The organism is Nitrospira sp. (genome assembly GCA_005116745.1).
In the GTDB taxonomy this organism is placed as follows: Bacteria; Nitrospirota; Nitrospiria; order Nitrospirales; family Nitrospiraceae; genus Nitrospira_D.
In genome coordinates this window covers 660,564-891,249 of the sequence record SWDS01000006.1, presented here as the reverse complement: position 1 = coordinate 891,249, position 230,686 = coordinate 660,564, and the positions used below count along the sequence as shown (strand labels likewise).

Below are 230,686 nucleotides of genomic sequence, written 5' to 3'. Positions count from 1 at the left end.
AGCGCCCGTTGGGATTTATAGTGGTCTCCTGCCAAGGCCACTAGCGCCATGACGGGGTAGAGATAGTCGCCATCTTTCGGACGGAATTGATTCTCACCGCACTCCAGTCGTTGCCGTTGTGACTCCATGACGTTTTCGATTCGACTCACCGGCGACGATCCGTTCCACGACTGCATCATCACGAACGCCTGCGCCACAGCTTGATCCAGGGGGCCAGCCCCAAGCGGTGGCAATGGCATGAACCATCCGTCCGAAGACTTGGCAAACAGAAACAACGTCTGATCGAACTCCATCCACCAATAGGGAAGCAACGATGTCCAGATATAGTGGTAGGGAAATGCAAACGCAGCCGGCGTCTCATGGCCAATCACGTGAGCACGCTCGAGCGCCTTCGCGAACTGCGGTGCATCCAACAGCGTCAGTGGACGGAGCCGAGCATCAACTCTCGCAGGAACCAGGCGAGCCGTGAGGTGCGGAAGCGCCTGAAGCACAATCACATCGTCCTGAAAGCGCCCAACCAAGTGTGGATGGGCAGCAATTTTGTCCAGTCCTCCCTCAGTCGTCAACCAACCGAGGACCGACTCCGCATATTCGTGAATCGCACGGGGAACCGCGTCACGCATAAAAGGGCATTTGGAATCCCAGCCAAGCAAGATTTCCTGACCCGACGCATCCCACATCAACGCCAGCGGATACAACTGACAGTCCAATGGGCGAACGTCGTAGATCCCACAAAGGCCCGACTGCAAATCAAAGGCAGGACAGAGATACCCTTCGTCCATCGGATTCTTGACCAGCTCGACCTGCGAGCCGGACGTATCGGGAAAGAACGAATCAGGCACTCCACGTGCCACCGCATCGGTGATTTCTTGATGGGTAAAGTATGGGCGAAGAAAACTATCGGCTTCCGGAAAGCGGCAGCACACATCACAACGACCACACGCTGAGTCCGGAACCAGCTGAGGCAGAACACGCATCGTTTGTTTGGAATCGACTGTCCTGAGATCCATCGAGCCCCAATCATACGATGCATGCCGAACGGTGGCAAGGAAGGTTTGCTTCCGATCATCGCGCACCCTGTCCGCATTACACCAGCCCCTGCTCCTCGGAGAGTCCGCTGCCCTCTTGTCGGTCGCTGGTGTGCGTGCTAGCATTGCGCTCTTTGCACCATTCTGATGCCGCACGTTCCCCCATGTCGAAACGTGCGAGAAGGGTTTCGCATTGGCACAGATCGACGCCTCCTGTCCGACCCTCTCGCCTGAGGCAGCACGAGAACGCTGCGCGGCCATTCGTGAGCAGTTGTGTCGCGCGAACGTGTTCGGATCTCCATCCATCGTGCCACTACAGGGCTCCACTTCAGACATGCAGGCGGTGACCTCCTGGCGAGTCAGCCCCTGCCCACTGTACCTGTCATCTAAGGAACTGCGGTTCTTCACCGACTTAGGGCCACACCTGCTGTCGTTCTATCGAGGATTGAATCGGTTATACACCGAAAGCGTCAAAGGTATTCAACCGACCTGGATCGCAGGCTACCTCGATCAAGGGAAGCCGGCTGCATTAGTGCAATACAGCCGCATGAAACGGTTTCGTGATGCCCTGCCCGCCGTCATCAGACCCGATATTATCCCCACACAGGACGGCATGGTGATCACCGAGCTGGATTCGGTTCCAGGGGGGATCGGGCTCACCGCCTGTCTGTCTCGCACCTATCACGATCTTGACGGCGATCCCACACAGATCATCGGTGGACAAAACGGCATGATCCAGGGATTTTCCCGCATGCTGCGCTCTCTCCAGGATCAGCAGGGAGGGTGCATCGCGATTCTGATCTCCGACGAATCGAAAGACTATCGGCCCGAAATGTCTTGGCTGGCCGCTCAGCTCCGCAAAGAGGGAGTATCCGTTTGGTGTGTCGAACCACGCGAGATTCGGTTTACGGAGGACGGACTTCGCCTCCACACCGACGGAAGCGAACAGACGATCAGCGTGCTCTATCGATTTTATGAGCTCTTCGACTTGTTGAATATTCCCAAAGCTGAGCTGGTCCAATATGCCGCGAAAAAAGGTCGGGTCTCCGTGACCCCTCCCTATAAACCGGCACTAGAGGAAAAAATGGCCTTTGCCCTGCTCCACCATCCGATCCTCCGTCCGTTTTGGGAAAAAGAACTCGGTGCGGACTGCCTGCTGCATTTGACCACGATCATGCCGAAAACCTGGCTGCTTGACCCGGCACCACTTCCTGCGATTGCGACGATTCCAGATCTGCATATAGGGAACCGTCCGGTGGCGAACTGGACCGACCTTGAGAAAGCGACGCAGAAGGAACGTCAGTTTGTCATCAAGCCTTCCGGATTTTCGGAACTGGCTTGGGGAAGCCGAGGCGTTTCGATCGGGCATGACATGCCTCAGACCGAATGGGTTGAGGCGCTTCGGAAAGCCCTTGCATCCTTTCCGACCACCCCCTATATCCTGCAAGAATTCCATAAGGGTCGGTTGTTTGAGATGGACTTTATGGATGAGCACCAACAGACCATGGCGCACATGTCAGGCCGGGCACGACTCTCACCGTACTACTTTGTTTCGGAAGGAAGAGCTGAACTCACCGGTATCCTAGCTACCATCTGCCCAGCCGACAAAAAGATTCTTCATGGCATGAAAGACGCGATTATCGTTCCTTGCGCCCTACGACCGGACTGATGCGCGTCTCCTTAAAGAAACTATAAAATGATCGTTTCACTTTCTTCCTTTTCCTGGTAGCCTGATAGGACTTTGGCTTTAACTCTTTTCCATGTCGACTGGTGCCCTGACTGTGTGGTGGTCCGCCGAAAGCTGGCGGACTTGGGGCTGACCTATGAAGATGTCATCGTGCCGGACAGCAGACGCATGCGCACGCAAGTTCACGAGGTATCCGGCCAGTATTATGTCCCGGTCCTCAAGGACGGCGATCTCGTGCTGACGGAAACCGCCGACATTCTGGCCTATCTGGACGAGCAGTCTCGTACCAACCGGGCTGGAGCGACAGCAACCACGGAGTTTCAGTCGCAAGCCCACACGACACCCGATGTTGCGGGCGAAGACGACGACCACCCTTCTTGTCGGATCAACTGACCACCGAAGGACGACACATGGAAGAATGGCAACAGATCCTCGCCAAAAGTATCATCAAACCAAAGGACCTCGCTAAACGGTTTGGTCTTGATGAGAAAGAAATAGAAGCGATCGTCGGCCCCTATCCGATGCGAATTACTCCGACGGTACTTGAGACGATCAAATCGAAGGACGATGCGATCTGGAAGCAGGTCGTCCCCGAAATTGTGGAATTGGCCGACATCGACGCAGAGGACGATCCACTGGAAGAAGATCTCATGAGCCCGGTGCCCCATCTGGTCCACCGATATCCAGATCGAGTGCTGCTCATGGTCACCAATCAATGCCCGATCTATTGCCGGTTCTGCACCAGAAAGCGACTGGTGGGCAAACCTGGTTTTCTGAAAAAGGGCGAGCTGGACCGCGCGATCCAGTATCTTCGTGAGCATACGGAAGTGCGTGATGTCATCCTCTCAGGAGGCGACCCACTGCTGCTCCCCGATCATCTCCTCGAACGCATCTTCAAGGCCCTGCGGACCATTCCTCACCTGGAACTGATCCGCATCGGATCGCGGGTCCCAGGCTCGTTGCCGCAACGAATCACCCCCAAGCTCTGCGAGATGGTGAAAAAGTATCATCCTATTTACATGAACCTGCATTTCAACCACCCGGACGAACTGACGCCTGAGGTGAAGGCTGCCTGCGGCATGCTCGCGGACGCCGGCATCCCACTGGGCGCCCAAACCGTCCTCCTCAAAGGCGTAAACGACAATCCAGACGTTATGAAACGCCTCGTCCATCAGCTGCTCCTTGCGCGGGTGAAGCCCTATTATCTCTATCAGGCCGACTTGACCAAGGGAACGAATCATTTCCGGACAACTGTCGAAACGGGGCTGAATATTATCAAGGCGCTCCAAGGCCATACGAGTGGAATGGCCGTGCCCCATTTCGTTATCGATGCGCCGGGCGGCGGCGGCAAGATTCCGCTTCTGCCGGATGACTATCTGGTTCACATGGACAAGGACGGAGCCCTCCTCCGGAATTATGAGAATAAGACGTTCCACTATCCCCAGCCAAAGTCTGACAACCGGCGGGAACTTCCGATGGTCGGTGTCGGCGCTTCGCTCGATAACGCAGAAGAATCCTATGTGACGTGTGGTAACAGCTACCCTGATCGCGACGGCTATGCCGCCTGGGGGAACAGCTGCGGCGGAGATGCAGACGACCTGTGACCACTCATTCATCTCGAGCCGGCATCCTTCCCTATCAAGACATCAAACGCTTGATCGCAAACCGAGCCATCAGCGCCTCCCCGTCTATCGAGAGCCGGCAGATCCAGCCAGCCAGCCTTGATCTCCGCCTTGGCCGGAAAGCCTATCGACTGATCAGCAGCTTCTTGCCAGAACTGTCGGCCATTTCCTCGCGTCTGAACGTGCTAGATTTTTACCAGTCGGACCTCGTGATGTACGAGATGGATCTGACCGACGGAGCGATTCTGGAGAAGGGACATGTGTATCTCGTTCCATTGCTGGAACAGCTGGCCCTCCCGAAGACGATCCGCGCACGGGCGAATCCAAAGAGCACGACCGGTCGTCTGGATGTCTTTACCCGCGTGGTGACGGATCTCACGTCCGGATTCGATGAAATTCGTGCTGGCTATCGAGGCCAGCTCTTCCTGGAGGTCGTCCCACGCTCATTTGCCATCAAAGTTCGCACGGGACAGTCATTGAACCAAATCCGGTTTGTGTCTGGCGAGGTCACGGTACCGGACCGAGCGCTTCAGGCGCTTCACCGGAACACACCATTGCTGTACCATAATGTGGCTCCCCCGAAGGCAGTCGGCAGCCGAGACTTTCGTGTTGAGCGTGGATTGTTCCTCCGCATTGACCTCGCCGGCACGGATCAGCGAGACTCCCGTATCATCGGGTACCGTGCGAAGAAGAACAGCCACGTCATCGATCTCGAGAAAGTCGGTCATTATGCGGCGGCTGATTTTTGGGAACCGCTCCATCGCCATCGCCACGACAGCTTGTTATTGGAGCCCGAAGAGTTTTATATCCTGGCCTCGAAGGAACGCATTCGCGTGCCGGCCGGCTACGCCGCCGAGATGGTGGCCTACGAAGCGGCCTGCGGGGAGCTCCGAACTCACTATGCGGGATTTTTCGACCCTGGATTCGGGTATGGATCGAAGGGAGAGATCACCGGCACACAAGTTGTGCTGGAAGTTCGCCCACACGACGTGCCATTCTTGATCCATGACGGACAGACCTTCTTCAAAGTCGTCTATGACAGGATGATGGGCATGCCGACACAGCTCTATGGAGCCTCGTTGGGATCTTCCTATCAACGACAGACCTTATCGCTCAGTAAACATTTTAAAGCTTAACCATGGCTCCATCCAATTTACCACCGCCTCACAACGAATCGCTGACCCCGTCACGTCCGACCGAACCGGAAGAACAAGGGGCGGGAAACGAGCATCAGATCCACGTCATCGGCTTGATGGTCGGAACCGCGCTGATGTTTATCGGCTTTCTCAATGTGTTTCTGTCCATCAGCGGCGGCTTTGAAATCAATCTGGTGCCCTTTCTCATCTATTTTGGCGGACTGGCGATATGGGCCAATGCGGCCATTGAAACGCCGACCTTCCGGTATGGAGTCATGGCCCTTGCCATCACCTTAGCCTTGGGCCTTTTTCAGTATGGGGAAGTCCTGTTTTGGCACAAGCAGATCCTCTTCTGGATCACCATCATCATCGTGATGTACTTCATGTTTGTCGAACCTAAGAAACCCACAACGTGATCTCTGATGGCGATCACTGTCGTCATTCCAACCTTAAACGAAGAAAAGAACCTTCCACAAACCCTTGCGTGCCTATCGGCGGCTGCCCTGAGGGAGATCATCATCGTTGACGGCGGCAGCACCGACAGCACCGTCAGCCTCGCTGAAGAATTTTGCGCCCATACGCTCAATGCCCGCATCATGACGTCGTCACGCGGGCGCGCGCGCCAAATGAACGAAGGGGCAAAAGTCAGCCAGGGGGAGATCTTACTCTTCCTGCATGCTGACACCCAGTTGCCGGCACAAGCCGGACCGATCATAGAACTAGCCTTGAGCAAGCACCCCTCAGCTGTGGGCGGGCGTTTCAACGTTCGATTCGACAATCCCTCGGTTTGGGGCCAAGTCATCAGTTTCTTTATGAATCGCCGGTCGCGCGTGACGGGCATCGCGACCGGCGACCAAGCTCTCTTTGTCCGCCGTCACGTGTTCGAACGGCTCGGAGGCTTTTCCGAGATTCCGCTGATGGAAGATATCGAATTCAGCAGTCGGCTGCAGCAAGCGGGGCGAACGGTGGCGCTCCGGAACGCTGTCATCACCTCCTTTCGTCGGTGGGATACACAGGGCCCGCTGAGAACCATTCTCTTGATGTGGGCCCTGCGCTTTCTGTACTGGGCAGGAGTCAGCCCTCACCGGCTCAAGAACTTTTACGCTACTATCCGATGAAACCAACAACAACCCCTCACCAGACAGCCCTGGTGGTTTTTGCCAAAGCGCCGATTCCTGGCCAGGTCAAGACACGCCTCTGCCCGCCGCTCACTCCCGATGAAGCCACTACACTCCATGGGAGCTTCGTCCTTGATACCCTAGAGCGAACAAAAGCTGCTGTCGCGACGTTGAAGTTGCCAATCGATCGGTATCTGGCCTGCGCCCCGTCGGCGACGCACGTCTTTTTCAAGATTATGGAGGAACGGCAAGGCGTAAAGCTGATCGATCAAGTCGGCGCCGACCTCGGTGCGCGCATGAATCAGGCCTTTACAACGCTGTTCGCGAAAGGATACCAACAGGTCGTCCTCATTGGGACAGATGTGCCGACGCTTCCACTCGACCATTTCAAATTGGCCCTCCTGGCGCTGGAGATGCATGATCTTGTGCTCGGTCCAGCGTTGGACGGAGGGTACTATCTGATCGGCCTCAAGCGGATGGCACCGGGACTCTTCACCGACATACCATGGTCGACCGATCAGGTCCTTGGACTCACACAGGAGAAAGCAGCGACGATCGGTCTCAAGGCTTCCTTGATTCAACCGTGGCGCGACGTCGATACCCTGGCTGATCTAGAAGCCCTCATTGAAGCTTGCAACGCCGAGGCCAAGAAGGCGAAGAATGATCGGGTGTTTTCAAGCCGCACAACCGGCGTACTGCAGGCGCTCGCCAAACGACTTTGTTCGAGAGCATAATAGCGTTCCCAACCGTTCAACCAAGGGGCCACATGAACCAGCACGTCGCACTCATCACCGGAGGGGCGAAAGGCATCGGGCGGGGGATCGCCCTCGATCTCGCTTCCCGGCAGTGGAAGATTGCCTTCTGTTACAGAGCTAGCCAAGCTGAGGCTGAGACAACGGCGCAGGAGATCACGCAGCGAGGAGGACAAGCGCTGGCCATCCGGTGCGATGTTTCCGACTCCGTGGCGGCCAAGAACATGGTCACGCAGGTTGAAAAGGAATGGGGGCGAATCGATGTCCTGATCAATGGCGCAGGCCCCTATCATCGCATCAACCTGTTCGACGAAACCATCGAAGGCTGGAACGACATGTTCGATGGCAACTTGCATCCTATCTTCTATCTGGCTCAAGCTGTCGCGCCGGGCATGAAGGCCCGCAAGGCTGGCCGTATCATCAGCTTCAGCATGGCCAATGCGGACCAGATGGAAGCACAGCCCGACGTAACCGCCCACTACATCGCCAAGGCCGGCGTGCTGATCCTGACGCGTACTTTGGCGAAGTTGTTGGCCCCCTATGGCATTACCGTCAATACCATCTCGCCCGGCTTCATCGATTCTGGCAGTGCGCCGCCACAAGAACTTGCGGCAATGACGAAGCGTATCCCCGCCGGCTACATTGGAACGGTCGATGACACCGTGGCAGCTGTTCGTTATCTGCTGAGTGAAGACGCGCGGTACGTGAACGGAGCGAATATCCAAATCAGTGGAGGTTGGGGAATATGAAGAGATGGAACGACATTCAGGTTACTTCCTTGCTCACTGAGCGCGCACCCGGAATGATCGTAGTTTCAAATCAAGGATTGTGCTCGCTCAATGTGCGCAGTGGAACCAACCTGAATGCCGTTCCTGAGAAGGGACAGGAGGGTAGCAGCGCTCGGCCAATACGCGCAGGGAAACCAACCTGGATACTGTTCTTTGGGGAGAAGGGAGTTCAGGAAATGGAGGGGTACAGATGAAATCGGAACGGGAACGCGAAGCTCACAGTCGTTTCGTTCAGGCGCTTCAACACGAACATGTGACCTGCGCCAAGCCCGGTTGCAGCGGGCCGATGCAGGTGACGGATCACACCCCGCATAACGGAAAGGTCAAGAAGTATGAAGCCGAATGTGAGCAATGCCATGCGGTGGAACAGATCACAGGCAAAGAAGAGCACGCACCTCCTTGGGACATCGCTTCAATCACAATGATGGCCGAGATCCACCTACTCCATGACCAACCGACCTGCCCGTACGACGACACACCCATTACCTTCATCTCTTTACCCAATCCCCGGCGCAAAGCTCGGTACCGCCTTCTGTGCTACTACTGCGGTCGGCACACAGAAATGAACTGGCCTCCTCGGGAAGCAAAAAGCTAATTCGGCGAGTGCATCGCACCCTGTACCTTGACTTCAGTATGCAGCGAGCGCCTTCCGAATGAACTCCCCAAGCTGGCGAAAGTAGGCTCGCCCACCCACCAGATACGTGTCGTTATGTCCGGCACCTTCGACCACATACCAGTCTTTCGGCGGTTTGGCCGCATCGAAAACCTGGCGACCAAACTCAATGGGAATAATCTCATCCTTGTCCCCATGGATGATCAGCTTGGGAAGCGACAGCTGCGGCAGCCGGTCGATCAATCGATGTGCGGCTCCAAGGAGCCAATGCACGGGTAACCCACCATAATAGAACTTGGCCACTGCTTCGATGGAAGGAAACGATGATTCAAGGATGAGGGCCGAAGCTGGTCGTTGCACTGCCAGTTCGCCTGCCACGGATGCTCCCAGCGATCGGCCGAACAGCACGATTCGTTCAGGACGGATCTTTCGGATGCGCGTGAGGTAATCATGCGCACCGTACGCATCCTGATAGAGTCCCTGCTCGGTTGGGCTAGAGCCCTGGCTCTTTCCATATCCACGATAGTCGAACAAGAAGACCGACAACCCCATTTGGTGCAGCAGCTTCAGATTTTCAAGGCGGTTGATGATATTACCGGCATTGCCATGGCACCAGAGCACCACCGGACGATCTGCTGCCGCTTCAAGATACCAACCGAACAGTCGGGCACTATCGGCAGCTTGAAACCACACATCCTCAAGCGGCAGCCCGCTGAGCCTTGCCCAATCTCGGTCTTGCCAAGGCTCGGGATGATAGACGAAGAATTGGTCAAGAAGACTCACGGAGGGAGGATAACGGAACTTTTTTCAGGAAGGAAGGGATGGACGTCTAGCAGGCTTCAGAAAAGCTCATGTTGACCTCTGTAGCCGTCGCAGATATCGAGGTTTGGGACGACGCTGAACAGCCATGCAGGATGCGCAAAAAGGCCGTCCAGCAAGGCCGCAGCGAGCAAAGAGGCGAATCGTACTCTGTGCCGTACGTTGAGCCTCTGAGCGATGCGAGAACGCCGCTGGTGGGCTTTTTCCGCATCCTGCTAGAAAAATGCCTGCACACTGAACAGAACGTCGTTGTCTCGGTCACGGTGATTGTACTCCAGCCTGACCGTCCAATTTTGAGCCAGCGTGAAGCGCGAACCAACATACCATCGGAAATCGTCGGACTTGTCCCCCAACGGAAATTTTAGATAGGATCCCGTCGCCATGAGTTTCCATCGCTCCGTGAGATCGGCCAACATCCCGACTGTGCCGCCACCACCCACCCGATGCAGCTCATGATAGGCCTTGCTGATGTTGACCTCGGTTTCCGCAAAGGCGAATAGGACTTCCCGATTGAGTAACCGCAATTCCTTCGCCCCCCCGATCCCAGCGTTGACGAGGCCATTACTGCAGAGCTGACAATCATGATGCCGGATGGTGTTCATGCCGATGTTGAGCTTCCAGGAAGGTGCGTGGAAGACGGCGTCAATCGGCGAGAGGGATAAAAGATTCAACAACGTCGCTCGTTCTATCCTAGTCTGATCCGCTCGATTGTAGTGCCGCACCGTGATGGAGGCCATTTCAATCTGCGCATCGGGAGTATAGCCAACCTCTGGATCGAGCAAATCGTGATAGCCGCCTCGGAAGGTCGCTTCTTCAAACGTATCGTTATTGCGCCAGCCGCCCCCGATGACTGCACGTGAGGTCTTATGCCCCAGTTCTGGCTGCTTCGCAAATGGGCGCACGGTAAACTCCTCGGATGGGATGCGAAGCTGACTGCGGGTTGTCAGAACCGTCCTATTGCGTTCCTTCCACTCCGGTTTTGGGGAGTCGCTCGTCTCAAGTCGATACCGCAAATAGTCCGATGCCAGATCGAGTACAAAAGCTTGTTTGGGAGGGGCCAGCTGGGTGAATGCCGGTGAGCTCAACTCTCCAAGATCTTCCGTAATCCGATGAGCTAGGTTTCGTTCCGCTGCAGGTAGAGACTCCCGCTTTCGTTTGATCACCGTGCTGCGAGATGGCCTGTACGTGATATCTGACACCAAGCTGGGTTTTGAGACGATCAATCGAATCGTATCGGCAGGGACAGTCCACCCAATAAACTCATCCGTCAAATGTAGATCTGGATTGGCATAGTCCAAGAGCGCAAGAATATGGTACGAGCAATTCTCCTTAAAAAAGAAATAGTCGAAGTAGGCATTTCCTAATTCCCATGCATGCATCAGAAAACGCCGCAATTGGTTTCCCGTGAGATTCAGGCGATATTCCCAAATATCGCGGTTTTCGATGTCTCGATACTGCTGCACCTTGAGGTAATAGGGAATCGTCGAAAAATACCCCTTATAGCTTCCAAAGATGCCTCGTATAGGATAGGCAAGCCCGGCGTCGGGAGGTACATCTGCTGCATAGTTGATGGTATAGGCGAGAATGCGGGTCTGCTCGGTCTGGCCTTTTTGATCAACACGAAACAAGGTATGGCCGAACATGGAGGCTGGATTATTCAGAAAAGCTGAAGGGAAGATCAGAGAAATGGATCGGACCTCGAAATCCTCGTACCACCGATCAAACCGTTCGCAGGAAATTGCTGGAAGCCGAGTCGGATCAAACTGCAGTTGCTCTCTCAGCCAGTGGTACCGAGCGATGAACGCACACTGAGCCGGCTGTCGAGAACGGCCGACCAGTTCAGCAGAGAAGAATTGTGCAAGGGTCGCCGCAAGCTCAGAAGACGGATCCGTCTTCCCATTGGAAGACAAGAAAAACCCGGGATCATCCTGTTCGCTTTCATATCCGCCGAAGAGATTCTTCCGATAGTGCAATAACAAGTGCCATTCACGCTGCTCCGCAAGCTTGGCATTCTTCGCGTGAGTTATCAGCTCGGCCTGGTAGAGATGGTCAGGCGCCTCGATTGCCAGCGCATTTGTGGCAAGAAGACCGACTATCAGCAACGCTATGGGTACTTTCAACGAAGCTCCAAGCAGGAAAGCCAAGGGGCCAGAACCGCGGTACTCAGAAGCGATCTAACCAACTATCCCCTTGGAGTAGGAGAAGATGATCTAGGCAAGCATGAGCCGATGCCCTTTGGGTTCAGGCACAAGACGGCCGAACTCACGCGCCGTATCGATCCAGAGTTGAATAGCCGCATTGGCGCTCGCAAGCGCCTCTTCTTGGGAAGAGCCATGAGCCATGCATCCCGAGAGTTCAGGTACTTCAGCGATAAATACTTGATCCTCATCGCTCCAATAAATAATGACCTCGTATTTATGCATCCGCTATTCCTCCCAATCTATGCTTCAGAATGACATTGCGAACCTGGCGAACCTGGTATGCTTTCGCTTTATTCCCATCACACTGCAGATTGATCATCTCCTCAATCCCGAGTTTCCGAAAAACGTGGTGGCTGCCGCGAATACGTTCGTCAAACCCCATGCCCCGTAGCATGTGGCAGAGCTCGGTAAACGAAATGTTCGCATCCGACATGCCGCCAAGAATTCTAGCAAGGAGTTTGTCTTCCTTCCCCACAATGTGAAATTTACCATACTTGCCCCGCTAGCAGACAAGAAAATGCCGCATGCAGAGCGCCGCTGCGCTCTGCACCTCAACGCAATCATACTTACGAAAGGATCTCTCAGTTATTTGAAAATGAGCGTAGGAACCGCAGCGGGATGGTTACTCGATAGGTGTGAAGAAACGGCAGGGGGCCTCGGCTTTATAGCTGAAGCCCCCTTGCCTCACTTTACTGAGCAGAAACCTTGGCGAGAACTGGATGGCCCGCAATCCCCTCATTCAAAGCCTTTACCAACGCCACTGGGGAAGTCTCTCCGGTCTGGACCAAGGATGTATACCGTTCCTGGGTCATGGCGAAGAACGCAGCGTGGCGCTCCGCTGGTACGCCCATCAGCGTTGCAAGCGAGGCCAAGTGTTCGCCCTGCCCTTGAGCCATCTCGGCTGAGAGCGCTTCAAAATTCAACGAAGCGAACACAGTGGTCTTGTGCTCACTCATGACCTTGCCATCGTTGGTGCACCCAGAGGTCCCAGAGCTAATGGCAAAAGTGTTCATGCCCGTTCCATTCGTCGTCACCATCAACACTTGGGGGGCAATCTCCTTCTGGCCTTTGTAATTCTCCCAGGCCAATTTCCCCAATCCACAACCTGGCCCAGTGTCTGGATTTGCCGCCATTGCCAGCCCAGCCTGGCTCCCAAACAGGATCGCAACAGCCACTAAGAGTCCTTTTTTCGACATAAGTCCTCCTCCGTTAGAATTGATTACGTTCCCACTGCTCCTGCAAAAATACTGTGACGAAAGTATAGCGAAATAGGTCACCTTATGTTGATAGAAAAACTGGGCTCCCACTCGAGAGTCAACAACACCAAGTGAGAAAGTTGATTATAGACAAATCACAACTGAGCGCAACAACTTTTTCTTGGCCTTTCTGGGGATAGCTCTCTACTCATGAGACCTTCCTCACATCTCCCACGGCATACATAGGATACGATGCCCTTGCTTCACCCAACGAGTTCGCTGAGCGCTCGCGTTTTACTTTTGTGGAGTAGGAGCGGGAGTCGGTGACGTCGTGTCGGGATCGAGGGAGAATCCCATTCCGGGAGGATCCTGCTCCCATGCTCCAGGCGAGACCAGACCAATAAGCGGCAGCAGAATAACCGAACCCCCTACCACATCGGCAATCCCCAAGCCACTAAGCTTTTTAGAGGTCTGGCGAAATTGGCTCTTATATCCTGGTTTCTCCACTTCAACCAGTAGTTCCCCTCGCCGGGAAACCTGGTACTGGAGCGGCGTGACACCAATCTGCTGGCCATTGATCCGCACCGTGGCGCCCGTGGGACTTGAACTGACCGTAAAGTTCTGAGACGATCCGCCAAAAAATGAACAGCCAGCCAGAGCGATAGTAGAGAGAAGGATCATGAGCACACGAGAATACTGTTGACCAAGATTGATTCTCAATGGCATGAGACGTCCTCCATTTTAGTTTTCCCACGTATATCACAGCAGGGCAGGGCTCGCAAATCTCGGGTGGGAACGAGGAGATCATCGTCTTTGTCTACGAGAGGAAGAGACTCACTGAACTTTGGCACCGTGACCTGTCCCCCCACAAGCAATATTTACCCACTCTCATTCCCGCCGCACTTCACCCACGCATACAACAACGCAAACCAAATTCCAGATTGACGGGCACCACATATATGACTATACTCCTGCGGGTGATTGCTTAAGACACCTAAGCAATCAGGAAATCTAACTTCTATTTAGGAGGATCTTTATGAAGCACGCATCCCGACTATCCCTCGCGGTTATTGCCCTTGTCGGCCTGAGCTTGAGCGGTTGTCAGATCGTCCAGTCTCCCATGATGGGCGGTATCTACAATGAAACCAAATACGGCGATACCGCAACCGACGAGGCAGTATCCTCCAAGGAGGGCAAGGCATGCGGCCAGTCGATTCTCGGATGGGTCGCAACCGGTGATGCAAGCGTCCAGGCTGCGAAAGCTGCCGGAGGGATCACCAAAGTCGCCTCCGTGGACCACTCCGCCAAGAATATCTTGGGTATCCTCGGTGAATGGTGCACGATCGTTCGTGGTAACTAGACAGCTATAGAGTACGCTTTGGAAGGGCCTTCCGGAAATTCTCCAGAAGGCCCTTTCTTTTTCTGCCTTCATAACCTTCGTGAAACTGTGGGATTCGTTTCCCTCGTTCGATTGATCGCTCTCCCCAGTGCGTTGCTCTGCTCCCTATGTGTCACTGACGTAGCGGTCGCAGCCGAGTTTGGAGACGTGGAACTGAGCGCCTATGCGCTGGGCAGCTGGCCTCGTGATCTGACGATTTTCAACCAAGAGACGACGGTACCCGCCTCGATTCAAGACGGCTTCGGTGCTGGGCTAAAAGTGGGACTCTTCCCAGCTGCGCTCCGTCGAATGGTGGGCCTCGAGCTCGATTCCAACATGCACGGTGGAGCAATTTCCTTTCCCAACGTCGCCAATGGGCAGAACAATGGGGCTGGGCGCTCCGACCTCCTCATCCTGAATACGACATTCAACTTGATCCTGCGCTATCCGGGTGAGACGATTCGTCCTTATGTTGGGTTCGGCCTAGGCTGGTCTCACGGCACACTCCTGAACCCAAACATTGCCGGACGAGACGATAAAGATTTTGACTCAGCCCGTGCCTTGGTTCATCAATTTCTCGGCGGAGGGCAATTTATAATCAGTCCCAAGTGGTTTCTGTTCGGGGAGTATCGATACGTTTCGGCCGACTATCACTGGGAAGGACTGGCCATGGATTTTCGCACCCACTATGGGTTGGTGGGCGTAGGCTTGCGCTTTTAATATCCTGGTATTGCCTGATGCCGGTTCCCCAGCACCAAGCTGACTCCGGACTACCGCTTCAATCCTCCACTTCACTGAACATGAGCAGAACGACCCTGAGCGATCGCGTGCAGCTGCGCCTCGCTCCATTGCTGTAGTACCTGATGATCTCTATTGAGAAGACGCACACCACCATCAGCTGAATACTCCGCTTCTGAGAGTAGGGTTCCGTGTTCATCAACCAGGCGATAGCCTGTCGAACTAGCGACGATCGCGGCACGGCGTTCGACGATACCATGACGTTCATAGACCACGGTTGCACCATCCTCCAAAGGAATCCATCGGATTGTGGTATCACCCAAGGTGGTTACCTTGGTGCCGTCACTGCCCATGTCAGAAGCCTTGATGGGGCTTTCCCCGGTCCAAAAGTGCATCGAGTTAAAGATAAACGTGTCCAACAACGCCGAGAACATATAGGCCGGGATGATCAACATGCCGAAGAAGACGATTTCTTTCATCCATTTGTCGTTGACTTGCCCACTACCTTTGACATTGCTGTTCCAACGATAGACATTCTTCGTGAGATTGAACGGACCGTAGCACGCAGTACTCATCGTCATAAAACCCAGCAACACCGTCACGGCAACAATACGACGACCGACCGTATTCATCACTTTCTCCTTTCGTCAGAATGATCGTGCTGTCTCATTCATGGTGAAAACTCTCATCTAGCACAGTGTCTTATCGCGCACAACCGTTTAGGCGAAGGAACCCGATCCTCCAACGTGATGTGTTTAGCCGACCGGTGAATTCCAATCGTGATCCGCCCAACCATCCTGGGCAATGTGAAGCGCTTTGGCCCCGCCGATCCAGGATTGAACAACAGCGTATCACCAAACCATTCATTCTTGGGTTGATGGGTGTGGCCAAACATACAAATGTCTGGTCTGGTACGGTCGAGAAACGCTCTTCCATCTTCCGTCAGCTTTCCCGCTTCAAACACGACATGTCGGATCGCGACGCGGACACTATTCAGCTTAATGAGGGCCTCGGTCGGAAAGCCGCTCTCTTCGTACCCATCCACATTACCGGACACGGCTGTCACGGGAGCAATCATCTCAGGTTGTTCTATAACCAATCGATTGCCAATATCGCCGGCATGGATAATAAGATCCACGCCACGAAAGTGTCGCCTGATCGCTGGATCGAATAGGCTATGCGTATCGGCAATGACACCGAGACGGATCGCCCGCACAGGAATCATGGAGGGGTACTAGGCGGTGCGCCCTGCGAGGCTCGGACTTTGGGCCACTCGAATGTGAAAGGTTCGGGGTGCTGTTTCGGCATCCCTGCCAGCTGTGTCTTGAGGCGCTCGGCTCTGGCATTGCTCATCGGATGGGTGGAGAGCCATTCGACTCGTCCCTCGTCTTTTCCAGCCAGCCGTTGAAAGAACGTGATCATACCGGATGGATCAATCTTCGCGCGATAGAGTAACTCAAGGCCGGTGAGATCCGCTTCCGTCTCCTGCGCTCGACCGAACTTCAGCGTCATCAGCTCAACCCCAAGCTGCTTCATCATCCCGCCCAATCCTGGAGGATTCCCCAGCACAATCGACACGACGGCCACAAAGCCCAGCTGCTTAATAATGCGTTCGAGTCCGTGCCGCTGCAGCACATGGTTCAGCTCGTGTGCGAGTACCCCGGCGACCTCCTCGCCACTTTCCGCTTTTTTCATCAGTCCGGTGAAGACAACGATGTAGCCGCCTGGCAGGGCAAACGCATTCACCACATCACTCTTCACGACGGTGATCTCGAAAGTGTAGGGGTTCTCCGGAATCTGGCCGGTCAGGCGATGGATCATCTCGTTGACCGCATCCACCGCTGGGCCTTCTTTCATCACATCCTGATGAGCCAGAAAGTCATGATAGGTCGACTCGCCCAGCTTCCGTTCCCACTCGACCGGGATTCGATCGACGGCGCGTTCCACCAGCACGTCACTCCCAAACCACAGTCCGAGCACGACAACCAGGAGGGCACCTCCGACAATACTCCACACCATTCGATGCCGTTGCCGCGCCTGACGGACTTGTTCGGCGGCTCGTTCAAGAGGCTGACTCAGATGATCAGGAGCCGCTTGCCGAAAGGCACGAATCACATCGGGGCTTTTGAGATAGAGAGTCCGCTGCCCTTTCAACCCTACCCATGTGGCCACGAGCTGATCATGATCCAGCCCTCCTGCGGAGACGGTCAGTTCGGAAAACTTCAAGGATTCAGCGCGGCGCTCGACTCCATCACCATCAGAGGAAAACGTAATCGTCAGTCCATGGTCTTCGACATGAACCAGGCAAGGGGCACCGCTGGCGGAGAACTCGTCGCCGAAACAGAGCGCGTTGGGAGTGCTTTCTACCATGGCATGCCATGCGGCGGCTTTAAATAGCTGCCGACGAGGTCGTAGGTGAGTGACACCTGGAATCGTACCCTCGGAGGTACGGTGAGGGTTTCCTGCGAGGTGAGAATGAAGTTGGTGGCCATTTTCAGCTACTGCTACTGACTGACTGGAATGAACTGTCGTACCCATGCGCCGAAACTGCCCGGATTGCGGCTCTGGATATACACGACACCCGGCCCACGAAATCGGCAGACAAATCCTTCACCCGACGTGAAGCTGGCTACCCATCCGGACGTGGCCTTTTCGATGTTATACGTGGTCGTGGTAGACCACGCCACCAGATGGCTATTATCCACGATATATTCCTGACCTGGCTTCAACTCGATCTTGTGAATGGCTCCGAAGCTGTTCAGGGCAAGCATCCCCTTCCCGCTCATTTTCAAGATGAAAAACCCCTCCCCGCCCAGCAATCCCCGGCTCATGCTCTGCATTTGGCTGTCGATGACAACCCCCTCCGCACCCGCCAGGAATCCATCCTTCTGCACCATATACTCGTTCACGCCATCGAGCTCCATTACGACAATTTCGCCGGGCACGGTCGGCGCGAGCAACACTTCGCCGGCGCCTCGACTCGCCCGCAGCGTCTGAAAGAAGAACTTTTCTCCTGTCAGGAACTTTCGTGACAGCGCTCCTAAAAACCCTCCCTCCATCTTGCTTTCAATATCGATGGTCGGCGAGCAGGCCACCATCGCGCCCGACTCAGCCTTAATGTGCTCTCCCTCCGCCAGTTCCACACGCACCATTGGAAACGCGCCAGGATACAAAAGCTCGCTTTTCATTCGGCCTCTCCTCTCTTCATTTTTTCTTTACCAATGTAATGTGTGGGCAGAGCAGGTCGCTGGCTCATTGCGTATATGCACCGAGCACCACCCGTCACCCGACTTTCGCATCAGACCTGCGTGCGCGGTACGCGAGCGGAAGACACGACCTGCCCGCCCATTCATCCCGCCACCCATCCGTACGCTCTTCGGCTCGGCTCCGGCCCTTCCTCTAGATAGCTCATTCTCAGCCGGCCCAAGGCGTCGTTTGGAACCTCCCGTCGTTTAGCTTCGACATCGACCCCAAACACTCTGGCCGAGTTGAATCCAAACACCTGTTCCTTCGCCCGCCTCGTCAACGGCTGATACTGATGCTTCTCGATCAACTGGTCAGGGATCTGGAATCGCCGAAAGGCTTCAATCTGCCATTGCGGCGTTCCATACCAGATCGAGTCGGTTCCCCACAGGACGTGATCCATGTCGAACGAGCGGATAATCTGCCCCAGTAGATGCGCGCAGATCAATGGGTATGTCGTCACCAGTTGCCCGAAGGTGGAACCCAGCTCCATGTAGATATTGGAGAGACCCGGCTCCTGCTCCTTCATCCGGCAGAATTCCGTGGTCCAGGGGATTTCACCGGTCTTCGCAAAGATTTGTTCGATCGAAGCCACGCCCCGAAACCCGGCGTGATACACCACAAAGTTGAGATCTGGAAAGTCTTTGGCCGCCTTGATCAGATCTCGTGGATGGTTGTAGTCCGGCACGGGCCCCAGGGGCAGTCCCTTGTGGACGCAGATCCGCTTCACGTTGAGCTTCCGCGCCTGCTCCAACATCGGATAGGCGATGTGCTCATCGTCCATACGCCAGCCTCGGTCGAATCCCTTCGGACAGGAACCGGTGTAACATTTCCAGGCATCGACCTTGAGGGTTTCCGCCTGCATGGCCATGAATTCCAAATCTGCCGCACCGAGTTGGGGGGTCGCCAGGCCATGGGCCAACATCCGTTGCGACCCGGCCAACCGATTGATCTCGTCACGAATGTGAGCCATTTCTTTTGGCGGAACGACGGCTTCCTGCGGATAGGGCCCTGGCGGTGTGCTGATCACGCCGACGGTCGTCTCGCTGTCGAAAAACACTTCCTTTACAAAATTCTTCCATGACAGATCATCGACCGTGCCTCGATCACCAGTCAGTTTTGGATTGAGCCCCATCTCGCGAATGTACTTTCTTAACGACAGCAGAGCCTGTTTGGAAACGGCCCCCTTCCGATTGGCTTCGGCATCGGAGAGATCGTAATGAGAACTCACATAGTGGGTCTGCGCATCAAAAATAAAATACGGATTTCCCTGCTGCTCGGCGAACGCCGCTGTTTCGAACAGCTCGATGTCCCCGATAGTAAAAAATCGCCCGAATACGGAATTCATGGCCAGGAGCGCGGCCGCCATACCACCCGTCGTTCTTATAAACTCCCGGCGTGAGACTCCCTGCCGAGAGGCCGCCCTTTCCATCAGTTCTCCAGCGACGTGCTCGATGCGAGCCTGCTCGACCGTTTGGCCGATCGGGAGAAACTCTTCGTTGGATACGATCTGCGTCGGAAGAGACGTCGGAAACGTCATCCCCTTCTTCATGGAAAAACCTCGTCCCATTGTTTCGGTGAGTGCCCCATGGTGCCTCTTCAGCTCGGCGAAGCCCGCTGATTGTGTGGAATACTCGACGCTCTGTCAAGCAAGCGATGCCGGGGCAGACCGGGAGGAAGGAAAACGGACTTATCTAGACTTGGATGAAGAGGCTGAGGACTTCACCGGAGCGGCAGACGTGTGTGCAACAGGAATCTCTACCACCACATCGGACTGGGGATCGGCATCTTGATCTTTCCCGTCGTGTCCAACACTGTAGAGGACGCCTTTTTTCATGTTCATGAGCATTGGCAATCCCGTGTAGGGGTCATACAGGCTTTGCCCTGCTTTCGCAATCCGGGTGGCGAGATCACCGTCGGCGGGACCACGCCTGAGCCAAGCTTGTACACTGGCAAGCCGAAGGTGGGCTTCTGTGTCGACCACGAATCCGTTGTACAGATCCCATGGAGCAAGCGGTTCAAGCCCCACGATGTTCTCGATCGGGTTGGTGAGATGATCCATCATGCCAGACGCTGGGAAACGGAGATAGTCTTTCCACTTTGGCAACGAGCCATATCGCCCTTCGCTGGCAGCCTTGTACGACGCGTCATAATATTCCGCATAATCATTGAGACGGCGTTGCATCGGCAAGGGAAGCGCCGATGCCACCATGGTGTACACCGGCAGTTCTTCGGCTCTCGCTGTTTTCAACTGCGTCTCGTATGTCTTCGCGGCAACGACCAGTTCGCTTTGCATAGGCCAACGCATCGAGAGTTCACCCTGATCAAGCGGGCGAAGAACTTTGGTGACGCGCCCAAGGTATTTTCCGTCCAAGTCGGAGCCTACGAGTAACCCTGAGGCGACGGCAATGTCATCATTGATCACCTGGAGTGCCAGCATTTTCACCGCCAAAGTCTTCGCCTGACTCAGGACGATGCGCCAGGCTTCCATATCTGTCTCAAGTCGGTCGATGCCGAGATCGGTACCCTGCAGGAATCCATCTGCCACATGGAGCTGGTGGGCGAAGACCATCGCAGTACAAGGCGGACTCACTGTTTGGCCATATCCCCAATCTTCAAAGGGAAGTTTTTGCCACTGGCTATACCGATTGAGCGCCGACTCATGCTGATTACCCCATTCCCTGATGGTCTGCTGATGAGACTTAAAGGCCCCAACAGGATCTGAACTGCGAACCCACCCTCGCATGATATTGGCTGAGGCATTCGATCCCTCGACCATCCCCGAGCCTGAGCTCCCGAAACACGCGAGCGCCAACTTGCCATCGTGGGTCTCAGGCTTCCGATCGTATCCCGCTTGTATCGGATCGTGACCGACCGACACGTCAAACCCGAGGAGAAACAAGTAGCCGTTTTTCTTGAAATCCGACAGTGTCTGTTGAGGCGTGGTCGTAAGACTTTGGAATGTTGGGGAGGGTGATTCTTCCATGATGAACCAGGTCAGTCCGATGGCACCGATCCCAAGCGCAATGAGGATCCCCGAGAGCATCACCAGCCCGATGCACGTCACCACAAGGGCTCGCGTAGTCGAAAAACATGAGCTGACAAAACCAGCAATCGCCGAGCGGGCTCGAATCAGTGTCGAACTGGATTTTCGTTTTGGCTTGGGCTCTGCGACATCTGCTCGCGTCTCTGTCGCCCTGACATGTTGAGACGACTCAAAGAGCACATCAACAGCTGCAGCCACGGACATAGACCGGCCGACGTCCTGCCGTTCTGCGCTCTCCGGCGATACCTGCGCACTTGGAGCGGCGTGAGGTTGTTCGATGAATTGGATCGATTCTCCTGCTTTGATCCATTCTTCCTGTTCGGGCACTGGTTCAGGAATAGGAGCTTGCGCCTCGACAAACGCCATGGCCTGCGGTTGCGGTTCATCAGCCTGCACCTCGGCTGTCTCTCTTAGGCGCTGGGAAGTTTCTCCCATTTCTGGCTGCGATTCTAAAATTCTCTGTTGTGTTCGCAGAGGGGAGGGAGGTGGAATCTCATCGGCCTCCGTGCTCAGTGTCTCGCTGCTAGGTTGCTGTGGAAGAGCGACGGGAGACTCGGGCGTAAACTCCTGAACGAGGTTCTGATCCGCTGCGATCGCATGTTCCTCTTCCGTGTTCAAGAGGAAGTCATCATCATCCTTCGACGGAACGTCTGAAGGGGATGGCACAGCGTCTGCAACTGGTTCATCCGCAAAAACTGGTTCCACTAGTGCTGCCGCAGGAGCTTCCGGCGGCGGCTCATCGATCGTCGGAGCACTCACCATCCGAAACTGCGGTTCAGGCTCTGCTGAAGCGGAGGCGGCCTGTTCGGATTCGAGTGTGGTGTGTTCCAACTCAGCAGCAGGAATCTCCAGATCGTGCGAATCCGACGTCTGTCGAGTTGACACAATCGAGAATGAATCCATTTCTTCAACGGACGTATCCGGTGAAGACGGAGGTTGAACCTGGCTTTCACTCACTGTTGGAGGTAGTTCTGGTTCAGGTGGATGAGGCAATGGATCTACCGCCAGCTTCAGACTCTCTGTCATTGGAGGATCGACATGCGCTGGCGGAATTGGAACGACCGACTCCTGAACGTGATCCCAAGGCATCGACGCAATTGGAGATCCAGCAGAGGTAGGATCTCCAAACGATGTTGATTCTTTGTGCTCTGATATTTCGACCGCGTGGTCTTCTACTACCTGTTCCTGGTGAGATCTCACTGCCGAGGCTGGGGTTGGTGCTTCACCAACATTCGTCTCGGTGAGTTCCGACGGGGAACCATGTGCCGAACGATCACTTCCTAACTTCCATGCACTATTGAATACAGATTCCCAGGAGAAGCCTGGTTGTTTCCATGGTTCTGAAACATCATTGTCTGAAACCGACACGGGGCTCGATGGGTTAGGCGTGCCTGGAGGCTGCTCTGTCACGACCTCCCTCGGTTCAGTCTCGACAGGTTGGAGTAGAGAGGGTTGGCTCTCCTCGACCTCTATTGGTGGAATGCTCGATTGTTCTGTTCCCAAGAATTCAGGCGCTGATATCTCTTCAACCTGAGATGCCGCCATGACACTGGTATCTTCGGAGGACTGCATTGCGCTCGCCGGCGCTTCCGGAGCAGTGGTGAGGTCCGTCGGTACAACAACCGTGAATGGGTCACTTGAATCATAGAGCGCACGTGGTTCAGCCTCGGCCACCCATCCGTCTTGTTCCTGAGCCACAGCAGAACCATCTCCCGACACCGATGAGGACACGAGCGAGTGGGAACCTCCAAGCTCACCCTGTCCGGGAAGATCATTTATCTGCGATCCAGAGGAAACAGGCCCATCTTCATCAGTATGAGGTTCGTCCGATGCAGCACTTCCCACTTCACTCGTGCTGCTCATGGTCTGCGTTTGTTCTTGTAACGAAAGATCAGAGGTCAGCAATGCTTCATCGTGCATGTGCGCGGGAGTTGTCGAAAGATCCGTGACCGTTGGTGGGGTAAGCGATCCCAGTGAATCAGATACAGTGGCTGCGTGGGGAGAATCCGGCGACGTCACCAGAGAATCCTGGATCTCCCATGGCATCACCCCATCCATCGGTTCAGGACCTGCCGTGACACCCTGACCCGTCTCAGATATGTCGAGGGATGATGTGTCGGTTGATGGTCCAGAATCACGAGTCTCACGGGCCAGCAGTTCACCGGTTTGCGCGTCAAAGAAGGACGCCAACCGAAATGCCACGGGGCTCACTGGCGCAAGGGCTCGTACTTTATCGTAGAGCTCGGAGGCATGCTGTGGATGGTCAGGATCGGGGTCTTCGATTAAGATGTCGATCGCCTTGGCGAACTCAGCCACGGCCTCGTGTGTGTCTCCTTTTTCCTGATAGAGCCTCCCAAGCTTTTCCAAGAACGGCACACATCGCGGACCAGCCGCCAAGTATTCATGAAGCAACGATTCCGCGAGCCAGTAGTCTTGCCGCTCAAGCGCTTCGCTGATGAGTGAGTCAAAGGCTTGTCTCGCCGGGATCAAGCTCCCGAGACGAAGGTGGAGAGTGGCGAACAGCCGTCGCGCCTCCATGTTCTGCGGATCAAGTGCGAGTAATTCCTTCAGGGCGGTAGAAGAACGCCCATATTTCCCGGCATTCATTTGGGTAATGGCATCCTCAAGAAGAGCGCTCTTCCTGCTGTAGCCAACCACACCACGCTTGTGAGCGCGGGAGGTCTGGGTTTTATCTGATTTTAAAGGGGATTTCTTATTCACACGCACGCTACAACCTTAGCAGATCCCGACGCCGTGGGAGCCTTCGCCAGCAGCCCATTCTGCTCTCGCCGACGCTCGTGACCTTGGACCGTGATATAGGAGCGAAACCTTTAAGGGAGTCTGGAACCTCAATGCCTCACTCATCCACCGGACCATCATGCCAAGCCATTGAAAAGTAATGGCTTAACTAGCAATTCAATCCACTCAGACATTTGGGGCCAGAGGTCGTCTGGCCCACACACATAGCCTCTCTGTATCGGTGTATTGGCGAACACACTTAACGATGGGCTCAGGGTTGTGCCTCCAAGCTTGGAAGGGTGGCTGGCAGCGAGCGCCCCTCCTCTGGATATGCTCGGACGGTACGCTTTTGAGAAACATCAGCTTGGTTGTGTCTTTCGACACGCCTATGGTACGGTCAGACTCACGTACACCGCATCAGCTGATGCCACGGAATTAATAGTCCATCGTGCAAGCCCGTCCAATACCTCATTGCCCATCGAACACGACCAGGGAATTTAGCACCTGCCTAATCTTGGTGCTTCTGCTCTTCTTGGCCTTCCCTCCCCCTCTATTTTCACAAGGCGGAGGAGGCCAACCACTAAAAGTTGCGTTGGATTTCAACGAAGTCGAGATCCCCGTCTTCGTCCGCTTTATCAGTGAGATCACCGGAAAAAACTTTGTTTTAGATGAGACTATTAAAAAGCAGGGCGGAAAAGTATCCGTGTTTTCTCCGACTAAGGTGTCACCGGACCAGGCTTTTACCATGTTCGTCGCGGCATTAGAGGCAGCCCGTATCGCGGTGGTCCCGAAGGGAGGAAACCTCTATCAGGTGGTCCCTATGGGTGACCTTCCGCCAGAACGTGGTGTGTTTGTCTATAAGCTGAAACACGCTAACGCGACTGATCTTGCCGCTGTTCTCACCAATTTGGTGGCACGTTCACAAACCGTGGCACAGATCACGCCTGGCACCAGACCACCCGTCAGACCGCTGACGGAATTCGAGGCTCCAGTCCAAGTGTTTGCCGATAAGGCGACCAACTCCATCGTAATCAGTGCAACCAAGCTCGCCTGGAGTCATCTCCAAGCCGTCATTCGTGACCTCGATATCCGGCGCAAGCAGGTCTTTGTGGAGGCGGTCATCCTGGAGGTCCAAGTGGATCGCCTTCGCCAAATCGGCACAGATCCGACTCAAGTGCTCAGTGCGGGAAAATCTGGTTTTTTACAGGGGATTAGCGGGTTCAATAGAGCACCGGAAGACCTGGCAACCTTCGCCCAGGCGGTCACCGGCGCTGCGGCCGGAGGGGCAGCTGGCCCAGCATTCCCGCTCCTGAATACGCTGAACGTGCGCGCATTCCTGAACCTCCTGATGAACATGACCGATACGAATGTCCTCTCCACACCCCAGGTGCTGGCCGCCGATAACCAGAAGGCGAAGATCGTCGTCGGTGAAAATCGCCCGTTCCCAACCGGCCAGGCCCAAGGCATCACGGGGGGAACGCTCGTCACCATTGAGCGAAAAGATGTCGGCGTGACGTTAGAGTTGACCCCGCAGGTCCTCGACGGTGATTTGATTCGCCTGGAAATCAAGCAAGAGATTACGGCGATCGCGGAAAACGTGGCGCAGACTATCGGCGCTGGGTCGGCCAGTATCCCGGTGGGACCCACCACAACGAAGCGATCCATGGAAACCACGACCGTCGCCCAGGATCAACAGACGCTCGTCATCGGAGGATTGGTGCGTGACAACATCACGCTCAGTGAAAAGAAGATTCCCGTGTTGGGAGACATTCCGTGGATTGGATGGCTATTCAAATCACAGAGTCGTCAGATTGAGAAACTGAATCTTCTCGTCTTTCTTACACCGCACTTAGTCCGGGACGATGCAGATGTGGTGGAATTGAATGCAAGAAAGGCAAAAGATATCAATATCTTGCAACGAGATAACCGCATTGAAGAACCGACGAAACTCAAGCAAGATGTGCTGGAACGACTCGAACTCCCCTCAACCGTCCCCCCTCCATCTTTAACGGATAAGCCCAGCAAGCCTTAATAAAACGCTGAAAAAGTCTGGCAGCTTCGTTCCCTGCCTTGCCGAAGCGCTTCGCGCAGGCAGGTCTCATCGCTCACGTGGCTAAACGTACAAAAACGCACGCTCTGCCTCTTCGCTCACTGCGACCTTGTTTGCGGAAGGGTGCGTCTTGGCTCGCCTCGCTGAGTTGGCTTAGCGGGCGTGCCGGGGTTTATCGGGTAAGAAGTCTGGCCTTTTCGAGCATTCTGAAGTTCTTCTGGCATAAGCACCAGCTCAACAAGCCTCTGATACCCAGCACAGAGTATTCTTGAACCGAATGAGGTCCTGCGCCCCCCCTCCGAGGAATGGTCCCTGGCCCTCTACGGGGATAGACTGCGGCCTACGGAGGACACAACAATGGCTGATACGACCATTAACTGGCGAATCCATCCTCGGCTACCTGTGGCTTATCCTACGATATTCGGAGGCGCTCCATTTGTGGGAGAAGGGGTGGTGTCTGACCTGTCCATTGCAGGCTGTGCCATCACCTGTGAGCGAACCGTCCTCATGGGGAGCTATATCAAGCTGAGTGTTCTCCTACCGGATCCAACCGCATCCCTGTTCATCGAACTGGGGAAAGTCCGCTGGGTCAAGGAACATACTTTTGGCGTCGAGTTCATTCGCGTCCCGATGATGACCCGCCACCGATTGGATCGAGTGGTCACTCAAGAGCTGGCCCTAGACGTACACCTTTCTCCACTAGTTGCCTAGCTCCACTGGCACTCATTGCTGCTCATACCAATACGGCGAGTTCGGTCTGGAGATCAAACGATCTTATACCCTGGTTATGTGAGAGGGGAAAATGGTTGGGAGGGGGGTACTTTAAACTCAGCTGCACACCCTACCTTCTTGTGGCAAGGTGTGCACTGAAACTGTGTACGAATCTACGGTCTCACGTCAAAGTGAATCGACAAGCCGCCATGCACAAAGATGGTTCTCATCGTGGATTCATAATTATCAAAAACTAGGTCTTGTCCGCCACTTGTGGATGCCCCGAACCGATCCGTCCCTAGCTCGTCGTGAAAGGCCTGAACATACTTCGCCTCAACAAAGGCAGCCACGTACTTGAAGAGATGCGCCTTGAACCCTCCCAGCGCCATAAACCCGGGAGCCGTATTCCGCTGGTCGACGATGGCATTCGCAAAACCACCCCCTCGGAATCCGCCTGGCCGCTGTGCGATCTGATGCGCTCCACCACCGACCCCGATATAGGGAAACCATCGCCCGTTGGGATAGGCCTCGGAAATCCCCATCGGGTAGCGCAGCATGACATTGGTGCCCACGTAGATCCCTTGCGTTTCCGTCGTGGTGCCCTCAAACGATCCGTCCGGATTCAGCGTTCCATTCACACCGTTCCGACAGCAGGCGATGTCCGGATACCAAACAAATCCGCTGATTTCAAGGCCGAGATCGAATCCCGCCATCTTGTTTCTGGTCGGAAACCAGATGCCCGCGTTGCCACCGACCGACTGTTTCATCTGATAGTCGACCTTGCTCTCCACATCGCCATTACGAAACGTGGCGTCCTGACTGAACGGGATTGCAATCCCCGCCATAAATGAAAGATAGGGCTCAAGCGTCCCGGAGGACATGGTTGGGGGATCAGGCGAGATCGCATAGGGATCAGCCACCCGTTGGCTGTATGGATCTTCCGCCCGTGTGACCTCAGCGTAGCCAAGGACACAGAGAAGGCAAACGATCGCCGAAATTCTCGTTTTCATTCATTGCCCTCCAAAGGTAAAGAAAACATATTCTTCGACGAATTTTTGTCGCCAAATTTGATATCAGTCGGTAGATCGTCGGTGGTCACTGAGGCCACACGAGACGATTGCGTTTTCATGATACTCAAATCGGCCCACGGTTCCGCTGTTGCGGTGATCGGCATGAGAGTCCAACTATCCGCCTCTAGAGCGATCATGAGTGAATGCTCTTCTCGCGTCGCAGGACGGACGGCGCCAACAGTAGCAATCCCGCATTCATTTTTAAAAATAGATAAAACGGATTGGAGTTATCGGTAAATCCAATATCCCATCTGACATGGCCACGGCGATGGATGAATCGACTCTTGCTCGGGCTTCATGAGCAGTCATTACACCCCGCTCGTGCACAGCAATCTACGGGCAAACAACTCATTGAAATATAGACAATCGTCCATCCACGTGACTGAGCGGAGGCGATGGACAGGCCGTAGAGATCAGGCCTACGCAGCGGTAGCGGAGGAGGATAGCTACAGAAGAATGGACTTGGGGAACTACCGTCCCAACGCGTGTTTGACCGCCGCGCCGATCTCAGCTGGATTCTTAACGACTTTGACCCCGGCCGCTTCCAGCGTTTTCATCTTTTCGGCTGCGGTCCCTTTGCCGCCGGAGATAATGGCGCCGGCATGGCCCATGCGGCGTCCGGGAGGCGCCGTGATGCCGGCGATGAAGCTGATGACCGGTTTCTTGACGTTCTTCTTGATGAATTCGGCTGCTTTTTCTTCCGCGTCGCCGCCGATCTCGCCGATCATGACGATGGCCTGTGTTTCTGGATCTTTCTCGAATAACGGCAGCACATCGACAAAACCAGTACCATTGACCGGATCGCCGCCGATCCCGACGCAGGTCGTCTCGCCCAACCCCAAGGTCGAGAGTTGATGGACGGCTTCATACGTGAGGGTGCCGCTGCGAGAGACCACCCCGACCACACCCTTCTTGTGGATGAAGCCCGGCATGATACCGATCTTTGCCTCATCCACCGTGATGACACCTGGGCAGTTGGGTCCGATCAGCCTTACATCACGACCGCGGAGCGCCCGCTTAACCTTCACCATATCGTTGACGGGAATGCCTTCGGTGATGCAGATGATCAACTTGATCCCGGCATCGGCTGCTTCAAGGATGGCATCGGCACAGAACGGCGGCGGCACGAAGATCAGTGAGGTATCAACCTCGGTCTTCTTGACCGCGTCAGCCACGGTGTTGAACACAGGGATACCTTCGACTTCCTGCCCAGCCTTCCCTGGCGTAACGCCTGCCACAACCTTGGTCCCATAGGCTTTGCATTGCGTCGCATGGAACGACCCTTCCTTGCCCGTAATCCCCTGCACGACCACCCGCGTATTTTCATTGACGAGAATGCTCACGGTTTCCTCTTTTCTTACCTTCCTCTTCAAGAAGGTGCGCCGGGTCGGTCTTCATACTGCGCGCATCCACCGAGCACCGACCAATGTCTGACAATCTAGTTGATTCATATGTGCGCGGTGGGCGAGCACTGAAGACCGGCCCGGCGCACCTTTCGCTCACGCTGCCTTGCCAGTCAGTTTCACAATTTTTTGTGCCGCTTCCCAGAGATCATCAGCTACGTCAAGCTTCAATCCCGATTCGGCTAATAGCTTGCGGCCTTCTTCTGCATTCGTGCCCTGCAAGCGGACGACGAGCGGCACGGCGATCTTCACTTCCTTGGCTGCTTCGATGACGCCATGGGCAATCCGCTCGCAGCGTACGATGCCACCGAAGATGTTGATGAAGATGCCCTTGACGTTCGGGTCTTTGAGCAGAATCCGAAAGCCTGCTGCCACCGTTTCTTTGGTCGCGCCACCCCCAACATCTAAAAAGTTCGCAGGCTCACTACCGGCCAGCTTGATGACGTCCATCGTCGCCATGGCCAGGCCCGCCCCGTTCACCATGCAACCGATGTTGCCGTCCAGCTTCACATAATTCAGATTGTTCGTGCCGGCTTCGATTTCCAGCGGCTCTTCTTCGTTGAGATCGCGCATCTGCTGAACGTCAGCATGCTTGAACAACGCGTTGTCATCGAAGGAGACCTTGCCGTCGAGCGCGACGATCGTCTTTTCTTTTGTGATGATAAGCGGGTTGATCTCCACCATTGCGGCGTGCTTTTCCATGAACAAACGATAGAGATTCCCCATCATCTGGATAAAGGGATTCATCACGGCCGGCTCGATCGTATTGAGGCCGAGGGCAAACGCGACGTTGCGCCCGTTATAGCCTTGAAATCCCACGGCCGGATCAATCAATTCCTTGATGATCTTCTCGGGTGTCTTCTCCGCGACCTCTTCGATTTCCATCCCGCCTTCGGTGCTGGCAATGAAGACGGGCCACCCGGAATCGCGGTCCACCAGGATGCTCAGATACAATTCTTTGCTGATGTTGGCGCCTTCTTCGAGCAGGAGCCGATGGACCTGACGGCCTTTGGGACCGGTCTGGTGGGTCACCAGCGTCTTGCCGATCAATTCCTTGGCAAATCCGGCCACCGCGCCTTTGTCTTTCGTGATCTTGACCCCTCCGGCCTTGCCTCGCCCCCCGGCATGAATTTGCGCCTTCACGACGAAGACCGGCGTATTGAGTTCATTGGCCCAGGCGGTCGCACCTTCAGGAGAGGTAATTTCCTTCCCCCGCGGTACCGGGACGCCGAACTGAGCGAACAAGGACTTGGCTTGGAATTCGTGAACGTTCATAGCGCTCCTTCTGTCACTTCAGGACTGAGTTACGAGGACTGTGCGCTGAGTTGATTTTCTTCTCAGCCCTCAGTACTCACTCCTCATGGCTAACTCACTTTTCTGGTATAGGCCGGCAGAATCATCGGCGAAATCACACCACTGACGTTGCCGTGCTTCTTGGCATCGGCTCGGAACCGCTGCAGATGCTTCAGCGTGAGCTGACCCTGTTTCATCGATCCGACACGGCCTGCTGCCGTCAGACCAGACCGTTTGCCGTAGACCATCAGGTCAAGCAACGAATTGCCCATCAATCGGTTCCGCCCGTGCAGGCCGCCTGACGCTTCACCGGCGACAAAGAGATTCTTCACATTGGTTTCTGAATTGGTGTCGATCTTCACGCCCCCGTTCTGATAGTGCAACGTTGGGTAGATCAGGACCGGGTCCTTGCTGATGTCAATCCCAAATCGTTCGAACTGCAGCATCATCGCCGGGAAATGTTTTTCCACCGTGCCGGGCCCATGCTCCGCATCTAGTAACGGGGTATCCAGCCAGACGCCAACGCGACCGGACATTGTTCTGATGCCACGTCCTTCTTCACACTCACGGATGATCGAGGACGAGACCACGTCGCGGGTATCAAGTTCGTTCACAAATCGCTCGCCCTTGGCATTCACAAGCTGCCCGCCTTCTGAGCGAATTCCTTCGGTCACCAATTGCCCGATCAGTTGCTCGGGATAGACCGCCCCAGAGGGGTGATATTGGAACGTATCGATGTGGTCCAACTTGGCGCCCATGCGATAGGCCAGGCAGAGCCCGTCTCCGGTCGCGCCATAGTGGTTACTCGTCGGAAATCCTTGAATGTGGAGCCGGCCGATCCCGCCAGTTGCCAGGATCACGGACTTGGCCGCAACCACGACATGCCGCTGGTTGTCGAGATCTTTGAAGATCGCGCCGGTACAATTTCCTTCATCATCACTGAGCAGTTCGATCGCTGCGGCAAACTCAAGCAGTGGAATCTTTTGATTGATGACCTCGTCCTTGAGCACCCGCATGATCTCAAGACCGGTATAGTCTGAGCAGGTTAGCAGCCGTGGCTTAGAACTGCCTCCGCCCTTCTTCACATGGAGATTGCCGTCGGCTTGACGGTCGAACAGCACGCCCAGCTCCAGCAACCACTTCGCAATCGACGGCCCCTCCTCGACCATGGTCTTCAGAAGGGCGTGATCGTTCTCCATGTGGCCGCCCTTGAGCGTGTCGAGGAAATGAGTGACCGGTGAATCTTCTGGGGCCACGGAGATCTGCATTCCCCCCTGAGCCATCACACTGTTTGAATCACCAAGCCGTAGTTTCGTGGCCAAGAGCACGTTTGCCCCTGCTCCATGCGCATGGAGTGCCGCAGCGCACCCGGCCCCACCGCCACCTATCACCAGCACATCGCACGAATACTGAGGCGTCAGGTCGGCATTTCCTTGGATAGAGCTGTCGCCTTCGAGCAACGTGGCCAGCTCCACAACGGTTTTGCCCCCTTCATTGGGACCGAAGCGGATCGACCGGTAGGCGCTGGCCCTGAAATCCGGATGATATCTATGAATCAGTTGATCGCAGTCTGCAGGAGAAAACTTGGGGATAGTCTGCTTACGGCGGTCATCCCGCGTCTTATGTACAATCTGTTGGAGCGCGTGAATGTCCATCTCGGAAGCCTCAATGCTGGAATTATTTTACGGTGGCACAGTGATCGGCCAGTTCCTTCTCGCTCATTTTAAGAATCGTATTCCATGCATCCTGGTATTGCCCGTCCTGAATTTCCTTGATGCGGGTGTCGAGCCCGATGGGCTTTTTGGTAAAATGTGCCCCCTGTGCACGGCTCACGTACAGGGCGACAAGATTCGGTGCAATATCAGCAATGCACACCGGCGTGCACATGCCGCACATCACACAATCCATAAACATTTCGGAGACACTCTTGAAGTCGCCAAAGACGGCTTTCCAGACTCCTTCACGCACATCGATCTTCTGCGGACAGGCTTCGGTGCAGGCATTGCAGTTTCGACACAATGGCGTTTCAGGATACAGGTTAAACAGGTCTTGTTTAGGATCCTTGAGTGCCTGAATGTCGTAGGTGGCCTTGCGCGCCGGAAACGATGGCATCATCGTAAAAGACATGCCGTCCTGCACTGCCATCTGACAAGCCAGGCAGGTTCGGACCTTTGGATCATCTTTCGTGCGGTAGTAGGTCGCACAGGCACCACAGAAACCGCCGAGACAACCGACGCCGCGGACGACATCAATCCCCGCATACCACATGGCCTTGACAACCGTGATCCCTTCCGGCACGTCCACCTTCTTGCCGGCGATCTCGATTGTGACCATCCGCGGTTTCATCACCTCGGGCTGATCGATCAGATTGGTATCATCTTGAGCCATAGGTTCCTGTGTAACACGCGAGGCGTAAGGAGCGATAGCCCCCCACGCCTCACCATGAATCGAAATTAGGCAATCGCGTCGATGATCGTGTTCAAGGTCGCGCTTGGACGCATGGCTTTGGCAGCCTTAGCATCGTCCGGATGATAGTACCCACCGACATCTTGCGGCTTACCTTGCGCGGCCAACAGCTCACCGTCGATCTTCTTTTCGTTGTCGCTCAGATCTTTTGCGATCTTGGTAAACCGATCGGATATCCGCTTATCCGCTGTCTGCGTGGCCAAGGCCTGTGCCCAATAGAGTGCCAAGTAGAAGTGACTGCCACGGTTGTCGATCTCGCCGACCTTACGAGCTGGCGACTTGTTGCTCTCCAGGAACTGCGCATTGGCCTGATCCAGCGTGTCCGCCAGAATCTTGGCGACCGGATTGTTTCCCACTTTCGCAAGATGTTCCAGCGAGGCCGCAAGCGCAAGGAACTCACCGAGCGAATCCCAGCGTAAATAGCCTTCTTCCTGGAACTGCTGCACGTGCTTCGGCGCTGATCCACCTGCGCCGGTCTCGAACAGACCACCGCCGTTCAGCAACGGAACAATCGAGAGCATTTTGGCGCTGGTCCCGATTTCGAGAATCGGAAAGAGATCCGTGAGATAGTCACGGAGTACGTTGCCGGTGACAGAAATCGTATCCTTACTTTCCTTCATCCGCTGAATTGAGAAGCGGCAGGCATCCGCCGGTGACATGATCTTGATCTCAAGACCATTCGTGTCATGCTTTGGCAAATACGCATTCACTTTCTTGATCAGCTCGGCATCGTGCGCACGGTCCTTATTCAACCAGAACACCGCCGGCGAGCCGGTCGCTCTGGCGCGGGTCACAGCCAGCTTCACCCAGTCCTGAATCGGGGCATCCTTCACCTGACAGGCGCGCCAGATGTCCCCCGCTTCCACCTTGTGTTCATGCAACGTGGTGCCGGCCGCATCCACGATGCGGATGGTGCCGTTGCCCGGCGCCTTGAAGGTCTTGTCGTGCGAACCATATTCCTCAGCCGCCTGCGCCATCAGACCGACGTTGGGCACGGTGCCCATCGTCTTCGGATCAAACGCGCCGTTCTTCTTACAGAACTCCACCACTTCATGATAAACGGGCGCATAGCAAGAATCGGGAATGACGCATTTGGCGTCAGCCGCCTTGCCATCCGGCCCCCACATCTTGCCGCTATCACGAATGACTGGAGGCATCGATGCGTCGATGATGATGTCGCTCGGAACATGGAGATTGGTGATGCCCTTGTCGCTGTTCACCATCGCCATCGGCGGCCGCTTTTGATAGACGGCTTGAATGTCCGCTTCGATCGCCTTGCGTTGTTCGTCCGGCAAAGACTTGATCTTGACATAGACATCACCGAGACCGTTGTCCGGATCCACACCCAGCTTCTTGAACGTCTCGCCGTGCTTTTCAAAGACATCCTTGTAATAGACCGTCACGCCATGACCGAAGATCTTCGGATCCGAGATCTTCATCATGGTGGCCTTCATGTGCAACGAGAACAGCACTCCCTTCTGCTGGGCGTCCTGGATCTGCTCTTCCAAGAACGTGCGGAGAGCCTTCACGCTCATGAAGGTCGCATCCAGCACCTCACCGGCCTGCAAGGCGACTTTCTCCTTCAAAACGGTGATCTTCCCATCTGCGCCAACGAACTCGATCTTTGCCGTGGTCGCGGCTGGAATTGTGATCGACTTTTCGTTCGAACGGAAGTCACCACTCTTCATGTGGGACACGTGGGTCTTGGAATCAGGACTCCAGGCGCCCATCTTATGCGGATGCTTTCTGGTATGGGCTTTCACGGACAACGGGGCTCGGCGATCCGAGTTCCCTTCGCGCAACACTGGATTCACAGCACTGCCTTTGACTTTGTCGTAACGAGCCTTGACGTCCTTTTCCTTGTCGTCTTTCGGATTCTCAGGGTACTCAGGAAGCTTATATCCTTGCTTCTGCAATTCCTTGATGGTCTCTTGCAACTGCGGCAATGAGGCGCTGATGTTCGGCAGCTTGATGATGTTGGCTTCCGGTGTCTTGGCCAACTCGCCCAATTCAGCCAATGCGTCGTGTTGCTTCTGTTCCGGCGTCAAGTACTCTGGGAATACGGCGAGTACGCGGCCCGCCAGCGAGATATCCCGCAATTCAACCGTCACACCCGCCGCCTTCGAAAAGGCGTTGATGATCGGTAAGAACGAGTAAGTCGCCAGCATCGGTGCTTCATCGGTCTTCGTGTAAATTATTTTGTCTGCTTGTGCCATGAGTATCCCTCTCAATATATGGGTTAGTTCAGCGCGTTCAACGCTGAACCGGCCTTAAACCAAGTGATTTGTGGTGCTGTCATGCTGTGATTGGCTTGAACCTTCACATCGCCGCTGGTTTTATGCACGACCACTGTGACTGGCTTGCCTGGAGCCAGACTGTTCAGATCGAGTACGCTCAGTCGATCATTCATCTCAATCTTGTCATAGTCCTTCGGGTCTGCGAATGTCAGCGCCAGAATGCCCTGCTTCTTGAGATTGGTTTCATGGATGCGCGCAAAACTCTTGGTGATGACGGCTCGCACGTTCAAGAACCGTGGAGACATGGCCGCATGCTCACGGCTACTGCCTTCACCGTAATTTTCATCGCCGACGACAATCGACCCAATACCTTGAGCTTTGTACGCTCTGGCAATTTGTGCCATCGTGAGATTGGCTTCGCCAGTCAGGATGTTCGTCCCCTTCCCTGGTTCTGACGAAAACGTGTTATTCGCTCCAAGAAACATATTGTCGCTGATCTTGTCGAGATGTCCGCGGAACTTGAGCCAGGGACCGGCCGGGGAGATGTGATCGGTCGTGGTCTTCCCCTTGGTCTTGAGCAGGAGTGGCAGCTTATCGAAATCCTTGCCGTCCCACTTAGGGAACGGCTGCAACAACTGCAATCGCTCGCTGGTCGGCGGAATGTCGACGGTTAAGCTCGACCCGTCTGCAGCAGGCTCAACATACCCCTCTTCGCCCTTCGCAAAACCCTTGGCCGGCAATTCTTCACCCACCGGCGGCTGCAACTTGAATTCTTTGCCGTCCGCGCCCTTGACTGTCTGATTGACCGGATCGAAGCCCAAATCGCCGGTGATGGCATAGGCGGTCACGACCTCTGGACTGGCGAGAAACGACAGCGTTTCACTGATCCCGTCGTTACGACCTGGAAAATTCCGGTTGAAGGAGCTGACAATTGAATCAGCCTTGCCCTTCACCCCGTCCGCACGCTTCCACTGTCCGATGCAGGGGCCGCAAGAATTGGACAGCACGGTGCCCCCCAGTTGCTCGAACGTGTCCAAGAACCCATCACGCTTCATGGTGTGATAAATACGCTCGGAGCCAGGCGAGACTAAAAACGAGGCCTTCGCCTTCAAGCCAGCCTTCAACGCCTGTTGCGCAATATGAGCCGACCGACTGATGTCTTCATAGGATGAATTGGTACAACTGCCGATGAGCGCCGCCTTCAACTCAACCGGATAGCCCTTCTCTTGCGCTTCCGCTTTCAACTTTGAAATCGGCCTGGCCAAGTCCGGTGTATGCGGTCCAACCACATGCGGCTCGAGCGTTGAGAGATCGACTTCCACGATCTGATCGTAGTACTTCTCCGGCGACTGATAGACTTCAGGGTCGGCCACGAGTAGATTCTTCTGCGCCGTCGCCAAAATCGAGAGATCCGCGCGATCCGTAATATTCATGTAGGCGACCATCTTCTGGTCGAAGGGGAATACCGACGTCGTCGCCCCGAGCTCGGCGCCCATATTACAGATGGTGCCCTTCCCTGTAGCACTGATCGTTTCGGCGCCAGGACCGAAGTACTCGACGATCTTGTTCGTCCCGCCCTTCACGGTGAGCAGGCCGCACAGATAGAGGATGACGTCTTTCGCCGAGGCCCATCCGCTCAACTTGCCGGTCAGTTTCACACCGATCAATTTAGGATGAAGAACCTCCCACGGCAGGCCGGCCATGACTTCGCCGGCATCTGCGCCGCCGACACCGATCGCCAATCCTCCCAACCCACCCCCGTTCGGCGTATGCGAGTCGGTTCCGATGATCAGAGAGCCAGGGAATGCATAGTTTTCCAGCACGACTTGATGGATGATTCCGGCTCCCGGCTTCCAGAAACCGATGCCGTACTTCTTGGCAGCGGACGCGAGAAAGTTATAGACTTCCTTGTTCTCGTCCAATGCATGCATCAGATCCTTCTGCGAGCCCATTTCGGCACGGATCAAATGGTCGCAGTGGATCGTGCTGGGCACCGCCGCTTTCTTCTTATTCGCCTGCATGAACTGCAAGACGGCCATCTGCGCCGTCGCGTCTTGCATGGCTACCCGGTCAGGCCGCAGGGCCAACATGGCTTTGCCCCGTTCCCAATTCTGAGTGTCGAAGTTGTCGGCATGCGCGACAAGAATCTTCTCCGCCAGCGTCAAGCCACGGCCAAATTTCTTTCGAGCCTTCTCAAAGACGCTCGGCATTTTGGCATAGAGGTTTTTGGCGAGATCCATCGACATAACTTTCTCCTTAAAAAAGCGTCATCGGACATTCACAAACCATCGTTTTTTTTCACGAATGACCAGTGACCTGTTATTTCAACGGCGGAACTTCCCGCCGTTTGGGTGCCGCGTAGTTCACAAGATAATCGAACAGCCGGATCAAGCGGCTGCCCTGACGTTTCTGATCAACCCAATGGCCGATCAAGCCGATTGTCCGCGAGAGGATGAAGAAGCCGTTCAAACTATCGACCGGGAATCCGATATCGACCAACACGGCCGCCATCGTCCCATCTACGTTCAAAATGAGGTTATCCTTCTTTGCCGCCGTGACCTGCTCGACCTGCAATGCAAAATCGAGGCACGGGGTCTTGATGGGCAAGCTCTTCACATAGCCGACCAACTCCTTCACCCGCTTGTCCGGATTGCGCAAGCTCTTCACACGATGGCCGATACCGGGCACCGGACCATGGTTCTTCTTCATGTAGGTCAGGAATTCGTCGACCGTCATCTTATTGTCGACAGCATGTTTGAAAAACCGTCCAGCATCGGTGACCGCCCCGCCGAACCGTGGGCCGATCATGATGAGTCCCGCGGCCACCGACTGAGACAGGCCAATCCCGGCGCAAGCCGCGATGATCGTCCCCAATGCGCCGCTGACACAGGGGCCATGGTCGGCAGAGAGCATCATGATGCGCTTGATAATTTCGGCTTCCTGCTTGGAGATCAACCGCTTATCCCACAAGAGTCCGACGACATGGGGAATTTCGTAGCCTTTATTGATGAGCTCGGAGGCGGGATACCCGTCATAGCAGGGTTCGTCTCCGCGATCGTCGCTGATCGTGGTACGAATCAGTGGGGTGACCATGACTTCGTCGGCCTTCATGGCCGCTTCAATACTCTTGGGCAACTTCGGCAGTGCCGCCGGCTCGACCGGTTCCTTCACCTGGCCGGTCTTCAACAACTCCTGATAGACGTCCTTGATCGCCGGACCAAGCGCGCCAAACGTGGGCGGCACGATCGCGCCGGACTTTTTGAGGGCATCGGACTTGGACCGAGCCGACCCTTCGCCCTTCAATCCCTCTTTCGCGCCCGCGTGACCGAATTTCATCCCCTTCGGCAAACTTTCCTGGCAGAATCCGGAGACGACGGCCATCAACTTCACACGCCGCTTCTTGGCGCCGTACCACTCAGCGGCCCGCTCTTCAAGATCGCCGCCCATTTCGCCGACAATGACGACCGCTTTCGTTTGCGGATCGTTCTCAAACATTTCGAGATAGCTCACGTAGTCAGTGCCCGGATAGGCATCGCCGCCAATGCCGATGGCCGTCGTGATCCCATCGGCGAACTGCGAGCAAATCCAGATAATTTCGTTCGAGAGACCGCCCGACTTGGTGATGACGCCGAAGGAACCTTCACGATAGAGCTTTGATAAGACGAGGTTGTCGAACGCACCACCGATGACACCGAGCCGACAGGAACCGGCCGACACAATACCGATCGACGAGGGGCCGTTAAACACCTTGCCAAGCTTTCTGGCATGGGCCCCAAGAATCTTGGCGTCCTTCTCCGGCACACCCTCCGTGATCATCGTCACGACCTTGATGTGTGTATCGTCGAGGGCTTCCATCCCGCCCTTCATCGCGCGGTCCGCTCCGATATACACAAGACTGGTGTTGATGGTCGGATGGTTCTTCGTCGCTTCGGCGATGGTCTTATAGACCGGGATGGCGATGAGGCCGCTGCCATAAGGCACTTCATTGGACTTGCCGGCGTCAGGCGGATAGACAAACGCTTCGACGTTGAGTGGGCGCTTGATCAGGTAGCAGAACTCCGCCATACGGCGGGCTGCGTTGACACCGGCGGCGCCCCCCTGAATCACAACCCGGGTGTCTTTATTGGCCAGAATGCTCATCGGAATCTCCCTCTTTCCTTTAGGACTGAGCGCTGAGAACTGAGGGCCGAGTGAACGCCCTCCGACTAGCTCAGTCCACAGTCCTGAGTCCTCGTTACTATTTCTGAAGTGCTTTGTCGACGATGTCCGTCAGCGGGGTGTTGCGATCGAAGACGTTGATGTCGAATCCTTCGTCCTTGAGCGCGCGCATCGCATCGAGCCCTTCCTTCTCTCGCGGGCCTCCGCGACGCACCCAGATCTTCACGCCCTTCAGCTTCCCTTCCGCCTTGGCCTTGCGGAATCCGTTGATGATGCCGCCGAATGTTTTCACCACGTCGGTGAAATTGGCGATCGCGCCACCGACAATGATGTTCTTAATTCCGGGCAAGGAGCAGACCTTCTCCGTCAGCACTTCAACGGCCCAATCGGGAGGATCGCCGGAGTACTCGGCATAATTCGCCAGCTTGCCGCCACGAGCCACGACGGCATCGGAGTAATAGACACTGGCGCCACCGCCTGCGGGGAGCATCGCCGTATCACCACCGGGAATCTCAATGAACTTGACCGAGCCCTTGATCTTGCTGTCGACCGCCATGACCTCCTCTTCCTGCTTGGAATAGGCCCGGCCGAATTCTGCCGCAAACGCAAAATTCCAATCCGGATGACGGAACTTGGCATCGCCGTCTAGCAACGTCACCGCGTCAAGCGCGACTAACTCGCCATCGCTCGCGCGAGTCACAACGGGATTCACCTCGAGATACTGCGCATCTTCGCTGTCGAAGCAGCTAAACATCTTGCCAGCGAAATCCGCCATCTTCTTAGCCAACGCGCCAGTAAAACCTGCCTCTTTGGCAAGCTTTTCAAGCGCTTCATGGGAGGGAACCTGTCCCACATCAAGGCACAACCGCTTCACGCGGTCCCAATTCGATTCAACTTCGATCCCACCACAGTTGGCCACGAGAATCTCGCTGCCTTCGCGAGTCGATTTCACCGCACAATAGTATTCCTCTTTGTGGGCAATCATTTCAGAGACGATGACTTGGGAAACCATAATACTGCCGACCTGGCGACCGATCATGTCTTTGGTCGCCGCCACAGCACCGGTCAGATCGAGGCCCACCTTCACCAACCCGAGCTTAAACCTGGAACCGAGCGCTTCATGAGCTTTGGCGACCAATTGACTCTGCTTCATCCAGTCGTTGACGTGACCGAGCTTGGAGAGTTCGTCCGCGGAGGTCACAACCGCATAATGGGGGACGTGAATTCCCCACTTCTTCATCAGTCCCATCCCGGGACCTTCCAACACCTTTGCCATGAGAGTTCTCCTTCGTATTCAACTCAGCCGATCAGGGAGCCGGATTGTAACGGAAATCAACGGGATGACTCAAGACACCAGAGGAACTAAAATGAAACGGATCAAAAGGCCTAGTGTGGAGTTTCTTGGCCCATTTTCTACTAAGCACTCAAAATATAAAGATTTACCGTCACTGGTCATTACTTTGTAGACCGAAGAGACTGGCAGCTGAGGCAAAAATATGCGCTCCGCTCCCCCTGAAAGCGTCGAATGACTCCTCCGCAGTGATTGGGACAGGGCTGCCCCGCTTTGCCATAGACCAGATGCCGCCGCTTATATTGCCCTTCGGTTCCATCGGGAGCAAAAAAGTCTCGGACGCTCGATCCTCCACAGGCAATTGCCTCATGGAGAACCTCACACATGATCTGGTAAAGTTTTTCAAGCCTAGCCACCGACAGTTTGCTGACCTGAACATGCGGGTGCAGACCTGCTCGAAAAAGAATCTCATTCGCGTAGATATTCCCGATCCCGGCGATGACTTGTTGATGCATCAGGAGGGATTTGAGTCGGCCACGTCTCGATTGCAACAGTTCCACAAAGTCCTGCTGCGACGCGGCGAGCGGATCCAGGCCAAATCGGCGGGTGCGATATCGATCAAGTCCCGCCCTATCCACCAGCGAGAGTCGCCCAAACCGACGAGGATTCCAGTACCGTAATTCCGGCTCACGAGCGTCTTCAAACAACATCTTCACATGGACGTGCTGTGGATGTTTCGTCGGCGTGGACTGGAACAGGAGGAGTCCGGTCATCCCAAGTTCGGCCACGACATAGCGACAGACCCGGTCCTTCACAAATCCAAGGGCCACACTCTTGCCAAATCGCTCGACAGACTGCAGGCTGGCGCCGGGATACCACGATAAGGTCGAGAATCCCTCCCGCACAATATCCGCCCGTCCGACCCACACATCGCCTAATGGCGCACCGAGGAGACGGGAGCGGATTTGTCCAGCCACGACTTCTGCTTCTGGGAGCTCCGGCATCACTCATCCAAATTACGAGATGAAGAGAAATGCCATTACGCCATGAGGATTGGAGGAAAGGCAAGACGAGCTTGAAGGCGGTAGCAGAAAACCTGGTTACTGACAATCAATATGGGTGGGAGGTTCTGAACGGTGCTGATGCGAGAATACCTTGAGGATGCTCAAAAAGGCTGATGCTCTCACCCGCTCGACCCCGACGCGCCAAGACGCGCCTCGCCACAGGCAAGGCCGCAGCAAGCGAAAAGGCGAAGCGTATGCTTCGGTACGTTGAGCCTTTGAGCAACGCGAGAACACCGATGGCGGGCTTTTTCAGCATCCGACTACGCGGCGCGGCGGAGTTGGCGCACCTGTTCAATAGCGACTTGTAGATTTGGCAGCGGCATGGCGCCAGGCCGTCTGGCCATGACCAGCTTCAAGACCTCATCGTAGGTCCGGCCTTCCACGCAACAGAGATAAGCCATGACCACGGACACGGAGCGACCCATGCCTGCCCGACAACAGACCAGGGTCCGACTTTTTGGAGCGCGCGACTCAAGCCATCGCATCGCTTCCGCTAGCTTGGCAGGATCAACCTTGGCAAATTCTCGAAAGGGAATCCGATGATAGTCCACCCAGGCAACCGGTGTGATCGTAAACTCTTCAGCCACGAGGAGGAGCGTGCCAACCACCTCAGGTGGCCCTTGTGCATCGTCGATGCTTCCCACCAACAGATTGTCCGTAATCACATGCATTGCGTTGTCAGTATAACGCGAGTCTAATGGACGTCAAGCGTTCTTGTCGGGTTTGCGGTGTAGTTGCGATTCTATTTCCTCGCCCGCTATACTCGACCTGGTCAATTGGGGAGCGGTTTCCTTCGTCCTATGGTCACTATCACTCAACAGGAAGTAGAACGGCGTCTAAACACGGTCCAATGCGCCATCTGCAAACAGTCCAGCTTTGCCATTGACGAACGGTCCATGGGAACCGACGGTGACTGGCGGGGCATCTGCAAGAAATGCTTCTACACCTTCCCCCTCTATACCGATATGGAGTTTTATCTCCGGACACAGCCGGACGTGCCGTTTCACTTGAAGGAGATTTCCTGCACGACCTGCAACCATCGCGGAGTTGACCTCGACTTCCGGGCTACGTTATCCGTGCGGGAATCCATCTACTTCGTGACCTGCAAGGGCTGTAAGCGACAGTTCCCAGAGAAATCGTCACTGGAAGCGTTTGAATAAGTGCGCCACAGTGCTCTCCGCTGGTGTATACTGCTTGTATGAGTGATAATCTAAAACAACCTGACCAATCTTTGCCGGAAGAAAAGCCGAAGGCAAGAAAAGAAATCCCCCTCATCGCCATTCAGGATGATGGAGATATGATCGCCGAAGAAATGGCTGAGCTGTTCGAAGAAGATAAGGTGTCCCACCAGCACGGCAGCGCGGAACCGGAAGCGGATTAGCTTCTCGAAGATTCCCAGAAGTCGTCAGCAAGCGGAGCTTCCTGCTTTCATACTTCTCGGCATTACCCTTCTGAGTTGCGACGAGCGGAAATCACCTGAAATTCCCGCCGAAACCTCAGAGGGTCCCTGCGCCTCCAGTAAAGTCGGCAGTTAGCTCCCGCCTGCTGCTTCCAATAAATGAAACGGTGACGAGCCTCTTTCAGACTCGTGTTTTGCTAAAGAGGAACAATAACCATCCCTGCTACAGTTTTGGTGGTAATCCGTTCACGTCAAGTGTCTCATCCGGCAGGAGGTACTTTGCATGACTACAGAAGTAGGCCCGGTGCAATTCATCGCATGATGCCACCACCGAAGCGCGCATCCGTTCCACTGGGCTTCCTCTTAAACCCTTCAGACCATGGTGCGAGGAGTGCCTCAGGAGGGGCTGGAGCGAGAGGACACATACTTCCTTGGATTTGATTGGAGAATGTTAGACCGGACGAACGATTCTCACTTCCGCACCTTGTTCAATTCGTCCCAAGGCCGACACTTTTCCCTTTCGTTCTTTGTGAACGACCTTTTCGATCTGCACAATCGCTCCACGATGCCACTCATCAAACGCTGCGTTCTGAGGCGAAACCAGGCGATCCTGCCGACCGATTTCTGGCCGTCCCGTCTCATTGCATAGCCAGGCCCGCTTCTCACCTTTCAGTTCCCGCAGTTCGCTCACGATACGATAGACATCCGGACGTCGGTCGACGATGGTCTTCCCGTCCTTTCGCAACAACAGATAGGAAAACTTCAGCGCGTCTTTGATGAAGCCGACCTCGCCGTCGATTTCCTGGATTGATACCGGAGGTTCCCAGGCCCGCTCTTCATGACACCAATCGTAGGGGTTCACTAGGGCCGGACAACTGTTTTCATGCAGGCAGGGGCTATAGACGGTGCAGCGTTTCTCTTGGAGTAATCGGTCGCGCACTTGGTGCAGCGCTCGGGAGGTCTCGCGTAAGGCCGGTTCCACAATCATCAAGGTGCCCTGGGGTGCGAGACGCGCTAACAGCTCCGTCACAAGGCGACTTCGCATCGCGATCGGATCTGTCGCTTCCGCATGAATCTCGTTCAGGCAGTTTGCAAGAATGATGAGATTGAATGGAGCCCTCGGTTCAACCTCTTTTATCCACCCAGTCCGTGCTACATCTGCCTTGCAAGTTTGCAGGCTCGTGCCGGTCAGGTCGGCTGTTCGGCAATACTTACTCCAGAGGCTTTCGGCTTGGTGAAGTGCCGCCATCGAACGGTCCACGGCCACGACTGACAGCCCAGAGACACTCCCTCGCCCATTCCACCAGTCGAGAACCGCGAGTGCTCCGGTCCCTGGCCCAGAGCCAAGGTCTAGCACTGAGAATGGTTCGTCAACCAGCACAACGGGCATTTCACCAAGAAGCACTTGGATCTTTGACAGATTCACCGGCAGGAAATAGTTGAGATACGCCGCGCCAAGGGCGGGCGATTCAAGATAGGAGTGGCTCAATGCACTTCGCCCTATTGTGAAAAGCTTTGAGAGATCAACAACCGCAGTTGAGAGACGCTCTCGTGAAACCCCTTCGGGCTTGACGACATTCTCAATCACACTCAATAACGAGGACGAAAGGGTGACATTGTGGCTACGCATAGGCCTAGTGTATGCTCAGTCTATTACGGAGGACAACTATGACGGATGATATCCTCAAGGCCTATAAAGAGGTTGAGTCGGCTGTGGAGCGCTATATCCGACTGCTGCACGACCATGTCACGATGTTACAAAACGTCGAGCCACCCGGTTCGGATAAGATCATTCGACTGACTTCCGGCTCGAAGGCCATGACCGATAGTGCGGGAATCTATCTGTCCTATGCGAAGTATGTGGCCTATGGGATGCCGGACAGCGAGGAGATGATCGAGGACGAGATTCAGGGATAACGAACGGTCTGGCCTAGCCAGTCGTCGGAATCATAACGACTAGATAGACAAGATAGACCGGATTGACAGAAACAGGAAGGGCCTCTCAAGCTGATGCTTGAGAGGCCCTTCCTGTTTGACTATCGTCTCGCTTTAGATGCTGCGCATGAAGTGAGCGACTTCGTCAGGATTGACGCCACCCATGATCTGCGACATCGCAACGTTCGTAGACTTCTTACCGCTCACACCTGATTCGACTTCGTCCACGATTAACTCCACCGGCATCGACTGACCACCGTACACGCGCGGGCCACCGATGATCTTCGCGTTGGAGAAACCGTAGATGGCAGTCGCCACTTCCTTGGCCAGCCAGCCGACGTAGTTGAATTCCGGGACCACGATCAGCTTGGCCTTGCCGCACAACTGGCGGAGTTCCTTGGTCGGGAACGGGCGGAGGGAGCGGACCTTGATCAATCCGACCTTCATGCCCTTTTCTTTACAGAGTCGAACGGCTTCGCGCGACTGCGCGGCAGCGCTGCCGGAGGCAATGATGATCACTTCGGCATCATCGACGTTCTCCGCAGTGAGCAATCCGCCCATATATCGATCAATGTATTTGCGCGACCGTTCAACGGCTGCCCAGACTTCTTGTTGCCAGACGGCGTGAATGTTGTACGCCATAAAGTTTGACTTCTGGACTGGGGCGTCTCGAGAGAGACGCGCGGGAGGATTCTCCGCATCCAGCACAGGAACAGCCCCGCGCCAGGCTTCGCGCGGCGGAAGCTTAATGCCACGATCCTGCATGCGCACATACCCACGAGCATGGGTGACGAAAAAACCGTCGCAGCAGACCCCGACGGGCAACGTGACATCATTCATTTCGCTGATCGTGAAACCGGCCATCGTAAAGTCAAACATGTCCTGCTGATTCTCAGCATGAAACACGATCATGCCGCAGTTGAGCAGATAGGACACTTCAATGTTGTCCGGTTGAATTGCCAATGGGGCATTGACGACACGACAGGTAAACATGGCAACGGCTGGAAGACGGTGGCCTGGCCAGGAGGCGATGCCTTCAAGACCTCGCAACGTACCGGGACCGGCCGTCGCAGTGTAGCAACGGACGCCTGCACGTGAGCCGCCAGCGATAGCCGCCATCACACCTACTTCTTCCTCACCACGATAGTACTCTTTCACATAACCTTCACCATAGAGGACACCGACAAGCTGCATGGTTTCGCTCTGTGGCGTGATCGGATACGCAATCGCCAAATCCACATTCGAACGACGGACTGCTTCTTTTGCAGCCTCGCTGCCGGTGATGAATTCCTTTGTCCGTGGCGCCTCGTGAAACATATACTCAGGCGTCACCACTCGCTGTCTTTTCGCTTCGCCATGCGGATCTTTTTTCGATGCACTTGGCGCTGGCGCTACGCTGGTAATCGGGTCGCCTTGCGGATTTGTCTTCACTTCAGTCTCGCTCATAATTGCACCTCTTGGCTAGTTCGAGCATTGCCACTCGGCCTTATCCTTCCCGCTTCATCTGCTCGGCAGAATGACCAAACATCGCTGCGCTCCCCGTCCCACCAGGAGTCGGAGCAAACGCCATTGGATTAGTGTGAGTCTTACCGCCATGCACCTTTGATTGTGTGCCCGTAAAACGGACATTTTCGCCGCTCTCCGGCAGCTTGATTCCTAGCTCCTCACGGACGCGCTTGAAAATCTGGGCAACACGCTTGATCTTGAGCGTATCGGAGTCTCGAATCGTCAACATCGCATCCTCATGACCTTGCTCCGCGCAAACGGCCATGGTGCAGCAATTGGTGCCTGCCCTGATCATCTTCAGGGTGAGATTCGCATAGTGACAATGGACACCGATAAAGATGCAGGCTTCGATCTTATTGCCCCAGATCGTCAGATTCGGATGATTAGGGTTGATCACTTCTTCAGGATCAATTTTCGGGTATTTTGGCCGATAATCCGGCATAGGGATGATCATCACTTCAGGAATCTGGGCCGCAATTTCAAGCGTGGCCTTCGCCTTTTCTACGGCATGATCGTTCCACGCCCACAAGAGGAGGGGACCTGGAAAGATCGTCGCATTCGGGCTCGTCAGCATTTTGCGAGCCATCTCTTCAATGACTACCTCCTCATTCGGCTCAAGGAGGCCATAGTACAACCCCTGTCCTGGATCCGGCAAAGCTACACCTAACTGGGCCGCAGACGGCGGATGGAACCCTGCTGGACCCGGCACGATGATTCGCTCTCTGGTATCTTGTGTAATTGCCACGCCTGACTCCCCTTCCTTACCCAACCATAGGGCTCGCAAGCACTGCAGTGGTGCTCTTGTCTCCGTAGGTAATATTGTCCGTCAACGCTGCCTTTGGCAACTGATCGATCATGGTCATTTTAATAGCATTGTTCTTGGCCAGGCTGTCACAGACCCATACGCACAGGGCACAGCCTTTACACCGGTCTACCGCGATATAGGCAGACCCGTACTTAAACCCTTGCTCTTTGCCCATCTCCTCACTGTATTGAATGGTGTTGGCTTCTGGACAATACTGCGTGCAAAGCTTACAGCTCTTCGATGCACAGATTTCAACATTGACATTGGCTACAAGGTACATAAAGACTCCTTTGTGGCTCGGCTACGCAGTGGCAGTGGCCGGCTCAGTGGCCACTGGCTCGGCTTCGCGCTTGACATCTGACGCTGCCCAACCGTGATCGACAGCATAGTTCCATCCAGCCCGCATGACGGCGACGTTCTTATCGATCAGCTCCTGCTTTTTCTTGAACTTTCGTTCAACGACACTGTCGAGTGCGGCAGTACCGCCAGACACCACAAAGCCTTTACCGAGGAACCGATCCTTGACGGCCTGATCCAACCCCACCATATTCGTGAGACCTGTAATCGCACCAATACAGCCCATTAGCGCCATGTTGGTGGCGAGATCCATGCCTGCGACTTCCAAAGACATCTTCGTCGCTGGAAAGTAATAGAGCTTCACGCGCTTTTCCTTCAGCTCAGCCGCCTGATCGCGATGAAGATTCATCGGTCCATCATTATTGATCAACGCAATCCCATCTTCCTTTAAACCGAAGTAGAATGGCATCGTGTACGATTTGCCGTGGGTAATGACCTGAGGATGGAAAATAATGATGATGTGAGGAAATGTGATTTCGCCAATCTCATAAATCGGTTCGTCCGATACACGGACATAACTTTCAACCGGCGCCATCCGTTTCTCAGACCCATAGAACGGTACGATCGTGCTTTCGCCTCCAGCATTGATCACGGCCGTGCTCAGGATGTGAGACCCCGTCACGACGCCCTGTCCGCCGACACCTGCCATTCGAATATTGAAGCGCTTTGCCATTGTGCAATCTCCTTCGGTCGCTTAGGCCTTGTTGGGAATCGCGGCAGCTGGCTTGGGGAGGAACTCCTTATAGCCATAGCGCTCGGCAAGATACTGTTTGGCCTCTTCGCTGACATACTCGGTGAACTGGTATCGATCGTTCTCGACCGTCTTCGCATCTTCCATGACTTTGTCAGTCGGAATAGCGTATTCAATATTGCACGAGGTATACGCCTGAATATACGTTGACCCGACTTCGCGAGCGATCAACACCGCTTTCTTAATGACGCTTTCGACACGGCGCGGATTATTCGGCACGACTGTCGCCACATACGCACAACCCGCAACCTTAGCCATCTGCAGCATATCCATCTTCTCGAACTTCTTGCCGAGGGGAGCCATTTTCAGTACGGCACCGCGATTGGTCATACCACTTTCCTGCCCACCGGTATTCCCATACACCTCGTTGTCCAACATGATGGTCGTAAACCGTTCCTTGCGGAACCACGAATGGAGCACCTGTTGGAAACCGATGTCCGCCGTACCACCGTCTCCAGCCATCACAACCACATCCTTAGGCTTATCTCCAAAGCGAAGACGAAGGCCACGAGATAATCCGCTCGCGACTCCATTTTGGTCACCATAGTTGCCGTAGACAAATGGAATTGCTGCCTGAGAGATGGCCAGACGACCGCAACCGGCTGTCCCCACAGTAATAGTATCTTCGGGGTTAGGGAAAGCAATGATGGCAAGTCTTATGAAGAGCGTCATCGCGCAACCGGCACACATAGGGTGTTCTTCCAACGCTTCCTTGAAACTCCCCATCTGAGAAACAGTGACCTTCTTCCCAAAAGGCCCATGTTCGACCATGTCTCGATATTCTTTTGGCATGAACCTTTCAAATCCATTGGAAAACTTGACATAATCAAGACTCATCAGGCACCTCCATTATATATCGTTGGCAACGGTTGACCGCTGCTCATCATTCTTGACACTGCCGACATGCATCAAAAAAACTTGAGGGTTTGGATAATTCAGACCACGACCTAAGGGCCATCGAGTCTCGGCATCCTAACAAAGCCTGAAAAAGACTGTCAATCTTTGATCAAACTTTTCTCATCTCTAGTAGTGACACCAAACCTTAGTTATGAATTTATGATAACTACTAATGATGATAGTATAACGCCATGAAAATCAAAGCAACTTCAAAGATGGCCCACGATGTCCAAAAGAAAAGGCCTAGATCCAGCCGGCAAGATAGGCCATTTGCCCCAAACGACTAGGACAAGAAAATCACTCGAATGAGCCGCTCCGAACGTTCTTAATGATTCCCGTTTAGACATTGCCGATTCGTTGCATTCCGTTTACACTACTTCCCATGCTCTTGCGCGTTCTCATCCCAGGCGAAGATGATGCGGGTGTCCATGTCGGCGGGGTCCATAAACGCCCGGCGATTCCGGACGATTCAATCAAGGCTGAATGCCCAAAGTTCATGGCACATGGCCCCTGTGGAGGAGTCCGTAAAGGTGGCCTTTGTGAAGTCTATCCAGAAATGAAATGCCCCTGGGTCTCTCTGTATATCGAATTGGAAAAAATTGGTCAGACTGAATGGATGAAGCACGCCTAAAAGGAGTACGGAGTGAAGGGTAAGGAGTTAAAGAGGAGCATACGAAGCACGAAGCTTGGCTACAACGAGCGTCATGCGCGAAGCGGGATCAACTCTCCTCTCCCAGATATCGAGACCTTCCCGAATCAATACAAGAAATATGAAATTACGATTGAGATCCCTGAGTACACAGCGATTTGTCCAAAGACTAACTTGCCGGACTTCGGAACCATTACACTGCATTACATGCCTGATAAAGAATGTCTTGAGCTGAAAGCGCTCAAAATGTACATCCACGCCTACCGGAATCTCGGCATCTTCTACGAAAATGCCGTCAACAGAATCCTCCACGATATTGTCAAATCCTGCCGTCCCGTATGGGCAAAAGTCACCGGCACCTTTACCGCTCGCGGCGGGCTCTCTAGCAAGATCGAAGCAAAGTACCCGTAGAGCCCGCACCTCTCCCAACAGATTAAGGTCTTGTGGAGAGTTCCATCCCAGGGTACTCTCGTGAGCATGACGACATATGCCATCGGCGATGTGCAGGGATGCTACGAGCCCTTGCAACGCCTTCTCAAGCATATCCACTTCGACCCGACCCATGATCGTCTCTGGTTCGTCGGCGATCTGGTCAACCGTGGTCCGGATTCGCTGAGCGTCCTCCGCTATATCAAAAACCTTCGCGATCGGGCTGTCGTCGTGTTAGGCAATCATGATCTGTTCCTGCTGGCTGTAGCCGAGGGTATTGCCGCAGTGCGTCCAGAAGACACACTAGGTGAGATACTAACGGCACCAGATCACGACGAGCTACTCACGTGGTTACGTCAACAACGGCTCCTGTATCGTGAGGATTCTTTCGTGCTTGTTCACGCGGGCTTACTACCCCAATGGTCCATCGATGAAGCGGAAAGACTGGCTCGTGAAGTCGAGATCGGTCTGCAAAGTCCCACATACCGAGACATCCTACAAGCACTGCATCCCAGCAAACATCTACAATGGTCGCCAAACCTGACCGGTCCCACTCGACTCGCGACCATCATGAAGGTGCTCACCCGACTTCGGGCTTGTTCGCCGGATGGCCGGATGGAATCGTCGTTCAACGGTTCTCCAGAACGAATCCCTGCCGGGTATTTCCCTTGGTTCCAGGTTGAGCATCGACAACATCGCAATGCCACCATCGTGTGTGGACATTGGGCAGCACTTGGGCTCCATTGCGAAAAGCAGCTCCTCGCTATCGACAGCGGCTGTGTGTGGGGACGGCAGCTGACCGCAATCCGGTTGGAAGACCGAGCCGTGTTTCAAGTACCATGTACCGTTACATGAGTGTCATGGTGGCTGGGCCGAGGCCTCTCAATCCCAATTGGCCTCGTTACTCTCCACATCCATTCCCCTCCTATCATTACCTGCCAGGCCAAACACCACATCCTCGCCGGAACCCTCGTGGCCACTCTTATGGACAACCAGAGCTGACACCACGGCTCTTCCCGGCTGCTCAATGGAAGAGCTCAGATGACTATCTCTATGGGATTGATCTTTATAATTTCGCCTTTTGGTGGGAGTCGCATGAGGTCTTTGAAGGGTTGTGGCATGCCTCAGGGCGCAACTCAGTACAAGGCAACTTCTTCCAATCTCTGATTCAACTCGCCGCAGCAAACCTCAAGCGGTTCATGGGGAACGATGCCGCTGCTCAGAGGCTCATTCACGCGGGAATCATTCGACTACAGAACGTTCCCTCCGCATATATGGGCATTGATGTCACGCACCTACTAAACGCGTTGCACGCACACTGTGTCGGTCAATATCCGCACATTCCGCTTATCGAATTGGATCAAGGCCTGGGGAATATTGAGGAGGTGCCGCACTGAAAACCTAGTGATAGCTCTCGGAGTCGCTCGGAAACTTGCCCTGTTCCACTTCTTCTTTATAGCGGTTCAGTGCTTGGAGGGTGTCGGCTTTCAGGTGAGCGTAAGTCTTCACAAATTTTGGGGTGAACGCATCAAAGAGTCCAAGGAGATCATAGAGCACAAGCACTTGGCCATCGCAGTGCGGCCCGGCCCCTATGCCGATAGTCGAGATTGAAAGAGCTTGAGTAATTTTTTGGGCCAACTCGGCAGGTATCGCTTCCAAAACAAGCGCGAAGGCTCCGGCAGCTTCGATGGCCTTTGCATCCTGAAGCAATCTGGAGGCTTGATCGTCGGCTTTGCCTTGGACCTTATATCCGCCCAACGCATAGACCGATTGTGGCGTCATACCCAGGTGGCCCATGACAGGAATCCCAACGCTCGTCATGGCGTTGATTCGATCTGCCATCACAGCCCCCCCCTCCAGCTTCACGGCAGTGGCACCAGCTTGTAGCAATCGGCCTGCATTGCGCAGGGCCTCCTCTGTGCTGGTCTGATAGGACATGAACGGCATGTCCGCAATCACCAAAGCTCGCTGCACCACGCCGGCGACCAACTTGGTGTGATACAGCATATCCTCCATCGTCACCGTCAGCGTGTTGGGTTTTCCCTGGACGACCATGCCCAGCGAATCCCCTACCAGCATCACCCGGATTCCCGCCTGCTCAACAATCCGTGCGAACAGCGCATCATAGGCCGTCACGACGGCGACCTTTTTCCGGTCTCGCTTGCACTGCTGGAAATCGAGAATCGTCATCAGTCCAATTCAGCTTTGGTGATGATCTCGCTCAACCGATGCGTGGCTTTGATCGCCATAATATGCACACCGTCGCAGTGCGGCCGAACCGCCTTGATCGTCCGTACTGCGATATCGACTCCGACGTCTTCAGCCTTCTCCCCAGCAGCTTTGAGCTCGTCAATCATCTCGCTTGGCACGGACATGCCGGGGATGTTGGCGTTCATGAATTCCGCCATCTTCGCATTACGCAGCAACAGGATACCCGCCAGGACCTTCACGTTGAACGGCCGCACCTGTTTCATGAAACCGGCGAAGACATCGGGATGATAGACCGCCTGGGTCTGAAAGAACTGGGCGCCGGCTTTCACTTTCACTTCAAACTTCGCCAGCACCGGCCCGACTAGATCAGCCTCCGGGGTGACGGCCGCGCCAATGGTGAACGCTGTGGACCCATCTAGTTTATTGCCGACCATGTCCTTGCCGTTGTTCAACCCTCGGACGAGTTGCATCACCTGAACGGAATCGAGGTCATACACCGGCTTAGCTTCTTTGTGGTCACCGACCGTAGGATAGTCGCCCGTGAGACACAATATATTGCGAATCCCAAGCATGTGCGCGCCCATCAGATCGGATTGCATAGCGATCCGATTGCGATCGCGACAGGTCAACTGCATCACAGGGTCGTGCCCCAACTCATAGAGCAGGCGACAGACTGGAAGTGAGCCTGCTCGCACCACGGCAGCGGTATTGTCGGTGACATTCACACCGTGTACTCGTCCAACGAGTTGTTTAGCATTTTCCAAAATGGACGTGATGTTCGTCCCTTTAGGAGGGTTATACTCAACCGTGACAGCAAACGTCCCTCGGTTGAGAACATCGACCAAGCGCTGTGGCTCTCGACTCATGGATAGCCCCTCATAGCAATCCTACTGTCCTCTTGGCGGACTCCACCGTATTTTCCAACAGCATCGCGATGGTCATCGGGCCGACTCCACCAGGAACAGGGCTAATCCAGCCGGCCTTCTGGCTGACTGGTTCAAAATCGACGTCTCCGCACAGCTTCCCCTCAGGCGTCTTGTTGGTCCCCACATCAATGACGACTGCACCCTCGCGTACCATGTCGGCCGTCACAAACTTCGCCTTTCCGATCGCCACAAGTAGCAACTCCGCCTCACGGCACACGGCGGGAAGGTCTCGGGTTTTTGAATGACAGATCGTGACCGTCGCATTCCTCTGAAGAAGCATGAGCGCCAGTGGCTTCCCGACAATATTGCTCCGTCCCAGCACAACCGCCCGTTTCCCTTCAATTGTAATGCCAGTTGATTCAATCATCTTGATGACGCCTTTAGGCGTACAGGCCTCGAATATGGGATGGCCTTCCACCAGCCGGCCGAAGTTGTAGGGATGAAACCCATCGGCATCCTTGAGTGGTGAGACGGCCTCTAGAATGACCTTGCTGTCAATATGTTTGGGCAACGGGAGCTGAACCAGAATTCCATGGATGTTGGGGTCAGTATTCTTTTTATCGATCAGCGCCAACAACTCGGTCTGTGTCGTGTTCGCCGGAAGTTTGTAATCGTCGACATAGATGCCTGCCAATTCGCAGGCCTTTTGTTTGTTTCGAACATACACATGCGAGGCAGGATCATCGCCCACCAAAATGGTCGCAAGACCAGGTTTCATCGATTTCTTGGCGAACAGGTCCGCCGATTCTTTCGCTAGACGATCGCGTACTTGCTGAGCGAGCGCTTTTCCATCAATCAATTGTGCGGCCACGATCCCCTCCCTCTCACCATTCAAGTAGGTTAATTCCCGCAACTTAGCAGGGGAATTTTATGCAAGTCAACGCTTAGCCATCACCGCTCCTTGCCGTTCTCCTATAGCGCGCTTTCTTGACACACTCTTTGCCCCTCCGGTACGATCAGCACTGCTCACAACCTGGACAACCCACCTTTGCTCGTCACATTCTATCGCCACGTATTATCGGCTGCTGTCCTCGCGCTAGGCTTGACGGCTTACAGCGAAGCCGCGCAAATCATCGGTCTGGAGTCACCAAATAGCTTCGTCGGCGACCCGTCAGGGAAAGACTATTTCATTTCCAACATCAACGGCGAGCCGGACGCGAGAGACAACAACGGCTTCATCACGAAACTCGACACGGAAGGCAAGATCACCAATCTCAAGTTTATCCAAGGCGGTGTCTCGGATGTGCTGCTGCACGCCCCAAAGGGAATGGCCTTGATTGGATCAATCCTCTACATTGCCGATCTTGATCAGCTGAAAGGCTTCGATAAGACGACGGGAAAACTTTTGGCCACCGTCTCGTTTCCCTCCCAGTCCCACGGACAGGTTTCGCTGACTGACGTTGCGGCGTCACCGACCGGCCTCCTCTACGCCTCAGACCAGACGGCCAATTCGATTTACCGTATCACCCCATCCGACAATCATCGGGTTGACCTGCTGATTCACGATGACCGGCTTGCGGGCCCCGCAGGAATCGCGATTCACCCGAAGACGAATCATCTCATCACCGTGAGCTGGGAAAAAGGAAAGATCCTTGAAGTCACGCCTGATGGACAGCTGAGCGAACTCGAAGCGAACGGATTTTTTACCAGTCGCTTTCAAAACCTGAGCGGAGTGGATTTCGATCAATGGGGCAACATGTACGTGTCTGATTTTACCAAGGGCAAGATTTGGCGCATGACCCGAGACCATCGCTTCCAAGTTATAGCCGAATATCTCCCCGCCCCGGCTGACATCGGGATAGACCGTGCGAATAACTTGATCCTGGTGCCCTACCACTACATGCATGCCGCCGAGATGAATGGACTTGAAACCCCGTCAGGAGGTAAGTCCAAGGACGGAAAGCGTACACTGGCCGACTACGGATTTATTCCTCCACCTCCCAAGCCAGGCCCGGAAGGAATGAAGAAATGAGCTCCTGCGCGTATTGTCACAGCCGAAAGGGCAAGCGCCCGTGCCCTGCCCTCGGAGGATTAATCTGCAGCCCCTGCTGTGGAGAACATCGCATGACACGGATTTCCTGTCCCAGTGATTGTGCCTATCTCGATACGGGAAGCGACTATCAGCAAAAACGGCTCAGTGAGCAGTTCTTGCCCGTTCGGCGGGATTTCTATCGAGAGTTAGAAGAATCGGGAGGGCAGAAAGCCGTCGCGTTGTTCAACCTGATCGAGGTCGTCACCTTCAGCTATTTTGAAGGGCGCCGAGATGGCCAGGATGCCGAGGTCATGACGGCGCTTCAGGCGCTCCGTCGCACACTCAGTCCGCTGCATATTCCCGCAGCTCCCATGCCGGTGTTCGCAGAACACCTCCGGAAAGAGTACGAAACGTTCAGCAAGCAGAACCCAGAGCAGATCGCAGATTCATCGGATGCGCCGGCAGCCCTGGATCGGATCGACCGGTTCGCCTCGACGTTTTCAGGAAATGATTTTCAGTCCAGCCGGTTTCTTGGAGGACTCATCGGGTATGTCAAGACGCATCATCCGGAGATCGCCGATCACCTGAAGAAGAAGCATGAGCCGGGACACATTATTCTTCCAGGCCAGTCGTTCAGGCCTCCATCAACACCTGACGCACACACCCACGGTCCAGGCTGCGAGCACCATTGAAATGAACCGACTGTACCGAATCCAGTAAGACAGACGCCATATCCACCATATGCCAGGGTAAGAGCTGTTTGATATGAGTGGCTTAGTCAAAGATCACTACGAATCTACTCCACAATCGTAACCGTCATTTCCACACGTTCTTTTGGATTATCCCGCTCATCGCGTACCGAGTTGACGATCTTGTCAGCCACTCCGAGGCCCTTCGTCACCTCGCCAAACACGGAGTACTTGCGGTCCAAGAATCGCGAATCCTCGACGACAATGAAGAACTGGGAACCTGCCGTATCCGGGTCAGCTGCCCTGGCCATAGAAACAATGCCACGTTTGTGTGGGATATCACTGAACTCTGCCTTAACTGTATGGCCAGGACCACCCTGTCCATAGGTATCCTTTTTGAGTGAGTCTTTCGTATTGGGATCACCACCTTGGATCATGAAGCCGGGAATGACGCGGTGGAAAATCGTCCCATTGTAGAACCCAGATTTCGCGAGCTTGGTAAAATTCTCCACATGCTTTGGTGCGACATCTGGATACAATTTGATCTCGATATCGCCGAATTTCGTCTTAATGATCGCCCGTGGCCCTTTCGGTGCCTCCGCCTTTGAGTTCGTTGGTGTATCAGCGGCTACAACCGACCCGACCCCTGAAACCGACAGAGCTACCCCAACCAGCATCCCCATCAGCACAGGCCATCCAGCTTGCTTCAACATTACCGACCTCCTATACGATTCCAAGACAAGGGTGAACTATTGTAACACGGACGGACTCACCGTTCAGCCTCCTCCAGCGCTCGTTGCGCCGCCTCCTGTTCCGCTTCCTTCTTGCTGTGTCCTCGGCCAATTCCAAACACTCTGTCATTCACCTGCACTTCCACTTCAAATACCTTTTGGTGATCCGGCCCGGTTTCGCGTACGATCACATACCGAGGTAGCAATTCATATCGCTTTTGGCACCATTCCTGGAACCGCGTCTTGTAGTCATCTCCTCCTGGTTGTTCTTGCAGCACATCGAGGTGACGCAGCTCATTGGTTAGTGCCTCAATAGTGAAGTTTCGACTCGCCTCAAACCCTCCATCAAGATAGACCGCCGCAATAACGGCCTCCAACGCATCCGCGAGCAGTGAGGTCTTGTCGCGCCCATTCGAGAGTTCTTCACCTCGACCAAGTTTCAGTCTGTCACCAAGATCCAGCCGTCTGGCGGCATTCGCTAAGGGCGCTTCGCTCACGAGCGACGCTTTGAGTTTTGAGAGCGCCCCTTCACTCAACTCAGGGTATTGCCTCGCAAGATAGTCGCTCATAATGAGCGACAATACGGCATCTCCCAAAAACTCAAGCCGCTCATTATGCGTTCGACCGGAATCTCGACGCTCATTTACGTACGATTTGTGGGTCAGCGCCTCGATCAAGAAGCTCGGATTTGTGAATCGATAGCTCGATATGGCAGGAGACGAATCGGCTGAAGGAGCCGGCGTCATGGTGACACGCGCACTACGCGTCCAGCCTCGTGAAGATCAAACAGGCGTTCACTCCACCAAATCCAAAGGAATTCGATAATGCCGTTTTAATGGCGGACGGTCGTGCCTTATTGGGAACATAGTCCAGATCACAGGCCGGATCCTGATGATCCAGATTAATCGTAGGAGGGAGCACGCCATGGAAGAGCGCCAGCAGACTAAAGACGGCCTCGATCCCACCGGCAGCGCCGAGGAGATGCCCGGTCATAGACTTGGTCGAGCTGACTGGAATGCGAAATGCCTGTTCTCCGAATACCTGTTTGATCGCTCGGGTCTCAATGGCATCGGCCATCGTCGACGTACCATGTGCATTGATATACCCGATCTGATCGCGATTGATTCCGGCATCTTTGAGCGCGAGTTCCATACAACGAACAGCCCCCTCACCCTCTTCCGGCGGCGCGGTGATATGGTACGCATCGCTGTTCATCCCATATCCAATGATCTCGCCGTACATTCTGACCCCACGCTGAAGGGCATGTTCCAATTCCTCAATCACAAGGACCCCTGCCCCCTCGCCCAACACAAATCCATCCCGGTCCTTATCGAAGGGACGGCTCGCCTTCGTCGGCTCATCATTCCGGAACGACAACGCCTTGGCCGAGGCAAATCCCGCGACACCCAGTGGAGTGACCGCCGCTTCGGCTCCACCGGCCACCATGACATCGGCATCGCCACGTTGAATCAGGCGGTACGCATCCCCGATGCAATGATTGCCTGTGGCGCACGCCGTCACCGCACACGAGTTGGGCCCCTTGGCCCCGATCCGAATTGCCACCTGCCCAGACGCCAAATTGATGATAGTCATTGGAATAAAGAACGGGGAGACCCGGCCAGGCCCCTTCGTTGTGAGCACATCATGGTAGTGCTCGATCGACCCAAGCCCGCCGATCCCAGAGCCAATGTACACGCCAACCTTCGTGGCCTCCTCCGGCGCGACAATGAGACCGGCGTCATCCACGGCCAACTGCGCGGCGCCCACCGCGTAGTGGATGAACCGATCCATCTTCTTGATCTCTTTTTTTTCGATGAACTGAGCCGGATCGAAGTCTTTCACCTCACCCGCAATTTGGGCATCATATCCCGTCGGGTCGAATCTGGTGATCCGGCCGATCCCGGACTCACCGGCACAGATCGCCTTCCAGGTCTTCTCGACACCCGTACCCAGTGGTGTCACGAGCCCAAGACCGGTGACCACAACACGCCGTACGGCTCGACCAGCCATTCCTGCCGACATACCTAGGACTTTTCCTTGATGTAGTCCAGCGCCTTCCCAACGGTCAGAATTTTTTCCGCATCTTCATCGGGGATTTCGATCGAGAACTCTTCCTCCAGCGCCATAACCAGCTCGACAGTATCGAGCGAATCAGCGCCAAGATCTTCAACGAAGGAGGCTTCCGGCGTCACCTCTTCCGCTTCTACCCCGAGTTGTTCGGCAATAATCTTCTTGACTCGCTCATCAACAGTTGCCATCGCGATGACTACCTCCTTCCCCAGTATGACCCCGCTATACCGCCACATGGGGATCTGTGACGGCCGCACATCCAAACAATTCTCTGTGCTTATACCATCAACATCCCGCCGTTCACGTGCAAGACATGACCGGTGATGTAGGCCGCATCCTCGGACACTAAAAACCGCACGGCTGCCGCAATATCCGCCGAGGTACCCAAGCGCCCCAACGGGATTTGCTTCAGAAGCGTGTCCTTCACATCAGCCGATAGGCCATGGGTCATAGCCGTGTCGATGAACCCGGGCGCCACCGCATTCACTGTGACGTTACGGCTGGCATACTCCCGCCCGACGGTTTTTGTAAACCCAATCACCGCCGCCTTCGAGGCTGAGTAATTGGCCTGTCCCGCATTCCCAATGACCCCAACGATTGAGGCGATGTTGACGATGCGACCATACCGTTGCTTGGTCATCGGCTGCAAGACCGCTTTCGTGCAGTTAAACGTCCCATTCAGATTGATCTGAAGCACCAGATTCCAATCTTCTTCCTTCATCCGTAACAACAAGCCATCACGAGTGATCCCGGCATTGTTGACGAGGATATCCACCTTGCCCCAGGCCTTCATAACTTGCTCGACCATCGCTTTGGTTTCATTGGCGTCGGCCACGTTGACTTTGATGTTCAAAGCCTTCCGCCCGAGCTTCTCGACGGAGGCGACCGTTTCCACCGAGCGGCCGGGATCAAGATCGGCCACGGCAATGTCGGCCCCCGCTTGAGCAAGGCATTCGGCAATAGCCCGACCGATACCTTGTGCAGCGCCAGTAACAATAGCAGTTTTTCCTTGTAGTGACATTTCAGACCTTTCAGACCATACGTTAACAGGCTGACAGGGAATTCGTCATCTGGTTTTCCATGCGAACAGTTTGGCCTTAGCTGACCGCCTTGAGTGTCGCGTCCAACGACTTCGGATCGTTCACATTCAACAGTTTCGCGTCAGGAAGGATTCGCCTAATCAATCCAGTCAAGACAGTGCCAGGGCCGATTTCGATAAACGTTGTGACACCCATTCTACCCATGGTCTGCACGGTATCCTCCCACAGCACGGAAGAGGGCAGCTGACGGACCAGTGACGCCTGGATCTCGCCTGCCCGGCTGATTGCTTTAGCCTCTGCATTATTCACCAGAGGGGCGCTCAGGTCCGACCACCGAACCGTGGCCAAATCCTTTGCCAATCGATCGGCGGCTTGCTGCATCAACGGAGTATGGACCGGCACACTGACCGGCAAGGGGATGGCCTTTTTACAGCCTTGCGCTTTAGCCAATTCAATGGCCCGTTCCACTGCCGCCCTTTCACCCGCAATAACCACCTGCCCAGGCGAATTGAAGTTTGCTGCCGCAACGACCCCGACCGATGACGCCATACGGCAGACTTCTTTGACAACCTCGGCGTTCAAACCCAACAAGGCCGCAACGAGACCGGTGCCTGGAGCGACGGCTTCGGACATATAGCGTCCCCGCTTCTGAACCAGGCCAACGGCATCACGAAAGGATACACCGCCTGCCGCAACCATCGCTGAATACTCACCCAAACTATGCCCCGCCACCACAACCGGCTTGATCCCGACCGGTTCAAACAGTTTCCACGCCGCCACACTACTCACAAGTAAAGCCGGCTGGGTGAACTCCGTGAGATTGAGTCGTTCAGCCGGTCCCGTGAAGCACAACTCGGCGATATCATACCCCAAGACCGCAGTGGCCTCATCGTAGACGGATTTCAATGAGGAATGCGCATCATAGAGCGCCTTCCCCATCCCGACTGACTGAGAACCCTGTCCAGGGAAAACAAACCCGATTTCTAGAGCCATGGGGGGTTAGATATCTTCGAAATTCCGTGTAAAGTCAACGAGAAAAGTTGTCATAGGTCGCTGCCTTCCAACAATCACGAAACGTCCACATCGGAATGGCCCTGGATCACGACCTGGTTGTTCTCTACCATCGGATGACCGCAGAGGCCCAGGTTAATCCTGCCCCAAACGCCCCGAGCATCACCAACGAGCCATCCTTGATACGCCCCTCATGCACTGCTTCATCGAGTGCGATCGGAATAGAGGCGGCTGAAGTATTTCCATATCGATCCACATTCAGCATAACCTTTTCGATCGGAAGACTGAGCCGTTCCATCACCGCCTTGAGAATCCGAATATTGGCCTGGTGGGGCACATAGAGGTCGATATCTTCCACACGAAGATGATTCGCTGCCAGTGTCGAACGGGCGATCTCTTCCAAGCTGCGTACGGCAACTTTGAACGTCTCGTTCCCTTTCATCTTGATATACTGCAGTCGCTCGTCGATCACTTTTTCGGAGGGTGGAGTACGGGAGCCTCCTCCCGGCACCATGATCAGCTCGCAGAGCGTCCCGTCGGAGCGAAGATGAGTCGAGAGGATCCCTCGTTCTCCATCGCTGGCACTGACAACGACCGCACCGGCCCCATCCCCAAACAACACGCAGGTGTTCCGGTCGGTCCAATCGGTAATGGCAGACATCACCTCTGATCCGATGACCAAGACATGACGCATCCCCGTTTTAATGTACGCATCTGCGACCGAGAGCGCGTAGACAAATCCACAGCAGGCGGCCGACAGATCGCACGCCGCAGCTTTGGTCGCACCGAGTTGATGCTGGACGAGACAGGCCGTGGCAGGGAGCGGATAATCACCCGTACAGGTAGCGACCAAAATCATGTCGAGATCGGTTGCCGTCAGACCCGCCGCCGTCAACGCCCGTTTCCCGGCCTGAACCGCCAAATCAGAACAAGCTTCTCCGGTGGCTGCAATCCGCCGCTCTCGGATTCCGGTCCGTTCGCGAATCCATTCATCAGACGTGGCCACCATGCGTTCAAGATCTGCATTCGTCAGCACTCTGGCAGGCACATAAGAGCCGATCCCCGCAATGCAGGATTTCATGGCTTCTCTTCTACCACCGGCTGGGATTGACTCTCTTCAATGTCCCGTTGAATCAGCTCGTGCACATGGCCTTCCGCCATGCGCTTGGCTCGTCGAATCGCGTTCTTAATAGCCTTCGCCGATGATCGGCCATGACAAATCATCGTAATTCCGTTGACGCCCAATAATGGAGCACCGCCGAACTCTGCATAGTCCGTTTTCCGTTTCAGATTCATCAACGGCCCGGCCATCAACGGATACGCGAGGCGACCGATGAAACTACCCGCGATCTCCTTGAGCAACAGCTTCTTAATCATCTCAGCCACGCCTTCGGAAATCTTTAAGGCGACGTTCCCGATAAACCCGTCGCAGACGACAATATCGGCAATGCCGCTATATACATCGCGCCCCTCGACATTCCCTATAAAATTCATTGAACTGCCTTTGAGGAGCTTGAACGCTTCTTTGGTGACTTCGTTGCCCTTGCTGTCCTCTTCGCCAATACTCAGAAGACCGACACGGGGATTCGGTTTCCCGAGCAAATGCTTCCCATACTCATGGCCCATCACAGCGAATTGCTCGAGGTGCTTGGCGGTACAGTCGACGTTGGCCCCCACATCGAGCATAATGGCTTCCCCGCCCAGCGTCGGCAGACTGGTGGCAATCGCCGGCCGCTCCACCCCCTTCGTCAGTCCTAACACGAAGAACGACGCCACCATGCTCGCCCCGGTGTTCCCGGGGCTCACGACCCCGTGGGCATAGCCGTTCTTGACCAACTCAGTCGCCACCCAAATCGACGAGTCCCGCTTCTTCCGAGCGACGGTGGCTGGCGACTCATGCATTCCCACGACCTGAGACGCATGCCGAATGGTGAGGCGTGAATCGTGACTGGACTGACGCTCACATTCCTGCTTTAGGGTTGCTTCGTCACCGACGAGAATGACCTCGACGTCAAACTCTTTCACCGCCTGAAGAGCACCCTCGACACACGGTGCAGGGCCATGATCCCCCCCCACCGCGTCGAGCGCGATCGTCATGCGAGATGGTGTACTCACGGATGGTGTTGGAAAGACTGGCTGAACACGCGTCGCCCCCTGGGCTCACGTCAGACGTGCTGGGAAACTCGTGCCATGGACCGAGTTGGACAATCTGCTCACGCCTCTTCGACCTGAATGACGGCCTTGCCTTTATAGGTCCCACAGTTCAAACAGGTGTAATGCGGAAGCTTCATCTCGTGGCACTGTGGACACACCGCCATCCCCGGAGGGGTCATCCGCAGCTTTTGGGTACGACGCTTGTCGCGTCTCGCCCGTGAATGTTTATGTTTTGGATTGGGCATGATGACTCCTTCTTCTGTTCGATTCGGACCACCCTTCAGCGATTACCGGGGTCCCTCAGCTTTTCTTTCATCGTCCGCAATACCTGAAACGGGTTTCCCGTCTGCTCTGCACTACAATGACACGGACCTGCATTCAAATCTTTCCCACAACGAGGACAGAGGCCGAGACATTCGTCAGAACACAGCGGGTGCATTGGCGAAGCAAGAATCAATTGTTCCCGCAACATCGGCGCTAGTTCCAGATGATCGCCCACGTAGTAGTACAGATCATCATTCTGCTCTTCAGGCTCGGCCTCAACCGCCGGCGTCTCTTTTCTATGCCGTGAATCGGTTCGCTTTGCGGCGGTCGTCACCACCTTCATCTTTGTTTCACGTTCATAGGCCACATGGATGGAAAAGGCCATCGACTCGTCAAAATCCTTGAGGCAGCGCACACATTGACGGATCGCCGTTCCTTCCACCACTCCAGTCACGCAAATCGTGCGATCAACGGCGCGAAGATCAAGTCCAATTGCCAAGGGCCCTCGAATGCACACATCCACATCCGTCAGTGCCAACTCTTCGCCCGTCAAGTCTCCGGACAACGAGAGCCCCTCTGCTGTGATATCCGCGATTTTCGGTATCAACACATCCATGGTTACCCTCGACAGCGTGCCGCTGCCCCATCCCGATGCATCGAAATCGCCTCTCACGTTCGTTATCGCTCCTCGGCAAAGCTAATGATAGCGATATGCCGAGCCCGCTTGATAGCCACCGTCAGTTCACGCTGATGACGCATGCAATTCCCGGAAATACGGCGCGGAACAATGCGTCCGCGCTCCGATACAAAATTCCTGAGCAGACCGGCGTCTTTGAAATCAATCGGCGCCTTTTCCAAACAAAATCTGCAGGGACGCCTTCGCTGAAACAATCGCCCCCCGCCACGTTCGTTTTCACCTCGATCCATACTGCCTCCTCATGCGCTTGGCATTAACCTTCTTCGCCCATTTCATAGCCGGGCTCGTCGTGCACCGGAGGTTCGGCACTTGCGCCGCTGTCCTGACGCTTCGGCATGAACGTCACCGTCTGCGCGACCACTTCATGCTTGCTGCGCTTTTGCCCATCTTCAGTTTCCCATCGGCGCTGCTGTAACCGACCTTCGACGATCGCCCCGTTGCCCTTACTAAGATACTGCCCGCAATGTTCCGCCTGCTTCCCGAACACCACGATATCGACAAAGCAAACCTCTTCCTTCAGATCGTCACCCTGCTTAAACCGACGGCTCACGGCCAAGCCAAAACTCGCCACTGGGGTCCCGCTCGGCGTATACCGGAGCTCAGGATTCCGAGTGAGATTTCCCATCAGAATGACTTTGTTAAACCCGGCCACCGTCAGACTCCTGCGCTGAGGCTTCTACTGGATGCCGTTCCACCAAAGGTTTCTCGTGATGGATCGTCAGAAACTTGATGATGTTGTCTTCCAATCGATACGCCCGTTCGAGTTCACCGACGGTGTTGTTCGGCGCCTTAAAGTAGAAATAGGCGTAGGTCCCCTTCCGCTCGCGACGTACTTCGTAGGCGAGTTTTTTCTTTCCTAAATTCTCGGCTTTGATGAATTGTGCGCCGGTCTTATCGGCGACGTTTTTCATCTTGTCGATGAGCGCCTTTGTCTCCTCGTCGGAAACAGACGTACGAATAATGAAGAGAGACTCGTAGAGCTCCATGCAGTGATCCTCCTGGACAAAGGCCCCCGAACCAGTCGAGAGCGAGGTGTAGGGTGCCTATTTGGCGTAAAGAACGGTGGAACGTAGCACAGGGGAGAAACGACTGTCAAACAAAGCAGTCCCGGAGTTATTGATATTCAGATGCTTCTTCATTTGGATGCCGAGGGTTCGCGGAGGATGCGCAATGGGCCGAACATCATCTGATGATCAAGGAACATTATATTCGATTACATCATAGGGCTGTGCCGGCCGATCTCATGCTACCGAAGGACGACCACGATCAAGCCTGTCTCGCGCGACGGCGTCAATATAAACTCGGCAAGCTGTCACTGTGGATCATTTCGCCAGAAGATTTCGTATTGCACAAGCTGAAGGCAGGACGAGCTCATGATTTTATCGACGTGTTGTCACGTCATCCAACGCCAAGCCGAATCGCTGGACCGCTCATACATCACCGACTGGGTAAAGCAACTCGGGATTTGGGAAGGGTGGCAGTACGTTCAGAGTCAGGCTGATGCCCCAATGTCCTGAACAGCAAACGGTTCCGGACACCGTTCTTTTTCACACTATTCCCAAAAATCTATCGCCGCTGCTGTCATCTGCTCTCCCCAAACCGGCCATACGTGGTCCGTGGGCTAGTGGAGGAAAGCTTTGGGGTCATGACACTTACCGTGCTTGATCTTTAACCATTGAAGCCGATAATGGGCAACGAACGTAACCAGGCATCAATACGTGGGGGATTGGTAGTACCGCGCCAGCCTCAGGAGCTGGGAAACTGCGTTCGCAGCGTGGGCTCTGTCCTCTATAAATCATTGCTATTACGCGCACTTCCTAGCAATGAGCCGATTCCCATCTCTAATCGGCTCACGTTTAATGCCTTTCCTGAGCCGAATAATCGATATAACCGGGGCGGGAGCAACTCAACGAGCGGCAGATCCAGATCCTTCGCCGCATACTAGAGGAAGGGCCGGATGGCTTCGAAGGCGGCATGAACGCCAAGAAATACATGACCATCACCGGTGCGTCGAAGGCTACAGCCACTCGCGATTTGCAAGACCTGTCGAGAAGCATATCCTCGTCCCCACCAGAGGTGGGCGGAGTACACATTACCGGATCAACCTGTGACCTCACAACCTGAAACGCACCGGTTTCGCAAGATCTAACGCCGCCTACTATTTGAGGTTGGCGGACGGCCCTCATCACTCACATTCATTGACCGACGCCCAACACCTGTTATGCTTAGATTCAATGAGAACAATCCTAGTCCAATGGAGTGCGGTTGCCTTGATCGCCTTCGTGGCCACCGTGGTCTCGGCACAAGGTCCTGATCCATCCTCACTCCGACCGAAAACAGGTCTGGCGATTCAGAGCGACTCCCCGCTCCCGATGCAAACCAGACGTGGGCGGTGCAATCCCGCCTCCACCAGGTGTCAGCTCCCACGCCATCGCGTGCAGCCCACAGACTCTGACCTCAATCACCGGACAGCAGTAGCCCTCGTTTGAGAGACTAAAGCTCGTTAAATAACAGCCGCCGCACTGGCCTCACCATCGACAGGCCATCGACCGCTCCATAACACCGTCCCGATAACTGCTTTTGCCTATGAGAGCGGGACAACTTAGCGATGCACAATACAAGATCAGACCCCATGCTCCGTGACAGGGGCTGGTTATCCACATAATGTCTGCGAAATCTTAGCCGGACACGCGGCGTCAGGGGTGCAGGGGCAAGTGTATGTCCGTATCTTGCTGAGAGTTTGTTGAGGGAGGGTCTTGAACGGCTACGATATGCCGAGATTGTGAAGGCTTTGGGATAGCCAGAGGATTTTTCCCACTATTCCCGCTTTAGATTTTTGGTCGCATTGCGGGCGGTGTCGATGTCTTCAAGGATGAGCTTATCGTACATCTTTATGTGTGCATCGGCATTCGACAAAGCAGAAGGAATTAGGGCACTCCTCTTGCCGAGAGTTGTATTGATCTTATCTAACTGCCGGTAGAATGCCATAAAGCTAGTCCGAGTTGGTTCATCCAATTCCAGAAACTCTTTTGGATAAGCTACCCTCATCGCACTGAACACTGATGTATTAAGCGGCGTGGGAAACTTAGGAGTGTATCGGTTTTCCGGGAGAGTGAGTTCATACTTCGCCGCAGCCTCAAGGAGGGAGAGTTGAGCGTCTTGATCTTGGACATCCATAAACAGCGCTGCCTGAAACTTCTCTCTGCCAAGGGGTTGATTTCCAATCACAATCGAAGGCTGGTAGTTCATGTTTGCGTTAGACTGCGTTGCGGGTCCGGATGAGAGTTGGAAGGGATTTTGGTTAGCTGAGTGACAGCCCAGAGGGAGAAGTAACAGAAGAGGAAACACAATATTTTTCATGGGCGGGAGTATAGATGGATATCCTAACTAAGACAACTGGCCTGGGTTTATCAAGGCCGCGCAATGTTGCCGTAAATATCCGACAGTCCATAGTAGCCTATGGATATGCGGACACCTACCCAAATTACGCTGGCCTCTGAGCTTGCTATCCAATGCCTGAGTCATACGAAGATTGCGGCACATCTCGGGCACCATCGTAAAACTATCAGGCTCTGGCTCAAAGGGATTGCCACGGACGGACTGGCGGGGTTTCTCGCCCGCCACGCCCAGGCTAAGATAGGGACCGCGACGAGCCCGGCAAGTTCTTGTGACGATCAAGCGGCTGATCTGGGAGTTACGGGTTCGTGAGCACGACTGCTGCAGCCAGAAGATCGCCTATTTTCTGGACCGTGAACGTCACATCCGGCTCTCGGTTCCCAAGATCTACGAAGTTCTGGCCGAGAAATACGTTGAAGTTGGGGTCGGATCTTGTATTATGCATGGCCTTGGAAAGCAGGTTCGATCCGGCCACTCACGACTCCTGCACCGGTCATGGCCGCTAGTCACTCTTCTTGTTGTTATGCCGCACGCTGAGTTTTTGCGCGGAACATCTGGTAATCAGCAAGAACGAATTGGGCGTAGCTCAGCCTGCACTATCCAGAGTCGGTTGTGTGACGTGACGCTCGCATCACCTCAAGCGCACGCTCAATGATGATGCGGTCTGGGACGTCTTTTTCACGAAGTGTTTGCTTGGTGAGAAGAAGTCCTTCCAGATTGATGGTGCTCACCGGAATGCCTTCGAACGTAATAGTTTGAGCATGTTGCGATGAAAGGCCTTCTCCATACGCACCGCCATTTCAGGCCTGAGCGAGGAGCTTTCATTCAACAAGTCTGACAGCGTGGCTGGCCGATAGTTCTCCAAATCTGAGCAGTGCCAATACTTCCTTCTAAGACATTGATGAATATATGACCTTCAACTATTGTCTACTTTGTCTAAACTAGATATAATAGACATCCCAGGTGACAACCATGCGATACGTCTCAGCCAGCGATGCTAAGCAGAAACTGGCGTCGATTTTAGATGCGGCGCAGCGTGAACCCGTGATGATCCGCCGCCAGAAACGGGATGTGGCTGTGTTGCTCTCGGCTCAGGAGTATGAGCGGGTGTGCGCCACAAACCGTGAGGAATTTCTGCGGTTTTCAGATCGGGTGAGCAAGAAGGCGAAGGCGCAAGGGCTGACAGAAGAAAATCTCCACGAAATTCTGGCTGATGAAGGCTAGACGCCGGGTGGTGGTGGATACCAACACCCTGATCAGCGGTGTCCTACTGAGCGACTCCGTGCCCGGAGAGGCGGTGCGAAAGACGATCGCCGAAGACGTGATGCTGATGTCCGAGGAGAGTCTGTATGAACTGGCGGATGTGTTGTCTCGCAAGAAATTCGACCGCTATCTCCCCGTAGAAGACCGAGAAGAATTCGTGCGGCTTGTGCTACGGGTAGCCGAGATGGTGCCGATTGTGACGGCGGTCCATGAGTGCCGGGACGAATCAGATAACCGGATTTTAGAGGTCGCGGTCAACGGCGGTGCAGCACTGATTGTCAGCGGCGACCAGGATCTGCTGACGCTCAATCCCTTTCGAGGCATTCCCGTGCTGAAGCCCGGAGCATATGTCCAGGAGACCCACGATGCCGATGAGACCACCCGTGCGTCCGAGGAACTTGAGTAAACATTTCATCGAAGCCTTGGTCTCAGCCCGAAGAAACACTCTGGCAAAAACTATTCCCAGGCTAGACTCACGTTTTCTTCTCCTCTTGCCTCTGCTCTCCTCTGCCATCTAGGATGTCGCCGCCACAACCGGATCTCACTCATTAAGGAATCGCATGGAAGCAAAATTTTGGCACAACCGATGGCAGACGAACCAGACGGGATGGCACGAACGCGAGGTCAACCCGCTGCTGATCACCCACTTCCCTTCGCTGAATGTCCCTCCGGGAAAGCGTGTCTTTGTGCCGCTCTGCGGCAAGTCACTGGATCTCGGCTGGCTGCTGTCGCGGGGCTATGCTGTCGCGGGGGCTGAACTGAGCGAGCTGGCCGTGACGCAGCTCTTTGCCGAACTTGGGGTGGAACCGAGCATATCGAAGGTGAGGAAGCACAAACTCTTTCGCGGAGAGAAGATCGATATCTTCGTGGGTGAGATCCTTGACTTGTCTCGTGAGATCCTCGGTCCCGTCGATGCCGCCTATGACCGAGCCGCATTAGTCGCGTTGCCGGAGGCCATGCGGGTCCAGTACACCGCCCACCTCAAAGTCCTCACGGCTCTGGCACCTCAACTTGTCATCGGCTATGCGTACGACCAAACCGTCGTGCCAGGGCCTCCCTTTTCCGTCACCTCCGACGAACTCCATCGCCATTACAGCGACAGCTATGCCCTCATACCTCTGGGCCGTATCGACGTCCCGGGTGGGCTCAAAGGCAAGTGCCCGGCGACGGAACATGTCTGGCGGTTGAACAAACTGCCGGACTAGCAGCTTCCTGGATTTCGAAGCTGAAAGAGGAAAAACACAGGGAGCGGGAATGTTCTCTGTTCGAGGATTACTGCGCAGCAGTGGTAAATCTCGGCTGATTACGATCGCTTTTCCCCGCTAGACCCCGATGGCCATGCGGACTGGATGAACGGTTTCCTGAATCCCGTACGGCCCAATCGATGCCACCTGCTCAGGATCCGCATAGGTACCGAACAGTCGATCCCACACGGTAAACAGCACCCCAAAATTCGCCCCCGCCTGCCCGATCTCTTTTAGATGGTGCACGCGATGGTAGCGTGGTGTGACAAAGAGCCACTCCAGTTTCCTCGATTGCCAGGTCACGTTCATGTGCATCCAGTTATTAGTCAGGATCATCAGATAAGAATAGATCGGAAAGAAGAGAGATGGCACTGGTTTGAGGAGTGGAAACGCCAGCAGATACGGGATACTAGCCAGGACGACTTGCGGAAAACTCGCCCGGATACCGGCCAGCCAATACAGCTCCGTTGGCGCATGGTGCCAGCGATGGATCGGCCAGACCCACGACGTGTGCCAGAGCCGATGCATCCAATAAGCCAGTCCATCAACGACGAGCAAGAAGACCACCAGCTTAAACGCGAATGGCAGCGCCTGCCAACGCCAGTAGGAATACTGGGGAAGCGGAATTTGACTTGTCACCTGTGCGGCAAAGATGAAGAAAACCTGATACGCCGTGAAGGCCGCCACATCCTGCAGGAACACCTGACGATACAGAACTTGACGGGTGGGCCACCAATATTCTGCTGCGAAAAAGAGCAGGCCGATTCCCCAATAAATGGCTAGCCACTCAAGCGAGATGAAATTGGCCAGCCAGTCGACCATTGTCACCACTTATGAAACATGCCTCAGTGTGACGAACGAGCAGTATCGAAGTAGGATGATCGCCCATCTTGAAGTGCTGGTCAAGCCGGCATAGGACTCCCTCCACCCTTCCGATGGGGGGGCAACTGCGTTTATCAAGATATTACGTGGGAGGGAGATGGGCACCAGCTCAGCGCAAGCTCTTGGCGGGCGGAGATAGGGACGACTACACGTTGAACCTAAAATACACCATATCCGCTTCCTTGATGACGTAGTCCTTGCCTTCCAGGCGGAACAGCCCCTTCTCCTTCACCTTCGCCTCCGACCCACAGGACAGGAGATCGTCGTAATGATAGACCTCGGCGCGGATGAAGCCTCGCTCCATGTCGGAGTGAATCTTTCCGGCCGCTTGTGGCGCTTTCATGCCTTTCGGGATGGGCCAGGCGCGAGATTCGACTTCACCGGCGGTGAAGAAAGTGATCAGATCCAGCAAGGTATAGGCTTCGCGTGTCAGTCGGACCAACCCCGATTCGGTCAGCCCCAGTTCATTCAGGAAGTCCGCCCGCTCGCTGTCCGGCAGCGAGGAAAGTTCTGCTTCGAGTTGTCCGCAGATCGTCACCACGCGGGCACCGCGTTTCTCGGCAAAATCGCGCACAGTCTGGACCATCGCGTCATCCGCGTTCTTCCCTTCGGATACGTTCGCAAGAAAGAGGACCGGCTTGGCGGACAGCAGCTGACACTCGGTGAGGATGACCCGTTCCTCAGCCGTGTATGGCAGGTTGCCCAGCCACTCACCTTTATCGAGCTGACCGATGAGTTTGGTGAGAAACTCCACTTCGAATGCCGCCTTCTTATCTCCAGCCCTCACTTTTTTCTCGGTCTTCTGCTTCCGCCGATCGAGCGTCTCCAGATCGGACAACATCAGTTCAGTTTCGATCACGCCGATATCCCGGAGCGGGTCGACCCCACCGCTGACATGGACGACATCGGTGCCCTGGAAACAGCGGACGACATGCAGCAACGCATCGACTTCGCGGATATGCCCAAGGAATTGATTACCCAGTCCTTCGCCTTTACTGGCTCCTTCCACGAGCCCGGCGATGTCGCGCACTTCCAGCGTGCTGTAGGTGGTCTTCTTCGAAGCGAAGATTTCGGTTAGCTTAATGAGGCGAGGGTCCGGGACCAGGGCAATGCCGGTGTTCGGATCGACGGTTGCGAACGGATAATTAGCCGCCAAGGCCCCGCTGCCGGTCAATGCATTGAAAACTGTTGTCTTGCCGACGTTTGGCAAACCGATCATGCCGCAACAAAGACCCATTTATGTCGTCCCCTCCCCTTCGTCCACGACCTTCTCTCTGATATTAAACTGATTCATCGCGACATCCGGTCCACGATGGATCAGACATTCCAATGCATCGACAGCCCGTACCAGACAAGGCTCAATAATGGCCATCTCATCCTGAGTCACCCGTTCCAATACATAATCGGCAGAATTCTGACCAGGTGCGGGCCGACCGATTCCAATTTTCAATCGGATGAATTCTGGAGTCCCGAGTGCCTCTATGATGGACTTGATCCCGTTGTGTCCCCCATGGCCACCAGATAGCTTGATCCTCAGCCGCCCTGGCTCCAAATCCAGATCATCGTGTATGACAATGAGTCTATCGGGGGTGAGCTCGAATTCGCGGAAGAGGCCTTTCAAGGGAGGGCCGGTGACATTCATCCAATCGAGCAAGCCTGCCAGCTCGATTAATTCCCCTCCAAGTCGCCCAGACCCCCGCTGCGCGGTCCCACGCGGCGAGAGTCGGATCGACCATCGAGCGGCGGCCCGCTCGATGGTCCACATGCCGACATTGTGGCGAGTCTGAGCATAGGCTTTGCCAGGATTGCCCAGTCCAACAAGCAGACGCAACGTTACTTCTTCTTTTCAGCTTCTTTCTTATCACCCTTCGGAGCCGCGGCAGCTTCTTTCTTCTCGCCACCCTTGGCATCACCGGCAGGCGCGGCCGCTCCAGCCTTAGCCGGTTCAGCACCGTCAGCGCCTGCTTCCTTGCCTTTCGCCACGACTTCCGGTTCGCCCGCTGCTCCTACACCACTGGTGAGCAAGGATTCGAGTTTGGCATCCGACATCGGTGCCGCGACACTGACCACCATTTGATCAGCATCATCCAGAAAACGGACACCTTCACGCGCCCCAAGCTCCTTCACATGGATGCCGCTGGCGATAGTCAAAGAGGAGGCATCGACCTCGATGTAATCGGGCAATGCAGCAGGAAGACACTCGATCTGAATATCGCGCATGTTGTGATGCAACACACCACCTTCCTTCACACCGGCCGGGATACTGCCGATCACCTTAACCGGAACTTTCACTCTGATCGGCTTACTCATGGAAATCTCAAAGAGGTCCGCGTGCAGGACAGCCCCGGTCACCGGATCGACTTGATAGTCACGCAAGAGCGCGGTGCGGTTTGGTTTGGACTTGGCACCGTCCACCGTGAGCGAGATCAACGCGGTACTACCGGCATGCGACTTTAAAATTTTGATCAATTCCCCAGGGTTGACAGTCAATGACAGGCATTCCCCTTGTCCGTAGAGCACGGCCGGAATTTTTCCTGCCCGCCGCATCGACCGTGCAGCTCCCTTGCCCGCTTGTTCTCTCACGGCCACTGTTAAATCGAATTTCATGATCTTCCTCCGTCTCCTCGACTGCTCGCGCAAGACCCAGTCTCGACTGGGCTACGCAAATAATGAACTCACCGACTCATCTTCATGGATCCGTCTGATGGCTTCGCCTAAGAGAGGCGCCACCGACAACTGATGCAACTTCGGACAGGCCAACTCTTTTCCTCGCAGCGGAATTGTGTTGGTCACCACCACTTGGGATAGACAGGACGTCTGTAACCGTTCCAGCGCCGGGCCGGACAGGACCGCGTGCGTAGAGGCCGTGATCACGTCTCGAGCCCCATGATCAAGACAAGCCTGAGCCCCCTGAACAATGGTGCCTGCCGTATCGATCATGTCATCGAGGAGCAAGACGCTCTTCCCTTGCACATCTCCGATGATGTTCATGATTTGCGCTTGGTTCGGACCTTCACGTCGCTTATCGATGATCGCCAGGTTCGCCTGAAGGCGCTTGGCAAACGCCCTGGCCCGCTCCACACCCCCTGCATCGGGTGAGACGACGACCAGATCCACGATTTTTTTCTTCACAATGTAGTCCAGCAACACCGGAAGGGCGTACAAGTGATCGACCGGTACATTGAAAAAACCTTGGATCTGCCCGGCATGAAGATCCATTGCGAGGACACGATCCGCTCCGGCAGTCGTAATCAAATCGGCCACGAGCTTCGCCGTGATCGGAACACGTGGTTGGTCCTTGCGGTCCTGACGCGCATACCCAAAATAGGGCACGACGGCGGTGATTCGATTAGCCGACGAACGTTTCAACGCGTCAATGATGATCAATAACTCCATCAAGGAATCATTGACCGGTTGGCAACAGGACTGCACAACGAACACATCCGCACCGCGGACATTCTCGTCAATTTTGACCCGAATTTCTCCATCACTGAACGACGAAACCGTCGCTTCACCTAGCTTCTGTCCCAAGTACGCAGCGATCTCTTGGGCAAGCGAAAGATTGGCATTGCCAGAGAAAATTTTTAGCTCTCTGTTCATGAAGAACGTATCCTGAGCTGCCTTCTCGTTTTTTCTAACGTGCTGGATTCTCTAGCGGTTCTTGTGCGGTGAGCGACGGGTGGTTTTATGCAAACCACCCCCTCATTTACTGCACACACGACCGGCGAAGCCAATCAAAGGGTGGAACTTTATCGGAAATCACGGGCATCTGTCAACAAACGATCATGGAACGTTTGTCCAGCACGCTCAGAAATCGGAGGGGGTTGAAACCGCATAGACCTTGAGATGGGGTTCAGTCTGAAAACTTGACTGGGCCTGCCGAGCTGCCGTCGCATCATGAAACACGCCAAAAACCGTGGCCCCACTCCCCGATAATAAAGCCACCTCGGCCCCTTCAGTAAGCAGTTTCTGTTTGATTCGGTGAAGGGCTGGGTGGGTCTTGAACACCGCAGTTTCAAAATCGTTTTCGGCCGCTTGGAGCACACTCTCCCATGAGAGCGCAGAAGCTTTCCCCAGCGTTGTATGGACATCCGAAAGCGGCCGTACCCCTATTCGGCTTGTGGAAAGCTGCTGATACGCCCACTTTGTTTCGACCGGGAACCCAGGATTCACCAGGACCACCCATCGGCTCCCCTTGATTCGCACCGGTGCCACCTTCTCACCTCTCCCTTCCACGATTGCGGAAGGAGCAAATAAGAAGAACGGGACATCGCTTCCGAGTGCTTGGCCAACGTGGGCCATCTTCTCCGTCGACCACCCTAAATTCAACAGCTGGTTCAGCCCGATAATCGTCGCAGCCGCATCACTGCTCCCGCCTCCCAACCCAGCTCCCATCGGAATTCGTTTTGCGAGCACCAGATCCAATCCAATGACTCGTCCACTGTGCTCAAGTACCGCCGCTGCGGCACGATAGACCAGGTTGGAAGGGTCTGTCTTCAGCGAAGCGTCATCGCATTGCAAGGTGATAGACGAATGTTTGTCGCTAAGGGAGATCGAGAGCTCGTCCTCCAACTGCACAATCTGCATCAGCGACCAGAGATTATGATAGCCATCTGGCCGCCGGTCGAGAATGCGGAGCACGAGATTGATTTTTGCGGGTGCGAAAACGGTAAGGGACGTGGAGAAGACGGTCGATCGGGAAGATGGATTAGTCACGACCTCCTTTTATAGCATACTTCTCCAGGCGATACCGAAATGATCTGGTGTTCAGACGGAGCATGCGTGCGGCTTTCTTTTTGACCCATTTCGATCGCTCAAGTGCCTTCAGCAACAAATCCTTTTCGATGCCGTTGATGAGCCCCTCAAGATCCAGCCCCTCGTCAGTTAGATCCATCGGCATCGTTGGGTGCTGCGACTGCGTCGCAGGGCGATGAAGCCATCCATGCACCTCGACGTCGGTTACAAGCTCTGCAGTTGCAAATGCGACGACCCGTTCAATGAGATTCTCCAACTCACGAACGTTGCCACGCCATTCATGGCTCAGCAAAACATGCATTGCTTCCTGGCTAATCACGGGTTTGGGCTTGCCGCTTTCTTTTGCAAACCGTTCCAGAAAGTGAGTGGCCAGTAACGGAATATCACCGGTACGCATGCGCAGGGGTGGAAGCCGTATAGGGATCACATCCAACCGATAGTAGAGGTCTTCTCGGAACGAACCATCCGCAACCGCTTTCTCAAGATCTTTGTTGGTGGCGGCTACCACTCGCACATCGACCTTGACGTCGTGATTGCCACCGACCCGTCTAAATTCTCGCTCTTGAATCACGCGCAGAAGCTTGACCTGAATGGTAGGAGTCGTATCACCGATCTCATCGAGAAAGATGGTCCCTCCATCGGCAACCTCGAATAATCCGGCTTTGTTGGCAATAGCCCCTGTAAACGAACCCTTCATATGGCCGAACAGCTCACTCTCCAACAGCGTCTCAGGTACGGCACTGCAGTTAACCGCCACAAACGGCATGACGCTTCTGGCACTGTTGTAGTGAATCGCGCGCGCGACCAACTCTTTTCCTGTTCCACTTTCGCCGCAGATCAGGACATTACTTTTCGAGTCAGCAACTTTCCTCACGACGTCGAACACCTTCTGCATCGCCTCGCTCTGGCCGACGAGCTGTGCGAATGACGACTGACTTGCCATCTCCCGCTTGAGGAGCATGTTCTCGGTTGTGAGACGCCGTTTTTCAAGCGCATTCCGAATGATCAGCTGAACTTCATCGACCTGGAATGGTTTCGTCAGATAGTCGTACGCGCCTTGTTTCATTGCCTCGACGGCGGAATCCGCGCTGGCAAAGGCCGTGATGATCAGCACGACTGTTTCCGGTGAGGCAGACTTTACGGCCTTCAGAACCTCCATGCCATCGATCTTCGGCATCCTCAAATCGGTGATGACCAGATCAAAGATTTCTTTATTCAGCAGCTCAATGGCTTCTTCTCCGTCCATGGCGCTGGTCACAGCATACCCAGCCCGTTTGAGCATGATGCTCAATACGTCACGCAAGCTTTGTTCGTCATCAACGACTAGGATCTTTTCCACGGTTCTCTACCTTCGTGCCAGAGTCGCACGCCTGAATCCGCCGTACGGGGCAAGCAGACGCCAAATCGTGTCCCCTGCCCTTCCTGACTTTCCACTTTGATCCAGCCTCCGTGAAGATCGACGATACGATGGACTGCCGCCAACCCCAACCCAGAGCCTCGCCTTTTGGTGGTAAAGAACGGGAGAAATATTTTGCCGAGATTGTTCTTCGGGATGCCTTCTCCGGTATCATGAAATGAGATCTCTACCACCTCAGCTTTTCGCCCGCCGACATCGACCTTTCTCCCTCCCGTCGCGATCGTTAGTTGCCCACCCTTCGGCATGGCATCGAAGGCATTCACTGCCAGATTCCAGAACACTTGTTTCATTTGATCCTGATCCACTTGCGCGGGCAATGCCCCGGTACACGGTGCCGCCGCGATGGTGATATTCGTTCTACCTTGTGCTTCATGTTGTACCAGATCAAGAGTCTCAGCAAGGACTTTGTTTAAATCGCACTCTGCCAAATTTAGTGCTGGCGGCCTGGCATACTGAAGAAACTCTGTGATGATGGTATCCAACCGTGTCGCTTCACGAACCGCAATGTCCATCAGGCGTTGACTGGTTTCATCGGCCAGGAGATCCTTTCGAAGCATCTGCATCGCCCCCGCCAATGCACCTAAGGGATTCCTAATTTCGTGGGCCATTCCCGCTGACATCTCTCCCAGGCTGGCCAACCAGTCCTTCCGCTGCATTTCTTCTTCGAGATCACGAATCTGAGTGAGATCTTTGAACACGCCAACCAGTCCCGTTTGCTCTCCACGCTCATGCAAAGGCGCGAGTGTCATGCCGAGAATCAACCGATTACCATCGGACCGTTTACACTCCACTTCGAACCGCATGTTGGAGAACACCTCTTGCGCGAGATCGTCATCCTGCTGACTGGGATGCCAGTTAAACACTTCCCGCCAGGGATGCCCCTGTACTTGCTCAAAGGTATAGCCCGTGGCTTCCTGTGCTGCGGGATTAAATGAAGTAATCCGACCCTTTTCTTCAGTCGTAAAGACGCCGCTGCTGATACTGTGAACGATATTCTCATGGAATGCCTGAAGGCGGCTCAGCCCCTGTTCTTTTTCACGGAGCGATTGATCTGCCAACCGAAGCTGATCCGCAAGGGCCCCGCTTAAGAAGCCGACGACGAGGAACGCCAAACCGTAGACGCCGAAGGCCTGGAGTGTTTCAGCGGCACTGAGGTCAGCATGGGGCAACCATCCCCATACTTCAACAAGACCGTAGAGCTGCACATTGGTCAGAACCCCAAACAGGATGATGCAGAGACTGGCCGTCAATAGGCCCACTCGGCGACGGGGGACCAAACTTGCTACCGTCACACTGATCACATAGAGCACAGCAAACGGGCTTTCGATTCCGCCTGTCCTTGCAATTAAGACCGTTTCAACCAAAAAGTCGACGGCGATCTGAGCCCAGGCAAATTGTACAAGAGCTTCAGGAGTAGCCAGTAGCCTGAGCAGGAAGGCGTAGAGGATCGTGACCGCATAGGTGAAGATGATCAGGGCATAGAACGTTTCAACCCGTTCACCCTTGGTGACCTGAAATGCGAGGGAAAGCCCTAATAGCAGGGTGACGATAACGACTCGCCACCCCATTAGCCGGTAGATTCTTGCTTTGATATCGCCCATGGGCTCACCCGCCGTCATGACGTGATTAGACCCATACCCACGTTCATCGAGAAATGTGGTGCCGAGATGACATCAAGGTAGGGTCTATTCAGCTCCTAACGACCAGAGTCAGCCTTCTCCAATGGATATATTCCTGCGAAACAAGCGCATCCGTTTTTAGGAGCTGATTGCATTAGCCATTGTGAAGATAGGCAGATACATCGCCACCACGATGAATCCGATGAGGACTCCGAGGAAAACCATCATCATCGGTTCCAGCAATGCGGTCAGTGAGGCAACCGCCTGATCCACTTCGTCCTCGTAAAAATCTGCAATTTTCCCTAACATGGCATCGAGCGCACCCGTTGATTCGCCAACCGCGATCATGTGTGTCACCATCTTTGGGAATACCTGACTTTTCGCGAGAGGCTCGGAAATCGTCTTGCCTCCGCTGATACTCACCCTGGCGTTGATCAGAGCTTCTTCAACGATCTTGTTCCCCGAAGTCTTCGCGCAAATCGTCAAGGCATCCAACAAGGGTACGCCGCTGGTGATGAGTGTTCCCAACGTTCTCGTGAACTTCGCCACCGACGCCTTTCGCACCAAATCTCCAAAAACAGGCACCTTGAGGAGCAGCTTGTCCATCTGGTACTTCCCTTTGACCGTTGCATAGTACTTTTTGAACGCGACGACTGCGAGAATGCCCCCACCAAGAATGATGTACCAGCTCGACTGAGCGAAATTGCTCATATCAATCACGAGCTGAGTGGGGCCAGGAAGCCCCACTTTTCCGCCAGACATATCTTTGAACATCTTCTCAAACACCGGGATCACGAAGATCATCAATACAGCAATCACGATAAAGGCGATTCCCATAATCGACGCTGGGTACACCATGGCGCTTTTGATTTGCCCCTTCAATTTCATCGCTTTTTCAATATACTTGGAAAGTCGACCAAGAATGGTGTCGAGCAACCCTCCTACTTCGCCCGCATGCACCATGTTGACATATAAATCGTCAAAGACTTTGGGGTGCTTGCGGAGGGCATCTGAAAACGTCGAACCTCCCTCGACTTGAACTTTGATCGTACCCACAGATTTCCTCAGTGCTGCATTCTCTGATTGGTTCGATAGGATTTCTAGACACTGAATCAAGGGCAATCCGGCATTGATCATGGTCCCGAATTGCCTAGTAAAAACGACCAAGTCCTTTTCGCTCACTCCGCCACCGAGCTGAAAGCTGAATCCCTCTTGGGCCGCCTTCTCCTCAAGGCTCGTCACCACCACGCTTTGTTTGCGTAGTTGCTCCACCGCTTCATCGCGCGACTTCGCGACGAGTTCACCCTTTTTCACCGCTCCGGACTTGCTCCGCCCAACATATGCAAACGTGGCCATAGATTCTCGTTCTGTTATGGCTCCCTGAGCCGGTTATACGGGAAAGCTAAGACTACGAAGCGAGTCTACTGGGGGGTCGGAAACCTGTCAAAAACAATTGAATTATTTACCGGACGGCCGAAGAGGTCGTATTTGTAGCCGAGGTCATTAGGCAAGCGGAGGCACCACATTCGTGTCGCGATACCCTCGATACAGGTAATGTAACCCTGAGGCCAGGGTGAATCCAACCATGAGGACGACGAGTGGAGTAAGCATGGCGCGGTCGAGCCCTCGCCATGTCAAAAGGACAATCAACAGGACGTAGCTCAATTGAAACAACGTCGTTCCTTTCCCCAAGAACGTCGGTGTCACATTAATCGGTGTATTGGTGACGTGAGCCACCACAGTCCCCAGGAGGAGAATAATGTCCCGGCTCACGACCAAGATGACCAGCCAGGACGGCACCAAGTGCAGCATCGCCAGCGAGATGAAACTCGACGTCAGCAGCAGCTTGTCTGCCAGTGGGTCAAGTACGGTCCCTAATCGTGTCCGCTGATTCAGTTTGCGTGCAAGATAACCGTCAATGGCATCCGTCAGTCCGGCGATGAGTAGTGTCAAGAGTGCGAGCCCATATGAGCCGTAGGTCATGAACCCTATGTAGACAGGGATCAGGAGGATGCGAAGAATCGTGAGGCTATTGGGGATATTCATGGGATGGAACTAGCCGCGCCTCTGACTGGATGAGGGGTGGCATCATAGTAATCGCCGCGACGCTTGTCAACGAGTTGCAGGCTGTATGAATGACCTTCTATAATTGAGAGATTATAGACTTGTCGGCAATTGTTATTTCTGGGAGATAAGAAAGCATGAGCACGTTGCCACTGATGTTTAAGAAAGAAGGATTAGTCGAGAAACATCAGCTTGAAGGAGTTGATCCGAGCGATCGATATTTCAACCGCACCATTCTGGTCAATCGGACTCCATCGGGATACTCGGGAAAGATTATGTATGAAGCCTTCGTTGTTGAGAGTCCCTCGCACTCGACTATTGCTGCAACAGTGAAAGAATTAGTGGATAAACTTCAAGGGTTCGGGTTCACTCGCATGAGAACGCGGGCCAATTTCAAGGGGACTCGCTATCTGGCTGAAAAAGAAACGTGGCTTGACTACCCCGATCAGGCTTAAATTGAGCCGATGAATTCCTGATACACCAGATCATGGATCGCCGGACGGAACTCACGAATTGCTTCATTCCTGCTTGATGGATGCACTCGATTTGAGAGCAGAACAACCTCCAGTTCTCGCATGGGGTCGATCCAGAGGGACGTCCCCGTATAGCCGAGATGGCCAAATGATTGAGCTGCGAAATGGCATCCTGCAGATGAAGGGACTGACGGTGTATCCCACCCGAGCGCCCAACTGGAAGATCCTTCCAATTTCTGTCTTCGTGTAAATTCATCGACCATGGCCCGATCGAGGATTGTGACTCGGCCGTGATACGCTCCCAACCACTCGCCTGAGATCGCCAACACCGCGTCTACAGTCCCAAATAGCCCGGCATGACCAGCCTCACCACCCAACGCAGCTGCATTCTGATCGTGGACTTCTCCACACAAGAGGTGTCCTCGCCATCGATCAATTTCCGTCGGCGCTACACCACCCATATCGGCATCTAGGCTCTTAGAAAGTGCACGGGGTTGTCCGGGCAGGATAAATCCGATTGGGGGCTTCCCCAAGGGGCACACAATGTGGTCGAGAAAATATTCGCTCATTGATTGTCCGCTGATTCGCTCAATAATAAAGCCGAGCAACATGAAGCCGAGATCGCTGTACAGGCTGCGTGTGCCCCGTTCATATACCGGCGTCTCAGACTGAATGAGGCGAAGCATAGCCCGCTTGGCCTGCTCTCGCTCTCCAGCCGACGAAGAAATTGCTCCATCTGGGCTGACCTGTTCATAGAATCCCCGCCAGCCAGGCAAACCTGACGAATGCGTCAGGAGGTGGCGAATTGTCGCAGAGCCGATGCAAGTACTGGCACATTCTGAAAGATGGTCGGCCACATAGTCATCAAGTTGGCAACGACCTTTCTGCATCAACAAAACGAGAGCCGTAACGGTGGCTAATGGTTTTGTCAACGAAGCCAGGTCGTAAATGGTGGAGGGGCTGACGGGAGATCCTGGAGGGACGGTTGAAAGATGACCGGCATGAAAGCGAACAACCGGTCTAGTGCCACATCGCACGGCCAATACGGCCCCCGGAAAGACCCCGTCGGTAACGGCTCGATCGAGTGCTGCTTGGATCACACTAAGATTGGGCATCGGGATGAGGATGATGGGAAATGCTTAGGGGTAATGATCACGCATGACGCAGCGGTAGCGTTCTCAACCCGAACGGTCAACGGGTAGGGCTTGATTCCCCTTCCAACTTTTCTTCCTGCATGATGCCATGATCCTGGTACGCTTCACTGGCTTCCACGTCTAACATCCGCTCGAAGGTTTGAAGCGTCGCCCGCATCCGCTCAACCATGAGCAGCCGCTGCTTCTGCAGCAGAGACAAGTCTCGCTGTGTGTTTCCTAGCTCCACTCGCGCTTGTCGGAATAACTCGCTGGCTTTCAGTTCCGCCTCTTTGACGATCAACTCGGCATCGCGTTGCGCGCTTCGCTTGACATCCTCGGCCAAGGACTGCGCCGAAATCAATGTGGTAGACAACGTCGCCTCTGTTCGTTTGAGATCCGAGACCTGCTGTTCAAGCGTCATAATTCGATCACGCAACGTGGCATTGTCACGATTCAGGTATTCGACGGTTTGGGCAATCTCTTCTAGAAAGCGGTTGACCTCTTCACGGTCATAGCCACGAAGCTTGACTTGAAAGACCATCTGTTGAATGTCGAGCGGTGTAATTTTCATGACAGCCTCCCTGTGTTGGCCCCCTATCCAGCCAAATGCATAAGCGACGGCACGATAAACTTCTGCAGAAAAGTGAGAACGAGAATTAGGATAAGAGGTGAAAGGTCCATACCAAACTTCCACCCAACCAGTCTTCGAATTGGGGCTAGGGCCGGTTCCGTCACACGAGTGAGAAATTGGACGATTGGATTCCACGGGTCCGGATTGACCCAGGAAATGAGCGCACGAGCTATTACCACATAAATATACAGTTCCAAAACATAGTAAACCACCGAGGCTAATGCACTGAAAAAGTTCTCAAACAGAAACATCAGCGTCCAAGCTCCTGAGAACGTTTCGTTGCGGCCTCAACGGCGTCGATCAACACACCCCGGAGGCCTCCCTGTTCCAACCGATGCAAACCCGCAATTGTCGTTCCACCAGGAGATACCACCTGATCTTTGAGCTGCGCCGGATGCTGCCCAGTTTCTATGACCATCCGTGCTGCACCCAACACGGTCTGCGCGGCAAGGAGACTGGCTGTTTCTCGCGACAACCCCATCTTGACGCCGCCATCGGCCATCGCTTCGATCATGAGAAAGACGTACGCCGGTCCGCTTCCGCTCAAGCCGGTCACAGCATCCATGAAGCGCTCTTCGACAGGCACCACCTTCCCAACCGATTCAAAGAGCTGTCGCGCACATGCCACCTCACTCTCTCCTACCCCGGGACCGATCGCCAAGGCAGTCATCCCTTCACCGACCATCGCCGGCGTATTCGGCATCGCGCGAATGACGCGAGCCTGCGGCCCGCAAGCCTCAATAATTCGCATGAGTGGCATTCCCGCAACCACCGAGATCACAAGCTGTTTCGCCAACCCATCCCTGATCTCCTTAAGGACTGCGGCCGTTACCTGAGGTTTTACGGCCAGCACAATGGCATCTCCTGAGACTACTGCCTCATGATTCGTGGCACTAATCTGAACGCCGTACTGCTTCTTGAGATGATCCAGGCGGGCCGTATCTGGATCAGCGACATAGATCTGCTCGGCCTTATAGCCCCCGGAGGACAGCACCCCACTGATCAAGGCCTCCGCCATCCGGCCACCGCCCACAAACGAGATGTTAGGCATGACTGTTGGACTAGACATGCCGCGTTCCAAAGATGGCGGTGCCAACCCGGACCAATGTCGCCCCTTCCTCAATGGCCACGTCATAATCGTTTGACATTCCCATTGACAGTTCATCCATCGCTACGGTCGGTAAGTGTAAGGCCGCGATCTGTCGAGCGAGTTCATGGAGTGTGCGGAAATACGGCCTGGCCGAATCCTGACCAGCGGTTGGCGGAGGAATCGTCATGAGGCCTTTGATAGAAACATGAGGGAGTTGCGCCATCATGGATACCAAACGTACCACGTCATCGGGATGAAACCCTGCCTTAGTCGGTTCCCCCCCGATATTTACTTCCAGCAAGACATTCTGCTGACAACCGGCTTCCTCCGCACGGCGATTGATTTCTTGCGCGAGCTCTACCGTATCTACCGAATGAATGAGGTCGAATCGACCGATCACCGACCGTACCTTCCTTCGTTGCAGCTGCCCGATAAAATGCCAGCGAACCGGTGCCTGGGTGAACATGGCTATTTTAGGGAGCGCTTCCTGTACTCGATTTTCACCCAAAATGGACAGGCCAGCGCGCACACCCTCTGCAATATGTTCAACGGTCACGGTCTTGGTCACGGCGACGAGCCGCACCGTACCGGCAGGACGTCCAGCTTTTTCCTCCGCCAACCGAATCTTCGTCAGAATCGATTGAACACGTTGTTCGATCGTTTCAGGGGTGAGCGGTTCCATGGTCCTCTCGCACGAGTTGCGGGCGCTCATTCAGCGACCTGTTCTTCATTCTAGCGGAAGCGCAGCCGAATTGGCAGAGCCTCACCTATGCTTGCCTCATCGGCAACCCGATGGCACTGACCATGGTCCCGTTGACCTTCCCCTCCCGCCGGTAGGAAAAAAAGAGGTCTTTGTGGCAAATCGTACAGACATTGACTGTGGTGATGCAGCTCGGAGACACCCCGAAGGCTTGCGCCTGTTCTTTGACGAGGGCTTTTAAATCAAGATGCGCTCTTCCTTCTCTCTTGATTCGAACCACCTTCTTCCAATCTGAAAATCCCTGATATAGACGGTCAAGAACCGGCTCATCCACTTCATAGCAGCAAACCCCAGCCGATGGCCCGATACTGATCCGCACATGCTCCAGACGCGAGCCAAAGCGAGACCTCAACAAGGCTAAGGTTTTTGGAACAATGCCGGCAACCGCTCCTCGCCAGCCGGCATGGACTGCAGCCACAACCCGACGCTGAGGATCATGCATGAGAATCGGAACACAATCTGCCGTCCGTACCGCCACCATAATACCAGGTTGATCAGTAACCAAGGCATCCCAACCTCCCACAAATCGGTCCGTCGGGGCGAGGACACGGTCCACCACCAACGCCTCTGTCCCATGGACTTGCTTCACTGAGAGCGTCCATGAAGATGATGCTGATCCTGGTATCCCTCTCCGCGGAATCCCCATTTCAAGGCCAAGCCCCATGGCATGCCGACGGGTCCCGAAAAAATGGCGGACCTGAGTCCCGGCATCCACAAACGCCGGCACGGTAATAACCGATGAGCTTGTCATCATCACCTTCCCTGCCTCATCACGCGAAGATAGACCCGCGATCAGTCTGTTTGTTTGCGAAGAAAGGTCGGCACATCCCACTCATCTTCGGCCGTCATCACCGCTCGATCCATGGACTCTCGCACATCATTCATTCGTCTCAAAAAGGTCGGGCGATCGAGGTCTTTTATCGGTCGATCTCCCGCTAAGGCAGCACCCATGCCGGCTAACGCTGCGGGGACAGGTTTGGCTGGCCGACTTGCTCCCCTATCAGCTCCGATCGTGACGGACGCTGAGTCCTCTTCTCGTTCAAACCCAGTCGCGATCACCGTAATGATCAGTTCCTCGCCCATGTCCGGGTTGATGACCTGACCGACGATGATGTTGGCTTCAGGATCTGCCGCCTGTTGGATGATCGAGGCGGCTTCTTCGATCTCGTGCAGCGACATGCTGGGGCCTCCCGTAATGTTCAACAGAACACCGCAGGCCCCCTCAACACTTCCTTCCTCAAGGAGAGGACTACACATAGCCTTTTGCGCCGCTTCGATCGCCCGATTCGGCCCATAGGACACACCCATGCCCATGACCGCTCGTCCCGTGTGCGACATCACGGTACGAACATCGGCAAAATCGACGTTGACATGTCCTGTGGTCGTAATGACGTCGGCGATACCTTGAATCGCTTGACGCAGCACATCATCCGCGACCTTAAAGGCTTCAAGAAGCGGAGTGGATTTATCGACGATCCCCAGCAGCCGCTGGTTCGGAATCACGAGCAACGTATCGACGTGCCGACGCAAGTCGCGGATTCCTTCTTCCGCGTGTCTGTGTCGCCGTTGGCCTTCATAGTGAAACGGTTTTGTCACGACGCCTACCGTAAGGATGCCCATTTCGCGGGCAATGCTGGCCACGATGGGGGCGGCTCCTGTGCCGGTTCCTCCCCCCATTCCGGCCGTGACAAAGACCATATCGGCCCCTTCGAGACATTCTCGGATATGTTCTTTACTCTCAAGCGCGGCATCTCGACCGATCTCCGGCTTTGCCCCCGCACCCAACCCCCTGGTGCGTTCAGGCCCGAGCTGGATCTTATACGGGGCCAACGACCGATCAAGCGCCTGAAGATCGGTGTTCCCGGCGATAAAATCGACGCGTGCGAGTCCTGAGGTGATCATCGTGTTGATCGCGTTGCACCCGGCACCACCAATTCCGATCACCTTGATGCGGACCGGTGACAGCATATCTTCCTGAAATGAGAACATTGGGGCACCTCCTCACCGCGCCTCGCACGACGACCTGCCTGCCGTCCGCAAGGGTTCTAAAGGTTAAAAGACCTCCGACACCCACTTCGTCCACCCACGCATTTTTGCCCAGGGCCCTCCATTGCGCAGCCCGGCCGTTTCTAATTCACCGACATGTCGCCGGGCGTGTAACAATAGACCGACTCCGGTCGAATGACTGGGATGGCCGACAGTTTCTCGTAACCCTCCGACACCGGACGGTATGCCCCGACGTGCCGGCAAGTTCAAAACCTTCTCCGCGGCGTCGGGCATGCCCTCTAATAACGATGTGCCTCCGGTGAGCACGACACCGGCCCCCAATATCCCTTCATAGCCAGCACGTGCAATTTCTCTCCGGACGAGCTCAAAGATCTCCTCAACGCGCGGCTCCAAAATCTCAGCAATAGCCCGTCTGGAAAATGTTCGAGCTGGCCGATCTCCAACAGACGGTACATCGATGATCTGATGCCCTGTCAGCAACTCAGTCAGCGCCATACCATACTGCGTTTTGATCTTCTCAGCCTCAGTCTGTGACGTGTGGAGGACGAAGGCCAAATCCTTTGTCAAGTTTTGGCCACCGATGGGAAGGACCGCTGAGTGACGAATGCTGCCATCCAGGAAAATAGCCAGGTCCGTTGTCCCGCCTCCTAAGTCCACCATTACCACACCCAAGTCACGCTCTTCTTGGCCCAATACGGCTTCACTGGAGGCGAGCGGCTGCAAAATAATGTCCACGACATCGAGTCCAGCTCGATTCACGCACTTCACAATATTCTGCGCAGAGGTCACGGCACCGGTGATGACATGCACGTTCACTTCCAAGCGATTACCAGAAAGGCCTAACGGTTCGCGCACACCTTCCTGTCCATCCACCATGAACTCTCGCGGGAGCACGTGAAGAATCCTGCGTTCATGGGGAATGACAGCGAGAGTACGAGCGCTTTCAATGGCCCGCTGGATATCTTCACGAGTCACCTCGGCTCGTTTCAGTGCCACGACGCCTTTGCAGTTTTCAGCAGAGATGTGGCTACCCGCGATGCCGGTGTAGACCGAGTTAATCTGGACGGCCGCCATCAACTCCGCTTCTTCGACTGCTTTCTTTATGGATTCGACGGTGCTTTCGATATTAACGACCACTCCCTTACGTAAACCAAGGGAAGGACTCGATCCGACGCCGATAATACTAATCCCTCCAGCATCGGTCATCTCCGCCACGATCGCACAGATCTTCGTGGTTCCAATGTCGAGGCCGACCAGAATTTGATCCCGTTTCGGCACCGCGATCACCCTCCTTCCCGTACGACAATCCTATTTTCGTACCGGAGATCCACTTCGCTCACTCCACGCCCCCGACCGTCAAAGTTCAGAGTCTTGAGTGTCGGTTTGACGCGTCGGAACCGTTCCCACTGCTCTCCAACCGTTGCCTCCCCGAACTGAAATCGCACTCCCTGTACAAGCGCGATGAGATTTGAGGGGTTTTCGGCGTTTACTTGTAGCCGACCTTCGAAGGTTTGTCCGACCAAATGTGCAAGCTCGATGCCCGCCGCAATGACCTGCTTTACCGACTCAGTCTCTTCTAGTAAACCTTTGGAATCGATTCCTGTCACAAGAGGCAATGCATCATCATCGGTCTGACCGAGCCTAGTCAGCACATGCCCCTCCGCATCAGTCAGAAAGTTCTGAGAGTCGGCACGGATAACCGCAGCTGGTTTTCGCTCAACCAGGGATATGCGTAACTCATGAAACGGAACGCGGGTCACGTCAGCTTCTTTGACCCATGGATGAGATTCCACCTGCTCCTTAATCACGCTCGTGACAATATGGTGGAGGCCAGTACCAGATTTCACCTTCGCAAGATCGAGCACTTTCTGTCTATCGATGTGGTGGCCGCCTTCGATCGTAACGGTCTTGATTTCCAGCAATGCTTGGAGCACAGGGCCAGCGTATTTCACACTGATCGCGATGGTCCCTGCCACGAATACCGTACCGATGATCACGCCAGCCCATCGCGTCAGGACCTTTCGTCTGGCTGTTGTCCCCTGTTGGGCTTCCCTCCCCGTGCTCTCTCCTTCCTGATCCTTCCACTGATTTTTCCGTGGCTCCACGGGAGAAGGTCGTCGTTTTCTTCTCAAGAATGGCATCGCACTCACTCCTTCGGCACCACCTGCGCAAAGCGATTCGCACGATCAAGGGCCGACTGCAGAATCCGTTCAACTAAGACATCGTACGCAATCCCAACTTGAGCTGCGGCCATGGGCAAAAGACTAGTCTCCGTCATGCCGGGAACCGTATTGATCTCCAAGACATAGGGCCGACCCCTCGAAGTGATCCGAAAATCTACGCGAGCAGCCCCCTCGCACTCCAACGCCTCGTAGGTTCGCCTCGCTAGTTCACTGATGTGGCGCATCACCTTGGGAGGGAACGGAGCGGGACAGAGGTACTGAGTCTTGCCCTTCTGATACTTTGCCGAGAAGTCGTAAAAACCCTCAGGCGCCACGATTTCAATGGCAGGGAGCACGGCGGGACCTTCCGCCGTTGTTCCCAGAATGGAAACGGCAGCTTCATGTCCAGGAATATAACTCTCCACCAGCGCCTCTGGATCATAGCGATGCGCAAGGGCGAGCGCCTCTTTCCATTGAGTGCGGCGACGCACGATCGTCACCCCAATCGTAGAACCCTGCGAAACCGGCTTGACGACAATCGGCAATTTCAGTTTGGTCTGCCTCAGAACCTTCGCCAATGACGACCTGTCACATGCGCGCACAACGGTGCCGGCCGGTAGCGGGATACCATGTGCGGCCAATAGCATTTTTGTGGCTGCCTTGTGCATGCCTACGGCACTCGCACGTATACCGGATCCGGTATAGGGAATTCCCAACGTCTCGAGAAATCCCTGGATGGTTCCGTCTTCACCGCCCGGTCCGTGCAACGAGAGAAACGCAATGGCGACTTTCTGATCCTCCAAATCTCGATGCAGACGATCGGTGACATCGATGGCCACCGCATCGTATCCTTGACGGATCAGGGCCTGATGAACAGCCTGACCGGTCTTGAGTGAAATATCCCGTTCTGAAGAGCGTCCTCCCATGAGCACGCCGATCCGGGCATTTGTTAGACGACCCATCGTTACAACGACTCCCTTCGCTATACTTCACCCACGATTTTCAACTCCAGCTCCAATTTGATCCCCATCTTTCGCATAATTCCCGTACGTATCTTCTTGATAAGCGAGAGGACATCGGAGGCACAGGCCTGCCCTTGATTCACAATAAAGTTGGCATGCTTCATCGAGACCTGTGCATCACCGACTGATGTACCCTTGAACCCTGTCGCTTCAACGACTCGCCCTGCCGAATCGTTCAGCGGATTCTTGAACACACAGCCGGCGCTCGGTAGCGTAAGCGGCTGCGTATCGCGGCGGTAGTGGAGATAGTCTTTTACGACCTTTTCGATATCTGCTCGCACTCCCGACCTCAGTTGCAGCCATACTCCGACCACCACACCCAGCGGCAATGTCGCCCGGCGATACCCAAATTCGATCGCCTCTGCGGAACAGTCCATCAGTGCGCCTTTCGGCGACACAATCCGAACGGCTTTCACTGAGTCTTTCATCTCACCGAGCCGTGTCCCTGCATTCATCACGACACACCCTGCGACAGTGCCGGGAATACCGGCCGCCCACTCCAATCCCGCCAAGGACCGGCGGATGGCATGGCCAATCAGGGTCGGCATGCCGACACCGCCTTCGGCATACAACACGGATCCTGGTTCTTCTTTAATCGCGCGTAATTTCCCCAAACTAACCACCACACCCCGAATGCCTTTGTCCCGAACCAGGAGGTTGGTGCCACCCAACACAAAGATCGGAAGCTTCTGCTCATGCGTCTGTTTGGTGAGCTGAACAACATCCTCCACGTCAGCCGGCTCCACCAACACATCAGCGGGACCACCAATATGGAATGACGTGTACTCTCTAAGCGGGGCATTGAAGCGAACCACCCCTCGAACGCCGGCCACGGCAGACTCCAATCTGCGCTGTACCCGCATTGGTCGTCCCTTCGCTCCATCTGTGTGCATCGATGCGTCATGGGCCATCAAGCAGACTCAAGCCGTGCAAGAATCCCAGTTCCAGCCTTCCAGATATCGCCCGCCCCCAACGTAAGAACAAGATCGCCCGGTCTGAGATGAGGCAGTACCTGATCCGGTAGCGTTTCCTTGCGCTCGAGGAAGGTCACAGATGGATGCCCTGCCGCCTTGATCGTTTCGGCAAGGGCCGCTCCAGAAACTCCCGGTATCGGTGATTCACCGGCCGGATAAATTTCTGTCATGAACAGCATGTCGGCGTGCGCAAAGGCATCCGCAAAATCTCCAATGCAATCCCGCGTGCGGCTATATCGGTGCGGCTGGAAAAGAACCACCAATCGACGGTCCCAGCCCTGTTTGGCAGCCGCAAGAGTTGCTTTCACCTCAGTGGGATGGTGGCCATAGTCGTCGACCACCATGATGCCGCCGACTTCGCCTCGCAAATGAAACCGCCGTTCAACTCCCGTAAAGGCCGCCAACCCTTTGCGAATCAGGTCGACAGGAATCTCTAGCTCAACCCCGATCGCAATGGCCACCAGCGCATTGGAAACGTTGTGGATCCCCGGCACAGCTAAGCGAAATGGACCAAGATTCTTCCCACGGAAATGTGCCCGGAACTCGGCGCTCCATTGCTTCAGGCTAATATCGGTTGCCTTGAAATCGGGTACCACCCCATCCCGATCCCGAAGCCCGTAGGTGTGATACTGCTTGACCAGGCGAGGGAACAGTGCGGCCAGACGATCATCATCGGCACACAAAACCGCTACGCCGTAAAACGGTATTTTATTGATGAATTCGAGAAAGCTCTCGTTGATGCGTTCCATCGACCCGTAATGATCAAGGTGCTCACGGTCCAAATTGGTCACCGCCACGATGGTCGGAGAGAGACGAAGAAATGATCCATCACTTTCGTCCGCCTCCGCCACAAGCAAGTCGCCTCGTCCAAGCCGTGCATGGCTGCCCAAAGCATTAACCTTGCCTCCAATCACCATTGTGGGGTCGAGGCCACCTTGCGCCAACACGTTTGCGACCATGGATGTCGTCGTGGTCTTTCCATGGGCACCGGCGATAGCTACCCCAAACTTCAGACGCATCAGCTCCGCCAACATCTCCGCCCTTGGAATGACTGGAATCTGCTTGCTCTTCGCTACCACAACTTCCGGGTTACTCGCTGCCACGGCGGAGGAAATGACCACGACTTGCGCCTCTCCCACATTGGACTCCTGATGCCCAATGAATACTTTCCCACCGAGTTCTTCCAGTCGCCTCGTCGTCTCCGAAACGTTCAGATCTGAACCGGTTACCTTGTATCCCATCGTGAGCAGCACTTCTGCGATGCCACTCATGCCGGCCCCGCCGATTCCGACGAGATGAATCTGCTGTATTTTTCGAAAAAGTGTCATGCGTGCCTGCCTTTGTCGTCCTGCTGAAGTCCGTGACCGAATCCCTTGTTCACCAACAACACTAACCTCCGGTCGCTCTAGTAGATTGGTTGATGTCATGTGTCACTCCCATGAGCGTGTAGCATTCACCGACGATCACTTCGCCGGCATTGATTCGTCTCATCTCCAAGCTCTTCCGTTGCATCGTCCCTAGCCGTTGTGGATCCGACAAGACAGCGTCGATCATCTCACTCAGTTTTACTCCGGTGAGATCTGCTTGCGGAAACACAATGGCCCCTCCCGCTGCCTCCATCGCCCGTGCATTCTTCATCTGGTGATCATAGATCGCCGTCGGCAACGGAATCAGAATCGCGGCTTTTCCGCAGGCCGTCAGTTCGGCAATGGTCATCGCGCCAGCACGAGCCACCACCAGGTCGGCTGCCCGAAGAACAGCCGGCATATCGTAGAGAAACGGGACAATCTTGGCTTGGATGCCCAATGTTCGATACGTTTTACTGACTCGCTCGTAATCTCCCTCGCCCGTCTGATGCGTGATGGTTAGGCCTGGAAACCGTTGGCACAGCAGGGGTAATCCTTCCAATACCGCACTGTTGATGGCCCTGGCCCCCTGGCTCCCACCAAAAATCAGTAGGTGTTGGCCATCCTGCTTAGTCGACGCGTTGTTGACTAGTTGCACCAAAAACTCCTGTCGAATCGGTGTCCCGACGACACGCACCTTCCGTCGGTCAAAGGAAGTCCCGGCCGACTCAAATGCCAAAAAAATCCGCTGCGCAAAAGGAGCGACGACTTTGTTGGCCAATCCGGGATAGGCATTCGGCTCCAGAATCACCCGGGCAATTCCTTTCAAGGCAGCAGCACCCAACATGGTCGGACTCGTGTAGCCCCCCACCCCGATCACGAGATCAGCCTTCCGTCGATTCAGAAGGTCTAGGGATTGCCAAATCCCAATAGGCACGGAACAGACTCCCCGCATGACATCCAGTAGCCCCTTTCCCATCACCGGCTTGGCGGTAATCATTGCCAGCTCAAACCCTTCATGCGCGAGAACTTTCGATTCGACCCCTCGTGTCGTACCAACAAAGAGGATCTTCGTAGAAGGGTCACGACGCTGAAATTCCCGAGCCAATGCCACAGCTGGATACAGATGCCCACCGGTCCCTCCGGCGGCGATCACAATGGTCATTGTCGCTGCACCCCGTCCCGCCCACTTCGTTGTCTCATCTCCTCCTGCCCTGCCTGTCGATCTCGCGAGATATTCAGTAAGATCCCCACTCCTACCAGACTCATGACCAAGGAGGATCCCCCATAACTGACAAACGGCAATGTCAGTCCTTTGGTCGGCAAGAGTCCCGTAACCACAGAGGCGTTGATTAACGCTTGAACGGCAATGAGCAACGTGATCCCCATGCCGAGATACCGACCAAACGGCGTTTGTGCGCGCGCCGCGATCTGAAAGCCGCGGATGGCGAACACAGCAAAGAATAGAATAATAATTCCTGTACCTACCAATCCAAGTTCCTCGCCCATCAACGCCAAGACAAAATCGGTGTGGGCTTCTGGGAGGAAAAAAAGCTTTTGTTTGCCCTCGCCCAACCCGACTCCGAACAATCCCCCACTGCCAAACGCAAGCAACGATTGATTGACCTGAAACCCCGATCCAGTCGGATCCTGCTCTGGATTGAGAAACGCAAGAAGCCGCTTCCAGCGATAGGGCGACAGCCAAATCAACACCGCCATCGCGACTAGCGCCACCGGCACGAGCCTGAAAAGATGGGATATTCGCGCCCCGCCAAGAAATAACATCCCAGCTGTAACCAGTCCAATCACCACGATGGTCCCGAGATCTGGCTCCAGCAGAACCAAGCCGCTGAGGAGACCGACCACTGCAACCGCCGGCATGAGCCCATCGCGAAAATTCTGGATCCGATCCTCCTTTTTGGCCAGATACGCGGCGAGATAAATCACGGTGATCAGCTTCACCATTTCGACCGGCTGAATTGAAATTGGTCCAAGGTGCAGCCATCGTCTGGCCCCCTTCACTGCCACCCCGACCGATGGAATCAACACCAGGACCAGCAACACGGTGATGAGACCAAGAAGTGGAAGCGCCAGTCGTTTCCACCAGACATAGTCGATCCGAGACACCACATGGAGAAGTGCTAGCCCGAATGCTAGCCACGCCAGTTGTCGCTTCAGGAAGTACCACGAATCGTGAAAGCGCTTGTTTTCTCCAGCCACCACGGCGCTTGCGCTGAACACCATCACCAGACCCACGAGCGCCAGGGTCACGGTGACGATCAACAAGAGATGATCGAACGTGACCTGCTTCGTGGCCTTCGGGCTTGAAGTAGACCATGGCAGCGTCAGGGTCCCTGCAGATCTCTGCGACATTGGTGCGTATCAATTCTCCTCTGCCTCGCCGTCAGCTACGCCGGCAACGATTGCACGAGTGCTTTAAACTGACGGCCTCGATCCTGGTAATCTGCAAACATATCAAAACTCGCGCAGGCTGGTGACAGCAGCACCACCTCGCCGACACCGGCTCCCGCTGCCGCCAACTCAATGGCCTGCTTCAAAGTCTCAGCCCGTTCAACTTCCTGATAACCTTCTATCGCCTTCACAATGAGCGACGCCGCTTCACCGATCAGAATGAGCCGCTTCACTCTCCGGCGAATAACGGGAGCTAACCGAGAAAAATCTCCCCCCTTATCTCGGCCCCCGGCGATCAGCCAAATCGGCTGCTCAATACTTTCCAATGCTTTGAGGGTCGCATCTACATTGGTCCCCTTCGAGTCGTTGATAAAGCAGGTGCCTCGGCGCTCACGAACCACCTCCAACGCATGTTCCAAGCCAGGAAACTCTCTAAGAACCTGACGAACAACACTGAGCGGGCACCCGCTCAACAGTGCATAGGTGGCAGCCACCATGGCGTTTTCGACGTTGTGATTACCGAGGATCTTGATCTCGCTCCGAGGACAGATCTCCTGAGTCCGGCCTCCAATGGTTGTCATGAGGCGATCCCGATCGAGATAGGTCCCTCCGTCTAAATCGGACGGTAACGTCTGAGTCCTCGTGAAACCCAGTACCCGAGCCCTCGCACCCCGCCGCAACGGAGCCACCCTTGAATCATCCAGATTGAAGAGGGCATAGTCGGACGGAGTTTGATTCTCGAAAATTCTGTTTTTCGCGGCAATATATTCGTCAATCGACTCATAGCGATCCTGATGGTCCACCGTCACGTTGAGAATCCCGGCAATCCATGGATGAAACTGCTCGACGGTTTCCAGTTGGAAGCTGGACACTTCCGCCACCAACGCGTCATACGGGCATGGGCAGCCCGCCTTCATGGCTTGCAACGAGTGTAGGGCAGCCTCACTGATCGCCGTGCCTAAATTCCCGCCGACAAATACCCGTTTTCCACTCTCTTGCAGCATCTTCCCAGTCAGCGTGACCGTCGTGCTCTTTCCATTAGTACCGGTCAGAGCCAGAATTGGAGCGGAAAGAAACCGCGATGCGAGATCGAGTTCACTGATGACCTTCACACCTCGGTGGCGAACGCGCTCAAGGGCCTCCAACCGATAGGGGACTCCTGGACTAATGACGACGAGTTCGGCTGTGTTGAGAGCCGATTCATAATCCCTGCCTAGAGCGAAACGCGTCGTGGCCTGATCCAGCGATTCAAGCACACCGAGTAACTCTCCTCGATCTTTTCGATCGGCCAGCGTCACCACCGCGCCAACTTCCTGGAGTAGGCGGGCGGCAGCCACGCCACTCCGTGCCAGTCCGACGACTGTGACGCGAGCTCCTGCCAACTGAGTGGTGTCCACTCCCACCATCTCCATTACCTCAACTTGAGCGTGCTCAAACTCAATAGCGCCAACAAAATGGCAATGATCCAGAGACGCACAACGACTTTCGGCTCCTCCCAGCCTTTCATCTCAAAGTGGTGGTGGATTGGAGCCATGAGGAATATTCGCTTCCCTCGGGATTTGAATGAGGCAACTTGGAAAATAACCGAGACGGCTTCGATCACGAAGACGCCGCCGACCATAAGCAACAACAGCTCATGCTTGCTGATGACCGCGACCGTCCCAAGGGCCGCCCCGAGTGGGAGCGAACCGACATCGCCCATAAAGACCGAGGCCGGATAGGTGTTGAACCAAAGGAACCCAAGACTCGAACCCAGGATGGCCGCCGTAAAGACCGCCAACTCTCCAGCTCCGTCGATGTGCGGGATCAGAAGGTATTCCGACATCAATCGATGACCGGTGACGTAAGCGACCACGGTGTACGCCAATGCGGCAATCATGACAGGACCAATCGCCAGCCCGTCGAGACCATCAGTGAGGTTCACGGCGTTGGAACAACCGACGATCACCAACACGGCAAAGACAATATAAAACCATCCCAAATCAGGCGTGAAACTCTTGAAAAATGGGACACTCAGCTTCGTGCTATAGCCAGGTAACGAGTACAAAATTAGCGCGACGATGAGCGCGACGATGATTTGAGCCGTGAATTTTTGCGATGCGGAAAGCCCCTTTGATTGAGCCTTGATGAATTTGAGATAGTCGTCCGCAAACCCAATGGCACAAAACCCCAGTGTCGCCACAAGGACTAGCCAGATATAGGGACGCGAGATGTCGGCCCAGAGCAGCGTGGACAACGTGACTGCGAAAATAATGAGGATGCCGCCCATCGTAGGCGTTCCACTTTTAGCGAGATGTCGCTTTGGTCCGTCATCCCGTATCTGTTGCCCTAACTTGATTTCTTGAAGCTTGCGAATCACCCACGGCGCGAGCACAAAGGCGATCAGAAACGCCGTGACCGCGGCATAAATGATTCGAAAGCTCTGATATCGAAAGACATTCAGAAACGAAAATTCTTTATGGAATGGATAGAGCCAGATATACAGCATAGCCTGAACGACCGTTAGGACGCCTTTCGTGTCGTATGGGTTGCTCCTCGAAGCGCATCAGCGACAAGCTCTAATTTCATCCCGCGCGATGCTTTGATCAGCACGGTATCACCAGGTTTCACAAAGGTTTTTATGGCGTCGGACGCCGCGCGCGCATCCGGGACTTCGAGAATATGGGCTTGATCCAGTCCTGCCTGCTTCGCCCCTTTGGCGAGGCTCCGCCCCAATGGTCCACAAGCTACGAGCTGATCAATACCGTGGCGTGCCACGAAACCGCCGACTTCCTCATGCATCTGAGCGGCATTCGGGCCAAGTTCCAGCATATCGCCAAGCACGGCAATTCTCTTTCGTTTTGCCCCTGTTTGTGCGAGCAACTGCACTGCGGCTTTCATGGAGGCAGGGTTGGCATTGTAACAGTCGATGATCAACTTCACGCCCTGACTCACTCGCACTTGCGACCGCATGGCAGCAGGCCTGAAACGGGACAGTCCTTGAGCGATCACCCCTCCGGGTAAGCCCAGAATCGAACCGACTGCCCCTGCAGCCAACGCATTGGTGACGTTATGGTCCCCTTGCACTCGAATATGAACCGCGGTGCGGCGGACCATGCCTGGGAGTAGAAGACGAAAGATCGTCCCATTGCGCCCGTCGGATTCCAGATCCATGGCACGGACGTCAGCTTTTGATGAAAAACCAAACGACACCACACGACAACGAGCTCGTGCAGCAAGGTAGTCGTAATACGAATCATCTGCGTTCAGGATTGCAACTCCATCAGGAGGAAGGAGATCCAGTATCTCCGCCTTTGCCTGAGCTGACACCTCCATCGTGCCAAAAAACTCTAAATGGTCGGGGCCGATGTTCGTAATGATCCCGATCGTGGGGCGAACTATTTCACACAGCCTGGTGGTCTGACCGAGATTGTCGACTCCCATCTCGATGACCGCTCCCTTGTGTCGCTCGTTCAGGCGAAGCAGTGTCTGCGGGACGCCCACACGGTTATTCAAATTCCCTTCCGTCTTGAGAATCTTCCAGCGATGGGACATGACACTGGCGACCATTTCTTTCGTCGTCGTCTTACCGTTGCTTCCTGTGACGGCCACGACAGGAATGTGAAATCGGCTTCGGTGGTATGCAGCCAGCTGCTGATAGACATGGAGTGGATCGCGGACACCGAGGATAAATGGCTGGGCCCGCTTCGAACCACGCCTCAAGGAAATCCCCGACACATCGTAGGAATCAAGCACGATCGCTCCAGCCGCCCCGCGCGAGAGTGCCGTCGCCACAAAGTCATGGCCGTCGAATCGATCTCCCTGGAATGCAAGAAAGAGATCACCAGGCTGAAGAGAGCGAGTGTCGAGACTGATTCCACGGATACGTTGTTTTGCCCAACTCACCCCATCGCTGGCCAAGACTTTAGCGCTGATCACTTCCCGCAATTCTTCGACGGTAAACAGTGTCATCTGGATACTTCCACGCACCGACCGCCCCCTGCATCCGTTGGCTAGATGCGGGCTCCGAGTCGTTCGATAGCGTCGCGTGCCACCTCGCGATCGTCGAAATGAACCTTCTGTGTGCCGATGATTTGGTAGTCTTCGTGTCCTTTACCGGCAATCAACACCATATCCCCACTCTGGGCCTCCCGCACCGCCTCTTCGATGGCGTCTCGCCGATCAGACACTTTTCGGTACTGAACGTGTGGCCGTAGGCGCAGTGCCTCGATCACCCCGACTTCTACTTCTTCCAGGATTGAGAGAGGGTCCTCGGTTCTGGGATTGTCCGACGTCAGTATCACGACGTCGCTGTAGCGCACAGCCGCGTCTCCCATCTTCGGCCTCTTTCCTCGGTCACGGTCTCCACCGCACCCAAAAACCGTGATGATGCGTCCGGTTTTCAGTACTTGTGCCGCCGTCAGTAATCGGACTAGCGCGTCTTCAGTGTGGGCGTAATCTACGGCCACCGTAAATGGCTGGCCCGCAATCACACGTTCGAACCGTCCCGGCACGTTCGTGACCCTCGCCACGGCCTCACGAATTTGCGAGGGTGTGGCCCCTTCGTGGAGCGCGACGCCTATGGCCGCAAGTAGGTTGTAGACATTGTGCTCACCTACAAGATGACTCTCGATGGGGAAGCTCCCGACCGGAGTCGACGCAGTAAAGGTTGTCCCCTGAAGAGACAGCCGCACCTTTTCCGCACGCAGGTCCGCCGTGGCCTTTAATGCATAGGTCCAAACCGGAGCAGGACAACGCTCGATAATGCGACTTCCATAGGGGTCATCAATGTTGACGATCGCTCGTTTATTCGACTTGAGTCCTTTTTCCAATCCCAAAAAGAGCCTCAGTTTTGTCTGAAAGTACTCTTCCATGGTCTTATGAAAGTCGAGATGGTCCTGAGTCAGATTCGAAAAGACCGCCACATCATATTCGCATCCACTCGTGCGGTCCTGTGCCAGGGCATGAGAAGACACTTCCATCACGGCGGTGGTGCACCCGCCGGCGACCATCTTGGCAAGCAACTGTTGCAGTTCAAGAGAACCAGGTGTCGTGTGTGTGGCCGGCATCGAGCGCTCACCAATTTGATAGGCGACGGTTCCAATCAACCCTATTGGGTGCCCCAAGGCTTCCAGCAGCGCTTTACAGATAGAGGTCGTGGTGGTTTTCCCATTCGTTCCAGTCACACCGATCATCCGGATCTTCGATGAGGGGTCTCCATAAAAATGCCCCCCCAGCAGACCGAGTGCCTTTCTGGAGTCGTCAACACGGACGAATGGAAGAGACACCTCACTCACCGGCTGCTGAGACAACAATGCGACCATCCCCCCTCTCATTGCAGCTGGGATAAAGTCATGCCCATCAACCTGCTCGCCTTTCACGGCGACAAAGAGACTGTGGGGCGAGACAGCTCGAGAATCGTCAGTAATCGCGTTGATGGAGACGTCCAAATTTCCACGGCGATCAAGAATCTTCACCCGTCCTTCTAGCGACTGAAGCAAGGTTGCCAAGGTCATCGACACTCCCCAGTACGAGTACTATTGTCGCGAAGCCATCGCCAACGTGATGGGCGCATCCGATGGCACGCCTAAGTAGCTTAACACCTGCTCCCCGACGCGACTAAACACCGGAGCAGCGACAGCCCCACCCTGCGTATCGCCTAGAGGTTCATCGATCACCACGATCATAGCGAGCTGCGGGTTGTCTGCTGGCGCATACCCCGCAAAAGACGCAACAAATCGAGAGGCTGAATAGGCACCGGTTCGGGGGTCGATTTTTTGGGCGGTACCAGTTTTCCCAGCCACCCGAAATCCCGGGATAGCCGCATTCGTCCCGGTGCCGTCCGTCACAACACCTTCAAGAATCTTCGTCACGCTGCGAGCAGTTTCTCGAGAAATGACCCGTCGCTTGGCTTGAGGAGGGACCTGCCTGAGGATGTGGTTATCAGCATCTCGTATTTCTGACACCACGTAGGGCTTCATCAACATACCCTCGTTGGCGATGGCCGCAACCGCAGATACCATTTGAAGTGGCGTCACACCAATCTCTTGCCCTATGGAAATAGACGCGACCGAACGGCGCCCCCAGTCTTTAGGGTCTCTCACCAGCCCAACTCCCTCTCCGGGAAGATCGATCTCCGTTCGCTGCCCGAAACCGAATGCCTGGAGGTATCGATAGAGCCGGTGCTCCCCCAACGCCATACCGGTCTTTGCCGCCCCAATGTTGCTGGACTTCTGAATCACCTGCGCAAAGGAGATCCATCCCAATCGCTCATGATCATGAATCACGGTGTTCGCAACCGTCATACGACCATGCTCCCCAAATACCATCGTATTTGGCCTTACCACTCGTTCCTCAATGGCTGCCGCAGCCATCATCGCCTTCATAGTTGACCCTGGTTCATAGGCATCTGTCAGCGCCCTGTTCCGCCAGCGATCAGGGTTCAGCGCCGATACGGCGTTGGGATCAAATCGCGGACTCACCGCCATAGCCAACACCGCGCCCGTCTTTGGATCAAGCACAATCATTGTTCCTGACTTGGCCCGCGCACGGCCAACCGCGTCCTCAAGCTCTCTCTCAACGATATACTGAATCACCTCATCAATCGTAAGCGTGAGGCTATGACCCGGCGTCGGACTCCGTTCCATCATTCCCTTAGGAAATACCGTATGCCCGAAAGCATCGCGTTGCAGCACCATCATCCGCTTCTCACCATGCAAGTAGGGTTCGTAGCGATGCTCGACGCCTTCCAAGCCCTCACCGTCCATTCCTGAAAAACCCAACACATGGGCCAGAAGTGGCCCTTTGGGATAAAACCGCCGCCCTTCCATCACAACCCCGATCCCATCAAGCGACAAACGATCCAGGCGACGCCCCTGCTCAGGATCCAACTTTCGAGCTAACCAGACAAATCTCCGGTCCTGTCGGAGTTTTCGTTCCAACTCATCAGTCTTCACATGCAGAATCGGCGATAACTGCCGAGCAGTCTTAAGCGGGCTATCTACTGTGTTTGGAACTCCGAATACGGACTGCACCTCCACATTCATGGCTAAAATCTTGCCATGCCGGTCGACGATCGTGCCGCGAGCCCCTTCAAGCGATACCGTCTTTTGGTGCTGTCGATTCGCTTGGGCTGAGAGTTCAGCCGCTTGCAACACTTGCAGCGTGACCAGCCGGAACAGAACCACTCCAAACCCACACAGCAACAGCAGCAATAAGACATACCGACGACCGCGAGAAAGAAGGGAACCAGCCACTAGAACCTCCCGTTGGGAAGATCATTCCTGGCGACTTTCAGCTCAACCAGCGCAATACCTGAGGGATGGACACCACTTGGTCTTGGTCTGGACTGAACCACGATGATTTGCCCTTGCTGAGGCAGACTCATGCCGAGTTTTTCCGTCGCCAATTTTGCGATCCGGTTGGAGGCGCTTAATGTGGAAAATGTGACGCGAAGCTCATCTCGTTGACGTTCCAGCACCGTCTTGTCACGCTTCAACCGTTCAATCTGATAGCCGATCCGAACCATGTCTACGCGTTCCCACACAAACACAAATACGAGACAGAGTCCTAGAAAAACGGAGACGGTCTTCATAAAAGTCCCATCCTCGGTTGACGTTCAGCGACTCGTAATTTAGCGCTTCGTGATCGGGGGTTTGCTTCGCACTCGGCCCCCGAAGGAAGGACCGGTTTCTTCGTGAGTATCGACACAGTGGCGTCCGGCTCTTGCGCAAGAGACCGGAACGTATGCTTCACAATACGATCTTCGAGAGAATGAAAGGAAATCGCGCAAACCCTTCCTCCCACAGCCAACACGTCGGTTGCATCTCGAAGCGAGGGCTCCAAGAAATCTAGTTCATGATTCACCGTAATGCGAAGCGCCTGAAAGGTCCGCGTGGCACAATGAATCCGTCCGTGGCGATAAGGCGCCGGCACGGACCGAGCGATGATAGAGGCAAGTACTCCGGTGGTCATGACTGGCTGTCGTTGCCTTTCCTGCACGATGGCCCGAGCAATTCGCCTGGCATACCTCTCTTCCCCATTCTGAAATATGATGTCCGCAAGCTCATGTTCGGGACTACTGTTCACCAAATCGGCGGCAGTTGTCCCGATCGTTTGGTCCATGCGCATATCAAGCGGACCTTCTCGCTGAAAACTGAACCCTCGCAAGGGATCATCCAACTGCGGGGATGAAACCCCAAAATCGAACAGCACACCATCGACCTGCGCGATACCCGCTTCAGTAAGGTGTGACTTTAAGTCTCGATAATTTCCTTGCCGCAACACAATCCGGTCTCCGAATCGACTCAAGCGCTGCTGACTAAACTCAATGGCCTGAGAGTCCTGGTCAAGCCCTACAACCCTTGTCCCGACAGGGCTAGCCATTAAGAGCATTTCAGCATGCCCACCATATCCCACCGTACAATCGACAATTGTGGTAGGTTGTTGAAAAATAAGCCAAGATCGCACTTCTTGTCCGAGTACTGGGATGTGCAATTTTTCACTAAAAATACTTTCACCCACACGCCTCCACTTCTCCCCACTTCACGAAGTATACTCTGGCATTTTTGCTTGTCAACAGTCTTTCGGTAACTTAGTGAGGCCTAAAGGCAGTAGGTGGAGAAGTGTGGCACATCGCGCCATATAGTAACTGATATCCGATCGATTTATTCTTTAATTGCAACAGGCTACGCAGCCTTAGCCCTCTGGCAAGAGTCCGCATTTCCCTAGCCCATCAAACTGGTGAAGTTTGATTGACTTCAAGGGATTTCGATTAGAGAATGCTATTATGTCTCTAAACTATTCGTCTTCCTCATGCATAAGACCGTTTCTGCTCTTCATCCTTCCGCTCCTCTACCTGGAGCAGGCCGGTGCGAAGGACTTCAATCCTGATAACCCACTCAATCAACCGGCACCGATCTATTGGTGTTCGAGCAAGGCGCCGGGCCAACAGATTTCAGCCAAAAAGAATGTTGGCTGTGAGCCACTCTTCGATCCGCAGGCGGCAGAGTCTTTTCGGGAGAAAGCACGCCAACAAGGATTCGATCTCCCCGACCGTGATCCGATAAAAATTGAAGAATTACGGAATGTAGCCTCCAAATTTTCAGATCGCTACCGGGCCTTCCTGTCCTGCTGCTTGACGACTAGCGATGCACCGAGCGACATCGTCGAGATGATTGATGAAGCCAATCATATCCTCCAAGCCATTCGGCAGAAAGGCGTTTATAATTCAACGGAGCTGGGAAAGCGCCAAGGAACCAGCATTATCGGAATGGTTGCACGTGCTCGGGAAGACCTATTGCGCCTTCAGGACCGCCTGGATAAATTGAACGAAGCACAACAGGGTCTCAAAGAAGTTGACTACGAAACCAGCGGCAGGGCCAAAGCACAGATCCAAGAGGAAGAAGAGGCGATCAAGAAGGAGTTCATGGCCAAAAGGCCGCCATCAGCAGCACCGACCGGGATTGAGATCGAGGATACGACCTTGCGATCACGAATCGGAGGGGGCATCGAAGACACGAAGTCGAATTCCAACTTCGGTGCGGACATCGGCGCCTCGGTGTCTCCCTATAGCAATGCGGGCGAATCACTTCGCCTGCGGAGAGGAGAGGATGTTCACGACAGTCAGCTCCCCCATCGGCCTGGAACGGATATGCAAGAGACCTCCATGTCCAGCAGCACTGGGTTCGAAGTCGACAACGCACAAAATCGTGAAGGTACCTCAACCGTTCCACGACGAGGGGTTGGTGCTTCTATTGGAGACTCTGACTTGAATAGCAAGAGGCGATAGCCCGCCCCTCACGGTTTTCCTCCCACCACCGGCATCGGCTCCCAGATCTCCCCCGCATCCTGACTGCGATAGAGGCCACTCCCATTTGTGCCGGCATAGAACACCCCTGGATCCGCTTCGCTTTGTGCGATCGTTCTGATGTTGGTAGTCGCCAACCCCTTGTTGAGCACCACCCACGTGCCCCCGCCATCTTCACTCCGATGCACGCCATCCCGTCCCGTGATGTAGATCACCCCTCGACGCGTTCGGTCAAGCACCATAGCAATGATCATCTGATCGGCAAGCGATTCTCCGATTCGTTTCCAACCCTTGGCCGCATCGGTTGTTTTATAGAGCCCCGCGAGCGTGGCGGCGTAAACCGTATTGGGCTCGTATGGATCAACCAGTATGGAGGTGACATTCAGTGCCCGGGACGTTTTCACCATGTCCGGCGGCACCAGCCCGTTGTTCACTTTTACCCAATGTGCGGCCTGATCCATCGACTTGTAAACGCCGCCGCTGGTTCCAGCATACAGAATGGAAGGCCTGGTCGGATCCATGCCCAACGTCACAACCATCAACACTTCGTTCATACCCTCCATTTTCTTCGTCCATTGTTCGCCGCCGTTCTTGGTTTCAAACACACCCATCGTGGTCGCGAGAAAAATGTGCTGCGCGTCGGCAGGATCGAAGAGGAACTGATTCACCACGGACGTAATGGTCGCATCATCAAGCCCCGATCGCATTGAGATCCAGCGCTGTCCACCATCATAACTTTTGTAGACGGCGTCGCCCTTCGTTCCCGCATACACAGTCGCGGGATAAACGGGATCAATTGCCATAGCGATCACACGGGAATAGCTCATTCCTTGAGAAAGGTTTGTCCATGTCTGGCCGGCATCACGGGTTTTATAGATATAGTCGTTCGTCGCGACGTAGATGATATCGGGATTCTTTGGATGGAGCTGGATCAGAACGATCGGATCGCTGCGATTGCAGCCGGCAAAAGAGATCGCGAGAAAGAGGAGCAGGCGTAGCATCTTCATGGAGGTGATGCAGCTACCACACTATTTATCGATAGTTCGTGAACTGCAGATCGACCTCGAAATCTTTCCCCTTCAAGAACGCGATCGCCGACTGCAATTCGTCCTTGCTCTTGCCTTGCACACGCAGTTGCTCGCCCTGAATCTGCGCTTGGACTTTCACCTTGGAATCTTTGAGCGCCTTCGTAATTTCCTTCGCCTTTTCTGAGGTGAGGCCACTCTGAATCTTCGCCGTCTGCCGTACAGTTCCGCTTAAGGCCGGTTCCACAGCGCCAAAGTCGAACGCCTTCAGCGACACCCCACGCTTCACGCACTTCCCCTTGATGATCTCCTGCACCGCGTTCAGCTTGTATTCGTCGTCGGAGATGACGATCAACTCTTTTTCCTTCTCCTTCAGCGTGATCTCTGTCTTCGTGTCCTTGAAGTCGAACCGCTGCTTGATCTCTTTCGTTGCCTGATCCAGCGCGTTCTTGAGCTCCTGCATATTCACTTCCGACACCACATCGAATGAAAACTGATCAGCCACAATCTCCTCCTTCTTTTCCTTAATCTAGGAAGGGCAGCATCGTTCATCTTTCACTGCGCACATGCACCGAGCACCGCCCATAATTTTGCAATTCGATAGATCGAGTGTGTGCGGGACGCGAGCGAGAAGATTAACCATGCCGCCTCAACAACATCCCGTTCCATGCGGCAGCTTAAAACTCTTCTCGTCATCAGCACAATGGATCGCCGTCTGCATCCGCCCTGCAGACCCTCCACCAGCCATCACAACCACCTCACTGCTCGTAAAGGGCTTTTTCAGCACCACGTAGCCATACCACTGCCATACACTATCGCTTAAGACAATCAAACCCAGCACCGCAACCAGTGCCACCAGCACAGCATCCAGATAGAGCGCAAAGGCTTGCCCTGCCGCTAATGTTCCGGCTTTCTTCAAGAACATCCAAAACATTTCATACGATCCGGTCAGGGTGATGATGCCCACGAAGAGCATCGGCAGCGCCGTCACCCAGAGATAGGGCGACTTCCACATCTTGATCAAGACGGTTGTCCCGATGCAAAGAGCCAGCGTGCCCAACAACTGATTCGCAGCACCAAACATCGGCCAAATGGTCGAAATGCTCCCTGTTCCAATCAGATAGGCCCAGGCACCCACGACCACACCGCTGCTCAACATCACACCCGGCATCCAGTTCATTCGGCGAAAGGGCGCATAGACCCGTCCGGCCATTTCTTGGATCAGATATCGCGCCACACGCGTGCCCGTATCAATCGTCGTCAGGATGAAGAGCGCTTCAAATACGAGTGCGAATTGATACCAGTAGGCCATCAGACCCGCCATGCCGGGCAACGCTGAAAAGATCGACGCCATGCCGACGGCCAAAGACACAGCCCCGCCAGGACGCCCAGCCACATCAACTTCAACCATCTGTGACAGTTCAGCAATTCGCGACGGGGGAAAACCCATCGCCGCCAATGCATCCGCACCTAATGTCGTATTGATCGCCAGGTAGTCGCCAGGAATCAGCACCGAGGCCGCGATCAACGCCATGACGCCAACAAAACTTTCCAGCAGCATCGCCGCATACCCCACTACCGCCTGCGATTCCTGTTCGATCATCTTGGGCGTTGTCCCGGACGAGACCAGAGAGTGGAATCCTGAGATTGCCCCGCAGGCGATCGTGATAAAGAGAAAAGGAAAGAGCGTGCCTGGAATAATTGGCCCGCCGCCATTCGCAAACTGTGTCACACGCGGCATCTCGATCGTCGGTGCCATAAGAATGACCCCGAACCCGAGTAGAAAGACCACGCCGAGCTTCATGAAGGTGGAGAGATAGCCGCGCGGCACCAGCAACATCCAACCCGGCAAGACCGACGCGAGAAACCCATAGCCGGCCAGGAGCCAGATCAGCGAGGGCTTGTCAAACTCGAAGAGCCACGCGTAGGACGACTGCGCAACGACACGGCCGTACAGCACGGCGGCGATCAGTAGAACCACGCCAAGTATTGACACTTCCGCAACCGCACCGGGACGGAACTTTTGAAGATAGAAGCCCATAAGAAGACCAATCGGAATCGTCATCGCGATCGTAAACGTGCCCCAGGCATTGTGGTAGAGCGCATTCACCACGGCGAATCCAAGACCAGCCAGAGCCACCACGACAATAAAGAGCACCGCGACCGCCGTCGCCGTGCCGGTGACAGAGCCCAGTTCATCGTGGGCAATCTCGGGCAACGAACGTCCGTTGCGCCGCATCGAGGCGACGAGAATGATGAAATCTTGCACCGCCCCAGCCAGCACCGCCCCAATCACCAGCCAGAGAAACCCCGGCACAAATCCGAATTGCGCCGCTAAGACCGGACCAAGCAAGGGCCCTGCTCCAGCAATCGCGGCAAAGTGATGGCCAAAAAGCACAACCTTGTTGGTGGGATGAAAATTGACGCCGTCATTCAACCGCACCGCCGGCGTCACATGCTGATTGTTCAGACCAACGACCTGCCTAGCCAGCCATCGGCCATAGAACCGATAGGCCAGTACATAAATACAGGCTGCCGCGACGACCAACCAGAGGCCGTTTACTTTTTCGTTTGGGTTCACAACGCCGACCACGTGGGCCAGCGCGAGCGCACCAAGAAGAGAGAGCAGTAGCCAGAGCAGATTCACCGCCACTTTCATGCGCGGCATCCTAACATAAAAGCCAAGAAGTGAGCGCGACTCGAACTGCCTTACACATTAGCTGAATACTGCACTATGACTACGCAACCATCCGCATCCTAACGACGCAGAGACTTCGAGTTGACATGGTCACTGGTGCGAAGTAGCCTGCACCGTCTTTGTACTCTAGATCAAACAGAAGCACGCAATGACTAGATCCATCACATTCCCACAAGATCTGATCGATTCTTTTCGCTCTAATGAAGTTATCGGAATTATTGGCTCTGGCCTTTCCCTTCAGGCGGGCTTCCCCAATTGGAAAGAAACCTTGGAGTTGATGATTTCAGAGTGCCAAAGGCAACTGGTCAGCTTCACTCAGAGCAAAGAGCTGAAATCCCTACTGCGGAAAGGACATTATCCAGAAGTCGCTGAGGAATGTGCAGATCTCTTACGTGGCGATCTCTATAGAAACTTCATTCAGAACACCTTTGGTGGAAACCGAAACGGCCCAACAAAGGTGCATGAGCTGTTGCTAGACCTTCCTCTTAGCGCAATCCTGACAACAAACTATGACACCTTGATTGAACGAACTTACGCGAAGCAACTTCGAAGTAGCAGTTACCCATTCACGTTCACATCGAAGAACTTGGCTCAGCTGTCACAACTATGCACTCAAAAGCGCTTCTTTATTTTCAAAATGCACGGGGATGCTGAGGACATTGAAACGGTTGTACTCAGAAAGAAAGACTACCAAAAGGTAATTCACTCTAGCCCGTTATACCAGGCCTCAATGTCCCACATTTTTGCGACGCGCACAGCATTATTCATTGGTTATGGACTGAGAGATCACGATCTAGATCTTATTCTAGGGGCGCATGCTTCTCTCTATAGGGAATTTGGCAGGCGACACTACGCCCTCTTCCCTGATGCTGGGAATGTTTTAAGGAAGTCGTTTTCAGAGAATTACAATATCAGAATTATCCCTTACAGCAGCAAGGACGACCACAAGGAACTTCAACTGATGATGGGAGAGCTCTCCAGACAAGTAAAAGCCCTTCCTCCCTCAACCGAAGACGAAGAGTTGCAACGCCTAAAGAGCTTATAGATATCGAGAGTCGATACTGCGAAAAACTTGGAACTTATATCGAGCTCGAGCGAGCTAAGTATCTTCGTTCACGGAGGCAGGAAGCACGCTTCACACCAGAGCAGCAGAAATTGATTCAAGCCAGCATTCAACACTGGGAAGCATTAGCGGACGAGAAGGCAGAGTTGCTACTTGGCACAATTGGAACTGCGTTCGCTCATGAGTTCGAAAACATTCTTTCATCCATCCAAAAACAGTCAGCTAAGTTGGCTAGTCAGGCCCCTGAAGGCCCCTTGCGGGAATCGGCTAATGGGATCCTATCGGCCATAAATCTGGGTAAGCGCCTCGTCCGCACAATCCAATCGCTGGGTAAGGATGCTGCTATCGAACGTGATGGCACCTTTGAAATAAATGATCTACTGACAAAAATGGCGGATGGGCTCTCAGCTTTTCTAGGGAATGATGTGAGAATCACCTTTGAACTCTTCACAAAACCACTTAGGATTACTGCTATCCCTCAAATGTTTGAGCAAGTCATGATGAATCTATTGGTGAACGCCCGAGACGCTATCTCACACAAAGGCTTGATCACCATAGCAACTAATTCTGTATCCATAACCAATGAATACCTGGCTGGCCATCCTGACGCTTTGGTTGGTTCGTTTGTTTGCATATCAGTCTCCGACAATGGATGTGGGATCTCACAGAAAGACTTGCCACGTATTTTTGAGCCATTCTTTTCCGCAAAAGAGAAAAAGGGAACTGGCCTTGGGCTTTATGTAACTAAAGAAATAGTCAGGAGGAACGGTGGCTGGATAGAGATGAAAACACGCCTAAGACATGGGAGTACTTTTTCCGTGTTCCTTCCTGAAGTAGATGCCCCCCTTTAATTCCTTCACGCCCTCTCGGGGAGCGGGTCATAATGGTTCGGCATAAGGAGCGGAAGTTCGGACGAGGATGCGTCCGAGAATGGACCACCCACCGACCGTATCTGTGCAAACAGTTCGCGGAACTCTTGAAGCCGATCGACAGCATGCTGGCGGCTTCGCCGTTTCTTCTGGCCAATCGCCCATTGTTCGTGGATTACATTCTGTATGGTCTACTCGGCAATTACCTGTTCAACGACAAAACCAAATTGCCCAAACTGAAGCACCTGCAACGCTGGTATCAGGCCAGGGACACGAAGGAATAGCCTTCGTTGCCCATTTCCCATCAATACCCTCCTGATTCGGATCGCGCCTAGTCATACAAAGAGCTGATAGCAACAAGCAGAAGTTGGGCAGCATTTGGATGGAGACACCAGGCTGACGAAGCATGGTTACTCGGCGAGCTTCTTTAACGCTTTCCCATACCGCCGATTGGTCTCGCTTAGCACTGTACGAAACCTCTTTTGGCGAGTCGCATCTTGCACAGGCGTCACGATGAGGCACTTCCCGTCCGTCTTGATGTTGAGCGGCGTCTCGGCGTCAATCTCCAGCAGATCCAGCACTCCGCGGTCGATCACGAGAGCTAGACTGTTTCCATGTTTGGTCAGCTTTTTGATCATCTCCTCACCTCCACAGTGGTACTACAATGTGTGTCCATCATATCACCTGATTCCAATGGTAAAGCCACCCCAAGCTAACAGAAGCTCGCTCATCCTATGCAGGAGCTGATGTGGATCAACGGCGGTTTTCCTTCGAGAGTTTCCTCAACATTGTCACCTTCTTTTTCTTCAACGGCTTCGATTTGGCACACTCGACCACCTCATCAAGCCACGAAGCTAGACCGGACGCCGTGCGATAGCCAGCTTCGCTGATGAACAGGAAACCTTTGAGTGGTTTGCCGGTAAAATCCATCTCCCGAGCGTGCGGTTTCGAGAGGAGCGCTTCGTAGCGGTCCGGCATGACACGAACCATGAGGCGGTCCTTTTCGATCCCACAGCACATGTGGCCGTTGAGCATGAAGCAGAGCCCGCCGAACATACGCCTCTCTTCTACCCCCTTTCGGCGCTTGAAGTAGTCCCTGATTCGTTCTGCCAATCGCTCGTTACAAGCCATCTCACGCCCTCTCGCTTCAACGCTTTGTATTCACCAACAGCGATCGTGGATTGGTACTCCCATTTTGGTATACTCTTCGGGACCATGCCACCCGATGCCCCGGCTTCACCGCCTTCACCGAGCGATCGCCGTGAATATTATCGCATCACTGTCTCGCTCCCCATCTGTCTTCAGCCTGAGTCAGATACTACCGAGAACGAGTTCGTCGAGAAAGCAGTCAATCTGAGTGCCGGCGGCATCGGCGTCACGCTGAACCAGACCTTCGAGGTGAACGCCATTCTCTCCTGCGCCCTGCTGCTTCCCGGCGAGGTGCTCTTTAAGTCTCACCTTCAAGTATTGCGTGTGGATCCCATTCTCTACCCGCTCAATACGTATCGACTCCATGGCCATTTCCTCAGGATGGCCAATCCGGATCGAGAACTGCTGATCAGACATATCATCCAGTTTCAGCGCGAACACCTCAATAAGCACTATTCCGCCTGAATAGGTACAACCCTCATAGTGAACAGGCCCCGGACCACTCTGGAGGATCCATTTCGTCCCCGCGAAAGGGGGATTCATTCTGCCGCTCAAGGCCGACTACACTGGGTCACTGTGGAATCCATACGCCCCCATCAGCGCCATCACTATCGCGTCCCGCTTGCCATACAATACCCCGTGATGTTTTCCGATGCGGAAACGATCGCGGAAGGAATAGTCATGAACCTGACGGTGTTTGGCTGCGCGATCAAATGCGCCGATACCATCCCAGAAGGGACGACACTGCGGATGCGGCTCATCCTCCCGGATCAGGCGCAGTCACTCCCGGTCGAAGAAGCGGAGGTCCGATGGGCCCAAGGGAATCGAATGGGGCTTCAGTTTCACAGGGTGGAGCGGGCGGCCGATTTTCGCCTTCATAACTTTGTGTGGGATCGGATGGTCGAACGGCTCCACACGATCACTCAGGAAGGACTGTCACCGTCTTGACCCCGAGGTCTCCTGCCTTTTCCCACTAGGGCCAGACACAAGAGTCCGATGCCAATCCAGACCACTTCGCGGAATCGTCGGAGCAACGCAAAGGTGATGCCCGTGACATCGCTGTAGCCGAAGGCTTGCAGCAAGAGGAGATTACCGGCATCCTGCGCCCCGAGACTACCAGGGATGAAAAAGGTCCCGCCTTTAATGAGGGCGGCCAAGGCACCCATCGAGATGACCGACCACAGGCTGGCAGAATCGCCTAGGAAATAGATGATCACAAAGACTTCTAATGATTCGGCCAGCCAGCCGAAAAAGCACACCCCCGTTGAGAGGGCAAATGTCCCACGATGCTGGCTGTAGAAATTCAGAATGGTCTGGTCGATCGAGCGTAGGTGTTCCCCTTGCGCTTCTAGAACCTGGATCCGCATTCCCAGCTTCTTCATGATAGCCAGCATCGAGGCAAAGAGCCCACGCTGTTGGACAAAGACAAACCCGACGATCGAACAGATCAATACTGTCACACTCACCACCGCAGCCGTGATGGTCTGGCCCGCCGAGCTACCGGTGCCCAAGATCAAAAATCCAATGGCGATCCCGACGAGGATATAGAAGACTTCGGCAATCGTCAGAGTCGTCTTAGCAATCACCACGGACGCAGCCCCTTCCGCCATCGGAACATTGTATTGTTTCAGCAGATAGGCCTTGAGGGGTTCGCCGCCCATGTAAGCTGTGGGTGTCGTCATATTCACAACCTCCCCGGCGGTCCTGATCGTGAGGAGCCGCCAAAACGAGATCACTTGCCCAAATGACCCCAATACCAGCTTCCAGCCATATGCCTCGATCACATACATAAGGAGAGAGGGAATCAGGATGATCACCAGGGGGAGGGGACCTAGCCGCAACGCCGCATCGTAGATATTACCGGGTCCAATCTGCCAGACAAGAAAGCCAAGAACGATGAGGCCAAGGGCTAGTAGGATATAGCGCAACACGTTAGTCGGATGGCGAACGAGCCATTTATGGCCGAGGAGATGAGACTGCGGATGGGCGGATGACCCAGCCCATGGCACCAGCAAACAGCAATGCGCCGGCTCCCGCAAAGATGAGAAACCAATACAGCTGGTCGAACAGGGCAAAGCCCAACAGCGCTACTGAAAAATCTCGGCTGGCCACATTTTTCAACATCATATCCGCCCAAGCTGCATGGGCAGGGGTGCTCCAGCCACTCACCGCTTTAATCTTTTGCGCCTTTTCGACGAGTACGAGGGAGAGACCGTTGCCAAACACCGCAGCGGTGCCGAGTGCGAGTGGAACCCAGTCGTCTGCTTGTCCGAGGTAAGTCGTATAGAGTCCCACGGCGATACCCGCAAAAATCGCCATGTGCACGATGTTGTCCAACACGATATCCAGCCAGGCGCCAAGCGGCGACTCGGTAAAGGTCAACCGCGCGACTTCGCCATCGCAGCAATCGATGACGGCCGCCAATTGGAACAAGAGGGCTGCCACGATACCGGCGCTGTAGGTGCCCATCCCAAATCCCGCAGCCGCCAGCAGACCAACCAGCCCGGCAAGGACCGTGATGGAATTGGGCGACAGCCCCATGGCGAGAAACAGGCGGGTAAACCAGCGAGAGACTTTGCGATTGAAATAGCGATCGACGAACCCTTCGAACTCCCCCTTGAGGGAATTGAACAACTTCTTTTCGGCTGCTTGAACGTCAGACAGCGTCCGAACAGGTTGATACCAATTCCCCTGCTTCGCCTCAGCCGAGACAACATGCACTCGACCATTCGTCGCAGCCCGCTCAAGCCACTGGCGGATCGGAGGGCTTCCCTTCTCACTCACGGCTTGATTCGTGGTGCTCATCAGGCTTGCCGGCACGACCACAAGCTCAGCCACTCGTAAGGCTGGACTGTCGAAACGAGGAGGGGCGAAAATCGTCGGGCGATCAGAACGGACTTTCGCTCGCAGGCTCTGCACCATGAACTGATCGACCTGCCCCTGTGAGGCTTGCGAGACCACAATGGCCTGACCATCCTGCACCTCGCGCCGCAACCGTTCAATCAACCCTCGAGAGAACACGCTATTGACGCTCGCGACTAATGCAAAGCCATGCACTTCAGCCGCCAAGGCTTCCCAGGTCCGAGGATCATCGAGAGGAAATTCACGGATCGGCATCCATCGGACGGGAATTGTGACGCGTGGCCCTTTGCCGAGCGCCTGTTTCAGCTGTTCCTCCTCAGAACCGGACAGGACGATTAATTGACGAATACCCGCCCGCTGCAAGGTGAGTACGGTTCGTTGAAAGAGCCCGATCCCCACGACACTAGTCAGGGGCCCTACGTCGTCGACCTGCGTCCCGATCGGACCGCTGAATACCCCGACCGACGGTAGCAGAATCGCCGTGGCCAACCCTTGAATCTCGACTCTTCTTTGGAGGATGCTCTTACTCATGGTTCTCTAGACACCTGTGTCTGCTCACCACTGTTCCCTGGCGCAGGGTCCCTCTTCATCGAACAGCGTACTATAACGAAGACTTTCTCATAGTTTTGGCAAAACTTCCAATTCAGCCTTTCTTACGTCTTCGATGAAATCAATCTCCGTCCAAGGCAGCCCTCCAATTCGTTCATAGCCAACCTGCACGTCCTGAAAATACGGCCGCAGCGCGTCCTCATACTCCATCTCCCATGAGCCTCGGTCGATGTAGCCACGGAGCGACGAGACAACATGAGTCGTGTCGGCGTGCCGAATCCGAAGAAATCCAACCCCTTCACCGGCGTAATCGTAACGTTCCGGCATATTCTTGGTCAGTGCAATCACTCGGCCCCCGGCCACGACCACCATGCACTCCTCTCCAGTTTGCTGTACCGTCTCATCCATCAACAGCGCATTCTCACAGGGTGACGCCACGAGACGTCGTAGGATTTCTGGATGGAATAGCACATCGGCATCCATCACGATGGTGTCGTCGTCGAGCGCGGTTCGTGCGATCCACAGTGAAGAAATACTGCCCCTATGAAACTGTTCATTGACCAAAAACGTGACGTTGACGCCGCAACAATCCTGCTCGACCGCCGCACGAATCATCTCCTGCTTGTATCCGACAACAATCTCAGCCCGGCGAATCCCAACGGAAACCAGCGACTCCAGATAGCGATGCAGGAGCGACCGGCCGCCAATCTCGATGAGGCATTTCGGGCGATGTTGGGTCACTTCCCACAAACGTTTCCCGACTCCCGCTGCCAGAATGACCGCCTTCATGCTGATTTGCAGACCTGTTCGAAGGCATCGAGAAATCCGCCAAACTGCGCCTCGGACAGTGCCCCCATATTAGCCACGCGAAAAATCTTGTTTTCCAAGTTGCCTTGCCCGGCATAAATGACATAGCCCTGCTGCTTCAGGCGGTCATGCAACGTCTGGTAAGAAACCCCGTCCGGCAGGTGATAGGCCGTGATGGTATTCGATTGCCGGTCCGCCGGGAGAAGCGCCTTCACATCGAACTTGGCCATTCGTTCACGAATCAGCGTCGCCATCTTCTTATACCGCTGGATGCGATTGGCCACGCCTTCCTCGAGCAACTCATTCAGTGCTTCGTCAAAAGCATAGTAGACCTGCACTGCGGGCGTGAATGGAATCGTGCCTCGCCCCTCATTGTTGATGTAATGAGTCAGATGGAGATACCACGAGCGCTTCGGATACGCGCGCATTTTCTCGACGAACCCCTTTCGCACAAGCACGAACGAGACGCCTGGAAATCCCTGAATGCACTTTCCCGCCGTCCCCGTCACCATATAGATGTGCGACTTGGCAATATTCAGCGTTTCACCTGCCAGCGCACTGACGGCATCCAGCACAAACACACGATTCTGATTGTCAACGATCTCGGCGATCTCATGAACAGGGTTGAGAAGTCCGGTGGTGGTCTCGTGGTACACCATGCCGACGGCATGCACTTCCTGATGCTGTCGCAAGGCCAGCAGCAGCTTCTCAGGGTCTGGCCTAACCGTCCAGTCATACTTCAACTCGCTCACCCCCAGACGATGGAGGCCCACGATCTGAGACATCCGTTCACCATAGACCCCGTTGTTGAGGATGAGCATCCGGCGACCGTGAGGAAGCGACGACATCAAGGCGGCTTCGACAGCAGCCGTCCCCGATCCGGTCATCACGACGGCAACGTAGTCCGATTCGGCTCCGGGAACAAAGGCTTTGAGCAGCTTGGTTTGGATGCGGTGAAGCAGTTCTAGAAATTCATCTTCGCGATGACAGATATCGGGTTTCAGCAGCGTCTGCCGCACCCGCTCGGACACATTCACGGGACCTGGATTGAGGAGAATCATATTCTCGCTTTCAGCAATCAGCGATCAGCGCTTTCAGAAGCTGACAGCTGACAGCAGGCGACTATTCAATCGCCTTCATGAATCGACGGGTGACATCCGGCGGGTCGTGCAGGACGCGACCGGCATCTTCCACAAATTCGTTCACCTTAATGAGCAACATGCTAGGCCCATCCTTCTTCAGCATGTCCTTGAACTCGTAGACGAGATCCTCGCGATCAAGGACCCGTTCCACATTCACGTAGCCCGCCGACTTCGCCACTTTCTCCAGCGGCACCACGTTGGAGATCGTCGGCTGGTTCCCGGTCGTTCCGTACACTTCATTGTCGAAGACGACATGGATAAAGTTCTTTGGTCTCAATGCACCGACCGTCGCGAGTGTACCCATTCCCATGAGCACATTCCCGTCGCCATCGAAGGTAATCACCTGTTTATTCGGCTTGGCGAGCGCAACACCGAGGGCAATAGCCGAAGCATTCCCCATGGAGCCGATCATGTAGAAATGAGTGGGCCGATCCGCGATCTTGTGCGCCTCGCGCGAGGGAAACCCGTTGCAGATAATGACGGGCTGATCGGTCAGCAACTCCAGCAAGGCCTCCATGGCCTGCGCCCGACTGATCAATGTGCCTTGTTCGGGCCTCATGGATGCAATCCCTTGACCACGCCTTTGGTGATAAACAAGGCGACCGGAATCCGCTGCTTCATGAATGTCTCAGCGACCCACCTAAAATCTTCAATCACTGTTTTTTCAGTCAGGGTCCGGTGCGGAATCTTGACGGTATCAAGCAATTGCGGCATCACCTCTCCCATCACCAAATGTTCCGGAGCGTCCTTCCCCCCCTGCCCACGCCAGGAAACAATCAGTATGCAGGGTTGTTGATAAATCATATTCAGCGAAATGAGCGCATTGAGAGAGGTACCCAGTCCTGAATTCTGCATGAGCACGGCGGGGGTTTTCCCAGCCATATAGGCGCCCGCAGCCATGCCGACCGCTTCATCCTCACGAACTGCGGGGGTATAGAGCCGACGGTTCATGAGTTCCGCAATGATCCCACCCAGAATCGAATCTGGCACACCGGTAAAGAAATTCACTCCCATGTCCTGCATCGTTTGGACAAACACGTCGCTTTCAATCACGGAACGATTCCTCCTAACATCTTGAGACACACCTGCAGAAAGCCGGCGCATTATAAGATACGCCCTGCGAGGTTCTCAAGAAAGATCCGCGATTGAGTTGAACTCTCTCGCATGGTAGCGTGAGTAGCAAGAGGGTTGCATCCGACTCCGTTGACAGAAGATGCGCGCGCGCACCCAACCAACACCCAATACCTTGCCGTTGGTCCTGATAATCGCCGTCGTGATCGGTGCTCACTCAGCATGGGCTGTTCCCATGACGAATGATCCGATGGGATTTCACGATATTCCTTGGGGCACTTCCTTGTCCTCACGCCAGGAGCTGGAGACGATACGTGCAGGTCCACATATCATCGAATATCTCCGCAAGAGGGAGCCGGTGTCATTCGCGGGAACAGAAATGACCAGCATTCTCTACCTGTCCCTGGATGATCAATTTGCGCGTGTCATAATCCGATACCAAGGAGACCAAGTCCACAAACACGTGCTGCGCTTCTTGGAAAATCAATTCGGTGGGCTGGAGCGTATTCCTGGGCAGATGGCACGAGGTCTCAATCAGCAATACACGTGGCGCGGATCAGATACCGAGATCACGTTGACCTACCAAGCCGGCACCGAGCGCGGCTATATCTTCATCGATAGCCGCACACTCGCACCACGGTTCAACGACTATATTACCGACTCCGCAGAGTAGATCGATGAACACAGGTTTTCGTAAAGGAAAGCCGCTCCTCGCAATAGGTATCTTCTGCCTGCTGTCTACAGCGACATCGTCGTTGGCCGTTCCACTCGTCAACGATCCCAATGGCTTCGAAGATATTCCCTGGGGAACATCCCTTGCGGAAATGGAACAGTTTGCGCGTGTCGAAGATGCCGGTCGCCTACAGACCTATGAACACACCCAACAGACTCCTGCGCTCGGCACGATACCCGTCGATTCCATACGATTGACCACGTTTGAGAAAAAGTTCGGCCGTGTGACGGTTCGGTACAGTGGGAATGAGACTCATGAGAGAGTCCTGACCTACCTTCAATCCGCATATGGTCCACTCGACCACACACCGGGACAAATCACTGTCGGTCCGGTAAAAGTCTATGCGTGGCATGGCTTTCATACGGAAGTGACACTGCGATTCGAGACTGGGGCAGCGCGTGGCATCATATTTATTGAAAGCCTGACGCTACCTGAAAAACTATTGGACGGGACCTCCGCGACAGTCTTCTAACGGTGGATAGATACTATTCCAAACATTTCGTTGGCATAGGCTGTGCTCCTTCGCATCATATGGGGTCCATTATGACAAAGGCTGAAAAACTTCGGGCTGCATACCCCCCCGGCACATTGAAGGTCATCGCCCCAACGATTTTCGATCAAACCACTGCGGCTGAGCTAGAAGACGCCGGAGCAAAGATCATCATCTACACCAATCAACCAGCACAGGCAGCTATCCGCGCGATGACCGATATGCTGCAGGAATTAGGGAATCAGGATCATCGCATCCAGGCGGTACCGATTTTCAAGAGATGGAAGTCGATTTCTTATGAAGAGCTTCAAACGGCCTGGACTAAGCTCCGGCAGTTATTCCCTTCATCAATATGGTATCCAGTCACCAGTTACTGCTCTACGAGTTGGTGCATCGTTCACTTCGCATGGCCAAGTTACATTTAGTGAATTGATTGTGAAAACATTCCGGACGAAGCTATGATGATGACACTCACAATGAATAACCGAAAGTCCTATGTTCCGTTGGATGGCCGTTACGCCGAACGTGTAACGGTCACGTGTCGAGTGCGCTATGTCGGTGAAGTTCCGACACAGCCTCACCAAGGAGAGGGACTCACCAAAAATATATCCGTTTCTGGTTGCCAAATCATCAGCGACCGCCCGGTAACACGAGGCACATTATTGACACTTACCATTGCGCTTCCCGATGGATTGCCTCAGCTTTCATTGAAATCAGCGCATGTTGTGTGGGTATCGGGTTGTCAATTTTCTGTCCGATTTATGGATCTGAGCCAAGACCATCGGAAGCGGTTGCAATCTTTCATTTGGAAAAGCATCTCCCATCAAACCGTAAGCGATCAACGAACTCGATTCCGGCTGATGATATAGTCCGGCCCTTATCTCCTCCTGTCTATAGTGCCACGATCCTTTTCATGACTGAGCGGAGAACGCTCATCAACTCATAAGACCTCACATACGGCGTTCAGAATGAGGCATCCCTTCAAGTAGACACATAACAGATTAACTTATTGTCATTTTCCGTCACCCCCCTTCCGACTTGGGCACTCCCCCTCCTCTGGTGGGATGGCAAGATTGACACTCAGCGCTAGCCTTCATCCATACGGAATCTCGAATACAGACTACACAGCGGCAAGGCAGAAAGAGCCTTTGGGACTCAAATGTTTGGCAGGTCAGGACTGAGTCGATTAATCCCTTTGAAACGAGCACCTAACCAGGAGGTATAACGATGAGACAGACGAAAGACTTGGGACAGTCGGAAGTGCCTTGCTCATCGCATTCGATTGAGCGTCGCAGAATGAGAAGAAGTTTCGTCTCCTTGGGGCTTATGTACTCAGGAGTCAACGGGGACGACGTTCTTATTGGAGACGGTAGCGCTGTAGACCTATCCGAAGGTGGGGTGGGCATTCGTGGAAACTGTCCCGTCAAGATTGGCATGGAGTTGACCTTGTTCTTATATCTTCCAGACGAGGAGGAGCCGCTATTCGTTTCGGAAGTGGTGGTCTCCTGGACAAAGGGATCTCTGTTTGGAGTTGAACTAAATGAAGTGAGCCTCCGTGATGGTGATCGGTTGCAGACACTGCTCCACGCCCAATCCGCTGCCCAAGCGGAGTCGGTTCAATGACCCTACTATCAGAGCCTAGTCGGGGATGTTCACCCCTAGCGATCCATGTCACCTTGTCTTCTGGACGCGCACCATGCTAATTCATGGTGAGTGACTACTTACTTACCATGAATAGGACACGGACATCTTCTCGTCAACGACATCAACTATCCCAAACCTTCAGCCATAAACAGCAGGGCTACGGGCATCAGTGAGGTGCTCACCCTGCAAACACTTTCCGACCAAGCATGCCCTGTACAACGCAATTTTCTCATAAAATGCGTATGCTCCGACTTGCGCGAAGCTGGCGACGGGCGCGTAGACGACAGGTACCACTATGAATCAACTCGTCCGACATCCATTTGTCGCTCTCGGAATCATTATCTTCATTGCGATCACCATTCTTGTAGCCTTTCGCCTGAGCACAGACTCCAAAACCGACAAGAAACCGGCACGGCTCATTACGGTCGGCACTGTGTCTCCGCTCCGACAAGATCTCGACATTCGTCTGGCCTATACAGCGGACATTTCGCCTAATCAAGTCGTCAATATCTTCTCACGGGTTGACGGATACATCACCAAGCTCCATGTCGATAAGGGCGATTACGTCAGAGCGAACCAGTTGCTCGTTGAAATCGATCATACGGACTATCAACATGCCGTCAATCAGGCAAAAGCCAATCTGGCAGCCGCCAAGGCGAAGGTCTCACAACAAGATGCGGTCGTCCGCAACACTAAGTTGACGCTGGATCGCGTGCAGACCCTCATCAAGGACCAATTTGTCTCCCAGCAAGACCTGGATACGGCGCTGGTCAATTTCGACGCCGCCAGCGCCGCACAAGAATCCCTTCAAGCGCAGGTCACCCAAATGGAGGTGGCCCTAGCCCAGGCGGAAACTCGCTTAGCCTATTCGTATATTCGAGCCCCATTTCCTGGCTATATCGCAGAACGAAATCTAGATACGGGGGCCTATGTCAGCAGCGCGACTGCCAGCACGTCGACGATGTCACGAGGCATCATGAGCCTACACGACATCAATACGGTTCGTGTACTGATCGAAGTCGTCGAGCGAGACATTCCACTCGTGAAGGTAGGTCAAAAGACCGAGCTCCGTGCCGAAGCGTACCCGGATTACATATTCGAAGGAACCGTCACGCGTGTCGTCCAGGCTTTGAATCGCGCAACACGTACCATGACGGTGGAAATTGACTTATCGAATAAGGATCGTCGATTAAAAGGCGGGATGTTTGCCCGAGTCGAAGTCATGGTGGGAACCCATCACCAAGCATTGCAGATTCCCATTGAGGCTGTCAGTCGACTCGAAAACATGCAATATATCTATATCGTCCAAGAGGGGAAAGCCCAGCGAGTGGATATCGAGATCGGGGCCCGTAACGGCAACCATGTAGAAATCACCAAAGGCTTGACGGGTCAAGAACAGATCATCGTCGCAGGCAAAGACTTGGTGCACGATGGCACACCTGTCCAGACCCAACCGCTCAACCAAGTGAGGAGTGAAGGGTAAGAGGTGAAAAGGCTGAAGAGTTCGGCTTCCTTGGCCTCACGATTTACCTCGGTTTCCCCACCAACCTAGAATGTGGCTCACTCTACTCGCACTACGCAATCGCATCGGCATTCTGATGTTATCCCTCGCGATGGTGGTACTGGGGCTGACGTCCCTTCAACGCCTACCAGTTGATCTCTTCCCGCAAATCCAGGTCCCAGTCGCTTTTGTGGGTGTCGTGTACAAGGGGGCGCCCCCGCTCGACATTGAGCAGAGCGTCGTCTATCCAATCGAAAAAGCTGTCAGCTCCGCTTCCAATGTCGAACATGTCGAATCGTTCAGCAAGCAGGGTCTCGGGGCCGTCCAGATCTGGTTCAACTGGGGAGCAGACATCAATGTTGGACAGATGGAAGTGATGCAACGCATCACGCAGATTCTGAACAGCCTCCCACCGGGGATCCTACAGCCCTTTATCGTGAAGTTCGACGTCTCCAATATCCCCGTTTCCATTGTATCGGTGTCGAGCGATGAGCTGGACGAGCGCGCACTCTATGATCTTGCGTACAACACCATCGCCCCACAGATCGAGCAGATCGCCAATGTCGCGGCGGCCACAGTCGAGGGTGGCAAGATTCGTCAGATCAATATCAACCTCGACCCCGCACTGCTCAGCACCCGCGGGCTCTCCATTCTTGACGTCGTGAAATCCGTCAAAGCCTCCAATTTAATTCTGCCGTCCGGTGACATCAAAGCTGGGAACCTTGACTATAACGTCTTTACGAACAATCAGTTCCGAACAGTCGAGCCGATCCAGGACGTCATCGTGAAGGTCAATCCGCAGGGCAGTCCGGTCCGCGTGCGTGATGTAGGGACCGTGACGGACTCATCCGATATCCAAACAAACATCGTTCATGCCGACGGTGCCAGATCGGTGTTTCTTCGTGTGAACAAGCAACCGATCGCCAACACGGTCGAGGTTGTGGATGCCCTTCGCGAAGCCCTCCCCAAGATGTTTGGCATCCCTGAGGGGGTGAAACTCGGCATTTCATTCGATCAATCACTCTATATCCGACAATCCATTCACAATCTTACCGAACAAGCCCTCCATGGGTCGCTGCTGGCCTCAGCCGTGATTCTGATCTTCTTGCGCAACCTCACAAGTACCCTCATCATTTCTGTGGCCATTCCGCTCTCCATGCTCGTGACGTTTGTGGTCCTCTATTTTACCGGCCAAACCCTGAACGTCTTTACGCTCGGCGGGCTTGCGCTGGGGATCGGCCGGCTGGTTGATGATTCCATCGTGGAACTGGAAAATATTCAGCGCCACCTCAATACCAACCCCAACCGGTGGAACGGCATCCTCAATGCCGCTCGAGAAGTCGCCATGCCGATCCTCGCGTCGACCGTCACCACGGTGGTGGTCTTCCTCCCGATGTTTTTCGTCGTCGGTGTCGCTCGTCTGTTGCTAATACCGTTAACCGTGACCATCGCGATCGCGCTCTTCACGTCCTTCCTCGTCTCCCGCACAGTGACGCCAGCACTCTGCTACAAGTTTCTCAAGTCTGAACAAGACGCTCAGCGGACCATGCCGTCCTGGTTTACCACACTGATGGATTGGAGTCGTCGCCGATATGAGGCTCTCGATAGAAGCTATGCAGAATCGTTGCAGTGGGTCCTGGGACATCGCCGGACCTTTATCGCCATGGTGCTACTGATCTTCGTCGGATCGCTTACGTTGGTTCCGATGATCGGGACGGAGTTCCTTCCGGTTTCCGATGAGAGTCAGTTTCGCATCGTCCTGCGGGCACCAGTCGGCCAACGAGTTGAAAAGACCGAACAGCAAGTCTCAGAAGTCGAACGGGTGCTCCGAGCCAATATTCCCGCAACCGAATTGGAGACGATCGTCTCCAGTACGGGTATCCTATCGCAAGGTCGCGCGTCGCTCTTCAACCCCAACACAGGACCTCATACGTCGTCCATGCAAGTGTACCTCGTCTCACCGGACAAACGGGCCAGAACGCAAGTCGAGATCATGAACGATGTGCGCCCGAAGATCGTCAAACTGTTCCCAGGAGTGTCGATGTATTTCGATCCCGGAGGGCTCGTCAAACGCGTCACCAGCTTCGGTTCCCAAAAGGCCATTGATGTGGAAATCTATGGCTATTACTTCGAAAAAGCGAGAGACGTCATCGCCCGCGTCAAGGAAATCATGGAGCAGACTCCAGGCATGGCGGATATCGAACCGAGTCGGGAAGAAAACTATCCGGAAGTCAACGTGACGGTGGATCGAGAGAAGGCGGCTCTGCTCGGCATCAGCGAAGCCGACGTGGCCAATACCGTCCTATTTTCCCTGAATGGAAACGGTCAGACCGACCCAATCATTTATACGGATCCGCAAAGCGGCAATGAGTATTTCATCAGCGCCTGGCTGGCCGAGGCACACCGAAAGAATCTCAGTGATCTGGAGAATATTCTGCTCATCGCCAAAACCGGCGAGCCTGTCCTCCTGAAGAATGTTGCGTCCCTCAAGTTGAACGCAGGACCGGTGAAGGTCGATCGAAAACATTTTCAGCGCGTGGTCCATATCACGGCCAATCCCACCACCCGGCCCCTCGGTGATATCGCCGAAGACCTAGAGTCGGCCTTCGCCACACTCCAGTTGCCGGCAGGGTTCAGCCTCAAGCTGGCGGGGCAGATTCAGCAGCAGCGCGAAACCTTCCAAGGATTGCAGTTTGCGACCATCCTGGCACTCATGTTGGTCTACATGGTCATGGCCGCCCAATTTAAATCCCTCATCGACCCTTTTATCATCATGTTTTCCGTGCCGATGGGCTTTCCCGGTGTCATCTTGATCCTGTTTCTGACGAACACGACACTGTCCACTACGTCGTTGATGGGGATTATCATGATGTTGGGCATCGTCGTCTCAAACGGTGTCTTATTGGTCGATTACACCAACGTCCTCCGCCGCAGAGGCAAAGGACTTCATCATGCCGTTGTGACTGCCGCACGCACCAGGCTGCGCCCCATTCTCATGACCTCGCTGGCCACGGTCTTTGGGCTACTTCCCATGGCAATCGGACTCGGGACCGGTGGTGAAACAAACGCGCCTCTCGCAAGGGCGGTCGTCGGAGGGTTGAGCGTGTCTACCCTCCTCACATTGTTTCTCGTTCCAACGATGTATTTGATTTTAGAGGAATATTTCCCGAGGAGACTCGAAGAATCAGCGAACGATCAGGAAGTGGCCTCCATTGGCGCCACCTCGGTTCCGGAATAGCCTGCGTTAACGCTCGACAATGTTTGGGAACAAGGACTTCAGCTGCATAGCCAGTCCGATATCCCCGGCAATCTGCAAACGCCCCGACATCGCCATCGTCATTCCGCTGAGATGCCCGTTCAGGATCCCAATGCAATCCTCTCCAGTCATCGAGAGAGTCACATGCGGATCGGCATGCGTTCCATCCTTCACGATGCAGGTCCCATTGTGCACCAGCAGATGGTACTGACCGCCTTGGTTGCCACGGAGGTCGAACTGGTAGACAGCCTCAAGATCCTCAGCGGCATCCTGATCAAGTTTTGATGGGAGGGAGTCGAACACCTCTCTGACAGTCGTGGCTTTCATGTGAAGACAATACCTATGGCAACAAATGGTTAAAGCCTTCGGGGGCGCTATGCTCACGCCCCCGAAGCACGGTCAACACAAAAGAAGGGTTTAGTACCGGAGTGTGGCGGTCGCAACACTCCGACTGGCACCGAAAAACTCCTTCGAGAACGACTCGACCACTGCGGGGTCATACCCCTTGCAACTGAAAATGTCGAGGTAGGCGTGATTGGTTTCGTTCGCGAAATGGCCGCTGATCAACGAGGTGGAGATCAACTGCACCATGGAGTAGCCGGCCACAGGTCCATCGCCAAAATCGACGACCTGACATTCACCAAAACGCTTCATGTCGATGAGCTCACACAGCTCAACAACGTAGCGCTTGATATAGTCCGCATCTCGGATAAGTTTGGGATTGCAATCGTGGAGGTCAACGGCGGTGCAAAGTCCCCATGCCTTACCGCTTCCCACCATGTCTTGAACTGGTCGGGCAGCAGCCGCAGGGGCGTTGGATGGTAAGATTGTGGACTCGGAACTAGCCGAGGTACTCATAGAGGGGGGTGCCCTTTCTGTAAGGAGGTTGAGCACATGAAGACTACCATGCGTGAACTATACCATGATTTGTTTCTCTCGCATGTGAAGGGGTGGAAAAATTTTCGGCTCTGGTGAAAAAGCCCTATCAATCGGTTGACAAGGTTTCATCTCTCAGGGACAATACCTCCTATGTCATCCTCTCCAGACCTCATCCGAGACACACCTCGAATCGAGCTACCCGAACGCCTCTGCACGTGGTGCAAGGTGCTTATGCGGAAGCGGCTCGTGGGCGGCAACCAATTCATTCATTACACCTGCCCTAAGTGCGTTTTCCAACATACGCGCCGGCTGGGACTGAAGCCTCAGACACCAGCCCACTAACCCGGTTCTTCACGAATAGCCCCACCTCACTCCTGGGAACCCTTCCAAGCCACCCAGACTATAGTGACAGGTGAACCAACTGGCACAGCGTTGCGTCCTCTCCCAGACAAGAATGAGAGAAAGGCATAACATCAATGGATTACGGATGTTTTGCGAGCAACGAGAGGAGGGGAAAAGGACAAGTCTTCTGAACTCACCTATGGAGTCAGGGCGAGTACTCTACTGTGGCTGGCTTAAATGAGGCACTCGATCGAATGATGTCGCGGAAATAAGCGGCCCGCCACACTTAATGTCGCGTAAATGCGTTCTGCACATCATCGTCAAGCATGCGGGCGAACCGTGCTTGATTCTCGGGGGTGATCGACGTGATTTTTGCGCCTATCTTTGGCGCACGCACATGTACGACCTCTACCTCACACGTGAGAGTCTCCTCTTTTCCACACTCGATCAAAAGTTGTACGATCTCCCCTGGCTTCACTACCAAACGGCTTTCAAGTTGCACACCCGAATCGCTGACATCGACCACTGTACAAGAGACCACGAGAGTTCCTCGTTGCAACCTGCCGATACGCCCACTCAGCACCCGTGATTGCTTGCGCTTAAATCCCATACATGAGCCTCCTGTCGCCGAAATCATAACAGGAGGATAGGGCGTACCAAAGACAATTGGCGAAATAGCTAGATCTTCCCGGCCACCAGAGCTCGTACCTGTTCCATCCGTTTGCGGTTGACACCAAGATCGCTGTGGCCCGTGCGGGAAGCCGACCGAAAGTGAACTGTCTTCGTGGTTTCATCAAAGAGAAACTCTACATCATCGACGAAGCGGAGTAGCAGACTGGTGAACTCGTAATGGAGATACGCCTCGTCCTCTTCAACCAGCGTTATCCGCAGCAAGGTCGCAATGGCCGCTTTCAAGGCCTCTTTTGCTTCTGCCCGAGCCTTCTTGTACTGGAGAGGCGCAATGGCATGCTGCGTATCGGTCGCCTGAGTCGACACGCAGTTGGGGCTGGAGGGGCAAGGAGGAAGAGTCCGCTGGCTCATTGGGCCCGCACTGTACTCGCTTCCAGCACCGCCCGCAACCAAATCTCCACCACCAGCACCGCATCCGGCGGAATGAGCTCCGGAAGACCTTTGTCCCGATAGGCCAAATGGGGGCTAATGCGCACCTTCCGATAGCCGCCGACTTTCATGCCAATCAACCCATGCTCGATGCCGGCCATCACTTCACGACGACCGAGTGTGACAGTACGATCGATCAGCGTGACGCCGTCCTGGATCCGGATCTTCTCTTTCGGCACATACTCCACCTGTTTCTCATTGAGTAGTACCTCATCTCCCTTGTTCAGGTAGAGCCGCACGTTATAGACGACACGGTCGGCTATCTGAACTACGCGTCCATCCCCTTCCCGCTCTTCAAGTAACGTGAGACCACTCAACTGTTTCATGATCAACGGTCAATAGGACAGGGTTGCCAACCTCGGATTTGTTTCACGTTGGCCCTCAACGGTCACTGACACCCGTCCGAGGATACGGCCGTCGGCCGCTTCGATATCGACTCGCCAATCGCCTGGATCCAGGCCCTGCTTGAAGCTGTATGCCCGATACCCGCCCTCGCGTCCACCTGAGATCTTGAGCGGGATTTTGTCCGCATGTGTAAACGGTCGGCTGTCGTTCGGACGGTAGTACCAGTGGTGATAGATCGTGGTGTGGAGATCAACCGGCGCAAACACAGCGGTGAAGCAATAGATCGGCTCATTTTCCGGGAAGGTCGTATCTGAACGTTTCCAGACTTGATACCACCGCTTCTCAAACGACAATTCAAACTGGTCACCGGTTCGCTTAACCTCATGATACATCCCGCCGAACTTCATCGCGAGCGGCACGGGCGGAATCCAATTCAGAAAGTAGAATCCGACCAGCATGCCGATCAGTGCCGCGGCAGGAACCGCCACCCCAATGGCTTCACGTCGCGATCGATCGAGATTATTCCGATAGATCAGCTGAGCCACGCGCAACGTCACCACGACACTCACGATGGCCCCAATCACAAAAATCGCCGCATTCATGACGCCAGTGATGACGGGCAAAAAGAACGTGAAGAACGCAAAACAGACTACCGCATAGAGACTGATCAACAATCGCAGATTTGACAGTCGGTCACGCAAAAACTCATTGGCCACCAAGAGCAGAATCAGCAGGGCAAAGAAGACCGCGGTACCGGTGAACGTGGCGCTTTTCGAATAGAAAATGGTATAGGCGCTGAACAGGCCGCCCAAGAGAAACTGCATGGCCATTGGATAGTAGGGCCTGGCCTGGACCAGCTTCTGGACTAGGCCCGGAGTACTGGCCTGCTCGTCACCCTCTACCGCAGCGACACCCACTCGTCCGGTCAAAACGATTAACGCACCGAGCAAGACCAGATAGAGCAGCAAGATCAAATTATCGAGCAACCGGTCGATCCGTGTAAGCGTCAGCGTGTCATAGGTCACACCCGAGAGAAAAAACACGGCCGGCATGAACGGTTTGGCGAGAACGGACTGAATCTTTACCAGGGGCCTCATGCCGCTCCTGTGCGAAATCTTGTTTGATTATTCAACGCACATGCCGAATCGTGCGGCAACCCACACCATGTCGAAGACGGATTCTCGGGATGCTCAAAACAGTCGTCGTTCATCAACCCGCCCTACCCCGGCGCGCCAAGACGCGCCTTATCCCAAGCGAGGCCGCGGACAAGAACATTATTGGAGGCATACCCTCTGGGGTCCATTGAAGATTTTTTCGAGGCGATGAAGAACGTTGGAGGCCTTGTTCAGCATCCTGTCACACAAATGCGGGCAACGGAGCGTAGGCAACGGGATGACCGATCACCCGTTCCAACCAGGGCGCCATCGCTTCTTCGGGAAGGGGTGCCTGATTGAGACGCACTTCGATCTTGAACTGTCCGTTGACCCCGACAATGCCAATGATCGCGGAGGCATCGTCCGATTCGGGCAAGAGCTCCTGTGTCTGAAATTCACAGAGCGTGGCGTACAGAAGGCCGTGCGGTTGAATCGCCTGCAGCACTTCGGGGAGATCATCCAATGGACAATGCACTGAGCACCGATAGGCAAGCCGTGCTCCAGGCTCGATCTGCTGGAATTCCGTCAGTGCCGCTTCGGAAAACCCTGTCAGATAGGCTCGAACACCGGCCGGTTCCGGGCCGAATGTCTCCGCGAGCTTGCTGGCCGGCACCAGGAACTCAAATGCATCGGACGTGTTGTACTCGAACTGGCAGGGACCAAACGCATCGGGCCAGGAGCAGAAAAATGGAACAGACGTATCAGCCGACTTGAGCACCACCGCATTCTTTTCGACAGAGGTTTCAACCGGCACATTCACGATAGCGATGGCTTCCAGAAATGCGGCGCGCCGCTCGTCCAACCAGCGAGCCCGTTCGATATCACCACGTGTTTCACCTGGCGTGATGACCTCCTGCGTTTGAAGGCGGATCCGGATGAATGAGTGCGCATGCCGGAACCCGATCCAGAACATGCCACGTTGCTCATGAAACCGCAGCACGTCTCGGATGCGCCACGGATGGCTGATAGAGCAGTAGGTGCCGATATCCTGAAAGCGCTCGTAGACCGTATGATAGGCTCCAGACAGAAGGAAAAAGTCGCCGCGCCACTGCTCACGCATATGCACCAGCGTGACATCTTCCGTCGCCCAGGGATCTAGCTGATCGAAGTCATCAGCGGACTCGACAGCCCATTCCTCCACGTAGCAGATCACGTCGCTGGCAGGCGAGACCGACTTGAGCCCGAGCGTGGCGAGTCGGTCCCCGACGGCAAGCGCCTGACCGAAGGTTAGTGGTGCCGTCGTTTCCCATCGCCGCTCACGCACTCTGGAGGATCCTTGACAATAGATTGCGGGTGCCGTCACCGCTCAGGCGCACAGCGCCTCTCACGACTGCGTCACAATAGTTCACTCTTGCAGGAGGCGGCGCGCTGGGCGCAACGCCTTGTTGTCGATCGTCGTGTCGGCGATCAGCCGATCCAGTCCGTCTTTCAAAGTCGCCGCCAGTTGTTCACGCACGTCATCTTCATTGAACCAGAACACCGTTCGACTCCGACCCCCTTCAATGGTACGAATGGTGGTGCTTCGGTCGACGAGATTCCGAGCCTGAACCGTCAACCGGCTGCTGGTATCAATGACGGTGGACAAGACGCGGCTCTTCACGGTCACGGAAAAATCCTGCACCTGCCCGCTGATGATAATATCAGCATCCGTGGCAGACCCGACCGGAGCCACACGCACATTCCACACCCGATCTCGCCACCCGCGAGTTTTTAAGCGATCGGCGAGTCGCTGCGTGATCGCGCCTGCAGGCCGATCACCCAACACATCGAACTGCGTGGTGCCGCCCCAGAGATGCGTGCGCGTGCCCACACGGCTCTTGTCTGCCCGTCGATCGTCAAACGGTTCAATGACGATCTTGACCGGCTCGATGTCGGTCACCTGCACCATCGGCGGCTTCTCACGCAAATCCAGATACCGCACCTCTCCGGTTCCCCTACAGCCGGCCAGCATGGTCGCCATCATGATGGCACAGCCCACAACACGCAATGACGATTGCTTCACAGGCTCCTCCCGGTCAAAGGTCAAAAAGAGTGGCGGCCCAGTCTACCCAAGTTTGGTGCCGGAGACAATTAGGATAAATAAGTTACGGGGTGACGAGGGGAAACAGTGCCCGAAAGGTTTCGCACGCCAGCTGAGCCAACTGACCCTCCTGTACTCGAGGATCACCCAAAGGCACACAGCGAACGACCTTCAGAAACGACCGTTCAGCCAGCACGGCAGCAATCTGGGCCTTCCGGTCATGAGTGATCGGCAGCGTATAGCCCTCCCCGCATTTCCACTCCCATAACGATGGGGCCAGCGAAATTTCGAGGTCTTTGCCGGCGAGCTGATGAAATCGACCGAGTAGCTGGCGCTTGTATCGCCCGATCTCCGAGCCTTCCAGCAAGAGCGCATAGGCCACATGATGTCCCCACCAAACCAGCGTCCGGAACGTGAACGTGTTCCCGCCGGAGAAGTGTTTAGGACAATCCAGATATTGATACGGGAAATCTTCCAGATGCTCGCCTTTGACCAGCTGATGGAGGTGTGGATTGAAATCAGGAGGGGCGACAAGCGACAGACCTGCCAGCTCATTCTGCAATGCGTCATGCGTGGCCTCAAGCATGGCTCGTATTTTTGTCGTGATCGCAGCTTTCTTCCGAAAGAACTGTGCGTCGGCCAGCAGCACAGTCTCGTCATCGGTGAACACAGTAGCGTGGGACATCATGGCAGGGATGTGAAGGGAAGATACTCTCTTCCTCTCAGCTCCCGATTACTTATAGCGTGTTTCAAACGCCGAAACCCTCAGTTCGTATAGTCGCCGGCAGTCGGCACAACGCAGCCGCACCAGATCCTGAAAGACATCCATCTCACGGAGCGTTAAAGAGGCATGATGAGTTGCAACACAAGCCTTGAGGAACTCTTCACCCGGCGGCTCGTCTCGTGAAGTGCCTGCTCCCGCTATGTGTTGGGCCGAGGCAGCGTGCGACGTGACTGTAGCGACCGTCAGATAGTGAGCCGACTTGCATGAACTGCAGATGAGAACCAACGCGTTCTCATCTGTCATTCGCTTAGCGGTCACACACAGAGGGTGCACAGACCAACACTGCTGAAGAAAGGCCCCACTTCGGATAACCTGCGCCATAATGGTTTCAATCAGCCGTCACGCGGCTTACGGTTTGCGCATCAATGTTCAGCTGACCGGGCATCGTGATCACACGGAAGGAGAGCAGAACCGCTTTTGCCCGATGCCGGCCAGCAAGACCAACAGGACCTTCACACGCTGAATGGCGTTGGAGAAGACACTGAACCGTCCCAGGCGCAAGGGCGCAGGACGAGACGACGAACAGGAATTCATGACGGAACTGCCACAGGAGGCCCATCCTTCTTCAAAGAAGGAGCGACTGTCCCCTCCTGAACCGAACGACAGGTTTTGCACACCCGTGGCCGGGCTTTCAGAAAGGAGACTTTTCCACTGGCGAGGCAACTGTAATGGACGAATTCGTCACAGAGCGTGCAGCGAGACCAGCCTCCTCGGAGCATCGTTTTGTCCCGATAGAGATTGTCCTGGCACACCCGGCAAAGCCTGGCCTCGACCCCGAGCAACATCGGCTCCCATTCCCCGCCGCCTTTTCGAATACTCATAAGAGCAGGAGTATAGCGGGGCGATCGCGGGAAAAACAAGCAAGCGTGAGGCGCAGAGCGCAAGAGTGTGCCATGGTCCTGTTTGATTGCAAGACGCGCCCCTATTCCCTCTATGAATACACCTGTTACGCACATCTTCCGATCGCAGGCGCGTGCATCGAAAGAGATTCATGAGGTGAATACAATCTGGGCGATTGTAGCGGAAACGCTCATGAGTACGGCGAATAGAACACTCCCCATCATGCGTTGGGCGATAGGGTCGGACATCATAGACGGCCACTCTTCGTGGCACAGACGAGGTTCAGTTGACGCTCACGTTCTGCGACGGCAAGACGCTTAGCCTGGCGTTCTCCGTAGTGAGACACCATGAACTTGCGCTTACGACTGTCGCCTTGTTCGTCGACCCAGGAGGCCAACCAAAAGACACGAACGGACCCGGTCGTTGCATTGTCCACTTGTTCGTATCTGCCGACGCCTGGAATACCCGATGTATTGTTCCGACGAAGACGAGTACGGACCCATATGGCATGGACGTAGGCTGAGTATCGCCGAAGCAGTTCACCTCGATAGGCCTTAGCCGCCTTCAATGCCTTGCCTTTCCCTCCATGCATTGCATCGGAGAACGTCTTCACGACGATATCGTTGTGTCGCTGCACCGTGACCCGCCACGCATGGGTTCGGCTTGCCTCATGATCGACGCGGATAATGTTGCGGAAAGCGGGCATATTGTAAAGCATTCACGGCGGCGTGGAGCAACCAAAGGTTGTACAGCCGCTGGTTCGAGACACGCGTCGCGGTTCGTACTACGAGCGCTTACCGCGAAACTGTTTGAGTGACGCAACGCGTCGCCCAAATAATGTTTAGCCCATCCATACAAGAGCCGGATCTTCGACTAATCCGTGACTCGCCAATAATTCGTCGGAATCATGCGCCACAATCATCCCTACTGCGATCAGCGATAACGGCACCCATTCCTGTTGGACCAACACATGGTGAAACACGACGCATTTTCCTCTGATCCAGTGATACCGTCAAGATTCACCCTCGGGCACATGACGATCACCCACCCCTGATTCCTTTTACATAACCCGCATTGTCTCATAACTACGTGCATGCACCGCCCACCAAACAGAACTTATTCGACCCGGAGCCTATTGCAATGATCTTGGCGACGGGATAAACACCTCTCCCCCGCATGCGCGGTGTGCTAGCACAGGAGACCACGAGTTCCCTCTCCCACCCCGTTTGACTCATCTTTAATCGTTTGTTACTCTCCGCGCGAGTGAGGCCAGTTTCGCAACGAGAGCACAATTTCATGAACATTGCAGATTATCTGGAACAGAAACGCATTGAGGTTGACCGTTTTCTCGACTTTGTGGCCCCGCCGACCGCGGTGCCACCAACGACGCTGCATGAGAGCATGCGTTATAGCCTGATGGCAGGCGGGAAGCGGGTACGGCCCATACTCACAATCGCCGCGGCAGAAGCATTAGACCAGACACCGCCTGGCCTTATGGCGGTCGCCTGCTCGCTGGAACTCATTCATACCTATTCCCTGATCCACGACGATCTGCCTTCTATGGATAACGATGACTTTCGCCGGGGAAAACCAACGAATCACAAAGTCTATGGCGAGGCGATGGCCATCCTTTCCGGGGATGCCCTGCTCACAATGGCCTTCGACCTGGTTAGCCGGCCAGATCTCATGAAGGGCTGCGATCCGGTGCGGCAAGTCCGCATCATTCAAGAATTGTCTTTTGGCTCCGGCAACATTGGCATGGTGGGTGGCCAGGTGTTCGATATCCAAGCTGAAAATAAGGACATCGATCTCCCAACCCTTCAGAACATTCATAAGCACAAGACCGGCATGCTCATGCGCGCTGCGGTCCGCATGGGCGCCATTGCCGCTGGAGCAAGCGACCGGCAGCTTGATGACATGACCGGCTATGCTGAAGACATCGGGTTGGCCTTTCAAATCGCCGATGACGTGCTGAATGTGACCGGCACCAGGGAAGAGCTGGGGAAGAATCCCAACACCGATGCTGAGCGCGGGAAAAAAACCTACCCGACGTTCTACGGCGTGGATGGGGCGAAAAAACTGGCCGACGACTGTGTGACCCGCGCCATCAATCGCCTGTCATCGTTCGGTCCTTCCGCCGATCCTTTGCGCGAAATCGCGCGGTATATCACAAGCCGCAAGAACTGAGGCTCCCTGCTGACAGGTCTTGCAAAATCATGACGCCTGTTCGCTTGTCGGCACCGCTATTGCTGCCCCATTAAGAACTCACAGCCTAAAACTTGATGGAAGTCTTTGACCTCTTTATTAAGACGATTGTCCTTCGCCCCTATGTCTTTCTTTTTCTGGCCGCATTTCTTTTCTCCGCGATCAAACTGATTGGCTGGCCACGCACCTGGCGCTTCTGGCTCATCAGCTGGGCAACGGCGTTCGTCTGTGAATTCTCGTCCACGCGAACCGGCATCCCCTTCGGCTGGTACTTCTACAATGGCTCAACGGTCGGTCAGGAACTCTATTTTTTCGACGTGCCGTTCATGGATTCCATCTCGTTCAGCTTCCTGCTGTTTGCTTCCTACTGCGTCGCGCTCGGGCTGCTGCTGCCACTTCCATTATCGCCAACAGATGCCAGTTTTCCGCTACGGCAGCTGAACTTCGATCTCAGTATGCGAACGAGTTGGGGTGTCTATGCCCTCACCACGTTCCTCTTCGCCTTTGTCGATATAGTGATTGATCCGGTCGCCCTACGCGGCGATCGTTGGTTCTTGGGCAAAATCTACTATTACCCCGACCCGGGCTGGCATTTCGGTGTTCCCGTGGCCAACTACATCGGCTGGGCGGTGGTGGGACTCATTTCACTAGCTATCTATTTCCCGCTGGACCGACGCCTCACCCCTCCCTCGCCACCCCAGCTACTCACTCAGCGGCTATTGCTAGGAGTCGGGCTATATTATGGAGTCTTGGCCTTCAATCTCAGCATGACATTTTGGATCGGCGAAACGTTCATGGGCCTGTGTGGCTTGCTCATGCATCTCCCTATCTTCGTCCTACTCGTTGCCCGCCTTTCTCACGTTCGGCAATACCACCTCACCAAATAGTACGGTGGTATTCACGCTGAAGAATTTGTATAGTGAGATAACGTCTCCTGTGGTTATGGAGAGAAGAGACGGTGGTGCAATCCTAAACTGCCGCAGAGCCTCATCTCGCGACCCATACGCTTGATAGACTTCGTTATGGCGAAACATTTCAACTTCATCACCGTCATCGTGCTCCTGCTCACGTCCTTGTGGCTCTCCCCTGTGGTTTTGGGCAAAGGCCCAGAACTCCTGCACGTGCTCGGCATTGTGACCTTGATCGATGCGAAACATCTTGAAGTGAAAACTACCAAAGGGCCGATTGTGTCGGTTCTGCTCACCAAGCAGGTGAAATATAAGAACAAAAGCAACCCGAAATCACTCGACCCACCCGCTGTAGGCGACCGTGTCATTATTGAAGCGTCGAAAGATGAGAAGAACAAGAAGGTTATGGCGACTGTCGTGCATTATTCACCAATCAGGAACACTCCAGCCCCTCGGTAATCGATGCCAACGATTCGTTTTTCGAGAACTGTCCAAGAATCACCGTTCCACGGAGGAGTACGCCATGCGCTCATGCGTATTCTCATCACAGGAATCGCGGTCTTCTTGGCGATCTCGATCGTCCCCGGCCTGGAAGCAGACAGTCTGACGGCCGGCATTGCCGCCGTGCTGATCCTGACGGTCTTGAATGTGATCCTGCGCCCTATTCTCTTGCTGCTCGCGTTGCCATTAATCGTGTTTACACTCGGCCTCTTTCTCGTGGTCTTGAACGCCTTGTTGCTGGGTTTGACCGCGTTCCTAGTCAAGGGGTTTACCGTCTCAGGGTTCTGGCCTGCTGCCGGTGGGGCGCTTATCATCAGCTTGGTCACCACCATCCTCAACAGATGGACCGTCGATCGTCGTCCTCTCGCAGAGGTTCCTGACGAACCGCGACGCCCTCCCAAAATTATCAATCCGGATTGAGCCATCCGCGATTCTCCAGAAACACGCAAATGACAGGATTCCCGTCGATCGCTCTGGTGAAAGCATTCAATGACCATATGATTTTCTGCGTAGGTCACACCCTTCATGTTTACACCCTGCCACACAATTTTCATTCCTACTCATCTGTGAACCCTGCGTGTCTACGTTGAAAGCGCTTGATACTGTGGATGATCTGATCTCTTGACCAGGAGGAGCTGTTATCCCGATTGAGAGGTATGCCTCTTGCTGTCCGTACACTATCACTCATTTATACAGAGGGAGGGCTACATGGAGCCATCTTTGGCCATTCGACAGTCACCAAGAGGTCGTACAACAGATCGTCTCTCGTTCGCTCGTTCACGCACGATGGCACTATGCCTGAGCATTGCAGCACTCGGCCTCCCCACTGCCGGGATCTGCGCATCGACGCCTTCGCCGGTCCCGCTCTTTGTTGAAACCCCGAACGGTATCCCCCCGGCGATTGACCAGGCATTTTCCTCACCTGAGATGTCCAAACAATGGATACGTCGCCACCGCTCTCTGGGGCTCAATCCCGCTGCATTGGAAGCCATGAAACTCGCCCGAAAAGATTCGAAACAGGATATCTCACTGGACCTCTTCGATGCCGGCACACGGACGCTAGAGCTCGATGAACCAGAAATACATCGCAATAAGGCGAAGGTGTGGCGCGGGCGGGTGCGAGGTGAACAGGACAGCGACGTCACCTTAGCGGTACGCGGCACCAAGATGGTCGGAACGATTACCTCGGGTCAGCGTCTCTACAAAATCGAGCCAGCTGAGCACAACCGCCATCGTCTTGTCGAAATTGACGAAGATGCCATGCGGCCGGATCACCACCCACTCGTGGTGCCCGATGATGGCACTCCGGAAGAACCTCCCGCCCCAGAACCCAACCTCCAGCAGCCCGATGCCCGTTCGGCTGCCGCGACCGACGCCGTGACCACCGCAGCAGCGCCGACGAACACTGTCGTCGACCTGTTAGTCGTCTACACCTCCACGGCACGAACCAAGCAGGGTGGCCAGGCTGCCATGAATGCGCTGATTACACTAGGCGTCGATTTGGCCAATCAAGCCTACCGGAACAGCCAGATTGCGATGCAACTTCGGCTAGTCCGCGCTGCCGAGGTGGCCTATGCCGAAACAGGCAACATGAGCACCGATCTGACCCGTTTACAAAGAACGAACGATGGTTTCCTGGATCAAGTTCATCAATTGCGCAATCAATATAAGGCCGACATGGTCGCGATGATCGTGGACAACGGCGGGCCTTATTGCGGCATCGCCTATGTCATGGCCAATGGACCACGAGCCAGCTTTGCCAGTTATGCATTCAGCGTGACAGATCGCGATTGCGTAGCGAATAACACCCTCACGCATGAACTGGGACATAATATGGGGGATGCCCATGATCGCGCGAGCGGCGGCACCGGTGTCTTTGCCTACTCATATGGATATCGGGACCCCATCGGAAAATTCCGAACGATAATGGCCTACGCCTGTCCCAATGTCTCCTGTCCGCGCGTGAAGTATTTCTCAAACCCAAAGATCTTGATCAACGGCCGTCCAGCCGGGATCGATCACAGGATCAACCCGACAAACTCCGCGGACAATGCCCGCTCCATGAACGAGGTCCGGAACGTCATTGCGGCCTGGCGCACAGGAACCGCAACTTCCGCCGCCGCAACTCCCGACGACGTGAAAGATTTCCGGGCAAAGTCGCGCGATGATTCGGATGAGGATTCGGATAGCGACTCGGATGATGACTCAGACGATAAATCAGGTAACGATTCTCGTGGAAAGTCTCGTAGAGCTCTCCCTTAACTATTACGACAGAGGGAGGGCCGGCTTCCGGTCCTCCCTGTCATGATCGCATCGAGATCTCACGTTTGATAGAATGAGCGGCTTGTGAGGCTAGCTCGGAATGACGATTCTGTGATTTACCGATTCAGTTATGTTCTCCTCGCTGTAGTCGTGGGGATTAGTATTGGCCAGCTTGCGTGGGCTGATGAGCCCCCGATACCAAAAGGCTTGTGGCACTCCGTCCTGACGTCTCCCTCCGCTGGCCAACCACCGATGCCACGAAAGCCGTGGATGCTTCGCGAACGAGAGATCACACTCGACGACCCACTCCTCCAGATTCTAAAGGATGCAGGAGCCAGACCGCTTCCTAGAATCACCATCGAGCTCTTCGACAATACCAACCCTGAACTGGACGTCAGCTCCTCGGTCTCCCGTATCAACAACACCGCCGTCATTCGCGGGACCTTCAAGCCTCCTGTCCAAGGCGACTTCACCTTCGTCATCACCGGCAATCTTCTGATCGGAACCATCCAGATTGGCGAGCGGATCTATAAAACCGACCACATCGCCAATGGGCGGTTGCGATTGGTTGAACTCGACCCCGACAAAATGCCGAGGGATTGATCGTCAGTCTGCCCACGTTCATGGAGAGAGTAGCTATTCATAAACGTTCCCGCTACAATACCTCGGTTCAAAGTTGAACGTATGACTACTGTACCTGCTCAAACCAAACCGGCCCCGGAAACGCTTCTTCAACGGACGTTGAATGCCGCGTTGAACGACATCGGCACGGATGCCGCAATGGCGGCCATCTTCCACCAAGAAAATGGCCCGCTTGTTGAGCATGCGTCGCGCGGATTCACACCGAGAGATGTCCAAGCTATTCTCCGCACGCTCTCGACGCAACGTGCCGCCGCCTTGACTCCGACAACCCAAGACCCTGACGGTGGGCGTGCCATCCGCCTGCGGGTGATCACCCCCGGGGCGAAATCTCTGCTGATCATTCCGCTTCGCCATGTCAATACCGTGTACGGGTGCCTGGTCATCGGACGGAAGGAGAACGCCGCGTTCTCCAAAAAGGACAAATCTCAGCTGGAGCAGATGTGCGACGGCATGACCAAGACACTGGACCGCGAAGGACTCTTCAACACCAGCGTGATGTTGAGTCGTTCTTACGTCACCCAGGAGCCGAGTCCTCCTCAACAAACCGGAGCGGACTTGTTTCCACCGATGGCCAAGCACTTTTCACCCGAACTCCAAGAAAAGATCGAGTCGGTGTTGGCCGACGCGCATGAATATGTGGCCTATGATCGGGCCTGGGCGTGCTGCTACGATCCGCTGGCGGGCAATGTCGAGGTCTTGGGATCTGCCGGCGATGTGAAACTCGACCCCAAAGACGCCAAGAAAGATTTAAAACCCGGTCAACGCTTGACGCTCGACAGTTCGGCGGCGGGATGGGCCGTCCGCCATCGTAAACCACGCGTGGATCATGATCTGGCGTCTACGCAAGGTCGCTTTCTCGATCACAAACATCTCTTCAAGGACCGGTTTCAGTCGTCACTTGTCATCCCCTTCTTCGTCAAAGGCCAGGTCGGTGGGACGTTTACGCTGGGATCGAAGGATCCACAACGATATCAGACGACCGATGCCCGCACACTGGAGCCCATTATTCTTAAACTCGCGGAGCTCTTACAGGCACCGGCGCCGCAGGCTGCCGCTCCTGCTCCGACGACGGACCTCGACGGGACCACGGGCCCATGGTCACCCACAGCCGTCCCGTCTGAGCCGATCATTCGAAAGCAAGAACGTCAGGCTGCGATCGGGGAATTCAGCGCATTCTTGGCGACGGAAATTCGCGAGCCGCTCGCATCCATTCGCTCGCAACTCGAAGAAGTGACCGGTGAAGGGATCCTCGACTTCGACCCTCAGACACGGGTTGAGAATGCCATGCGCGACTTGATCCGGATTGAGGCGATCCTCAATGAGATTCTCGACTTCGCCAAGCCGCTCGAACTAAATCGCCATCTCTGCCGCATTCCGGAAGTACTCGAAAGCGCCCTCGTGGTGGTCGGAACCGACCTGGAAGCGACTCGTATTCAGGTCACCAAAGACTACGCTACTATCATTGCGCCGGTGCGCGGCGATGAAGCCAAGCTCCAACAGACGTTCTTGAGCATTTTCAGGAATGCGTGTGAGGCCATGTCTCCCGGCGGCCACCTCCATATCCAGGTTTCACAGCATCGTGCCGGACGGGGGTTTGAAGTTCAGATTCTCATTAAGAACGATGGGGTTCCGATTCCCGCTGAAATCGTCGACAAAGTCTTCGAACCCTTTTTCACCACGAAGAGCTCAGGTATTGGCCTCGGTCTCCCCAGCGTGAAGAAAATCATCGAAGAACACGGTGGGTCCATTGCGATCGGAAGCGCGACCGGCGAGGGCACGACCGTCACCATCCGTCTGCCTGGTGTCAGCCGAGGACCAGCCTTTCGACACCGTGGGCGTGGACGCCGTCCCACTCGTCGACCGAGCTAATACATCCGTCCTTTTCTCACTTTCACCACCCACGGTTCATCACAACACGATGGGATTCGAGAGACACCGTCCGTCATATCTCACCCGTTTGACAGAATGACCCTCCATCGTTATGATTCACGCCTCAGATAGAGTCATCCAAACTGAATACGCTGATTGATGTTTATCCATTGTCATAGCTCAAAGGGAGAATGGGTATGAAACTCGTGACCGCTGCAGTTGCAACAGCCTCCGCAGTCCTATTGGGAATTTCCATGGCAGCAGCCAATCCGGCGCTGCTCCCCAAACATGACGGTTATCCGATGAAGAACTCCGGCAGCCCCGTGACCGGCCAACCAACAGCAAACGATCCAGGCCAATCGGATGCGTACGGAACCTCCTCACTACTGAAATCCGCAGATTCGGTCAAGAACGCGGAACAAAAACTGATGAAAACCGATAATGAGCGTATCACGGAAGGGCAGGGTGCCGGCAGACTTCCAAATGTCCAAGGACCTCAGATCACCATTGCTCCACCGGTGACCTCTGCAACCAAAATTACCGGTGATCGTAAAATCGACTAACGACAGATTCGCCACATATGAAAAGGGGAAGTCCGAGAAAACCGGACTTCCCCTTTTTGTTGTCTCACTGGATCACAAGTCTTCCTTGCCCCCTATGCCCCGCTCTCAAGCAATCTAAACCGCCACGGCTTTTTTGCCCAGGCCCCTGCATAGTCGACACCGATTCTAGGGAACGTTCCGACCTGTGTACGCGAAACCCGTTCACCTCGATCCTCGAACCAAAGTTGGCTGCCATGCGTCAGGTCGAGTCGATGCAACGACCGATCAATCTCTAGCTCACGGCAGAGCTTCCCAGGACCATCGATCAATCCGCCGTCGACCTCAATCGCCCGGATCAACACAGCAGCTGGAAATTCAGCCCGCTCCGTGACCACGTTCAGCATGTGGTACATGCCGTAGATCAGGTACACATAGGATATCCCTGGAGGGCCGAACAGCACCTCCGTCCTTGCCGTCCTCCCTTTTGACGCATGACAGGCCTTGTCCTGCGAGCCGACATAGGCCTCCACTTCAATGATTCTCCCAGTAACGGTCCCCTTTCCGTTCTCACGCACCACGTACTTGCCGATCAGCGACCGAGCCACGGCCAGCGTAGGACGGTTGAAAAACGTTCGCGGGAGAGTCTTCGATATCGTCATGATCAGTGATGCCTGTGCGTCGCTGGCGCATGTTCAGAGTGATGCGTTCACCTCAGCGATTCGCCATGCAACATAACCCATTCGGCAGTTCAAAAGTACCACGCGACTCCTGCCATCACCGTCCGCGGATTGCCCGGCACGAAGTGAATATCGTTCACTCCAGTCGCCTCATTGCGGAGCCGCGATTCGAACGCAAAGATCGCCTGCTCCCACTTGGTATTGAACAGATTTTGGACGAACAGAAATGCTTCCAACCGTCCATGCGGCAACTTGACCGGCACACGGTACCGCTCCGAGAGATCGAATGTGATCCACGAGGGCGACGTGATGCTCCGATCCTCGATGAGCGGCCGAACACCAAGATACGTGGCTTGCAGTTGAGACGTGAGCCCTTCCGGCCATTGTAGGATGGCTGCTCCGTAGGCGGTATACTCAGGCGCCAATGGAATCGCGTCTCCATTGCGGAATTCCGCATGAGTCCAGGTAAAACTGCCGTTGATATAGAGCGGGCCCCACACCTTGCCTCGGGCAGCCACCTCTACGCCCTGACGCCTAGTGGCTCCGCGTATCTCCGTCGTCCCTTCGTCACCGACCAGGACAAGTTCCGACTTGAGATCCAGTCGCCATACTGTTGCGATCAACTCAAGCCCCTCCGGGCCCCATGGTCTTGAGCGAACCCCGACCTCGTAGCTTCTCGCCCTCGCTAGCGGAGAGGCTCCGATGGCCACCGCTGATCGGGCGTCATTGCTGTGGAACCCTTCGCCGTAGTTGACGAAGAACTCAGTCCTGGCCCAAGGCCCCAAAATCATGCTCATCTTCGGAAGGACAATGCCGGACCCTTTTCGACCGTCTGGTTGCTCAGCACATGTCGTACAACGGTTGCTCACATCAAATGTGAAAAACTCCCCTCGCACCCCTCCAGAAAGCCTCAGCCAGGAAAACGGCTGGACTTCGGCCTTGACGAAAGGGGAATAGGATATGCTACGGGCATCACTGTCTATCGTGATCCCGGTCGGAGTCCGCAGAGTCTGAGTCCCCAACTTTGTATGAACATCGTCGACTCTTGTCTGAAACCCCACCGTCCCAACGATCGGCAGGCCCAGTAGTTCGATCCGCTGCTTGAAGCCAAGGTCGCCACCATAGATAGCCCGGCGATCGAACTGGGCAAAACCATCACCATTGACCGGATCATTGAGGAAGAATGTAAAATCCGTGAACAGATCGAGTCGATAGTATTGGCCGTACGCGTTGGCAAACAACTGACCACCTGTGGTGGTGTCATAGTGATAGTTCAAGTTCCCCGTCGTTCGGAGTGTGTTGCCTCCCTCATACGGATTGATGGAACCGAACCGGTCCAGAAGACCGGCACTCACGGCACGAAATGGAATTTCACCGGAACCATCCCACTTGGAATGGAGGAAGGTGGCCTTGAAACTCACCTCGTCTCTTCCGGTCAGATTCGTCGTAACTTTGCCCAATAGATTGGTCCGATAATATTGATTATCGTTGAGGTACGGACCGTTCGTATAGAATCCCTCCGCCGCAAATAAGGTACGCACGCGGTCCTTCGTCGGAGAGAACATGAGCAGGTACCGCTGCGTGCTATATTCCCCACCCGTTCCCTGAATGACTCCTTCTTTCACCATGTTGCGTGTCCGAAAATTCACGGCTCCCGCTGTCGCAAAATCTCCGTACTCCGGTAAGTAAGAGCCCTTGTGCACATCGACCCCCTCGATCGTCTCTGGGATAATGAAATTGAGGTCCGTGTAGCCTTGTCCATGCGCATGGGTTCGCAGATTGATCGGCATCCCATCGAGGAAGAAGCCCACGTCAGTCCCATGATCTGCATCGAAGCCGCGAAGGAAATATTGATCGGCCTTCCCCGCGCCACCGGAATGTTCCACGGCCACAAAGCCGGGGATCAGCCGAAGGATCTGCGCAGGGCGGCCTTGAGGTTGCAAGAGAATCTCTTTGTCGGGGATGAATTGTTGAGAGGACGCCGCCACCGGTTTTTCACCAAGCACAGCGACTTCCGGCACTTCCAGCTCAGGCTCGTCGGGATCATGCGCAGATGCACTGTCTCCCCAATAGAGGGCTGACACCAGGCACACCCACAAGGTCACGAACAACCATCGCTTGCTCAATAGAGGTTTCATTGGAACACTGTTAGCGAAGAGATTTTCCCGTCGTGGTCATCGTCAACTTCCCGTGCTTCACACCCTTGACCGACACCAATGCGTCCGCCACTTTCTTGATCTCCGTCCCCTTGCCTTTCACCACCAGCACTTCAAGGCAATGATTGTGATCGAGATGCACATGCATCCCTGAAAGAATCTGCCCGTGATAATCATGCTGAATATCGGTCAACTTGCTCGTGAGGTCTCGCACATGATGGTCGTACACAAACGTAATGGTGCCGACCGTCTCCTTATCGTCATCCCACTCATCTCCGACCAAATTATTACGAATCAGATCACGGAGTGCCTCCGAACGATTCGTGTAATGCTTCCGCCTGATATGACGGTCGAACTCCGCCAAGAGACGCTGATCCAATGACACGCCAAACCGGACCAACTCGTCCATACCGCCTCCCTTTCATTCGTAGCATGAAATAGGTTTTCGTAGCACGCCTTGGCAGAGATCTCAACCCAGATGGCACTGTTCCTCTTTGCTCTACGACTCGACCGGCTTGTTTGGATGTATAAGCGAAAGGAAAACGACGCTAGGCGAACAGTTACCGCAGCATCTCGTTCTGAGGAGAGGAGATCACGAGCAGCAGACATCCGTCATCCGTCGACGTATCATGATGGACCGTCCCGGCTTCGGCACGGTGATAATCCCCAACCGCCATCTCATGACCGGCGATACTACAGCCGCCTTCAAGCACCAACAGCTCTTCCACGGCGGTGTGGCGATGAGGCGCATAGCTGGTGCCAGCCGCAAAACGAAGCAGCGTGGTAGTTCTGCGGGAAACTGGATCGAAAGAGAGCAGCTTCGCTGTCACCCCTGGAGCGATGCCCCTCCAAGCCCCTTCCGACGTCCTGATGAAGGTGAGCCCCTTTGTCGGCTGTTGAAGAGTGATCTTGGCCTTCCAATATCGGATCCGCTCGGAGGTTGTAGATCGAATCATCAGTATCCGCAGGAAGCTTGAAATGGCTGCCCGACAAGATCCCAGCCATGTGACGAAGGAATCATTTTCTTGAGAGAGGGGCCTCTCACCTCGACTTTCCCCTCCCTCACCCGCTAGAGCAGGCGCTTCACTTGAGGCATACGTGAAGTCTGTAACGTCACGTGGGGCATCCGAATGCATTTCGATTCTTGAAAGAAGCTGCTCCCGCACCAACGCTCGTGGCTTCACAGGAGCGGCACCTAATGCCAGGGTATTCGCGGCCAGTTCAAACTGTTCCGTTTCGCGAGCGGCCTCCAACGCAATGTGGCTGACAAGCCGTTCGCGAAGGGTCCCGGGAGGCACAACCGGAGCCACTGCAGATGCCAAGACACCCGTGACCGCTTGATACCCCATGGCCGCTTGGCGCAGAGAGGATTCCTCTGTCGGTTTCATTCTCAAGGCCTCACGCTCTTCAGGATCCAGAACCTCAAGGGCATGGCGTATCGCCTGTTCTTCCAATTCTTCTGGTAACCTATTTTCACTCACGATACGAGACCTGTCTCATAGGGCGCGAGCGCTTCGCGCAATTTGATCATGCCCAGCCGGATTCTCGTCTTGACGGTGCCCAAGGGCAGCTGCAGTTGCTCGGCGATTTCGCTTTGACTCAACCCATAGAAATAGGCCAGTGCAATAGCTTGCCGCTGCTCCGTGGTCAGGACTGCCAATGCCTGCCGCACGAATTTCCGACGCTCTTGTCCTTCCACCTCTTGTTCTGGCGTGTCTGCGTCACTGGCAAACAACTGAGCGGCATCTAACGATTCAACCCGTCCATACTCAGCGGCTCCCGCACGAAACCGATCGATCGCTCTTGTTCTAGCCAGCATCATCAACCAGGCGCCAGGCGTCCCCCTAGTTCGGTCATAGGTATTGGCCTGACGCCACACCTGAGTGTAGACGTCCAACGTGACTTCTTCGGCTGCTTCACGATTGTTGAGAATTTTAAGGATGAGCCCAAAGACCTGTGGGCTCGTGCGGTCGTACAACGTCGCAAGCGCGGCCTGATCGCCCTGGGCCGTTTGGGTAATCAGTTGGCCCCACTCCTGTTCCTGAATCAGCCTGCTCGTTTCTAGAGACATCCCCAACATAGAGTCTCCCCCAACTACTTCTACGAGAGGATGGAGGAGATTGGATTTATGGTTGTGACACTTTTTGTTCGTTGCCTTTTGAAGAAGTGACTATAGCACCAGGCAAATCACAGCAACAAGAATTCACCTAGCAAGAATAGATCCAAATGAACATCGGTCTCGTAATTACAAACAGACCACCGGCAGGTGCTGATGCCAAAGACAGATTTCCACCTATAACATTTCACTATGAGGAGGAGCACTGAACCATGAAATCATCCACCGTTTGGCCTCTGGGAGTCGTGTGCGCCGTCGGACTCATGTCCGGCTGTGGCGGAAGCGATAACGTGCCCATCGTCACACCCCCTGGCGCACCCGCCGCATCAGCGGACGATCAGCGCACGCTGGAGTCGGATGCGCTGACGTCGGAAGAAGCCACACTCGTGAGCCAAGCTGACTCGGAGCCCGATCCGACGCCTAGGACGGATCTGTAACACAACCCGCTCCCAAGGCGGATTCATGCAGAAGGAGGAGACCATGTTCGCTCGCATTCGACCACTCATGTTGACGCTACTGGCGGCGCTCACCGCGTCGCCGGTTTTGGCTGCCAGCCATCGCGAGGCTCCGTTGATCGCCAATGACCCAGCGGCCGATATCACAGACTTTTATTTCTTCCGGAGCTGGCAGGATCCTGACAAGGCAATCCTGGTCATGAACGTGATTCCCAGTCAGGAGCCGGGGTCAGGCCCCAACTACTTCAACTTTGCTGATGATGTGCTGTATGAAATCCACATCGACAACAATAAGAACAATATCGCCGCAAATATTGTCTACCAGATCAGATTTAAAACGGAGATCCGCCAACCCGGCAATGTCTTTCCCTTGTCCTATGTTGCACTGCCCCCGATTACCGCTCTTACCGGGAACGGATCGGAAGGGCTGCTGTTGCGCCAAAGCTATACCGTCACAGAAGTCCGCTCTGGGCAGCAACCGAGGAACCTTGGGACCGGTGTCATGTATGCCGTCCCATCAAATGTCGGCCCTCGCACGATACCAAACTACCAAGACCTCGCAGAGAAGGGTATCTACCCCCTGAAAAACGGAGGGAGGATCTTCGCCGGGCAACGGGATGAGACATTCTACATCGATCTTGGAGGCACGTTCGACACATTGAACCTCCACATCTCGCCGATCCTGTCTAATGCCGATGATGCCAACGACGCGATCATCGTCGGAGCGCCGGGTGCCGGCACCGCCGATACATTCAGCGGCTTCAATGTGAACACGATTGCGCTGGAAATTCCTATCAGCGAGCTTCTCGGCCCAAACGGCAATAAGCTGCTTGGCGCCTATGCCAGCACAAGCCGGCCCAAAGTCAGCGTCATCAAGAAAAACGGCGGTCGTGACAACAGTGCGCGCTTTGTCCAAGTTGCGCGCATGGGTAATCCACTCGTCAACGAGTTGATCATTGCGACGAACATGAAGGACAAGTGGAATGCCACGGATGCGGAAGACGAGAACGAGTTCGTCTCGTTCTACTGTAACTCCGCGCTGGCCACGGCGCTCAATGTCGTATTCGGCACCGGCTTCCCGACCGCGAATCGGGAAGATCTCGTGAACGCCTTGCTTCGCTATGCACCCGGTCCGGCGGTCTGCGGCTCCGGCAGAACCAATGAAGCGCTGGCCGATCTCCTGCGTGTCGATCTGGATACCCCCGCAACTCCGGCTGCAGGTCAAAAGCGACTTGGCCCCCTGGCACATGATGCATCAGGCAACGCCACACCCGACAGAGCTGGCTGGCCGAACGGACGTCGTCCAAACGACGATGTCACGGATGTGGCCCTGCGCGTCGTGGCCGGAATTCTGACCAACCCCGCCGTGCCGAACCTTGGAGACGGCGTGAATTTCAATGTCGGATCAGTTGGCAACAACAAGACGGCCAACGGCATTGCAACGGTGTTTCCTTTCCTTCCGACACCGTTTGATGGGCGCGACCGTCGACACATCGATCCAGGAGAGCCACAGTAGCCATGACCATGCGGGTGCCGCACGATAATGCGGCACCCGCATCATGACAGGACCAGGCCGTGAACCAAGACACGACGATACAAGAGTCAAGAATGCCATTCCTGCAGGAATGGCTCGGGTCGATCACGCTTCACGGACTCATGCTTCTCAGCCTTTTCCCGCTCTTCCGTCAGTCACTGATTACGATTCACAACGAACCGTTTCACTGGGACGTTGCGCTTGTGCAATCGACACCGATCGCTCACGAGTCAGTTCAAGTCGCCGATGCCCCCACGGCGGCTGTACTGAAACAGCCAGATCTTACAGCCACCGCCTCTCACGCTAAACGCACGACCCGTCAAGCAACTCCATCTGCTCAACGCATCACCTCATTTGAGCCAAAGGCTGAAGCACCGGTCACACCGACACCAATGCCTGACAGTTCTTTATTGGACACCTCACCGAATGCATTGCCCCCTCCTCTGGTCCAGGCGCATGAACCTCTACGACAACCGACTGACACACCGGTCAGCTCAATGGCAGAAACACCACCGCAACTGGGAACAGCCGCTGCCGCCACTCCCATCGACGAGAATACTCGACCTACTGACGCTATCCAGCCATCGGCGCTGTCAGCCACCGCATCAAACACTCCCGCCCTTTCCGAAATACGGCCCGACTACGGTTGGCTTCAACAGGCGATCTTCCAACGGCTGGAGGAACTCAAGCGATCTACTCACCCATCACTCGATGACTCACGCCCCCTCAAGGTCACAGTCAAGGCCGTAGTCTCACGGGAGGGAATCTTGCTGGACTCTGCAGTGGTGAAGAGTTCCGGCCTGGATCGCATCGATCAGGAAGCGATGGCACTCGTGCAGCGAGCCTTCCCGATGCACCTTGACCGCCCATTGGACCGACAGCAGGTCGCCATGCGCATCCCCATCACTTATTCACGCGAGTAACCCATGGCTCGATTGCTCACAGTTGTCAGCGTGGTCGGATGGTTCATGTTGAGCCACGTCGGCGGCGCGTACGCTGAACCCTACCGGCCGACCGATGATACCCAGGTTCTCCAGCGGCTCAGTTTCAAGGCGTCCGATCCCATTGTGCGTGAGATCGACACCTTGCGTACCAAGCTACGCGGAAATCCGGACAATCTTGAATCAGCCGTGAAGCTGGCCACTCACTACATTGAACAAGGCCGATCGGAAGGCGATCCCCGTTTCCTCGGACAAGCACAGGCGATCCTCAGTCCCTGGTGGAACAAGCCGACCCCTCCACCCGCCGCACTCCTCTTACGGGCAACAATCAGGCAGAACGCCCATGAATTCGATCAGGCCCTAGCCGACCTCGACCAGGTGTTGATGGTTGAACCAAACAATGCGCAGGCATGGCTCACCAAAGCCTCCATTCTCCAGGTACAAACTCGGTACGACGAGGCGCACCGCGCCTGTCAGCGACTTGCACGCTTGGCCGCCGCTCATGTGCTGCTCGGATGCCTGGGCGATATCGCGGGAGTGACTGGTCAATCGGTGAAAAGTCGTGAGCTGCTCCGACAGGTACTGTCGGATACGACCCTCTCGGGGCGCGAGCGCATCTGGATTGCGACGATCTTGGCTGAAACAGCCGCCCGCACCGGGGCAATCCGTGAGGCTGAGGAATCGTTCGCTGAGGCCTTCAAGGTCGGCATCAAGGATCAATACTTACTCGGCGCCTACGCCGATTTCCTGCTGGACCAACGCCGTTATCAGGACGTTATGTCCCTCCTCCAATCTGAGACGAGGGCCGATGGATTGCTCCTGCGTCTCGCTCTCGCGGAACAGACGTTGAAGCTGCCCATATTCCAAAACCATACAGCCGAACTGGCAGCCCGTTTTGCCGCCGGCCGTGATCGCGGAACGACCGTCCATGTCAGGGAAGAGGCACGGTTCACATTGGCCTTGCAACATGATGCTCACCGAGCACTGCCGCTAGCTCAGGCCAATTGGAACCTGCAGCGAGAACCGGCGGACGCCAGAATCCTCCTCCAAAGTGCGCTCGCCGCAAAGAACTCACCGGCGGCCCAACCAGTGCTTGACTGGATGACGAGTAACCACGTGGAAGACTTTCATCTGCAACAACTCGCGAAACAGATTCAAGGAATATCATTCTGATGCGCGTCATTATTGTCATAGCGTGGCTGCTTCTGAGTCTTCCAGCTTATCCTGCTTGGGCCCATAAACCCAGCGACAGCTACCTCTCACTGTCTGTTCAGAACAATCACATTGAAGGGCAATGGGACATCGCCTTACGCGATCTTGCCGATGCAATCGGATTGGACAGTGATGGAAACGGTCAACTCACCTGGGGAGAGGTTCGCAGCAAGCATGACGAGATCAGGGTCTATGCACTGTCACATCTTGCCTTATCGGCTGATCAGCAGGCCTGTACGACTCAGGTACTGGAGCAACTCGTCGATCATCACACAGATGGGGCGTACTCAGTCCTGCGTTTCCGTTCAGATTGTGGTGGACCGATTGAACGGCTCGCAGTGGGCTACCGTCTTCTATTCGATATCGATGCACAACATAAGGGGCTCTTGCGTCTGACCCAAAGCGGGCAGACCAGCACCGCCATTTTCAGTCGCGAACTGCCGACTCAGGAATTCTCGATCACCGAGCGGTCACGCTGGACCGAGAGCCTACAATTTATTCACGAGGGGACTTGGCACATCTGGATGGGGTTCGACCATGTCCTGTTCTTACTTGCCCTCTTGCTTCCCTCAGTCTTGATTCGAGTGGAAGGTCGCTGGCAGGCGGCGGGTGATTTTGCATCGGTCTGCTGGAACGTCGTCAGCATCGTCACGGCTTTTACCATGGCCCATTCTTTGACATTGAGCCTGGCCACCCTGGATATCATCCAGCTCCCATCTCGATTAGTGGAATCGACCATTGCTGCGTCAGTCGTACTCGCGGGGCTTGGCAATTTATATCCCACAATGATGAGTCATCGTTGGATGATTGCCTTTGGGTTTGGCCTCATCCATGGGTTCGGATTTGCCGCAGTACTGACGGATCTTGGGTTGCCTCACGACTCATTATTGCTGAGTCTCGTCAGCTTCAACATCGGGGTGGAAATCGGCCAACTCGCCATCGTTGCCGCGTTCTTACCATTGGCCTACCTGATCCGTCGTTCCTGGTCCTACCCAAGGTTGGTCCTTACTGGCGGCTCACTGGCGGTGATTGTCATTGCGCTCGTCTGGTTCACCGAACGGGCCTTTGATCTTCAGTTGTTTCCGCTGTAGCAAAATGGCACTCACAGCTGCACGACGACTTTCCCTATGTTGGTATGTTGTTCCAGCATCGTATGGCCGGCGCGGAGATTCTCGACCGTCAGTCCGTTCAACACGCGGTTGACGGTCGTGCGCATCTTGCCGGATTCAATCAAGCTCCTCACCTCCTCGAGGATTTCCCCCTGAGAGGCCGCACGATAGTCGAAACTCGACTTCGTGAACATGAGTTCCCAATGCAGGCTCACCGATTTCGACTTGAACACTGAGAGGTCCAGTCCATCTCCATCATCGATGATCCCCACTTCGCCAAATGGGGCGATGATGTCGGCCATCTTCGACCAATGCTCACCTGAATGGGTCGTGCTAAAGATGAAGTCCACAAATTTTATCCCCAGTGCCCTTATATCAGCCACAAACGTCTGATGAGAGACCACGTGATCAGCGCCAAGACTTTTGACCCACTGCTGACTCTCCGGTCGTGAAGCCGTGGCAATCACCGTCATGGAGGTTTTCAACTTGAGCAACTGGATCGCTTGCGACCCAACGCCGCCGGCGCCACCGATAATCAGGATTGTCCGCTGCTCCGACCCGGTGAGGCGCATTTTTTCAAAGAGCATCTCATAGGCCGTCAAGCTGGTCAGCGGAAGCGCGGCCGCTTCCGTAAAGGAGAGGGTGTTCGGTTTCAAGGCCACCAGCCGTTCATCCACCAGTTGCCGCGTGGCATAAGACCCTGCCCGGTTGAGATCTCCGCTGTAGAAGACTTCATCGCCGACATTGAACCGTGTCGCCTCCGAACCACGAGCCCGCACAATACCTGCGGCATCCCAACCCAGGATGACCGGCTGACCAATGGCACCGGATCGCCGGCTTCGAATCTTGTAGTCTATAGGATTCAACCCAACAGCCTTCACCTCAACTAATAAATCCCGACCGCTGGGCGTTGGATCAGGCAACTCCATCGGTTGCAGATTGAATTGATCGAGCGAATGAGCATGCGTATAACCAATGACTTTCATCACCACCTCCATGTTTATTATCTAGAAATAGGGCTTACTATAAAAGACATGTCCGCACATTCGACACTATTCATTCACTGGAACAATGGAGAATCGAACAGGTCGGGACTAAGCGCATAGCCGGTCTGACCTCAGTCCAGGTCATAGTCAAAGTTCATGCTCACCGGCAGATCACTGGAGGTGACTGTCATCGCGCTCATCTGGTTCACGGAACAAGCCTTCGATCTTCCACTCTTTCCCCTACAGCAGAACCCTTGGAATCTCGTCAGCGGCAGTCACACCTATGCATCTCGTGGCTACATCAGGTTCTATCCACTGTACTATCTTGTGTTTTCCTGAAATTGAGGTTACTTTTTAGCCACAGGCAGGACGCCATCTGGAGGAAACATGAGAGGAATCGATTTCGTCACAAATAAACGAGGCCAGAAGACTGCAGTGCTCATTGATCTGAAGCGCCATGGTCAACTTTGGGAAGACTTTTACGATAGTGTCGTCGCCCGGAATCGAGTCCGTGAACCACGAGAATCTCTGGATGCCGTGAAAGATCGTCTTCGCCGCCTAGGCAAGCTCCGTGGCTGAGTATTCCATTACTTTTGCCCGTTCGGCACGCCGCGAATTGGAAGTTCTCGACTCATCTGTCATCCCCCGCATCCTCTCCAAGATCGAATCTCTTTCACTCCACCCCCGGCCACACGGTTCTCGGAAATTGACCGGTGAGAAATATCTATGGCGCATTCGTATCGGCGATTATCGAGTCATTTACTCCATACTCGACAAAGAACGACGCATTGACATTACCGCCGTGCGCCACAGACGGGAAGCCTACGACTAAGGAGCAGTGCAAGTCTGCGAATATGCAATTCGCCCTTCTCGCCATCGCAGACATACCTCTCGCTCTGTGGAATCAAGGTTGATAGGATTCTTCCCGTTCTAAAACCAAATAACATGAGATCAATCATGAGAACTTCGTATTCAAGTACTCCTGACCCTATGCGGCATCTTGAGATATTTGGGTTTCTAGCCCGTCACTACAAGAAGCTTGCTAGGACACTTGATCGGCACTTAAAAAACGAGAGCCAAGCTTTTGATCGCAAGGTGACAAAATTAAGAGTCAGTACCGCCAGAGAAAGTCTGAAGTCTTGGGCGCTAAAAGATCTATATCCCGACGCTGCGAGATACGGAATATTCATCGCCATGTACTCCCAATTTGAATACTACCTCAACGAAACGTGCAAAGAGCTTGAACCCATGCACAAGATAAAACTCTCCGACTTAGATCATCGAGGTATCCAAAAAGTCTCTGTATACCTTACAAAGGTTGCAGGAATTGAGTCGCCCTTCTCCGACAATTCTTGGCAGAAACTAAATGACCTCAATAAACTGAGAAATCAGATTGTGCATGCTAACGGAAGAATTGACAGCACAAATAAGATCAAGGACGTTGTTGAACGAATCAACACTTGGGCACCACTGAGTACTGAAGATTCGAGAATAACCCTCTCTAGAGAGTTCAATCCGAAAATTAGTGATATGCTTCACAGCTCCGCCAAAGAACTCTTCACCAAATTAAGGTCTTACGTATGGACCTAACTTAGTCTCCATGCTGTGGCTGAATTGTGTCAGAACTATCTTGTCCGATCTGGCTTCATCGAATCTTCGTCTATCTCCAACTCCTCTGTAAGTGATTGAGAACGAAACGATGAGGTACTTTCAGGATCTATAGTCTCTGACCCTGCAGAGGCTTCAAATCTCGCAGCCTCTACCCCCCGGCACGCAGCCATCTCTTTTCTCTACTCCCCCTGAATAGGGATGTACATGATGTTGCCCTGGCGGTTCACGAGCAAGAGGGCGAGGTCGGTGGGTTTGAGCGGATCGGCGAGGCGTTGCAGGATCGAAAAACTGTTCACATGTTGTCGGTTCAGTTCCAGCACGACGTCGCCTGGTTGCAAGCCGGAGGCTTCAGCGAGGCTCCCTTCTTCAATATCCGTCACGACGACGCCATTATTCACCGGTAAATCCATCTGCCGGGCCAAGGGAGCTGTCACGTCATCGAAGACCACGCCTGATAATGGATGGGCGGTGGACGCGGTAGAGGCGGCCTGAGTCTTCTTCGTTCGCTCACGCGGCGCTTCCTGAATGACCAGATCGGCCTGATACAGCTTCCCCTCCCGGATGAGGTCCAGGCGATGTTTGCTGCCGATCGAGGATTGCGCCACTAAATTCCGCAGCTGGCCGCTGTCCATAACATCGCGCCCATCGAAGCGCACCACAACGTCGCCTCGCTTTAGGCCGGCTCGTTCGGCCGACCCCTTGGATTGCACGTCCGTCACGATCGCGCCTTTGACATCCGGTAGGCGCAAAATTTTCCCCAGCGGAGGGCTGACATCTTGCGTCGAAGCTCCCAGAAATCCTCGAACCACGCGACCTGTCTTAATGAGGCTCTGCATAGCCGCACGAGCCATGTTGCTGGGAATTGCAAACCCGACCCCCACGCTTCCGCCGGTGGGACTCGCAATTGCTGTGTTGATCCCGATCAGCTCGCCCTGGATGTTCACGAGCGCTCCGCCTGAATTTCCAGGGTTGATCGGCGCGTCTGTCTGGATGAAGTCTTCGAAGTCCGCCACGCCGACATCCGCGCGACCGACCGCGCTTACGATGCCGAACGTGACGGTACGGCTTAAGCCCAGCGGGTTCCCAATGGCGAGCACAAAGTCGCCGACGGCCAGATGGCTCGAATCTCCCCAGGTAGCAATCGGTAGATTCGATGCCTGGATCTTCACCACCGCCACGTCGGTCTTTGGATCAGTGGCAACGACCTTGCCTTTGTATTGGCGGCGATCCGCCAGGATCACTTCCACATCGACGGCATCGGCGACCACGTGGTTATTCGTGATGATGTAGCCGTCCGGCGAGACAATCACCCCAGACCCCTGCCCATATTGGCGACGCGACGGAGGTTCTTTGAACAGCCCGAACGGCAAGGCTTCGTCGCTGAACGCCTGGTCGCGCACCATCACGGTTGACGCGATGCTCACCACAGCCGGAATGACTTTAGTGGCCGTCCCCTTAACTTGGCTCTGTAAATCCTGACCGTTCGTGGCAGGAACCTGTTGGCTGCCAGCCAAGCCCAAACCGGGAACTAACAGGCTGCTCAGAACTCCCCACACGACCATCTGCACCATGAGCCTGCTACTGTTCACAAATACGCCTCTTGTGCATGAGCGGGTTCTCAACCTTTCAAATTGCCGTGGCCAGCCTATCATGCACAACTCGCACACGCATTCATAATTCAATATGACATCGGCAACAGTGTACGGGCACGATAGTACCCACCATCAGGCAGGGTGTAAATACTCACCCGGCTTTCGCACCAACTCCAGCCGATTCGAAGCCGCCAATGGTGAGTTGGTCGGCCAGTGAACCAGTGTGTTACGATCATCGTCGACTCATCTTCACTGTACGATTTGGCTGTTATCCAAGAGGTAGACCATGCCACACCGCGCGAGCTTCGTTGCATTCATTATGCTCTGGACCGTTTCAGGGATGCTTGTCTCCCCTGGGCATGCTGAGGAAAGCAAGTTTGGAACCCCCAAGGGGGATGAAGGCACCAGGATTTTCAAAGCCACTGAGCATCCATTTTATAGCGCTGAATTTCGCCTCAAGGGTGATCGAGCAACGCTCGTTGGAAGCATGGGTGATACAACGCCCTGGGATCATCTCGACTATGCGGGCAAACACCTGAACGCGGTGAAGGGAACGATTGAGATCGAGGTGAACGAACACACCAATACGGGACGAGTGGTCGCGGAATTCGTCGAGGGAGCTGACCAGTATCGCGTAATGTTCGATCGATTTGCCGCAAAAACTCCCCTTCAGAGCGGCGGTGTGGCCACCAGAATCTATGAACATGGAGATTCCAATAACGGCGATCCGCTCTATCCGAAAACCTGGTTGTACCTGGGTGGCTGGGGCACGGCGACGGTGTATAAGAATGACCAGGTGCTCTATAAAGACTATGACGCACACTTCATGGTCATGGAGCGCTCGCGCGATCCGAAGACGCATGAGATCCGCTACCCGGTCAAGCGCACTATGCCCGGTGGCGAAACCGATCCTGCAGGGATGGAAATCGATCTCTGGGTGCGCTCGAAGGAACAGAACGCCAACAACTTTCCTCCGTTTGAAACCTTTGTCCATCTCTGTTGGGAAGAAGTCACCTGGCGCTAAGGATGAGCACCTCTCTCCAACAGCTTCTTCTGATTACCATCCTGTTGCTCGCTGCGCCGGTAGTTGGGTATGGACTTGAGAGCACGACCCACGTGTGGACCTTTGACAATGATCCACCGGAGACTCTTCCCCCTGAATTCCAGATAGGGACCCTATTTGATGGGAGGCCCGCCGGGAAGTGGACAGTGATTGAAACCGATCGAGCCAAGAGTTCACCTCGCGTGCTCGGGCAGCTCATGGGAAAGGGCGCGGAGCACGCGTATAAAACGGTGCTCATTAACGGGATCACGGCATCCGACCTCGATCTCCACGTCTCATTCTTGCCGATCGACGGCAAAGCCGATATGGGAGGCGGCCTGATCTGGCGGGCCACAGACGACCGCAACTACTACCTGACAAGGGCCAATCCGCTGGAGCAGAATATTCGAATCTATCGGGTCGTGAATGGGGTTCGGCAGATGCTCAAGAACTTCGACCACATCATTGATGTCCGGCAGTGGCATACCCTCCGCGTCGTCACGAAAGGGTGCCAGGTCCAAGTCTCCTTTGACCACAAGCAGGTGTTTGACTTGTGTGATCAGACCTTCTCAACCGGCCAGGTTGGACTCTGGACTAAATCTGATGCCGTTACCTATTTCGATGACCTTAAACTGCAGATTGTTCGCTGAAGCGAGTTCGTACACGTTCTCGTTGATAACACCTCTGACTACGTCCAACCACCGATCCCAGACCCACCCAGCTGTGACAAACCACGGCTTTCCCCTCATGTCCTGGGCGCATACATGATGACAATCATGCCGGCCAAACAGAGCATGGCACCCATCGCGTCATAGCGATCCGGCCGAACTCCGTCGATACCCCAGCCCCATAGTAAGGACAGCACAATGAACATTCCACCGTACGCAGCATAGACACGCCCGAAGTGCGCTGGCTGTAGAGTCGGAATAATGCCGTAGAGAATCAGGATGGCGGCGCCTGCTGCGGCATAACCCCAATGCCGACTTTCCCGGAGCGTTAACCACATGAGGTATCCGCCACCGATTTCACACAATCCAGCAAGCACATAAAGCGGGAGCGAACCAGCCAAAGACATCGATTCCTCCTTCACGATAGACTACGAATTGTGGCAAGCGAGATGTCCTGCTGCTTGCTCCTGTTTCGTTTGGCAGCACGCTGTTCGATCCACCGATACAGGACCGGTAAGACGATCAACGTCAAGACCGTTGATGAGATTAATCCGCCGATGACCACCGTTGCCAGCGGTCTTTGGATCTCAGAGCCTGGTCCCGTCGCGAGGAGTAACGGCGTCAGGCCGAGCGCAGCCACGAGTGCCGTCATCAATATGGGCCGGAGTCGCATGACCATGCCGGTCAATACCGCCTCATCAAGCGGCATCCCCTGTTCGCGCAGCTGGTTGATGTAGGCGATCTTCACAACCCCGTTTAGCACGGCCACTCCGAATAGAGCGATGAAGCCGACGGAGGCCGGGACCGAGAGATAGAGCCCACCAATCAACAGCGCCGCCAGGCCGCCGACCATCGCAAACGGAATGGCGAGAACAATCAGCGCGGCCTGCCGAAGATTCCCGAACGTCAAAAACAAGAGCAGAAAAATGAGTGCGATGACGACGGGCACCACGATGGCCAGGCGAGCCATCGCCCGTTGCTGATTCTCGAATTGTCCTCCCCAGGTGACATAGTAGCCAGTCGGGAATTGCACGAGACCGGCCACGGCTCCCTGAGCCTCCTCCACGGCCCCGACCAGGTCTCTCCCAACCACGTTCGCCTCGATGACTACTCGTCGGCTGGCCTGTTCACGGCTGATCTGCGCCGGACCTTCTACTACTTGGATGTCGGCCAACTCCCGCAAGGGAATTCGAGCACCACCCTGTGCCGTCACCCAGAGGGACTTGATCGATTCAATATCGCCCCGTCGGTCATCCGGAAACCGCACGATGATCGGAAATCGCCGTTGCCCTTCAAAGACGTCTCCGGCACGGATACCGGCACCGACGGCTTCGATCACTTCCGTGATGTTGGCCACATTGATTCCATGCCGCGCCACCTTGGATCGATTGACGTCAAGCTTCAAGTAATACAGTCCTGAGACTTGTTCGACACGGAGATCGGAGATGCCCTTCACTTGTCGCAGCACACGAGCGATCTCTTCTGCCTTCACCCGTAAGACATCGAGGTCGTCTCCGAAGAGCTTGACCGCCACTTGAGAGCGAACACCAGACACCAGCTCATCCACACGCATAGCGATCGGCTGAGACAACCCGAACGCAATGCCAGGCACTTGCCCCAATCGCTGACGAACCAGGTCTTCAATCTCATGTTTGCTGCGTGCCTTCCAATCTGATTCAGGCTTGAGCAAGACATACATGTCGCTGAGCTCCATTCCCATCGGATCCGTCCCTAACTCATTTGCGCCCGTGCGGGTCACCACCGAACGTACATCCGGAAGTTCCAATAACAGCCGCTCGACCTGTCCAGAAATCTTGAGTGATTCACTGAGACCGATGCTCGGCAGCCGCACCAAATTCACCACGATCGACCCTTCATCCATGATCGGCACAAACTCCCTCCCGACAAAGGGAATGATGGCGATGCCGCAGACCAGAACTATCACGGTCGCCATCACAACCACCGTGGTACGACGAATGGCCATCTCTAGGAGTTGCCGATACAGCCTCCGCCCTGTGACCAAGGCTGATCCACCCTCCCCCCTGGATCGAGGCCGCATCAGTAAGACTGCCAGCACCGGTATCACCGTCATCGAGAGCACCAGCGAACTCAAGAGGACAATCACCACCGTCAGCGCCAGTGGGATAAACATCTTGCCTTCGATCCCTTGGAGCGTGAGCAAGGGGATGAATGTGAGCGCGATAATCAATTCTCCGAACAGGCTTGGCCGGCGCACCTCCAGCACAGCACGAAGGACCACAGGAAGCCGCTCCGATACGGTAGCGAACGCAGTGTGTTCTTTGGAACGTTCGCTCAAATGCCGCTCGACATTTTCTACCTGCACGATTGCGGCATCGACGATCATCCCGAGTGAAATGGCCAATCCTCCCAGCGACATCAGATTGGCAGAGAGGCCGACTCGCTGCATGATCAAGAACGTGGTCAGCGTGGCGAGCGGTAATGTCAGAGCGACGACCAGAGCACCACGCAGACTTCTGAGAAACAGATAGAGCACGAGGACTACAACAACGGCCCCCTCCAACAAGGCCCGCTCGACCGTTTCAAGCGCTCGGGTCACGAGTTCAATCCGATCGTAGAACGGCGTAATTGTGACGCCATCCGGCAATAGGCGATTGATCAATCCCACCTTCTCCTTCACTGCGGAAACAACCTGTCGGCTGTTTCCTCCGCGCAGCATGACGGCGATACCTTGCATCACTTCGCCGGTTCCGTCTCGTGTGACGCCGCCCAAGCGAATAGCATGTCCCTGACGAACCTCCGCCACATCCCTCAGGTAGATCGGCGTCCCCTGACGGGCCGTCACGACAATGCGTTCCAAATCCTCAGCCGACCGTGCCAGCCCCTGGCCATAGACCACCAACTTATCGCCGCCTCGCTCGATGTAACTGCCGCTGGCATTTTGGTTATTCTCCGTCACCGCTGTCTGAACCTGCCGCAAGGTAAGGCCCAGGCTGGTCAAGCGATTGGGATCCACGAGCACCTGGTACTGCTTCGACAATCCACCCAGAGTATCAACGTCCGCCAGCCCTGGTACGGCCCGCAGCATCGGACGAATCACCCAATCATGGAGTGTCCGTAATTCCATAAGGCTCTGTGATGGCCCCTCCACAAGATACATGAAGACTTCGCTGAGCCCCGTACTCACAGGCCCGAGGACTGGTTCGGCCCCCGGCGGCAACTGTGAACGGACCTGAGCCAGCCGTTCGAAAACCAGCTGCCGGGCAAAATAGTTATCCACCGTCTCTCCAAACACCACCGTAATCACTGAGATCCCGAACCGCGAGATTGATCGAAGTTCAGTTTTCCCAGGCAAGTTAATCAATTCAATCTCAAGCGGAAATGTCACGAGGCGCTCGATTTCCGGAGGCGCTAGAGCAGGAACACGGGTAATGACCTGGACTTGGACCGGCGTCACATCAGGGAAGGCATCAATCGGCACATGAAGGAACGCGACCACTCCGCCGATACTCACGCCGAACGCCGCCAGCAGCACAATGACCCGCTGCTCAAGTGATGCGCGGATCAGCCGTTCGATCACAGCGGGCCTCCCATCGACATCTGACCGCGAAGCGCTTCAGACTTGAGCGCGTAACTGCCTTCCGTGACAACCTCATCGCCTTCCTTCACTCCGGCCTTGACCTCGACGTATTCGTTCGACGACTCTCCGATTGTTACTTCGAGCCATTCAAACCGACGCGAGCCTCGTGTGACAAATACCATGGTGCGGTTACCGACCTGCTGCAACGCGGTACGCGGTATGGTCAAAACCGATTGTTCCTGCGTGCGTACCGTCACCTCGGCGAACATTTCCGGACGTAAACGCCGATCCGAGTTGGGAATCTGCAAACGTGCCGTAACCGTCCTTGTGGCCGGATCGATCATGGCACCGATGTAGGTAATGGCGCCGTGAAATACTGTCTCCGGATAGGCGGCGACTCGAACCTCCACCGCAAGTCCGGTTTTCAGTGTGCTGATCTGCTGCTCTGGAAAGTCCGCCCTGACCCACACCGTGGAGAGATCCGCCACGGTGAAGAGCGTCTTACTCGAGTCGACCACTTCGCCGACCGTCGCATTCCGCTCGATGATTTCACTGGAGAAGGGAGCCCGCAGAAATACCTGAGCCACTTCGGCATGGGGCAACCGTTCAGCAGATAGCCGCTCAATTTCGCGTTCCGACATACCTAACAAGTGAAGTTTCTCTTCTGCTGCGTAGAGCTCTGCCTTGGCATTTTCATGCTCGGCTTCCCGCCGTTGATATTCGCTAATCCCGATCGCACCTTCGGCCGAGAGCGCCTTGGCCCGTTCAAAGGCCTTTTCCACCACTCTCATCGCCGTGCGCCGCTTGCGATATTCCAGCTGTGCCTCACCAAACGCCGGACTATCGAGCAACATAAGCCGCTCTCCAGATTGCACCCGATCGCCAAGATTGGCATAGACGGCTACGATGCGTCCCGGCACTCGTGGGCCGAGATGGGCCAGCCGGTTCTCATTGGGCAAAATCTTTCCTCCCTGCGCCTTCAGCGACATTCGCATGGAACGGTGCGCCACCCGCTCAGTATGAATCTGTGAGAGCATTGAACTCCCATCCGGCAGCTCAATCACACCTGCTTGAGTCGCAGGTGGTATCGCTTGCGGAGGCCTTTTCTGCGTCTCGTCCTGTGTCGGCTGGCACGATGCAGATACGGCAGTAGTCGCTACGGCTACAGCAAGCCGCACAATACATTTCGACGAGATAGCCTTCCAGGAAGCCATCTTGGCACCTCTCCTCTCACCATGGCCTTTCGTCCAAGGCGTGTCTATAACCCAGCTAGATAGAGTGAACGTGCAGGACGTCTATGCGAGACGATTCGGAGGACCGCGCGATGGGATGGCGTGAATAAATAGGAAGGAAGATGGAAGAGTGGCGACGCTCCACCGTATCCAGACATTGTACTCCATACCGACATCAGCATTCGGCGAAAGCCCGAGCACTTGAATGAGCAGCGGCTTGAGGGATTTGCGATCGGTTGAATCGGTCAGTAGCGACAAACCGAACTCTGCATGGCTGTCACCCGAATGTGCGAATTGTGCGTGACCGTGAACTGTCTGCGCTGGTTTGTCGAACTCACAGTCGAGGTCAGGAGACCATACGGTGTGAACCGTCCCGCCATGAACATGCCCAACTTCTCCATGGCGATGATCGGCCTCGGGATGCACATGGAACAGAGGAGCCGCCAACATCCACAAGGATGTCCAGGCCAAGACCATCAGACGAGACCAGGAGAGGATATGACGCCGTGCTACCTTCATAGTAGTAGGCTAGCACAGTGGCTTAGATGCATCAAACAAGATGCCCTGTGCTGGTCGCCCATACCTCGTCCTGCAACAAGGTTGATGCTGAGGATACCCAGACTGGCAGAAACCCTCAGAACCACACTCTCACACCAACCACAAATCGGATCTGACTTGGGTCTCCCCCCTGTTGGCGGACGAGCCTGGCAGTCTCACCGAAACTGCGGTCGAATGACAGGCCGATGTAAGGAGCAAACTTCCGATGAATTTCGTAGCGCAGGCGAGCCCCGAATTCCAGATTGTTCAACCCGGAGCCGGTTGTAAACTCTTCCACCCGTTGGATAGCCACGTTTGTTTGAAAGCGGCCTTGAAGGATGAGACGTTGCGTGAGCAGAAAGTCTTTCGTATACGACAGTCGAGCCGACACAGCGCCACCCTGATCAATGAATAGCGACGATTCAAACTCGTAGTTGTACGGGACAATTCCCTGTAGCCCGATCACCCCCATACCGCGCGCCACATTCCCGCCACGAAACGATTGCGTTTCCATTCGACCACCCACTTGAATGTCGTAATGTTTCCACAGAAACCGTCCATACAGCAGTTGGAAATCCACATCGTAGTCCGCCTTGAAGGCAGTGTCCTGTTGCCCTTCACTCTTGAACCAAAGCCGGTTGTAGTCCCCGCCGTACCAACCTTCGATATCCCAACGGTAATCACTGTTACTGCCGTTGCCGCTGGTGCGAGGACGATATTCCAGAACGTCAACCAACGTGAACAGACGATGTTCCTGGTCATTCACGGGACTGGGCCAACCCTGTTGCGGCGCTAGGTTCGCTAGGGTTCGGGCTTGCTCCGGCAGAGGCGCCACTGTCGGAGACCTGCCTGTTCTGATAGCCCTGTCCCCTGGTACGGATTCAGCCAAGGTGCGTGTCGCGCCAATACTTGCGCTCAGCATGCAGACTGCCAGCATCGCACAGCAGTTCTGGAGAGTTGCACACACCAGCCCAATCTCCCGTTAGCTAGGCAGAGACCTCAACAATACGGAACATTCCCGCTTCCATATGCAGAAGGAGATGGCAGTGAAATGCCCAAGGCCCAGAGGCGTCGGCAGTGATCGCAACGGACAGCCGTTCGGCTGGCTTGACCACGACGGTATGTTTGCGTGGAAGGTACGCCCCTGAACCGTTTTCGAGGTACATCCACATCCCATGCAGGTGGAGGGGATGTTCCATCATCGTATCGTTGACGAACGTAAGCCGCAGGCGCTCGCCGTCGCGAACACGAATGGGCTCCGGCGCATCCGAATACTTCTTGCCGTCGAATGACCACATATAGCGTTGCATGTGGCCGGTGAGATGAAGCTCGATCTCCCGTTCCGGCGCTCGCTGGTCTTGATAGGGAACGAGGCTCTTCAAGTCAGTATAAACAAGGACACGCCTGGAACTCTGCTCAAATCCTCTTCCCGGTTCGTGCATCCTGTTTTGAGCGTATTCAGCCACCGTTTGGTTACCGGTTCCGTGGTGATCGGGGCCATGCTTAACCGGTATCGCACCTAGGATCGGTGAACGGTCTCGACCAGCACCCTCCTGGCCATGTTGCATACCTTGACCGTGCATCGTGTCATGATGATTCGTACCGGACCTCATCACGGTATGGTCATTATGGCCGTTGCCATGTCCCATCATTCCCATGTCCTCCATAGTTCGAAGAGGACGGGCACGACGCTCAGGACTCTCCCCTTCCATTCCAGGTCGAGGGGCAAGAGTTCCCCGCGCATAGCCACTCCGATCCATGGTTTCCGCAAAGATCGTGTATGCACGGTCCTCGGTTACCTGGACAATGACATCGTAGGTTTCTGCAGGGCCAAAACGAAACTCTTCAACAGTAACCGGCTGGATGTTCTGGCCGTCAGCCTGCACCACCATCATCGTCAAACCAGGAATGCGAACATCATAAAACGTCATCGCGGCAGCATTGATGAAACGCAGCCGCACTCGTTCGCCGGGTCGAAACAGACCCGTCCAGTTGCCGGCGGGTGGAAGGCCGTTCATGAGAAACGTGAATGTGGATCCGGTCACGTCGGCAAAGTCCGTCGGATCCATTCGCATCTCGTCCCACATCATATAATTCTTCAGGGCCGGCCAGAATCCCCATCTCGCTGCGTCTGAACGAAACTCCTGAGCGGCGCGCTTTTGGAAGTTGTAATAGCCGGAGAACTTCTTGAGGTTGCCCAACATGACCTCAGCGGACTCATCACTCCACTCAGAAAGCATCACGATATGGTCTCGGTCATACCGAAAGGGCTCCGGCTCGATGGGGTCGAGAATCATCGCCCCGTACATACCCTGTAATTCCTGACCACCCGAGTGGCTGTGATACCAATAGGTCCCGCTCTGTTTGATGGGAAATCGGTAGGTGAATGTAGTTCCCGGCTCAATGCCGTTAAAACTGACCCCCGGCACGCCATCCATGTGCGAAGGCAATAGGATTCCGTGCCAGTGAATCGAGGAGACCTCTTTGAGATGGTTCGTGACGTTGAGGATTACGTCTTGGCCTTCCTTCAAACGAATGAGCGGACCAGGGATCGCCCCGTTGATCGTCGTGGCAGTCCCAGTTCGCCCATCAATTGTGAAGGACCGTTCACTGATCATCAGGTCGATCACTTCACCACTCAGCGTCGAAGAATCTGGATCGGGATGAGCGGCACGGAGTAACGGATGATTCGCACAGGAAGGAAGAAGCGGTTGCACCGCGGCGAGTAGCCCCAACACTCCTGCTCGCTTCAGTAGGAGGCGCCTCGATATGACCTTGTTCTTCATCTTCGATGAGCGGAAGGCCCAAGAGTTGTTAGAGAGCTAGTTTGCGTAGCCGCAAGGCGTTCGCAATCACCGACACGGAACTGAACGTCATCGCGGCACTGGCGATCATGGGGCTCAAGAGGACCCCGACGAATGGATAGAGAATCCCGGCGGCGATTGGAATCCCCAGCGTGTTGTACACGAACGCGAAGAAAAGGTTCTGGCGAATGTTCTTCATCGTCCCTCGACTCAACCGGCGCGCTCTCGCGATGGCCCGGAGATCTCCCTTGACCAGCGTGACCCCCGCGCTTTCCATCGCCACATCGGTCCCGGTTCCCATGGCAATTCCCACGTGCGCCTGCGCCAAAGCCGGCGCATCGTTGATCCCATCTCCCGCCATAGCCACGACATGTCCGTCTGCTTGGAACCGCTTGATGACCGCTGCCTTTTGCTCGGGCAAGACATCGGCCTGCACTTCGTCGATCTGGAGCCTGCGCGCCACCGCCTCAGCGGTCGTCCGATTGTCGCCGGTCAACATGACGATCCGCAGTCCTTCACGATGCAATACATCGATGGCCTCCGGCGTAGTGGACTTGACCGGATCAGCCACGCCCAGCAACCCCGCTGGTTTGCCATCGATGGCGACGAACATCACCGTCTGCCCCTCCTGCCTGAGCGGTTCAGCCTGAGCAACCAACGATTCGGCATCGATACCTAATTCGTTGAAAAAGGGTCGCGTCCCCACGGCTATCGAGCGACCCTCCACTGTTCCCATAACACCCTTCCCCGTAAGCGAACGAAAATCTTTCGCGCCAGCCAACGCGAGGCCTTTCTCGCGAGCCCCTGACACAATTGCGCCAGCCAGCGGATGCTCGCTACTCTGTTCCAATCCACCTGCAAGCCGAAGCAGGTCGATTTCTGTCATATTCGGGAGAGGAGCCACCGTCATCAGACGCGGTTTGCCTTCCGTGAGTGTTCCCGTTTTATCAACGACCAGCACATCCACCTTGGCCAAAGTCTCCAGCGCTTCCGCGTTTCGGATCAACACCCCTGCCGTCGCGCCACGTCCAGTGCCGACCATGATCGACATGGGCGTCGCAAGCCCCAATGCACAGGGACAAGCGATGATCAACACCGCAACCGCATTGAGCAAGGCATAGGCCATCCGAGGTTCCGGGCCGTAGACCGCCCAAATCACGAAGGTGATGATCGCCACAAGGATCACAATCGGCACAAAATACCCAGCCACGACATCAGCTAGCCGTTGAATCGGCGCCCGGGTACGCTGGGCCTCGCTGACCATGCGCACAATTTGCGAGAGCAACGTCTCGCGTCCGACTCGCTCGGCCCGCATGAAGAAACTCCCCGTTCCGTTGACCGTCGCGCCCACCACTTTCTGCCCTGCTCGCTTTTCCACGGGAATCGATTCACCGGTGACCATCGATTCGTCAACGGCACTCGTCCCATCCACGACTACACCATCCACAGGTATCTTCTCACCTGGTCGGACGCGTAATCGGTCCCCCACCTGGACCTGGTCCAATGGAATATCGTCCTCGCGGCCATCAGCCCGGACAATCCGCGCTGTTTTCGGTGCCAGCCCCAAGAGCGCCTTGAGAGCGCTACTGGTTCGACTCCGCGCCCGTAATTCCAGCACCTGCCCCAGCAAAACCAGCGCGATGATGGCAACCGCTGGTTCAAAGTAGACGGCGAGCTCTCCGCCGTGACCACGGAACGAATCAGGGAACAGGCCTGGCGCGAGAGTCGCCACGACGCTGTAGAGATAGGCCGCACCGGTGCCAAGACCGATGAGGGTAAACATATTAAGGTGGCGATTGACGAGCGAGGCCCACGCTCGTTCAAACAACGGCCACCCGATCCAGAACACCACCGGCGTCGCCAACAGGAACTGAAACCAGACCAATGCTCTGGCTGAAAAGAAGTGCTGCAACGGCCGATTCGGCATCATCTCGGAAATCATCAACGCCAGGATGGGTAAGCCAAGCACAACGCTCTGCCAAAATCGGCGAGTCATATTGACCAGCTCAGGATTAGCCTCCTCCATCGTCACCGTAAGAGGCTCCAAGGCCATCCCGCAGATCGAACAACTCCCAGGATCAGCCTGCACAATTTCCGGATGCATGGGACAGGTATATTCAGTCCGCGTGCTCGCAACAGTCACGTCCGCTGGCTCCAGCGCCATCCCGCAGACAGGGCAGGCGCCCGGTTTGGTTTCCGACACCTCTGGATCCATCGGGCAGACATACTGGACGCTACCGCCGGCTGGGGCAGGCATCGGCTTTGGAATGCGCTGGTCCGGTGGGGTCAGATAATAGTCGGAATCGGCTCTGAACTTTTCTAGACATCGAGTGGCACAGAAGTAATACGTCTTTCCTCGGTATTCATAGGAACCGGCTGCAGTGGCTGGTTGCACCGTCATGCCGCACACGGGATCGATCTCACCCGGCGTCGCCTGCACCATCATCGGCAACGGTTTCCGTGGAGCAGGCATCGTGATCAGATTCAGTGGTTTCTTGCTCAGCGCACGGTCGGGGTCGGCGCGAAATCGTTCCAGGCAGGATGTCCCACAGAAATAGTAGGTCGTGCCTTTATGGTCATACCGACCGGCCGCCTTGGCCGGATCGACGGTCATTCCGCAGATGGGGTCGATCTCCTGCTTAACGTGGGTGTGCGACAGACCTTGGGTATCTTGACTATCCTCAGTCATGCGGTCATGTCCTTCATGCTGCGTCCCGCAGCAGCCGCTAGACGATTTATGAATCATGTGTCTTACTCCTTTCATTTTATCCGGTACGGTTACTTATTGTCGCGTTCAGAATTACAGACGGAACAGGCCGTCAAATATTACAGAGAATACGATGGGCGAGAAGAACACGTTGAAAACTCTAAGAAAACGAGGGAAAGAGGCGCAATGCGTGTAAGCGTGTGAGGTGGCTATCCGCAAGTGCAGTTGAGGCAGCCGTGTTTACTACAGATCCCACAGGCACCTTCAAGGGAGTTTCGTAAGGACTGTCGAGCTCTGTGCAAGCGAACGGTAAGGTTGTTCCGTGATACCTTGAGATCTTTCGCCACCAGTTCCGGCGATTCACCGTCGAGATCGATGCGCTTAATGAGTTCCGCGTAGTTCCCGCGGAGACCCGGAAGGAGACGGTGAAGGCAGACGCATGCGGTAGCCCGTACCTCATCCAGCGGCGGCTCTTGATGATCACCGGAAATGGTCGATTCTTCCAGGAAGGCTTGATTACGACGGGCCTCAGCTTCCAATGCACGATAATAATCGGCAACCGCATGGCGAAGAATGCGGTAAAACCAGGCAACCGCGCTTTCTTCCTTATCCAATGAATGAGCGCTAGCAACCGCTCGCGTAAGGCTTTGCTGAAGGATATCGTCCACGAGAGTCGCTTCGCCTACTCTGCGTCGAATAAACTGCCTGAAGGCGGACTCGTTCTCCAAGAGTCGTTGAATGATCCCGTTGGCTCTCGCCTCCGCCATTACTAACCGCTACTTCTTCCGGTCCGCTTCGAGAATGCTCCGGATAATGCTGATGACGTTCTCAGGTGTCATGTTCGCACCATCGACCTTGATATTCCCGTCCAGCAAGAGCGACGGCGTGGATGACACCTTGATCCGTTCGCCCCATCGACGCCCCTCTTCAAACAGCTTGGCCGGCTTTCCACTTTCCATTCCCATTTCGAACATGTTGACGTCCAACCCGACCTCCCTGATCAACATGGCGCGAATGGAACGATCCAGCACCCCATCGAGCTTTTCCTTGTGAATGATGCGGAACAAGACAGCCTTCATCTGATCGCCTTTGCCCATCAGTTTTGCCTGCTCATACATGTCAAACGGGGTCGGCAGCTTCCCAGGAATCACGGGAAATCCGACCATGGTGACCTCGACCTTATTCCCAAATTCCTTCAGTAACAGAGGGACCCCTGTCTCCTCGAAGTGATGACAATGCGGGCAATAGAAATCCGCAAATTCGATCACCTTCACCTTGCCTGGTTGATGAGTCGACGGCTCATCCTTGAGGATCTCGAACTTGCCCTTCAGTTCCGGCTTGTCCACAGCGGCACTCACCGGTGCATGCACAAACCCAATCGCACCCACAACTACAAGCACACACGTCCAGATCGACATCGTCCGACCGTTCATCTGAAACTCCTTTCACGGGTAAATAGTCGTGCCCCATTATAGCGGATGGAGCGCCTCCTTGTGCTCTGTTATACTCTTGTCATGCGAATATCTTGGCCTGTTTGGATCGCGTCGGTGCTGTTGATTGTATCCGGCTGTGCCTCAAACGGAAACCTGACCGGCGCCGTGCCTGCAGCCCCTTCTCAGATCAGTTATGCGCAGGTGCAGGAGACACCAGGATCATACAACGGACAGCCGGTGACGTTCGGAGGGAAGGTGCTGGGCGCAAGGCGCTTGAAGGAGGGGACACGGATCGAAGTTCTTCAATTGGCGCTGAACTCCTCTCTCCAGCCAACCATGGACCTCAGCAAATCCCAGGGCCGATTCATCGCGATACAGAAGCAATTCCTTGATCCTGCAACGATCCCCCCCGGTACATTTGTCACCGTTACAGGAGAGATGGCTGGGTCTGTCACTCTCCCACTCGATGAGACGGAGTACACCTACCCACTTCTCAACGTCACCAATCTGCGCGTGTGGACCGAGAACGACGAGGAGCCTCCTCGCATTCGCCGTCCCATCGGCCCTGGCCCCTATTGGGGACCCTACTGGTCTCCATACTGGCACGCCTGGCCCTACTACTGATGAGCCTCATCGGTCAAGCGACCGTCATATGCCCACCCCTCAGACCAGACATTTCCTATTGGCACCCAACATCTCAGGGGCAAGATGCCTGCCCGATGGAGAAGCACAGATGACAAAGATAGCTCGTCGGGAGGATCGAATGAAAAAACACGGCTCCTCGAACCTAAGCTCGTCCGTCGTGAACACACTGAAGGAACACATCGTTCACTGGCACTACCCGCCGGAACACCGGTTAACCGAAGACGAATTGTGCAAGACTTTCGGCGTGAGCCGCAGTCCAGTTCGGGAGGCGCTCCGGGTGTTGGCAGCTGATGGCTTCGTCAAAAAACTGCCGAATCGGAGTTACGCGGTCAAGCAGTATAACATCGAAGAAATCGAGGAGCTGTATGAGGTACGCCTAGCCCTGGAGCTCTATACCGTCGAACGCCTCGCGACCAAGAAACAGACGACACAGCTTGCTGCCGATCTTGCCGACCTTAAACAAACCTGGACCGAACTTTTGAAGGAATCGTCCAAGAAACCAGAGGAATTCGCCATCCTGGACACACTCTTTCACGATACACTGGCCCGAGCCCTGGGAAATAAATCTCTTCTGCGGCACCTTCGGACCATCAATGAACGCCTCAGGCTGTTTCGAATGCTCGATTTCGAGAGACGAGACCGTGCGAAACACACCTGCCACCAACATCTGGAGATTTTGAATCGGATTGTGGCCAAGGATGCCCTAGGTGCGCGTGCCGCCATGCAGATGAATATCGAGGAAGGACGCCGCCTCATCCCTACAACGATCAAGGATGCGCTGGCCAGAGCTTACTTAAAGAATACCTAAATTGTACTGCGTCTGCTCTGGAACGATGGTCGGCATCTTGGGTTCGCCTCGTCCCATCCCCCCTCCCAACGCTCGACATTGTTCATACCGTGAGAGTGCGCACGAGCAAGACGTCCAGACAGATTGAACTTCGTAGACCTTATTGCATACAATGCATAGCGTTGGCGCCGCAGGAAGTAAAACCGGTTGTCTGCCCGTACCTCATGTGCCATCCACCTTGGATTATTCCTGAGGCTCGGAGTCCCGAAAGAACATAATGATTCGAAACGACCGAATGGTGGAAAGAGAACCATCCAACCTGAGTGCATCAATTGTCGCCACGCTGAAAGAACAGATCATTCACTGGCACTACCCACCCGAACATCGGCTGACCGAAGTCGAACTCTGCAAGATATTCAACGTGAGTCGGAGCCCTGTGCGGGAAGCACTCCGTGTACTGGCAACCGACGGATTCGTAAAAAAATTGCCGAATCGTGGCTACGTGGTCAGGCAGCACAACATCAATGAGATCGAGGAGCTGTACGAGGTCCGCGTCGCGTTGGAACTATATGCCGTTGAGTGCTTGGCGAGAAGAGGTCCGCTCAATGAGAATGATATAGAAGACTTGGTTAAGCTGAAGCGGACATGGACCGACCTGCTGAACGGATCTTCCAAGAAGGCCGAGGAACTCGCCAGACTAGACACTCAGTTTCACGAGATGCTCGCCCATGCTGCAGGGAACAAGACGCTTTTGCGGTACCTTCGTACCATCAACGAACGATTGATGCTTTTTCGTATGATCGATTTTGACAAGGCCGATCGAGCCGAAAGCACATGCCGTCAACATCTGGAGATCCTGAAGCACATCGCCGCCAAGGATGGACGGAAGGCGCGCGCCGCCATGCAACAAAACATCGAAGAGGGGCGCAACAACGTCCATACGGCGATCAAGGATGCATTGGCCAGAGCCTACTCGATGAAAACCTAATGAACGCCCCGTAATTTCGGGACGATGGGGTACCCATCGTGCGCTTCCAGGCCCTTTCGGTCGGCATTCAGGTACCATCACATCCTTTCAGCGGAACCGTGCATAGCGTGTTCCGCCAGGCCTGCAATGTATCGCTAGAGTCTGGTACGCTGCTGACCCTACTCCCATGCCAGAAAGGCAATGTCCCTCACGGCATTCGCTTAGACACCTCATCTCATTTTGACTTCCTTCATACCCTTCGAGTTGGACAATCAGCCGCATGTCGGGGAGGAATACTCCGCATCAACGGAACTGAGTGTTCCGTCGATCTGCGACCTGCACGCCCCTGGCACATCGATCTCAAAGGGTTGCACATCGATCTTTGCCGGCCCACTCATGCTCAATCCTGGGCAGTTGCTTGGTCCGAATTGAAATTGCATCATTATAAAAGTGGCATGTCGGAGAATCTGGGTGCTTTTTTCCTATCAGAAGGACGACCTATCACGCCAGCGGCCACGGAGATTCTTCTCCAACAGGGTGCTTACACTATCCCGTCACTCCTACAGACGACATGTCGCCTCCAATTAAGAGAGGCCATGATCTCCGTTCAATCACTGATCGGACTTGGGTACGGATTGACTCCCTCAGGCGATGATTTTCTCGTGGGTTATTTGGCCGGATTATGGTGCACGGCAGGGGCCAGCCTATCTCGGATGCAATTTCTGATGGCCTTAGGCTCTGAACTGTCCCAAGTGTCACAGAATACCAATGAAATTAGCTGCACCTATCTCCGATCCGCAGCCAAGGGCCATGTCTCTGAATCGATCGCGAAATTAGCGCAGCGACTGACCCAGGCAAACGATATGAGCAACATCAGGGCAGCCACGCAAGCCGCGTTGCAAGTCGGCCATACTTCTGGCTCCGACGGGGTGTTAGGCCTGCTGTTGGGCTGTCTTGTCTGGCAGGGCCTGCCTCCGCATCTGATTTTCAGTGACCTTCTTCGTTTGTCTGTTCTCTGCGATTCAACGGCCCAACCATGAAACCAGAATCGAAAGATGTAAGAGGTGATGAGACGATGGTCGTTCCTCGAGCTGATTCGGCCTATGACTCGAACCCCGGCTTTGCCCTTGACTTGGTATACAATCTTGTGTTCAAGTTAGCTGCCAAATATCAGATAGTAAGTCGGCCGTACTCTTCGGTCGTTCGTTCCTTATTCTTAGACGAGGCATCACGCTGCTGGATTTGACGTTCGCCACATAATAAGCCATCGGCGGGAGGTCACCTACCCGCCTGACGTTGACGCCGTGAGCCTGCCAAGGCGAGACGTCGATGGGAGACCGTCTACATGGCCAGGGCGACAAAAATAATCCGGAACTTCTATCGTGATTCCGTCTCGTTGATGCAGCTGTCTTCCACGATTACCAAGCTGCCTGGCGTGGAACAAGCGTCGGCCATCATGGCCTCTCCCAACAATGTGACACTTCTTGTGGAAGCGGGCCTGTTGGCGGAACCCGTTGAAGCCGGCGCCAACGACTTGTTGATCGCTCTTCAAGGAAATGCCGAGGCACTTGAATCGGCGCTTACTGCGGCAGAATCCGCGCTGAAGCAACCTTCCCCTTCGTCGACCGGCAATGAACAATCACGCGGCATGTCTCCGCGCAGCATCGAGATGGGGCTTGGGAACCTCGTCGGCGCAAACCTCGTTTTGATCTCCACGCCGGGCGAGTACGCCGCGGCGGAGGCCTTCAAGGCCTTGAGTCTCGGCCTCAATGTCATGCTCTTCAGCGACAACGTCGAGCTTAAGGACGAAATCGCACTCAAACAGTTCGCCCAGGAGCGTGATCTCATTGTCATGGGCCCGGACTGCGGAACCGCCATTATCAATGGCATCCCGCTTGCGTTCGCGAATGTGGTGCGTCGCGGAGTCATCGGTGTCGTCGCCGCATCTGGCACTGGTCTCCAACAGGTGACCTGCCTGGTCGACCGATGGGGCAGTGGCATCTCGCAGGCGATCGGAACGGGCGGACACGATCTGCACCGCGATGTCGGCGGTATGTCCATGCTTCAGGGCCTGAAGGCACTGGCAGCCGATCCCTCCACCTCCGTCATTGTGCTCATTTCTAAACCTCCGTCACCAGAAGTAGTCAGCAAGGTACTGGGGGCAGCCAGCGGCGCAGGCAAGCCGGTGGTCGTCAATTTTCTTGGTGCCGATCCCGATCGAGTGAGACGCGAGAATATTTACCCTGCCGCAACGCTCGAGGATGCAGCAGCGGCGGCGGTGGCGCTCGGCAACGGCAGGATTCCCGAAGCCAGGAGAGCGACTGTGACCTCTCCTTCCATCACACCTCTTGGTCCACAACAGCGATACATCCGGGGCCTCTATAGCGGCGGCACCTTTTGCTACGAGGCGTCGCTCCTCCTGAAGAAAGAACTGGGGCAGATCAATTCCAACACTCCAGTGGAGCCAGAGGATCGTTTGAGCGATGTCTGGACCAGTCGAAAGCACACGGTCATTGATCTGGGCGACGATCTCTTCACTCGCGGACGCCCCCATCCCATGATCGACCATCGGCTCCGAAATGAGCGGCTGATCAAGGAAGCCAGCGAACCCGAGGTAGCAGTAATTCTATTGGACGTTGTCCTTGGCTACGGATCTCACCCAGATCCTGCCGCTGAAATGGTCCCGGCGATTCAGAAGGCGCGGGATCTTGCCACCAAAGCGGGCAGGCACCTGGCCGTCATAGGATTCGTCTGCGGCACAGCAGCGGACCCTCAGGATCTGTCCAAGCAGGAAGCGGCTTTTCGAGAAGCCGGGGTAATCCTTGCGGAGAGCAATGCTCAGGCCGTGCGCATGGCTGCCTCTGTCGTCCAGAAGGCTAGCGTCGTCGGAGGACGATTGTGATACAGGCCCTGTTTCAGGAGAAGCTCCATGTCTTGAATGTCGGCCTATCTTCCTTCGCCGATTCCATCACGAGGGCGGGCGGTTCTGTGCTCCAGATCGAATGGGCCCCGCCTGCTCAGGGGCAGCAGGAGGTCGGTCGTGCGTTGGCCAGGTTGGTCAACCTGCTCTCCATTGAAACCGCCAACCAGACAGCATTCGATGCTTACCAATCGGCCCAGCCGGTGTTGAACGGCGTGGGCACCGCCAGCCAGATGCTGCCCAACATCGCAGAGCGAATGATCCTGCACAGTGGTCCTCCCATTGCGTGGAAGGATATGTGCGGGCCCATGAAGGGGGCCATCGTCGGAGCTATTCTCTATGAGGGCTGGGCAGAAAATCTCACCATGGCAGAGGCCATGGCTTCCAGCGGCGACATCGCGTTCGAGCCTTGCCACCACCACAATGCCGTCGGGCCGATGGCCGGGATCATCAGCCCATCCATGCCGGTCTGGATAGTGACTAATACGACCAACGGATATCAGGCGTTCAGCAACTTTAACGAGGGCCTCGGCAAGGCGCTCAGGTTCGGCGCCAACGGTCCCGACGTGATCACCCGTCTCAAATGGATGGGGCAGGTACTCGCACCAGCCCTGCGAGCGAGCGTTGAACTCCTAGGCGGGGTCGACCTCAAGCCTATGATGGCGCAGGCCCTCCACATGGGCGACGAAGTGCATAATCGTAACGCTGCTGCCTCCTCGTTGTTCCTGAAACGCCTCATCTCAGCATTGTTGAAGACACGCACCCCCGCTGCCGACATCGCGGCGGTCGTCGAGTTCATCGCCGGCAACGACCACTTCTTCTTAAATCTGTCCATGGCAGCCTGCAAAGCGATGACCGACGCAGCCCATGGCGTTCCGGGCAGCAGTATGGTCACAGCCATGGCCCGTAATGGTGTCGAGTTCGGCATCAGAGTCAGCGGCACCGGAAGCCGATGGTTTACGACACCAGCCCCGGTCGTCGATGGACTCTTCTTTCCCGGATACAGCGCGGCCGACGCAGCGCCTGACTTGGGAGATAGTGCCATCACTGAAACCGCCGGTGTCGGCGGATTTGCCATGGCGGCGTCCCCGGCCATCGTCAAGTTTGTCGGCGGCACGCCGCAGGACGCGATCGACAATACCATGGCCATGACGCATATCACCATTGGCCGCAACAATGCCTTCACACTGCCGGCACTGAACTTCGCCGGCTCACCGGCGGGCATCGACATCCGAAAGGTCGTCGATACCGGTATTCAACCGATCATTAACACGGGGATTGCCCATCGCGAAGCAGGGGTCGGGCAAATTGGAGCAGGGATCACTCGTGCTCCCCTCGCCTGCTTCACACAAGCCGTGTCTGCGCTGGCCAAGTTGGTAAGTGCGACGTGACGCACTCGAAGGAACCCTATGGGAACCTCTAACAAACTTGCCGTCGTCGCTGTCGGAGGCAACGCGTTGATCCGCGACAAGGATCACCAATCGATTCCGGATCAAAGTCGCGAGGCGGTCATCACGACACATCACATCGCGGACATGATCGCAGTCGGGTGGAATGTCGTCATCACCCATGGGACCGGTCCTCAAGTCGGCTTCATTCTGCGCCGCTCCGAATTAGCCTTAGAGGAAGTTCCTCCCGTGCCGATGGACTATGCCGATGCCGACCTACAGGGTGGCATCGGATACATGTTCCTCAAAGCCCTCTACAACGAATTTCGCAAGCAGAAGATCGATCGAAAGGCGGTGGCCATCATCACGCAGACCTTGGTGGACCGACACGACCCGGCATTTGCCGATCCCTCTAAACCGATCGGATCTCAGATGGACGAACAGACCGCGCAACGGCTCGCTTCTCGCCAAGGATGGGTGGTCAAGGAAGATGCGGGACGCGGGTGGCGGCGAGTTGTGCCGTCGCCGCAGCCAAAGACCATTGTCGAATTGGCGGCCATCAACCTCTTGGCTCGGGCTGGATTTGTCGTCATTGCTTGCGGTGGCGGTGGGATTCCTGTGATTCAAGACGAGGAAGGGAACCTGATTGGCGTCGAAGCTGTTATTGACAAGGACTTAGCGTCAAGCCTGCTGGCCCGTGGTATTGGGGCTGATTTGTTGCTGGTTTCCACAGGGGTCGAAAAGGTGGCGATCAACTTCAATAAGCCGGACCGGCGATGGCTGGACCGTATGACCGTGGCTGAAGCAAGGCAACACTATGCGGACAATCAATTCGATAGAGGCAGCATGGGACCAAAGATTCAGGCCGTGATCGAATTCATAGAAGGGGGTGGACAAACCGGGCTGATCACCAATCCTGAGAATATTGGTCGCGCCCTGGCCGGCGAAACGGGAACATTTATTGTGAAGTAATGCCGCACGCTTAGGATGCTCAAAAGGGCTACCCAGCAAGGCCGCAGCGAGTGAAAAGGCAAGACGTACGCTTCGGTACGTTGCGCCTTTGAGCGATGCGAGAACGCAGCTGGCGGACTTTTTCAGCATCCTAGTAGGTCGCCATACACATCTCACCCTGAGGGAGGGGCATATGTCCGAATCACGCAAACTGACGAGACGCCAAGTACTACAGGGGACTGCAGCTGCCGGGACGCTGGGCATGTTGGGCAACGTGAAGTGGATCGGCCACGCCTGGGGCGCATCGGACAAGGTGAAGATGGGCTTCATCTTTGTAGGCCCACGAGACGACTATGGATACAATCAGGCACATTTTGAAGGGAAAGCGGCGGTCGCCAAGCTTGATTGGGTAAAAGCCTTCGATGAAGAAAAGGTCCCGGAGACCATCGAAGTTCAGAAAACCATGGAAAGCATGGTCAAGCTGGACGGAGCACAAGTATTGTTTCCCACCTCCTTCGGTTATTTCGATCCCCATATAATCAAGGTCGCACCACAATTTCCCAACATCCAGTTTCTGCATTGCGGTGGGCTGTACCAAGAGGGTAAACACCCCAAGAACGTCGGGAGTTACTTTGGCTTCATCGATGAGTCGCAATATATCGCCGGCATCGTCGCAGGTGGCATGAGCAAGAGCGGGAAGCTGGGGTTTGTGGCGGCGAAGCCCATTCCGCAAGTCTTGCGCAACATCAACAACTATACCCTCGGTGCCCGCAGCATCAGACCCAACTGTACGACCAATGTGATTTTTACGGGCGACTGGTCGCTGCCGGTCCGTGAAGCGGAAGCCACGAACAGTTTGGTCGACCAAGGCATCGATGTCATCACCTGCCACGTCGACAGTCCCAAGGTCGTCATCACAACTGCCGAAAAGCGGGGCGTCTATTGCACCGGGTACCACTGCAACCAATCCAAGCTTGCCCCGAAAGGGTATCTCACAGGAGCAGAATGGAATTGGGCCAAGGTCTACATGGATTATGCCGACATGATTCGAAAAGGGCAGACTGTACCTCATCTCGTGCGTGGTGGTTTAAAGGAAGGAATCGTCAAGGTATCGGACTATAACCAGGTCGTCACCGACGCTGTTCGCAAACAAGCCGACGCCGCCAAAGACAAATTCATGGGTGGGGGGATGGTCGTGTACAAGGGCCCGATCAAAGACAATGCCGGTCGCGTCGTCATTGCTGCAGGCAAGGAACATGTCCAGACGGATATCTGGCTGGAAAGTATGGATTGGCTGGTCGAGGGAGTCATCGGTTCAACCAAGTCGTGAGCATAGCCGTGCCACAGACCTTGAATAAAGCGCTGGAACCGTTCCTCATCATCGTCGGATCCCTGACGGTCTCGATGGTGTTATTCGGAATCTTTGTGGCGTCGGCCGGAGCCGATCCGTTCGAGGTCTATCAGACCATGTATCGTGCCGCTTTCGGTACCTCATTCTCATGGCAGAACACGTTGGTGCGAGCCGCGCCGTTGATGCTGACAGCCCTCTGCACCGCACTGCCGGGGTATCTCGGCTTAATTGTTATCGGAGGCGAAGGCGCCGTCGTCATGGGAGGCCTCTTCGCGGCCATTGTGGCTCTCACCATGCCCACAGCTCCTCCCATAGTCGTTCTGACCACCATGGCACTCGCCGGCATGCTAGCCGGCGGCGTGTGGCTTATGATCGGAGGAGCATTGCGGCACTATCGCGCCGTCAATGAAACCATTAGCAGCCTGCTGCTGAACTACATCGCCATCGCTCTGTTGAACCACCTTGTCACGAGCACCTTTCGCGATCCGGAAAGCCTCAACCATCCTTCGACGCATCATATCGGAGAGGCCAATATGATCGGCGTCATTCCTGGAACAGATCTCCACTGGGGATTGGCATTCGGCATCGTGGCCTGTGTCATCGCATGGTTTCTCATGAATCACACCGTTTTTGGCTTCGCGTCTCAGATCGCCGGGGGCAATGTTCGCGCAGCCCAGGTCGCAGGCCTACCGGTCGGACGGCTGATCTTGATCATCTGTTGCGTGGCGGGGGCGGCAGGTGGACTGGCAGGGATGTTGGAAGTGGCGGCCATCCATGGCAGGGCCAATGATACCCTCAATGCCAATTATGGGTATGCCGGCATTCTCGTCGCCTTCGTGGCACGCAATAATCCATTGGCCATCATTCCCGTTGCCGTCTTACTGGGAGGCATTCGCGCCAGCAGCGGGTTATTGCAGCGTACGCATGAGTTACCCGATGCGACCGTGCTCGTCATGCAGGGAATCATTTTCCTCGTCATTCTCTTTAGCGAAACCCTGTACGGTCGTTTTGCGAAGTTACAGAAACAAGGAGCAGCCTGATGGAAGTCGGGTGGTGGGGAGTGCTCATCGCCGTGCTCGGCGGAGCGATTCGAATCGGTACGCCGTTTCTGTTTGTGTCACTGGGCGAATGCTTGACCGAGAAAAGCGGCCGCATCAATTTGGGCCTGGAAGGCACACTGGTTATGGGCGCCATGACCGGCTACGCCGTCTCACTGCATAGCGGGTCTCCGTGGCTGGGAGTCTTGTGTGCCGGCCTGGCCGGCATGGCGCTCGGGGCCTTACACAGCTGGATCTGCAGTTTCCAACGAGTCAACGATATCGCGGTCGGGATCGCGATGATGCTGTTCGGCACGGGGTTGGCCTTTTTTCTGGGGAAGCCCTATATCCAGCCATCGGCGCCTCGGCTACCCTCCATCGACCTCGGAGGGTGGAGCGATGTGCCTCAGATCAAAGCGGCTCTCCAGATCAATGCGTTGTTTCTGCTAGGAATCGTCGTGGCGGTCCTGCTGGGATGGATGTTGAAGAATACGGCCTGGGGATTAAAAGTCCGAGTCGTCGGCGAAAGCGCCGATGCGGCACGCGCCCTAGGATTGCCGGTTGATCGTATACGGATCCTCAGCACGGCTCAAGGAGGATTCTTGGCCGGAATCGGTGGGTCCTATCTCTCCCTCTACTACCCGTTCAATTGGAGTGAAGGGCTTTCAAGTGGCCAGGGATTGATGGCGGTAGCACTGGTGATCTTTGCCCGCTGGCAGCCGATCGGCTGCCTCTGGGTGTCGCTCTTGTGGGGAGGGGCAGCGGCCTTGGGACCGTCCCTGCAATCGGTAGGGATCACAGGTGGATATTATATTTTCAACGCAATTCCCTACATCATGACCTTAGCGGTAATGATCATCACCTGCTCTCCCAAACGAACTCTCGTGGGAGTCCCGCGTGAGCTGACCGTGACTCGTTAGGACATATCGCATGACAGACCCCGCTCTACACAGTGAAGAGGTGAATAATGGATAAGAAGTATGTCGCATCCGATCCCTACCCCTATCCATACAATGGGGATTTACGGCCCGACAATACGGTCTTTCTCATCATCGACATGCAGACTGATTTTTGCGGCAAGGGTGGCTATGTCGACAAGATGGGCTACGACATTTCTCTCACCCGAGCCCCGATCGCCCATATCCTCAAGGTGCTGTCGAAAGCCAGAGCCATTGGCATGCATATCTTCCATACGAGAGAAGGCCATCGTCCTGACCTGGCAGACCTACCGGACAATAAGCGGTGGCGCAGCCGGAGAATCGGAGCCGGCATCGGAGATCCCGGTCCTTGCGGAAAAATCCTGGTTCGAGGGGAGCCTGGATGGGAGATCATCCCTGAACTCGTTCCTAAACCTGGCGAACCCATCATCGATAAGCCTGGCAAAGGCTCGTTTTGGGCGACCGATCTGGAGATGTTGCTGAGACTTCGCGGCATCCACAATGTGATCTTGGCCGGGATCACCACCGATGTCTGTGTCCATACCACCATGCGCGAAGCGAATGATCGTGGTTTCGAATGTCTCTTGCTGGAAGACTGTTGCGGCGCAACTGATTTGGGGAATCACCAGGCTGCGATCAAGATGGTCACCATGCAGGGCGGAGTGTTCGGCGCCGTGGCAAAATCGGACGGCCTATTAGAGGCGCTTTCATGACGGATGGAGCTCCTCCAGATTTGCAGGCGTTGGGGATTACCAAACGCTTCGGACCACTCGTGGCCTTGAAGGGCGTGCACTTCCACCTCCGATCAGGTCAATTCCATGCCCTGCTCGGTGAAAACGGCGCGGGCAAAAGCACCCTGGTCAAATGCATCATGGGGTATTACCACCCTGATGAGGGGAAAATTCTATTGGATCAGCAAGCGGTCACGATTCGCAGCCCACGGGACGCACAGACTTTCGGGATCGGCATGGTGTATCAGCAATTTACGCTGATCCCCAACATGACGGTCCTCGAGAACCTGGTGATCTCCAAGGTCAAGCTGGACCCCATCATCAATTGGCAGCAGGAAGAGCATCAGCTGACACAGTTCATGAACACAATGCCGTTCAAGGTGTCGCTCTCCGCTCGCGTCAGTTCGCTTGCCGCAGGCGAAAAACAAAAAGTGGAAATCCTTAAACAACTCGCGCTGCGGAACCGCATCCTTATTTTGGACGAACCGACCTCGGTCCTGACCCCACAAGAAGCGGATGAAGTCCTGGGCCATCTCCGGGCCATGACCCTGGCGCAACAAGTGAGTGTCCTCATCATTACCCACAAGCTTCGCGAAGTGGCGGCCTTTGCTGACGAAGTGACCGTCCTTCGCAAAGGACAATTCGTGGGTTCAGGAAACGTCTCGGAATTGAAGGTATCTCAGATGGCGGAGATGATGGTAGGTTCGGAAGTGACGGCGAAGCCGAAGCAACGGACCGTCCTGTCAAAGAAAGTTCCAAAGTTGATCCTGCAAGATATCCGTGTCAAAGATGATATCGGGGTGGAAGTCGTGCGAGGGCTGCATCTCACCATCCATGAAGGCGAGATCGTCGGAGTGGCCGGGGTATCGGGCAATGGCCAGCGAGAACTGGTCGAGATCCTGTCTGGGCAACGCCAAACCACGTCCGGCACGATCCACGTGCAGGATCAGCCTTTTCAGCCGACTCGCGAGCAGATCATGCAGCACAAGATTTTTTGCCTGCCTGAAGAACCGCTCCAGAACACGTGCGTCGGACGCATGACGGTGGCGGAGAACCTCGCCTTTCGGAATTTCGATCGTGAACCTCACGCGGTGGGCGGCTGGCTCGTTAGTCGCCCGGCACTGCGCCGCAGCGCGGTTGAGCTGATCGATCGCTACAACATCAAACCGCCCTATCCCGACACGCCCATTCAGTCGCTCTCGGGAGGCAACATACAGCGGGCAGTCCTAGCGCGTGAGCTGTCGGCGGAGGTGGAGATTCTGATCATCGCCAACCCCTGTTTCGGGCTGGACTTTCTGGCCATGGAGGAGATTCGTCTGCAGATTGTCGCCGCGCGCAATCACGGGACAGCCGTGCTGCTGGTCAGCGAAGATCTCGACGAAATCCTGGAGCTGTCCGACCGCACGGTGGTGATGTTCAATGGGCAACTCGTCTATGAAACCACGTCGTCCGGCGCCGACCTGGCGATCATTGGGCGACACATGACAGGACATACAACATGAATACCGTCATAGCCTCTCCTTATCTTTATCCATTGCCGGCGAAAGGCTCAGGCAATCACGTGGCATTGGTGATCATTGATATGCAGCGCGATTTCGTCGAGCCGGGCGGATTCGGCGCGGCGCTTGGGAATAAGGTCGAACATCTGCAGAAAATTGTGCCGACTGTCGCGAAACTCCTCAAGACGTTTCGCGAGTTGGGATTGCCGGTGATTCACACGAGGGAGGGCCATCGCCCCGATCTCTCGGATTGTCCGCCGGCCAAGAAACGGCGTGGAGAGTCCACGCTCCGCATCGGCGACCCCGGTCCGATGGGACGCATTCTGGTTTTGGGAGAGCCGGGAAACGATATCGTCCCGGAGCTGCACCCTGCGACCGGCGAACTCGTCATCGACAAGCCGGGCAAGGGGGCATTCTACGCCACCAATTTACAGGAACGTCTGAAGACGCTCGGCATCACTCACCTGGTGTTTACCGGCGTGACGACTGAAGTCTGTGTGCAAACCAGCATGAGAGAAGCCAACGACCGAGGTTTTGAATGTCTCCTGGTCGAGGATGGGACGGAAAGCTATTTCCCCGATTTTAAACAGGCCACAGTCCGCATGATCCAATCGCAAGGCGGCATTGTCGGCTGGGTCACATCGGCTGATCGTCTCATCGAATCTCTTCAGCAGACCTATGCAGGGAGCACCTCGTGAATCAGAACGGCGTGCTGCTCGCGGTCAACGGCACGCTGATGCGAGGACTCAAACTTAACCACAACATGGTGGCGGCCAAGGCAACGTTTGTTCGGGAGACGATGACCGAGTCAACATATCGGCTCTGGACGATCAACGACGTGCATCCCGCGATGCTGCGCGTCACCGATGGAACCGGCGTGAAGGTGGCGGTCGAAGTCTGGTCAGTACCCACTGTAGGGCTGGCGGGGATCTTGCTGAATGAACCCCCGGGTCTGTGCATCGGAAAGGTGCGGTTGGAAGACGGGAGCATTGTCTTGGGCGTGTTGGGCGAACCGGCACTCGTCGAAGGTCATCGGGAGATCACCGAATTCGGTGGCTGGCGGTCATATATAGCCCAGCATCCCCGCTAGGACTTCTCAAACAAGAAGTCCCGTATGATACATACGGTTCAAGGCTACAGCCTCTTCGAATAGGACCGAGCATACGCCGGTTCTGTGGATCAGATTGATTTGTCACGGACGCTGGCCAGAATTAAAGAGGGAGGTTGCGATTTCGCACCTCCCTCTTCCCCGACAGAGTTTACTTCGCCTTGCCTTTTGGCTTCGCCGAAGCTTGTTCGGCATGCGCGAGGGACTCCTCCGCATGCTTCATTGATTCCTTGGCATGTTCAAGCGCTTCCTTCGCGTGAGGGTCGTTGCTGCCCTGTATCGCTTCTTCCAGATGCTTAATGGCCTCTTTCTCGTGCGCAATTCCTTCCTTCGCGTGCTTGATGGTTTCCTGCACATGCCCAGCGCCCTTGGCAAATGCGACACTCGAAACCCCACCCGCGAGAAGACTGCAGACCGCAACCGCAACAACACCAGCTTTCAATTGTGTCATACCCCCTCCACATGGTTTGATTGATGACGTCCGAACCCTGGGACAAGTATACACAGAGTATGCCCTCAGGCAAACATCATCGTCCCAAGCGTCGCACGCACACAACTTTAGGAAATGGATTGTGCTGTGTGTCCCCGAAGGGCCAGGGAGTCGGAAGGAGGCAACCACCGACTCCCTGGTCAGGCCTGGAAGAAGAGTGCGCAACTACCAGACCCGTTTCCTTTGATTATCCACCGAGTGACGCGAGAACGCCGCTGGCGGACTTTTTCAGCATCCTGTTAGACATCTTCGACAGAAATGAGCCGGGGCGGAGGTAGACGGAGGCAACACCTGCGCCCCGGATCGGTCCGAGCGAGGGGGCGGCTCGACCGGACATCGATAGCTCGATACTTCTCGAATGGATCGGAATCATTCAATCATTTCTTCCATCACAGATACATGCCGATGATCACAAGTATCCTCAACATCAGGCTCACCAGCACACGGCATTGAGGTACAGTCCTGCCCTGTGAAGACCATAAGAGCCAGGCGCTGACTCGTATTGCCGGTACATTAGGCTTGCTGAAAATATAGGGCGGGGTAAAGGAGGAGGCAGTCAACCTTCACCCCGCGCTTAGTCCGAGCCGGAGGGCCGCCTGCTCGGACGATGTATCCAAATATCTTTGTTATGAATAACTGCACTCAGGCTGAATAAGGACCAGCGGAATAGAACAAGATTATCCGCCGTGCTTATCCAAGCCGAACGAAGAAGGTCGAAGGTGGCGCACGAGAATGGAATATAGAAAGAGACGAGAAAGAAACCGGTCTACTAAGGGGAATATCTTCATGCCAACGTACCAGCTCGGCGACCGCCAATGATGACCCCACAGCTACGCCGACATCTGCCGTAGCCTGACAAGCCCAGGCACAGAATACGTTTTGCGTGGATGAACTTTCTTGACCATGGTGTTGCTGGTGCTGAACCCTGTCGGCATGAGCGAGGGCACAGCCGGCGCTCATCGCCAAAAGCACAATATAGATCAGCACAACACACCCGGTGACGGAGATAATAGGCAAGGAGCAATTTTGATGTTTCACGTACTGCATCATTCTTATGATCATAGTCTATACGTAAACGACGACGGCCTGTCTACCGACGCTTGCTCATCAATGCTACGCATTAAGACCTGCCATGTACGGCAGCTGGCGGTCGTACTCGGCTTAGGCCGAGAAGTCACGGGTCCCTGATTCAATGAGTTTCAGGAGCCCGTGGCTTACAGCAAACTACTTCAGCCTGAACGTGATGGTGCCAGGAACACCATGGCTTGCGCCAAACTTGAGCTCGTACTCACCTCGAGCGTGCTGAAACTCATCGGTTCCTCCCACGATCGGAAGCACAATGCTCCCTGCCGCAAAGTCCTCATCGGTCACGATGCCTGAAACCGTGATCTTTCCCCTGTCGAGCAACACAAACCCAAGGGTGCAGAGATTCGCGCCGCGATGAGCTGGACGGATATCAGGAGGGTTGCCGAATGGACTTGTGGTGGTACAGACGGCGCTGTTCCGTCCGGCTAATTCGCCGTTCTTCTGATAGCGAAGATCGTCGCTGAAGAGGTTTTGGTTTCCTACTCCGTTCGTAGTGCTCGGTTCTTTAATTTGAGTCCCTAACCCTGAAGTTCCCTCCTGGTGAGTTCCCGTAAGGACAATGGTCTTCCTATCTCCTCGTTCTCTGTCGGACCTATCGTCTGCCAATACCCAAGATGCGCCGAACCCACATGTGGCCACGACGATGGAACAAACCGTGAGCAGTGCTCTACCAGCCGAGGATCTACGCCGAATCATTCTGACCTCCAGTGTGATGGGTATAACGTGCACGAATATAGTTTGTGTAATATTTGTGATATACGGTGCATTTTTATAGGCTTACTTCGACTGCTTGTCTACCTACGCGTGCTCACGGATACTACACATCGCACCGTATGATGAGACCGCCCACCGGCGCGTGGCCTCATAACTTGACTACCTCCAAACTCACCTGGTGAAACCCGAGGCTGCGGATCTCGTCCACGAGTCCGACGAATCGTTCGAGCAGCGTGACCCGGTCGGCCCGAACCACGACCGGCGATTCTTTCTGATGAGATGCCAGAAGGGAAGCCAATCCACCTGGTGCCACAGCGCGATCGTTGAGAAACAGACCTCCCTCCGCGGTGAGAGTGACCATGATCGGCGTGTCTTTTCGTGCGTTGGTTTCCTTCGCCTTCGCCAGATTGACCGGCACCTGCCCTGTCGAAATGAAGGTGGCAGTCGTCAGCACGATCACCAGCAACACGAGCATCACATCGACAAGCGGAACGACGTTGATCTGATTGACCTCACGCTCCATGCTGAACCTTGTACAGCGTGAGCAGTTCACTCACCCGCCGGCGCAGGACGTTGTTCATGACGACGCAGGGAATCGCGACGAGTAGTCCCACGGCCGTGGCCTTGAGCGCCAAGCTAAGACCGATCATGATCGAACTGACAGCCAGTGTTCCGGAGGTGCCCATCGTATGGAACGTGAGCATGATACCCAGCACAGTTCCCAACAGCCCGATATAGGGGGCATTCGCGGCAATCGTCCCGATGACGACCAGCCGCTTCGTCAAAGCAATTTCATAGGTCTGCGGCGTGGCAAACTGTGCCGAGTCCACCTGCGCATAGAACCGCCACCGCTCCAACGCCACGATCAGGGCCCAGCATCCCAGCAACGTCAGCAACCCGATCACCCCGTAATCCACCGCATATTTCAAACTTTCCATGTTGTAGTTTCTTCACCTTTCTCCGTTTGACCATTCTGCCGATTATCTATAGCCGATCACAGAGATCCCATAGAACGCGCACGAATCCGCCCTGCCCGTTTCCGCCACCAGAGATAGAATCCTGTGCCGAACAGCACGGGACAGATGAGTCCTGCTACGAATACGACCCACCGACCGGTCAACCCAAACGCTTGGCCGCTGTGAAGCGGCCATTGCCACTGGATAAAGTATTCTCCTACTGTTCCATGATCGGGACTCTCGATATGGAGGATCTCACCACTATATTGATCTATCACAACGCAACGACGGGTCAGGAAGAGGCTGAGTCCCTCGATGTTCTTATGGCAAATCGTGTACGTCCCCGTAGGCTTTCGTGGGAAATACAATCTGTCTATGCGCCCTTCTGGAAGCCGCGCTCGCACGATGTCGACTACATGTCCCAGAGATATCGGCTGGGGAGAGGCCGGCACTCTGGATTGCAACTCAACGCGATCGATTGTCGGAGAGACAATCCGGACCACCGAGTGAAATGGCCTCGGCAGATTCAAATACACCCCGGACACAAAAAGTCCCAGCAGGACACAGAGACATGCAAGTCCCGCTGCTTTATGCATATCAAAATTGACACGGCGGATATGCGCCTGCCAGTTGATCGTCAATGCCGATCGCCATGGCCCACCGGTCGTCCACCAGAGATACATTCCCGAGCATAGCGAGATGATGAGCGTCAACCCAAGAATCCCCACGACCGTATCCCCGAACGGCGGATCCCCTGTTCGCGGAAGCAAGAGCGCATAGTGCACCCCAAAGACAAACTCAATAAACGTCCGTGGGAACATTCCAGCCCAACCAGCCGGGCGAACGAGTCGAACGCCGGTTACTGTGCCCGTATAGGGGTTGACGAACACGTGATGGAGGGAAAAATCAACCCTGGTTTGTGGCTCCGGCACGGACGGCACTAGAACATTGAAGTGGTAGGCAACCGCATCATGCCGCGGATAATAGGCCGAAGTCGGCTTCGAACCCGGTGGCATCGCCTGCATCACAGCTGCCCAAATATCATCAATGGGGAAAAACGAGGACTGCCCGTCTCGGTGCGGTTCGACCTGCAGGAGATGGGGATTCAGCCACTCGTCAATTTCAGGCCAGAACACCAGGATGCTGCCGGCCAGCCCAATCAGGACCAACGCCGCCCCGGCCGATAGTCCCAACCAAAGATGCACGGTAACCCAGAAATGTCGGCATCGTCTCATCCCTTCGGTTGGCATCGCAATCTGGCTCTCCCTCGTCGATCATCTCAGAATCGTGCCATCACACTGGCTTCGAGCGTCCTCGGCGCGCCGATCAGCAGCTGATCCGGATAAAACGTAGAACCGTAAATTGCATAGGTTGTATCCGCTAGATTGCGTGCTCGGAGCGTGACCACAAACTGTTTGTACGGCACAGATACCCACGCATCCGCCGTCATATAACTATGCAGCCTGATCGTATTTGCGGCGTCATTGTACCGATCCCCGACAAATCTCCAAGCTGCGCCTATATCGAACGGAATCGGTGTTGGAACTCGATAGATCGTCCAGAGATTGGCGACTGTTTGCGGCACCTCAAACGGCCGATTACCGTTGCGTGAGACGAGATTGCCACCCGACAGTTGGGAGAATTCATCAAAGTTGGCCGAGAGGAATGTCACATTGCCCTGCACCCGCCAGGCATCCGTGAGGCGCAGGGCCACGTCAAACTCAACTCCCTTGGAGGACTGCCGCCCGACATTCACGGATTCGGTCTGCGAGACCTGAGTCAAGATGTTCTTCCGAACAATATCGAAGTACGCCAGAGTCCACTGCACACGGTTATCGTAGAATTGTCCCTTTGCACCGACCTCCCACTGATTGCCAGTGGCCAAGTCAAAGAGCTGCGTACTGCGCAGGCCAAACAAGCTGCCGCCGACCGGGTCGGCCGCCGTCGCATATTGTCCGTACAACGTCACCTGCGGCAGCACATCGTACACCGCACCCGCACGCCAGGTCGTTGGTGTAAAATCATGGTCAAAGCTTTGCGCGGGATTAGACGCGCCGGTGGCTGTAAAAAACTCTCGTGTGAGATTGATATACTCGGTCCGCACGCCGGCCACCAGTTTGAGCGTATCCGTGACGCTGAATTGATCCTCCGCAAAAACCGCGATGTCGAGAATCTTCGCCGTCTGAGTCGCGGTCAGCCCGCCGCCGAACAGACCGGCAACAGGAGAAAACGGATCGACGCTGCCGCCGTTTGCCGTAAAGAAGCTCGGGCGTGTGAAATTGATGTAGCTGAAATCGATGCCGCTCACGAAGCGATTCTGAAACATCCCGATGGGATGATTGATCTGAAGCTCGAAACGATCTCCGACGGTATACTGATCATGTTTCACCAAAAACCTGTCGCGATCGACCAATCCTGTCGTCGCGTTGAAGAGATAGGTTTCGGCATTCATCCAGTCTCGTTTGGCCGTGTATAAATACGTTTGATTGCGGAGTTGGAGAAAGTCGGTAGGCGCCCACGTCGTTTTCAACTTCGTCCAGGTGGTCCACGCGCTCATATCGCTGTCTTGCACGTTGTAGTTCTGACGAAGCATCCGGGCATCGATGGTGCGACCGTCCGGCGTACTTACGATGCCGCTCACGCCGTGCGTGGCGAAGGCTGATGAGACCAGCGGCGTTCCCCAATACGGATTCGCGCGATCATACGCAATATCGAACGAGAGTTCGAAGTTCAAGCGCGGGGTTACGTCGTAGAGCAGTCCGCTCGTAAAATTCCAGTAGGTATACGGCGTGCGCTGGACGCCCATGGCACTGTCGGAGTTTTGATAGCTGAGATCCACGCGGTAGTGCAGCTTATCCGTCAACAACCGTCCTCCGCTTCCAACACCGGCACGGATCGTATTGAACGATCCGTAGGACACGAATGCCTCGTGCCCAGCCGCCTCACGCAGCGGTCGCTTGGTGACCAAGTTGACCATCCCCGCCACCGCTCCTTCGCCGTACAAGACGGATGCCGGCCCTTTTAAAATCTCAATTCGATCAAGATTCCATGAATCGCGCGGTCGGGTGACAAACCCTGCCGGTCCGAGCGATAACCCATCGAACAACAGACGAATCTGGTTATTGGCGAACCCCCGCATCGAGAACGTGCCTGGATTCACGCCGAGATCATTCACTGTCACCCCGGTCGCCGCTTGGATCGCCTCCGAGACCGTTCTCAAACCCCGTTCCTCCATTGTCTGCTGGGTAATCACTTCGACGCTGGCTGGAATCTCTCGCAGCGTCAGTCCCAAGCGCGAACTCCCGCGACTCTGTTCTTGCAAATTCAAGGTCCCGGTTCCTTCCGGACCTATGCGTTGTCCTTGCACAACAATGAGCGGCGCGGTAATAGGCGCCTCCGATTCGCCCGTGTCATGTGTAAACTCGCCGGCCTCTTTCTTCGAATCACCTTCCGTCCCCGATATGGTTTCTTCTGGTGAGGCTCCATCCGCCGAAATAGCAACAGGAACAACAATCGATTGCCACAGGGCCACGATCGCAAGGCCGATGACCCAGCGCCACCGTAAGCCCCTACGTGCCGGACAGGTGAATGTCGTACGATCACAAACAACAACTGCTTTCATGCGCTGCTCCTCATGATTATTCATCTCCGTTAGAGGCATCTAAAAAAGGGCGGGGCAAAGGAGGAGGCAAGCAACCTTCGCCCCGCGCTTTCATCCGAGCGGGAGGGCCGCCGGCTCGGACAACACGAACAGCTATCTTGGCGTTGCAAAGAAATGTGCGCGGCTGGATACGCGTACGTGGGACGATGAGTCTAGCGGGAATCGCTTATCCGAGCCTGACACTAAGAGATAGCGATGGATGGAGGTGCACGAGACCGTATGACAGAAGAATGTGTCGAGAGAACAGGTTGGCTGGGAATAAGATCGGTCAGTCCGATGATCATCCCCACGACAGCGGAGGGGAGACCAACCGCGACGGCGGTATCTGTTGTCGCTTGACATGCCCACGCACAGAGTAGGGTCTGCGTGGATGATCCTTGATCATCGTGGTGATGTTGGTGACGCTGAGACCGATCCGCATGGGCGAGCACACAACTCATCGCCATCACAAGCAGCGCGCCATAGGCTATGGCCACGAGCCCGGCAACACTCAAACACAATCGGGACATATTAGAACGAGCCATACACCTCACCACAGTGTCGTTTTTTACCTCACTGATGAGGAGCCGTCTACCGACGGTTGCTCACGGATGCTACAGCGAAACTAAAAAAGTACGGATGACTGATGGGTCCTATGAATGCTTTGCGCTCTGCCATGCACCGGCCATATCACTCTGATTGGCCTCAATCAAACTTGTGATTGAATCGCGAAAAATGCGCACACTGCCCTTGCCAATCTTTGTCCCTCGTAATCGCCCTTCCTCTACCCATCGATAGATCGTCCAGCGACTGACTGAGAGCACAGCAGCAGCTTCTCCCACTCGCAGCAATGTTTTTTCCTTGGTGCCAGTCAACGCTCTGCTTGCTTTATCCGTCATAAGCATTGCACACCTCCTTCATGAACGTGGCAGGTTTCCTTAGTTCTTGAACTGTATGGGCTTCACTCGCTTCGCTCCATCTCTCGCTGAAGAAACAGCACGGGGCAGAGACCAATGGACATGCGCCTCCACCCCGCACTGGCCGAGAGTTGAAACCACCAAACTCGAACCGATCACCGATCCTTTTATTCCGAGTAAGGGAGTCATGCTTCGATCGCTCGTATCACTCTACTAAAAGAGCCCAAGCGTGACACCGCCGTAAATTGCCCGTCCGTATCCAGCGAAGAAAATCTGTTGGCCTGCAGCCGCGGCATGATTTTCACCACCGATGACCTGTCCAGAGGCGGCATATTTCGTATCGGCTACGTTATCGACTTCGATAAACACTTTCGCGAATCGGAACCATGACGATTTTGGAATTTCGATATTCTTGTACACATTGACGTTCCCGATCACATAGGAGGGAAATCCAAACGTATTACTGTTATTCAAGAAATAGCTGTTGGAATAGTTGCCTTCGATCCACGCGCCCAACCCCGCCGGCGCATGGTAGTACTCCAGCTTGCCGTTCAAGATGTCGGTCGGCACATTCGGCACATGTTTTCCATCACGGACCAGGAATCCGGCAGCCGTCCGATCCGAGAAATTAATGTACTCCGAGTCGATATGTGTATAGGCGCCGGAGACCCGCAGCCCCGTCACCGGCCGCCAATCGGCGAAGACTTCGACTCCGCGGTACCGGGAAGAGTCGGCATTCACTGAAGCCGTGTTATTCCCGGAAATAACCTGCGTAATGATTTCGTCTTTATAAAAGGTGTAAAACGCAGCGACATGGACCAACAACGTCGGATGCAGCTTCATCTCCGTGCCGATTTCCAAGTTCAGGTTTTTCTGTGGCTTCAAGCTAAAGTTGGTGCCAGGTTGCCCTGTGATGGGATCACGCAGCAGGGCAGCGAATTGTGGGATGCCGTACCCGGTCGACGCCCTGATCCAATAGCGGTAGTCAGGTGACGGTTTCCAGGTGATTGACCCTTCTGGTGCCCAGTTGGAAAAGGTGCGGTTCGCGCTCGAGCGTGAAGCCAACGCACCGGTCGCATCGTAGTTCGTGGCATGCACGCTGAGGCGAGACTGTTCAAACCCGAGCCCAACCGCCAAGATCCAGTTCGGCAAGAATTCCAATTCCTCGCGGATACGGCCACCGATATTGAAAATGGACCCACGGCTGTTCTGGATCAACGTCCCTTTGGTCCCAAAGCTATCCGCCAGATTCTGGAAGGAGTTGCCCTTCTGCTCCATTTGATTGACGAAGAAACCCACATAGCTCCGCAAAGGCAAGGCCCCCAACTTACCGTCATGACGTAAATCGGCATAGCTCTTGTAGTTGGGGTTCGTGTTCTCGCTCACTTGCGAAAATGACTGCTGGATATCCTTGACGTCGTAATCCGCCTCGACGGTCAAGACGGTATTCGCATCGATCTGCCGCTCGTAGATTCCGCCGACAATCGTGCGCCGATCGACCCGACTTTGATTGAGCAAAAGCGCATTGGCGCAGCCGCCGCTGAACGTTCCAGGCGTACACGTTGTCTGAGCACCGCCGGCCTGCCGCTCATCGGAAAAAAACTGATTCTGCGTGAGTCTCGTCGGTACTTTCGTGTTGAGCCAATTGGTGATGGCCTTGAAGTAGAAATTCTGCCGGTCATCGATCTTGTAGCGAACATTGAAGTTGAGTGTTTGGGTGCTGAAATTGCTGTGCCTGATATAGCCGTCTTCCGATGAATGACTCCCGAACATGGCGATATCGAACTTCTCCGTTTCCTGACCGATGGCAACCCCGTACTTCTGATATCCATAGGACCCGCCCGAAAAGAAGGTCTCCAGCCCGCGAATGTCGCTGCCTCGCCTGGTGCGGAAGTGGACCATCCCACCCAACGCATAATTGTCGTACAGGGAGGAGGACGCGCCTCGAATCACTTCCACGCTTCGCATGAACCACGGATCATGAATGTCGAGCCGCGAAAGGCCGTCGGATTGGGTCTGGATGAATCCGTCTTCGTAGACCTTGATATCCCGAATAGCAAAGGTCGTCTTGGCGCCCTGCCCACGGATCATCATGCTGAAGTCGCGAGGCCCGTTGGCCTGCCGCAGCACCACACCGGGAAGTGATTCCATGGATTCCTTCATGGTTCTGGACGGCTGCGACTCTGTTTCAGAAGGAAGCGTCGCGGAAAGCGAGACACCTTCCGGTCTCTTCTGTAGACGCTTGCTGACGATGCTCATATCAGACAGATCGAAATCCGGTTGTGTTTCAGTGGGAGTGACCATTTCGGCCTCTGCGGAAGGCGACTCGACCTTCTTCTCCTTGATGATGGGTTGGCGCTCCGCTTCCGGTTTCGTCGAATCTTTTTTCTGCTGTAACTCGTCCAATTCCTGCAGAATGGTCTTGAGCTGATCGCGCAGCTCTCTCTCACGCGGCAAGGCGGACGGATCGGCAGAAGGCGCTTCTTGCGCGATTCCTTCGCCTCCGACTGCCAACAACGCGACTAAACCAACTGCCATCGTATATCCCACTCGAAACGCTCGTACCCCTCCAAACATGATTGCTCACTCCCTCCATGTGGTTGAAAGAAACCGGTCGACGCGGAACCCCCATAAGGATCCCCGTCCATAACCCGACAAACACGATGTGAATCTAGAAGATGATTAGCGAGGCGGCGCGCGAGAACGAGAAACCGTGCTAACGAGACGGGCTTGGGGGGGTGCGCTCACCAGCCGCTGCATCGTCACGAAGATAATGCTGACGAGGGCTGGTGCGGTGGCATGAATGCCGACCGTTGGATTTACCTGACAGGCCCAGGCACAAAACATGGAGTGGCCGGCATGAGAAGAACCGTGGTGAGCATGATCCGCCTTGTCTCTCGGCATGAAGAGACAGCCTGCCGCCCCTACTGCAAGCACGCTGTAGAGCAGGACCATCCCGACAACCAGTGGTGCGAACCAACGCTTCATGGCATGCCTTCAAGGACATGCCGCACCAGCGCGGCTGACTCTTCACTATCCCAGGCTCGAGGTCCGACGGCACGACCAATAGCTCGACCGTCTTGTGTAATGAGGACGGTCGTCGGCAAACCCCGCACCATGAAGGACCTCGAAACGTCTTCATGCTGATCGAACAGCACGGGCAGTCGGATGCCCAGATGATCGAGAAACTGCTTGATCCCTAAGGGATGCATGTCCGTGGTAATCGTCACGACCTGAAACTGCGTGGGATCGAACTGTGACTGGAGTTTGGCAAGCGAGGGCATTTCCTCTTTACAAGGCCCGCACCACGTCGCCCAGAAGTTCAGGAGTACGACCTTCCCTGCCAGTTCTTTGGAGTGGACCGTTCCGCCATCGAGCCCCTGGAGGTCGAACGCTGCGATCGGTGCACCAGCCGTGATTCGTGTGACACGCAGCGCGGCAAAGGGATCGCTCGCTGCGGTAGCAGCATGTAGCGAAGCGCCGGCGTCAAGAGTCAGCAGACACCCGGAAAGAAATAGACCACTCAGCAAATCGCGTGTTTTACGGTCCATGATCTCCGGTCTTTTCCGCCGTCACGTTGACCAGTGGAAACTGCATGGTTTGGAGAACCAGCCGGTGTGCCGGCATGGCATGTTCCTTCCACCCCATCACCACCGTTCCAGACTGATTGACTGCCACTGTCGGCGTCTGTCCATTTTTCTCGTTCAGCTTGATCGGCGCATTGAACGACCGACCACGATCGAGAGAAAAGCTGGCCACGACCTCCCGGCGAACAGGTGACTGTTCTTCCCAGACCACGGCAATCCGTCCTGCCGGATCGACCGCCATCTGCGGATGGTCGGGGAAAGTCCCCTTGGAACGATTGAGCTGTTGCTTGTTTGAAAACGTTTTGCCCTGATCGTCGGAATAGGCCAGGTAGATCGCAGGCATCTCATCGGCGCCCTCGGTGTACCACACCACATAGAGCCGCCCTTGTCGATCAACCGCGAGGGAGGCCGGACGATGGGGGCAGGCCGGATAGACCCACCGATCATTGCCGACCACAACCGACGAAGAAAATGTTTCACCGCCGTCAGTCGATCGCGAGACGACAGTCTCACGAATATTGCCCTCGAAAATCTTTCGCCACGCGACGTAGGCCACTCCATCGGTAGATGTCGCAACTGTCGTCCTGCAGCAGACGCAGGTCTCGTCGTCGATCTTAAGGTTCTTCGCGATCGTGCGACCCTGATCCGTCGATCTCGCCACGAATGTTCCTGGTTCCTTTTTCCCTTCGCGGCCGTCGATCCAAGCCATGTGCACAACCCCATCCGGGGCGACATGAATCGAATCGAACGTGTGCTGAATGACTTGACCGTCGTCGTTCACGAGCACTGATGGTACGAACGTCCGCCCTCCATCGGTGGATCGGCTGAGCCGCAGCTCTCCGGCAAACGGCTTCTCCGGCGTGATCTTCGGATGCGTCTGCGACCAGGTCACAAACACGTCATTCCCGCGAATAGCTACAGCTGGAGATTCTTGCCGATAATAGACATACTCGGTTGGCTGGTTGACGGGGACTGGAGTTCCAAGGGGACCACCTGGCTTGTCCGATTTCGCAAACAAGATCGTGCGGGTTTCCTTCTCTTCCTCCACCCAGGCAGCTGAGATAAATCCTTGGTTATCGATCTGAACCGACGGGCCGACCACGCTCTTCACTTGGTGGACGGTCATGCTCTTAGGCCCCAGCCGGATGGCTGGCTCGGACGTCTCAGCCCACGCCGGTATCGCGACAAGCGATGGCAGCATCACAAGGAGTGCCGCAGCGAATCTCTTCATCAATCCCCCTTCATGATCGTGAATCTGTTCGAGTCCTTGATGACCATCAAATTCACCCACGCTCAGTTGGCTAAACTATAGACAATCGGAAGGCTCACAACGATTTGCGGCTTGCCGATGGCATGTTTCATGTGAAGTGGACAGGCGAGTCTCACCGCCTCCATCGCCGCTGCATCGAGCGCGCTGTATCCCGAGCTTTTCAGGACAAAGACGTCTGCCAAGTGGCCATCAGCACGGATGACCGCCTTCAGAATCACCTTCCCCTCTTGACTATTCATGCGGGCCGAATTCGGATAGCGTTTGAGTTCCGCCACCCGCCGCCAGAGCGACTCGGCCAGCCACTGATGATCGATTTTAGCTTCAGCACTCGGTCCAGCAGCCCTGGTCACCTGCACCGGAGCGGCATCCACAGAACTATCCTGAGACGAAGCGAGTGCGGGAGCCTCTTGAGTAACAGGAGCTTCGGGAGAGGATGGAGGAGCTGCTGCAACCGACTCTTGCTGAACAGGAGGGGACTCGACCGGTTCGAGAGAAGCAACCACGGCAACCGGCTCGGACTTTGGCTCAGCGACTTCGGCGATCGATTGCTCAACCGGCTCTTCATGTACCTGAGGACGCTCCACCTTCTGTTCAATTGGTCGGACTGTTTCAATCGTCGGTCGCGGTGGCTCCGCAGCTTGTGCCGTCGCTCGTATTGGTTGGAGTATCTTCGGTACCGGAGGGGTCGCCTTTGCAGTCGGTTGGGGGGGAGGCACGACCGATTCAACGTGTTCTGTCCTGGGATTAGGCGTCGTTGCCTCTACCAAGGCCACGTCCCACTGGAAGACCTCCTCAGATAAGAGGGGCTTGACCTGCGTTGCAAACATCACCGCCAACCCAACCGCGAAGCCGTGCAACGTCAGCGAGATGCCCCAGGCTGGGAAAAAGAACCGATTGTCATCGACCGAGATCATGTCGTATGTCCTTCCGCCACTTCATAGACCACCACAAACATCAAGGTGCGAGACGATACTAACGCGTCACGCAGGATACTCAAAAAGCACGTCCGGCAAGGCCGCAGCGAGCAAAGAGGCGAGACGTACGCTTCGGTACGTTGAGCCTCTGAGCGATGCGAGAACGCCGCTGGCGGACTTTTTCAGCATCCTGCTGAGAAAGTGCGGGGCGGAGGCCAAGGGAGGTGCGCCTCCGTCCCACGCTGATCCGAGCCGGAGGGCAGCCTGCTCGGACAAGACACTCTTCTTGCAATCAATCACCTACCCATGGATGGGCAGCCGTGAACCCGCTCATCATCACGATGACAAGCAACAATCCCCAAACTATGGCAGGTCGTCTTACGTTCATCGTCATGCCGTCTGGTTAGTGCAGAGAGGCCGCCTTCATCGCTTCCGGTTTCTGAATCCGTGCCACCGCGTCGAGAATCACCTGCTCAGTCAGCAGACCGCCCTTGATATATTCTTGAACAACGCCCTTTTCGTCGATAAACACGCTGACCGGCAATCCGAAGACTCCGAACTGGTTCGCGACTTTGTTGTCTCGATCCATCAACACCGGGAACGTATGCCCGTGTTGCTTGATGTGCTCTCGTACATTAGCCTCGTCTTCCAGTTCGTTGACTGCCAGCACCACGAAGCCCTTCTCACGAAGCTTGTCATACGTGGCCTGCATCGCGGGCATCTCCGTCGTGCAGGGCTTGCACCAGGTCGCCCAGAAATTCACAAGCACGACCTTGCCGCGATACTGGCTGAGACTCTGCGGCTTGCCTTCTAAGTCAACCAAACGAAAATCTTCGGCAGCCGTCCCGACCGTAGGGACCCGGGACCCCATCGCCCAGACCAGACCACTGCTGACCACAAGTGTGACGCTGAGGGCGAGCAACCAAAGCTTGGATGGATGGTGCGTTCTCATCATTGTCGTCTCCTTACCCACCGTCATGAATTCGTGATGAACTACTTTCCGTCAACCGGAATGACTTGCTCACACTAAAATAGGTTGTCAATAATCTGAGTGAGTTCCCTGCGAAAGACCATGTAAGAGACCTGCACCAACAATAATAGCGAGAATATGGAACGCATGACTGCCATGATGCCCAGGGCTCCCTTTCCCAGGAACAACATCGAATCGCCTACAGAGCGAGGAACCGCCGCGTGGTCTCTTATGACCCAATTAGCCCTGACAAACGCGACGAAGGCTTATTTATGAGGAGATGGACGGAGGAGCGCGGCTGGAACAGATGCGGGGGGGTTCGGAAAAAGAGTCGATGGAATGAACGATCGAAACAAGCGCGATGGGGTTACGCTCGGCATGAATCACGACAACTTCAGTGTCGAGGACCGTACCAGCGGCACACATCCAGGAACAGAGCAACGTCCCATGTGTCGCCGCTTGATGCTGCGCATGGTGCCCGGCATGTTCCGCAGATTGCGCTTGAGCCAATCCACCTATCGCGAGGACACAGAGCACAAGAGACATCGACAGGAATTTTCGGAATGTGTGACCCATGCTATTAAGGCACTTCCTGAGTAGGACTATATTGACCTAGACATACCTACTGGTGCTATAGATGGAACAGTTCGCAAATAGTAGGCGACCAGAACAACACCTGTCAAGCCACCGAAGAGAGATGCTGCCAGAGGATCAGGTAGGATTCACTGAAAAGATGCTGTATACTGCCTCGGCTATTTAAGGCACCGACACGTATACATCTAGAACGACTTTCATCTCACTACATCATTCTCTATTACCCCTATGGTTACGAAAGTACTCAATCTGATTTTCGGCAGCAAAAACGATCGTGAAATCAAAGCTCTACGACCAATCGTGGAGCAGATCAACGGCCTAGAGGCCAGTCTCACTCCACTCTCTGATGAGGCTTTGGCTGACAAGACTCAGGACTTCAAGAAGCGGCTTGCGGCCGGTCAGACATTGGACGATATCCTCCCCGAAGCCTTTGCCGTCTGTCGGGAAATGTCCCGGCGCAAGCTCAACATGCGGCATTTCGATGTCCAGCTGATCGGCGGCATGATTCTCAACCGCGGCCGGATCGCCGAAATGAAAACGGGCGAAGGGAAAACGCTCGTTGCAACATTAGCGATCTATCTGAACGCATTAGAGGGCAAAGGCGCCTATCTGGTCACCGTGAACGATTATCTCGCCAGACGTGACGCACAATGGATGGCTCAGCTCTATCATGCATTGGGGCTGTCCACCGGAATCATTCAGCACGACGCGTCATTCATCTATGACCCAACATTTGATGCATCCGATAAACGGCTGCAACATCTTCGACCATGCACCAGACCGGAAGCCTATCGCGCCGACATCACCTACGGAACGAACAACGAGTACGGATTCGACTACCTCCGCGATAACCTGGTGGTCAACGATTTGCGTCAATGTGTCCAGCGCGAGTTGAACTTCGCCATCGTCGACGAAGTCGACAGCATTTTGATCGACGAAGCGCGGACGCCGTTGATCATCTCGGGCCCGACCGACCAGACCACCGACCTCTATTACCGAATCAACGCGATTATTCCACAACTCAAAGCCGAAACAGACTACACCATCGAAGAAAAGACCAAGACCGCTTCGCTGACGGAAGACGGCAATGTGCGCGTCGAAAAACTACTCGGCGTGGATAATCTGTACGACCCAGCCCACATGGACATGGTTCACCATGTAGTGAAAGCGTTACAAGCCTACACGCTCTATAAGCGAGACGTGGACTACGTTGTGAAGGACGGCGAAGTCATTATCGTGGATGAGTTTACCGGGCGCTTGATGCCGGGCCGCCGGTGGAGCGATGGGCTGCATCAGGCCGTCGAGGCCAAAGAAGGCGTGAAGATCGCCAATGAGAATCAGACGCTTGCATCCGTGACCTTCCAGAATTATTTCCGCATGTACAAGAAGCTCAGCGGCATGACCGGCACCGCGGATACGGAAGCGGCTGAGTTCGCCAAGATCTACAACCTCGACGTCAACGTTGTCCCCACCAACCGCCAAATGATTCGGCAAGATTATGCCGATGTGGTGTATCGGACGGAGAAAGAAAAATTCGCCGCGATTGTCGAAGAGATCAAAGACTGTCAGGAGCGTGGCCAGCCGGTGCTCGTTGGGACCATTTCCATTGAGAAATCTGAAAAAATTTCTGGCCTACTGAGCCGCAATGGTGTGAAACATAACGTCCTCAACGCGAAGCAGCATGAGCGAGAAGCCGAAATCGTCGCGCAAGCCGGGCGCAAAGGCGCGGTGACGATCGCCACCAACATGGCCGGACGCGGAACCGATATTCTGTTGGGCGGCAATCCTGATTTCATGTACAAGCAAGTCCTCTATCGAGAAGAGAACATCCCCGAGAGCCGCAAGCTCGAAATCTATGAAGGCATCCGGTCCGACTGTGAGAAGGATAAGCAGGATGTCATCGCGGCTGGCGGGCTTCACATCCTCGGCACCGAACGGCACGAGAGCCGCCGGATCGACAATCAGCTTCGTGGACGGGCCGGTCGCCAGGGTGATCCAGGTACCTCTCGATTTTACCTGTCGTTGGAAGACGACCTGATGCGCATCTTCGCCTCCGAACGAGTGTCTCAGTTGATGCTCAAGCTCGGGATGGAAGAAGGAGTGCCCATCGAACACGGTATGGTAACCCGCGCCATCGCGAATGCGCAGAAGAAGGTCGAAGCCCATAACTTCGAAATCCGCAAGCAGCTCCTCGAATACGATGATGTCATGAACAAGCAGCGTGAGGTGATCTATCGCCATCGCCGCGCCGTGCTGAGCGGAGAGAACTTGACCACCGATCTGCATGACATGATGGGAAGCTCGGTGGAATCGTCTCTTAGCGTGTATTGCCCCCCTGATCAATACCCGGAAGAGTGGGACGTCAAAGGTTTGACCGAAGTCATGCATGGCCAGTTCGGCCTGGATATCACACAGGGCAAGCATGACAGTGGAGACTCCCTCCGGGATGTCGGGCGTGATGCCTTACTGGAAGACCTTCGCACCCAGGTTCGGGACGCCTATGCCAAGAAGGAGCAAGAGCTGGGACCTGACCTGATGCGCTTTCTTGAGAAGACATTCATGCTCCAGGTCATCGATCATCATTGGAAGGACCATCTGTTAGGGATGGACCACTTACGAGACGGCATCGGCCTTCGTGGCTACGGACAGAAAGATCCATTAGTTGAGTATAAGCGTGAGGGGTTCGATCTGTTCGCCGGCATGATGGACCGGGTTAAATCCGACACCCTTGATCGGCTCTTCCATGTGCAGGCCGTCCGCCATGAAGGCGAACAGCCGGCTTCTCCGCCACAACCGATCATGTCGCATCCACAACCCAAACTCATCTTGAATCGCGGCGATGAACCGATCACGACACAGGCCCCCGCCCAGAGGACAGAAAACAAGGTTGGCCGCAATGATCCCTGCCCCTGTGGCAGCGGCAAGAAATATAAAAAGTGCCACGGAACGTGAAGAAGGGATCGGCCGTGAGCGCCTGGGTCTTCTGCCCCCGTATCCCGTATAATGTGCTCTCTCGCCTACGGCAACTGAAACTATTAGCAAGCCATCACAGCACCCACAATCGCACGTAATCTTGTATCCATTCCCACATCACGGCATCGCCTCATTCCCCCTGACTCTGCCTTGACTTAACGCACTTCCGAAGGCTACTCTACGGCCCCTTCGACACTACGCGATGGGCTGACGTTGCCCATAGGCTAGGGGTGTTGCTTTTTTCATCTAGGCTGGTGAATTTGGAGCTTTCCGTGAGCACAGGGCACCCGGAACTTGTTGCTACTATTGCCTCTGAGATCGCTACGTCAGGCCCGATCCCGTTCGCACGTTTCATGGAGTTAGCGCTGTACCACCCACAATTTGGCTATTACATGCGTAGTACTCCACCAGCCCACGAACGGATCGGTTGGCGAGGTGATTTTTACACAAGCTCAGATGTCCATCCCATCCTTGGGCACGCTCTGGCCGCACAAGCCGAACAAATGTACCGATTACTCGGCCAACCCCCTTCCTTTACCATCGTTGAAATGGGGCCTGGCAAAGGCCTATTGGCGAAACATATTCTGGAAACGTGCGCGCATCGCTACTGTTCGTTTTTTCAGCGTCTTCGGTATGTCCTGATCGACCGAAGCCCGGCCATGCGCGAGATGCAGCGCAGGAACCTAGCTCCTTGGCTGGATCGAGCAGCTCTCCTGACATGGGCAGAGGATCTTCCGACTGTGGCTCCTCATGGTCTGACTGGGTTAATCTTGAGTAATGAGCTCGTCGATTCGTTTTCCGTCCACCGCGTCCAGGTCACAGCAGAAGGAATCAAGGAACGCTGGGTGGACTATCGAGATGGACAGTTCATTGAATGTCTCAAGCCGCTGTCCTCCGATGCCCTCGCCGTGCACCTAGACCGGTTGAGTCCTGAGTGGCCGGAAGGCTATCGAACCGAGATCAATCTCCAAGCCCTGGATTGGATGAAGCAAGTCGCTCAACATCTGGATCGTGGCTTTGTGCTCACCATCGATTATGGCCACACGGCACAGGACCTCTATCGGTCCGACCGAAAAGGTGGGACATTTCTCTGCTACTCACAGCAATCCGTCAATGAAGATCCGTTCCTCCGGGTGGGAGATCAAGATATGACCGCCCATGTGGATTTTTCGTGCTTGGCGGCAACCGGCGAAGAACAGGGACTCCAGACGACCGGCTTCACGAACCAGATGAGTTTTCTCATGGGACTCGGTGTCGAACAGATGATTGCGAAGTTGGAACAGGACAGCCCGGAGTTCAACGCAGCGATTCATCTGCTTAGGCCAAACGGGATGGGCACGACCTTCAAGGTGCTCATCCAGCACAAAGGCCTCGCGCGCCCTGAACTCGACGGTTTGCAGTACAAGCCATTCTTTGGTTCAGCACTGGCAACGCAATCTGCTGCCTGAGGAACTACATATGACGGCATCACTAACCTTCCGCAAGGTGTTCTGAGGTCTGAATGGGCGACACAGCCGTCCCAGATAACTATGTCCCGATCCTCATGTTCATCGGCGTGGGCATCGCCTTGGGGACACTGACGCTCTTGCTCGGCTGGTTCGTCCGTCCAAATCAGCCCTATCGGGCAAAGTTGGCCCCCTACGAGAGCGGGAGCCCGCTGTTTCAGGACGCCCGTGTCCAGTTTCCGATGCGGTATTACGTCATCGCGATGCTGTTTGTGATCTTCGATATTGAAATTGTCTTTATGTTTCCTTGGGCCATTGCCTTCACCAGTCTCGGACTGGTTGGATTAGTGGAGATGATCCTGTTCATCGCCATTCTGGTGGTGGGATTCTGGTACGCATGGAAAAAAGGGGCGTTGGAGTGGGATTGAAGGGAAGCTGGGCCTCCCCTCCATCTGAGAAAGGGCGTTAGAACACGTGAGTCTGTTGGAGCGCCAGTTTGACGCGAACATCATAACAACGAATCTGGACGCGGTCGTCAACTGGGCCCGAAAGTCCGCGCTCTGGCCCATGACCTTCGGACTGGCCTGCTGCGCCATCGAGATGATCGCGAGCGTCTCTTCCCGATACGACCTGGACCGCTTCGGCGCCGGAGTCTTTCGCGCCTCGCCCAGGCAATCGGATCTCATGATCGTCGCGGGAACGGTCTCACGCAAAATGGCCCCGGTCATTCGACGGATTTACGACCAGATGCCTGAACCCCGATACGTCATCTGCATGGGCTCGTGCGCGACCTCGGGCAATCATTACAACAGCTACGCGGTCGTGCAGGGTGTGGATCAAATTATACCGGTCGACGTCTATGTACCCGGGTGTCCACCGAGACCAGAGGCCTTGCTGGACGGACTATTAAAGTTACAGGAGAAGATTCAGCGCGAGAAAGTCTTCGTGAAGTAACTGACAAGCTGGCAGGTACTATACTCGCGCCTGTCAGCTCTCCGATGTGTCAGCTTGTCAGCGGCAGCAAGAACTTATGCAATCCCTCATTGAAACCTTACTCAAGAAGTTCCCGGAAGGGGTCCTTTCCGTCGATGTCGACACGGCCCGATCGGAAGTGACCGTCCATGTCGCTGCATCAAGGATCTTGGAGATCGCCCGGTTTTTGCACGACGACCCCGAGGCGTGCTTTGACCACATCACCGATATCTGCTCCGCTGACTATCCATCCGATCAACAGCGGTTTGAAGTCATCTATCTCTTGTTATCTCTCCCGCACGGCAAACGAATTCGCCTAAAAGCACGGATCACTGAAGACAACCCGTCACTAGATTCCGTGACAAGTGTCTGGCAAGGCGCGACGTTCTTGGAACGGGAAGTGTACGACATGATGGGAATTCGGTTTACAGGCCACCCGGACCTGCGCCGCATCCTTCTGCCGGAAGACTATGCGGAAGGCTATCCGTTACGAAAGGATTTCCCGACGGAAGGCCGCGGCTGGCGCAGCCAGTTCGACTTTATCCCTCGCCTGGATGAGCCGCCGGTGGAGCAGGTCGAAAGTGAAGTGTCCGAAGCCGACAGGAAGGTATTCCTGTTGGAGCCGAACGGCTCTTCGTCAAACCGGCGGGAAGAACTGTTGTTGAACATGGGCCCGCAACATCCAAGCACGCATGGGGTTGTGCGGGTTGTCCTGGAGCTGGATGGAGAACGGATCGTCAAGGCGACACCGGATCTCGGCTATCTCCATCGGGGAGTGGAAAAACTGGCCGAAGGTCTGGCCTACATGCAGATCATCCCTCATACCGACCGCCTCGACTATGTCTGCGCGATGGCGAATAACTACGCCTATGTCCGGGCCGTTGAGAAACTCCTCGATATCACCGTGCCTGAACGAGCGGAGTATATCCGCACCCTTGTCGCGGAGATGCAGCGCATTTTGGGACATCTGTTCTGGTTGGGCGCCCAGGCCTTGGATATCGGAGCCATGACGGTCTTCTTCTGGACATTTCGCGAGCGGGAAACCTTGCTCGACATGTTCGAACGGCTGTGTGGTGCCAGGCTGACGTTGAATTATTATCGGATCGGCGGCGTAGATAGCGACTTCACTCCGGAATTAGTGGCCCGCCTGAAGGAGTTCTTGGAGACCTTCCCCCAGAAGGTGGATGAGTACGATTCCCTGCTCGCGAGCAATCGGATTTGGCTGGGACGAACCAAGCATATCGCCGTCATCTCTGGAGAGGATGCCATCAATTTCGGCATGACCGGCCCGACCTTGCGGGGATCCGGCGTGTCCTACGATGTACGTAAACTCGAGCCCTACGGGGTCTACCATAAGGTGGACTGGGACGTGCCGGTGGGGAAAAATGGCGACACCTACGATCGCTATTGGATTCGTGTCGAAGAGATGCGCCAGAGCGCGCGGATCATCTCGCAATGTCTCGACCAGATGCCGCCTGGACCCATCATCGCCGATATACCGCAATACATTCCGCCGCCGAAGCTGCAAGTGATGCGTGACATGGAAAGCTTGATTCACCATTTCGTCATCTTCACGCAAGGGTTTAAGCCCCCGAAGGGGGAAACGTATTGTGCGACCGAAGCGCCTAAGGGGGAATTGGGGTTTTTCATCATCAGTGACGGGAGCCCCCGCCCCTACCGGCTGAAAATACGGTCTCCTTCTTTTATTCACCTGGGTGCATTCGACCATATGGCGCGTGGCTATTTGATTTCCGACATCATCACGATTTTCGGGACCTATGATGTGGTCATGGGGGAATGTGATCGGTGAGACATGAGTGGCTGATATCCGGAGCTTGTCAGCTTGCCCCTTGCGCACGTATCAGTACCAGGACTGTGGCAGCATGACGTTCTTAGAAAAATATAAAGACGAAATCGCGGACATCCTGTCACGCTATCCGGTTAGGCGCTCCGCGTTAATCCCACTCCTCTACGTCGCCCAGCGTGATCAGGGCTATGTGACCGAGTCGGCGATGCAGGAGATCGCCCATCTTCTCAGACTGACGCCTCCCCAAGTCTATGAGACGATCACCTTTTACACGATGTTTAATCTGAAACCGGCGGGCACGTTCCATATTCAAGTGTGCAAATCCCTCATGTGCGCCCTCGTCGGTTCAGACACCGTGATCGAATGGATCAAGACGAAGTTGGGCATTGGGCCGGGGGAATCGACCGCGGATGGCCTGTTTAGTCTCAGCGTGGTGGAGTGTTTGGCGGCTTGCGGGACCGGCCCTATGATGCAAATCAACGAGGACTATTACGAGCAATTGACCGAAAACAAACTGGACCGGATTTTGACCGATCTCCGATCCACTGGAACCAGCCCGCTGAAAAGCGGGCCGTTCATGTGGCCAGAACCGGTAAAGACGTAAGTAGTGAGACGTTGGGGAAGCGGGCACGCCCCTGTTTATTGTACGTTTAGCGTGTAACGATCCTATGCCGAAACACGAACTCATTCTTCTGAAAAATATGATGCAACCCGGCTATACCGGGTCTCTGGCGGACTATGAAAAAACGGGCGGCTATCAAGCCTTGCGCAATACCCTCGGAAAGATCGCCCCAGCAGACGTCACAGCCATCGTCCGAAAATCAGGCCTGCGCGGTCGAGGCGGCGCAGGATTCCCGACCGGCGTGAAGTGGGGATTCCTCCCGAAAGATTATCAAGGACCCCGCTACCTGTGCTGCAACGCCGACGAGAGCGAGCCGGGCACGTTTAAGGACCGGCAACTCATGGAACGGGACCCCCATCAAGTCTTAGAAGGCATCGTGTTGGCCTGCTACGCCATCGGCTCAGAAACCGCCTATATCTACATTCGTGGCGAAATGGTTCTCGGCTCAAAGATTTTGGAGCATGCCATCGGTGAAGCACGAGCCGCCGGTTATATCGGCAAGAATGTTTTAGGCTCCGGCATCAATGTCGACGTGTGGGTGCATCGCGGAGCAGGCGCCTACATCTGCGGTGAAGAAACCGCCCTATTGGAATCGCTTGAAGGCAAACGTGGCCTTCCTCGCATTAAGCCACCGTTTCCCGCCACGCATGGGCTCTATAACAAGCCGACTGTCGTCAACAACGTCGAGACGCTGGCGAACCTCCCCCACATCATCACCCGAGGCCCCGAATGGTTTGCGGCGATCGGGTCGCCGCCGAAGAGCACCGGCACTCGAGTCTTCTGTGTGAGCGGACATGTGAAACGACCAGGCAATTACGAAGTTCCGATGGGCATGACCGTCCGAGAATTAGTGTACGAGTATGCTGGTGGCATGCGGTCGAACAAGCCCCTGAAAGCCTTTATTCCCGGTGGCGCGTCAGCGCCGTTTCTGACTCCGGCTCATCTCGACGTGAAACTAGATTTCGAACATGTCGCGGCAGCAGGATCGATGCTGGGTTCCGGTGGCGTGACCGTGATGGAAGAAGGCACCAGCATGGTCTGGGCGGCGCTTCGGCTGATGGAATTTTTCTACCATGAGTCTTGTGGGAAATGTAGCCCGTGCCGAGAAGGCAGTTCCTGGCTCGTCCAGACCATGCGCAGAATCTTTGCGAAACGTGGCCGGATGGAGGATCTTGAAACCTTGTTGGATCTATGCAAAAACATCGCAGGCCGCACGGTCTGTGCCTTCGGTGACGCAGAAGTCGCTCCGATTCAAAGCACGCTCAAGCACTGGCGTCATGAATACGTTGATCTCATCAATGAAGCAGAAGCCGCGAATTTAATCAGACCTGAACCGGTGGCAAGACGATGACGACCCCCACGGCACAGATGGTTCGCATCATGATCGACGGGATGACGGTCAACGTCCCCAAAGGCACGTTGGTGATCGAGGCCGCCCGCCGTGTCGGCGTCATGATTCCGCATTTCTGCTACCACCCGAAACTCAAGCCGGATGCCAATTGCCGCATGTGCCTGGTTGAAATTGAAAAGGTGCCCAAGTTACAAACGGCATGCAGCACGCCGGTTGATGAAGGCATGAACGTACGGACCGCCACCACGGTGGTCAACGACGCCCATAAATCAGTGCTCGAGTTCATCCTCGCCAACCATCCACTCGATTGCCCGGTCTGCGATCAGGGTGGAAAATGCGACCTCCAAGACTTTTCTCACCAGTACACCGCAACCAGTCGGTTCACGGAAACCAAGCGCGTCTTCCAAAAGGAGTATTTCAGCCCACTCATTGAAACACAGATGAATCGCTGCGTGCAGTGCCTCCGCTGCGTCCGATACTGCGATGAAGTCATGGACGTCAAAGCGCTGGCCCCGGTCGGTCGCGGCACCATGACGGAAATCAAGCACTTCGGTTTTCACCCGCTCGATTGCGAGTTCTGCGGAGGCTGCGTCCAGATCTGCCCGGTCGGAGCGATTACCAGCCGGCTGTCCATGTACGAATATCGACCCTGGATGTTGAAACGAGCCGAAACCATCTGCGGCTACTGCGGAGATGGGTGTCAAATGACCGTCCAGACGAAGGGACAGGAACTCATTGAGGTGAACTCGGCACATGGAGCGGGACGCAACAACGGTGACCTGTGTGCTCGTGGATTTTTTGGATTCCATGCGACCAGTCATCCCCAGCGGCTCACTCATCCCCTCATTCGGCGTCACGGCGCACTCGTGCAAGTCACATGGGAAGAAGCCCTGGAATATGTTGCGGATCGTGTGAACGAGATTAAAGCTGCCCATGGTGGACCGAGCTTCGGTGGGCTGATCTCAGGGCGGTGCACCAACGAGGAACTGTATCTGTTTCAGAAATTTCTCCGTATGGCGATCGGGACCAACCATATCGACAGCAGCGCGCGTTATGGCCACGTCAATGGCCTACAGGCCATGCAACTCGTGCAAGGGACGCATCGATGGACCGTCACCTTCGAGGACATCCTGGACGCGGATGTCCTCATCCTCGTCGGCACGAACATCACCGAGACCAATCCCATCACCGGTCTCAAAGTGAAAGAGGCTGTCAAGAAGCGCCAGGCGACGCTGATCACGATCGAATCACTGGAACCCGTCGTCGATACGATGAGCAATATCGCCAATCTTTCGCACCATCATTTCCGTATTCCGACCAGCGACACGCACCATGCGATCGTCGGTCTGGTGAAGGCCGTCCTCGAACAGAATTTGACACAACCTGACCTCGCGCAACGACATCCGACGTATGTCAACGCCATGACGAACGCACTACAACAGATCTCGTGGCAAGACCTCCAGGCAGCCACCGGGATCGAGCCGGATGCGTTTGTGAGGGCAGCCAAAGCGGCGGCAGGAGCGCGCCGGGTCGTGATCATGGCCGGGCAGCTCTTGTTGCGAAGCGAACAGGGCTACAGTGGGTGTTTGACCCTCCTCGATCTCCTTCTTCTGACAGGGAAGTTGGATGCGCCTGGCTGTGGATTTGCCCCGCTCGCCGAAGAAAATAACGACCAGGGCGCGATCGAAATGGGAACCGTCACCGAGCTGCTTCCCGGAGCACAGCCCATCACCAACGACACAGAGCGCGAACGGATCGCGAAACAATGGAAAGGCGAACTTCCAACTGACAAAGGAGCGTCTCTCATCGAGATGTTGGAGCGAGCCCGCGCGGGATCTCTCAAGGCCATGTTCATCGTTGGAGAGAATCCAGTCGGAAGCCTCCCTGCGGCGATCCATGCCGAGGCCTCGCTGCGCAATCTTGATCTCTTGGTATGCCAGGAGCTATTTTTAACGGAGACGGTCGCCTTGGCTCATGTCGTATTACCGGCCGCGAGTTCCCTGGAAAAACATGGAACGTTTACCAATACCGAGGGTCATGTGCAGGCTGTTCGTCCAGCGATCGAGCCCGTCGGAGACAGTCGCCCCGACTGGGAGATCTTCTCCGCGCTGTCTATCTTATTGAACTCACCCATGGAATATGCCGAGAGCAAGGAAATCCTGAAGGAAATTCGAAGCCTCATTCCTGGCTATAGCTCGCTGGGGCCCACACCGTTGCCGCCCAAAGTGGATCACTCGGCCGTGGACCGCTATCTCACCGATGGCTATCAGCGTGACCTCGCATCGAGGTATCACCCAATCTCACGCGCGTCCAGGCCGGATGGAACCGTACGACTAGAATTGGCACAGAGTCTCTTCCATTCTGGAAAATTATCCACACGATCAAAGGGATTGTTACAAGTCGAAGGAAGTGGTCGGCTCCGTATCAGTCCATCTGACGCCGCACGCTTTGCCTTGTCAGATGGCGATCGTGTCCGCCTCTCCAGCACCTCCGGGGAAATGACAACCGAGGTCAAAATTATGGAACGGGTCCCACAAGGAACGGCCTGGTTCCCGTCTCACTTTGGGCAAGCGGCCGTCCAACTATTTGAATGTGCTATCGATCCGATCACCCATGTGCCGTCGTTCCGGACGGCGACGGTGTCCATGATGAAGGTGGCGTGATGAGGCTCGTTCAACGCGGATCACTGTGCTAATCGAGGAGTCCTATCGTGACTGAATTCGGATTGCGTCTCGCTATCTCCCTGACCCAGATCGCCGCAGTCATGGGCATCGTGGTTATCACGGTCCTCATCCTCACCCTTGCAGAACGAAAAGTCCTCGGCTGGATGCAGGACCGCATGGGTCCGATGGAAGTGGGGCCCTACGGCATTCTCCAACCCCTTGCGGATGCCATCAAGCTCTTCTTCAAGGAAGACATTATCCCTGCCGGGGCCAACAAGTTTCTGTTCACCATGGCCCCAATCCTCTGTTTAATTCCTTCATTCATCGGATTTGCGGTCATTCCGTGGGGTCCCAATCAGACATTTGAGGTCGGCGGCATCACCGTACGACCGTTTGTCATCAGCGACATCAATATTGGCGTTCTGTACATCTTGGCCTTCGCGTCGCTCGGGGCCTACGGCATCATCCTGGGGGGATGGTCGTCCAACAGTAAATACTCCTTACTCGGTGGGCTACGGTCGGCGGCGCAGATCATCAGTTACGAGCTCAATGTGGGACTGTCCATTGTCGGCGTGTTGATTCTGGGCGGTTCACTCAGCCTGGTGTCAATCACCGATGCCCAGGCCGGAGGATTTTGGCATTGGTATCTCTTCGCATTACCGGCCCCTCAAATTTTCGCGTTTGTCATCTATGTGATCTCAGCGGTAGCGGAAACCAACCGGGTCCCGTTCGATCTGCCGGAAGCGGAGAGCGAGCTTGTCGCTGGTTTCTTTACCGAGTACAGCGGCTTGCGATTCGCCTTCTTCTTCCTCGCCGAATACGCCAATATGGTCCTGGTCTCGTGTGTCGCTGCCGCACTATTTCTCGGTGGCTGGAATGCGCCCTATCCCGGAACGATTATGGGGTTCATCGGCCTGCCGTCCCTGGCCTGGGTCGAGAACACCATGTGGTTTGCGGTCAAGACCTACTCGCTTTTATTTCTCTTCTTTTGGCTGAGAGCCACGTTGCCGAGATTGCGATACGATCAGCTGATGAGGTTCGGCTGGAAAGTGCTGTTGCCCATAGCGTTAGGGAACATCGTCGTGACGGCTATTGCCGTATTTATCTACCAACAGATGAAGTAGTGCACGAGACCGATATGGCATCGACCACACGCACCAAACGTCTGAGCCTATCTGCATGGCTCAAAACCATCACCTTCTATGAGATCCTCGTCGGCATGAAAGCAACGCTCTCTCACCTATTAAATTACCGTCCGGTCACGCTGCAATATCCTCATGAGAAGCGCACGCTGCCGGACAACTATCGAGGCATGCTCGCGCTGCTCCGATATGATGATGGGACCGAGAAGTGCGTGGGATGCGACCTCTGTGAAGCCGCCTGTCCGTCTCGCGTCATCCGGGTCGTCAGCGCCGAAGTGCCGGGTGAACCGACGAAGCGATACTCAAAAGAATATTACATGGACATGACTCGCTGCCTGTTCTGCGGGATGTGCGTGGACGCCTGTCCCGTCGATGCGCTGGGTATGACGAGAGAATTTGAATGGGCAGTCTACGACAAGCGCCAGCTGCACCTGAATAAACAACAATTGCTCGCGATCGGCGACCGTTCGTTCCCAGTCCAAGAGAAACGTCTGGAGCTGCAACATCCAAACGTCGCGTTCTTCAACGTGGCATTCAAGCACGTGCCACCAAAACCGGACTGACTCTTAAAGAGTGCTCATTAGACGAGTAATAACTGCATCACCGTTGCGTTAGGCCGGCCCAGGTCGGCCGCTAACCCAGGAATCATCCATGTCGCAGCTGTTTTTTGGATACTTCGCCGGAATGATCGCCATCACCGCCATTCTCGTGGTGGTGTTCAGAAATCCTGTCTACAGTGCGCTTTCACTCTTGGTCATGTTTTTCCATGTCGCGGGACTCTTCATCACACTCCATGCCGAATTTCTCGCGGCCGTGCAGATCATCGTCTATGCCGGGGCCATTCTCGTGCTGTATCTGTTCGTCGTCATGATACTCAATGTCACGCAAGACGACCGCTACCACAGCCAATGGCGGATTGCAGGAGTGGTCTGCATTCCATTGTTCATTGAGTCCATGTTGCTTCTCTCCGGAGGGGCCGGCGCACTCAACACGGGGAGTCCATCGCTCCAGTTCGGGCCGCATGAGGCTATCGCCGCCAATAATACGTTGGCCATCGGCAAAACACTTTTTTCAACCTATTTATTCCCGTTCGAGGTGGCCTCCTTGGTACTCCTTGTGGCAATGATCGGCGCCATCGTCCTCGCCAAGCGCGATATCGGCGAACACGACGCATAACACATGACACAAACGGGCAGGTGACGAATGACCATTCCCATCTCGTACTACCTTATCTTGAGTGCCATCGTCTTCTTAACAGGCGTGATGGGTGTGCTCATCCGGCGCAATATCATTGCCATTCTGCTGTCGGTGGAACTGATGCTGAACGCCACCAACATTAACTTCGTCGCGTTCTCCGAACATCTGCAGGATCTTGGTGGTCAAGTGTTCGTCTTTTTTGCCTTAACGGTGGCCGCAGCGGAGGTTGCCGTCGGACTCGCGATTATCATCGCCCTGCACCGATCGAGATCCACGATCAATGTTGAAGAGTTCAACCTGCTCAAATGGTAAAAGAAGTCACGAGTCAGTCGTCATGGATGAAAAACCATGACGCTCACCCTGATTGTCCACGTGACCGACTGACCAATGACGATTGACCATTTATGATCTACGCGCTTATCCCACTCCTTCCGCTGACCGCCTTTTTGATCCTTGGCTTGGCTGGCCGGCACATCAACGCCCGAGCTCACCTTGTTGCGGTCCCGGCGGTCCTGTTGTCGCTCGCCTTGTCGGTGGGAACCTTTGTAGAAGTGGCTTCTGGCTCTGTCATTTCGTTTCCGCTCTATACCTGGTTGACATCTGGAACTCTGGACATTCACATCGGTCTGCATATCGACAGACTCACCGCCGTGATGCTCCTACTGGTCACCGGTGTGAGTTCGCTTGTACACGTCTATACCATCGGGTACATGCATGGTGATCCAGGCTATGCCCGTTTCTTCGGCTACATCGCCTTGTTCACCTTCTCCATGTTGATGTTGGTGCTGGCCGACAACTTATTACAGCTCTTCGTGTTCTGGGAAGCCGTCGGACTCTGCTCTTATCTGTTGATCGGGCACTGGTACGAGCGTGCGTCTGCTTGTGCCGCCGCCACCAAGGCCTTTCTGGTCAATCGTGTAGGAGACTTCGGATTCATGCTGGGCCTGCTGCTCGTCTGGTACAGCTTTGGATCGCTGAACTACCTTGACATCTTTCCTGCCCTCCATGAGGCGACTGATGTGACGATGAACCTCCTCGGCCCTTTCGGTGGAACATGGGAGGTGTCGGTCTTCACGCTCATCGCACTTTTGCTCTTCACTGGTGCGGTCGGTAAATCTGCCCAAGTTCCGCTCCACGTCTGGCTGCCTGATGCGATGGAGGGACCGACGCCGATTTCGGCCCTCATTCACGCCGCCACGATGGTCACCGCCGGCGTCTTCATGGTGGCGCGTCTTGCCCCGATCTACAACCTGTCACCAACCGCGATGAGCGTGGTCGCGATGACCGGCGCCGCGACAATGCTCCTCGGCGCCACAATCGCGTTGACTCAGACCGACATCAAACGGGTCGTCGCGTATTCGACGGTCAGTCAGCTCGGGTACATGATCATGGCGTGCGGACTCGGCGCCTATGCGTCCGGCATGTATCACTTATTGACGCACGGCGCGTTCAAGGCCTTGCTGTTTTTAGGCTGCGGCTCTGTGATTATTGCCCTGCACCATGAACAAGATATGAGGCACATGGGCGGTCTCAAAGACAAGTTACCGATTACCTACTGGACATTTGTAGTGGGCTCACTGGCGCTTGCTGGTTTTCCTCTGACCGCTGGCTTCTTCAGTAAGGATGACATTCTCGTGTCTGCCTGGTCGTCCGGCGACCTTGGCCGGGCACTGACGCTCCTGGGTCTGCTGACGGCGCTCCTGACCGCCTTCTATAGCTTCCGGCTCGTATTCGTGACCTTCTGGGGAACGTCTCATGTTGATCCGCACCATGCGGAGCACCTCCACGAGCCCTCACGGACAATCACGACACCGCTCATCATTCTCGCAGTTTTCAGTATTCTGACTGGTTATCTCGGCATCCCATCTTTCCTAGAACCCATTTTTTCAACCGGGGGTGAACCCGCCGTCCCGCATGGCTCAGATGGGCTCATGATTATGGCCGCGGCGACAGCGATGGGTCTGATCGGCATGGCCGCCGCCTATTATATGTATGTACTCAACCCGGATCTTCCGGAACGCTTGGCGCGACAATGGGGCAGTCTCTATCGGGGCTCGTTGAATAAATGGTATGTCGATGAGGCCTACGATCGCCTATTCGTACGACCAACTCTCGCAGCAGCGTCCAAACTCTGGAAGCATGTTGATGTCCACGTGATCGATGGAACCGTCAACGGTATCGCACGCGCCATCACCTGGGGGGGATGGCTGTTACGACTGGTCCAGAGTGGGCAGACCCAGCACTATGCCTTGGCGATGGCGGTGGGGATCGTCGTGTTAACGGCGTATCTCCTTCTTTGAAACACCACGGATACGTAGCGAGATTGATGTTGCAATGACTGATTTCACACATTGTCGTTTGTGTTTAGCATCACTGATGCAGGAGTCCAGATGACCGGCTTTCCGTGGCTCACAGTACTGGTCGTCCTCCCGCTGGCCGGGGCCACTGCTGTCTTCGCGGCGAACGAGCGCTCCATCAAGGTGACGGCTCTCGCTGTAGCCGTAGCCAACCTCCTGATCTCACTCCCGCTCTGGTGGTTGTTCGATGCGTCGTCCGGTGAGATGCAGTTCATGGAATCGGCGCGGTGGATCCCGTCGCTGTCCATCAATTATCGGCTTGGACTTGATGGAATCAGCCTCCCGCTCGTTCTCATGACGACGGTTCTGATGCCGCTCTGCATCCTGATCTCATGGCATTCCATCGAGATCAGAATGCGGAGTTTCCTGGCCATGCTGCTCATTATGGAAAGCGCCATGATCGGCGTGTTCACCGCGCTAGATTTCGTGCTGTTCTATATCTTTTGGGAAGCGATGCTGATTCCGATGTACCTGTTGATCGGGATCTGGGGTGGGCCGAATCGGCTCTACGCCGCGATCAAATTCTTGCTCTATACGCTCGCCGGCAGTGTCTTGCTACTAGTCGCGATCTTGGTGCTGTATTTCCAGGGCGGCCAGACGTTCGACATTCTTCAATTGAGTCAAGGCACCTATTCCCATTCGTTGCAATTCTGGCTCTTCCTTGCGTTCTTCGCCGCATTCGCCGTCAAAGTTCCCATGTTCCCCTTCCATACCTGGCTGCCTGATGCGCACGTGGAAGCACCCACAGCCGGCAGCGTCATACTCGCCAGCGTACTGCTCAAGATGGGCACCTATGGGTTTCTCCGTTTCAGCCTGCCGATGTTGCCTGACGCCTCTCAAGCATTTACGCCAGTGATGGTGGCGCTCTCCATTGTCGCCATCATCTATGGGGCCTACATGGCACTCGCTCAGTCTGACCTAAAAAAACTCATCGCCTATTCGAGTGTGAGCCACATGGGATTTGTCACACTCGGCCTCTTTATGTTTAATATTCAAGGAATCGAAGGCGCCGTCATGCAGATGGTGAACCACGGCATCACCACTGGTGGACTCTTTCTCTGCGTTGGAATGATTTACGAACGCACCCATAGCCGACAGATCGCTGACAATACTGGGCTCACCAAGCCGATGCCACGGTATGCGACCTTCCTCGTCATTTTTTCATTGTCTTCATTGGGGCTGCCCGGCACAAACAGTTTTGTCGGGGAGTTTATGATTCTTGCAGGTGCCTTCCTCTGGAGCAAGATCGCCACGGCCTTTGCGTTGTTGGGAATTATCCTGGCGGCAGCCTACTTGCTCTGGATGGTCCAGCGTGTCGCCTTCGGCGTCCCCGATCCGCATATCCTCCCGAAGCTTCGCGATGTGAACCTGCGTGAGATGATCACCGTGGTGCCGCTTGTCGTCTTGATCTTCGTGATCGGGATCTTCCCGAACCCCATCCTGACTCGCATGCATCCCAGCGTAGAGAAAGTCATCGCGCGCGTCTTCCCGCCAGCTGCTGAACACGCGTCGGTCATACCTAGGATGACCCCATTCACTCCATCTGTGGAACGGATCACCGCACCGACTGGACCGACGTTCAGTCAAGAAACGCAGACCGCATCTGAGGGCCGACCATGATGCCCTTCTCGTCGGCAGACCTCTTCCTCATCCTACCGGAGTTGCTGATCGTCACGGCAGCCTGCATCGTGTTCGTGCTCGATCCGGTGCTGCGGACATCCGACAAAGACGGCTTGGTCTGGCTGAGCCTGGGAACACTGGCCGTCTGCATGGGGTTGACGGCGTCCCAGATACAGGCTCCCGCCACAATCTTTAGTGGACTCGTCGTCATCGATGCGTACGGAGCCTTCTGGAAACTGCTCCTCTACTTCGTCACCGGCCTGACCATTCTCCTCTCTCATTCCTACTTGAAGGAAGAGCGGCTGTATTTCGGCGAATATTACGGCTTCGTCTTACTCTCCCTCTTAGGGATGATGGTCATGGTCTCGTCATCCGATTTATTGACACTCTATCTGGGCACTGAACTGATGTCCCTCTCGCTATACGTCATGGCGGGCCTGAAGCGATCGGAGCCTCGCTCCTTGGAAGCCTCGGCCAAGTACTTCGTGTTGGGAGCATTTTCATCGGGCATCCTCCTCTACGGCATCTCGCTCCTCTATGGAGCGACCGGAAGCACCAGACTTCCGGAGATCGCCGCAGCGATCTCCGGTCGTAACCTGGACGATCCGCTCTTATTGTTTGCCACGATCCTGCTCACGGTCGGATTCGGGTTCAAACTTGCCGTCGTGCCGTTTCATATGTGGACGCCGGATGTCTACCAAGGCGCACCGACCTCCGTCACCGCTTTCATGGCGGTTGCCGCCAAAGCTGCAAGCTTCGGCGCATTCCTCAGAGTGTTCATTGAAGGGCTCGGTGGCCTGAAAGCCAACTGGTCTGCGATGTTCCTCATCCTGTGCCTCGCCACCCTGATCTTGGGAAATGTCCTCGCATTGGTGCAGACGAATGTGAAACGCATGCTGGCCTACTCAAGCATTGCCCATGCCGGCTACGCATTGATCGGCGTGGTGGCAACGGGACACATGGGAAACTCGTCCGGTATCGCCAGCGTGCTGCTCTATCTCTCGCTCTACGCATTCATGACGTTCGGCGCGTTCGCCATCGTCGCCATGCTTCGCAAGGGCGGGATCGAAGGAGACAACATCGAAGATTTCACCGGCCTTGCCAAACGGCATCCTGTGGCTGCACTGCTCATGTTGATCTTTATGGTCTCGCTGGCAGGCATTCCTCCGACCGCAGGATTTATTGGAAAACTGTATGTCTTCATGTCGGCGGTGGAAGCCGGCCTGCCCTGGCTGGCTGCCGTGGCGCTCATCTTTGCCGTCATCTCAGCCTATTACTACCTCAGGCTGGTGATGGTCATGTACATGCGCGAGCCGAGTGACCTGTCGAGCACCAGTCCTCGGATGGTCATGTCACCGAGTCTCTCCATCGTGTTGGCCTGCGCGGTGGCCGGGGTGGTGATCTTTGGGATCTATCCCAACCCACTCGTGAACTTCGCCATACAAGCGGTATCGGCGCTCAAGTAAGGTCGTCGTAGTTTGCCGATCCGCATGCGGAGCATCATGACCATCCTCCGCTTTCTGATCGAGACATTGACCACCTTCTTGCGCCAGGGCTGCCCGAGCCTCGCGGCAGCCTTGGCCTTTTTCTCCTTACTCTCGCTCTTTCCTCTCGTCTTTCTTCTCCTGTATGGGATCAGCTTCCTGGTCAGCCAAAACATCATCGGCGAGCAATTTATCCTAAGCTTCCTGAAGGGCTTTCTGCCGTCATTGGGTGAACGATTGGCTGAAGAGATCCATCAAATCAGCGTATTAGAAGGTGTGCGCTGGCTGGTATTGCTGTCGTTCTTCTGGTTTGGAGGGCTCGTCTTTTATGAGCTCGACTACGCACTCAACGTGGTATTTGAAAGCACCCAAAAGCGTCACCCGTTGATTTCCACCGCGATCTCCATCGCCCTGCTGGGATCGACAGGACTACTATTGTTCCTCTCCTATGTCGCCACGCAGACCATTGCCTTTTTGACCGCCTATGCCCCAAAGCTGTGGGGGCTCGATCTTGTCGCCCTTGCCGCCCATGATTTTCATCTCACATACACGCTCCCCTTTTCCTTGGCATTCCTGACGGTGAGCCTGTTGTACCGCCTGGTGCCACGCCGCCGCCCACAGTGGAGCCACGCTATGGCAGGCGCGTTGACGTTCGGCCTGCTCTGGGTTTCGGCGAAGTTGCTATTCATCAGCTACAGCGACTATGCCACGGTGTACGCCAGGCTCTACGGATCGTTGCTCGAGGTCGTGCTCTTATTGCTCTGGGTCTATTATTCCGCCGGGCTCTTGCTGTTTGGTGGGATCATCGCTCGCAAGCTACAACAGCTCGCCTACTCGTCACAGGTGCCGCCAGCCGGGTGAATCTAATTCGATTCAGGTGAGAATCAAAATAGATTCACCCAGACGTCTACTGTCCCTCGCGCCACGCGAAAAACTCCATTTTTCACGCTCAACTTCGTTCCCGTATCATGGTTCATGATTTGCACCACGGTTCAGACAAGCAGGTGGACTTTTCGGTGAATCGAGAACAAAGGAGGCACGCATGAAGCGAAGAGCACAACTTATCATGCTTGGACTAGGTGGCCTGCTATTGGCCGCTTGTAGTCCTACAGGGGCGAAGTATTGGCTGCTTTATGAACACGACTCTACAATTGCTCCACAGTCGGTATACAAGGGGTACTACACAGATCATGGCAAAAAGTGGGACCAAAAAGAAGTGCAGGGGTGCATTACTCCACAACTAAAACAGCCATGTGTTGATCCCAATGAAAAAGATAAGAAGCCTTCGATGACTCTTGAAAAAACAGCGGAGAAGCCTCCCATTACCGACCGTGATTACGCAACCGTCATGTATTACGCCAAGGCTAAAGAAGATCCGTTCGGTAATCTGACATGTTCGCATACCTTGACACCAATCAAGCGCCCAGCCCAGGCAGTTTATCCAAATGCTTCACTGGCGGCAGAGTCAGTTCCCAACTTCCATCTCCATCATTGTGAGTTTCCTCTCGCTGATGCTGGAGGAAACCGATTGGATTATCTAATTACAGAAGGAGAAGCCAAACCTGTGAACGCGCGGGTGGCCGACAGCTTTGAGGTCCATACGACCTATCGCTTTCGTGTGATGCTCGGACCTGTGTACAGCAGCCTCTCGGATGACAACCGGAACTATTCAATTGCGTCTCGCGCAGGAGGCGACTCGATTATTACGTCAAGCGTGGATGGGAACCCCGCCTCCGCCGCCGTGTTCCTCAAGTACTTTTGGTATCCTCGGGATGTGTATGACAGGCGAAACTGGTGGGATGGTTGGCAGGATTCCTGGTATAGATTAGATAATAATGGGGAGAATATATTTTCACTCTTGAAGAGAATTAATCCAATTGTCGGGGTTAGTATCAGTGATAACCCATTCAAGAATGTCTACGTTGGTCTCAGTGCAGAACTATTTTCTGGTATCGATATCGTCGGCGGGGCTCACTGGTCGGCGGTCGACGTGCTGACCGGCGGATTCACCCCGGGTCAGGTGGTCCCGACTGGAACAACGCTTCCGACGGAAACGAGGTTTCTGACTGGGTGGTTTGCTGGCGTAACCGTTGACTTGGGCGTGGCCGGAACCTGGTTAGGGAAATCGGTCACAAGTTTCATGAAGTAACCACCAAGAGATTGACGTCAGTCACGAGTCGTGACCGATGAAGACCCTCGGCCTGTACAGCCGGGGGTCTTCATCAAGTACTACGATCGCGAATTAGGATTACAAGGGAACAACATTCATCGAACAGTCTTCCTGCTTCACTCCTAACCGTTCACTATTTAGGCTCTCCGCAATTGCAAAAAACGCACGATGGCTGAATGGGTGACAAGTCCGACCATTTCTCCGTCCTGCATGACCACTAAGCGACCCCACCCTTCACGGGCCATACGCTCCAGCGCATGCATGACAGGAATATCCGGCTCAATCACTAACGATTCCGAACGGGGGCGCATCACCTGCTCGACCCTGCGCCAAGGCCACAGCGACGGCGGAACGCTCTGAATCTCAACCGTGGTGATGAGTCCCACCAATCGCCCATCCTCTAACACTGGGAACCCGCCGTAGCCATAGGATTGGAAGTGCTGATTCACCGCGACATCCAACGTGCAATGCGACGGAATCGAGGTGACCGTCGTCACCATGACATCCCGAATAAGAACCGTCGCCAGGGCCTGACGCATGACCGCTTGACGACGACTCGCCAGGGCTGCGGCGAAGAGAAACATGCCGATGACCACGACCCACCCGCCGTTCGATGCCATCGACGTCGGTAATCCGCCGCTCGCAGACCCGTACAGCACAACAAGGCCCGTCAGTCCCAACATCACTCCAAACGCCAGACCGACTCCCGCGGCTTGTTTGGTCGCTCGATAAAAATTGTCTCCCCATGCCCACAGTCCCGCACGTAACATCCGTCCGCCGTCCAGCGGGAAACCTGGAATCATGTTGAAGAGCCCGATTTGGATATTCACGAAGCCCAACAAGGCTCCAAGCATGATCCACCCCTGGAGCCCATGATGCCGTTGAATCGTCTCCGCCAACTCCACACACACAAAACAAAGACCACCGATCACAAAGCTGACTGCCGGCCCGGCCAACGCAATGAGGAATTCAGCGCGAGGTGTGGGGGCTTCCTTCCGCATGTGCGCCACGCCGCCAAAAATAAACAGCGTAATCTTTTCAATCGGAATGCGGTAGTACAACGCAACGTAAGAATGGCCGAGCTCATGCAAGAGCACGGAGACGAATAAGAGGACGGCTGCCAGTCCCCCCATAGCCCAATACCGTTCTGGAGTGAGTCCGGGCAAATTGTCCGGTAGATACCCAGTCGAGAGTGACCAGGTGACCAGGAGAAACACCACGAACCATGACGCATGGACGCGGATCGGAATTCCCAACGCGCGGCCGATTTCCCAGGAAGGTACCTGCATTCCCAACACCGTACCAGCGGAATACGCAAAGGGTCAATCTTCTCCACCGGTTCAGGTATACTAGCCCCTATGCCACGACACGTTCTGCAACGCCTGTTGATCAGCGTGCTGTTAGCCGCAACTCCGGGGCCATTCGTTCCAGTAGACGGTGTGGCTCAAGTGATCAAGTCCGGTCCACGAACCTGCCCGGGCGTGGCGCTGACGTTCGATCTCTGTCCCGTGCGCAAGGGGTCCGGCTACGATCAGCCGTTGATGGACTATCTCATCGCACACCGGATCCCCGCCACATTCTTCATGTCCGGCAAGTGGATGGCCAAACATGAGCCAGAAGTGGACCATCTGCTGGGCATGGATTTTTTCGAAGTCGGGACGCATGGTGACGTCCACGCCCACCTTCCCATGCACGATGCCGACGAACAACGCACGGAGATCCTTGGCCCTGTCAAAATCCTGCAAGACCACTATGCCTATACGGCGACGTTGTTTCGGCCACCGTACGGCGAATACAACGACGAGACCGTCGCCGTGGTACAGATGCTCGGCCTGCAGTTCATCCAATGGGATATCGAATCGGGTGATCCAGATCCGACACTCTCGGCAGAACACATCTTGGCCAGAGTCGCCAAGCGGACCAAGCCCGGGAGCATCATCGTCTTCCATGCGAACGGCAAGGGTAAACAGACGCGGCAGGTGATCGAGCAACTGGCAACAAAGGTGTTCCCTCAGAAGGGGCTCAAACCCATGACCGTCAGCGAACTATTGAATTGTCAGTCTTCGACTCCATGAGCCAGCCAGTCATCCGGACGATGCAGGCAGACGATCGGGAAGCCGTGGTTCACCTCCTGGGCGAATCCGATCCCTGGAAGACACTCGGTTATGCAAAAGATGATTGGAACCGCATCTTTTGTCCGACGCCTCAGGGTCGAGACTGCTACGTGGCGGAACGTGACGGACGAGTGGCAGGCGTCGCCATCGTAAAGCAGAAGTTTCTCCTGGGCGATTATTTGGAGCTGTTAGGCGTGGCTGAATGGGCTCGTCAGAAGGGAGTCGGTGGGCAGCTGTTGCGGCACATCGAAGAGCTCGTCTTTGAGCGGACCAAGAACCTCTTTGCCTGCGTGTCGGACTTTAATGACTCCGCGAGAGCCTTCTACAAGAGACACGACTATCAAGAAATCGGGCCTATGCCTAACTTCTTGATACCAGGGAGCGCGGAACTGTTGTTGCGGAAGACGGCGGGGCCTGTCAGAGGAAGAGGTCAGTAGTCATTACTCATCGGTCAATGGTACATTCCAAACAGCAATCGCTCTTTTAATAACTATTGACCAATGACAGATTTGCGAGTCAAAAAACTCCTCCATACTCGTATGCGGGTCAGCGATTTGGATGAGACCATCCGATTTTACACGACCGTCTTGGGCCTCGAGGTTCTTGAGCGGAAGACGTCTCCTCGTGGCTCCCACCTCGCCTTCCTGAAGGTCCCCAATAGCGAGGAATTGATAGAGCTGACCAGTTTCCCTCCAAGTGGCCCAGTGAACGTTCAGGAAGATCTCGTTCATTTAGCTTTTCAAGTCGAAAGCCTCGACGAAACGATCGCCTCGCTTCATGCACAGGGTGTCACGATCACCGATGGCCCGACGGCCACCTCTTCCGGCAGCCGGTTCATCTTCATTGATGCTCCTGACGGCTATGAGATTGAGCTCATCGAACGCCGAGCAGGAGTGATGATCGTCTAGCTTCCAACACATACAGATTCCTCACTTTCACACTCTACGCACATTGACGATGTGACTCCCTCCGAAGTACCTTCTTCTCATCAACATATCGTGTGAATTCTCTGAATCAGGAGGACCGCTGAGATGAAGAACGGGTTTTTCCGAGGGCATGGGCTTGGTAACGATTATCTCGTGATGGATCCCAAAGACCTGACGTTCAAGCTGACGCCAAAGACCATCAAAGCGATTTGCGATCGGAACTGGGGGCTCGGCAGCGACGGGATTTTGGCGTTGGTTTCGTCAAGGAATGCTGACTTCGGCTTGCGCATTTTCAACCCGGACGGTAGTGAGGCAGAAAAATCAGGGAACGGCCTCAGGATCTTCGCGCGCTATCTCCACGCGACCCGTAAAACAAAGAAGACGCGCTTCACAGTCGAGACAAAGGGCGGGCTGGTCAGCATTGACCTGCAGGTAGACCGGCATGGCGATGCTACCGCTGCGACGGTCGAGATGGGGATCGCCACGTTCAAGCCGGATGCGCTCCCCTGTTCACTTGACGTGCCTGAGTTGATTCAGCAGCCAATCGAAGCGGCAGGCCGCTCGTTGACTTTTACCGGCGTGAGCGTCGGCAATCCCCATTGTGTCGTCTTCAAGCCAACCGGAGAATCGTGGTCACGGGACGAACTCTTGGCGCTTGGGCCAGCCCTTGAACACCACAAGCTGTTTCCTAAACGGACAAACGTGCAGCTTGTCGTTCCAACGGGACGTAACGCAGTCTTCATTCTGATTTGGGAGCGAGGCGCCGGAGAGACGCAGGCCTCCGGCTCGTCCTCCTGTGCGGCAGCCAGCGCGGCGGTGCGCCTGGGATTAGTCAAGAGCCCCGTCACCGTGAAGATGCCAGGGGGAGTGCTGAACATTGAGGTGGCTCCGGACTTCAGCCTGACTATGAAAGGGCCGGTGGCCGAAGTCGCGCGAGGGACATTAAGCCCGTCGTTTATCCGGGGATTGAAATAGCGAACCATCGATCGTTATAGCCAACCGACAGAAAGCTCCGGTGTACTCCTGGTATTCTTACGATGATACATGACGATTGACGCATGACGATCGACGTGCTCCAGTCCAAACTTGCCCATCTGCCCGGTAGCCCCGGCGTCTACCTGTTCAAAAACGAGCAAGGAGAAATCATATACATCGGGAAAGCCGCGGTGCTCGCCGATCGCGTCAGATCCTATTTCCAGAAGGGAGCAGACCATAGCCTCAAGACCAGTCTTCTTGTCAATCACATCACCGACGTCGAGACGATGGTGACCCGATCGGAGCTTGAAGCCTTGATTCTTGAGAGCAATCTGGTCAAGCGCCACAAACCCCGTTTCAACATCGTGCTGCGGGACGACAAGCAGTACCCCTATGTGCGGCTGCCCATCAAAGACGACTTTCCCCGACTCTCGATCGTGCGCCGTGTACAAAAAGATGGCGCTCTCTACTACGGCCCCTATACCCCGGCGAATGCGCTCCGAGAGACGTTGAAAGTCATCAAACACGTCTTCCCGCTCGCCACGTGCACGATCGACATCGACGGGACCGCCGACCGCGCCTGCATCGAGTTTGAGATCAAGCGGTGCATGGCACCCTGTACTGGCCATCAGTCGAAGGAGGAGTACCATCAGATCGTCAAACAGGTCCGCCACTTTCTCGAAGGCCGGGATCATGAATTACTGGACGATCTCCGTACCCGCATGGAAGCGGCGGCCGAGCGGGAAGAGTTCGAAGAAGCGGCCCGGCTGCGGGACCGCCTCTTCAAGATCCAACGCATGCTGGAAAAGCAGCGGATCACGCAGACCTCGGCAACGGATCAGGACGTGATCGGCTTAGCCAGACAAGGTTCGGCGGTGGACCTGCAGATTCTGTTCGTGCGCGGCGGCTTGCTGATCGGACGGAAAGATTTCTTCTGGCCTCAGTCGGCTGATGCCCCGGACGAGGAACTGGTCCGCTCCGCGATCGAACAATTCTATAACAAGGATGGGCAGCCGCCCAGAGAAGTCCTTGTCCCGACCGATCTCGAAGACACCGTACTGATTCAACAATGGCTCTCCGACAAGCGAGGGGAATCTGTTCATGTGCGTTCGCCTGAGCGAGGCGCCAAGCATCAGTTGGTCCTTTTAGCCGAGGAGAATGCGGCTGCGGCTGTCGCCGATCATTTGCGCGATGAGGAGCGTGACCGGCAAGCGGGCGAGGAACTGAAACGGCTACTGAGACTGGAACAGGCTCCGCGTCGGATCGAAGGATTCGACATCTCGAATACGATGGGCAACGACTCCGTCGCCTCAATGGTTGTATGGGAAGACGGACAGATGAAGAAGGCGGACTATCGACGGTTCAAGATCCAAACGGTCGAAGGGGCCAATGACTTCGCCAGTATGAAAGAGGTGGTGACACGTCGCTATGGGCGAGAGGAGCGCTTGGCTCAGCCGGATCTGATTCTCATCGACGGCGGGTTAGGCCAACTGGCTGCCGCGCTGGAAGGGCTCAAAGAGACTGGACAATCGGGCCTGCCGATTCTTGGGCTGGCCAAGGCCCGCGGCGACAAAGAGGAGCGTGTCTTCTTAGCAGGGAGAAAAAACCCGATTGTCCTCAGAGCTACCTCTCCGGCCACCCATCTGTTACAGCATATTCGTGACGAAGCGCATCGCTTCGCGATCACCTTCCACAGGAAGCTGCGTGGCAAATCCCTGGTCAGTTCGAAACTGGATCAGGTCATTGGGATCGGGGAGATTCGGCGCAATCAACTCCTAGAGAAATTTGGCAGCCTCGATAACGTGGTGTCGGCCAGCGACGAAGCCCTACAGGAGGCCGGACTCAATGCGGAAACCGTGTTGAATCTCCGTCGGGCCCTTGAACAGTAGTCGTCATCGGCTTTCATTCGTTGCCTAAAATAGATACCGGAAACTGAACGTCCCCAGATGTACGAATGCGTGGTAGGTCCCATCCACCGTCGGATTTTGGTTACCGGCCACCGTGCGTGATTCGTAGAACCACTCCTGATACGCAAGATCGAGACCGATTCCTTTCGGCCACAAGGCTGACTCTCCACTACACGGGATCAGACCCATAAATCGCCCAGCGCCCTTACACAGAAATCCCACGCCGAGGGATACGGTATGAGCCGGCAATGAAATGATGCCAGGATTAAAGGTCCGATCGGGAACCGGATCTTCCGTGTACGTATAGCCGGACCGAGCTGCGACCTCCCAATGCGGTAGCCAGCCTGGACTCAGCCACTTATATTCGGTTCCGACTGCGATCACTGGCACATTCTTCCACTGTTGCGGTTGGGGGATTGTGGCTCCATTTGACAGTCGTACGTCGAGATTCCTGTTTAAGCTCCACCCCACATACTCGATATCGACTTCGACTTTCCATTCTCGCTCTGGGGATCGAATCGGCCAGACGGCGAGAGCTCCCATCACCATTTGTGGCAACACCAAGTCCGTGGAGGCGTCGGCCACCTTCGCTCCGTTGACTAACAACGACCCATTTAACGGCAACACCGCTTGACTGCGATAGACCAACCCGATTGAGACGACCGGTTTACCAGCTTCGTTCCTGAATGGAGTATAGAGTAGACTAGCAGTCACGCCCGCTCCAGTCCCTGTCCCGTTCAGTTCGATCGACGCCCCCGCTGGAATTCCAAGACCACCTGCACTGATCTGTTTCTGCTCGATATGCCCCTCGCCCAGAAAGCTGGCAAAGGTATAAATATCAGCGCTTATACCAACGGAGAGCGCATCACTTACTTTATACGCAATCGTCGGTTTGATAGCGATCAGCGGCAGTTCCGCCGACGTAATGGCTGTATTGAACGGGCCATCAATCGGGTAGCGTATCCTTAAACCAAAGGGCGATGTCAGCCCCAGACCTATCGTAACAGCAGAGAAACGTGGTACGCCAAGTGCTCCAAGGTTGGCGCTGAGGTACGAGTGCCCGGGTGGAGGGAAGCTGACGCTTCCTCCGAAATCACCTCGAGTATCAACTCCTGAAATGCTACTCGCCTTGATGGAACCGCCAAGTAACGCGATCCCGAATACTCCCTGGATACCAGGGACTTGTGTAAGGCCAGCAGGGTTATATTGAATAGCTGAGGCATCGTCTGCCTGGGCTGCGAATGCATTTCCTTGAGCTGCGGCGACTGCCCCCTGTGGCTGAAACCTCAGTGCCTGAGCGGTTGCTCGTACAGGGATCAGAAACACCACCACCACCACCACGACTATCACCCCAGCTGCAACCCTATCATGAAGACGGCAACCTGATGGAGTAAGCTGAAGCATAACTATGCTAGCTACTTGTGCCTTTCTCCTTCCGACCTTGGCAAACAAATACCCTACTTCATCATCATAGGTATAGATTCGTATAGACCTAGTTGATGGGCCCTATTGCATCCTGTTCCGTTTTTCTATACTGTCCCTCAGTTTGGGCACTGTATACATTTGGAGGATCCCTATGGCACAGGTGGCACCGGTTGAAAAAAACAAGCGCCCCTTCCCCCACCAACTTTTCGAAACCCTTTCAAAAACTGAATGTACGGCGTTTGTCGAAGCACTCCATTACACGGTTGAAGCGGACTCTACCGCTGGTGTCAAAGAGGCGCTGCTCCAGTTTCAAAATTTGTTCCCTTTTACGCGAGTGATTGGTGGCCTCGCTCGCCTCACAGCCAACGGTCGTTTTGACGGGTTTACCAACGTCGTTAATGTTAGCTACCCTGAGGAATGGCTTCGACTCTACTGGCAAAATGGATATTTTGAGGTTGATCCGGTCTTTCAGACCGCTCTGCAAAAACCAGGCACCCAACATTGGGGGACTACCTATCAACAAGCAAGCACTCCGAAACAACAAGAATTCATGGCCGCTGCAAAGGAATTCGGGCTGGGAGATGGAATTACGACCGGATCCGCCGATCCTGCATGTGGAATCGCGACCTTCTGCTCCTTTGCTTCCGCCGATAGCGTGGATGCTGCGCGATATGTGCCACTCATTGAGTATTTCGGATACTATGTTCATCTGGCGCTCTTACGCACGGCCCCTGCAAAGGCCCAATCAATGGATCGCTGTGTAAAGCAGTTAACGCTGAGGGAGTTGACGATTCTGAACTGGGTCAAGAATGGCAAGACGAATTGGGAAATTGCCCAAATTATGGGCGTGACAGAACGTACGATCCGATTCCACGTCGAGAGCATCTTTTCTAAGCTTGATGTCACATCACGGTCTCAGGCTGTTGCCACTGCCATTGAACATGGCTTGCCGAATGTGGTCTAGGCGCTCCGCATGCCCTTCATGACACGGCGCCGAGCCACTGCGTCACATGTCACGCCAACGCTGGTACAGCCTGGCTGAAGGTCGAAGTTCGCCCTGTCACCGCGGTACCTGCTGGGGTCGTCAGCGTAGAGATCCACTCAAGAAACTCCGGTCGCCTTTGCCCATTCTCTTCGTCAAAACGAACCATGTCGTAGATGGCCGCGACCGCTCCGACTTCGGCAGGTGGCAGCTTCACGACGGGACCAACCGGCTCACAAGGAAAACCGAGCATGCGAAGGGCTCGCAAGAACCGATGTTCGACTTCGAGGTAATAGTACCGAATCTCGTTTTCCACGGCCCATTGGTAAATCCCTTTCAACACTCCCAGCATGATTCGGTTTGAAAGCTTCGCATCTCGAATGTCCGGATTGACGGCAAGCCTTGTGATTTCCGCCGTATCCGGCGCTTTCCGTATGGCATACCCCTGGTGAAGCAGCGCTCCGAATTCATGCTCCAACATGAATTTCCCCGAGTGAGGAAGGAGGCGCGCCATGCCGAGTAGCATCCCGTCGTAGCCAAAGACTCCCACCGTAACACCCCAAAGATCATACATGTCCATCTCTTGACCATCCTCTGTCGGTGGCACCCACTGTAACTGCTCTGCAAAAACGCGATGCCGCAAACGATAGGCCTGCGTCAATTCCTCTTTGGTCT

At 55.0% G+C, this 230,686-nt stretch carries 229 protein-coding genes and 1 pseudogene (2 of these 230 only partly in view); 96 read left to right on the top strand and 134 right to left on the bottom strand.

All coding sequences use genetic code 11. From position 1 onward, the window contains the following. On the bottom strand, window positions 1-1,364 hold the 5' portion of the coding sequence (locus E8D52_10025) for a DUF2156 domain-containing protein (GenBank protein ID TKB69291.1). 481 nt of this gene lie to the left of the window's left edge; the window shows 1,364 of its 1,845 coding nt (coding positions 1-1,364); it begins with the start codon at window positions 1,362-1,364; its stop codon lies off the left edge, out of view. Between E8D52_10025 and E8D52_10020 the strand changes: the two genes are divergently transcribed. The 9 genes from E8D52_10020 (at window position 1,363) to E8D52_09980 (ending at window position 8,726) form a co-directional block, all read left to right on the top strand. Further along, window positions 1,363-2,697, top strand: a complete 1,335-nt coding sequence (locus E8D52_10020; GenBank protein TKB69290.1) for a hypothetical protein — start codon at window positions 1,363-1,365, stop codon at window positions 2,695-2,697. The genes E8D52_10025 and E8D52_10020 overlap by 2 nt on opposite strands. Before the next feature lie 72 nt (window positions 2,698-2,769). Beyond that, window positions 2,770-3,108 carry a hypothetical protein gene (locus E8D52_10015; protein ID TKB69289.1) on the top strand — a complete coding sequence of 113 codons (339 nt, stop codon included), beginning with the start codon at window positions 2,770-2,772 and terminating at the stop codon, window positions 3,106-3,108. Window positions 3,109-3,125: 17 nt separating this feature from the next. Further along, window positions 3,126-4,319, top strand: coding sequence for a KamA family radical SAM protein (locus tag E8D52_10010; GenBank protein TKB69288.1), 1,194 nt, complete (start codon window positions 3,126-3,128; stop codon window positions 4,317-4,319). Further along, entirely contained in the window at window positions 4,316-5,473 is a 1,158-nt protein-coding gene (locus E8D52_10005) for a 2'-deoxycytidine 5'-triphosphate deaminase (protein ID TKB69287.1), read from the top strand. Before E8D52_10010 ends, E8D52_10005 begins: the two co-directional genes overlap by 4 nt. A 2-nt stretch (window positions 5,474-5,475) precedes the next feature. Beyond that, window positions 5,476-5,889, top strand: a complete 414-nt coding sequence (locus E8D52_10000) for a hypothetical protein (GenBank protein ID TKB69286.1) — start codon at window positions 5,476-5,478, stop codon at window positions 5,887-5,889. A 6-nt stretch (window positions 5,890-5,895) separates the two neighbouring features. Continuing rightward, on the top strand, window positions 5,896-6,591 hold the full coding sequence (locus tag E8D52_09995; GenBank protein TKB69285.1) for a glycosyltransferase: 696 nt from the start codon (window positions 5,896-5,898) through the stop codon (window positions 6,589-6,591). Continuing rightward, the gene (locus tag E8D52_09990; GenBank protein ID TKB69284.1) at window positions 6,588-7,325 is read left to right on the top strand and encodes a glycosyltransferase; all 738 of its coding nucleotides are present in this window, start codon (window positions 6,588-6,590) and stop codon (window positions 7,323-7,325) included. The genes E8D52_09995 and E8D52_09990 overlap by 4 nt, the downstream gene beginning before the upstream one ends. Window positions 7,326-7,357: 32 nt before the next feature. After that, complete coding sequence (locus E8D52_09985) at window positions 7,358-8,092, top strand: SDR family oxidoreductase (GenBank protein ID TKB69283.1); 735 nt, start codon at window positions 7,358-7,360, stop codon at window positions 8,090-8,092. A gap of 229 nt (window positions 8,093-8,321) precedes the next feature. Then, a complete protein-coding gene (locus E8D52_09980; GenBank protein ID TKB69282.1) occupies window positions 8,322-8,726 on the top strand; it encodes a hypothetical protein in 405 nt (134 codons plus the stop codon). A gap of 33 nt (window positions 8,727-8,759) precedes the next feature. Here the strand turns inward: E8D52_09980 and E8D52_09975 are convergent, their stop codons facing one another. From E8D52_09975 to E8D52_09950, 6 genes are all read right to left on the bottom strand, one after another. Continuing rightward, entirely contained in the window at window positions 8,760-9,527 is a 768-nt protein-coding gene (locus tag E8D52_09975; GenBank protein TKB69281.1) for an alpha/beta hydrolase, read from the bottom strand. A gap of 251 nt (window positions 9,528-9,778) precedes the next feature. Next, on the bottom strand, window positions 9,779-11,683 hold the full coding sequence (locus tag E8D52_09970; protein ID TKB69280.1) for a DUF4105 domain-containing protein: 1,905 nt from the start codon (window positions 11,681-11,683) through the stop codon (window positions 9,779-9,781). Window positions 11,684-11,773: 90 nt separating this feature from the next. After that, window positions 11,774-11,986 carry a type II toxin-antitoxin system HicB family antitoxin gene (locus E8D52_09965; GenBank protein TKB69279.1) on the bottom strand — a complete coding sequence of 71 codons (213 nt, stop codon included), beginning with the start codon at window positions 11,984-11,986 and terminating at the stop codon, window positions 11,774-11,776. Further along, window positions 11,979-12,239 (bottom strand): type II toxin-antitoxin system HicA family toxin, encoded by a 261-nt coding sequence (locus E8D52_09960; protein TKB69278.1) that lies wholly within the window; start codon window positions 12,237-12,239, stop codon window positions 11,979-11,981. Before E8D52_09960 ends, E8D52_09965 begins: the two co-directional genes overlap by 8 nt. Before the next feature lie 214 nt (window positions 12,240-12,453). Continuing rightward, window positions 12,454-12,960 carry a DUF3015 domain-containing protein gene (locus E8D52_09955; protein TKB69277.1) on the bottom strand — a complete coding sequence of 169 codons (507 nt, stop codon included), beginning with the start codon at window positions 12,958-12,960 and terminating at the stop codon, window positions 12,454-12,456. A gap of 294 nt (window positions 12,961-13,254) precedes the next feature. Then, window positions 13,255-13,686 (bottom strand): PEGA domain-containing protein, encoded by a 432-nt coding sequence (locus E8D52_09950; protein ID TKB69276.1) that lies wholly within the window; start codon window positions 13,684-13,686, stop codon window positions 13,255-13,257. Between the two features lie 310 nt (window positions 13,687-13,996). Between E8D52_09950 and E8D52_09945 the strand changes: the two genes are divergently transcribed. Continuing rightward, on the top strand, window positions 13,997-14,320 hold the full coding sequence (locus tag E8D52_09945; protein TKB69275.1) for a hypothetical protein: 324 nt from the start codon (window positions 13,997-13,999) through the stop codon (window positions 14,318-14,320). Window positions 14,321-14,326: 6 nt separating this feature from the next. Beyond that, complete coding sequence (locus tag E8D52_09940) at window positions 14,327-15,058, top strand: porin family protein (GenBank protein ID TKB69274.1); 732 nt, start codon at window positions 14,327-14,329, stop codon at window positions 15,056-15,058. 71 nt (window positions 15,059-15,129) lie between these two features. On the opposite strand, the gene E8D52_09935 is transcribed toward E8D52_09940, so the two are convergent. The 6 genes from E8D52_09935 to E8D52_09910 all read right to left on the bottom strand — a co-directional run bounded on the left by E8D52_09935 (window position 15,130) and on the right by E8D52_09910 (window position 24,086). Continuing rightward, window positions 15,130-15,708, bottom strand: coding sequence for a DUF3332 family protein (locus E8D52_09935; GenBank protein TKB69273.1), 579 nt, complete (start codon window positions 15,706-15,708; stop codon window positions 15,130-15,132). Window positions 15,709-15,761: 53 nt separating this feature from the next. Further along, window positions 15,762-16,283 carry a metallophosphoesterase family protein gene (locus tag E8D52_09930; GenBank protein ID TKB69468.1) on the bottom strand — a complete coding sequence of 174 codons (522 nt, stop codon included), beginning with the start codon at window positions 16,281-16,283 and terminating at the stop codon, window positions 15,762-15,764. A gap of 14 nt (window positions 16,284-16,297) precedes the next feature. Next, window positions 16,298-17,614: a M48 family metallopeptidase gene (locus tag E8D52_09925; GenBank protein TKB69272.1), complete on the bottom strand. Its 1,317-nt coding sequence runs from the start codon at window positions 17,612-17,614 to the stop codon at window positions 16,298-16,300. Further along, window positions 17,581-18,264: a TIGR00266 family protein gene (locus tag E8D52_09920; GenBank protein ID TKB69271.1), complete on the bottom strand. Its 684-nt coding sequence runs from the start codon at window positions 18,262-18,264 to the stop codon at window positions 17,581-17,583. Before E8D52_09920 ends, E8D52_09925 begins: the two co-directional genes overlap by 34 nt. A 161-nt stretch (window positions 18,265-18,425) precedes the next feature. Continuing rightward, entirely contained in the window at window positions 18,426-19,889 is a 1,464-nt protein-coding gene (locus tag E8D52_09915; GenBank protein TKB69270.1) for a hypothetical protein, read from the bottom strand. Between the two features lie 120 nt (window positions 19,890-20,009). Beyond that, window positions 20,010-24,086: a tetratricopeptide repeat protein gene (locus E8D52_09910; GenBank protein ID TKB69269.1), complete on the bottom strand. Its 4,077-nt coding sequence runs from the start codon at window positions 24,084-24,086 to the stop codon at window positions 20,010-20,012. Between the two features lie 532 nt (window positions 24,087-24,618). On the opposite strand from E8D52_09910, the gene E8D52_09905 reads away from it, so the two are divergent. Both E8D52_09905 and E8D52_09900 read left to right on the top strand, forming a co-directional pair. After that, window positions 24,619-26,136, top strand: coding sequence for a hypothetical protein (locus E8D52_09905; GenBank protein TKB69268.1), 1,518 nt, complete (start codon window positions 24,619-24,621; stop codon window positions 26,134-26,136). 375 nt (window positions 26,137-26,511) lie between these two features. Then, a complete protein-coding gene (locus tag E8D52_09900) occupies window positions 26,512-26,865 on the top strand; it encodes a PilZ domain-containing protein (GenBank protein ID TKB69267.1) in 354 nt (117 codons plus the stop codon). Between the two features lie 173 nt (window positions 26,866-27,038). On the opposite strand, the gene E8D52_09895 is transcribed toward E8D52_09900, so the two are convergent. The 12 genes from E8D52_09895 to E8D52_09840 form a co-directional block, all read right to left on the bottom strand. After that, window positions 27,039-27,875: a hypothetical protein gene (locus E8D52_09895; GenBank protein TKB69266.1), complete on the bottom strand. Its 837-nt coding sequence runs from the start codon at window positions 27,873-27,875 to the stop codon at window positions 27,039-27,041. Next, window positions 27,872-28,072 carry a hypothetical protein gene (locus E8D52_09890; GenBank protein TKB69265.1) on the bottom strand — a complete coding sequence of 67 codons (201 nt, stop codon included), beginning with the start codon at window positions 28,070-28,072 and terminating at the stop codon, window positions 27,872-27,874. Before E8D52_09890 ends, E8D52_09895 begins: the two co-directional genes overlap by 4 nt. 333 nt (window positions 28,073-28,405) lie before the next feature. Then, window positions 28,406-29,278: a succinate--CoA ligase subunit alpha gene (gene sucD / locus E8D52_09885; protein TKB69264.1), complete on the bottom strand. Its 873-nt coding sequence runs from the start codon at window positions 29,276-29,278 to the stop codon at window positions 28,406-28,408. Window positions 29,279-29,434: 156 nt separating this feature from the next. Beyond that, entirely contained in the window at window positions 29,435-30,613 is a 1,179-nt protein-coding gene (gene sucC, locus E8D52_09880) for an ADP-forming succinate--CoA ligase subunit beta (GenBank protein ID TKB69263.1), read from the bottom strand. 89 nt (window positions 30,614-30,702) lie between these two features. After that, the gene (locus E8D52_09875) at window positions 30,703-32,286 is read right to left on the bottom strand and encodes an FAD-binding protein (GenBank protein ID TKB69262.1); all 1,584 of its coding nucleotides are present in this window, start codon (window positions 32,284-32,286) and stop codon (window positions 30,703-30,705) included. A gap of 22 nt (window positions 32,287-32,308) precedes the next feature. Next, on the bottom strand, window positions 32,309-33,019 hold the full coding sequence (locus tag E8D52_09870) for a 4Fe-4S ferredoxin (protein TKB69261.1): 711 nt from the start codon (window positions 33,017-33,019) through the stop codon (window positions 32,309-32,311). Between the two features lie 65 nt (window positions 33,020-33,084). Next, complete coding sequence (locus E8D52_09865) at window positions 33,085-35,313, bottom strand: NADP-dependent isocitrate dehydrogenase (protein ID TKB69260.1); 2,229 nt, start codon at window positions 35,311-35,313, stop codon at window positions 33,085-33,087. Window positions 35,314-35,336: 23 nt separating this feature from the next. Beyond that, window positions 35,337-37,580 (bottom strand): aconitate hydratase, encoded by a 2,244-nt coding sequence (locus tag E8D52_09860; protein TKB69259.1) that lies wholly within the window; start codon window positions 37,578-37,580, stop codon window positions 35,337-35,339. A gap of 73 nt (window positions 37,581-37,653) precedes the next feature. Beyond that, on the bottom strand, window positions 37,654-39,474 hold the full coding sequence (locus E8D52_09855) for an ATP citrate lyase (protein ID TKB69258.1): 1,821 nt from the start codon (window positions 39,472-39,474) through the stop codon (window positions 37,654-37,656). Between the two features lie 97 nt (window positions 39,475-39,571). Beyond that, entirely contained in the window at window positions 39,572-40,768 is a 1,197-nt protein-coding gene (locus tag E8D52_09850; protein TKB69257.1) for an ATP citrate lyase, read from the bottom strand. Between the two features lie 179 nt (window positions 40,769-40,947). Further along, complete coding sequence (mutM, locus tag E8D52_09845; GenBank protein TKB69256.1) at window positions 40,948-41,787, bottom strand: bifunctional DNA-formamidopyrimidine glycosylase/DNA-(apurinic or apyrimidinic site) lyase; 840 nt, start codon at window positions 41,785-41,787, stop codon at window positions 40,948-40,950. 320 nt (window positions 41,788-42,107) lie between these two features. Beyond that, window positions 42,108-42,518 carry a dual specificity protein phosphatase family protein gene (locus E8D52_09840; protein TKB69255.1) on the bottom strand — a complete coding sequence of 137 codons (411 nt, stop codon included), beginning with the start codon at window positions 42,516-42,518 and terminating at the stop codon, window positions 42,108-42,110. Between the two features lie 225 nt (window positions 42,519-42,743). On the opposite strand from E8D52_09840, the gene E8D52_09835 reads away from it, so the two are divergent. Together E8D52_09835 and E8D52_09830 are read left to right on the top strand one after the other, a co-directional pair. Continuing rightward, on the top strand, window positions 42,744-43,007 hold the full coding sequence (locus E8D52_09835) for a hypothetical protein (GenBank protein TKB69467.1): 264 nt from the start codon (window positions 42,744-42,746) through the stop codon (window positions 43,005-43,007). Window positions 43,008-43,045: 38 nt separating this feature from the next. Continuing rightward, complete coding sequence (locus E8D52_09830; GenBank protein ID TKB69254.1) at window positions 43,046-43,228, top strand: hypothetical protein; 183 nt, start codon at window positions 43,046-43,048, stop codon at window positions 43,226-43,228. 469 nt (window positions 43,229-43,697) lie between these two features. Here the strand turns inward: E8D52_09830 and E8D52_09825 are convergent, their stop codons facing one another. Beyond that, window positions 43,698-44,876 carry a methyltransferase domain-containing protein gene (locus tag E8D52_09825; GenBank protein ID TKB69253.1) on the bottom strand — a complete coding sequence of 393 codons (1,179 nt, stop codon included), beginning with the start codon at window positions 44,874-44,876 and terminating at the stop codon, window positions 43,698-43,700. Window positions 44,877-44,914: 38 nt separating this feature from the next. Between E8D52_09825 and E8D52_09820 the strand changes: the two genes are divergently transcribed. Beyond that, entirely contained in the window at window positions 44,915-45,163 is a 249-nt protein-coding gene (locus E8D52_09820; protein TKB69252.1) for a hypothetical protein, read from the top strand. A gap of 132 nt (window positions 45,164-45,295) precedes the next feature. On the opposite strand, the gene E8D52_09815 is transcribed toward E8D52_09820, so the two are convergent. The 5 genes and pseudogenes from E8D52_09815 to E8D52_09795 form a co-directional block, all read right to left on the bottom strand. Further along, the gene (locus E8D52_09815) at window positions 45,296-46,627 is read right to left on the bottom strand and encodes a ferredoxin oxidoreductase (GenBank protein TKB69251.1); all 1,332 of its coding nucleotides are present in this window, start codon (window positions 46,625-46,627) and stop codon (window positions 45,296-45,298) included. Between the two features lie 40 nt (window positions 46,628-46,667). Next, window positions 46,668-47,432 carry a 2-oxoglutarate:ferredoxin oxidoreductase gene (locus E8D52_09810; GenBank protein ID TKB69250.1) on the bottom strand — a complete coding sequence of 255 codons (765 nt, stop codon included), beginning with the start codon at window positions 47,430-47,432 and terminating at the stop codon, window positions 46,668-46,670. 109 nt (window positions 47,433-47,541) lie between these two features. Next, a pseudogene (locus E8D52_09805) lies at window positions 47,542-47,772 on the bottom strand (hypothetical protein). Between the two features lie 21 nt (window positions 47,773-47,793). Then, entirely contained in the window at window positions 47,794-48,522 is a 729-nt protein-coding gene (locus E8D52_09800; GenBank protein TKB69249.1) for a ferredoxin oxidoreductase, read from the bottom strand. A 21-nt stretch (window positions 48,523-48,543) separates the two neighbouring features. After that, the gene (locus E8D52_09795; GenBank protein ID TKB69248.1) at window positions 48,544-49,437 is read right to left on the bottom strand and encodes a ferredoxin oxidoreductase; all 894 of its coding nucleotides are present in this window, start codon (window positions 49,435-49,437) and stop codon (window positions 48,544-48,546) included. 442 nt (window positions 49,438-49,879) lie between these two features. Between E8D52_09795 and E8D52_09790 the strand changes: the two genes are divergently transcribed. The 4 genes from E8D52_09790 to E8D52_09775 all read left to right on the top strand — a co-directional run bounded on the left by E8D52_09790 (window position 49,880) and on the right by E8D52_09775 (window position 51,972). Continuing rightward, complete coding sequence (locus E8D52_09790) at window positions 49,880-50,128, top strand: hypothetical protein (protein ID TKB69247.1); 249 nt, start codon at window positions 49,880-49,882, stop codon at window positions 50,126-50,128. 12 nt (window positions 50,129-50,140) lie between these two features. After that, a complete protein-coding gene (gene queF, locus E8D52_09785; GenBank protein ID TKB69246.1) occupies window positions 50,141-50,557 on the top strand; it encodes an NADPH-dependent 7-cyano-7-deazaguanine reductase QueF in 417 nt (138 codons plus the stop codon). Window positions 50,558-50,623: 66 nt separating this feature from the next. Next, the gene (locus tag E8D52_09780) at window positions 50,624-51,430 is read left to right on the top strand and encodes a symmetrical bis(5'-nucleosyl)-tetraphosphatase (GenBank protein TKB69466.1); all 807 of its coding nucleotides are present in this window, start codon (window positions 50,624-50,626) and stop codon (window positions 51,428-51,430) included. Beyond that, the gene (locus E8D52_09775; GenBank protein ID TKB69245.1) at window positions 51,415-51,972 is read left to right on the top strand and encodes a DUF309 domain-containing protein; all 558 of its coding nucleotides are present in this window, start codon (window positions 51,415-51,417) and stop codon (window positions 51,970-51,972) included. Before E8D52_09780 ends, E8D52_09775 begins: the two co-directional genes overlap by 16 nt. A 4-nt stretch (window positions 51,973-51,976) precedes the next feature. On the opposite strand, the gene panB is transcribed toward E8D52_09775, so the two are convergent. Genes panB through folD form a run of 3 tightly spaced genes read right to left on the bottom strand, consistent with a single transcriptional unit; the run spans window position 51,977 to window position 54,523 of the window. Further along, window positions 51,977-52,765 (bottom strand): 3-methyl-2-oxobutanoate hydroxymethyltransferase, encoded by a 789-nt coding sequence (gene panB, locus E8D52_09770; GenBank protein ID TKB69244.1) that lies wholly within the window; start codon window positions 52,763-52,765, stop codon window positions 51,977-51,979. Further along, window positions 52,765-53,652 (bottom strand): 5,10-methylenetetrahydrofolate reductase, encoded by an 888-nt coding sequence (locus tag E8D52_09765; GenBank protein ID TKB69243.1) that lies wholly within the window; start codon window positions 53,650-53,652, stop codon window positions 52,765-52,767. The genes panB and E8D52_09765 overlap by 1 nt, the downstream gene beginning before the upstream one ends. A 10-nt stretch (window positions 53,653-53,662) precedes the next feature. Then, a complete protein-coding gene (gene folD / locus E8D52_09760; protein ID TKB69242.1) occupies window positions 53,663-54,523 on the bottom strand; it encodes a bifunctional methylenetetrahydrofolate dehydrogenase/methenyltetrahydrofolate cyclohydrolase FolD in 861 nt (286 codons plus the stop codon). Window positions 54,524-54,700: 177 nt separating this feature from the next. Between folD and E8D52_09755 the strand changes: the two genes are divergently transcribed. Further along, window positions 54,701-55,684 (top strand): hypothetical protein, encoded by a 984-nt coding sequence (locus E8D52_09755; protein TKB69241.1) that lies wholly within the window; start codon window positions 54,701-54,703, stop codon window positions 55,682-55,684. Window positions 55,685-55,776: 92 nt separating this feature from the next. After that, window positions 55,777-56,376 (top strand): hypothetical protein, encoded by a 600-nt coding sequence (locus E8D52_09750; GenBank protein ID TKB69240.1) that lies wholly within the window; start codon window positions 55,777-55,779, stop codon window positions 56,374-56,376. A gap of 104 nt (window positions 56,377-56,480) precedes the next feature. On the opposite strand, the gene E8D52_09745 is transcribed toward E8D52_09750, so the two are convergent. The 14 genes from E8D52_09745 to E8D52_09680 form a co-directional block, all read right to left on the bottom strand. Continuing rightward, complete coding sequence (locus E8D52_09745) at window positions 56,481-57,056, bottom strand: peptidylprolyl isomerase (protein ID TKB69465.1); 576 nt, start codon at window positions 57,054-57,056, stop codon at window positions 56,481-56,483. Window positions 57,057-57,142: 86 nt separating this feature from the next. After that, window positions 57,143-57,850, bottom strand: coding sequence for a ribonuclease III (gene rnc, locus E8D52_09740; GenBank protein ID TKB69239.1), 708 nt, complete (start codon window positions 57,848-57,850; stop codon window positions 57,143-57,145). A gap of 13 nt (window positions 57,851-57,863) precedes the next feature. Then, window positions 57,864-59,114 (bottom strand): beta-ketoacyl-[acyl-carrier-protein] synthase II, encoded by a 1,251-nt coding sequence (fabF, locus tag E8D52_09735; GenBank protein TKB69464.1) that lies wholly within the window; start codon window positions 59,112-59,114, stop codon window positions 57,864-57,866. A 14-nt stretch (window positions 59,115-59,128) separates the two neighbouring features. Next, window positions 59,129-59,362 carry an acyl carrier protein gene (acpP, locus tag E8D52_09730; protein TKB69238.1) on the bottom strand — a complete coding sequence of 78 codons (234 nt, stop codon included), beginning with the start codon at window positions 59,360-59,362 and terminating at the stop codon, window positions 59,129-59,131. Between the two features lie 89 nt (window positions 59,363-59,451). Continuing rightward, window positions 59,452-60,195, bottom strand: a complete 744-nt coding sequence (gene fabG / locus E8D52_09725; protein ID TKB69237.1) for a 3-oxoacyl-[acyl-carrier-protein] reductase — start codon at window positions 60,193-60,195, stop codon at window positions 59,452-59,454. Window positions 60,196-60,271: 76 nt separating this feature from the next. Further along, the gene (fabD, locus tag E8D52_09720) at window positions 60,272-61,207 is read right to left on the bottom strand and encodes an ACP S-malonyltransferase (GenBank protein ID TKB69236.1); all 936 of its coding nucleotides are present in this window, start codon (window positions 61,205-61,207) and stop codon (window positions 60,272-60,274) included. Between the two features lie 124 nt (window positions 61,208-61,331). Continuing rightward, complete coding sequence (locus E8D52_09715; GenBank protein ID TKB69235.1) at window positions 61,332-62,306, bottom strand: ketoacyl-ACP synthase III; 975 nt, start codon at window positions 62,304-62,306, stop codon at window positions 61,332-61,334. Next, window positions 62,303-63,322: a phosphate acyltransferase PlsX gene (plsX, locus tag E8D52_09710; protein ID TKB69234.1), complete on the bottom strand. Its 1,020-nt coding sequence runs from the start codon at window positions 63,320-63,322 to the stop codon at window positions 62,303-62,305. Before plsX ends, E8D52_09715 begins: the two co-directional genes overlap by 4 nt. A gap of 116 nt (window positions 63,323-63,438) precedes the next feature. Beyond that, on the bottom strand, window positions 63,439-63,624 hold the full coding sequence (locus tag E8D52_09705; GenBank protein ID TKB69233.1) for a 50S ribosomal protein L32: 186 nt from the start codon (window positions 63,622-63,624) through the stop codon (window positions 63,439-63,441). Between the two features lie 35 nt (window positions 63,625-63,659). Next, window positions 63,660-64,316, bottom strand: a complete 657-nt coding sequence (locus E8D52_09700) for a DUF177 domain-containing protein (protein ID TKB69232.1) — start codon at window positions 64,314-64,316, stop codon at window positions 63,660-63,662. A 5-nt stretch (window positions 64,317-64,321) separates the two neighbouring features. Then, the gene (rpsR, locus tag E8D52_09695; protein TKB69231.1) at window positions 64,322-64,570 is read right to left on the bottom strand and encodes a 30S ribosomal protein S18; all 249 of its coding nucleotides are present in this window, start codon (window positions 64,568-64,570) and stop codon (window positions 64,322-64,324) included. 23 nt (window positions 64,571-64,593) lie between these two features. Then, on the bottom strand, window positions 64,594-64,992 hold the full coding sequence (locus tag E8D52_09690) for a single-stranded DNA-binding protein (protein TKB69230.1): 399 nt from the start codon (window positions 64,990-64,992) through the stop codon (window positions 64,594-64,596). Continuing rightward, a complete protein-coding gene (gene rpsF / locus E8D52_09685) occupies window positions 64,979-65,326 on the bottom strand; it encodes a 30S ribosomal protein S6 (protein TKB69229.1) in 348 nt (115 codons plus the stop codon). The genes E8D52_09690 and rpsF overlap by 14 nt, the downstream gene beginning before the upstream one ends. Before the next feature lie 1,831 nt (window positions 65,327-67,157). Further along, window positions 67,158-67,589, bottom strand: a complete 432-nt coding sequence (locus E8D52_09680; protein ID TKB69228.1) for a hypothetical protein — start codon at window positions 67,587-67,589, stop codon at window positions 67,158-67,160. Between the two features lie 216 nt (window positions 67,590-67,805). Here E8D52_09680 and E8D52_09675 point away from each other — a divergent pair, with 216 nt between their 5' ends. The 4 genes from E8D52_09675 to tmpT all read left to right on the top strand — a co-directional run bounded on the left by E8D52_09675 (window position 67,806) and on the right by tmpT (window position 70,204). Next, window positions 67,806-68,048, top strand: a complete 243-nt coding sequence (locus E8D52_09675; GenBank protein ID TKB69227.1) for a helix-turn-helix domain-containing protein — start codon at window positions 67,806-67,808, stop codon at window positions 68,046-68,048. Window positions 68,049-68,708: 660 nt separating this feature from the next. Continuing rightward, window positions 68,709-68,960 (top strand): type II toxin-antitoxin system Phd/YefM family antitoxin, encoded by a 252-nt coding sequence (locus E8D52_09670; GenBank protein TKB69226.1) that lies wholly within the window; start codon window positions 68,709-68,711, stop codon window positions 68,958-68,960. Beyond that, complete coding sequence (locus tag E8D52_09665) at window positions 68,950-69,405, top strand: putative toxin-antitoxin system toxin component, PIN family (protein ID TKB69225.1); 456 nt, start codon at window positions 68,950-68,952, stop codon at window positions 69,403-69,405. The genes E8D52_09670 and E8D52_09665 overlap by 11 nt, the downstream gene beginning before the upstream one ends. 154 nt (window positions 69,406-69,559) lie before the next feature. Next, complete coding sequence (gene tmpT / locus E8D52_09660) at window positions 69,560-70,204, top strand: thiopurine S-methyltransferase (GenBank protein ID TKB69224.1); 645 nt, start codon at window positions 69,560-69,562, stop codon at window positions 70,202-70,204. 117 nt (window positions 70,205-70,321) lie between these two features. On the opposite strand, the gene E8D52_09655 is transcribed toward tmpT, so the two are convergent. The 10 genes from E8D52_09655 to E8D52_09610 form a co-directional block, all read right to left on the bottom strand. Then, window positions 70,322-71,065 (bottom strand): sterol desaturase family protein, encoded by a 744-nt coding sequence (locus E8D52_09655; GenBank protein ID TKB69223.1) that lies wholly within the window; start codon window positions 71,063-71,065, stop codon window positions 70,322-70,324. Window positions 71,066-71,270: 205 nt separating this feature from the next. Further along, the gene (gene ychF, locus E8D52_09650) at window positions 71,271-72,362 is read right to left on the bottom strand and encodes a redox-regulated ATPase YchF (protein ID TKB69222.1); all 1,092 of its coding nucleotides are present in this window, start codon (window positions 72,360-72,362) and stop codon (window positions 71,271-71,273) included. Next, window positions 72,363-72,956, bottom strand: coding sequence for an aminoacyl-tRNA hydrolase (locus E8D52_09645; GenBank protein TKB69221.1), 594 nt, complete (start codon window positions 72,954-72,956; stop codon window positions 72,363-72,365). It abuts the gene before it with no gap. A 2-nt stretch (window positions 72,957-72,958) separates the two neighbouring features. After that, window positions 72,959-73,732, bottom strand: a complete 774-nt coding sequence (locus E8D52_09640; protein ID TKB69220.1) for a 50S ribosomal protein L25 — start codon at window positions 73,730-73,732, stop codon at window positions 72,959-72,961. Between the two features lie 51 nt (window positions 73,733-73,783). After that, window positions 73,784-74,725 carry a ribose-phosphate pyrophosphokinase gene (locus E8D52_09635; GenBank protein TKB69219.1) on the bottom strand — a complete coding sequence of 314 codons (942 nt, stop codon included), beginning with the start codon at window positions 74,723-74,725 and terminating at the stop codon, window positions 73,784-73,786. A 207-nt stretch (window positions 74,726-74,932) separates the two neighbouring features. Beyond that, window positions 74,933-75,841 (bottom strand): 4-(cytidine 5'-diphospho)-2-C-methyl-D-erythritol kinase, encoded by a 909-nt coding sequence (ispE, locus tag E8D52_09630; GenBank protein ID TKB69218.1) that lies wholly within the window; start codon window positions 75,839-75,841, stop codon window positions 74,933-74,935. Continuing rightward, window positions 75,834-77,219: a sigma-54-dependent Fis family transcriptional regulator gene (locus E8D52_09625; GenBank protein ID TKB69217.1), complete on the bottom strand. Its 1,386-nt coding sequence runs from the start codon at window positions 77,217-77,219 to the stop codon at window positions 75,834-75,836. Before E8D52_09625 ends, ispE begins: the two co-directional genes overlap by 8 nt. Then, the gene (locus E8D52_09620; protein TKB69216.1) at window positions 77,204-78,916 is read right to left on the bottom strand and encodes a PAS domain S-box protein; all 1,713 of its coding nucleotides are present in this window, start codon (window positions 78,914-78,916) and stop codon (window positions 77,204-77,206) included. The genes E8D52_09625 and E8D52_09620 overlap by 16 nt, the downstream gene beginning before the upstream one ends. A 138-nt stretch (window positions 78,917-79,054) precedes the next feature. Beyond that, a complete protein-coding gene (locus E8D52_09615; protein TKB69215.1) occupies window positions 79,055-80,272 on the bottom strand; it encodes a type II secretion system F family protein in 1,218 nt (405 codons plus the stop codon). Between the two features lie 147 nt (window positions 80,273-80,419). Then, window positions 80,420-80,962: a CDP-alcohol phosphatidyltransferase family protein gene (locus tag E8D52_09610; GenBank protein TKB69214.1), complete on the bottom strand. Its 543-nt coding sequence runs from the start codon at window positions 80,960-80,962 to the stop codon at window positions 80,420-80,422. 155 nt (window positions 80,963-81,117) lie between these two features. On the opposite strand from E8D52_09610, the gene E8D52_09605 reads away from it, so the two are divergent. After that, window positions 81,118-81,435, top strand: a complete 318-nt coding sequence (locus E8D52_09605) for a hypothetical protein (GenBank protein TKB69213.1) — start codon at window positions 81,118-81,120, stop codon at window positions 81,433-81,435. On the opposite strand, the gene E8D52_09600 is transcribed toward E8D52_09605, so the two are convergent. The 21 genes from E8D52_09600 to rsmH form a co-directional block, all read right to left on the bottom strand. Continuing rightward, entirely contained in the window at window positions 81,432-82,568 is a 1,137-nt protein-coding gene (locus tag E8D52_09600; GenBank protein ID TKB69212.1) for a beta-lactamase family protein, read from the bottom strand. The two genes, E8D52_09605 and E8D52_09600, sit on opposite strands and share 4 nt — an antisense overlap. Window positions 82,569-82,644: 76 nt before the next feature. Beyond that, window positions 82,645-83,157, bottom strand: a complete 513-nt coding sequence (locus E8D52_09595) for a DivIVA domain-containing protein (GenBank protein ID TKB69211.1) — start codon at window positions 83,155-83,157, stop codon at window positions 82,645-82,647. Between the two features lie 23 nt (window positions 83,158-83,180). Continuing rightward, entirely contained in the window at window positions 83,181-83,468 is a 288-nt protein-coding gene (locus tag E8D52_09590) for a YggT family protein (protein ID TKB69210.1), read from the bottom strand. Continuing rightward, window positions 83,468-84,268, bottom strand: coding sequence for a pyrroline-5-carboxylate reductase (gene proC / locus E8D52_09585; GenBank protein ID TKB69463.1), 801 nt, complete (start codon window positions 84,266-84,268; stop codon window positions 83,468-83,470). Before proC ends, E8D52_09590 begins: the two co-directional genes overlap by 1 nt. A 10-nt stretch (window positions 84,269-84,278) precedes the next feature. Further along, window positions 84,279-84,989, bottom strand: a complete 711-nt coding sequence (locus E8D52_09580) for a YggS family pyridoxal phosphate-dependent enzyme (GenBank protein ID TKB69209.1) — start codon at window positions 84,987-84,989, stop codon at window positions 84,279-84,281. An 85-nt stretch (window positions 84,990-85,074) separates the two neighbouring features. Then, window positions 85,075-85,824: a peptidoglycan editing factor PgeF gene (pgeF, locus tag E8D52_09575; protein ID TKB69208.1), complete on the bottom strand. Its 750-nt coding sequence runs from the start codon at window positions 85,822-85,824 to the stop codon at window positions 85,075-85,077. A 35-nt stretch (window positions 85,825-85,859) separates the two neighbouring features. Then, complete coding sequence (ftsZ, locus tag E8D52_09570) at window positions 85,860-87,056, bottom strand: cell division protein FtsZ (GenBank protein TKB69207.1); 1,197 nt, start codon at window positions 87,054-87,056, stop codon at window positions 85,860-85,862. A gap of 63 nt (window positions 87,057-87,119) precedes the next feature. Continuing rightward, window positions 87,120-88,361: a cell division protein FtsA gene (gene ftsA / locus E8D52_09565; protein TKB69206.1), complete on the bottom strand. Its 1,242-nt coding sequence runs from the start codon at window positions 88,359-88,361 to the stop codon at window positions 87,120-87,122. Beyond that, window positions 88,358-89,215, bottom strand: coding sequence for an FtsQ-type POTRA domain-containing protein (locus E8D52_09560; protein TKB69205.1), 858 nt, complete (start codon window positions 89,213-89,215; stop codon window positions 88,358-88,360). The genes ftsA and E8D52_09560 overlap by 4 nt, the downstream gene beginning before the upstream one ends. 5 nt (window positions 89,216-89,220) lie before the next feature. Then, window positions 89,221-90,198 (bottom strand): D-alanine--D-alanine ligase, encoded by a 978-nt coding sequence (locus E8D52_09555; GenBank protein TKB69204.1) that lies wholly within the window; start codon window positions 90,196-90,198, stop codon window positions 89,221-89,223. A gap of 20 nt (window positions 90,199-90,218) precedes the next feature. Continuing rightward, window positions 90,219-91,169 (bottom strand): UDP-N-acetylmuramate dehydrogenase, encoded by a 951-nt coding sequence (gene murB / locus E8D52_09550; GenBank protein TKB69203.1) that lies wholly within the window; start codon window positions 91,167-91,169, stop codon window positions 90,219-90,221. Further along, window positions 91,169-92,560 carry a UDP-N-acetylmuramate--L-alanine ligase gene (locus E8D52_09545; protein TKB69202.1) on the bottom strand — a complete coding sequence of 464 codons (1,392 nt, stop codon included), beginning with the start codon at window positions 92,558-92,560 and terminating at the stop codon, window positions 91,169-91,171. The genes murB and E8D52_09545 overlap by 1 nt, the downstream gene beginning before the upstream one ends. A gap of 61 nt (window positions 92,561-92,621) precedes the next feature. Beyond that, window positions 92,622-93,743, bottom strand: coding sequence for an undecaprenyldiphospho-muramoylpentapeptide beta-N-acetylglucosaminyltransferase (gene murG / locus E8D52_09540; protein TKB69201.1), 1,122 nt, complete (start codon window positions 93,741-93,743; stop codon window positions 92,622-92,624). Beyond that, window positions 93,740-94,951 (bottom strand): putative lipid II flippase FtsW, encoded by a 1,212-nt coding sequence (ftsW, locus tag E8D52_09535; GenBank protein TKB69200.1) that lies wholly within the window; start codon window positions 94,949-94,951, stop codon window positions 93,740-93,742. The genes murG and ftsW overlap by 4 nt, the downstream gene beginning before the upstream one ends. A 35-nt stretch (window positions 94,952-94,986) precedes the next feature. After that, window positions 94,987-96,402 carry a UDP-N-acetylmuramoyl-L-alanine--D-glutamate ligase gene (murD, locus tag E8D52_09530; GenBank protein ID TKB69199.1) on the bottom strand — a complete coding sequence of 472 codons (1,416 nt, stop codon included), beginning with the start codon at window positions 96,400-96,402 and terminating at the stop codon, window positions 94,987-94,989. Then, window positions 96,402-97,478: a phospho-N-acetylmuramoyl-pentapeptide-transferase gene (locus E8D52_09525; GenBank protein ID TKB69198.1), complete on the bottom strand. Its 1,077-nt coding sequence runs from the start codon at window positions 97,476-97,478 to the stop codon at window positions 96,402-96,404. Before E8D52_09525 ends, murD begins: the two co-directional genes overlap by 1 nt. A gap of 14 nt (window positions 97,479-97,492) precedes the next feature. Beyond that, complete coding sequence (locus tag E8D52_09520) at window positions 97,493-98,941, bottom strand: UDP-N-acetylmuramoyl-tripeptide--D-alanyl-D-alanine ligase (protein ID TKB69197.1); 1,449 nt, start codon at window positions 98,939-98,941, stop codon at window positions 97,493-97,495. A 41-nt stretch (window positions 98,942-98,982) separates the two neighbouring features. Beyond that, entirely contained in the window at window positions 98,983-100,485 is a 1,503-nt protein-coding gene (locus E8D52_09515; GenBank protein TKB69196.1) for a UDP-N-acetylmuramoyl-L-alanyl-D-glutamate--2,6-diaminopimelate ligase, read from the bottom strand. Window positions 100,486-100,506: 21 nt separating this feature from the next. After that, entirely contained in the window at window positions 100,507-102,225 is a 1,719-nt protein-coding gene (locus E8D52_09510) for a penicillin-binding protein 2 (GenBank protein ID TKB69195.1), read from the bottom strand. Next, window positions 102,225-102,563 (bottom strand): hypothetical protein, encoded by a 339-nt coding sequence (locus E8D52_09505; protein ID TKB69194.1) that lies wholly within the window; start codon window positions 102,561-102,563, stop codon window positions 102,225-102,227. Before E8D52_09505 ends, E8D52_09510 begins: the two co-directional genes overlap by 1 nt. Beyond that, window positions 102,560-103,480: a 16S rRNA (cytosine(1402)-N(4))-methyltransferase RsmH gene (gene rsmH, locus E8D52_09500; GenBank protein TKB69462.1), complete on the bottom strand. Its 921-nt coding sequence runs from the start codon at window positions 103,478-103,480 to the stop codon at window positions 102,560-102,562. The genes E8D52_09505 and rsmH overlap by 4 nt, the downstream gene beginning before the upstream one ends. Window positions 103,481-103,757: 277 nt before the next feature. On the opposite strand from rsmH, the gene E8D52_09495 reads away from it, so the two are divergent. Next, a complete protein-coding gene (locus tag E8D52_09495) occupies window positions 103,758-104,759 on the top strand; it encodes a hypothetical protein (GenBank protein ID TKB69193.1) in 1,002 nt (333 codons plus the stop codon). An 8-nt stretch (window positions 104,760-104,767) separates the two neighbouring features. Here E8D52_09495 and E8D52_09490 read toward each other — a convergent pair whose 3' ends face one another. The 3 genes from E8D52_09490 to E8D52_09480 form a co-directional block, all read right to left on the bottom strand. Further along, window positions 104,768-105,784 carry a hypothetical protein gene (locus E8D52_09490; GenBank protein TKB69192.1) on the bottom strand — a complete coding sequence of 339 codons (1,017 nt, stop codon included), beginning with the start codon at window positions 105,782-105,784 and terminating at the stop codon, window positions 104,768-104,770. 25 nt (window positions 105,785-105,809) lie between these two features. Beyond that, the gene (locus E8D52_09485; GenBank protein TKB69191.1) at window positions 105,810-106,307 is read right to left on the bottom strand and encodes a YajQ family cyclic di-GMP-binding protein; all 498 of its coding nucleotides are present in this window, start codon (window positions 106,305-106,307) and stop codon (window positions 105,810-105,812) included. Between the two features lie 144 nt (window positions 106,308-106,451). After that, window positions 106,452-108,461 (bottom strand): carbon starvation protein A, encoded by a 2,010-nt coding sequence (locus tag E8D52_09480; protein ID TKB69190.1) that lies wholly within the window; start codon window positions 108,459-108,461, stop codon window positions 106,452-106,454. A 187-nt stretch (window positions 108,462-108,648) separates the two neighbouring features. Between E8D52_09480 and E8D52_09475 the strand changes: the two genes are divergently transcribed. From E8D52_09475 to E8D52_09465, 3 genes are all read left to right on the top strand, one after another. Then, complete coding sequence (locus E8D52_09475) at window positions 108,649-109,545, top strand: hypothetical protein (GenBank protein TKB69189.1); 897 nt, start codon at window positions 108,649-108,651, stop codon at window positions 109,543-109,545. 110 nt (window positions 109,546-109,655) lie between these two features. Next, window positions 109,656-110,414, top strand: coding sequence for a hypothetical protein (locus E8D52_09470; protein TKB69188.1), 759 nt, complete (start codon window positions 109,656-109,658; stop codon window positions 110,412-110,414). Between the two features lie 32 nt (window positions 110,415-110,446). Next, complete coding sequence (locus E8D52_09465; GenBank protein ID TKB69187.1) at window positions 110,447-110,716, top strand: hypothetical protein; 270 nt, start codon at window positions 110,447-110,449, stop codon at window positions 110,714-110,716. Window positions 110,717-110,842: 126 nt separating this feature from the next. On the opposite strand, the gene E8D52_09460 is transcribed toward E8D52_09465, so the two are convergent. Continuing rightward, on the bottom strand, window positions 110,843-111,070 hold the full coding sequence (locus tag E8D52_09460; GenBank protein TKB69186.1) for an AbrB/MazE/SpoVT family DNA-binding domain-containing protein: 228 nt from the start codon (window positions 111,068-111,070) through the stop codon (window positions 110,843-110,845). Between the two features lie 115 nt (window positions 111,071-111,185). Then, on the bottom strand, window positions 111,186-111,563 hold the full coding sequence (locus tag E8D52_09455) for a TfoX/Sxy family protein (protein TKB69185.1): 378 nt from the start codon (window positions 111,561-111,563) through the stop codon (window positions 111,186-111,188). 84 nt (window positions 111,564-111,647) lie between these two features. On the opposite strand from E8D52_09455, the gene E8D52_09450 reads away from it, so the two are divergent. Both E8D52_09450 and E8D52_09445 read left to right on the top strand, forming a co-directional pair. Next, the gene (locus E8D52_09450) at window positions 111,648-112,046 is read left to right on the top strand and encodes a hypothetical protein (protein ID TKB69184.1); all 399 of its coding nucleotides are present in this window, start codon (window positions 111,648-111,650) and stop codon (window positions 112,044-112,046) included. Between the two features lie 111 nt (window positions 112,047-112,157). Next, window positions 112,158-112,529 (top strand): PilZ domain-containing protein, encoded by a 372-nt coding sequence (locus E8D52_09445; protein TKB69183.1) that lies wholly within the window; start codon window positions 112,158-112,160, stop codon window positions 112,527-112,529. On the opposite strand, the gene E8D52_09440 is transcribed toward E8D52_09445, so the two are convergent. From E8D52_09440 to E8D52_09415, 6 genes are all read right to left on the bottom strand, one after another. Beyond that, the gene (locus E8D52_09440; protein ID TKB69182.1) at window positions 112,505-113,656 is read right to left on the bottom strand and encodes a flippase-like domain-containing protein; all 1,152 of its coding nucleotides are present in this window, start codon (window positions 113,654-113,656) and stop codon (window positions 112,505-112,507) included. The genes E8D52_09445 and E8D52_09440 overlap by 25 nt on opposite strands. After that, window positions 113,538-114,974 (bottom strand): hypothetical protein, encoded by a 1,437-nt coding sequence (locus tag E8D52_09435; protein ID TKB69181.1) that lies wholly within the window; start codon window positions 114,972-114,974, stop codon window positions 113,538-113,540. The genes E8D52_09440 and E8D52_09435 overlap by 119 nt, the downstream gene beginning before the upstream one ends. Before the next feature lie 87 nt (window positions 114,975-115,061). Next, window positions 115,062-115,781 (bottom strand): phosphocholine cytidylyltransferase family protein, encoded by a 720-nt coding sequence (locus E8D52_09430; protein TKB69180.1) that lies wholly within the window; start codon window positions 115,779-115,781, stop codon window positions 115,062-115,064. After that, a complete protein-coding gene (locus E8D52_09425; GenBank protein ID TKB69179.1) occupies window positions 115,778-116,860 on the bottom strand; it encodes an aminotransferase class V-fold PLP-dependent enzyme in 1,083 nt (360 codons plus the stop codon). The genes E8D52_09430 and E8D52_09425 overlap by 4 nt, the downstream gene beginning before the upstream one ends. Before the next feature lie 61 nt (window positions 116,861-116,921). After that, window positions 116,922-117,500 carry a sulfopyruvate decarboxylase subunit beta gene (locus E8D52_09420; protein TKB69178.1) on the bottom strand — a complete coding sequence of 193 codons (579 nt, stop codon included), beginning with the start codon at window positions 117,498-117,500 and terminating at the stop codon, window positions 116,922-116,924. Beyond that, the gene (locus E8D52_09415) at window positions 117,497-118,045 is read right to left on the bottom strand and encodes a sulfopyruvate decarboxylase subunit alpha (GenBank protein TKB69177.1); all 549 of its coding nucleotides are present in this window, start codon (window positions 118,043-118,045) and stop codon (window positions 117,497-117,499) included. The genes E8D52_09420 and E8D52_09415 overlap by 4 nt, the downstream gene beginning before the upstream one ends. 109 nt (window positions 118,046-118,154) lie before the next feature. On the opposite strand from E8D52_09415, the gene E8D52_09410 reads away from it, so the two are divergent. From E8D52_09410 to E8D52_09380, 7 genes are all read left to right on the top strand, one after another. Beyond that, window positions 118,155-118,685 carry a hypothetical protein gene (locus E8D52_09410; GenBank protein ID TKB69176.1) on the top strand — a complete coding sequence of 177 codons (531 nt, stop codon included), beginning with the start codon at window positions 118,155-118,157 and terminating at the stop codon, window positions 118,683-118,685. Window positions 118,686-118,689: 4 nt separating this feature from the next. Beyond that, a complete protein-coding gene (locus E8D52_09405) occupies window positions 118,690-119,217 on the top strand; it encodes a hypothetical protein (protein ID TKB69175.1) in 528 nt (175 codons plus the stop codon). Window positions 119,218-119,288: 71 nt separating this feature from the next. Then, complete coding sequence (locus E8D52_09400; protein TKB69174.1) at window positions 119,289-119,660, top strand: hypothetical protein; 372 nt, start codon at window positions 119,289-119,291, stop codon at window positions 119,658-119,660. A gap of 33 nt (window positions 119,661-119,693) precedes the next feature. Next, complete coding sequence (locus E8D52_09395; protein TKB69173.1) at window positions 119,694-120,104, top strand: PilZ domain-containing protein; 411 nt, start codon at window positions 119,694-119,696, stop codon at window positions 120,102-120,104. A 358-nt stretch (window positions 120,105-120,462) separates the two neighbouring features. Further along, the gene (locus tag E8D52_09390; GenBank protein TKB69172.1) at window positions 120,463-120,858 is read left to right on the top strand and encodes a PilZ domain-containing protein; all 396 of its coding nucleotides are present in this window, start codon (window positions 120,463-120,465) and stop codon (window positions 120,856-120,858) included. Window positions 120,859-121,174: 316 nt separating this feature from the next. After that, window positions 121,175-122,362, top strand: a complete 1,188-nt coding sequence (locus E8D52_09385; GenBank protein TKB69171.1) for an efflux RND transporter periplasmic adaptor subunit — start codon at window positions 121,175-121,177, stop codon at window positions 122,360-122,362. A gap of 70 nt (window positions 122,363-122,432) precedes the next feature. Next, a complete protein-coding gene (locus tag E8D52_09380) occupies window positions 122,433-125,618 on the top strand; it encodes an efflux RND transporter permease subunit (protein ID TKB69170.1) in 3,186 nt (1,061 codons plus the stop codon). A 6-nt stretch (window positions 125,619-125,624) separates the two neighbouring features. Here E8D52_09380 and E8D52_09375 read toward each other — a convergent pair whose 3' ends face one another. From E8D52_09375 to E8D52_09325, 11 genes are all read right to left on the bottom strand, one after another. Then, window positions 125,625-125,963, bottom strand: a complete 339-nt coding sequence (locus E8D52_09375) for an SCP2 sterol-binding domain-containing protein (protein ID TKB69169.1) — start codon at window positions 125,961-125,963, stop codon at window positions 125,625-125,627. A 90-nt stretch (window positions 125,964-126,053) separates the two neighbouring features. Next, window positions 126,054-126,494 (bottom strand): S-adenosylmethionine decarboxylase, encoded by a 441-nt coding sequence (locus E8D52_09370; protein TKB69168.1) that lies wholly within the window; start codon window positions 126,492-126,494, stop codon window positions 126,054-126,056. A 649-nt stretch (window positions 126,495-127,143) separates the two neighbouring features. Further along, complete coding sequence (locus E8D52_09365; protein TKB69167.1) at window positions 127,144-127,494, bottom strand: PilZ domain-containing protein; 351 nt, start codon at window positions 127,492-127,494, stop codon at window positions 127,144-127,146. 41 nt (window positions 127,495-127,535) lie between these two features. Beyond that, window positions 127,536-127,898, bottom strand: coding sequence for a DUF1499 domain-containing protein (locus E8D52_09360; GenBank protein ID TKB69166.1), 363 nt, complete (start codon window positions 127,896-127,898; stop codon window positions 127,536-127,538). Next, window positions 127,895-128,302 carry a hypothetical protein gene (locus E8D52_09355; GenBank protein TKB69165.1) on the bottom strand — a complete coding sequence of 136 codons (408 nt, stop codon included), beginning with the start codon at window positions 128,300-128,302 and terminating at the stop codon, window positions 127,895-127,897. The genes E8D52_09360 and E8D52_09355 overlap by 4 nt, the downstream gene beginning before the upstream one ends. A gap of 9 nt (window positions 128,303-128,311) precedes the next feature. Then, window positions 128,312-129,418: a DUF2914 domain-containing protein gene (locus E8D52_09350; GenBank protein ID TKB69164.1), complete on the bottom strand. Its 1,107-nt coding sequence runs from the start codon at window positions 129,416-129,418 to the stop codon at window positions 128,312-128,314. 259 nt (window positions 129,419-129,677) lie between these two features. Next, a complete protein-coding gene (locus E8D52_09345; GenBank protein ID TKB69163.1) occupies window positions 129,678-130,739 on the bottom strand; it encodes a hypothetical protein in 1,062 nt (353 codons plus the stop codon). An 81-nt stretch (window positions 130,740-130,820) separates the two neighbouring features. Continuing rightward, window positions 130,821-131,477: a hypothetical protein gene (locus E8D52_09340; GenBank protein ID TKB69162.1), complete on the bottom strand. Its 657-nt coding sequence runs from the start codon at window positions 131,475-131,477 to the stop codon at window positions 130,821-130,823. An 82-nt stretch (window positions 131,478-131,559) separates the two neighbouring features. Then, window positions 131,560-132,165 (bottom strand): hypothetical protein, encoded by a 606-nt coding sequence (locus tag E8D52_09335; GenBank protein TKB69161.1) that lies wholly within the window; start codon window positions 132,163-132,165, stop codon window positions 131,560-131,562. A gap of 644 nt (window positions 132,166-132,809) precedes the next feature. Next, the gene (locus E8D52_09330) at window positions 132,810-133,100 is read right to left on the bottom strand and encodes a hypothetical protein (GenBank protein ID TKB69160.1); all 291 of its coding nucleotides are present in this window, start codon (window positions 133,098-133,100) and stop codon (window positions 132,810-132,812) included. 266 nt (window positions 133,101-133,366) lie between these two features. Beyond that, the gene (locus E8D52_09325; protein TKB69159.1) at window positions 133,367-133,837 is read right to left on the bottom strand and encodes an AP2 domain-containing protein; all 471 of its coding nucleotides are present in this window, start codon (window positions 133,835-133,837) and stop codon (window positions 133,367-133,369) included. A gap of 578 nt (window positions 133,838-134,415) precedes the next feature. Here E8D52_09325 and E8D52_09320 point away from each other — a divergent pair. The 8 genes from E8D52_09320 to E8D52_09285 all read left to right on the top strand — a co-directional run bounded on the left by E8D52_09320 (window position 134,416) and on the right by E8D52_09285 (window position 142,069). Continuing rightward, window positions 134,416-135,306, top strand: coding sequence for a polyprenyl synthetase family protein (locus E8D52_09320; GenBank protein TKB69158.1), 891 nt, complete (start codon window positions 134,416-134,418; stop codon window positions 135,304-135,306). 95 nt (window positions 135,307-135,401) lie between these two features. Further along, the gene (locus E8D52_09315) at window positions 135,402-136,211 is read left to right on the top strand and encodes a carotenoid biosynthesis protein (GenBank protein ID TKB69157.1); all 810 of its coding nucleotides are present in this window, start codon (window positions 135,402-135,404) and stop codon (window positions 136,209-136,211) included. A gap of 135 nt (window positions 136,212-136,346) precedes the next feature. Then, window positions 136,347-136,691: a hypothetical protein gene (locus E8D52_09310; GenBank protein TKB69156.1), complete on the top strand. Its 345-nt coding sequence runs from the start codon at window positions 136,347-136,349 to the stop codon at window positions 136,689-136,691. 3 nt (window positions 136,692-136,694) lie between these two features. Beyond that, entirely contained in the window at window positions 136,695-137,153 is a 459-nt protein-coding gene (locus tag E8D52_09305) for a phage holin family protein (GenBank protein ID TKB69155.1), read from the top strand. Window positions 137,154-137,441: 288 nt separating this feature from the next. Beyond that, complete coding sequence (locus E8D52_09300; GenBank protein TKB69154.1) at window positions 137,442-138,995, top strand: hypothetical protein; 1,554 nt, start codon at window positions 137,442-137,444, stop codon at window positions 138,993-138,995. A gap of 111 nt (window positions 138,996-139,106) precedes the next feature. After that, a complete protein-coding gene (locus tag E8D52_09295) occupies window positions 139,107-139,598 on the top strand; it encodes a hypothetical protein (GenBank protein ID TKB69153.1) in 492 nt (163 codons plus the stop codon). Between the two features lie 81 nt (window positions 139,599-139,679). Beyond that, window positions 139,680-141,506, top strand: a complete 1,827-nt coding sequence (locus tag E8D52_09290; protein ID TKB69152.1) for a GAF domain-containing protein — start codon at window positions 139,680-139,682, stop codon at window positions 141,504-141,506. Between the two features lie 197 nt (window positions 141,507-141,703). Further along, the gene (locus E8D52_09285) at window positions 141,704-142,069 is read left to right on the top strand and encodes a hypothetical protein (GenBank protein TKB69151.1); all 366 of its coding nucleotides are present in this window, start codon (window positions 141,704-141,706) and stop codon (window positions 142,067-142,069) included. A 92-nt stretch (window positions 142,070-142,161) separates the two neighbouring features. Here E8D52_09285 and E8D52_09280 read toward each other — a convergent pair whose 3' ends face one another. The 5 genes from E8D52_09280 to E8D52_09260 all read right to left on the bottom strand — a co-directional run bounded on the left by E8D52_09280 (window position 142,162) and on the right by E8D52_09260 (window position 146,952). Next, window positions 142,162-142,707 (bottom strand): DNA-3-methyladenine glycosylase, encoded by a 546-nt coding sequence (locus E8D52_09280; GenBank protein ID TKB69150.1) that lies wholly within the window; start codon window positions 142,705-142,707, stop codon window positions 142,162-142,164. Between the two features lie 89 nt (window positions 142,708-142,796). Further along, complete coding sequence (locus E8D52_09275) at window positions 142,797-144,863, bottom strand: TonB-dependent receptor (GenBank protein ID TKB69149.1); 2,067 nt, start codon at window positions 144,861-144,863, stop codon at window positions 142,797-142,799. 10 nt (window positions 144,864-144,873) lie between these two features. Continuing rightward, a complete protein-coding gene (gene nikR / locus E8D52_09270) occupies window positions 144,874-145,290 on the bottom strand; it encodes a nickel-responsive transcriptional regulator NikR (GenBank protein TKB69148.1) in 417 nt (138 codons plus the stop codon). 151 nt (window positions 145,291-145,441) lie between these two features. After that, window positions 145,442-146,362: a hypothetical protein gene (locus tag E8D52_09265; GenBank protein TKB69147.1), complete on the bottom strand. Its 921-nt coding sequence runs from the start codon at window positions 146,360-146,362 to the stop codon at window positions 145,442-145,444. Next, window positions 146,359-146,952 carry a sigma-70 family RNA polymerase sigma factor gene (locus E8D52_09260; protein ID TKB69461.1) on the bottom strand — a complete coding sequence of 198 codons (594 nt, stop codon included), beginning with the start codon at window positions 146,950-146,952 and terminating at the stop codon, window positions 146,359-146,361. Before E8D52_09260 ends, E8D52_09265 begins: the two co-directional genes overlap by 4 nt. A 257-nt stretch (window positions 146,953-147,209) precedes the next feature. Here E8D52_09260 and E8D52_09255 point away from each other — a divergent pair, with 257 nt between their 5' ends. The 5 genes from E8D52_09255 to E8D52_09235 all read left to right on the top strand — a co-directional run bounded on the left by E8D52_09255 (window position 147,210) and on the right by E8D52_09235 (window position 152,230). Further along, window positions 147,210-147,434 carry a hypothetical protein gene (locus E8D52_09255; protein ID TKB69146.1) on the top strand — a complete coding sequence of 75 codons (225 nt, stop codon included), beginning with the start codon at window positions 147,210-147,212 and terminating at the stop codon, window positions 147,432-147,434. Window positions 147,435-147,477: 43 nt separating this feature from the next. Continuing rightward, the gene (locus E8D52_09250; protein ID TKB69145.1) at window positions 147,478-148,968 is read left to right on the top strand and encodes a DUF4331 domain-containing protein; all 1,491 of its coding nucleotides are present in this window, start codon (window positions 147,478-147,480) and stop codon (window positions 148,966-148,968) included. Window positions 148,969-149,060: 92 nt separating this feature from the next. Further along, a complete protein-coding gene (locus tag E8D52_09245; GenBank protein ID TKB69144.1) occupies window positions 149,061-149,909 on the top strand; it encodes a hypothetical protein in 849 nt (282 codons plus the stop codon). Window positions 149,910-149,912: 3 nt separating this feature from the next. Continuing rightward, a complete protein-coding gene (locus E8D52_09240) occupies window positions 149,913-151,100 on the top strand; it encodes a hypothetical protein (GenBank protein ID TKB69143.1) in 1,188 nt (395 codons plus the stop codon). Then, entirely contained in the window at window positions 151,100-152,230 is a 1,131-nt protein-coding gene (locus tag E8D52_09235) for a HupE/UreJ family protein (GenBank protein TKB69142.1), read from the top strand. The genes E8D52_09240 and E8D52_09235 overlap by 1 nt, the downstream gene beginning before the upstream one ends. An 11-nt stretch (window positions 152,231-152,241) precedes the next feature. Here E8D52_09235 and E8D52_09230 read toward each other — a convergent pair whose 3' ends face one another. Beyond that, the gene (locus E8D52_09230; protein ID TKB69141.1) at window positions 152,242-153,234 is read right to left on the bottom strand and encodes a zinc-binding alcohol dehydrogenase family protein; all 993 of its coding nucleotides are present in this window, start codon (window positions 153,232-153,234) and stop codon (window positions 152,242-152,244) included. A gap of 387 nt (window positions 153,235-153,621) precedes the next feature. On the opposite strand from E8D52_09230, the gene E8D52_09225 reads away from it, so the two are divergent. From E8D52_09225 to E8D52_09215, 3 genes are all read left to right on the top strand, one after another. Beyond that, the gene (locus E8D52_09225) at window positions 153,622-153,813 is read left to right on the top strand and encodes a hypothetical protein (GenBank protein TKB69140.1); all 192 of its coding nucleotides are present in this window, start codon (window positions 153,622-153,624) and stop codon (window positions 153,811-153,813) included. Further along, complete coding sequence (locus E8D52_09220) at window positions 153,806-154,066, top strand: type II toxin-antitoxin system RelE/ParE family toxin (GenBank protein ID TKB69139.1); 261 nt, start codon at window positions 153,806-153,808, stop codon at window positions 154,064-154,066. The genes E8D52_09225 and E8D52_09220 overlap by 8 nt, the downstream gene beginning before the upstream one ends. A gap of 125 nt (window positions 154,067-154,191) precedes the next feature. Continuing rightward, window positions 154,192-154,824 (top strand): hypothetical protein, encoded by a 633-nt coding sequence (locus tag E8D52_09215; GenBank protein ID TKB69138.1) that lies wholly within the window; start codon window positions 154,192-154,194, stop codon window positions 154,822-154,824. A gap of 200 nt (window positions 154,825-155,024) precedes the next feature. On the opposite strand, the gene E8D52_09210 is transcribed toward E8D52_09215, so the two are convergent. After that, window positions 155,025-156,497, bottom strand: a complete 1,473-nt coding sequence (locus tag E8D52_09210) for a Do family serine endopeptidase (GenBank protein ID TKB69137.1) — start codon at window positions 156,495-156,497, stop codon at window positions 155,025-155,027. A 226-nt stretch (window positions 156,498-156,723) separates the two neighbouring features. Between E8D52_09210 and E8D52_09205 the strand changes: the two genes are divergently transcribed. Further along, window positions 156,724-157,461, top strand: coding sequence for a hypothetical protein (locus E8D52_09205; protein ID TKB69136.1), 738 nt, complete (start codon window positions 156,724-156,726; stop codon window positions 157,459-157,461). 2 nt (window positions 157,462-157,463) lie between these two features. After that, window positions 157,464-158,129, top strand: coding sequence for a hypothetical protein (locus tag E8D52_09200; GenBank protein ID TKB69135.1), 666 nt, complete (start codon window positions 157,464-157,466; stop codon window positions 158,127-158,129). Between the two features lie 95 nt (window positions 158,130-158,224). On the opposite strand, the gene E8D52_09195 is transcribed toward E8D52_09200, so the two are convergent. From E8D52_09195 to E8D52_09155, 9 genes are all read right to left on the bottom strand, one after another. Continuing rightward, window positions 158,225-158,554 (bottom strand): YnfA family protein, encoded by a 330-nt coding sequence (locus E8D52_09195; protein ID TKB69134.1) that lies wholly within the window; start codon window positions 158,552-158,554, stop codon window positions 158,225-158,227. An 11-nt stretch (window positions 158,555-158,565) separates the two neighbouring features. Then, entirely contained in the window at window positions 158,566-161,706 is a 3,141-nt protein-coding gene (locus tag E8D52_09190; GenBank protein ID TKB69133.1) for an efflux RND transporter permease subunit, read from the bottom strand. Beyond that, window positions 161,703-162,920 carry an efflux RND transporter periplasmic adaptor subunit gene (locus tag E8D52_09185; GenBank protein ID TKB69132.1) on the bottom strand — a complete coding sequence of 406 codons (1,218 nt, stop codon included), beginning with the start codon at window positions 162,918-162,920 and terminating at the stop codon, window positions 161,703-161,705. The genes E8D52_09190 and E8D52_09185 overlap by 4 nt, the downstream gene beginning before the upstream one ends. An 81-nt stretch (window positions 162,921-163,001) precedes the next feature. Continuing rightward, window positions 163,002-163,457, bottom strand: a complete 456-nt coding sequence (locus E8D52_09180; protein TKB69131.1) for a hypothetical protein — start codon at window positions 163,455-163,457, stop codon at window positions 163,002-163,004. A gap of 115 nt (window positions 163,458-163,572) precedes the next feature. Next, the gene (locus E8D52_09175; GenBank protein TKB69130.1) at window positions 163,573-164,397 is read right to left on the bottom strand and encodes a copper resistance protein B; all 825 of its coding nucleotides are present in this window, start codon (window positions 164,395-164,397) and stop codon (window positions 163,573-163,575) included. 64 nt (window positions 164,398-164,461) lie between these two features. Continuing rightward, window positions 164,462-166,261 (bottom strand): copper resistance system multicopper oxidase, encoded by a 1,800-nt coding sequence (locus E8D52_09170; GenBank protein TKB69129.1) that lies wholly within the window; start codon window positions 166,259-166,261, stop codon window positions 164,462-164,464. 28 nt (window positions 166,262-166,289) lie between these two features. Further along, window positions 166,290-169,043, bottom strand: coding sequence for a heavy metal translocating P-type ATPase (locus E8D52_09165; protein TKB69128.1), 2,754 nt, complete (start codon window positions 169,041-169,043; stop codon window positions 166,290-166,292). A 152-nt stretch (window positions 169,044-169,195) separates the two neighbouring features. Continuing rightward, window positions 169,196-169,753, bottom strand: a complete 558-nt coding sequence (locus E8D52_09160) for a sigma-70 family RNA polymerase sigma factor (protein ID TKB69127.1) — start codon at window positions 169,751-169,753, stop codon at window positions 169,196-169,198. Between the two features lie 9 nt (window positions 169,754-169,762). Next, window positions 169,763-170,419: a disulfide bond formation protein DsbA gene (locus tag E8D52_09155; GenBank protein ID TKB69126.1), complete on the bottom strand. Its 657-nt coding sequence runs from the start codon at window positions 170,417-170,419 to the stop codon at window positions 169,763-169,765. A gap of 45 nt (window positions 170,420-170,464) precedes the next feature. On the opposite strand from E8D52_09155, the gene E8D52_09150 reads away from it, so the two are divergent. The 14 genes from E8D52_09150 to E8D52_09085 all read left to right on the top strand — a co-directional run bounded on the left by E8D52_09150 (window position 170,465) and on the right by E8D52_09085 (window position 184,723). Further along, window positions 170,465-171,043, top strand: a complete 579-nt coding sequence (locus tag E8D52_09150) for a Slp family lipoprotein (GenBank protein ID TKB69125.1) — start codon at window positions 170,465-170,467, stop codon at window positions 171,041-171,043. A 28-nt stretch (window positions 171,044-171,071) separates the two neighbouring features. Beyond that, window positions 171,072-171,872, top strand: coding sequence for a GntR family transcriptional regulator (locus E8D52_09145; GenBank protein TKB69124.1), 801 nt, complete (start codon window positions 171,072-171,074; stop codon window positions 171,870-171,872). 256 nt (window positions 171,873-172,128) lie between these two features. After that, window positions 172,129-172,839 carry a GntR family transcriptional regulator gene (locus tag E8D52_09140; GenBank protein ID TKB69123.1) on the top strand — a complete coding sequence of 237 codons (711 nt, stop codon included), beginning with the start codon at window positions 172,129-172,131 and terminating at the stop codon, window positions 172,837-172,839. A 434-nt stretch (window positions 172,840-173,273) separates the two neighbouring features. After that, a complete protein-coding gene (locus E8D52_09135; protein ID TKB69122.1) occupies window positions 173,274-173,858 on the top strand; it encodes a DUF2877 domain-containing protein in 585 nt (194 codons plus the stop codon). 305 nt (window positions 173,859-174,163) lie between these two features. Beyond that, on the top strand, window positions 174,164-175,720 hold the full coding sequence (gene fdrA, locus E8D52_09130; GenBank protein TKB69121.1) for an acyl-CoA synthetase FdrA: 1,557 nt from the start codon (window positions 174,164-174,166) through the stop codon (window positions 175,718-175,720). Then, a complete protein-coding gene (locus E8D52_09125; protein ID TKB69460.1) occupies window positions 175,720-177,129 on the top strand; it encodes a DUF1116 domain-containing protein in 1,410 nt (469 codons plus the stop codon). Before fdrA ends, E8D52_09125 begins: the two co-directional genes overlap by 1 nt. Window positions 177,130-177,147: 18 nt before the next feature. Beyond that, window positions 177,148-178,098 carry a carbamate kinase gene (arcC, locus tag E8D52_09120; protein ID TKB69120.1) on the top strand — a complete coding sequence of 317 codons (951 nt, stop codon included), beginning with the start codon at window positions 177,148-177,150 and terminating at the stop codon, window positions 178,096-178,098. 172 nt (window positions 178,099-178,270) lie between these two features. Beyond that, the gene (locus E8D52_09115) at window positions 178,271-179,407 is read left to right on the top strand and encodes a BMP family ABC transporter substrate-binding protein (GenBank protein ID TKB69119.1); all 1,137 of its coding nucleotides are present in this window, start codon (window positions 178,271-178,273) and stop codon (window positions 179,405-179,407) included. Window positions 179,408-179,481: 74 nt separating this feature from the next. Beyond that, on the top strand, window positions 179,482-180,468 hold the full coding sequence (locus E8D52_09110) for an ABC transporter permease (protein TKB69459.1): 987 nt from the start codon (window positions 179,482-179,484) through the stop codon (window positions 180,466-180,468). Then, window positions 180,468-181,385: an ABC transporter permease gene (locus tag E8D52_09105; GenBank protein TKB69118.1), complete on the top strand. Its 918-nt coding sequence runs from the start codon at window positions 180,468-180,470 to the stop codon at window positions 181,383-181,385. Before E8D52_09110 ends, E8D52_09105 begins: the two co-directional genes overlap by 1 nt. A gap of 47 nt (window positions 181,386-181,432) precedes the next feature. Beyond that, window positions 181,433-182,116 (top strand): cysteine hydrolase, encoded by a 684-nt coding sequence (locus E8D52_09100; GenBank protein TKB69117.1) that lies wholly within the window; start codon window positions 181,433-181,435, stop codon window positions 182,114-182,116. Further along, a complete protein-coding gene (locus E8D52_09095) occupies window positions 182,113-183,636 on the top strand; it encodes an ABC transporter ATP-binding protein (GenBank protein TKB69116.1) in 1,524 nt (507 codons plus the stop codon). Before E8D52_09100 ends, E8D52_09095 begins: the two co-directional genes overlap by 4 nt. After that, window positions 183,633-184,331 carry a cysteine hydrolase gene (locus E8D52_09090; protein ID TKB69115.1) on the top strand — a complete coding sequence of 233 codons (699 nt, stop codon included), beginning with the start codon at window positions 183,633-183,635 and terminating at the stop codon, window positions 184,329-184,331. The genes E8D52_09095 and E8D52_09090 overlap by 4 nt, the downstream gene beginning before the upstream one ends. A gap of 38 nt (window positions 184,332-184,369) precedes the next feature. Next, the gene (locus E8D52_09085) at window positions 184,370-184,723 is read left to right on the top strand and encodes a glutamyl-tRNA amidotransferase (protein TKB69458.1); all 354 of its coding nucleotides are present in this window, start codon (window positions 184,370-184,372) and stop codon (window positions 184,721-184,723) included. Window positions 184,724-184,892: 169 nt separating this feature from the next. Here E8D52_09085 and E8D52_09080 read toward each other — a convergent pair whose 3' ends face one another. The 14 genes from E8D52_09080 to E8D52_09015 form a co-directional block, all read right to left on the bottom strand. Further along, complete coding sequence (locus tag E8D52_09080; GenBank protein ID TKB69114.1) at window positions 184,893-185,192, bottom strand: hypothetical protein; 300 nt, start codon at window positions 185,190-185,192, stop codon at window positions 184,893-184,895. Window positions 185,193-186,455: 1,263 nt separating this feature from the next. Beyond that, the gene (locus E8D52_09075) at window positions 186,456-187,013 is read right to left on the bottom strand and encodes a hypothetical protein (protein TKB69113.1); all 558 of its coding nucleotides are present in this window, start codon (window positions 187,011-187,013) and stop codon (window positions 186,456-186,458) included. Window positions 187,014-187,179: 166 nt separating this feature from the next. After that, window positions 187,180-187,554 (bottom strand): biopolymer transporter ExbD, encoded by a 375-nt coding sequence (locus tag E8D52_09070; protein TKB69112.1) that lies wholly within the window; start codon window positions 187,552-187,554, stop codon window positions 187,180-187,182. After that, a complete protein-coding gene (gene exbB, locus E8D52_09065) occupies window positions 187,544-187,969 on the bottom strand; it encodes a TonB-system energizer ExbB (protein ID TKB69111.1) in 426 nt (141 codons plus the stop codon). Before exbB ends, E8D52_09070 begins: the two co-directional genes overlap by 11 nt. A gap of 56 nt (window positions 187,970-188,025) precedes the next feature. Further along, window positions 188,026-189,237, bottom strand: a complete 1,212-nt coding sequence (locus E8D52_09060) for a PepSY domain-containing protein (GenBank protein ID TKB69110.1) — start codon at window positions 189,235-189,237, stop codon at window positions 188,026-188,028. A gap of 29 nt (window positions 189,238-189,266) precedes the next feature. Continuing rightward, window positions 189,267-191,648 carry a TonB-dependent receptor gene (locus E8D52_09055; GenBank protein ID TKB69109.1) on the bottom strand — a complete coding sequence of 794 codons (2,382 nt, stop codon included), beginning with the start codon at window positions 191,646-191,648 and terminating at the stop codon, window positions 189,267-189,269. A 182-nt stretch (window positions 191,649-191,830) separates the two neighbouring features. Then, the gene (locus tag E8D52_09050) at window positions 191,831-192,172 is read right to left on the bottom strand and encodes a hypothetical protein (protein TKB69108.1); all 342 of its coding nucleotides are present in this window, start codon (window positions 192,170-192,172) and stop codon (window positions 191,831-191,833) included. A gap of 108 nt (window positions 192,173-192,280) precedes the next feature. Then, window positions 192,281-192,526, bottom strand: coding sequence for a helix-turn-helix domain-containing protein (locus E8D52_09045; protein ID TKB69107.1), 246 nt, complete (start codon window positions 192,524-192,526; stop codon window positions 192,281-192,283). Window positions 192,527-192,757: 231 nt separating this feature from the next. Beyond that, window positions 192,758-195,121, bottom strand: coding sequence for a TonB-dependent receptor (locus E8D52_09040; GenBank protein TKB69106.1), 2,364 nt, complete (start codon window positions 195,119-195,121; stop codon window positions 192,758-192,760). Between the two features lie 105 nt (window positions 195,122-195,226). Next, the gene (locus E8D52_09035) at window positions 195,227-195,532 is read right to left on the bottom strand and encodes a hypothetical protein (protein ID TKB69105.1); all 306 of its coding nucleotides are present in this window, start codon (window positions 195,530-195,532) and stop codon (window positions 195,227-195,229) included. Further along, a complete protein-coding gene (locus E8D52_09030) occupies window positions 195,529-196,095 on the bottom strand; it encodes a TlpA family protein disulfide reductase (protein ID TKB69104.1) in 567 nt (188 codons plus the stop codon). The genes E8D52_09035 and E8D52_09030 overlap by 4 nt, the downstream gene beginning before the upstream one ends. Then, the gene (locus E8D52_09025; GenBank protein ID TKB69103.1) at window positions 196,085-197,362 is read right to left on the bottom strand and encodes an exo-alpha-sialidase; all 1,278 of its coding nucleotides are present in this window, start codon (window positions 197,360-197,362) and stop codon (window positions 196,085-196,087) included. Before E8D52_09025 ends, E8D52_09030 begins: the two co-directional genes overlap by 11 nt. Before the next feature lie 62 nt (window positions 197,363-197,424). Beyond that, a complete protein-coding gene (locus E8D52_09020; GenBank protein TKB69102.1) occupies window positions 197,425-198,315 on the bottom strand; it encodes an energy transducer TonB in 891 nt (296 codons plus the stop codon). A 403-nt stretch (window positions 198,316-198,718) separates the two neighbouring features. Further along, window positions 198,719-199,294, bottom strand: coding sequence for a TlpA family protein disulfide reductase (locus tag E8D52_09015; protein ID TKB69101.1), 576 nt, complete (start codon window positions 199,292-199,294; stop codon window positions 198,719-198,721). 330 nt (window positions 199,295-199,624) lie between these two features. Between E8D52_09015 and E8D52_09010 the strand changes: the two genes are divergently transcribed. From E8D52_09010 to E8D52_08925, 18 genes are all read left to right on the top strand, one after another. Beyond that, a complete protein-coding gene (locus E8D52_09010; GenBank protein ID TKB69100.1) occupies window positions 199,625-199,885 on the top strand; it encodes a hypothetical protein in 261 nt (86 codons plus the stop codon). A gap of 222 nt (window positions 199,886-200,107) precedes the next feature. Then, window positions 200,108-202,831 (top strand): preprotein translocase subunit SecA, encoded by a 2,724-nt coding sequence (gene secA, locus E8D52_09005; protein ID TKB69099.1) that lies wholly within the window; start codon window positions 200,108-200,110, stop codon window positions 202,829-202,831. Between the two features lie 293 nt (window positions 202,832-203,124). Then, window positions 203,125-204,300 (top strand): class I SAM-dependent methyltransferase, encoded by a 1,176-nt coding sequence (locus E8D52_09000; GenBank protein ID TKB69098.1) that lies wholly within the window; start codon window positions 203,125-203,127, stop codon window positions 204,298-204,300. A 53-nt stretch (window positions 204,301-204,353) separates the two neighbouring features. Beyond that, window positions 204,354-204,725: an NADH-quinone oxidoreductase subunit A gene (locus tag E8D52_08995; protein TKB69097.1), complete on the top strand. Its 372-nt coding sequence runs from the start codon at window positions 204,354-204,356 to the stop codon at window positions 204,723-204,725. A 46-nt stretch (window positions 204,726-204,771) separates the two neighbouring features. Next, window positions 204,772-205,251 carry an NADH-quinone oxidoreductase subunit B gene (locus tag E8D52_08990; GenBank protein TKB69096.1) on the top strand — a complete coding sequence of 160 codons (480 nt, stop codon included), beginning with the start codon at window positions 204,772-204,774 and terminating at the stop codon, window positions 205,249-205,251. 76 nt (window positions 205,252-205,327) lie between these two features. Next, complete coding sequence (gene nuoD / locus E8D52_08985) at window positions 205,328-207,079, top strand: NADH dehydrogenase (quinone) subunit D (protein TKB69095.1); 1,752 nt, start codon at window positions 205,328-205,330, stop codon at window positions 207,077-207,079. 73 nt (window positions 207,080-207,152) lie between these two features. Further along, on the top strand, window positions 207,153-207,680 hold the full coding sequence (locus E8D52_08980) for an NAD(P)H-dependent oxidoreductase subunit E (protein ID TKB69094.1): 528 nt from the start codon (window positions 207,153-207,155) through the stop codon (window positions 207,678-207,680). Between the two features lie 64 nt (window positions 207,681-207,744). Next, a complete protein-coding gene (gene nuoF, locus E8D52_08975; GenBank protein TKB69093.1) occupies window positions 207,745-209,049 on the top strand; it encodes an NADH-quinone oxidoreductase subunit NuoF in 1,305 nt (434 codons plus the stop codon). After that, window positions 209,046-211,712 carry an NADH-quinone oxidoreductase subunit NuoG gene (nuoG, locus tag E8D52_08970; GenBank protein ID TKB69092.1) on the top strand — a complete coding sequence of 889 codons (2,667 nt, stop codon included), beginning with the start codon at window positions 209,046-209,048 and terminating at the stop codon, window positions 211,710-211,712. The genes nuoF and nuoG overlap by 4 nt, the downstream gene beginning before the upstream one ends. Window positions 211,713-211,759: 47 nt before the next feature. Then, on the top strand, window positions 211,760-212,836 hold the full coding sequence (gene nuoH, locus E8D52_08965; protein ID TKB69091.1) for an NADH-quinone oxidoreductase subunit NuoH: 1,077 nt from the start codon (window positions 211,760-211,762) through the stop codon (window positions 212,834-212,836). A 14-nt stretch (window positions 212,837-212,850) separates the two neighbouring features. After that, window positions 212,851-213,417 carry an NADH-quinone oxidoreductase subunit NuoI gene (nuoI, locus tag E8D52_08960; protein ID TKB69090.1) on the top strand — a complete coding sequence of 189 codons (567 nt, stop codon included), beginning with the start codon at window positions 212,851-212,853 and terminating at the stop codon, window positions 213,415-213,417. An 88-nt stretch (window positions 213,418-213,505) separates the two neighbouring features. Further along, the gene (locus E8D52_08955) at window positions 213,506-214,030 is read left to right on the top strand and encodes an NADH-quinone oxidoreductase subunit J (protein TKB69089.1); all 525 of its coding nucleotides are present in this window, start codon (window positions 213,506-213,508) and stop codon (window positions 214,028-214,030) included. A gap of 27 nt (window positions 214,031-214,057) precedes the next feature. Beyond that, window positions 214,058-214,363 carry an NADH-quinone oxidoreductase subunit NuoK gene (gene nuoK / locus E8D52_08950; GenBank protein ID TKB69088.1) on the top strand — a complete coding sequence of 102 codons (306 nt, stop codon included), beginning with the start codon at window positions 214,058-214,060 and terminating at the stop codon, window positions 214,361-214,363. 92 nt (window positions 214,364-214,455) lie between these two features. Further along, window positions 214,456-216,351, top strand: a complete 1,896-nt coding sequence (nuoL, locus tag E8D52_08945) for an NADH-quinone oxidoreductase subunit L (protein TKB69087.1) — start codon at window positions 214,456-214,458, stop codon at window positions 216,349-216,351. A gap of 90 nt (window positions 216,352-216,441) precedes the next feature. Further along, window positions 216,442-218,028, top strand: coding sequence for an NADH-quinone oxidoreductase subunit M (locus E8D52_08940; GenBank protein TKB69086.1), 1,587 nt, complete (start codon window positions 216,442-216,444; stop codon window positions 218,026-218,028). Beyond that, a complete protein-coding gene (locus E8D52_08935; protein TKB69457.1) occupies window positions 218,028-219,494 on the top strand; it encodes an NADH-quinone oxidoreductase subunit N in 1,467 nt (488 codons plus the stop codon). The genes E8D52_08940 and E8D52_08935 overlap by 1 nt, the downstream gene beginning before the upstream one ends. 12 nt (window positions 219,495-219,506) lie before the next feature. Further along, window positions 219,507-220,373 carry a YihY/virulence factor BrkB family protein gene (locus E8D52_08930; GenBank protein TKB69085.1) on the top strand — a complete coding sequence of 289 codons (867 nt, stop codon included), beginning with the start codon at window positions 219,507-219,509 and terminating at the stop codon, window positions 220,371-220,373. 181 nt (window positions 220,374-220,554) lie between these two features. Continuing rightward, window positions 220,555-221,661, top strand: a complete 1,107-nt coding sequence (locus E8D52_08925) for a hypothetical protein (protein ID TKB69084.1) — start codon at window positions 220,555-220,557, stop codon at window positions 221,659-221,661. Window positions 221,662-221,819: 158 nt separating this feature from the next. Here the strand turns inward: E8D52_08925 and E8D52_08920 are convergent, their stop codons facing one another. After that, the gene (locus E8D52_08920) at window positions 221,820-222,971 is read right to left on the bottom strand and encodes a CBS domain-containing protein (GenBank protein TKB69083.1); all 1,152 of its coding nucleotides are present in this window, start codon (window positions 222,969-222,971) and stop codon (window positions 221,820-221,822) included. Between E8D52_08920 and E8D52_08915 the strand changes: the two genes are divergently transcribed. From E8D52_08915 to uvrC, 5 genes are all read left to right on the top strand, one after another. Next, window positions 222,915-223,757, top strand: a complete 843-nt coding sequence (locus tag E8D52_08915; protein TKB69082.1) for a hypothetical protein — start codon at window positions 222,915-222,917, stop codon at window positions 223,755-223,757. The genes E8D52_08920 and E8D52_08915 overlap by 57 nt on opposite strands. After that, window positions 223,754-224,233, top strand: a complete 480-nt coding sequence (locus tag E8D52_08910; GenBank protein TKB69081.1) for a GNAT family N-acetyltransferase — start codon at window positions 223,754-223,756, stop codon at window positions 224,231-224,233. The genes E8D52_08915 and E8D52_08910 overlap by 4 nt, the downstream gene beginning before the upstream one ends. A 63-nt stretch (window positions 224,234-224,296) precedes the next feature. Next, window positions 224,297-224,704, top strand: coding sequence for a VOC family protein (locus E8D52_08905; protein ID TKB69080.1), 408 nt, complete (start codon window positions 224,297-224,299; stop codon window positions 224,702-224,704). Window positions 224,705-224,827: 123 nt separating this feature from the next. Continuing rightward, window positions 224,828-225,697, top strand: a complete 870-nt coding sequence (locus E8D52_08900) for a diaminopimelate epimerase (GenBank protein TKB69079.1) — start codon at window positions 224,828-224,830, stop codon at window positions 225,695-225,697. A gap of 83 nt (window positions 225,698-225,780) precedes the next feature. Continuing rightward, window positions 225,781-227,586: an excinuclease ABC subunit UvrC gene (uvrC, locus tag E8D52_08895; GenBank protein TKB69078.1), complete on the top strand. Its 1,806-nt coding sequence runs from the start codon at window positions 225,781-225,783 to the stop codon at window positions 227,584-227,586. Window positions 227,587-227,610: 24 nt separating this feature from the next. On the opposite strand, the gene E8D52_08890 is transcribed toward uvrC, so the two are convergent. Then, window positions 227,611-229,008, bottom strand: a complete 1,398-nt coding sequence (locus E8D52_08890) for a long-chain fatty acid transporter (GenBank protein TKB69077.1) — start codon at window positions 229,006-229,008, stop codon at window positions 227,611-227,613. Window positions 229,009-229,180: 172 nt separating this feature from the next. Here E8D52_08890 and E8D52_08885 point away from each other — a divergent pair, with 172 nt between their 5' ends. Then, window positions 229,181-229,993, top strand: a complete 813-nt coding sequence (locus tag E8D52_08885; protein ID TKB69076.1) for a hypothetical protein — start codon at window positions 229,181-229,183, stop codon at window positions 229,991-229,993. A 49-nt stretch (window positions 229,994-230,042) separates the two neighbouring features. On the opposite strand, the gene E8D52_08880 is transcribed toward E8D52_08885, so the two are convergent. Further along, on the bottom strand, window positions 230,043-230,686 hold the 3' portion of the coding sequence (locus tag E8D52_08880) for a GNAT family N-acetyltransferase (GenBank protein TKB69075.1). Its footprint extends 73 nt past the window's final position; the window shows 644 of its 717 coding nt (coding positions 74-717); its start codon lies off the right edge, out of view; the stop codon is at window positions 230,043-230,045.

Bases quoted from the DNA above. Each gene is read 5' to 3' on its own strand.
- E8D52_10020 (TKB69290.1), top strand. From the start codon at position 1,363: ATGCAGGCGGTGACCTCCTGGCGAGTCAGCCCCTGCCCACTGTACCTG.
- E8D52_10010 (TKB69288.1), top strand. From the start codon at position 3,126: ATGGAAGAATGGCAACAGATCCTCGCCAAAAGTATCATCAAACCAAAG.
- E8D52_10000 (TKB69286.1), top strand. From the start codon at position 5,476: ATGGCTCCATCCAATTTACCACCGCCTCACAACGAATCGCTGACCCCG.
- E8D52_09995 (TKB69285.1), top strand. From the start codon at position 5,896: ATGGCGATCACTGTCGTCATTCCAACCTTAAACGAAGAAAAGAACCTT.
- E8D52_09990 (TKB69284.1), top strand. From the start codon at position 6,588: ATGAAACCAACAACAACCCCTCACCAGACAGCCCTGGTGGTTTTTGCC.
- E8D52_09985 (TKB69283.1), top strand. From the start codon at position 7,358: ATGAACCAGCACGTCGCACTCATCACCGGAGGGGCGAAAGGCATCGGG.
- E8D52_09980 (TKB69282.1), top strand. From the start codon at position 8,322: ATGAAATCGGAACGGGAACGCGAAGCTCACAGTCGTTTCGTTCAGGCG.
- E8D52_09965 (TKB69279.1), bottom strand. From the start codon at position 11,986: ATGCATAAATACGAGGTCATTATTTATTGGAGCGATGAGGATCAAGTA.
- E8D52_09955 (TKB69277.1), bottom strand. From the start codon at position 12,960: ATGTCGAAAAAAGGACTCTTAGTGGCTGTTGCGATCCTGTTTGGGAGC.
- E8D52_09950 (TKB69276.1), bottom strand. From the start codon at position 13,686: ATGCCATTGAGAATCAATCTTGGTCAACAGTATTCTCGTGTGCTCATG.
- E8D52_09945 (TKB69275.1), top strand. From the start codon at position 13,997: ATGAAGCACGCATCCCGACTATCCCTCGCGGTTATTGCCCTTGTCGGC.
- E8D52_09935 (TKB69273.1), bottom strand. From the start codon at position 15,708: ATGAATACGGTCGGTCGTCGTATTGTTGCCGTGACGGTGTTGCTGGGT.
- E8D52_09925 (TKB69272.1), bottom strand. From the start codon at position 17,614: ATGGGTACGACAGTTCATTCCAGTCAGTCAGTAGCAGTAGCTGAAAAT.
- E8D52_09920 (TKB69271.1), bottom strand. From the start codon at position 18,264: ATGAAAAGCGAGCTTTTGTATCCTGGCGCGTTTCCAATGGTGCGTGTG.
- E8D52_09915 (TKB69270.1), bottom strand. From the start codon at position 19,889: ATGGGACGAGGTTTTTCCATGAAGAAGGGGATGACGTTTCCGACGTCT.
- E8D52_09900 (TKB69267.1), top strand. From the start codon at position 26,512: ATGGCTGATACGACCATTAACTGGCGAATCCATCCTCGGCTACCTGTG.
- E8D52_09895 (TKB69266.1), bottom strand. From the start codon at position 27,875: ATGAAAACGAGAATTTCGGCGATCGTTTGCCTTCTCTGTGTCCTTGGC.
- E8D52_09890 (TKB69265.1), bottom strand. From the start codon at position 28,072: ATGATCGCTCTAGAGGCGGATAGTTGGACTCTCATGCCGATCACCGCA.
- sucC (TKB69263.1), bottom strand. From the start codon at position 30,613: ATGAACGTTCACGAATTCCAAGCCAAGTCCTTGTTCGCTCAGTTCGGC.
- E8D52_09875 (TKB69262.1), bottom strand. From the start codon at position 32,286: ATGGACATTCACGCGCTCCAACAGATTGTACATAAGACGCGGGATGAC.
- E8D52_09870 (TKB69261.1), bottom strand. From the start codon at position 33,019: ATGGCTCAAGATGATACCAATCTGATCGATCAGCCCGAGGTGATGAAA.
- E8D52_09865 (TKB69260.1), bottom strand. From the start codon at position 35,313: ATGGCACAAGCAGACAAAATAATTTACACGAAGACCGATGAAGCACCG.
- E8D52_09860 (TKB69259.1), bottom strand. From the start codon at position 37,580: ATGTCGATGGATCTCGCCAAAAACCTCTATGCCAAAATGCCGAGCGTC.
- E8D52_09855 (TKB69258.1), bottom strand. From the start codon at position 39,474: ATGAGCATTCTGGCCAATAAAGACACCCGGGTTGTGATTCAGGGGGGC.
- E8D52_09850 (TKB69257.1), bottom strand. From the start codon at position 40,768: ATGGCAAAGGTGTTGGAAGGTCCCGGGATGGGACTGATGAAGAAGTGG.
- mutM (TKB69256.1), bottom strand. From the start codon at position 41,787: ATGCCGGAGCTCCCAGAAGCAGAAGTCGTGGCTGGACAAATCCGCTCC.
- E8D52_09840 (TKB69255.1), bottom strand. From the start codon at position 42,518: ATGCATGTGATTACGGACAATCTGTTGGTGGGAAGCATCGACGATGCA.
- E8D52_09835 (TKB69467.1), top strand. From the start codon at position 42,744: ATGGGAACCGACGGTGACTGGCGGGGCATCTGCAAGAAATGCTTCTAC.
- E8D52_09830 (TKB69254.1), top strand. From the start codon at position 43,046: ATGAGTGATAATCTAAAACAACCTGACCAATCTTTGCCGGAAGAAAAG.
- E8D52_09825 (TKB69253.1), bottom strand. From the start codon at position 44,876: ATGCGTAGCCACAATGTCACCCTTTCGTCCTCGTTATTGAGTGTGATT.
- E8D52_09820 (TKB69252.1), top strand. From the start codon at position 44,915: ATGACGGATGATATCCTCAAGGCCTATAAAGAGGTTGAGTCGGCTGTG.
- E8D52_09815 (TKB69251.1), bottom strand. From the start codon at position 46,627: ATGAGCGAGACTGAAGTGAAGACAAATCCGCAAGGCGACCCGATTACC.
- E8D52_09800 (TKB69249.1), bottom strand. From the start codon at position 48,522: ATGGCAAAGCGCTTCAATATTCGAATGGCAGGTGTCGGCGGACAGGGC.
- E8D52_09795 (TKB69248.1), bottom strand. From the start codon at position 49,437: ATGAGTCTTGATTATGTCAAGTTTTCCAATGGATTTGAAAGGTTCATG.
- E8D52_09790 (TKB69247.1), top strand. From the start codon at position 49,880: ATGCTCTTGCGCGTTCTCATCCCAGGCGAAGATGATGCGGGTGTCCAT.
- E8D52_09780 (TKB69466.1), top strand. From the start codon at position 50,624: ATGACGACATATGCCATCGGCGATGTGCAGGGATGCTACGAGCCCTTG.
- E8D52_09775 (TKB69245.1), top strand. From the start codon at position 51,415: ATGTACCGTTACATGAGTGTCATGGTGGCTGGGCCGAGGCCTCTCAAT.
- panB (TKB69244.1), bottom strand. From the start codon at position 52,765: ATGACGATTCTCGATTTCCAGCAGTGCAAGCGAGACCGGAAAAAGGTC.
- E8D52_09765 (TKB69243.1), bottom strand. From the start codon at position 53,652: ATGAGTCGAGAGCCACAGCGCTTGGTCGATGTTCTCAACCGAGGGACG.
- E8D52_09750 (TKB69240.1), top strand. From the start codon at position 55,777: ATGACACGGATTTCCTGTCCCAGTGATTGTGCCTATCTCGATACGGGA.
- E8D52_09745 (TKB69465.1), bottom strand. From the start codon at position 57,056: ATGGGGATGCTGGTTGGGGTAGCTCTGTCGGTTTCAGGGGTCGGGTCG.
- rnc (TKB69239.1), bottom strand. From the start codon at position 57,850: ATGACGCCGGCTCCTTCAGCCGATTCGTCTCCTGCCATATCGAGCTAT.
- fabF (TKB69464.1), bottom strand. From the start codon at position 59,114: ATGGCTGGTCGAGCCGTACGGCGTGTTGTGGTCACCGGTCTTGGGCTC.
- acpP (TKB69238.1), bottom strand. From the start codon at position 59,362: ATGGCAACTGTTGATGAGCGAGTCAAGAAGATTATTGCCGAACAACTC.
- fabG (TKB69237.1), bottom strand. From the start codon at position 60,195: ATGTCACTACAAGGAAAAACTGCTATTGTTACTGGCGCTGCACAAGGT.
- fabD (TKB69236.1), bottom strand. From the start codon at position 61,207: ATGGCTCTAGAAATCGGGTTTGTTTTCCCTGGACAGGGTTCTCAGTCA.
- E8D52_09715 (TKB69235.1), bottom strand. From the start codon at position 62,306: ATGAAATCCTGCATTGCGGGGATCGGCTCTTATGTGCCTGCCAGAGTG.
- plsX (TKB69234.1), bottom strand. From the start codon at position 63,322: ATGACGATCGCGCTCGACGCGGTGGGGGGGGATCATGGCCCTGCACCG.
- E8D52_09705 (TKB69233.1), bottom strand. From the start codon at position 63,624: ATGCCCAATCCAAAACATAAACATTCACGGGCGAGACGCGACAAGCGT.
- rpsR (TKB69231.1), bottom strand. From the start codon at position 64,570: ATGGATCGAGGTGAAAACGAACGTGGCGGGGGGCGATTGTTTCAGCGA.
- rpsF (TKB69229.1), bottom strand. From the start codon at position 65,326: ATGGAGCTCTACGAGTCTCTCTTCATTATTCGTACGTCTGTTTCCGAC.
- E8D52_09680 (TKB69228.1), bottom strand. From the start codon at position 67,589: ATGAACTACCAGCCTTCGATTGTGATTGGAAATCAACCCCTTGGCAGA.
- E8D52_09675 (TKB69227.1), top strand. From the start codon at position 67,806: ATGCGGACACCTACCCAAATTACGCTGGCCTCTGAGCTTGCTATCCAA.
- E8D52_09670 (TKB69226.1), top strand. From the start codon at position 68,709: ATGCGATACGTCTCAGCCAGCGATGCTAAGCAGAAACTGGCGTCGATT.
- E8D52_09665 (TKB69225.1), top strand. From the start codon at position 68,950: ATGAAGGCTAGACGCCGGGTGGTGGTGGATACCAACACCCTGATCAGC.
- tmpT (TKB69224.1), top strand. From the start codon at position 69,560: ATGGAAGCAAAATTTTGGCACAACCGATGGCAGACGAACCAGACGGGA.
- E8D52_09655 (TKB69223.1), bottom strand. From the start codon at position 71,065: ATGGTCGACTGGCTGGCCAATTTCATCTCGCTTGAGTGGCTAGCCATT.
- ychF (TKB69222.1), bottom strand. From the start codon at position 72,362: ATGGGTCTTTGTTGCGGCATGATCGGTTTGCCAAACGTCGGCAAGACA.
- E8D52_09640 (TKB69220.1), bottom strand. From the start codon at position 73,732: ATGAAATTCGATTTAACAGTGGCCGTGAGAGAACAAGCGGGCAAGGGA.
- E8D52_09635 (TKB69219.1), bottom strand. From the start codon at position 74,725: ATGAACAGAGAGCTAAAAATTTTCTCTGGCAATGCCAATCTTTCGCTT.
- E8D52_09620 (TKB69216.1), bottom strand. From the start codon at position 78,916: ATGACGGCGGGTGAGCCCATGGGCGATATCAAAGCAAGAATCTACCGG.
- E8D52_09615 (TKB69215.1), bottom strand. From the start codon at position 80,272: ATGGCCACGTTTGCATATGTTGGGCGGAGCAAGTCCGGAGCGGTGAAA.
- E8D52_09610 (TKB69214.1), bottom strand. From the start codon at position 80,962: ATGAATATCCCCAATAGCCTCACGATTCTTCGCATCCTCCTGATCCCT.
- E8D52_09605 (TKB69213.1), top strand. From the start codon at position 81,118: ATGAGCACGTTGCCACTGATGTTTAAGAAAGAAGGATTAGTCGAGAAA.
- E8D52_09600 (TKB69212.1), bottom strand. From the start codon at position 82,568: ATGCCCAATCTTAGTGTGATCCAAGCAGCACTCGATCGAGCCGTTACC.
- E8D52_09595 (TKB69211.1), bottom strand. From the start codon at position 83,157: ATGAAAATTACACCGCTCGACATTCAACAGATGGTCTTTCAAGTCAAG.
- E8D52_09590 (TKB69210.1), bottom strand. From the start codon at position 83,468: ATGTTTCTGTTTGAGAACTTTTTCAGTGCATTAGCCTCGGTGGTTTAC.
- proC (TKB69463.1), bottom strand. From the start codon at position 84,268: ATGCCTAACATCTCGTTTGTGGGCGGTGGCCGGATGGCGGAGGCCTTG.
- E8D52_09580 (TKB69209.1), bottom strand. From the start codon at position 84,989: ATGGAACCGCTCACCCCTGAAACGATCGAACAACGTGTTCAATCGATT.
- ftsZ (TKB69207.1), bottom strand. From the start codon at position 87,056: ATGTTCTCATTTCAGGAAGATATGCTGTCACCGGTCCGCATCAAGGTG.
- E8D52_09560 (TKB69205.1), bottom strand. From the start codon at position 89,215: ATGCCATTCTTGAGAAGAAAACGACGACCTTCTCCCGTGGAGCCACGG.
- E8D52_09555 (TKB69204.1), bottom strand. From the start codon at position 90,198: ATGGGTCGTCTAACAAATGCCCGGATCGGCGTGCTCATGGGAGGACGC.
- murB (TKB69203.1), bottom strand. From the start codon at position 91,169: ATGGCCCATGACGCATCGATGCACACAGATGGAGCGAAGGGACGACCA.
- E8D52_09545 (TKB69202.1), bottom strand. From the start codon at position 92,560: ATGACACTTTTTCGAAAAATACAGCAGATTCATCTCGTCGGAATCGGC.
- murG (TKB69201.1), bottom strand. From the start codon at position 93,743: ATGACCATTGTGATCGCCGCCGGAGGGACCGGTGGGCATCTGTATCCA.
- ftsW (TKB69200.1), bottom strand. From the start codon at position 94,951: ATGTCGCAGAGATCTGCAGGGACCCTGACGCTGCCATGGTCTACTTCA.
- murD (TKB69199.1), bottom strand. From the start codon at position 96,402: ATGGAGATGGTGGGAGTGGACACCACTCAGTTGGCAGGAGCTCGCGTC.
- E8D52_09525 (TKB69198.1), bottom strand. From the start codon at position 97,478: ATGCTGTATATCTGGCTCTATCCATTCCATAAAGAATTTTCGTTTCTG.
- E8D52_09520 (TKB69197.1), bottom strand. From the start codon at position 98,941: ATGACACTGTTTACCGTCGAAGAATTGCGGGAAGTGATCAGCGCTAAA.
- E8D52_09515 (TKB69196.1), bottom strand. From the start codon at position 100,485: ATGACCTTGGCAACCTTGCTTCAGTCGCTAGAAGGACGGGTGAAGATT.
- E8D52_09505 (TKB69194.1), bottom strand. From the start codon at position 102,563: ATGAAGACCGTCTCCGTTTTTCTAGGACTCTGTCTCGTATTTGTGTTT.
- E8D52_09495 (TKB69193.1), top strand. From the start codon at position 103,758: ATGTCTCTAAACTATTCGTCTTCCTCATGCATAAGACCGTTTCTGCTC.
- E8D52_09490 (TKB69192.1), bottom strand. From the start codon at position 105,784: ATGAAGATGCTACGCCTGCTCCTCTTTCTCGCGATCTCTTTTGCCGGC.
- E8D52_09480 (TKB69190.1), bottom strand. From the start codon at position 108,461: ATGAAAGTGGCGGTGAATCTGCTCTGGCTACTGCTCTCTCTTCTTGGT.
- E8D52_09475 (TKB69189.1), top strand. From the start codon at position 108,649: ATGACTAGATCCATCACATTCCCACAAGATCTGATCGATTCTTTTCGC.
- E8D52_09465 (TKB69187.1), top strand. From the start codon at position 110,447: ATGGTTCGGCATAAGGAGCGGAAGTTCGGACGAGGATGCGTCCGAGAA.
- E8D52_09460 (TKB69186.1), bottom strand. From the start codon at position 111,070: ATGATCAAAAAGCTGACCAAACATGGAAACAGTCTAGCTCTCGTGATC.
- E8D52_09455 (TKB69185.1), bottom strand. From the start codon at position 111,563: ATGGCTTGTAACGAGCGATTGGCAGAACGAATCAGGGACTACTTCAAG.
- E8D52_09450 (TKB69184.1), top strand. From the start codon at position 111,648: ATGCCACCCGATGCCCCGGCTTCACCGCCTTCACCGAGCGATCGCCGT.
- E8D52_09435 (TKB69181.1), bottom strand. From the start codon at position 114,974: ATGAGTAAGAGCATCCTCCAAAGAAGAGTCGAGATTCAAGGGTTGGCC.
- E8D52_09430 (TKB69180.1), bottom strand. From the start codon at position 115,781: ATGAAGGCGGTCATTCTGGCAGCGGGAGTCGGGAAACGTTTGTGGGAA.
- E8D52_09425 (TKB69179.1), bottom strand. From the start codon at position 116,860: ATGATTCTCCTCAATCCAGGTCCCGTGAATGTGTCCGAGCGGGTGCGG.
- E8D52_09420 (TKB69178.1), bottom strand. From the start codon at position 117,500: ATGAGGCCCGAACAAGGCACATTGATCAGTCGGGCGCAGGCCATGGAG.
- E8D52_09415 (TKB69177.1), bottom strand. From the start codon at position 118,045: ATGCGCCGGCTTTCTGCAGGTGTGTCTCAAGATGTTAGGAGGAATCGT.
- E8D52_09410 (TKB69176.1), top strand. From the start codon at position 118,155: ATGCGCGCGCGCACCCAACCAACACCCAATACCTTGCCGTTGGTCCTG.
- E8D52_09405 (TKB69175.1), top strand. From the start codon at position 118,690: ATGAACACAGGTTTTCGTAAAGGAAAGCCGCTCCTCGCAATAGGTATC.
- E8D52_09400 (TKB69174.1), top strand. From the start codon at position 119,289: ATGACAAAGGCTGAAAAACTTCGGGCTGCATACCCCCCCGGCACATTG.
- E8D52_09395 (TKB69173.1), top strand. From the start codon at position 119,694: ATGATGATGACACTCACAATGAATAACCGAAAGTCCTATGTTCCGTTG.
- E8D52_09390 (TKB69172.1), top strand. From the start codon at position 120,463: ATGAGACAGACGAAAGACTTGGGACAGTCGGAAGTGCCTTGCTCATCG.
- E8D52_09385 (TKB69171.1), top strand. From the start codon at position 121,175: ATGAATCAACTCGTCCGACATCCATTTGTCGCTCTCGGAATCATTATC.
- E8D52_09380 (TKB69170.1), top strand. From the start codon at position 122,433: ATGTGGCTCACTCTACTCGCACTACGCAATCGCATCGGCATTCTGATG.
- E8D52_09375 (TKB69169.1), bottom strand. From the start codon at position 125,963: ATGAAAGCCACGACTGTCAGAGAGGTGTTCGACTCCCTCCCATCAAAA.
- E8D52_09370 (TKB69168.1), bottom strand. From the start codon at position 126,494: ATGAGTACCTCGGCTAGTTCCGAGTCCACAATCTTACCATCCAACGCC.
- E8D52_09365 (TKB69167.1), bottom strand. From the start codon at position 127,494: ATGATTTCGGCGACAGGAGGCTCATGTATGGGATTTAAGCGCAAGCAA.
- E8D52_09360 (TKB69166.1), bottom strand. From the start codon at position 127,898: ATGAGCCAGCGGACTCTTCCTCCTTGCCCCTCCAGCCCCAACTGCGTG.
- E8D52_09355 (TKB69165.1), bottom strand. From the start codon at position 128,302: ATGAAACAGTTGAGTGGTCTCACGTTACTTGAAGAGCGGGAAGGGGAT.
- E8D52_09350 (TKB69164.1), bottom strand. From the start codon at position 129,418: ATGAGGCCCCTGGTAAAGATTCAGTCCGTTCTCGCCAAACCGTTCATG.
- E8D52_09330 (TKB69160.1), bottom strand. From the start codon at position 133,100: ATGAGTATTCGAAAAGGCGGCGGGGAATGGGAGCCGATGTTGCTCGGG.
- E8D52_09325 (TKB69159.1), bottom strand. From the start codon at position 133,837: ATGCTTTACAATATGCCCGCTTTCCGCAACATTATCCGCGTCGATCAT.
- E8D52_09320 (TKB69158.1), top strand. From the start codon at position 134,416: ATGAACATTGCAGATTATCTGGAACAGAAACGCATTGAGGTTGACCGT.
- E8D52_09315 (TKB69157.1), top strand. From the start codon at position 135,402: ATGGAAGTCTTTGACCTCTTTATTAAGACGATTGTCCTTCGCCCCTAT.
- E8D52_09310 (TKB69156.1), top strand. From the start codon at position 136,347: ATGGCGAAACATTTCAACTTCATCACCGTCATCGTGCTCCTGCTCACG.
- E8D52_09305 (TKB69155.1), top strand. From the start codon at position 136,695: ATGCCAACGATTCGTTTTTCGAGAACTGTCCAAGAATCACCGTTCCAC.
- E8D52_09300 (TKB69154.1), top strand. From the start codon at position 137,442: ATGGAGCCATCTTTGGCCATTCGACAGTCACCAAGAGGTCGTACAACA.
- E8D52_09290 (TKB69152.1), top strand. From the start codon at position 139,680: ATGACTACTGTACCTGCTCAAACCAAACCGGCCCCGGAAACGCTTCTT.
- E8D52_09285 (TKB69151.1), top strand. From the start codon at position 141,704: ATGAAACTCGTGACCGCTGCAGTTGCAACAGCCTCCGCAGTCCTATTG.
- E8D52_09280 (TKB69150.1), bottom strand. From the start codon at position 142,707: ATGACGATATCGAAGACTCTCCCGCGAACGTTTTTCAACCGTCCTACG.
- E8D52_09275 (TKB69149.1), bottom strand. From the start codon at position 144,863: ATGAAACCTCTATTGAGCAAGCGATGGTTGTTCGTGACCTTGTGGGTG.
- nikR (TKB69148.1), bottom strand. From the start codon at position 145,290: ATGGACGAGTTGGTCCGGTTTGGCGTGTCATTGGATCAGCGTCTCTTG.
- E8D52_09260 (TKB69461.1), bottom strand. From the start codon at position 146,952: ATGTCTCTAGAAACGAGCAGGCTGATTCAGGAACAGGAGTGGGGCCAA.
- E8D52_09255 (TKB69146.1), top strand. From the start codon at position 147,210: ATGAAATCATCCACCGTTTGGCCTCTGGGAGTCGTGTGCGCCGTCGGA.
- E8D52_09250 (TKB69145.1), top strand. From the start codon at position 147,478: ATGTTCGCTCGCATTCGACCACTCATGTTGACGCTACTGGCGGCGCTC.
- E8D52_09245 (TKB69144.1), top strand. From the start codon at position 149,061: ATGCCATTCCTGCAGGAATGGCTCGGGTCGATCACGCTTCACGGACTC.
- E8D52_09240 (TKB69143.1), top strand. From the start codon at position 149,913: ATGGCTCGATTGCTCACAGTTGTCAGCGTGGTCGGATGGTTCATGTTG.
- E8D52_09235 (TKB69142.1), top strand. From the start codon at position 151,100: ATGCGCGTCATTATTGTCATAGCGTGGCTGCTTCTGAGTCTTCCAGCT.
- E8D52_09230 (TKB69141.1), bottom strand. From the start codon at position 153,234: ATGAAAGTCATTGGTTATACGCATGCTCATTCGCTCGATCAATTCAAT.
- E8D52_09225 (TKB69140.1), top strand. From the start codon at position 153,622: ATGAGAGGAATCGATTTCGTCACAAATAAACGAGGCCAGAAGACTGCA.
- E8D52_09215 (TKB69138.1), top strand. From the start codon at position 154,192: ATGAGAACTTCGTATTCAAGTACTCCTGACCCTATGCGGCATCTTGAG.
- E8D52_09210 (TKB69137.1), bottom strand. From the start codon at position 156,497: ATGATAGGCTGGCCACGGCAATTTGAAAGGTTGAGAACCCGCTCATGC.
- E8D52_09205 (TKB69136.1), top strand. From the start codon at position 156,724: ATGCCACACCGCGCGAGCTTCGTTGCATTCATTATGCTCTGGACCGTT.
- E8D52_09200 (TKB69135.1), top strand. From the start codon at position 157,464: ATGAGCACCTCTCTCCAACAGCTTCTTCTGATTACCATCCTGTTGCTC.
- E8D52_09195 (TKB69134.1), bottom strand. From the start codon at position 158,554: ATGTCTTTGGCTGGTTCGCTCCCGCTTTATGTGCTTGCTGGATTGTGT.
- E8D52_09185 (TKB69132.1), bottom strand. From the start codon at position 162,920: ATGGCTTCCTGGAAGGCTATCTCGTCGAAATGTATTGTGCGGCTTGCT.
- E8D52_09180 (TKB69131.1), bottom strand. From the start codon at position 163,457: ATGAAGGTAGCACGGCGTCATATCCTCTCCTGGTCTCGTCTGATGGTC.
- E8D52_09175 (TKB69130.1), bottom strand. From the start codon at position 164,397: ATGCTGAGCGCAAGTATTGGCGCGACACGCACCTTGGCTGAATCCGTA.
- E8D52_09170 (TKB69129.1), bottom strand. From the start codon at position 166,261: ATGAAGAACAAGGTCATATCGAGGCGCCTCCTACTGAAGCGAGCAGGA.
- E8D52_09165 (TKB69128.1), bottom strand. From the start codon at position 169,043: ATGAAAGGAGTAAGACACATGATTCATAAATCGTCTAGCGGCTGCTGC.
- E8D52_09160 (TKB69127.1), bottom strand. From the start codon at position 169,753: ATGGCGGAGGCGAGAGCCAACGGGATCATTCAACGACTCTTGGAGAAC.
- E8D52_09155 (TKB69126.1), bottom strand. From the start codon at position 170,419: ATGAACGGTCGGACGATGTCGATCTGGACGTGTGTGCTTGTAGTTGTG.
- E8D52_09150 (TKB69125.1), top strand. From the start codon at position 170,465: ATGGAGCGCCTCCTTGTGCTCTGTTATACTCTTGTCATGCGAATATCT.
- E8D52_09145 (TKB69124.1), top strand. From the start codon at position 171,072: ATGCCCACCCCTCAGACCAGACATTTCCTATTGGCACCCAACATCTCA.
- E8D52_09140 (TKB69123.1), top strand. From the start codon at position 172,129: ATGATTCGAAACGACCGAATGGTGGAAAGAGAACCATCCAACCTGAGT.
- E8D52_09135 (TKB69122.1), top strand. From the start codon at position 173,274: ATGTCGGAGAATCTGGGTGCTTTTTTCCTATCAGAAGGACGACCTATC.
- fdrA (TKB69121.1), top strand. From the start codon at position 174,164: ATGGCCAGGGCGACAAAAATAATCCGGAACTTCTATCGTGATTCCGTC.
- arcC (TKB69120.1), top strand. From the start codon at position 177,148: ATGGGAACCTCTAACAAACTTGCCGTCGTCGCTGTCGGAGGCAACGCG.
- E8D52_09115 (TKB69119.1), top strand. From the start codon at position 178,271: ATGTCCGAATCACGCAAACTGACGAGACGCCAAGTACTACAGGGGACT.
- E8D52_09110 (TKB69459.1), top strand. From the start codon at position 179,482: ATGGTGTTATTCGGAATCTTTGTGGCGTCGGCCGGAGCCGATCCGTTC.
- E8D52_09105 (TKB69118.1), top strand. From the start codon at position 180,468: ATGGAAGTCGGGTGGTGGGGAGTGCTCATCGCCGTGCTCGGCGGAGCG.
- E8D52_09100 (TKB69117.1), top strand. From the start codon at position 181,433: ATGGATAAGAAGTATGTCGCATCCGATCCCTACCCCTATCCATACAAT.
- E8D52_09095 (TKB69116.1), top strand. From the start codon at position 182,113: ATGACGGATGGAGCTCCTCCAGATTTGCAGGCGTTGGGGATTACCAAA.
- E8D52_09090 (TKB69115.1), top strand. From the start codon at position 183,633: ATGAATACCGTCATAGCCTCTCCTTATCTTTATCCATTGCCGGCGAAA.
- E8D52_09085 (TKB69458.1), top strand. From the start codon at position 184,370: ATGCGAGGACTCAAACTTAACCACAACATGGTGGCGGCCAAGGCAACG.
- E8D52_09080 (TKB69114.1), bottom strand. From the start codon at position 185,192: ATGACACAATTGAAAGCTGGTGTTGTTGCGGTTGCGGTCTGCAGTCTT.
- E8D52_09075 (TKB69113.1), bottom strand. From the start codon at position 187,013: ATGATTCGGCGTAGATCCTCGGCTGGTAGAGCACTGCTCACGGTTTGT.
- E8D52_09070 (TKB69112.1), bottom strand. From the start codon at position 187,554: ATGGAGCGTGAGGTCAATCAGATCAACGTCGTTCCGCTTGTCGATGTG.
- exbB (TKB69111.1), bottom strand. From the start codon at position 187,969: ATGGAAAGTTTGAAATATGCGGTGGATTACGGGGTGATCGGGTTGCTG.
- E8D52_09060 (TKB69110.1), bottom strand. From the start codon at position 189,237: ATGCCAACCGAAGGGATGAGACGATGCCGACATTTCTGGGTTACCGTG.
- E8D52_09055 (TKB69109.1), bottom strand. From the start codon at position 191,648: ATGCCTCTAACGGAGATGAATAATCATGAGGAGCAGCGCATGAAAGCA.
- E8D52_09050 (TKB69108.1), bottom strand. From the start codon at position 192,172: ATGGCTCGTTCTAATATGTCCCGATTGTGTTTGAGTGTTGCCGGGCTC.
- E8D52_09045 (TKB69107.1), bottom strand. From the start codon at position 192,526: ATGACGGATAAAGCAAGCAGAGCGTTGACTGGCACCAAGGAAAAAACA.
- E8D52_09040 (TKB69106.1), bottom strand. From the start codon at position 195,121: ATGTTTGGAGGGGTACGAGCGTTTCGAGTGGGATATACGATGGCAGTT.
- E8D52_09035 (TKB69105.1), bottom strand. From the start codon at position 195,532: ATGAAGCGTTGGTTCGCACCACTGGTTGTCGGGATGGTCCTGCTCTAC.
- E8D52_09030 (TKB69104.1), bottom strand. From the start codon at position 196,095: ATGGACCGTAAAACACGCGATTTGCTGAGTGGTCTATTTCTTTCCGGG.
- E8D52_09025 (TKB69103.1), bottom strand. From the start codon at position 197,362: ATGAAGAGATTCGCTGCGGCACTCCTTGTGATGCTGCCATCGCTTGTC.
- E8D52_09020 (TKB69102.1), bottom strand. From the start codon at position 198,315: ATGATCTCGGTCGATGACAATCGGTTCTTTTTCCCAGCCTGGGGCATC.
- E8D52_09015 (TKB69101.1), bottom strand. From the start codon at position 199,294: ATGACGGTGGGTAAGGAGACGACAATGATGAGAACGCACCATCCATCC.
- E8D52_09010 (TKB69100.1), top strand. From the start codon at position 199,625: ATGAACGATCGAAACAAGCGCGATGGGGTTACGCTCGGCATGAATCAC.
- secA (TKB69099.1), top strand. From the start codon at position 200,108: ATGGTTACGAAAGTACTCAATCTGATTTTCGGCAGCAAAAACGATCGT.
- E8D52_08995 (TKB69097.1), top strand. From the start codon at position 204,354: ATGGGCGACACAGCCGTCCCAGATAACTATGTCCCGATCCTCATGTTC.
- nuoD (TKB69095.1), top strand. From the start codon at position 205,328: ATGCAATCCCTCATTGAAACCTTACTCAAGAAGTTCCCGGAAGGGGTC.
- E8D52_08980 (TKB69094.1), top strand. From the start codon at position 207,153: ATGACGTTCTTAGAAAAATATAAAGACGAAATCGCGGACATCCTGTCA.
- nuoF (TKB69093.1), top strand. From the start codon at position 207,745: ATGCCGAAACACGAACTCATTCTTCTGAAAAATATGATGCAACCCGGC.
- nuoG (TKB69092.1), top strand. From the start codon at position 209,046: ATGACGACCCCCACGGCACAGATGGTTCGCATCATGATCGACGGGATG.
- nuoI (TKB69090.1), top strand. From the start codon at position 212,851: ATGGCATCGACCACACGCACCAAACGTCTGAGCCTATCTGCATGGCTC.
- E8D52_08955 (TKB69089.1), top strand. From the start codon at position 213,506: ATGTCGCAGCTGTTTTTTGGATACTTCGCCGGAATGATCGCCATCACC.
- nuoK (TKB69088.1), top strand. From the start codon at position 214,058: ATGACCATTCCCATCTCGTACTACCTTATCTTGAGTGCCATCGTCTTC.
- nuoL (TKB69087.1), top strand. From the start codon at position 214,456: ATGATCTACGCGCTTATCCCACTCCTTCCGCTGACCGCCTTTTTGATC.
- E8D52_08940 (TKB69086.1), top strand. From the start codon at position 216,442: ATGACCGGCTTTCCGTGGCTCACAGTACTGGTCGTCCTCCCGCTGGCC.
- E8D52_08935 (TKB69457.1), top strand. From the start codon at position 218,028: ATGCCCTTCTCGTCGGCAGACCTCTTCCTCATCCTACCGGAGTTGCTG.
- E8D52_08925 (TKB69084.1), top strand. From the start codon at position 220,555: ATGAAGCGAAGAGCACAACTTATCATGCTTGGACTAGGTGGCCTGCTA.
- E8D52_08915 (TKB69082.1), top strand. From the start codon at position 222,915: ATGGACGCGGATCGGAATTCCCAACGCGCGGCCGATTTCCCAGGAAGG.
- E8D52_08920 (TKB69083.1), bottom strand. From the start codon at position 222,971: ATGCAGGTACCTTCCTGGGAAATCGGCCGCGCGTTGGGAATTCCGATC.
- E8D52_08910 (TKB69081.1), top strand. From the start codon at position 223,754: ATGAGCCAGCCAGTCATCCGGACGATGCAGGCAGACGATCGGGAAGCC.
- E8D52_08905 (TKB69080.1), top strand. From the start codon at position 224,297: ATGACAGATTTGCGAGTCAAAAAACTCCTCCATACTCGTATGCGGGTC.
- E8D52_08900 (TKB69079.1), top strand. From the start codon at position 224,828: ATGAAGAACGGGTTTTTCCGAGGGCATGGGCTTGGTAACGATTATCTC.
- uvrC (TKB69078.1), top strand. From the start codon at position 225,781: ATGACGATCGACGTGCTCCAGTCCAAACTTGCCCATCTGCCCGGTAGC.
- E8D52_08890 (TKB69077.1), bottom strand. From the start codon at position 229,008: ATGCTTCAGCTTACTCCATCAGGTTGCCGTCTTCATGATAGGGTTGCA.
- E8D52_08885 (TKB69076.1), top strand. From the start codon at position 229,181: ATGGCACAGGTGGCACCGGTTGAAAAAAACAAGCGCCCCTTCCCCCAC.